At 49.8% G+C, this 230,686-nt stretch carries 202 protein-coding genes, 7 tRNA genes, 3 rRNA genes, 1 other RNA gene and 2 pseudogenes (2 of these 215 cut by a window edge); 26 read left to right on the forward strand and 189 right to left on the reverse strand.

Annotated elements, in window-relative coordinates:
• On the reverse strand, positions 1-93 hold the beginning of the coding sequence (locus FXY30_RS05140) for an arginine deiminase (RefSeq protein ID WP_071705609.1). It extends 1,134 nt beyond the left edge of the window; the window shows 93 of its 1,227 coding nt (coding positions 1-93); it begins with the start codon at positions 91-93; its stop codon lies beyond the left edge, outside the window.
• A 407-nt stretch (positions 94-500) separates the two neighbouring features.
• Here FXY30_RS05140 and FXY30_RS05145 point away from each other — a divergent pair, with 407 nt between their 5' ends.
• The 3 genes from FXY30_RS05145 (at position 501) to FXY30_RS05155 (ending at position 5,393) form a co-directional block, all read left to right on the forward strand.
• A complete protein-coding gene (locus tag FXY30_RS05145) occupies positions 501-2,189 on the forward strand; it encodes a glutamine--tRNA ligase/YqeY domain fusion protein (protein WP_071705610.1) in 1,689 nt (562 codons plus the stop codon).
• Between the two features lie 67 nt (positions 2,190-2,256).
• Entirely contained in the window at positions 2,257-5,010 is a 2,754-nt protein-coding gene (locus FXY30_RS05150; protein WP_071705611.1) for a YfhO family protein, read from the forward strand.
• A 29-nt stretch (positions 5,011-5,039) separates the two neighbouring features.
• Positions 5,040-5,393 (forward strand): hypothetical protein, encoded by a 354-nt coding sequence (locus FXY30_RS05155; RefSeq protein ID WP_147659383.1) that lies wholly within the window; start codon positions 5,040-5,042, stop codon positions 5,391-5,393.
• Here FXY30_RS05155 and FXY30_RS05160 read toward each other — a convergent pair.
• The 15 genes from FXY30_RS05160 to FXY30_RS05230 all read right to left on the reverse strand — a co-directional run bounded on the left by FXY30_RS05160 (position 5,383) and on the right by FXY30_RS05230 (position 22,425).
• Positions 5,383-6,297, reverse strand: a complete 915-nt coding sequence (locus tag FXY30_RS05160; protein ID WP_071705613.1) for an AEC family transporter — start codon at positions 6,295-6,297, stop codon at positions 5,383-5,385. The genes FXY30_RS05155 and FXY30_RS05160 overlap by 11 nt on opposite strands.
• A gap of 221 nt (positions 6,298-6,518) precedes the next feature.
• Complete coding sequence (gene rny, locus FXY30_RS05165; protein ID WP_071705614.1) at positions 6,519-8,063, reverse strand: ribonuclease Y; 1,545 nt, start codon at positions 8,061-8,063, stop codon at positions 6,519-6,521.
• 40 nt (positions 8,064-8,103) lie between these two features.
• Positions 8,104-9,210 carry a recombinase RecA gene (gene recA, locus FXY30_RS05170; protein ID WP_071705615.1) on the reverse strand — a complete coding sequence of 369 codons (1,107 nt, stop codon included), beginning with the start codon at positions 9,208-9,210 and terminating at the stop codon, positions 8,104-8,106.
• 15 nt (positions 9,211-9,225) lie between these two features.
• Positions 9,226-9,771, reverse strand: coding sequence for a CDP-diacylglycerol--glycerol-3-phosphate 3-phosphatidyltransferase (pgsA, locus tag FXY30_RS05175; protein WP_071705616.1), 546 nt, complete (start codon positions 9,769-9,771; stop codon positions 9,226-9,228).
• Positions 9,755-12,124 carry a DNA translocase FtsK gene (locus tag FXY30_RS05180; protein ID WP_232009045.1) on the reverse strand — a complete coding sequence of 790 codons (2,370 nt, stop codon included), beginning with the start codon at positions 12,122-12,124 and terminating at the stop codon, positions 9,755-9,757. The genes pgsA and FXY30_RS05180 overlap by 17 nt, the downstream gene beginning before the upstream one ends.
• A gap of 143 nt (positions 12,125-12,267) precedes the next feature.
• On the reverse strand, positions 12,268-14,367 hold the full coding sequence (locus FXY30_RS05185; protein WP_071705617.1) for a polyribonucleotide nucleotidyltransferase: 2,100 nt from the start codon (positions 14,365-14,367) through the stop codon (positions 12,268-12,270).
• A gap of 237 nt (positions 14,368-14,604) precedes the next feature.
• A complete protein-coding gene (rpsO, locus tag FXY30_RS05190) occupies positions 14,605-14,871 on the reverse strand; it encodes a 30S ribosomal protein S15 (RefSeq protein ID WP_071705618.1) in 267 nt (88 codons plus the stop codon).
• 115 nt (positions 14,872-14,986) lie between these two features.
• On the reverse strand, positions 14,987-15,937 hold the full coding sequence (gene ribF / locus FXY30_RS05195; protein WP_071705619.1) for a riboflavin biosynthesis protein RibF: 951 nt from the start codon (positions 15,935-15,937) through the stop codon (positions 14,987-14,989).
• Positions 15,938-15,959: 22 nt separating this feature from the next.
• Complete coding sequence (gene truB, locus FXY30_RS05200) at positions 15,960-16,871, reverse strand: tRNA pseudouridine(55) synthase TruB (RefSeq protein ID WP_071705620.1); 912 nt, start codon at positions 16,869-16,871, stop codon at positions 15,960-15,962.
• Positions 16,868-17,827 carry a DHH family phosphoesterase gene (locus FXY30_RS05205; RefSeq protein ID WP_071705621.1) on the reverse strand — a complete coding sequence of 320 codons (960 nt, stop codon included), beginning with the start codon at positions 17,825-17,827 and terminating at the stop codon, positions 16,868-16,870. Before FXY30_RS05205 ends, truB begins: the two co-directional genes overlap by 4 nt.
• The gene (gene rbfA, locus FXY30_RS05210) at positions 17,824-18,228 is read right to left on the reverse strand and encodes a 30S ribosome-binding factor RbfA (protein WP_071705622.1); all 405 of its coding nucleotides are present in this window, start codon (positions 18,226-18,228) and stop codon (positions 17,824-17,826) included. Before rbfA ends, FXY30_RS05205 begins: the two co-directional genes overlap by 4 nt.
• A gap of 42 nt (positions 18,229-18,270) precedes the next feature.
• Positions 18,271-20,505, reverse strand: coding sequence for a translation initiation factor IF-2 (infB, locus tag FXY30_RS05215; protein ID WP_071705623.1), 2,235 nt, complete (start codon positions 20,503-20,505; stop codon positions 18,271-18,273).
• Positions 20,506-20,508: 3 nt separating this feature from the next.
• A complete protein-coding gene (gene rnpM / locus FXY30_RS05220) occupies positions 20,509-20,775 on the reverse strand; it encodes an RNase P modulator RnpM (RefSeq protein ID WP_071705624.1) in 267 nt (88 codons plus the stop codon).
• A complete protein-coding gene (gene nusA / locus FXY30_RS05225; protein ID WP_071705625.1) occupies positions 20,768-21,934 on the reverse strand; it encodes a transcription termination factor NusA in 1,167 nt (388 codons plus the stop codon). Before nusA ends, rnpM begins: the two co-directional genes overlap by 8 nt.
• A 29-nt stretch (positions 21,935-21,963) precedes the next feature.
• Positions 21,964-22,425 carry a ribosome maturation factor RimP gene (locus FXY30_RS05230; protein ID WP_071705626.1) on the reverse strand — a complete coding sequence of 154 codons (462 nt, stop codon included), beginning with the start codon at positions 22,423-22,425 and terminating at the stop codon, positions 21,964-21,966.
• 275 nt (positions 22,426-22,700) lie between these two features.
• On the opposite strand from FXY30_RS05230, the gene folE reads away from it, so the two are divergent.
• The 3 genes from folE to folK are packed head-to-tail and all read left to right on the forward strand — an operon-like array spanning position 22,701 to position 24,585.
• Positions 22,701-23,255: a GTP cyclohydrolase I FolE gene (folE, locus tag FXY30_RS05235; RefSeq protein WP_071705627.1), complete on the forward strand. Its 555-nt coding sequence runs from the start codon at positions 22,701-22,703 to the stop codon at positions 23,253-23,255.
• Complete coding sequence (locus tag FXY30_RS05240) at positions 23,255-23,758, forward strand: HD domain-containing protein (protein ID WP_232009046.1); 504 nt, start codon at positions 23,255-23,257, stop codon at positions 23,756-23,758. The genes folE and FXY30_RS05240 overlap by 1 nt, the downstream gene beginning before the upstream one ends.
• 8 nt (positions 23,759-23,766) lie before the next feature.
• Positions 23,767-24,585, forward strand: coding sequence for a 2-amino-4-hydroxy-6-hydroxymethyldihydropteridine diphosphokinase (gene folK / locus FXY30_RS05245; RefSeq protein WP_071705628.1), 819 nt, complete (start codon positions 23,767-23,769; stop codon positions 24,583-24,585).
• 61 nt (positions 24,586-24,646) lie between these two features.
• Here folK and folP read toward each other — a convergent pair whose 3' ends face one another.
• The 28 genes and pseudogenes from folP to rpmF form a co-directional block, all read right to left on the reverse strand.
• The gene (gene folP / locus FXY30_RS05250) at positions 24,647-25,627 is read right to left on the reverse strand and encodes a dihydropteroate synthase (protein ID WP_083428224.1); all 981 of its coding nucleotides are present in this window, start codon (positions 25,625-25,627) and stop codon (positions 24,647-24,649) included.
• Position 25,628: 1 nt separating this feature from the next.
• Entirely contained in the window at positions 25,629-26,933 is a 1,305-nt protein-coding gene (locus FXY30_RS05255) for a bifunctional folylpolyglutamate synthase/dihydrofolate synthase (RefSeq protein WP_071705629.1), read from the reverse strand.
• A gap of 62 nt (positions 26,934-26,995) precedes the next feature.
• Positions 26,996-30,988, reverse strand: coding sequence for a PolC-type DNA polymerase III (locus FXY30_RS05260; protein WP_071705630.1), 3,993 nt, complete (start codon positions 30,986-30,988; stop codon positions 26,996-26,998).
• Between the two features lies 1 nt (position 30,989).
• The gene (ispG, locus tag FXY30_RS05265; protein WP_071705631.1) at positions 30,990-32,042 is read right to left on the reverse strand and encodes a flavodoxin-dependent (E)-4-hydroxy-3-methylbut-2-enyl-diphosphate synthase; all 1,053 of its coding nucleotides are present in this window, start codon (positions 32,040-32,042) and stop codon (positions 30,990-30,992) included.
• A gap of 79 nt (positions 32,043-32,121) precedes the next feature.
• Positions 32,122-33,120 (reverse strand): RIP metalloprotease RseP, encoded by a 999-nt coding sequence (gene rseP / locus FXY30_RS05270; protein ID WP_071705632.1) that lies wholly within the window; start codon positions 33,118-33,120, stop codon positions 32,122-32,124.
• Between the two features lie 12 nt (positions 33,121-33,132).
• Positions 33,133-33,921 (reverse strand): phosphatidate cytidylyltransferase, encoded by a 789-nt coding sequence (locus FXY30_RS05275; protein ID WP_071705633.1) that lies wholly within the window; start codon positions 33,919-33,921, stop codon positions 33,133-33,135.
• Positions 33,921-34,610: a polyprenyl diphosphate synthase gene (gene uppS, locus FXY30_RS05280; RefSeq protein WP_071705634.1), complete on the reverse strand. Its 690-nt coding sequence runs from the start codon at positions 34,608-34,610 to the stop codon at positions 33,921-33,923. The genes FXY30_RS05275 and uppS overlap by 1 nt, the downstream gene beginning before the upstream one ends.
• A gap of 62 nt (positions 34,611-34,672) precedes the next feature.
• A complete protein-coding gene (frr, locus tag FXY30_RS05285) occupies positions 34,673-35,224 on the reverse strand; it encodes a ribosome recycling factor (protein ID WP_071705635.1) in 552 nt (183 codons plus the stop codon).
• Between the two features lie 16 nt (positions 35,225-35,240).
• Complete coding sequence (pyrH, locus tag FXY30_RS05290) at positions 35,241-35,948, reverse strand: UMP kinase (RefSeq protein ID WP_071705636.1); 708 nt, start codon at positions 35,946-35,948, stop codon at positions 35,241-35,243.
• A gap of 110 nt (positions 35,949-36,058) precedes the next feature.
• A complete protein-coding gene (tsf, locus tag FXY30_RS05295; protein ID WP_071705637.1) occupies positions 36,059-36,727 on the reverse strand; it encodes a translation elongation factor Ts in 669 nt (222 codons plus the stop codon).
• Between the two features lie 11 nt (positions 36,728-36,738).
• Complete coding sequence (gene rpsB, locus FXY30_RS05300) at positions 36,739-37,542, reverse strand: 30S ribosomal protein S2 (protein WP_071705638.1); 804 nt, start codon at positions 37,540-37,542, stop codon at positions 36,739-36,741.
• A 163-nt stretch (positions 37,543-37,705) separates the two neighbouring features.
• A complete protein-coding gene (topA, locus tag FXY30_RS05305) occupies positions 37,706-39,763 on the reverse strand; it encodes a type I DNA topoisomerase (RefSeq protein ID WP_071705639.1) in 2,058 nt (685 codons plus the stop codon).
• A gap of 14 nt (positions 39,764-39,777) precedes the next feature.
• Complete coding sequence (dprA, locus tag FXY30_RS05310) at positions 39,778-40,866, reverse strand: DNA-processing protein DprA (RefSeq protein ID WP_071705640.1); 1,089 nt, start codon at positions 40,864-40,866, stop codon at positions 39,778-39,780.
• A complete protein-coding gene (locus FXY30_RS07575; RefSeq protein WP_331710539.1) occupies positions 40,854-41,348 on the reverse strand; it encodes a YraN family protein in 495 nt (164 codons plus the stop codon). The genes dprA and FXY30_RS07575 overlap by 13 nt, the downstream gene beginning before the upstream one ends.
• The gene (locus tag FXY30_RS05320; protein WP_071705642.1) at positions 41,275-41,976 is read right to left on the reverse strand and encodes a ribonuclease HII; all 702 of its coding nucleotides are present in this window, start codon (positions 41,974-41,976) and stop codon (positions 41,275-41,277) included. Before FXY30_RS05320 ends, FXY30_RS07575 begins: the two co-directional genes overlap by 74 nt.
• Before the next feature lie 4 nt (positions 41,977-41,980).
• Positions 41,981-42,850 (reverse strand): ribosome biogenesis GTPase YlqF, encoded by an 870-nt coding sequence (gene ylqF / locus FXY30_RS05325; RefSeq protein ID WP_071705643.1) that lies wholly within the window; start codon positions 42,848-42,850, stop codon positions 41,981-41,983.
• A 54-nt stretch (positions 42,851-42,904) separates the two neighbouring features.
• Complete coding sequence (gene rplS / locus FXY30_RS05330; RefSeq protein WP_071705644.1) at positions 42,905-43,252, reverse strand: 50S ribosomal protein L19; 348 nt, start codon at positions 43,250-43,252, stop codon at positions 42,905-42,907.
• On the reverse strand, positions 43,239-43,955 hold the full coding sequence (gene trmD / locus FXY30_RS05335; RefSeq protein ID WP_071705645.1) for a tRNA (guanosine(37)-N1)-methyltransferase TrmD: 717 nt from the start codon (positions 43,953-43,955) through the stop codon (positions 43,239-43,241). Before trmD ends, rplS begins: the two co-directional genes overlap by 14 nt.
• Positions 43,952-44,452, reverse strand: a complete 501-nt coding sequence (gene rimM, locus FXY30_RS05340; RefSeq protein WP_071705646.1) for a ribosome maturation factor RimM — start codon at positions 44,450-44,452, stop codon at positions 43,952-43,954. Before rimM ends, trmD begins: the two co-directional genes overlap by 4 nt.
• Complete coding sequence (locus FXY30_RS05345) at positions 44,449-44,679, reverse strand: KH domain-containing protein (protein WP_071705647.1); 231 nt, start codon at positions 44,677-44,679, stop codon at positions 44,449-44,451. Before FXY30_RS05345 ends, rimM begins: the two co-directional genes overlap by 4 nt.
• Positions 44,680-44,845: 166 nt before the next feature.
• Positions 44,846-45,094 (reverse strand): annotated as a pseudogene (gene rpsP / locus FXY30_RS07670) (30S ribosomal protein S16); the annotation flags it as partial.
• 36 nt (positions 45,095-45,130) lie between these two features.
• Positions 45,131-46,471, reverse strand: coding sequence for a signal recognition particle protein (gene ffh / locus FXY30_RS05355; RefSeq protein ID WP_071705649.1), 1,341 nt, complete (start codon positions 46,469-46,471; stop codon positions 45,131-45,133).
• A gap of 45 nt (positions 46,472-46,516) precedes the next feature.
• A complete protein-coding gene (locus FXY30_RS05360; protein WP_071705650.1) occupies positions 46,517-46,894 on the reverse strand; it encodes a sigma factor-like helix-turn-helix DNA-binding protein in 378 nt (125 codons plus the stop codon).
• 162 nt (positions 46,895-47,056) lie between these two features.
• On the reverse strand, positions 47,057-47,974 hold the full coding sequence (gene ftsY, locus FXY30_RS05365) for a signal recognition particle-docking protein FtsY (protein ID WP_071705651.1): 918 nt from the start codon (positions 47,972-47,974) through the stop codon (positions 47,057-47,059).
• 32 nt (positions 47,975-48,006) lie between these two features.
• Positions 48,007-51,558 (reverse strand): chromosome segregation protein SMC, encoded by a 3,552-nt coding sequence (smc, locus tag FXY30_RS05370; protein WP_071705652.1) that lies wholly within the window; start codon positions 51,556-51,558, stop codon positions 48,007-48,009.
• A 67-nt stretch (positions 51,559-51,625) separates the two neighbouring features.
• On the reverse strand, positions 51,626-52,327 hold the full coding sequence (gene rnc / locus FXY30_RS05375) for a ribonuclease III (protein WP_071705653.1): 702 nt from the start codon (positions 52,325-52,327) through the stop codon (positions 51,626-51,628).
• A complete protein-coding gene (gene plsX, locus FXY30_RS05380) occupies positions 52,308-53,327 on the reverse strand; it encodes a phosphate acyltransferase PlsX (protein ID WP_071705654.1) in 1,020 nt (339 codons plus the stop codon). The genes rnc and plsX overlap by 20 nt, the downstream gene beginning before the upstream one ends.
• A gap of 108 nt (positions 53,328-53,435) precedes the next feature.
• Positions 53,436-53,618 carry a 50S ribosomal protein L32 gene (gene rpmF, locus FXY30_RS05385; RefSeq protein WP_066923837.1) on the reverse strand — a complete coding sequence of 61 codons (183 nt, stop codon included), beginning with the start codon at positions 53,616-53,618 and terminating at the stop codon, positions 53,436-53,438.
• 276 nt (positions 53,619-53,894) lie between these two features.
• Between rpmF and FXY30_RS05390 the strand changes: the two genes are divergently transcribed.
• Positions 53,895-55,049 carry a nucleotidyltransferase family protein gene (locus FXY30_RS05390; RefSeq protein ID WP_071705655.1) on the forward strand — a complete coding sequence of 385 codons (1,155 nt, stop codon included), beginning with the start codon at positions 53,895-53,897 and terminating at the stop codon, positions 55,047-55,049.
• Here the strand turns inward: FXY30_RS05390 and FXY30_RS05395 are convergent.
• From FXY30_RS05395 to FXY30_RS05425, 7 genes are all read right to left on the reverse strand, one after another.
• Entirely contained in the window at positions 54,997-56,526 is a 1,530-nt protein-coding gene (locus FXY30_RS05395) for a Mur ligase family protein (protein WP_071705656.1), read from the reverse strand. The two genes, FXY30_RS05390 and FXY30_RS05395, sit on opposite strands and share 53 nt — an antisense overlap.
• Before the next feature lie 76 nt (positions 56,527-56,602).
• Positions 56,603-57,073, reverse strand: a complete 471-nt coding sequence (locus FXY30_RS05400) for a hypothetical protein (RefSeq protein WP_071705657.1) — start codon at positions 57,071-57,073, stop codon at positions 56,603-56,605.
• Between the two features lie 23 nt (positions 57,074-57,096).
• Positions 57,097-57,570 (reverse strand): pantetheine-phosphate adenylyltransferase, encoded by a 474-nt coding sequence (coaD, locus tag FXY30_RS05405; protein ID WP_071705658.1) that lies wholly within the window; start codon positions 57,568-57,570, stop codon positions 57,097-57,099.
• The gene (gene rsmD, locus FXY30_RS05410) at positions 57,567-58,127 is read right to left on the reverse strand and encodes a 16S rRNA (guanine(966)-N(2))-methyltransferase RsmD (protein WP_071705659.1); all 561 of its coding nucleotides are present in this window, start codon (positions 58,125-58,127) and stop codon (positions 57,567-57,569) included. Before rsmD ends, coaD begins: the two co-directional genes overlap by 4 nt.
• 43 nt (positions 58,128-58,170) lie before the next feature.
• Positions 58,171-60,225 carry an ATP-dependent DNA helicase RecG gene (locus FXY30_RS05415; RefSeq protein WP_071705660.1) on the reverse strand — a complete coding sequence of 685 codons (2,055 nt, stop codon included), beginning with the start codon at positions 60,223-60,225 and terminating at the stop codon, positions 58,171-58,173.
• Positions 60,222-61,850: a DAK2 domain-containing protein gene (locus FXY30_RS05420; RefSeq protein WP_071706122.1), complete on the reverse strand. Its 1,629-nt coding sequence runs from the start codon at positions 61,848-61,850 to the stop codon at positions 60,222-60,224. The genes FXY30_RS05415 and FXY30_RS05420 overlap by 4 nt, the downstream gene beginning before the upstream one ends.
• Before the next feature lie 19 nt (positions 61,851-61,869).
• The gene (locus FXY30_RS05425; RefSeq protein WP_071705661.1) at positions 61,870-62,223 is read right to left on the reverse strand and encodes an Asp23/Gls24 family envelope stress response protein; all 354 of its coding nucleotides are present in this window, start codon (positions 62,221-62,223) and stop codon (positions 61,870-61,872) included.
• 184 nt (positions 62,224-62,407) lie between these two features.
• On the opposite strand from FXY30_RS05425, the pseudogene rpmB reads away from it, so the two are divergent.
• Positions 62,408-62,593: pseudogene (rpmB, locus tag FXY30_RS05430) on the forward strand (50S ribosomal protein L28); the annotation flags it as partial.
• Between the two features lie 195 nt (positions 62,594-62,788).
• Here rpmB and FXY30_RS05435 read toward each other — a convergent pair.
• The 13 genes from FXY30_RS05435 to gmk form a co-directional block, all read right to left on the reverse strand.
• On the reverse strand, positions 62,789-63,496 hold the full coding sequence (locus FXY30_RS05435; RefSeq protein ID WP_071705663.1) for a thiamine diphosphokinase: 708 nt from the start codon (positions 63,494-63,496) through the stop codon (positions 62,789-62,791).
• Positions 63,493-64,149 (reverse strand): ribulose-phosphate 3-epimerase, encoded by a 657-nt coding sequence (gene rpe, locus FXY30_RS05440; RefSeq protein ID WP_071705664.1) that lies wholly within the window; start codon positions 64,147-64,149, stop codon positions 63,493-63,495. The genes FXY30_RS05435 and rpe overlap by 4 nt, the downstream gene beginning before the upstream one ends.
• Before the next feature lie 80 nt (positions 64,150-64,229).
• Complete coding sequence (gene rsgA / locus FXY30_RS05445; RefSeq protein ID WP_083428231.1) at positions 64,230-65,123, reverse strand: ribosome small subunit-dependent GTPase A; 894 nt, start codon at positions 65,121-65,123, stop codon at positions 64,230-64,232.
• A gap of 26 nt (positions 65,124-65,149) precedes the next feature.
• Positions 65,150-67,096, reverse strand: a complete 1,947-nt coding sequence (gene pknB / locus FXY30_RS05450; RefSeq protein ID WP_071705665.1) for a Stk1 family PASTA domain-containing Ser/Thr kinase — start codon at positions 67,094-67,096, stop codon at positions 65,150-65,152.
• A complete protein-coding gene (locus FXY30_RS05455; RefSeq protein ID WP_071705666.1) occupies positions 67,074-67,820 on the reverse strand; it encodes a Stp1/IreP family PP2C-type Ser/Thr phosphatase in 747 nt (248 codons plus the stop codon). The genes pknB and FXY30_RS05455 overlap by 23 nt, the downstream gene beginning before the upstream one ends.
• The gene (gene rlmN, locus FXY30_RS05460) at positions 67,820-68,854 is read right to left on the reverse strand and encodes a dual-specificity RNA methyltransferase RlmN (RefSeq protein WP_071705667.1); all 1,035 of its coding nucleotides are present in this window, start codon (positions 68,852-68,854) and stop codon (positions 67,820-67,822) included. Before rlmN ends, FXY30_RS05455 begins: the two co-directional genes overlap by 1 nt.
• Positions 68,855-68,875: 21 nt before the next feature.
• The gene (gene rsmB / locus FXY30_RS05465) at positions 68,876-70,192 is read right to left on the reverse strand and encodes a 16S rRNA (cytosine(967)-C(5))-methyltransferase RsmB (protein WP_071705668.1); all 1,317 of its coding nucleotides are present in this window, start codon (positions 70,190-70,192) and stop codon (positions 68,876-68,878) included.
• Positions 70,192-71,133 (reverse strand): methionyl-tRNA formyltransferase, encoded by a 942-nt coding sequence (gene fmt / locus FXY30_RS05470; RefSeq protein WP_071705669.1) that lies wholly within the window; start codon positions 71,131-71,133, stop codon positions 70,192-70,194. Before fmt ends, rsmB begins: the two co-directional genes overlap by 1 nt.
• On the reverse strand, positions 71,133-71,714 hold the full coding sequence (gene def / locus FXY30_RS05475; protein ID WP_071705670.1) for a peptide deformylase: 582 nt from the start codon (positions 71,712-71,714) through the stop codon (positions 71,133-71,135). Before def ends, fmt begins: the two co-directional genes overlap by 1 nt.
• Positions 71,715-71,778: 64 nt before the next feature.
• Entirely contained in the window at positions 71,779-73,965 is a 2,187-nt protein-coding gene (gene priA, locus FXY30_RS05480) for a replication restart helicase PriA (protein ID WP_071705671.1), read from the reverse strand.
• A complete protein-coding gene (gene coaBC / locus FXY30_RS05485) occupies positions 73,962-75,143 on the reverse strand; it encodes a bifunctional phosphopantothenoylcysteine decarboxylase/phosphopantothenate--cysteine ligase CoaBC (RefSeq protein ID WP_071705672.1) in 1,182 nt (393 codons plus the stop codon). The genes priA and coaBC overlap by 4 nt, the downstream gene beginning before the upstream one ends.
• Positions 75,144-75,353, reverse strand: a complete 210-nt coding sequence (gene rpoZ, locus FXY30_RS05490) for a DNA-directed RNA polymerase subunit omega (protein ID WP_071705673.1) — start codon at positions 75,351-75,353, stop codon at positions 75,144-75,146.
• Positions 75,346-75,957 carry a guanylate kinase gene (gene gmk, locus FXY30_RS05495; RefSeq protein WP_071705674.1) on the reverse strand — a complete coding sequence of 204 codons (612 nt, stop codon included), beginning with the start codon at positions 75,955-75,957 and terminating at the stop codon, positions 75,346-75,348. The genes rpoZ and gmk overlap by 8 nt, the downstream gene beginning before the upstream one ends.
• A gap of 203 nt (positions 75,958-76,160) precedes the next feature.
• Here gmk and FXY30_RS05500 point away from each other — a divergent pair, with 203 nt between their 5' ends.
• Positions 76,161-77,942 carry an Rqc2 family fibronectin-binding protein gene (locus FXY30_RS05500; protein ID WP_071705675.1) on the forward strand — a complete coding sequence of 594 codons (1,782 nt, stop codon included), beginning with the start codon at positions 76,161-76,163 and terminating at the stop codon, positions 77,940-77,942.
• Here FXY30_RS05500 and FXY30_RS05505 read toward each other — a convergent pair.
• The 25 genes from FXY30_RS05505 to hflX all read right to left on the reverse strand — a co-directional run bounded on the left by FXY30_RS05505 (position 77,939) and on the right by hflX (position 104,808).
• The gene (locus FXY30_RS05505; protein ID WP_071705676.1) at positions 77,939-79,186 is read right to left on the reverse strand and encodes a peptidase U32 family protein; all 1,248 of its coding nucleotides are present in this window, start codon (positions 79,184-79,186) and stop codon (positions 77,939-77,941) included. The two genes, FXY30_RS05500 and FXY30_RS05505, sit on opposite strands and share 4 nt — an antisense overlap.
• Positions 79,173-80,873: a ribonuclease J gene (locus FXY30_RS05510; protein ID WP_071705677.1), complete on the reverse strand. Its 1,701-nt coding sequence runs from the start codon at positions 80,871-80,873 to the stop codon at positions 79,173-79,175. Before FXY30_RS05510 ends, FXY30_RS05505 begins: the two co-directional genes overlap by 14 nt.
• A complete protein-coding gene (locus FXY30_RS05515) occupies positions 80,870-81,136 on the reverse strand; it encodes a DUF1292 domain-containing protein (RefSeq protein WP_071705678.1) in 267 nt (88 codons plus the stop codon). The genes FXY30_RS05510 and FXY30_RS05515 overlap by 4 nt, the downstream gene beginning before the upstream one ends.
• Entirely contained in the window at positions 81,133-81,549 is a 417-nt protein-coding gene (ruvX, locus tag FXY30_RS05520) for a Holliday junction resolvase RuvX (RefSeq protein WP_071706124.1), read from the reverse strand. The genes FXY30_RS05515 and ruvX overlap by 4 nt, the downstream gene beginning before the upstream one ends.
• A gap of 17 nt (positions 81,550-81,566) precedes the next feature.
• On the reverse strand, positions 81,567-81,833 hold the full coding sequence (locus FXY30_RS05525; RefSeq protein ID WP_071705679.1) for an IreB family regulatory phosphoprotein: 267 nt from the start codon (positions 81,831-81,833) through the stop codon (positions 81,567-81,569).
• A 50-nt stretch (positions 81,834-81,883) separates the two neighbouring features.
• Positions 81,884-84,508: an alanine--tRNA ligase gene (alaS, locus tag FXY30_RS05530; protein ID WP_071706125.1), complete on the reverse strand. Its 2,625-nt coding sequence runs from the start codon at positions 84,506-84,508 to the stop codon at positions 81,884-81,886.
• An 81-nt stretch (positions 84,509-84,589) separates the two neighbouring features.
• Entirely contained in the window at positions 84,590-85,006 is a 417-nt protein-coding gene (locus tag FXY30_RS05535) for an RrF2 family transcriptional regulator (RefSeq protein ID WP_071705680.1), read from the reverse strand.
• Between the two features lie 34 nt (positions 85,007-85,040).
• Positions 85,041-87,473, reverse strand: a complete 2,433-nt coding sequence (leuS, locus tag FXY30_RS05540) for a leucine--tRNA ligase (protein WP_083428235.1) — start codon at positions 87,471-87,473, stop codon at positions 85,041-85,043.
• An 87-nt stretch (positions 87,474-87,560) separates the two neighbouring features.
• Positions 87,561-88,940, reverse strand: coding sequence for an asparagine--tRNA ligase (asnS, locus tag FXY30_RS05545; protein ID WP_071705681.1), 1,380 nt, complete (start codon positions 88,938-88,940; stop codon positions 87,561-87,563).
• 9 nt (positions 88,941-88,949) lie between these two features.
• On the reverse strand, positions 88,950-90,296 hold the full coding sequence (locus FXY30_RS05550) for a replication-associated recombination protein A (protein WP_071705682.1): 1,347 nt from the start codon (positions 90,294-90,296) through the stop codon (positions 88,950-88,952).
• 50 nt (positions 90,297-90,346) lie between these two features.
• Positions 90,347-90,823, reverse strand: a complete 477-nt coding sequence (gene nrdR, locus FXY30_RS05555) for a transcriptional regulator NrdR (RefSeq protein WP_071705683.1) — start codon at positions 90,821-90,823, stop codon at positions 90,347-90,349.
• Between the two features lies 1 nt (position 90,824).
• Positions 90,825-91,910, reverse strand: a complete 1,086-nt coding sequence (gene ftsZ / locus FXY30_RS05560; RefSeq protein ID WP_071705684.1) for a cell division protein FtsZ — start codon at positions 91,908-91,910, stop codon at positions 90,825-90,827.
• Between the two features lie 9 nt (positions 91,911-91,919).
• Entirely contained in the window at positions 91,920-92,852 is a 933-nt protein-coding gene (locus FXY30_RS05565; RefSeq protein ID WP_071705685.1) for a cell division protein FtsQ/DivIB, read from the reverse strand.
• A 9-nt stretch (positions 92,853-92,861) separates the two neighbouring features.
• Complete coding sequence (gene ftsW / locus FXY30_RS05570) at positions 92,862-93,989, reverse strand: putative lipid II flippase FtsW (protein ID WP_083428236.1); 1,128 nt, start codon at positions 93,987-93,989, stop codon at positions 92,862-92,864.
• A 25-nt stretch (positions 93,990-94,014) separates the two neighbouring features.
• Positions 94,015-95,355, reverse strand: a complete 1,341-nt coding sequence (gene murD / locus FXY30_RS05575; RefSeq protein ID WP_071705686.1) for a UDP-N-acetylmuramoyl-L-alanine--D-glutamate ligase — start codon at positions 95,353-95,355, stop codon at positions 94,015-94,017.
• A 27-nt stretch (positions 95,356-95,382) separates the two neighbouring features.
• Entirely contained in the window at positions 95,383-96,351 is a 969-nt protein-coding gene (gene mraY / locus FXY30_RS05580) for a phospho-N-acetylmuramoyl-pentapeptide-transferase (protein ID WP_071705687.1), read from the reverse strand.
• A 69-nt stretch (positions 96,352-96,420) separates the two neighbouring features.
• A complete protein-coding gene (locus tag FXY30_RS05585) occupies positions 96,421-98,637 on the reverse strand; it encodes a peptidoglycan D,D-transpeptidase FtsI family protein (protein ID WP_071705688.1) in 2,217 nt (738 codons plus the stop codon).
• A gap of 21 nt (positions 98,638-98,658) precedes the next feature.
• Positions 98,659-99,240, reverse strand: a complete 582-nt coding sequence (locus FXY30_RS05590; RefSeq protein ID WP_071705689.1) for a cell division protein FtsL — start codon at positions 99,238-99,240, stop codon at positions 98,659-98,661.
• Between the two features lies 1 nt (position 99,241).
• Positions 99,242-100,195, reverse strand: coding sequence for a 16S rRNA (cytosine(1402)-N(4))-methyltransferase RsmH (gene rsmH, locus FXY30_RS05595; protein WP_071705690.1), 954 nt, complete (start codon positions 100,193-100,195; stop codon positions 99,242-99,244).
• A 9-nt stretch (positions 100,196-100,204) separates the two neighbouring features.
• Positions 100,205-100,642, reverse strand: coding sequence for a division/cell wall cluster transcriptional repressor MraZ (gene mraZ / locus FXY30_RS05600; protein WP_071705691.1), 438 nt, complete (start codon positions 100,640-100,642; stop codon positions 100,205-100,207).
• A gap of 229 nt (positions 100,643-100,871) precedes the next feature.
• A complete protein-coding gene (gene lgt / locus FXY30_RS05605) occupies positions 100,872-101,654 on the reverse strand; it encodes a prolipoprotein diacylglyceryl transferase (protein ID WP_071705692.1) in 783 nt (260 codons plus the stop codon).
• Positions 101,647-102,318, reverse strand: coding sequence for a TIGR01906 family membrane protein (locus FXY30_RS05610; protein WP_071705693.1), 672 nt, complete (start codon positions 102,316-102,318; stop codon positions 101,647-101,649). Before FXY30_RS05610 ends, lgt begins: the two co-directional genes overlap by 8 nt.
• On the reverse strand, positions 102,315-103,040 hold the full coding sequence (locus FXY30_RS05615; protein ID WP_071705694.1) for a YebC/PmpR family DNA-binding transcriptional regulator: 726 nt from the start codon (positions 103,038-103,040) through the stop codon (positions 102,315-102,317). The genes FXY30_RS05610 and FXY30_RS05615 overlap by 4 nt, the downstream gene beginning before the upstream one ends.
• A 5-nt stretch (positions 103,041-103,045) precedes the next feature.
• Positions 103,046-103,690, reverse strand: a complete 645-nt coding sequence (locus tag FXY30_RS05620; protein WP_071705695.1) for an IMPACT family protein — start codon at positions 103,688-103,690, stop codon at positions 103,046-103,048.
• The gene (hflX, locus tag FXY30_RS05625) at positions 103,687-104,808 is read right to left on the reverse strand and encodes a GTPase HflX (protein WP_071705696.1); all 1,122 of its coding nucleotides are present in this window, start codon (positions 104,806-104,808) and stop codon (positions 103,687-103,689) included. Before hflX ends, FXY30_RS05620 begins: the two co-directional genes overlap by 4 nt.
• Positions 104,809-105,004: 196 nt before the next feature.
• Between hflX and FXY30_RS05630 the strand changes: the two genes are divergently transcribed.
• The 3 genes from FXY30_RS05630 to FXY30_RS05640 all read left to right on the forward strand — a co-directional run bounded on the left by FXY30_RS05630 (position 105,005) and on the right by FXY30_RS05640 (position 110,114).
• Positions 105,005-107,965 carry a transglycosylase domain-containing protein gene (locus tag FXY30_RS05630; RefSeq protein WP_071705697.1) on the forward strand — a complete coding sequence of 987 codons (2,961 nt, stop codon included), beginning with the start codon at positions 105,005-105,007 and terminating at the stop codon, positions 107,963-107,965.
• A gap of 90 nt (positions 107,966-108,055) precedes the next feature.
• On the forward strand, positions 108,056-108,754 hold the full coding sequence (locus FXY30_RS05635; protein WP_071706128.1) for a response regulator transcription factor: 699 nt from the start codon (positions 108,056-108,058) through the stop codon (positions 108,752-108,754).
• Positions 108,744-110,114, forward strand: coding sequence for a sensor histidine kinase (locus FXY30_RS05640; RefSeq protein ID WP_071705698.1), 1,371 nt, complete (start codon positions 108,744-108,746; stop codon positions 110,112-110,114). The genes FXY30_RS05635 and FXY30_RS05640 overlap by 11 nt, the downstream gene beginning before the upstream one ends.
• Here the strand turns inward: FXY30_RS05640 and dusB are convergent.
• The 12 genes from dusB to FXY30_RS05700 form a co-directional block, all read right to left on the reverse strand.
• On the reverse strand, positions 110,111-111,124 hold the full coding sequence (gene dusB, locus FXY30_RS05645) for a tRNA dihydrouridine synthase DusB (protein ID WP_157885040.1): 1,014 nt from the start codon (positions 111,122-111,124) through the stop codon (positions 110,111-110,113). The two genes, FXY30_RS05640 and dusB, sit on opposite strands and share 4 nt — an antisense overlap.
• 2 nt (positions 111,125-111,126) lie before the next feature.
• On the reverse strand, positions 111,127-111,996 hold the full coding sequence (locus tag FXY30_RS05650; protein WP_083428238.1) for a type III pantothenate kinase: 870 nt from the start codon (positions 111,994-111,996) through the stop codon (positions 111,127-111,129).
• Positions 111,997-112,010: 14 nt separating this feature from the next.
• Positions 112,011-112,634 carry an ECF transporter S component gene (locus tag FXY30_RS05655; protein WP_071705699.1) on the reverse strand — a complete coding sequence of 208 codons (624 nt, stop codon included), beginning with the start codon at positions 112,632-112,634 and terminating at the stop codon, positions 112,011-112,013.
• A gap of 63 nt (positions 112,635-112,697) precedes the next feature.
• A complete protein-coding gene (locus tag FXY30_RS05660; RefSeq protein ID WP_071705700.1) occupies positions 112,698-114,329 on the reverse strand; it encodes a CTP synthase in 1,632 nt (543 codons plus the stop codon).
• Positions 114,330-114,337: 8 nt separating this feature from the next.
• Positions 114,338-114,970 carry a DUF5673 domain-containing protein gene (locus FXY30_RS05665; protein WP_071705701.1) on the reverse strand — a complete coding sequence of 211 codons (633 nt, stop codon included), beginning with the start codon at positions 114,968-114,970 and terminating at the stop codon, positions 114,338-114,340.
• On the reverse strand, positions 114,967-116,835 hold the full coding sequence (gene ftsH / locus FXY30_RS05670) for an ATP-dependent zinc metalloprotease FtsH (protein WP_083428240.1): 1,869 nt from the start codon (positions 116,833-116,835) through the stop codon (positions 114,967-114,969). Before ftsH ends, FXY30_RS05665 begins: the two co-directional genes overlap by 4 nt.
• Positions 116,832-117,413 (reverse strand): hypoxanthine phosphoribosyltransferase, encoded by a 582-nt coding sequence (gene hpt / locus FXY30_RS05675; protein WP_071705702.1) that lies wholly within the window; start codon positions 117,411-117,413, stop codon positions 116,832-116,834. The genes ftsH and hpt overlap by 4 nt, the downstream gene beginning before the upstream one ends.
• On the reverse strand, positions 117,410-118,891 hold the full coding sequence (tilS, locus tag FXY30_RS05680) for a tRNA lysidine(34) synthetase TilS (protein WP_071705703.1): 1,482 nt from the start codon (positions 118,889-118,891) through the stop codon (positions 117,410-117,412). The genes hpt and tilS overlap by 4 nt, the downstream gene beginning before the upstream one ends.
• Before the next feature lie 10 nt (positions 118,892-118,901).
• The gene (locus tag FXY30_RS05685) at positions 118,902-119,585 is read right to left on the reverse strand and encodes an FtsB family cell division protein (RefSeq protein WP_071705704.1); all 684 of its coding nucleotides are present in this window, start codon (positions 119,583-119,585) and stop codon (positions 118,902-118,904) included.
• Positions 119,582-119,833 (reverse strand): RNA-binding S4 domain-containing protein, encoded by a 252-nt coding sequence (locus FXY30_RS05690; protein ID WP_071705705.1) that lies wholly within the window; start codon positions 119,831-119,833, stop codon positions 119,582-119,584. Before FXY30_RS05690 ends, FXY30_RS05685 begins: the two co-directional genes overlap by 4 nt.
• Before the next feature lie 83 nt (positions 119,834-119,916).
• Positions 119,917-120,390: a dUTP diphosphatase gene (dut, locus tag FXY30_RS05695; protein ID WP_083428242.1), complete on the reverse strand. Its 474-nt coding sequence runs from the start codon at positions 120,388-120,390 to the stop codon at positions 119,917-119,919.
• 77 nt (positions 120,391-120,467) lie between these two features.
• Entirely contained in the window at positions 120,468-121,265 is a 798-nt protein-coding gene (locus FXY30_RS05700; protein WP_071705706.1) for an HAD family hydrolase, read from the reverse strand.
• Positions 121,266-121,444: 179 nt separating this feature from the next.
• Here FXY30_RS05700 and ypfJ point away from each other — a divergent pair, with 179 nt between their 5' ends.
• Together ypfJ and FXY30_RS05710 are read left to right on the forward strand one after the other, a co-directional pair.
• Positions 121,445-122,314: a KPN_02809 family neutral zinc metallopeptidase gene (ypfJ, locus tag FXY30_RS05705; protein ID WP_071705707.1), complete on the forward strand. Its 870-nt coding sequence runs from the start codon at positions 121,445-121,447 to the stop codon at positions 122,312-122,314.
• Between the two features lie 83 nt (positions 122,315-122,397).
• Positions 122,398-122,470, forward strand: a tRNA-Thr gene (locus FXY30_RS05710).
• Between the two features lie 140 nt (positions 122,471-122,610).
• Here FXY30_RS05710 and FXY30_RS05715 read toward each other — a convergent pair.
• Together FXY30_RS05715 and FXY30_RS05720 are read right to left on the reverse strand one after the other, a co-directional pair.
• On the reverse strand, positions 122,611-123,126 hold the full coding sequence (locus FXY30_RS05715; RefSeq protein ID WP_071705708.1) for a peptidylprolyl isomerase: 516 nt from the start codon (positions 123,124-123,126) through the stop codon (positions 122,611-122,613).
• Between the two features lie 494 nt (positions 123,127-123,620).
• Complete coding sequence (locus tag FXY30_RS05720) at positions 123,621-125,297, reverse strand: hypothetical protein (protein ID WP_071705710.1); 1,677 nt, start codon at positions 125,295-125,297, stop codon at positions 123,621-123,623.
• Positions 125,298-125,503: 206 nt separating this feature from the next.
• On the opposite strand from FXY30_RS05720, the gene FXY30_RS05725 reads away from it, so the two are divergent.
• Positions 125,504-125,576 (forward strand) — tRNA-Ala (locus FXY30_RS05725).
• 65 nt (positions 125,577-125,641) lie between these two features.
• Here FXY30_RS05725 and FXY30_RS05730 read toward each other — a convergent pair.
• A complete protein-coding gene (locus FXY30_RS05730) occupies positions 125,642-126,895 on the reverse strand; it encodes an L-cysteine desulfidase family protein (protein WP_232009047.1) in 1,254 nt (417 codons plus the stop codon).
• A 181-nt stretch (positions 126,896-127,076) separates the two neighbouring features.
• On the opposite strand from FXY30_RS05730, the gene rbr reads away from it, so the two are divergent.
• A complete protein-coding gene (gene rbr / locus FXY30_RS05735) occupies positions 127,077-127,616 on the forward strand; it encodes a rubrerythrin (RefSeq protein WP_071705712.1) in 540 nt (179 codons plus the stop codon).
• Between the two features lie 679 nt (positions 127,617-128,295).
• On the opposite strand, the gene FXY30_RS05740 is transcribed toward rbr, so the two are convergent.
• The 17 genes from FXY30_RS05740 to FXY30_RS05820 all read right to left on the reverse strand — a co-directional run bounded on the left by FXY30_RS05740 (position 128,296) and on the right by FXY30_RS05820 (position 145,973).
• Positions 128,296-128,367: transfer RNA gene (locus FXY30_RS05740), tRNA-Met, on the reverse strand.
• Positions 128,368-128,403: 36 nt separating this feature from the next.
• Positions 128,404-128,520 (reverse strand): 5S ribosomal RNA (gene rrf / locus FXY30_RS05745).
• Positions 128,521-128,698: 178 nt separating this feature from the next.
• Positions 128,699-131,732 (reverse strand): 23S ribosomal RNA (locus FXY30_RS05750).
• Positions 131,733-131,810: 78 nt separating this feature from the next.
• A tRNA-Ala gene (locus FXY30_RS05755) sits at positions 131,811-131,883 on the reverse strand.
• Positions 131,884-132,082: 199 nt separating this feature from the next.
• Positions 132,083-133,606: ribosomal RNA gene (locus tag FXY30_RS05760) — 16S ribosomal RNA — on the reverse strand.
• The 16S, 23S and 5S rRNA genes sit together here with 2 tRNA genes alongside, the layout of an rRNA operon.
• Before the next feature lie 308 nt (positions 133,607-133,914).
• Complete coding sequence (locus FXY30_RS05765) at positions 133,915-134,919, reverse strand: asparaginase (RefSeq protein WP_071705714.1); 1,005 nt, start codon at positions 134,917-134,919, stop codon at positions 133,915-133,917.
• Positions 134,920-135,013: 94 nt separating this feature from the next.
• Complete coding sequence (locus tag FXY30_RS05770; protein WP_157885041.1) at positions 135,014-136,528, reverse strand: ATP-binding cassette domain-containing protein; 1,515 nt, start codon at positions 136,526-136,528, stop codon at positions 135,014-135,016.
• A gap of 88 nt (positions 136,529-136,616) precedes the next feature.
• Positions 136,617-137,249, reverse strand: a complete 633-nt coding sequence (locus FXY30_RS05775) for a V-type ATP synthase subunit D (protein ID WP_071705716.1) — start codon at positions 137,247-137,249, stop codon at positions 136,617-136,619.
• A gap of 3 nt (positions 137,250-137,252) precedes the next feature.
• On the reverse strand, positions 137,253-138,620 hold the full coding sequence (locus tag FXY30_RS05780) for a V-type ATP synthase subunit B (RefSeq protein ID WP_071705717.1): 1,368 nt from the start codon (positions 138,618-138,620) through the stop codon (positions 137,253-137,255).
• Entirely contained in the window at positions 138,617-140,401 is a 1,785-nt protein-coding gene (locus FXY30_RS05785) for a V-type ATP synthase subunit A (protein WP_071705718.1), read from the reverse strand. Before FXY30_RS05785 ends, FXY30_RS05780 begins: the two co-directional genes overlap by 4 nt.
• The gene (locus FXY30_RS05790; protein ID WP_071705719.1) at positions 140,394-141,014 is read right to left on the reverse strand and encodes a V-type ATP synthase subunit E; all 621 of its coding nucleotides are present in this window, start codon (positions 141,012-141,014) and stop codon (positions 140,394-140,396) included. The genes FXY30_RS05785 and FXY30_RS05790 overlap by 8 nt, the downstream gene beginning before the upstream one ends.
• A 2-nt stretch (positions 141,015-141,016) precedes the next feature.
• A complete protein-coding gene (locus tag FXY30_RS05795; RefSeq protein WP_071705720.1) occupies positions 141,017-141,268 on the reverse strand; it encodes a V-type ATP synthase subunit F in 252 nt (83 codons plus the stop codon).
• Between the two features lie 9 nt (positions 141,269-141,277).
• Positions 141,278-141,706 carry an ATP synthase subunit C gene (locus tag FXY30_RS05800; protein WP_071705721.1) on the reverse strand — a complete coding sequence of 143 codons (429 nt, stop codon included), beginning with the start codon at positions 141,704-141,706 and terminating at the stop codon, positions 141,278-141,280.
• 30 nt (positions 141,707-141,736) lie between these two features.
• On the reverse strand, positions 141,737-143,680 hold the full coding sequence (locus FXY30_RS05805; protein ID WP_147659385.1) for a V-type ATP synthase subunit I: 1,944 nt from the start codon (positions 143,678-143,680) through the stop codon (positions 141,737-141,739).
• A gap of 10 nt (positions 143,681-143,690) precedes the next feature.
• Complete coding sequence (locus tag FXY30_RS05810) at positions 143,691-144,716, reverse strand: V-type ATPase subunit (RefSeq protein ID WP_071705723.1); 1,026 nt, start codon at positions 144,714-144,716, stop codon at positions 143,691-143,693.
• Positions 144,706-145,026 carry a hypothetical protein gene (locus FXY30_RS05815; protein ID WP_071705724.1) on the reverse strand — a complete coding sequence of 107 codons (321 nt, stop codon included), beginning with the start codon at positions 145,024-145,026 and terminating at the stop codon, positions 144,706-144,708. Before FXY30_RS05815 ends, FXY30_RS05810 begins: the two co-directional genes overlap by 11 nt.
• A gap of 101 nt (positions 145,027-145,127) precedes the next feature.
• Positions 145,128-145,973: a DnaJ domain-containing protein gene (locus tag FXY30_RS05820; protein ID WP_071705725.1), complete on the reverse strand. Its 846-nt coding sequence runs from the start codon at positions 145,971-145,973 to the stop codon at positions 145,128-145,130.
• A gap of 137 nt (positions 145,974-146,110) precedes the next feature.
• Here FXY30_RS05820 and ymfI point away from each other — a divergent pair, with 137 nt between their 5' ends.
• The gene (gene ymfI / locus FXY30_RS05825; RefSeq protein ID WP_071705726.1) at positions 146,111-146,851 is read left to right on the forward strand and encodes an elongation factor P 5-aminopentanone reductase; all 741 of its coding nucleotides are present in this window, start codon (positions 146,111-146,113) and stop codon (positions 146,849-146,851) included.
• Between the two features lie 2 nt (positions 146,852-146,853).
• Here the strand turns inward: ymfI and FXY30_RS05830 are convergent, their stop codons facing one another.
• The 3 genes from FXY30_RS05830 to FXY30_RS05840 are packed head-to-tail and all read right to left on the reverse strand — an operon-like array spanning position 146,854 to position 154,891.
• Positions 146,854-150,402, reverse strand: a complete 3,549-nt coding sequence (locus FXY30_RS05830; RefSeq protein WP_071705727.1) for a UvrD-helicase domain-containing protein — start codon at positions 150,400-150,402, stop codon at positions 146,854-146,856.
• Entirely contained in the window at positions 150,399-153,932 is a 3,534-nt protein-coding gene (locus FXY30_RS05835) for a PD-(D/E)XK nuclease family protein (protein WP_071705728.1), read from the reverse strand. Before FXY30_RS05835 ends, FXY30_RS05830 begins: the two co-directional genes overlap by 4 nt.
• Positions 153,929-154,891, reverse strand: coding sequence for an ROK family protein (locus tag FXY30_RS05840; RefSeq protein ID WP_071705729.1), 963 nt, complete (start codon positions 154,889-154,891; stop codon positions 153,929-153,931). The genes FXY30_RS05835 and FXY30_RS05840 overlap by 4 nt, the downstream gene beginning before the upstream one ends.
• A gap of 198 nt (positions 154,892-155,089) precedes the next feature.
• Between FXY30_RS05840 and FXY30_RS05845 the strand changes: the two genes are divergently transcribed.
• On the forward strand, positions 155,090-155,386 hold the full coding sequence (locus tag FXY30_RS05845) for a glutaredoxin family protein (RefSeq protein ID WP_071705730.1): 297 nt from the start codon (positions 155,090-155,092) through the stop codon (positions 155,384-155,386).
• Between the two features lie 128 nt (positions 155,387-155,514).
• Here FXY30_RS05845 and FXY30_RS05850 read toward each other — a convergent pair whose 3' ends face one another.
• Entirely contained in the window at positions 155,515-156,561 is a 1,047-nt protein-coding gene (locus tag FXY30_RS05850; protein ID WP_071705731.1) for a hypothetical protein, read from the reverse strand.
• Positions 156,562-156,676: 115 nt separating this feature from the next.
• On the opposite strand from FXY30_RS05850, the gene FXY30_RS05855 reads away from it, so the two are divergent.
• Complete coding sequence (locus tag FXY30_RS05855; RefSeq protein WP_083428246.1) at positions 156,677-156,844, forward strand: type II toxin-antitoxin system prevent-host-death family antitoxin; 168 nt, start codon at positions 156,677-156,679, stop codon at positions 156,842-156,844.
• 110 nt (positions 156,845-156,954) lie between these two features.
• Here the strand turns inward: FXY30_RS05855 and ssrA are convergent.
• The 3 genes from ssrA to FXY30_RS05870 form a co-directional block, all read right to left on the reverse strand.
• Positions 156,955-157,301: a transfer-messenger RNA gene (ssrA, locus tag FXY30_RS05860) on the reverse strand.
• A 73-nt stretch (positions 157,302-157,374) separates the two neighbouring features.
• Positions 157,375-158,808, reverse strand: coding sequence for an LCP family protein (locus FXY30_RS05865; RefSeq protein ID WP_071705732.1), 1,434 nt, complete (start codon positions 158,806-158,808; stop codon positions 157,375-157,377).
• A gap of 78 nt (positions 158,809-158,886) precedes the next feature.
• A complete protein-coding gene (locus FXY30_RS05870) occupies positions 158,887-159,897 on the reverse strand; it encodes an NAD(P)H-dependent glycerol-3-phosphate dehydrogenase (RefSeq protein ID WP_071705733.1) in 1,011 nt (336 codons plus the stop codon).
• A 175-nt stretch (positions 159,898-160,072) separates the two neighbouring features.
• Here FXY30_RS05870 and FXY30_RS05875 point away from each other — a divergent pair, with 175 nt between their 5' ends.
• A complete protein-coding gene (locus FXY30_RS05875) occupies positions 160,073-161,578 on the forward strand; it encodes an IMP dehydrogenase (protein ID WP_071705734.1) in 1,506 nt (501 codons plus the stop codon).
• A gap of 89 nt (positions 161,579-161,667) precedes the next feature.
• Here the strand turns inward: FXY30_RS05875 and FXY30_RS05880 are convergent, their stop codons facing one another.
• From FXY30_RS05880 to FXY30_RS06000, 25 genes are all read right to left on the reverse strand, one after another.
• On the reverse strand, positions 161,668-162,645 hold the full coding sequence (locus FXY30_RS05880; protein ID WP_071705735.1) for a biotin--[acetyl-CoA-carboxylase] ligase: 978 nt from the start codon (positions 162,643-162,645) through the stop codon (positions 161,668-161,670).
• An 18-nt stretch (positions 162,646-162,663) separates the two neighbouring features.
• A complete protein-coding gene (gene obgE, locus FXY30_RS05885) occupies positions 162,664-164,010 on the reverse strand; it encodes a GTPase ObgE (protein ID WP_071705736.1) in 1,347 nt (448 codons plus the stop codon).
• Positions 164,011-164,093: 83 nt separating this feature from the next.
• Positions 164,094-164,387 carry a 50S ribosomal protein L27 gene (rpmA, locus tag FXY30_RS05890; RefSeq protein ID WP_071705737.1) on the reverse strand — a complete coding sequence of 98 codons (294 nt, stop codon included), beginning with the start codon at positions 164,385-164,387 and terminating at the stop codon, positions 164,094-164,096.
• Entirely contained in the window at positions 164,384-164,728 is a 345-nt protein-coding gene (locus FXY30_RS05895) for a ribosomal-processing cysteine protease Prp (RefSeq protein WP_071705738.1), read from the reverse strand. The genes rpmA and FXY30_RS05895 overlap by 4 nt, the downstream gene beginning before the upstream one ends.
• Entirely contained in the window at positions 164,728-165,036 is a 309-nt protein-coding gene (gene rplU, locus FXY30_RS05900) for a 50S ribosomal protein L21 (RefSeq protein ID WP_071705739.1), read from the reverse strand. The genes FXY30_RS05895 and rplU overlap by 1 nt, the downstream gene beginning before the upstream one ends.
• A gap of 122 nt (positions 165,037-165,158) precedes the next feature.
• A complete protein-coding gene (locus tag FXY30_RS05905) occupies positions 165,159-168,497 on the reverse strand; it encodes a penicillin-binding transpeptidase domain-containing protein (protein ID WP_071705740.1) in 3,339 nt (1,112 codons plus the stop codon).
• 21 nt (positions 168,498-168,518) lie between these two features.
• Positions 168,519-169,019 (reverse strand): rod shape-determining protein MreD, encoded by a 501-nt coding sequence (mreD, locus tag FXY30_RS05910; protein ID WP_071705741.1) that lies wholly within the window; start codon positions 169,017-169,019, stop codon positions 168,519-168,521.
• Complete coding sequence (gene mreC / locus FXY30_RS05915; protein ID WP_071705742.1) at positions 169,012-169,944, reverse strand: rod shape-determining protein MreC; 933 nt, start codon at positions 169,942-169,944, stop codon at positions 169,012-169,014. The genes mreD and mreC overlap by 8 nt, the downstream gene beginning before the upstream one ends.
• Positions 169,922-170,959, reverse strand: a complete 1,038-nt coding sequence (gene mreB, locus FXY30_RS05920) for a rod shape-determining protein (protein ID WP_071705743.1) — start codon at positions 170,957-170,959, stop codon at positions 169,922-169,924. Before mreB ends, mreC begins: the two co-directional genes overlap by 23 nt.
• An 81-nt stretch (positions 170,960-171,040) precedes the next feature.
• The gene (gene radC, locus FXY30_RS05925) at positions 171,041-171,835 is read right to left on the reverse strand and encodes a RadC family protein (RefSeq protein ID WP_083428249.1); all 795 of its coding nucleotides are present in this window, start codon (positions 171,833-171,835) and stop codon (positions 171,041-171,043) included.
• Positions 171,801-172,370, reverse strand: a complete 570-nt coding sequence (locus FXY30_RS05930) for a Gx transporter family protein (protein ID WP_071705744.1) — start codon at positions 172,368-172,370, stop codon at positions 171,801-171,803. Before FXY30_RS05930 ends, radC begins: the two co-directional genes overlap by 35 nt.
• Before the next feature lie 3 nt (positions 172,371-172,373).
• A complete protein-coding gene (locus tag FXY30_RS05935; RefSeq protein WP_071705745.1) occupies positions 172,374-172,772 on the reverse strand; it encodes a NusG domain II-containing protein in 399 nt (132 codons plus the stop codon).
• Between the two features lie 186 nt (positions 172,773-172,958).
• Positions 172,959-174,161, reverse strand: a complete 1,203-nt coding sequence (locus FXY30_RS05940) for a galactokinase (protein WP_071705746.1) — start codon at positions 174,159-174,161, stop codon at positions 172,959-172,961.
• Between the two features lie 124 nt (positions 174,162-174,285).
• Complete coding sequence (locus FXY30_RS05945) at positions 174,286-175,149, reverse strand: RnfABCDGE type electron transport complex subunit B (RefSeq protein ID WP_071705747.1); 864 nt, start codon at positions 175,147-175,149, stop codon at positions 174,286-174,288.
• A gap of 20 nt (positions 175,150-175,169) precedes the next feature.
• Positions 175,170-175,745: an electron transport complex protein RnfA gene (locus FXY30_RS05950; protein WP_066923567.1), complete on the reverse strand. Its 576-nt coding sequence runs from the start codon at positions 175,743-175,745 to the stop codon at positions 175,170-175,172.
• Positions 175,746-175,755: 10 nt separating this feature from the next.
• On the reverse strand, positions 175,756-176,397 hold the full coding sequence (rsxE, locus tag FXY30_RS05955; RefSeq protein WP_232009048.1) for an electron transport complex subunit RsxE: 642 nt from the start codon (positions 176,395-176,397) through the stop codon (positions 175,756-175,758).
• Between the two features lie 10 nt (positions 176,398-176,407).
• Positions 176,408-176,992, reverse strand: coding sequence for an FMN-binding protein (locus FXY30_RS05960; RefSeq protein WP_071705749.1), 585 nt, complete (start codon positions 176,990-176,992; stop codon positions 176,408-176,410).
• Entirely contained in the window at positions 176,989-177,966 is a 978-nt protein-coding gene (locus FXY30_RS05965; protein WP_071705750.1) for an RnfABCDGE type electron transport complex subunit D, read from the reverse strand. The genes FXY30_RS05960 and FXY30_RS05965 overlap by 4 nt, the downstream gene beginning before the upstream one ends.
• Before the next feature lie 8 nt (positions 177,967-177,974).
• Positions 177,975-179,297: an electron transport complex subunit RsxC gene (gene rsxC / locus FXY30_RS05970; protein WP_071705751.1), complete on the reverse strand. Its 1,323-nt coding sequence runs from the start codon at positions 179,295-179,297 to the stop codon at positions 177,975-177,977.
• Positions 179,298-179,505: 208 nt separating this feature from the next.
• Positions 179,506-179,588, reverse strand: a tRNA-Leu gene (locus tag FXY30_RS05975).
• 138 nt (positions 179,589-179,726) lie between these two features.
• A complete protein-coding gene (locus FXY30_RS05980; RefSeq protein ID WP_071705752.1) occupies positions 179,727-180,404 on the reverse strand; it encodes a lytic transglycosylase domain-containing protein in 678 nt (225 codons plus the stop codon).
• Positions 180,397-181,065 carry a dephospho-CoA kinase gene (gene coaE / locus FXY30_RS05985; RefSeq protein WP_071705753.1) on the reverse strand — a complete coding sequence of 223 codons (669 nt, stop codon included), beginning with the start codon at positions 181,063-181,065 and terminating at the stop codon, positions 180,397-180,399. The genes FXY30_RS05980 and coaE overlap by 8 nt, the downstream gene beginning before the upstream one ends.
• Before the next feature lie 134 nt (positions 181,066-181,199).
• Positions 181,200-183,857 (reverse strand): DNA polymerase I, encoded by a 2,658-nt coding sequence (polA, locus tag FXY30_RS05990; RefSeq protein ID WP_071705754.1) that lies wholly within the window; start codon positions 183,855-183,857, stop codon positions 181,200-181,202.
• Positions 183,844-185,076 carry an MFS transporter gene (locus tag FXY30_RS05995; protein WP_071705755.1) on the reverse strand — a complete coding sequence of 411 codons (1,233 nt, stop codon included), beginning with the start codon at positions 185,074-185,076 and terminating at the stop codon, positions 183,844-183,846. The genes polA and FXY30_RS05995 overlap by 14 nt, the downstream gene beginning before the upstream one ends.
• A gap of 60 nt (positions 185,077-185,136) precedes the next feature.
• Positions 185,137-185,219, reverse strand: a tRNA-Leu gene (locus FXY30_RS06000).
• Between the two features lie 222 nt (positions 185,220-185,441).
• On the opposite strand from FXY30_RS06000, the gene FXY30_RS06005 reads away from it, so the two are divergent.
• Entirely contained in the window at positions 185,442-187,358 is a 1,917-nt protein-coding gene (locus FXY30_RS06005) for an ATP-dependent helicase (RefSeq protein WP_071705756.1), read from the forward strand.
• Positions 187,359-187,437: 79 nt separating this feature from the next.
• Here FXY30_RS06005 and FXY30_RS06010 read toward each other — a convergent pair whose 3' ends face one another.
• The 14 genes from FXY30_RS06010 to gltA all read right to left on the reverse strand — a co-directional run bounded on the left by FXY30_RS06010 (position 187,438) and on the right by gltA (position 203,426).
• Positions 187,438-187,998 (reverse strand): metallophosphoesterase, encoded by a 561-nt coding sequence (locus tag FXY30_RS06010; protein WP_071705757.1) that lies wholly within the window; start codon positions 187,996-187,998, stop codon positions 187,438-187,440.
• On the reverse strand, positions 187,995-188,741 hold the full coding sequence (locus FXY30_RS06015; protein WP_197675355.1) for a pseudouridine synthase: 747 nt from the start codon (positions 188,739-188,741) through the stop codon (positions 187,995-187,997). Before FXY30_RS06015 ends, FXY30_RS06010 begins: the two co-directional genes overlap by 4 nt.
• A 9-nt stretch (positions 188,742-188,750) precedes the next feature.
• Entirely contained in the window at positions 188,751-189,503 is a 753-nt protein-coding gene (locus FXY30_RS06020; protein ID WP_071705758.1) for a response regulator transcription factor, read from the reverse strand.
• 68 nt (positions 189,504-189,571) lie between these two features.
• On the reverse strand, positions 189,572-190,084 hold the full coding sequence (locus tag FXY30_RS06025; RefSeq protein ID WP_071705759.1) for a hypothetical protein: 513 nt from the start codon (positions 190,082-190,084) through the stop codon (positions 189,572-189,574).
• Between the two features lie 296 nt (positions 190,085-190,380).
• Positions 190,381-192,006 carry a chaperonin GroEL gene (gene groL / locus FXY30_RS06030; protein ID WP_071705760.1) on the reverse strand — a complete coding sequence of 542 codons (1,626 nt, stop codon included), beginning with the start codon at positions 192,004-192,006 and terminating at the stop codon, positions 190,381-190,383.
• Between the two features lie 37 nt (positions 192,007-192,043).
• Positions 192,044-192,328, reverse strand: a complete 285-nt coding sequence (locus FXY30_RS06035) for a co-chaperone GroES (RefSeq protein ID WP_071705761.1) — start codon at positions 192,326-192,328, stop codon at positions 192,044-192,046.
• Between the two features lie 151 nt (positions 192,329-192,479).
• The gene (gene srtB, locus FXY30_RS06040; RefSeq protein WP_071705762.1) at positions 192,480-193,370 is read right to left on the reverse strand and encodes a class B sortase; all 891 of its coding nucleotides are present in this window, start codon (positions 193,368-193,370) and stop codon (positions 192,480-192,482) included.
• 83 nt (positions 193,371-193,453) lie between these two features.
• Positions 193,454-194,308, reverse strand: coding sequence for a class B sortase (locus FXY30_RS06045; protein ID WP_071705763.1), 855 nt, complete (start codon positions 194,306-194,308; stop codon positions 193,454-193,456).
• Between the two features lie 23 nt (positions 194,309-194,331).
• Positions 194,332-195,498: an NAD(P)/FAD-dependent oxidoreductase gene (locus tag FXY30_RS06050; protein ID WP_071705764.1), complete on the reverse strand. Its 1,167-nt coding sequence runs from the start codon at positions 195,496-195,498 to the stop codon at positions 194,332-194,334.
• An 18-nt stretch (positions 195,499-195,516) separates the two neighbouring features.
• On the reverse strand, positions 195,517-197,283 hold the full coding sequence (gene pepF / locus FXY30_RS06055) for an oligoendopeptidase F (RefSeq protein WP_071705765.1): 1,767 nt from the start codon (positions 197,281-197,283) through the stop codon (positions 195,517-195,519).
• 73 nt (positions 197,284-197,356) lie between these two features.
• A complete protein-coding gene (gene mutY, locus FXY30_RS06060; RefSeq protein WP_157885042.1) occupies positions 197,357-198,502 on the reverse strand; it encodes an A/G-specific adenine glycosylase in 1,146 nt (381 codons plus the stop codon).
• Positions 198,503-198,573: 71 nt separating this feature from the next.
• Positions 198,574-199,935, reverse strand: coding sequence for an FHA domain-containing protein (locus tag FXY30_RS06065; RefSeq protein WP_071705767.1), 1,362 nt, complete (start codon positions 199,933-199,935; stop codon positions 198,574-198,576).
• Positions 199,920-200,960: a P-loop NTPase family protein gene (locus FXY30_RS06070; protein WP_071705768.1), complete on the reverse strand. Its 1,041-nt coding sequence runs from the start codon at positions 200,958-200,960 to the stop codon at positions 199,920-199,922. Before FXY30_RS06070 ends, FXY30_RS06065 begins: the two co-directional genes overlap by 16 nt.
• A 162-nt stretch (positions 200,961-201,122) precedes the next feature.
• Positions 201,123-203,426, reverse strand: a complete 2,304-nt coding sequence (gltA, locus tag FXY30_RS06075; RefSeq protein ID WP_071705769.1) for an NADPH-dependent glutamate synthase — start codon at positions 203,424-203,426, stop codon at positions 201,123-201,125.
• A gap of 148 nt (positions 203,427-203,574) precedes the next feature.
• Here gltA and msrB point away from each other — a divergent pair, with 148 nt between their 5' ends.
• The gene (msrB, locus tag FXY30_RS06080) at positions 203,575-204,567 is read left to right on the forward strand and encodes a peptide-methionine (R)-S-oxide reductase MsrB (RefSeq protein WP_071705770.1); all 993 of its coding nucleotides are present in this window, start codon (positions 203,575-203,577) and stop codon (positions 204,565-204,567) included.
• A gap of 99 nt (positions 204,568-204,666) precedes the next feature.
• On the opposite strand, the gene FXY30_RS06085 is transcribed toward msrB, so the two are convergent.
• The 15 genes from FXY30_RS06085 to FXY30_RS06155 form a co-directional block, all read right to left on the reverse strand.
• Positions 204,667-205,077, reverse strand: coding sequence for a GtrA family protein (locus tag FXY30_RS06085; RefSeq protein WP_083428251.1), 411 nt, complete (start codon positions 205,075-205,077; stop codon positions 204,667-204,669).
• Positions 205,074-205,535 (reverse strand): SsrA-binding protein SmpB, encoded by a 462-nt coding sequence (gene smpB, locus FXY30_RS06090; protein WP_071705771.1) that lies wholly within the window; start codon positions 205,533-205,535, stop codon positions 205,074-205,076. Before smpB ends, FXY30_RS06085 begins: the two co-directional genes overlap by 4 nt.
• Before the next feature lie 22 nt (positions 205,536-205,557).
• The gene (rnr, locus tag FXY30_RS06095) at positions 205,558-208,089 is read right to left on the reverse strand and encodes a ribonuclease R (RefSeq protein WP_071705772.1); all 2,532 of its coding nucleotides are present in this window, start codon (positions 208,087-208,089) and stop codon (positions 205,558-205,560) included.
• A 202-nt stretch (positions 208,090-208,291) separates the two neighbouring features.
• A complete protein-coding gene (gene secG / locus FXY30_RS06100) occupies positions 208,292-208,513 on the reverse strand; it encodes a preprotein translocase subunit SecG (RefSeq protein WP_071705773.1) in 222 nt (73 codons plus the stop codon).
• An 82-nt stretch (positions 208,514-208,595) separates the two neighbouring features.
• Entirely contained in the window at positions 208,596-209,213 is a 618-nt protein-coding gene (locus FXY30_RS06105; RefSeq protein WP_162272157.1) for a helix-hairpin-helix domain-containing protein, read from the reverse strand.
• Between the two features lie 123 nt (positions 209,214-209,336).
• On the reverse strand, positions 209,337-209,666 hold the full coding sequence (rsfS, locus tag FXY30_RS06110) for a ribosome silencing factor (RefSeq protein WP_071705775.1): 330 nt from the start codon (positions 209,664-209,666) through the stop codon (positions 209,337-209,339).
• Between the two features lie 59 nt (positions 209,667-209,725).
• Complete coding sequence (gene nadD / locus FXY30_RS06115; RefSeq protein WP_071705776.1) at positions 209,726-210,991, reverse strand: nicotinate-nucleotide adenylyltransferase; 1,266 nt, start codon at positions 210,989-210,991, stop codon at positions 209,726-209,728.
• 54 nt (positions 210,992-211,045) lie between these two features.
• On the reverse strand, positions 211,046-211,849 hold the full coding sequence (locus FXY30_RS06120; RefSeq protein WP_147659387.1) for a hypothetical protein: 804 nt from the start codon (positions 211,847-211,849) through the stop codon (positions 211,046-211,048).
• Positions 211,850-212,024: 175 nt separating this feature from the next.
• Positions 212,025-213,053: a TadE/TadG family type IV pilus assembly protein gene (locus tag FXY30_RS06125; protein WP_071705778.1), complete on the reverse strand. Its 1,029-nt coding sequence runs from the start codon at positions 213,051-213,053 to the stop codon at positions 212,025-212,027.
• Positions 213,050-216,106 carry a DUF5702 domain-containing protein gene (locus FXY30_RS06130; protein WP_071705779.1) on the reverse strand — a complete coding sequence of 1,019 codons (3,057 nt, stop codon included), beginning with the start codon at positions 216,104-216,106 and terminating at the stop codon, positions 213,050-213,052. The genes FXY30_RS06125 and FXY30_RS06130 overlap by 4 nt, the downstream gene beginning before the upstream one ends.
• A 14-nt stretch (positions 216,107-216,120) precedes the next feature.
• Positions 216,121-216,561, reverse strand: a complete 441-nt coding sequence (locus FXY30_RS06135) for a hypothetical protein (RefSeq protein ID WP_071705780.1) — start codon at positions 216,559-216,561, stop codon at positions 216,121-216,123.
• Positions 216,558-216,752 carry a Flp1 family type IVb pilin gene (locus FXY30_RS07675; RefSeq protein WP_071705781.1) on the reverse strand — a complete coding sequence of 65 codons (195 nt, stop codon included), beginning with the start codon at positions 216,750-216,752 and terminating at the stop codon, positions 216,558-216,560. Before FXY30_RS07675 ends, FXY30_RS06135 begins: the two co-directional genes overlap by 4 nt.
• 11 nt (positions 216,753-216,763) lie before the next feature.
• Positions 216,764-217,615, reverse strand: a complete 852-nt coding sequence (locus tag FXY30_RS06145; RefSeq protein ID WP_157885043.1) for a type II secretion system F family protein — start codon at positions 217,613-217,615, stop codon at positions 216,764-216,766.
• Positions 217,612-218,355 (reverse strand): type II secretion system F family protein, encoded by a 744-nt coding sequence (locus FXY30_RS06150; protein WP_071705783.1) that lies wholly within the window; start codon positions 218,353-218,355, stop codon positions 217,612-217,614. The genes FXY30_RS06145 and FXY30_RS06150 overlap by 4 nt, the downstream gene beginning before the upstream one ends.
• Positions 218,352-219,560 carry a CpaF family protein gene (locus tag FXY30_RS06155; protein ID WP_071705784.1) on the reverse strand — a complete coding sequence of 403 codons (1,209 nt, stop codon included), beginning with the start codon at positions 219,558-219,560 and terminating at the stop codon, positions 218,352-218,354. The genes FXY30_RS06150 and FXY30_RS06155 overlap by 4 nt, the downstream gene beginning before the upstream one ends.
• Positions 219,561-219,972: 412 nt before the next feature.
• Between FXY30_RS06155 and FXY30_RS06160 the strand changes: the two genes are divergently transcribed.
• A complete protein-coding gene (locus FXY30_RS06160; RefSeq protein WP_071705786.1) occupies positions 219,973-220,413 on the forward strand; it encodes a helix-turn-helix transcriptional regulator in 441 nt (146 codons plus the stop codon).
• A gap of 132 nt (positions 220,414-220,545) precedes the next feature.
• Here the strand turns inward: FXY30_RS06160 and FXY30_RS06165 are convergent.
• From FXY30_RS06165 to FXY30_RS06195, 7 genes are all read right to left on the reverse strand, one after another.
• Positions 220,546-220,618 (reverse strand) — tRNA-Ala (locus FXY30_RS06165).
• Positions 220,619-220,712: 94 nt separating this feature from the next.
• On the reverse strand, positions 220,713-221,879 hold the full coding sequence (locus FXY30_RS06170) for an iron-containing alcohol dehydrogenase (RefSeq protein ID WP_071705787.1): 1,167 nt from the start codon (positions 221,877-221,879) through the stop codon (positions 220,713-220,715).
• A gap of 73 nt (positions 221,880-221,952) precedes the next feature.
• Complete coding sequence (locus FXY30_RS06175; RefSeq protein WP_071705788.1) at positions 221,953-223,353, reverse strand: MATE family efflux transporter; 1,401 nt, start codon at positions 223,351-223,353, stop codon at positions 221,953-221,955.
• Positions 223,354-223,362: 9 nt separating this feature from the next.
• On the reverse strand, positions 223,363-224,568 hold the full coding sequence (locus FXY30_RS06180; protein WP_071705789.1) for a carboxylate--amine ligase: 1,206 nt from the start codon (positions 224,566-224,568) through the stop codon (positions 223,363-223,365).
• Entirely contained in the window at positions 224,555-225,235 is a 681-nt protein-coding gene (locus FXY30_RS06185) for an aspartate/glutamate racemase family protein (RefSeq protein ID WP_071705790.1), read from the reverse strand. The genes FXY30_RS06180 and FXY30_RS06185 overlap by 14 nt, the downstream gene beginning before the upstream one ends.
• Before the next feature lie 9 nt (positions 225,236-225,244).
• Positions 225,245-226,573, reverse strand: a complete 1,329-nt coding sequence (gene brnQ / locus FXY30_RS06190) for a branched-chain amino acid transport system II carrier protein (RefSeq protein WP_071705791.1) — start codon at positions 226,571-226,573, stop codon at positions 225,245-225,247.
• A 36-nt stretch (positions 226,574-226,609) separates the two neighbouring features.
• Positions 226,610-226,954 carry a hypothetical protein gene (locus FXY30_RS06195; protein ID WP_071705792.1) on the reverse strand — a complete coding sequence of 115 codons (345 nt, stop codon included), beginning with the start codon at positions 226,952-226,954 and terminating at the stop codon, positions 226,610-226,612.
• A gap of 333 nt (positions 226,955-227,287) precedes the next feature.
• On the opposite strand from FXY30_RS06195, the gene FXY30_RS06200 reads away from it, so the two are divergent.
• The 3 genes from FXY30_RS06200 to FXY30_RS06210 form a co-directional block, all read left to right on the forward strand.
• Positions 227,288-228,589 carry a substrate-binding domain-containing protein gene (locus FXY30_RS06200; protein ID WP_071705793.1) on the forward strand — a complete coding sequence of 434 codons (1,302 nt, stop codon included), beginning with the start codon at positions 227,288-227,290 and terminating at the stop codon, positions 228,587-228,589.
• Between the two features lie 84 nt (positions 228,590-228,673).
• Positions 228,674-230,182 (forward strand): sugar ABC transporter ATP-binding protein, encoded by a 1,509-nt coding sequence (locus tag FXY30_RS06205; protein ID WP_071705794.1) that lies wholly within the window; start codon positions 228,674-228,676, stop codon positions 230,180-230,182.
• 15 nt (positions 230,183-230,197) lie between these two features.
• Positions 230,198-230,686: the start of an ABC transporter permease subunit gene (locus FXY30_RS06210; RefSeq protein WP_071705795.1), read on the forward strand. The gene runs 1,200 nt beyond the window's last position; 489 of the gene's 1,689 nt are visible here — the first part of the coding sequence; the start codon lies at positions 230,198-230,200; its stop codon lies beyond the right edge, outside the window.

The raw sequence follows: 230,686 nt of genomic DNA on the forward strand, positions 1-230,686 counted from the left end.
ATCCGGTGTAAGGTATTTCAGTTCTTCGCCCGGACGATGGACCAGGACCTTCCTAAGGGGCTGAATCTCACTTGTAACTTGAATGGGTTTCATAGCATTCCTTTCTTTTCCTTGTTGATCTCGTAAAAGATCTTCTTCTACGTTGTAAAAAAACGATTTTCTGCTCTACGGGTACACCCGTAAAACCAGATTTAGTATATTGCCCACAAGAAAAAAAGTAAAGACAAGTAGCGTGGGTTTCATTGTAAAAACGTGGAAAAGCATGCCTGTAGAATAAGAATTTGACCGAATTTCGATTTTTCAGAATCGTTTTATATGATACGACATATGGTACCCTTCTTTTTCCTTGTTATTTTTACCTGAAGAGCCTTTAATCGCAGGCAAACCGTTTTCCTTTTGTCCATGGAAAGGAATCAGACACAGAACAAACTGAGACTACGTGCAAGGCCCTTGTCATTTAATGCTATAATAATTGCATCGCAACACGTAAGGAGGGCATCATGAACTGGGAGACTACCAACTTTATACATCAAATTATTGAGGAAGAATCTGCACCCGGCGGACGTGTTTACGGACAACAGATCGTCACCCGCTTTCCACCGGAGCCGAACGGATTTTTACATATCGGTCATGCGAAAGCGATCAATATGGATTTCGGTACTGCATTGAAATACGGCGGCATATGCAATTTGCGTATGGATGATACCAATCCGGTTAAAGAAGATACCGTATTTGTCGAATCCATTCAGGAAGATATTCACTGGCTCGGCTTTGACTGGGGCGATCGCTTCTACTTCGCGTCCGATTACTTTGAACGTATGTTCGAAGCGGCCATTGTCCTCATTAAAAAAGGACTGGCCTATGTGGATGATCTTTCCGCTGAGGAAATGCGCGCCTATCGCGGCACGCTTACCGAACCCGGAAAACCAAGCCCCTGGCGAGATCGTAGCGTGGACGAAAATCTCGATCTTTTCCAACGCATGCGTGATGGGGCGTTTGCAGACGGTGAAAAAACGCTGCGCGCAAAAATTGATCTTGCGTCCGGCAATATCAATATGCGCGATCCCGTTATCTACCGAATTGCGCATCAGCATCACCATCGCCAAGGAGATAAATGGTGCATTTATCCCATGTACGACTTTGCCCACCCCATCGAGGATGCCATCGAAGGCATCACGCATTCCCTCTGTTCCTTGGAGTTTGAGAATCATCGTCCGCTCTATGATTGGGTCGTAGGCAACACGGATATGCCCCATAAACCGCGGCAAATCGAATTTGCGCGTCTCAATCTTACGCATACCGTTATGAGCAAGCGAAAATTACGCACTTTGGTGGAGAAAGGGTTGGTTGACGGATGGGACGATCCGCGTCTACCGACCATTCAGGGCTTGCGTCGGCGCGGCTTTACTCCGCAAAGCATCCGTAATTTCTGTGAGCGCATCGGCATGACGAAGACCGACAGCATGGTGGATGCTCGCTTCCTTGATTATTGTGTACGAGAAGATCTCAATGAACATGCTCCGCGTGCGATGGCGGTATTAGATCCTATTATGCTTGTCATCGATAATTATCCGGAGGATAAGACGGATATCTGCACCATCGCCAATCATCCCAAGGATCCGTCCATGGGAACACACACCATTCCCTTCGGTAAGAAGATCTGGATCGAACGCGAAGATTTTATGATTCAGCCACCGAAGAAGTACTATCGTCTCTTCCCCGGCAATGAAGTGCGCCTCCAAAACGCGTATATCGTCAAGGCAACGGATTATGAGTTGGATGAAAACGGCAATGTGAAAGTGGTCCATGCCACCTATGATCCGGAATCCTTTGGTGGCACGGCACCGGATGGCCGGAAAATTCGCGGTACCATTCACTGGGTGCCGGTGAACGAAGGCGTCACGGCGGAAGTACGTCTTTACGATCGTCTCTTTACGGTGGAGAATCCGGATGGTGAAGATGCGGATTACCAAGAGCTGTTGAATCCGGAATCGCTCACGATCCTTTCGAATGCCGTTGTGGAACCATGGCTTGCCGAAAAGCATGAGGATTCCATTCGCTATCAGTTTATGCGTAAAGGGTATTTCTGCGAGGATCGCCATTATTCGACGCCGGAAAAGCATATTTACAATCGCGTCGTAACGCTTCGTGACAGTTTTAACCCGGAAAGCGAACCGACGCAACACTAAAAATCCGAATGGAGGAATCATGTCATCCTACCGTATGCTGATACACCGCGACAAACGAGGAGTCCTATTGGCGCAAAAAAAGCATGTGCCACGGAAAAAGAATACGATTTTTCTTGTTCTGCTGAGCTTTCTTCTTCCGCTCCTCCTTTTAACGCCGGCCTTTATATACTCCGGCATCTTTCCTTTCGGGGATCACACAACATTGGCGGTCGATCTGCGTAATCAGTATGTTGGATTTTTTGAGGCCTTTCGGCGTTTGACGACCGATCCCGGCGGACTGCTCTTTAACTTTACGAAGGGACCCGGCGGGATCATGAGCGCAACAGATGCGTATTACCTGTGCAGTCCGTTCAATTTCCTTTTTTTGCTTTTTTCCTCCTCACAGCTTCCCTTGGCCGTCGAAGCGATTCAACTGCTCAAGGTCTGTTTTTCGGCGCTCACCTTTTCCCTTCTGTTGATAAAAAGGGAGCATGGCGATGATTGGCGCACACTGCTTTTTTCGAGCTGCTATGCGCTGATGTCTTTTACCATGGCCAATCTTTTGAATGTGATGTGGTTGGATCTACTGTATATGACTCCGCTCGTCATCCTTTTTTTGGAGCGAATGTTGGATGGGAAAAGCCCGGTTCCCTATATTCTGTCACTAGCACTTTCCGTCATTATCAATTTTTACATGGCCTATATGCTATGTATCTTTTTGGTGCTTTATGCCGTTTGGACCATTGTGCGTCGCACGTCTGCCCTGCGCGGCTCGTTCTTTTTCAAAACTAAGCAGTGCATTATCCAGTTCTTGCGCTTCTTGCTGTTCTCCTTTATTGCAGGAACCTTAACGGCGTGGCTTCTTTTTCCGAACTTATACACCCTTTTGCTGAGCAAGGGGCCGTATCAGGAAAATGTCGTTGCGGATCTTTCTTTACGGTATCCCCCGCTCGACCCACTTTCGCGCTTGATCCCTGCTGCCTTTGATTATGATCAGGTATCCAATGGATACGCGAACATTTATGTCGGATTGGTTCCTTCCATATTGACCCTGTTTTATTTTGCCAATCCACGCATCACGAAACGGGAACGCTTCTGTTCTCTTTTGTTGGTGCTTTTCCTGCTGCTTTCGATGAACATGAAGAAGCTGAACATCTTCTGGCATGGCATGCAATATCCCATCTGGTATAACTATCGCTTTTCTTGGGTTTTCAGCTTTTTTACACTGCTGATTGCGTTTCGTGGCTTTCGACGTATGAAACGGGTCTCCATCGTTCAAACGGGACTTGTTTTCGTGTTCTATGCGGTGCTATTGCTCTATCTTGGAATTCAAAAAGTACAGAACCAAGACGCATACTCCTTCCTCACTATTTTTCATCTGATAGCGACCTTTGTTTTGATCGTTTTGCTGCTGATTCTTTTTCAACAATGGAGCAAGGAAAAGCACACCCTGCAGATGGCCTCTTTTCTTTTGTTGCTGTTTACTTTTTTGGATCTAACGATTAATTCTGCGGTCTATACAGCGTGCTTTTCCTATGAAACCTATACCGAATTTGCTTTTTATGATCAACAGATGCAGGAGGCACTCTCCCCGATTCTTCCGCCGGACAATGATTTTTATCGCATCGAGAAAACTTTTATGCACGATAACAATGATGGTATGCGTTTTAATTATAGCGGCTTAACGCATTTTAATTCCACGTATGAATATAACACGATTGAGTTGCTTTCCAGCCTCGGCTTTTCGCGCGGACGCGCCTCTACGGCCGGAGGCAATGCAACGAAGCTCACGGATGCTTTGTTCGGCATTCGTTACTATTTGGACGGAAAGTATCAGGCGGACGTAGAAGGCGTGATGAAGGAGGGCGTCGGTTGTTTTCAATCGAAGTCGCATCGTCCGGATGTCCGGGACATGACTCCTGTTGCGCAGTATCGCTACATTGATGTATATGAAAATCCGTGGTGTATGCCATTTGGTATGCTGGCGGAAAAAGAAGTGGCTTCCCTTGATGCGGGAAGAATGAATCCCATGGATTTTCAGGACCATATCGCCAATATGCTCGACGGACGGGATGGAGAAGAAATCAACTACTTTGAGCATGTAACGCTTCCGGCTCCCACACTGGAGAATCTTCGACAAGAATCGGGCGGCGGAGAGATGAAAACCTATCTTCGCGTTTCATCGGATAAAGAGGAAATCGCTCGGCTGAACTATTCCATTCAAACGCAGGGAAACCGTTCCGCTTACGTCACGATTTCCGAAACACTCAATTCCTCAAATTCCTTTGTGTATTTGGACGACGAACAGATCGGCAATAAACGATCCGGTGAAGTCACCACATCGCAAATCCTTAATATCTCCGGCGCAAAGGATGGAGCTAAAACGCAGAAATTATCCATTCAGATGCATAACAAAAAAGAACGCTTTTCGATCAACCACATGGCACTTTTCACCTTGAACGAGGAAGCGTTACGTCGTGCGGTGGAGTATCAGCGCCAAAACGGTTTAAAGCTGACGCATTTTTCTTCCACGGCTTTCTCCGGTACCTTCCAGGCGGATAAGGATACTTCCTATCTCCTTCTTTCTCTTCCCTATGATGAGGGATGGAAAGCAAAGCTTGATGGAGAAGCTGTGAAAACTGTACGGGTTCTGAATGCACTGACGGCCATCCCCGTTTCCCCCGGAGAACATTCGCTGGAGATGACCTTTCATGTTCCACTTCTTTTGCCCGGGCTTTGTCTCACCGTGGGAGGCGTTGTTTTTCTGTTCGGCATCGTTCGAAGCACGCGAACAAAAAAACGCTCTTCCTACCAGAGCAATACGGAGCAAAGAGCATCATGACCCTTCGCTCTCTTCGTTGGATGAATCTTGTGGCAAGAATCACAGGAGCTATCCTTTTTCTCATTGCCTGCATCCCGCTGCAAGGGATCCATCCTTGGATCCCCCTCTTTTTTTCCATTCTTTTCTTAGCGATGGCCGCCTGTTTAGACTATCGCTATTGGCGTTGTCCGCATTGTCATCATCATTTGGGAAGACGCATGTTTCCCTTCCCTACGTTCTGCGGGCACTGTCAACAAACGGTGCATAAGACCGATCGATCCTGGAGCAAAAAGCAGTATAAAGCCGAGCTACATCAATATATTGCACAAAAAAACGTCTCCACAAAAGAAGAGACGTTGCAAGACGAAGAGACGCAGCACGAATCGGATCCCTTCAGTGGATAACTTGCTCAGCAATCCACATGATGATGGGAATGGTGAATGCGCAACCAATGCTAGTTACGACGATGATCTGTGATGCATAGTAGGTGTCGTAACCATATATTTTTGCCTGTAACGCCAGATTAATAGCGGAAGGGCAGCTCCAAGCCACAATGGTCACCATGCGCAATTCCCACGAACCAAAGGGGAAAAGTACAAACAGTAGAATGGGAACGAGTGGAAAAAGAAGTAATCGCACAGCAGCCACCAACCAGACTCTTTTATTTTTGAATAAACCGGACAATGGCTTCTGTGCAATGAAAGCTCCCAGAATGATCATGGCTAGCGTGGAATTAATGCTTACGAGAGCGGAAATGGGCTTCAAAATAAAAGTAGGAATCGGAATCTGCGATAAATAGACAACCCATCCAAAGAAAAAAGACAAAAACATTGGGTGCTTATATATGGCTTTTATCGCTTCGATGGCCGGTTTTGCATTCTTATCCAACAAGCGGGATCCATAGAGAATAATAAACAAATTGGATATGACAGCGGAGGGAGCAATATAAAAAATGGAGCGCGGTCCGAAGAAGGCGCCGGCAATAGCTACCCCGACAAAGGCTTTATTGTTAAAAATCACCGCAAAGCGATCAAGTGGCTTTTCTACACCAAATAAGAGACGCGACAGAAAAATATAAATCACTTGGACGGAGATAGTAAATATCATAATTTTTACCAGTGCGATCGCTTCTTGCGCATCAAAGGGACGCAAAAAGGAGTGAAACAGCAAAAGTGGAAGAAAATAAAAAATGAGAATATGACTCATCTCGTTTGTTGTTTCGGAGGATAAGGAACCGCGACGCACAAGTAGAAAGCCGAATCCTGCCAAGAAGGCGAATACCAAAAATTGTTGAATAAATTCACCCATTCTTGTTCCTTTCAACACCTGATGCCGATAGAAGATCAGCATCGTACGAAGCGTGTTCTCTTACTCATTCTAACAACTTTTATGCAAAATGCAAAAGGCCGCTATCGGAGATATAGGAAACGCTTGGATATCGGATTCCCCACCTTATGAAAACGCAAGAACTCCTCAGAAACGCATTCGTGCTTCTGAGGAGTTCTCTTACTTTTGCAAATTAAAAGATACTACTTAGCCACATCGCTCGCACGTGTTTCGCGAACGATATTGACCTTGATCTGTCCGGGATACTCGAGCTCGCCTTCAATTTTCTTGGCGACATCGTGTGCCAGAACCACCATCTGATCTTCTGTTACTACTTCAGGCTTAACCGCAATACGAATTTCACGTCCGGCCTGAATCGCATAGGATTGCTCGATGCCCGGGAAGGAATTCGCAATCGCCTCCAGGTCTTCCAAACGCTTAATGTAGTTTTCCGTCGATTCACGGCGTGCACCGGGTCGCGCAGCAGAGAGAGCATCGGATGCCTTGACAATGAAGGCCTCTAATGTTGTCGGCTCCACGTCATTGTGATGCGCTTCGATGCAATGAATGACTTCTTTGCTTTCGTGATATTTTTTCGCTAAACGAACGCCCAGCTCCACGTGTGGCAGCTCAATCTCATGATCAATCGCTTTGCCCACATCGTGCAACAGCGCACCGCGCTTGGCAATTTTAACATTGGCGCCAAGCTCCATCGCCAGCATGCCGGCAAGCTGCGCCACCTCAATTGTGTGTCCGAGTGCATTCTGGCCATAGGACGTGCGATATTTGAGTTTGCCGAGTGTCTTAACAATCTCAGGATGAATATTGCGAATACCCACCTCGTCAACGGCAAGCTCGCCCGCTTCACGAATGGCATGTTCCACTTCCTGCTCCGCCTTCTGATATAACTCTTCAATGCGGGTCGGATGAATTCGGCCGTCAACGATGAGCTTTTCAAGCGCAACACGCGCCTTTTCTCTTCGCACCGGATCAAAACAGGAAAGCACAACCGCCTGCGGGGTATCATCAATAATGAGATCGACACCCGTAAGCTGTTCAAAAGCACGAATGTTGCGTCCCTCACGGCCGATGATGCGTCCTTTCATTTCATCATTCGGCAAAGAGACGACCGTTACAGTGCTTTCTGCAACATAATCAGACGCGTAGCGTTGCACGGTACGCGTAATGATTTCTCGCGCTCGACTTTCCGCTTCATCCTTGGTTTTGGCTTCTTCTTCACGCAAAATTTGTGCGCGCTCATGCACGACATCTTCACGTGTCATTTCCAACACCATTTCGCGTGCTTCTTCCGGTCGAAGATCTGCAATGCGTTCCAGTTCTTTTTGGCGCTGTGCCATGAGCTGGTCAGCACGCTGTTCTTTTCCCTTCAGACGTTCCTGATCCTTCGCTAATTTTTTCTCATCGTTTTCAATCTGCACAGATTTTTCATCCAGCAGATCTTCTCGCTTGTTCAAGCGACGTTCCGTGTCCTTTAATTCATTTTGACGGTGCGCGAATTGATTTTCCTGTTCTTCGCGCCAACGATGAATCTCGTCTTTCGCTTCCAGCAGAGCTTCTTTTTTAGCTGTCTCTGCATCGCGATTGGCATCATCCAGAATTTTTTCGGCTAATGTTTTTGCAGAACCGATTTTTTCTTGATTTTGTTTTGCGCGATACGCATTACCGAGGAAGAAAAAAATCAACGCAGCGGCAAGAAACGCGATAATTGGAATAATAATGTTATCCATGGTACCTCCTTTCCTTTAAATTTTCCTTACCCATTCTCAGTTAGTCCAACGTGAATGTTTCATTTTCTTGAGGAAGAGCGCTATTTGCGGCATTGCTCTGTCTGTCGCTCGCAAGGCCATCGCTTTCCTGTTCCCGTTGAGCCTGTTCATGGAGAGTGTCACGTAACTCTTTCTCCAATTTTTTATGCAGGTCCAGATTTTCCGCAATAAAAGTCTTCGCGTTTTCTCTCCCCTGACCGAGACGTTCGCCGTCGTAGCTATACCATGCGCCGGCGCGTTCCACAATACCAAAATCTAATGCGGTATCGAGAAGCGTTCCAATCTTGGATATGCCCGTCCCATACATAATATCAAACTCCACTCGTTTGAATGGAGGAGCGACCTTATTTTTAACCACTTTTACGCGCGTACGGTTGCCGATGACATTTTCGCCATCTTTAATCTGTTCACCTCGGCGGATGTCCAGGCGAATGGTGGAGTAAAATTTTAATGCTACTCCGCCGGTGGTCACCTCAGGATTTCCATACATCACGCCAATCTTCTGACGAATTTGATTTAGGAAGACAACGGTTGTATTGGATTTGGAAACAACCGGAGTCAGCTTGCGAAGCGCCTGACTCATGAGTCGTGCAAGAAGGCCGACATGGCTGTCCCCCATCTCTCCTTCTATTTCCGCACGCGGAACCAAAGCGGCAACAGAGTCCAGTACCACAATGTCCACAGCATTGGAGCGCACCAAGCTCTCTAAGATTTCCAATGCGGACTCGCCATCATCCGGCTGCGACAGAACCAAATTATCCGTATCCACGCCCAGACGACGGGCATAGCCGACATCCAATGCGTGTTCCGCATCGATAAAGGCAGCAATGCCTCCCAGCTTTTGTGCTTCGGCAATGGTCTCCAACGCAAGAGTTGTTTTTCCGGAGCTTTCAGGGCCGTAAATCTCCACTACACGACCACGCGGCAATCCCCCAACACCCAGCGCCAAATCCAGATTGATGGCTCCCGTCGGAATGGCGTCAATTTCCTGTACCGGTTGTTCGCCTAATTTCATGATGGCGCCTTTACCGAATTGCTTTTCTATCTTGTTGAACGCCATTTTCAGCGCTTTTTCTTTGTCTTCCTGTTTCATATTTGCAATGGCCATAATGCCTCCTCTATGTTAGATGTTGTTCAAATCCAATACTTGGTGATTTTTTAACAGATAGTCCACTCCGGAAATAATGGTAAAAGCCAACGCGAGCCATACGAAAAGATCCGGCAGAAACGTTTGATGAACTATGGAAAGCCAACTGTGTTCCATCAGCAGAACGATGATGGCAATCATCTGAAACGTCGTCTTGTATTTTCCCCATTTGGATGCGGCAATGGTCACGCCGTTGGAGGCCGCCACCGTACGAAATCCGGTAATCATGAGTTCTCGAGCGACGATAACAACCACAATCCAGGACGCAATCCGCCCTTTTCCGACGAGAAGAATAAAGGCGGTAAGGGTCAGCACTTTATCCGCTAAAGGATCCATAAATTTACCGAATGTCGTCACCAGATGATCTCGACGAGCGATATAGCCGTCCCAATAATCGGTTATGGATGCCGCCATGAATATCCAGCCGGGAATGGGACTCGTCGCATCCAACAGCAGATAGGATGCCACAAAAAAGGGAATTAAACCCATTCGAAGCATGGTTAACTTATTGGGCAGATTCATCGTCATCCTCCTCGTCATGAATATAGACTTCACGCGGTTTTGAGCCGTCCTGCGGCGAAATCGCTCCCATTGCCTCCAGATCATCAATGATGCGTCCGGCGCGAGCATATCCTATGCGAAAACGCCTTTGCAAGCCGCTGATGGACGTGGTTTCCTCGTGACTGATAAATTCCAGCACTTCCTCCATTAGCGCATCCTTCGGAGAATCCTCTCCCTCCTGTACCACATCCGCGGACTTTTCGATGGAGGCGATTAACGCTTTATCGTAACAGACGTCATGCTGATCGGTAAGGAAGTGTGTTACTTGCGATACCTCCGCATCGGAAACGAAGGCCCCCTGCACCCGCTTGGGCTTTGGGAAGTGTGCGGGATAGTACAGCATGTCGCCTTTTCCCAGCAACTTCTCGGCACCGCTTTGATCCAATATGGTACGCGAATCCACCGAAGATGAGACAGCGAAGGAAATGCGCGACGGAATATTCGCCTTAATGGTTCCGGTAATGACATCCACAGACGGGCGCTGCGTCGCAATGATCAGGTGAATTCCACAGGCTCGTGCCATCTGGGCTAAGCGCGTAATATGTGCTTCGACATCCTTGGACGCCACCATCATGAGATCGGAAAGCTCGTCAATAATGAGCACAATATAGGGCAGATTTTCCATGGAGTCATCCACCTTCTGCTGCTCACGGTATCCGGCAATATCTCGAACGGAAAACTGTGAGAAAAGCTTAAAGCGTCGTTCCATCTCTTTTACGAGTGTATATAACGCTTTCGCCGCTTTTTTCGGATCCGTAACTACCGGAATCATCAGGTGCGGAATTTCGTTATACACGGAAAGCTCAACCACCTTTGGATCGATGAGGATCAGGCGTACTTCCGAAGGCGAATACTTATACAGGATGCTCATAATGATCGTATTAATGCATACTGATTTTCCGGAGCCCGTGGCACCGGCGATGAGCAAATGAGGCATTTTGGCAATCTTCGCAATCACCGGATCCCCGTCAATGCTTTGCCCGAGCGCAATGGGAATGCCGTCCCTCTCCTGCAAAAACGCACTGCATTGCAGAAGGTCGCGCAGCGAGACGGTATCCGCTACGCGATTCGGCACTTCAATACCGACATAAGGCTTGCCCGGAATAGGCGCCTCGATACGTATGTCCTGCGCTGCCAACGCAAGAGCTAAATCATCTGCCAGGTTGGTGATGCGGCTAACTTTGATTCCCGCCTGCGGTTTCAATTCAAACTGCGTCACCGTCGGGCCGCGCTGAATGGATACCACCTTGGCATCAATACCGAACGAAGCCAATGTGGATTCAATTTTTCTGGCGCGCTGCTCAAGATCCGCTTCCCGTGTGCCACCGCTTTTTTTACCGGATTTCAGCAATTCCATTGGTGGCGTGATATAGGCTTGGTGTCCGTCTTCATCCATGGATAGGCCATAATTTTCCATACTGAACTGCTCCTCCGCAGTTGCCCCAAGCGCAGTTTCTTTCCTCTTTTGTTGTGGCGCTGCATCAGGCGCAGCAGAATCGGTGCTCTCCATTAGCGCGGAACATTCAATCTTTGATTCATCACGAAGAGGCATGTCTTCGTCTGTTTCATCTTGATAGGGCCTTGGAACATACGTCGTCGAAGGCAATTCCTCTTTCTCTGTCTCAAATCGATTTTCCTGTTGCTCGAAAGCGTCATACGAGTCGTGCAATCCTTCTTCCGCTTTTTGTGCGCGTAGCGCATTTTTATGTTGGCGACGCTGATTTGCCGCTTCATGCCAAGAGACGAGTACGGCTTTCGCTTTGTCCCATCCATTTCGCAACCAGGCGCTGAGTATCGTAAAAAACTCAACCATTTTTACGTTAAACAGGTGTAATGCGAAAAAAAACAGTACGAAGACAAAGAGCAGCCAGATTCCAATTTCTCCCATGATGTGTCGAAACAAGAAACTGAACAAGCCGCCGAAAATACCCGCGCCACGAAGAAGGTCTCCCCGTTCTGCGGAAAGCGATACGGTCGTCTCTCCGGTAGCCATAGGAAGATCTCGAACGCTGATAAGCATCGCCACACAAGTAAAAATGGCAACGACAAACAGCAGTGTGCGAAGTAATTTACCGTGCAAATTCCCGGAAACTGCAGAGAGCAGAAACAGAAAAAGAATCGGCGGGACGGCAAACACGGTCACACCGAAGAGCTTGTAGAAGCCTCCTCCGACCACCTTGCCAAACCAACCCGTTTGCTCACGAAAATAAATGGTCGCTGCACAAATAATGAGGGAAATAAAGCAGGCAACCAAAAAGTATTGTGCCTTTTGATCTTTTGTCACCCTGTTTCTGCGTCGATTTGTCTTTGCCATGCCGCCTCCTCGCCAACAAACAGTATACCATATCGTCGGCCGCAAAAAACGGCGCCAACTACAGAAAGTGTACCATCTGTGTCGGCGCCGTCTCTATTTTCGTACGGAATGTCCTTTACGGTTTTATGCTTTCGCGCAGGTTCTCATTGACGAGGAAGAAGGGCTTTGCGAGAAAGATTGATGCGACCCTTATCATCAATTTCAATGACCTTTACTTTCACTTTGTCGCCAACCTCCACAACATCCTCTACCTTCTCCACACGTTCATGCGCAAGCTTGGAAATATGGATCATTCCTTCTTTATTGCCGCCTAAGTCCACAAAGGCGCCAAACTTCATAATGCGTGCGACCGTGCCTTCATACACGTCGCCCACTTCCACGTCACGAATAATATCCAGAATCATCTGTTTTGCTTTCTCCCCGCTTTCCCCGTCGGGCGCGGTAATCGTGATATGGCCGTCATCCTCGGTATCAATTACGGCACCGGTAGCCTCCACAATGCCGTTAATGGTCTTGCCGCCCTTGCCTATGACTTCCCGAATCTTCTCGGGATCAATATCCAAAGCCAAAATGCGCGGCGCATATTTCGACAGTTCCTTGCGCGGCTCGGCAATACAATCGGTAAGAACCGTCAAAATTTCCGCACGTGCTTTCTTTGCCTGCGCCAGCGCGATTTCCATGACTTCCTTATCGATTCCTTCGATTTTGATATCCATCTGTAATGCAGTGATACCGTCTTTTGTACCGGCCACCTTAAAGTCCATATCGCCCAGATGATCCTCGAGACCCTGAATGTCGGTCAGAATGGACATGTTTTCGCCCTCTTTAATCAGGCCCATGGCAATACCCGCTACCGGCTTTTTAATGGGCACACCTGCATCCATCAAGGAAAGCGTGGAGCCGCAGATCGAAGCCTGCGAGCTAGAGCCATTGGAACTGAGAACCTCGGAGACCACGCGAATGGTATACGGGAAGGTCGTGGAATCGGGAAGCACAGGCAGAAGCGCGCGTTCCGCTAAATAGCCATGACCAATCTCACGACGTCCGGGCGAACGCAGCGGCTTGGTGTCCCCCACGCTGAACGGCGGGAAATTGTACTGATGGAAATAACTCTTTACGACTTCCTCTTGATGCAAGCCGTCAATGTATAGCACATCACGCGGGCCGCCTAAGGTGACCACGGAAAGCACCTGCGTCTGGCCGCGCTTGAAGAGACCGGAACCGTGTGCGCGCGGAAGCAGACCACATTCCGCGCTCAACGGACGAATTTCATCCATGGCACGTCCATCGGCGCGCACCTTATCTTCTGTGATGAGACGGCGAACCTCGTTTCGTACCGTTTCTTCCATAATCGCGTCAATGTCATTACGAATGCTCGGGAAAATATCCGCATCGGCGGCTTCAAAAAGCTCAAAGGTTTCTTTTTTGATCTCTGCAATGCCGTCTTCGCGAATGGTCTTGTTGTCGGAACGCAAAGCCTGAATCAGGCGCTCTTTGGAGAACGCTTCAACACGTTCGCGAAGCTGCGCATCCGGTTCATGTTTGACAAACTCAAATTTTGGCTTTCCTTCTTCTGCAGCGATTTTCTTGAAGAAGCGACAAATCGACTGAATTTCTTTATGACCGTAAAGAATGGCGCCGAGCATCTGTTCTTCGGAAAGCTCGTTCGCGCCGGCTTCCACCATCATAATGGCTTCTTCCGTACCCGAAACGGTTAAATTCAGTTCGGAATGTTCCATTTGTTCTTCACTCGGATTGATAATGTATTCGCCATTCACATAACCTACAATCACGGCGCCGGTTGGCCCGTCAAATGGAATATCGGAAAGGGACAAGGCTAAGGAAGAACCGTTCATGGCTAAAATTTCCGGTGGATCATCCGGGGAAACCGACAGAACCGTAGCGATTACTTGCACATCGTTTTTGAAGCCTTCCGGAAACAGCGGACGAATCGGACGATCCATTTGACGAGCATTGAGCGTCGCTTCCATGGATCCGCGCCCTTCGCGCTTAATATAGCCGCCGGGAATGCGACCGACCGCATACAGTTTTTCTTGATATTCACAAGTCAGCGGGAAAAAGTCCTGTCCTTCGCGCACATTGCGGTTCATAACGGCTGTCGTTAATACGATGCTGTCACCGGCACGCAGGATACATTCTCCGTTTGCCTGTTCCGCCACCTTACCAATGGTGACATGAAAGGCGTTGTTCGTTACCTCAGAACGGTAATCGAATTCTCTCATTCTTTCCTCCTCTTAGTTTAGATGAACACTCACCCTTCGTCTGCGACGAGGTCGTTCGGGTTTTTCATAGACTTGTTTAGTATATCAAATTGCGCGAAAGGACGCGAATTTCCGGATGAAAAATTTTTCTGTTTTTCTTGCACGCCTTGCAACTTTGCATCCAAAATACTTCGATACCATAAAAAAGCCTCGCTCACCGAAAGGGTAAGCGAGGATGTTCGCATAAGATCTGACGGATTAGCCACGCAAATTCAGGCGGGCGATCAGATCACGATAGCGTTCGATATCAAGCTTATTGAGATAGTTCAGTAATCCGCGGCGCTGACCGATGAGCATGTAAAGACCGCGACGGGAATGATTGTCATTCGCGTGTGTTTTTAAATGTTCCGTCAGTTCTGCAATGCGGTAGCTCAAAAGCGCAATCTGCACTTCCGGTGAGCCGGTGTCTTGCTCGTTTTTGCCATATTCCTTGATAATTTCGATTTTTTTCTCTTTTGTTAACATCTCCTCTTCCTTTCGTTCGCTACTTTCTAAGAGAGGGCTGGAGTACCGATCTCCGAGAAAGAGTACCTGTTCAATATACTCGTTTTGCATGGAAAATGCAACATTTACTTCGTAGTTAACCTTCGGGATGCGTCCTCTCCCATTCTTTTGCCCAGGCACGCAACAGATCTTCGTCTTTCTGCATCTGCTTTGAAAGCTGCGAAGGATCGTCAAAACGAATATTCTTTCGCTCAAAACGCAGAAACGACAAACGCATGGGCTTTTCATAGATGTCTTCTGAAAAATCAAAAAAATAGGTTTCGATGCGAATCTCCGTCCCCTCTTGAAATGTGGGGTTTGTGCCGACCGACGTCATACCGAAGCATTCGTGCCCGGGAAATACGCCTTTTGTCAGGTAAACCCCTTCATGCGGGATCAAATACGGAAAGGTAATGCCCAAATTTGCGGTTGCAAAGCCAAGGCCATGGCCGCGCTTTTCTCCATGCACCACTTTTCCGGATAACGTGTATGGCGTGCCGAGCATGGCATTCGCTCGCTCGATTTTTCCCTGCACAATCGCATCTCGAATGCGTGTGGAGCTGATGCGCTGTCCTTCGTATTGCACATCCTTTACCACGGTAACGTGAAACAGTCCTTCCTTCTCTGCTGCCAAAAGATCGGCAACGGACCCCGCCGCGTGAGCGCCGAAGCGATAGTCCTCCCCCACAACGACATGACGCACCTGAAAGTCGCGATGCAGGATATCGCGCATAAAAACATCCTTCGTTTGCGCAGCAAACGCTGCATCAAAGGAGCAAAGAATAATCGTCTCGATACCGCATTCGCGCAGACGTTGCTTTTTATCCTCCACACGCATGAGATAGCGCTTAGTATCCTGATCCAAAAAAGATGAGGTATGATTCTTAAAAAGCAAAACCGCCGCGGATAATTCGCTTTGCTCCGCAACAAGCTTCGCTGTAGAGAGTAATTTTTGATGTCCTAAATGGACGCCGTCGAAATTGCCTAGTGCAATCACTGTCGGCTGCTCTTGACGAAATCCACTTTGATCGTAATCCAACTCTTTCATGATATCCTATCCGTTTCGCGCGCTATTCGGCGAGCATCTTCTTCATTTTCAGCCGTTCTTGACAACAGAGTCCGATACCAAGAAACTGAGTCGCTTCATATACACGCACCAGCTTTTTCTCTCCCGGCGGAAGGTGGAATCGTTCCTTCTCTGCAAGATTTTCGCCATTTAGAGAAAGGGCAACCACCTGTCCTTGTGAAGCGCGCTCGGCTTGCTTTGCATCCAGAATGATTTCCGGGATATGCAGGAGAGCGACATCTGCAGGCTCAATATATTTTGCCGCCTCCGCACTCGACAGACCTTTTAGATTAGAGATGGGTACAGCCTTCGCGGCAGTGAATTCCCCGACCATGGTTCTTTCAAGTGCTGTCATGGTGGCATACGTACCGAGCGCCCTCCCCATGTCTGCAATCAGCTGACGGATATAGGTTCCTTTGGAACAGCGGCAACGGAAAACCGCTCCTCGGGCCGCCATTTTTTCCAAGGTTAAGGCGGAGACGGTAATTGTGCGCATGGGACGCTCTACCGATATGCCCTTGCGCGCATATTCATAAAGCTTTCTGCCTTTTACCTTGACGGCGCTATAAAGCGGCGTTTGTTGTTGAAAAGTACCGACAAAGCGTTCCACTTGCAAAAGCAGCTCTTCTTGCGTAACGTTTGTCTTTTCACTTCGAAAAACAACGGATCCCGTAGAATCTAAGGTGTCCGTTTCTTCCCCGAAGCGCATGGTAAAGACATATTCTTTTTCACCTTCGTCAAAATATTCGCTTAGACGCGTCGCTTTTCCGATCAGCACGGGCAAAACGCCTGTTGCCATAGGGTCCAACGTGCCGATGTGTCCCACACGTCGCGTGCCCAGTACACGACGAACGATGGCCACCACGTCAAACGAAGTCATATCGGCTTCTTTGTATACATTGAGAATGCCGATCATGGACGCTCGATTCCTTCCAATAGAGTGCGCAGCATGACGTAAACTTCTTGGTTCGTACCTTCTACGGTGGCGCCTGCGGCTTTTGTGTGTCCGCCTCCGCCAAGGGTTTTTGCAATCTCCGCCACGTTCACATATTCCTTGGATCGAAGACTGACTTTTTGGATGTCATGCGTCTGTTCTTTCAGGATGACAGCCACCTCCACCCCCTGCAGATTACGAAGCGTATCCACGACGCCTTCCGCTTCCGGCATCGTAAGGCCGTAGTGTTGAATCCATTCCTGCGTGATATTTGCAAGCATCACACGACCGCCGTGAAGGCTGAGTGCCTTTTCCACCACAGATCCTTCAAACGCGATGCGATTCCGATTCTCATTCTGATACTCCTGAAGATAGATGGCCTTGGCATCCGCACCGCAGTCAAGCAAATCCGCTGCCAGACGATGCGTGCGTGCACCGGACGTATCATACAAGAAGCGATTGGAATCGGTGATAATCCCTGCATAGAGCGCCGTAGCAGCATCCGACGATACCTTCCAGCCGTTTGTAAGCAGAAAGGACGCAATAATTTCACAGGTGGAAGAGGCGAGCGGATCCAAAACAGCGTAGTCACAGAAACCATCGTTCGATAAATGATGGTCGAAATTAATACTGTGCCGACTATTCTTCATCGCTATTTGCGCACGCCCCATTCGGGCTGTATCGCCGAGATCGACGCGAATGAAAAGATCGTATGTTCGCTCCTCCTCCACCGGACGAAGGCAGGAAAACCCCGGCAAATACGAAAAATGGGCAATTTTTTCCTCTGCCAACATATCCACTTTTTTACCGGCGTCTTTTAAAGCCAGGCCAAGGCCCAGGACGGAGGCATAGCTGTCCCCGTCCGGATTAACATGCCCGGCAATGGCCACCGTTTGTGCTTCTTGTAACAGGCGGTTGACGATGGCGGTATCCATCATACTTCCTCCTCCGTCTGTATGTCCGTTTCACCTCTTGCTGCTCGGCTTTCGTCATCTTGACGTAGGGTATCCGCAATAAGCTTGTCCATATACATACCATGTTCGATGGAGTCGTCCAGGTGAAATCGAAGTTCCGGAATCTGACGAAGCTTGACATGATTCGCCAGATAATTTTTTAAAAAGCCTTCGGCATTGCAAAGGCCTTCCATGGTTTGACGCTTATCCCACTCGGAGCCCATGACGCTGACATAAATATCCGCATAAGAGAGATCATTCGAGACACGCACTTCCGAAAGCGTCAGTACCGAAGCGATTTTCGGATCCTTTAATGTGAAAAAGATCGCTTCTGACAGTGCTTTTTTTACTTCTTGAGAGATACGCCCCAGACGTTTTTCTTTCATGGCGTCCTCACTTTCTGTTTTCTTTCGTAATCCATCTCCACATTATTGCGCGGGAACCTCGACCTCGTGGAAGCATTCCACCATGTCTCCGACCTTGACATCGTTATAGCGATCGATGCCGAGACCGCCCTCGAAACCGGTTGCGATTTCCTTCACGTCATCTTTGAAGCGTCGTAAGGAAGAAATCGTCCCTTCGTGAATCACCACATCATTGCGCAGCAAACGCACGCCGGCGTTGCGAACGATCTTGCCTGAGGTCACATAGATGCCGGCAACCGTACCGATGCTTGGAACCTTAAAGGTTTCACGAATCTCGCAACGTCCGAGCACCTCTTCCTTAATTGTCGGAGACAGCATGCCCTTGATGGCTTGCTCGATGTCCTCAATGGCATCGTAGATGACACGATAGGTTCGAATGTCAATTTCATCGCGTTCGGCCTGTCGAATAGCACCCTGATTCGGTCGAACATTAAAGCCGATGATGATGGCATTGGATGCCGTCGCGAGCATAACGTCGCTTTCGCTAATTCCGCCAACTGCTCCGTGAATAATGTTAACCTTGACTTCCTGATTACCCAGCTTAGCCAGTGAGCCGGCCAGGGCATCAATGGTTCCTTTCACGTCGGTTTTGACGATGAGATTGAGTTCCTTTAAACCTTCTTCGGAAATCTGCATGTGCAGATCATCCAAGGAGATATGGGTCGTTTTGTTCAAACGTTCATCCCGATTGCGCTGTGCAACCTTTTCGGCGAACCCTCTTGCCACCTTTTCGTCAGCCACTGCGTAAATGGCATCGCCCGCTTCCGGCAGATCCGAGAGGCCGGTAATTTTCACCGGCATGGAGGGACCCGCTTTATGGACTTTTTTGCCATGCGAATCAAACATCGAACGAATATGGCCGCTCACCTGACCAGACACAACATAGTCTTTATCGAAAAGCGTGCCGTTTTGCACTAAAACCGATGCGGTCGCTCCTCGTCCGCGCTCAATCTGTGATTCCAGCACGACGCCGACGGCCGCTCGATTCGGATTGGCTTTCAGTTCTTCCATCTCCGCCACCATCACGACCATCTGCAGCAAATCTTCAATCCCATCGCCCGTTTTTGCGGACAGTGGAATCATGATGACATCGCCGCCCCATTCTTCGGCAACGAGACCCTGTTCCGCCAATTCCGTCATCACGCGGTTGGGATCTGCTCCCGGACGATCCATTTTATTGATGGCAACGACGATGGGCACTTTTGCCGCCTTGGAATGGTTGATGGCTTCAATCGTCTGCGGCATGACACCATCATCCGCCGCAACAACCAGAATAACAATATCCGTCGTCTGCGCACCACGGCTACGCATTTGCGTAAACGCTTCATGGCCCGGTGTATCAATAAACGTGATGGGCTTACCGTCCACCATAGCCACGGAAGCACCGATGTGCTGCGTGATGCCGCCCGCTTCCCCGCGCGTAACGGCGGTCTTGCGGATAGCGTCCAGCAAAGAGGTCTTACCGTGGTCAACATGGCCCATGACCGTAACGACCGGCGGACGTGGTTTTAATTCGGAAGGATCATCCTGTACATTAAGAGGTTCGAAAATTTCGTCCACATCCGACGCTTCCGGCTCTGTAATCAATACGTCAAATTTTTCCGCTACCTTGGACGCGGTTTCAAAGGTGATGGATTCATTGAGGCCGGCCATAATGCCCATCTTGATCAGCTCGGTGATAATCTCCATCGAATTTTTTCGAATCGCCTTGGCAAAGTCGCCCACCGTAATTTCGGCTGGAATTTCAATGATACTGTCGATTTCATCGGCTTCCACAGGGGTCTGCACAACATTTTTATCTTTTTTCGGCGCTTTTTTTCTTTTACGCCGAGACGACACCGTTTCCTCTTTGTTTACTTCTGCCTCCATAACACGCGCCGGAACATGCTGTTTTTCCTTTTTCTTTTTATCAACATGCGGTTTGTGAACAGGCGCCTCTTCCTCTTCTTTGGAAGGATGATGTCTATCTTTTTTTGCTTCTTTCTTGCTTTCCTTGGTTCCTTCTTTTGTGCTTTCCTTTTTGTTTTCTTTTTTTGTTTCCGGTTTTGTCCCCTTTGTAGGAGCGGACTTTGGCTTTGCGCTTTTCTTCTTTGCAAAAAACGCGCGGATCAGCTCCACATCATGGTCTTGAACGGCAGACATATGCGAAGGAAACTCCAACGAAAACTCTTTTTTTACCAGCGCTCGGAAGGTACTTGTCGGCTTTCCCACTTCTTTGGCTAACTCATAAACTCTCATCTTTTACCTCGATTCCTCAATCGATCGTTTCAGCTCTTCATAAAAGGCCTCTCCTATTTGCGTCTTTAACGCGGCTTTCAAACGATTCTTCTTTTCCGCTTTTTCAATACATTCTATTGCACAGCAGAGATACGCTCCTCTGCCGTTTTGTTTTCCTGTTTTATCAATAGCGATTTCCCCGGAAGGCAGGCGAACCACGCGGAGAAGATCGGATTTTGGTTTTCGTTCCCCGCAGACAACGCATTTGCGAAGCGGTTCTTTTTTAGGCATCCTCGCCACCTTCCGCTATCGTTTCCTTCGGTTCTTCCTGCTGATCCGACGAATTCTCCTCCGGAAGGGCAAAAAGATCCAATGGCTTCTGTGATACTGTATCCGCATCAAAAGCAGAAGGATCGGCATCATATTGCGATTGCCCCTTGATATCGATCTTCCAGCCGGTCAAACGTGCCGCTAAACGCACATTTTGTCCTTCTTTACCGATGGCAAGTGAAAGCTGATCATCCGGAACGATCACGACCGCGGAATGCTCCTCCTCTTGAAGAATCACCTTGTTCACTGCCGACGGACTCAACGCGTTGGCAATAAACTGTTTCGGATCCTCACTATAGATAATGATGTCCATTTTTTCGCCGATTAACTCATCGACAATCAGATTTACGCGATTACCTTTGTAACCGACGCAAGCACCGATCGGGTCAATGTTCGGATCATGCGACCACACGGCAATTTTGGTACGCGATCCGGCTTCGCGTGACACCGAATAAATTTCAACAACTCCGTCGTTGATTTCCGGCACTTCCTGTTCAAAAAGACGTGCGACTAAATTCGGATGAGCACGAGAAAGAAGAACCTGCGGTCCGCGCGACGAAACACGCACATCGCAAACATAAAGCTTCACACGGTCTCCTACATGCAGATGCTCACGTGGAATCTGCTCTCTTTTCGTAATGACGCCTTCCGTTTTTCCAAGATTAATATAGACATTGTTGTTGTCGATGCGTTGCACGGTGCCGACAATCATTTCTTTCATGCGGTCAATATAGGCATCATAAACGGCTTCGCGCTCCGCATCGCGCAGTTTCTGAATAATGATATTTCGAGCCGTCTGGGCAGCAATGCGGCCGAAGTTATCGGGTTGCACTTCGATGCGTATACTGTCCCCTACCTGTGCCTTGGGGTAGCGCACAACCGCTTCTTCCAGGCGAATCTGTCGAATAGGATCTTCGACCTTGTCCACGACTTCCCGCAACTGATAGACGTGAAAATCGCCGGTCATCTCATCGGCAACAACTTCGACATTGGTTTCGTCCTGAAAATTCTTTTCATAGCTCTTTTCCAGTGCCTTGGCCATTGCTTCTAAAATAACCTTTTTAGAAATGCCCTTTGTATTCTGCAATTCTTCCAGGGCTTGTAATAACTCTTTGTTCATGTATTTTCTCTTTCCTCCTTACCGAATAGTCAATTGAACGCCACATACGGACGAATGGTAGAAATGTCCGCACGCAACAATCGGCGTTCGTTCTCGTTATCATTCACCACAATGGCCTCATCATCAAAGTCAACCAGCGTAGCGACCAATTGTTTGGATCCGTTTTCCTTTTTGTAAAAGCCAATCTCCACTTTCTCGCCGCAATAAATCTCCAATTGGCGATTTGTTTTTAAGGGACGCGAAAGATCTGGCGAACTGACTTCAAGCAGATAATGCTGATCAATAGGATCCCATTCATCCAATTTCGGACTCAGCACATTGCTGACCGCTTCACAGTCATCTATGGTAATACCGTCGGGATGGTAGATGAAAAAACGCAGAATATTGTCTTCCTGTTCATGTACAAACTCAACGTCCAACAACTCATAACCTGCCTCTTTCACCGCTTCGTCAAAACGCGGCCGCCAAGTCTTTATCAAACTCTGCTTCATCGGACCTCCTTCCGGTCTGAAAAAAACAAGAGCGGAGTTCCGCTCTTGTTCCATGCAACATCTATCGTTGTTATCTTACCATATTGTCGCTTGCATGACAAGGAATCTCTACTCCCATGCATCAATGAGTGGATAATGACAGTATCTCCTTTTCTCATAGGATTCCCTTCCTCGCTATTATTCTTTTGCGACAGAATTCGTACAATAGAGTACAATAGAAGCACTTTGCAAGAAGCCGTATTTCCGGCTTCTATCGACAACAGAAAGGATATCCTATGGACACCCAAAAGATTGAACAAGGCGTTCGCCTGCTTTTAGAGGGAATCGGTGAAAATCCTGATCGCGAAGGACTTCTGGAAACACCGGCACGCGTAGCCCGCGCCTGTGAGGAGCTCTTTGGCGGATTGAATTTGACGGCGGAAAACCACCTCTCCAAAACTTTTGAATTTGTAAATGACAATATCGTCATTGAAAAAAATATTCCGTTTTATTCCCTGTGCGAACATCACCTTCTCCCCTTTTATGGAGAAGTACACATTGCGTATATTCCCAATGGGAAAGTCGCCGGTCTGTCGAAGCTCGCCCGCACGGTGGAAGTGTATGCCAAGCGGCCGCAGATTCAGGAGCGCATGACACAGCAGATTGCGGAAGCGATTCGCGACTATTTGGACGCCAAGGGCGTTTTGGTTGTGGCAAAAGCAGAACATCTTTGCATGACGATGCGCGGTATCAAGAAGCCCGGCACAAAAACCGTTACGGCCTGTGCGTTAGGCAGCATCGAAGAGGATGAAACGCTGAAAAATGAAGTCTATCGGTTAATGGATTTTTAATGGATACAGTAAAACGAGCAAAAGAGCCGATGGAAAATACGAATCGGATTTATCAAGATCCGTATTATGCGACGCTTCTATCCCGTCTGGAAGAGCTGGAAAAAGAGCGCGTATTCTGTAGGCATGATCTGAACCACTTTTTAAGCGTGGGACGTATCGCCTACATTCTCTCTTTGGAAGAGGGGCTTTCTGTTTCCAAGGATGTACTCTATACCGCCGCGCTGTTGCATGATATCGGGCGTGTTGAGGAAATGACCTCCGGCCTTGCACACGATGAGGCTTCCGCAAACATTGCCGAGAAGTTTTTAGCAAACTCCACCTTTACGAATGCGGAAAAGGAAACGGTGCTTTCTCTCATTCGCAGCCATCGAAGTCTCGGCGAGAATCCGCTGACGGACCTATTTTATCGCGCCGATAAACTATCACGACCGTGTGCGCATTGTCCGGCCATCGATCTTTGTTATTGGCCGGAGGAACGAAAAAATCGAACGCTACGTTATTAGGAGGCATCATGGATCATTTGCGCATAAAAGATCTGGAAATTATGGCTTATCACGGCCTTTTTCCGGAGGAAAAAAAATTGGGACAGAAATTTCTGGTTTCTGTGGATTGCGCCTATAACATGAAATATGCTGCGGAAGACAAGGATCTGGAGCAATCCATCGATTACGGGCGTCTGTGTAAAGACATTTTCATCGAACTCACGGAAAATACGTATGATCTCATTGAAACCTGCGCCTATCGTATTTTGAAAAATATTTTTAATTTTTTCCCTTTTGTCGAAGAAGCCACCGTTTCGATTAAAAAGCCTTTTGCGCCTATTGGCTATCCTCTGGATTATCCGGAAGTATCAATCACCCGTAAAATGCGCACCTATTGGATTGCGCTCGGTACCAACCTAGGCGATCGAAGAGCGAATCTGGAGCAAGCCCTACAGGCCATGGAAGAAGCCAGCTTGACAGTGACAAAATCTTCATCCGTTTTGGAGACGAAGGCATGGGGTAAAACCGATCAGCCCGATTTTCTGAATCAGGTAGTAGAGGTTCAAAGCTTTGAAGAACCGGAAGATATGCTGACGATTTTGCAGCAGATTGAATCCGATCTGGGACGCGTTCGTCAGGAACATTGGGGCCCGCGCCCCATCGACCTGGACATCCTTTTGGTCGATCGAGAGATCATTCAGTCGGAACGCCTGACCGTTCCGCATCCGTACATGACAGAACGCGCCTTTGTACTGGATCCGTTAAACGAAATTGCCCCCTTCGTTCTTCATCCGGTGCGCCAAAAAGCCATACGAGAGCTCTATCAAGAATTGCATCAACAGGAATAAAAAACAAAAGCAAAAAAGACGGTGAATTGATTCACCGCCTTTTTTATTCTCTATCGTATTTTTATCGGGTATAGCCCCCGAAATTGATGTCTTCCTGTTGATCCGCCAAACGAACCGCATCCGCAACCATCGCCGCCATACGATGCTCGGCCACCGTATGCACACGAACGACCTCTACGCCTTCTCGAGCGGCCAAGGCCGTAAGGATGGCCGAAGCGACGTCGCGATTACGGAATCCTTCCTCCGTATCCGGATCGACACAATAGCCCGCCTCCTGCAACATATTGACAATGAAGCGCTTTCGGGAAACACCAAGGAAAATACCGTAGCCCATGGCATGCAGATCCGCTACATGCTGGATCAGACGCAAATTATCGCGTTTGGAAAGGCCAAAGCCGATGCCCGGATCGAGAAGAATATGTTCCTGCGGAATGCCGGCTTCTTTCGCAATCGCCAGGCTTCGCTCGAGATAACGATGAAGCAAAACAAGAATGTCTTCTTCCGTCGCGGCCTCTCGTTTTTCATCTTCCGTGAAGGCTTTGCCTTCCCCGAAAGTCGGAAACTTTTTGCTGTTGGGATGATCCGGACGGATGACGACCGGATTAAACATCGCGATGAGTCCCGCCTGCTTTTCGGCAATAACCTTTGCCATATCTTCATCGCCGATAAGCCCTGTAATATCGTTGATGATATCGCACCCTGCCTCTAACGCCGCCTTTGCCACCGGCGCCTTCCAGGTATCCACCGAAATCAACGCATCTGTTTTTTTGCGCAGTGCTTGGATCACCGGTACAACACGACCGATTTCTTCCTCGATTGCAATGTAATGCGAGCCCGGGCGAGTGGATTCCCCACCGATATCCAGAATATCCGCACCTTCGTCTAAAAGAGCAAGCGCATGGTTCACCGCTTTTTCCGTCGTGTCCCATTTTCCGCCGTCCGAAAAGGAATCCGGCGTAACATTGACGATGGCACAGATCCGACAAGCATCGCCTGGCTTAAATTGATGATGACCGATCTGAAAAATTGGATTCTGTTGCATGCTATTCTCCTTCGTGTTTGAGATAGGTGCGCACGTGTCCGATCATATAGAGCGACCCTACGAAGACCACGGCGCTATTTTGGGTCGTGCAATAGTTTTTTGCTGCACTCCAGGCTTCTTCCAAGCTCTCGCATGGAGTGGCCTCACGCCCGCGTTGACGAATCTCTTCCGCCAATTCCGATGCCGGCATGGCGCGCGGATTATCCGGTGTAAGCGTGACTACGTGCTTTGCCAACGGCAAAAATAAATCGAGCATTTTGTCAATCTCTTTATCCGCCAAAATTCCCAACACCATAACGAGTTGTCGATCCCCTAAAAAGTCCTTCACGGATTGCGCGAACAGACGTGCCCCGCCGGGATTGTGTGCGCCGTCTAAGATGGTGAGCGGAGAGTCCAGAACCTTTTCAAAGCGCCCCTTCCAGGCGGTTTTCTGTAAGCCGCGCAGAATCACATCATCATCAAGAGCAATTTTACCGTTTTTACGCAATAAGGTTATTGCGCTGAGAGCCATGATGGCGTTGGGCATCTGATAGTCCCCCATCATGGAGAGCGAAATCGGCCAGGTCTTTCCTTCAGCATCCGTCCAAGTGAAGCGCTGTCCGTTAAGCGAGGTGCTTTGAACCCTGATAGAGCTGAAATCCGGCTTACAGATCGGCGCATTGCGGCGTTCTGCAACCGCTTCTACGGTTTCTTCCACTTCCTTTTCCTGCGAATATAACACAACGGGACAGCCGGATTTAATAATGCCTGCTTTCTCGCCGGCAATGGCGGATAAGGTGTTTCCGAGATACTTGGTGTGGTCCAACGAAATGGAACAGATGAGACTCACCCACGGTTTTTCGATAATGTTCGTCGCATCGAGACGCCCTCCCATGCCGACTTCCAGGACAACCATATCCACCTCGGCCTCCTGAAAGCAGAGAAAGGCAAGCGCCGTTTCCAGCTCAAACTGACTGGGCAAGTTCGCTCCGTCCTTTTTCATCTCTTCTACCGCCTGCTGAACGCGTGCAGTATTACGAATAATGGCATCATCCGAAATGGGAACATTATTTATTTGAATGCGCTCATTAAAGCGTTCCAGTGCAGGCGACGTATAAAGCCCCACGTGATAGCCGGCCTCGATCAGAATGGTCGACAGAAAGGCTGCTGTAGACCCCTTTCCATTTGTTCCTGCAATATGAAGATACGGCATATTTTTTTGCGGATCTCCGAGACGGCGCAGGAGATCGCGTACCGTGTCCAGCCCCAGTTTTACGCCGAATTTAGCCTGTTGTTCATAAAACGCAATGCTTTGTTCAATCGTCATATCCAGCTCCTTTCGCTGTCTTCCCTCATTATAAGCACCGCGGAATAAAAGAAAAGCGTTTATTAAAATCCCGGTAGAAAACTCATCTGGTTGCTTTCGGGAAGGTCATTCAAAAGTCCGTGATCCACCAACGATTGAAATGCGCTTCGCGGAATTTTCGTGCGCTGCTTAAAGTCCGAACGGGAAAGAAATTCTCCACCCTGCATTGCCGATTTGATGGATTCCGCGTTGCTTTCGGAGACATCATCCAGCGCGGCCAGAGGCGGAAGAACCGCATTCGACCCTGCCGTACGAAACACGGTTGCATCGGAGGTTTCTCGACTCGGTGCAGCAAAGGACAAGCCGCGTGCGAACATTTCCTCAATAATCTCCCATAAGGCCCATTTTCCGCCGTCAATCGCTTCCCCTGCCTCTTTTGCCGTTTCCAATTCCTTCATGCGCGTCTGCGCTTCCTCCAGCGACGACACGAGAAACGACGAAGAGAAAAGACTCAGATGTTGTGTGAAATAGGTGGCATAGAACGCTGCCGGCTGATGCACCTTAAACCAGGCAATGCGATAGCTCATCATGACGTAGGCGGTGGCATGCGATTTCGGAAACATGTACTTAATGCGCTGACAGGAATCAATGTACCAATCCGGAACATGGTGTTCCTTCATGTGCTCCGTCACACCTTCCGGAATTCCTTTGCCTTTGCGGACCGATTCCATGGTTTTAAAGCTTTCCAACTTATCCATGCCCATGTAAATCAGATAGTTCATGATATCGTCACGAGTACAAATGGCATTGCGCAGTGTCGTTTTACCGTTTCGTATGAGTTCCTCCGCATTGTTGAGCCAAACATCGGTGCCATGTGAAAGGCCGGAGATGCGACAAAGCTCCCCGAAGGTCGTCGGCATGGTATCTTTCAGCATACCGCGCACGAAGTTGGTACCGAATTCCGGAATGCCCAACGTGCCATCCGCGCTGTTGGAATACGGGTGTATCGCTTTCAAAGATTCCGTGGAACGAAAGAGCGACATCGTGTCGGCATCGTCAAAGCAAATGGTCAGCGGATTGATGCCTGTCATCTCCTCCAGCTGACGAATGATCGTGGGACTCGTGTGCCCCAGCTCATCCAACTTCAACAGGCAATGATCCAGGTTGTTATAGCTGAAATGTGTTGTGCGCACATCGCTTTTCACATCATCCGCCGGATACTGAATCGGCGTAACATCGGTAATATCCATTTGTTTCGGCACGATCATCAGTCCGCCGGCATGCTGACCGGTCGTGCGTTTCGTTCCTTCCATCGTATGCTGCAGCGCGCGGATACGCGCCGCCGATAGCTGTTTCTCCTCCTCCGGCACATACGGTTGCTCGACATATTTTCGAATAAAGCCGTAAGCGGTTTTTTCCTGTACACCGGAAATCGTTCCGGCACGAAATACCTTGCCTTCTCCGAAAAGCTCTTCGGTATATTTATGGATGGTGGGCATATAAACGCCGGCAAAATTCAAATCAATATCCGGTTCCTTGTCGCCGTTAAAGCCTAAGAAAACTTCAAAAGGAATGGTATGTCCATCACGCTCCATTGGCGTATTGCACTGGGGGCAATTCTTCGGCGGCAAGTCAAAGCCTGATTCCACCGAGCCGTCCTCGATGAATTCGCTGTGACGACAATGCGGACACACATAGTGCGGAACCAGCGGATTCACCTCGGTGATATCCGCCATGGTGGCGACAAAGGAGCTGCCGACCGATCCACGCGAACCTACCAGATAGCCGTCACGATTGGATTTTTGGACAAGACGTCTGGCAATCACATAAAGCGACGAGTAGCCGTTGGAAATGATGGAATCCAACTCCTTTTCTAATCTGGCGCGAACCAACTCGGGAAGCGGAGAACCATAGCGTTTTTCTGCATTGGCATAAGAAGACGTGCGCAGCTCCTCTGCCGCACCTTCCAATTCCGGCGAATACGTTTCAGAAGGAATCGGTGCTATAGATTCAAACGCATCCGCAAAACGCCTAGGCGCCTTAACGACGATTTCTTCCACCGTTTCCTGTGGAAGAAACGAAAAAGCCTTCTTCATTTCAACAGTATTGAGAAGACGAAAACGCCCATTTTCATCAAAGTCTACATTGCGCTGGTAATTGACCAGAATATTGCGTGCCAGTCGATCGCCCGGATCCAGATAACTTGGTGTTCCGATGGCAATGACCGGTTTCTGTTCCCTCTTTCCTAACTCTACAAGACGACGGATAATGCGCTGCATATGCGCTTCATCTGCCACAAGTTCCTTACGAAGAGCGGTTGGTGTAAACAGCGGAGGCTGCACCACAAACACATCTACATCCTTTGCTACTGCTCGGATATAGTCCTCAGGCATATCTTCCGCAATCGCCTCAAAAAGCTTCGAGCCGATGAATCCGGAAGCGGTAAGAAGCCCTTCTCTCTTTTCCCGCAGGAGTTTTTCGGGAAGGCCGGGACGGCCATAGTCGAAAAAGTCGATATTGGCGGAAGAGATGAGCTCATACATATTTTTCAGTCCGCTGCGCTTCGGACAATACACAAGAAGCTCCGATTCCCGGTGGCGCGAAATCGGAAAGGAAGACGGCGTTCGATTCATATCCGTAAGCGGTATGCCAAGCCCCTGCCATTCCTCCCATAGGCGCAAAAAGGCCGCACCGGTCGCCGTGGCGTCGTCAATCGCGCGATGATGATGGAATTGCGGTACGTGCAGTTCTTTTGTAATCGTATCCAGCTTGTGATTCTTAAATTCCGGATGCAAGCAGCGCGCCAGCCATAACGTATCCATCCAAACGGGCTCTACGGAAAGACCTAATCGTTTGGCATTTTCTCGGATAAAGCCGACATCGAAGCGAGCATTGTGCGCCACCCAGATACTGTTTTTTGCAAATTCCAAAAAGCGTGGAAGGACGTCCTCAATCGGTGGCGCACCGGCGACCATCGCATCGGTAATGGAGGTCAACTCGGTAATGCGCTCCGGAATGGATCGCTTCGGATTCACAAAAGCGGAAAACTCATCGACCTTTTGACCATCCTCATAGCGAACAGCGCCGATTTCAATAATGGCTTCGCTGTAACGAGAAAATCCGGTCGTTTCCAGGTCGAAGACGGTAAAGGCTTTCGGCTCATCTGGAAGCGAAACATGATAGGGATTGGATAAAATGTCCAGTTCATCTTCCAAAAGCTTCGTCTGCACGCCATAAAGAACTTTGATATCTGTCCCTTTAACCGCTTTGGCAATCAAAGGATAGGCTTGTAGGGATCCCACATCCGCAATGCCGACGGCGGTATGCCCCCAGGCCTTCAGTCTCTTCACTAAATTCTCCGCATCGATGGTTCCTTCCATCATGCTCATTTGGGTATGCACCGCCAACTCTACACGCTTCTCCGCCGCCGGATCCGTTATCGGCTCTTCCGTGGCCGGCCGACCGCCATTGGTCATAAACAAAAGCTGATTCGCGTAGCTGTCAAACTGCAATTGTCCGCGAACACAGACAAAATTGCCTTTAACCAGTACGGCGCGCACGCTGTCCGCTTCTTTTTCCTTCGCAAAATATTTTCCGCTGAGCGCCCCCCCATCCCGAGAAAACAGATCATAACGAAAAATGATGCTGCCGGATTTCGTAGAGATTTCTTCCACATTTTGCACCGTTCCCCGCGTCATAATTTTTTTGGCTCCCTGCGTGACCGCTGCCAAGGGAAGTAGCTCTTCCTTCTTGGCAAAACGCCCAAATTGCAATGTGGGGGTGTCATTTTTTTGCTTATGTTCTCCGTTTCCAGACAGACGAATGGGTTCTTCATAGAGGGGTTGAATGGAAGGAGACGGCCCTTCTGCCATTTGCCATGCTACTGCAACCTTCGTTCGATAGCGCTTTGCTAAAGCCTGCGAAATAGCCTCCATCGTATCTGCGGAAGGCGTCTCACCAACAAAAAGAAAGCGCGCCAGAGAGCTTTTGGGATCATAGCGCACTTCATGCAGCGAATAATCCAAAAAAGGCTCCTCCGGCTCGCCCGAGCGATTCAATAAAGCATACAATTGCATGTCAGTTCTCCATCCGTTGTATTTCATCTAATAGAGCTTCTAAGAGCTGCTCTTCCGGCACTTGGCGTATCACTTTTCCTTTTTTAAAAATCACGCCGCTTCCGTTGTTTCCGGCAATACCGATATCCGCTTCTCTTGCTTCTCCGGGGCCGTTTACCGGACACCCCATGATGGCAACGCGTAAATTTTTATGTTGGGCGGCCAACGCTTTTTCCGCCTTAGAAACCAGCGAAAGCAGATCAATCTTTGTTCGCGCGCAGGTCGGACAGGAGATAAGCTCCACGCCTTCCTGCCGCAAGCCTAGAACCTTCAGCATTTCCACGCCAAGACGTACTTCTTCCACGGGATCCCCGGTAAGGGAAACGCGGATGGTGTCGCCGATGCCACGCAGGAGAAGCGCGCCAATTCCCATGGCGGACTTGACCGTCCCGGTATAGAGCGGGCCGGCCTCCGTCACACCAATGTGCAAGGGATAGTCAGAAAGTGTGGAGAACAGGGCATTGGCATCGACCATCGTCCGTACATCGCTCGATTTGATGGAAACTTTCATTTGCTCATAACCAAATTGTTCTACACGGCGTATTTCTTCCAGCGCACTGTAGACGAGCGACTCGACGTTTACCCCGTGATATTTTTCAATCATGCTCTGATGAACGGATCCCGAATTCACACCGATGCGAATCGGAATGCTTTTCGCTTTGCAGGCCTTGACCACTTGCTCGACCTTGTCGTCTTCCCCGATGTTTCCTGGATTGATTCGAAGGCAATCGCAACCGTATTCGACGGCATAGAGTGCTAAGCGATAATCAAATTGAATGTCGGCAACAAAGGGAATATGCGTACGTTCTTTGATCTGTGGAATCGCCTGGGCATCCGCGAGAGAATTCACGGCACTGCGTGAAATGTCGCAACCGGCTTCTTCAAAGGCAAGAATTTGCGCTACTGTCGCATCCACATCCTTTGTATCGGTATTGGTCATAGATTGTACACTAATGGGCGCATCGCCACCGACCGGAACGTCGCCCACGAAGATCTGTTTTGTTTTTACGCGCATGGAGTTTCCCTTCTATTTCCGATTGGCGCATGCCTTTAACGCATTTTTTATGGGGTTTGTAAGAATCGTTGTGCCACGATCATATTAAACGAAGAATATCCTTAAACGAAACAAATAGAATTAAGCCGATCAAAAGTGCAAAGCCGGCCACCTTAATTCCATTTTCCACCTTCATGCTGAGAGGCTTTCCACGCAATTTTTCGAGGGCAATGAGCCAGAGCGTGAAGCCGTCCAAGGCGGGAATCGGCAAAAGATTAAAAAAGGCTAAATTCAACGAAATATAGCCTGTAAAAAATAAAAGCTGCGAAAACCCTTTTTGAGCGGCCTGCCCAATCATGCTGACAACACCGATGGGCCCGGAGAGCGCATTAATCGAAAGTGCTCCTGTAAAGAGACGCTGTAAAATCGTGAACAGGGAGAATAAGGTATCCCACAACATCGACCAAGCCGCGCCGAACGCACCCAGAAAATCGCTCTTACGTTGCATAGTAATGCCCAAAAGCACTTTTCCCTGCTCAATATCCGGCTGTACGGCAATCGTTTTGGAGGTGTTGTCACGCAAAACGGTCACCTGTACGGGTCTGGTAAGATCGGTGTGACGTTGCAAAAGATCCACCAGCTGTTTTCCGGATGTAACATTTTCTCCGTCAATGGCCGTAATGCGATCTCCCCCCTGCATGCCGGCTTCAGCGGCGGGTGAATTCACGGAAAAATCTTGCACGACCGGGACGGCAACTCCCTGCACGCCCAGAAAAAGCACAAAGCAAATATATGCGATGACGAGATTCATCATCGGTCCGGCCAAAATGGTCAAAAACCGTTGACCCGGTTTGGCATTGGTAAAACTCGCCTCGTCATCCGACGCTTCGTCTTCGCCCTCCATAGCGCAGTATCCGCCCAAAGGAAGTGCACGAAGAGAATAGGTCGTCTCTCCTTTTGCTTTTTGCCAGAGCGCAGGGCCCATACCCACGGAGAACTCCAGAACGCGAATGCCTACCCATTTAGCAACGGAAAAATGCCCCAATTCATGAAAGACAATCACGATTAAAAATACCAATAAGGCAAGGATAATCGTCATAGATACTCCTGACTATTTCATCACAAAGCGCATCATCAGCCAAACAGCAGGTAATGCAAACTGAACAGAATCAAAACGATCCATGATGCCGCCATGTGCTTTGAGCAACGTTCCAAAATCTTTGATATTCATTTTACGCTTCAATCTTGAAGCGAATAAGTCGCCCAGTTGCGAACAGACGGATCCGACCGCAGTGATAAAAACCAGCTGCTGCACCGTGAGAGCCGAAAAAAACAAGGGGCGAAACAGCAGCGCCAAGGCTAATGCACCAAGCAGCCCTCCAACGGCCCCTTCTCTTGTTTTTTTGGGACTGATGGCGGTCAATGGCGTTTTACCAAAGAAATAGCCACTCAGATATGCCATCGTATCCGTTCCCCACGAAACGCAAATGACCAAGAGCAGGCTGTTTGGCATTTTCGCAGGAAAGAGCAACGCAAAGGCGCTGAAAAAAGAGATGTAGATGACAACAAACAGCGTCAAAAACAAGTCCTCAAATTCGCGATAAGGATGAACAACGGACAACACAAAAAGGAACATGAAAAAAGCGACCGATCCCGCAACCAATAGCTCCGGGAGACGCAAATATGCGAAAATTTGAAAAAATGCATTGCCAACAAGGGTGATGATGCGATTTCGGCCCTTGTTATCAGGATCTAAACAGGCAAAAAGCTCATAAATTTCCAACGAGCTCAGCAAAAGCATGAAAAAGAGCAGTAAGACCTTCGATCGTGACAGGATGACGCCCAGTGTAATCAACAAAAGCAATGCGCCAACCAAGAATCGTTCTCTAAAGCTTTTCATCAAACACCTCCGAATCGTCGGTTGCGCGTATTAAACCAACGAATCGCCTCCTCCAGATCCGCCGGATGAAAGTCGGGCCAGAGCGTATCCGTAAAGTAAAATTCCGTATAGGCCAACTGCCAAAGCATAAAATTCGACAAGCGTTTCTCTCCCCCTGTACGAATAAGAAGATCGACGGGCGGAAGAGATGCCGTATCCAAATGACTGTTTATGGTTTCTACATCGAACTCTTCCGCAGAAATTCCTTCGTCGAGCGCTCGACGTACAGCGCGCACAATTTCATCACGTCCGCCATAGTTTAGACCAATGTTTACGATGACGCCGTCATTCTTTTCCGTGCGTTTTAAAGCCATTTGTACGCTCTGTCGCGTGGCAAAAGGCAGACGACCGATATCGCCCATAATGCGAAGACGAACGTGACGCTGCATAAACTCGTCAATATACATCTGAAAAAAGCGCACTAAAAGCCGCATGAGGCCGGTAACCTCCTGCTCCGAACGCTTCCAGTTTTCAGTCGAGAAGACATAGAGGCTCAATACCTCTATACCAATCTCCTGTGCATATCGCGCGATCGTTACCATGTTTTGAGCACCCGCCTCGTGTCCCGCATTGCGCTCCAAGCCGCGAGCGGTTGCCCATCGTCCATTGCCGTCCAAAATGATCGCAACATGTTTCGGCGTTTCAGCCATGCCTCTCCCCTTTTCTTTGGCGATTTAGCCGCCATAGAAGAGGCGGTAACCGTCGATGAAAATTAGATTTCCATCAATTCCTTTTCTTTTTCCTTGCCGATGCCATCCAGTTCTTTTATGAACTGATCCGTCAGCTTCTGCAGATCCTGCTCTTCCGTATGGCGTTCATCTTCTGAAAACTCTTTTTCTTTCTCAGCTTTCGCGATGGCCTCCATCCCTTCACGACGAATATTTCGCACCGAAACGCGCGCCAATTCGAGGCGTTTGTTCATGTCTTTGACCAAGTCTTTACGCCGTTCCTCTGTCAGCGGCGGAAATGGAAGGCGAATCAGTTTTCCATCATTACTCGGAGTTATGCCGATATCTGACGCCAGGATGGCCTTTTCGATCAGCGGGATATTTTTTGCATCCCAGGGTTGAATCGTAATCATTCGTGCTTCCGGAACCGTAATCGTCGCTGCATGTGCAATAGGAGTGGGTGTTCCAAAGTATTCAAAGGTAATGTCATCTAAAATTCGTGGATTCGCGCGACCGGCACGAATCTTGGATAAATCCTCGCGAAACGCGAGGACCGCTTTTTCCATATCTTTTTTGTATTCGCTCTGCTGATACATGCTCTTCTCCTTACTCTCACCCGGTAATAATCGTTCCGATCGATTCGCCCTTGGCCACACGCACCATATTTTCCGGCTCGTCGATTCCAAAAACAATAATGGGCATATTATTTTCCATGGCCAAGGAAGTTGCCGTAGAATCCATAACCGCCAGTCGTCGTTGTAGAACCTCATCGTACGTGAGGTGGTCGAATTTTACCGCATCCTGAAAGCGATTGGGATCTTTATCGTAGACACCATCCGTCCCTTTTTTCCCGATCAAAATGCAGTCTGCATCGATTTCACAAGCACGAAGCGCTGCTGTAGTATCGGTGGAAAAGTACGGAAGGCCGGTGCCCGCAGCAAAGATGACGATGCGACCTTTCTCAATATGGCGCATCGCACGTCGACGAATATACGGCTCTGCGACCTCCTGCATCTGAATCGCGGTCTGCACCCGCGTTTCGACGCCGATGGCTTCAAGGGAAGCCTGCACCCGCAATGCGTTGATTACTGTGCCTAGCATGCCCATATGGTCAGACTGTGCACGCTCAATGGATCCGGAACTGCGGCCGCGCCAGAAATTTCCGCCCCCGACAACAATTGCGATTTCAAAGCCCATGTCGTGCACGCCCTTAATGGCGGCGCAGATTCGATCGACTGTGGCATCGTCGAGGCCATTGTGAGCTTCTCCGGCGAGGGCCTCGCCGCTCAGCTTTAATACGATCCTCTTGTAATTCAGCATAGTCACCTCCGTCTGGTATCAATTCTACATGGGATGAGAACGTTTTTCAAATACTCCTGCGCATAAAAAAAGAGCGAAGAGAAAGCTCTCTTCGCTCTTTCCTGTTTTTATTACATACCAGCTTGTTTCGCGACTTCTTCTGCGAAATTATCCTGTCTCTTTTCCAGACCTTCACCGACTTCATAACGAACGAAACGACGTACAACAATATTCTCGCCGATCTTGCTGACCAACTCCTGACGAACCTGTTCCACCGTTTTATCCGTATGAAGAATATGCTTCATATCCATGAGGCAAATCTCTTCAAAGAATTTGTTCATGCGGCCTTCGACTTTTTTCTCAGCTACAAACTTTTTCTTGTCTTCCGGCATATTCGCGGGGCTTTCATTCATCGCCTGCTGTACCAGAATTTCGCGCTCCTGCGCTACTTCTTCCTCAGGCACCTCTTCGCGGCGAACATACTTCGGATTCATAGAAGCCACTTGCATGCAGATGTATTTGACGAATTCCTGGAAATCCGCATTCTTGGCGGCAAAATCTGTTTCCGTGTTGACCTCAGCCAGCACGCCGATGCGGCCCTGATGCACATAGGAGCCGATCGTACCTTCCGCAGCGATGCGATTGCTCTTTTTCAGCGACTTGGCTTCTCCCTTTTCACGAAGGATGGTGATGGCTTTTTCTTTATCGCCCTGCGCTTCTTGCAAAGCCTTCTTGGCTTCCATCATGCCCACGCCGGTTAAGTCGCGCAATTCTTTAACTTGTGCTGCTTTAATTTCCATTGTATCCCCCTTTATTCCTCGTCTGCGGCTTGCTCTTCAACAGCTTCCGGCTCGTTTTTACTGTCTTCGGATTCTTCCGTCGACTCTTCCGGTACCGTTGTCTCGCTCTGTTCGCTGTCGTCTTCCATTTGTTCGCCCTGGCGACCCTCGATAACGGCCTCCGCCATCACAGAGGTGATCAGCTTGACCGAACGAATCGCATCGTCGTTGCCGGGAATGGGATAATCCACTTCATCCGGATCCGCATTGGTATCCAAAATTGCTACGACAGGGATGTGCAGTTTTTTCGCTTCGTTGATGGCGATGGCTTCCTTTTTAGGATCCACAACGTACATCAGATCCGGCAGGCCATTCATATCTTTAATGCCACCGAGGAAGCGATCGAGGCGCTCCGCCTCATGCTGCAGCTCCGCCACTTCCTTTTTCGGTAAAAGATCAAAGGTACCGTCTTCCGCCATAGCATTGAGCTTTTCCAGACGCTCGATGCTCTTTTTAATCGTTTGATAGTTGGTGAGCATGCCGCCCAGCCAGCGCTGGTTTACATAATACATATTGGCACGTTTGGCCTGCTCTTCAATGGTGTCCTGCGCTTGTTTCTTCGTACCGACAAAAAGGATTTTTCCCCCATCGGCAGCGACTTCGCGCACCTTATTGTAGGCATCTTCGATGAGACCCACCGTCTTGGACAAGTCAATAATGTGAATTCCATTGCGCTCCGTAAAAATATACGGCTTCATTTTCGGGTTCCAACGGCGCGTTTGATGGCCGAAATGAACACCCGCTTCCAACAAGCTTTTCATACTTACTACTGACATACTTTCCTCCTGTGTTTTTCCTCCGCCGACCTCAAATCCTGCACGACCAAAAATTGGCACACTGCGCAAGGATATTCAATCTGCGTGTGACATTCCGATCAAGTATACAATACCGGCGCCTTCTTCGCAATGCTAAAGCGCTAAAAAATCACGTTTCTTTGCATTATCCGTGATTGGGGCATTTTTCGTTATGGCAATAAATCCGATCCTCATGGCGATTTTTTCGATGCAGAAGCAGATCGCCACAAAGCGGGCATTTTTCACCTGTTGGCGGATCCCACGTAGCAAAGTCGCAGGCGGGATATTGATTGCAACTATAAAACACTTTTCCACGCTTGGAGATTTTTTCCACCAGCTCCCCTTTCCCGCACTGCGGACATGTGACTCCCGTTGTTTTCACAATACTCTTGGTATAGGTGCAGCGTGGAAAATTTTCGCAGCCGATGAAATCCCCATTACGCCCATGTTTAACGATCAGCTTTCCGCCGCATTGCGGACAGGCCTCCCCGGTTTCTTCCACCGGTAATTTATAACCCGTATCGTCTTCTTTGGCTTTTTGCAAATCCTTGGAAAAAACCGCGTAGAACTCGCTCATCAGCGCACGCCAATCGACGTTGCCACCCGCAATATCATCCAAGCGTTCCTCCATATTCGAGGTAAAGCCTTCGTTGATAATTTCTTTGAAGTTGGCTTCCAAAAATGCATGCACTTTTTCGCCCAACACGGTCGGGACAAACTGCTTTTTTTCGATGGACACATAGCCGCGAGAAAGAATGGATTTAATGATAGCGGAATACGTGCTCGGACGACCGATACCATTCTTTTCCAGCGTCTGCACTAAAGAAGCCTCGGTATAGCGTGCAGGAGGCTGGGTAAAGTGCTGCTGCTTTTCGATACTCTTCGCCTCGACGAATTGCCCTTCTCGCAGCTCCGGTAGCTGCACTTCCTTCGTATTGACCGGCCATACAGCCTGAAACCCATTAAATTGCGGTTCCACCCCATTCACGCGGAAGAGATACTCTCCGGAAGTCAAGTCCACCGTTGTCGAAAGAAACCGCGCGTACGCCATTTGTGAAGCAAGCGCACGACGCCAGATGAGATCATAGAGACGAAACTGATCATTGGAAAGATCATCGCGTATGACCTGCGGAGCAAGGTCGACCGAGGTGGGACGAATGCCTTCATGCGCATCCTGCGCTTTGCGATTTCCTCCATACGCTATGCCCTTCGTGGCATATTTCTCGCCATAGGTCTTGATGATATACGCACATGCCTGCTTCAAAAAGCTATCTGCCAAACGGGTCGAATCGGTACGCATATAGGTGATCAACCCGACCTGTCCCTTCCCATGCAGAGAAATGCCTTCATAGAGTTGCTGCGCGAGCATCATGGTCTTTGACGTCGAAAAACCGAGACGTCGATTCGCCTCCTGCTGCAGTGTCGAGGTGGTAAAAGGTGCATAGGGCTTCTTATTGCGCTTGCGTTTGGCAATCTTGGTTACCGTAAAAGGGGATTCAAGAGACGAAACAAGGGAAAGCGCCGCCGCTTCATCCGGCAAGGAAATTTTGTGTACCTTCCCGGATTGAAGATGCCCCACCAATTCGGAAGAAAAGGAGATTTTCTCTTCATGATGATGCGCATGAATGCTCCAGTATTCCTTCGGCACAAACGACGAAATCTCCCGTTCCCGATCCACGATAAGCTTGAGCGCCACCGATTGAACACGACCGGCAGATAGTCCACCCTGTACTTTCTTCCAGAGAATGGGCGAAATCTGATAACCAACAATGCGGTCCATGATACGGCGCGCCTGCTGTGAATCCACAAGATCCATGTCAATGGTTCGCGGATGCGCCATTCCTTCTTTTACACCCTGGGGCGTGATTTCATGAAAACTCACCCGATTCGCTTTGGCCGGATCTAGCCCCAATAATTGCGCTAAATGCCAGGAAATAGCTTCTCCCTCTCGATCCGGGTCGGTGGCAAGGTAGATGTTTTCCGCCTTTTTGCTTTCCCGTTTTAACTCATTAATCGTAGAAGCCTTGCCGCGTACATTGATATATTTCGGCTCAAATTGATTTTCAATATCGACGCCGAATTGGCTTTTCGGCAGATCGCGAAGATGCCCTTTAGAGGCCAGCACTTTATAATTTTTACCGAGTATTTTAGAAATCGTCTTCGTTTTGGTTGGCGATTCGACGATGATTAAATTCTTAGTCATCTCAACCCTTCCCACTACTGTATTGCAAATTTTCCATCACTGCGGCGCTGAATCTTCCCTTTCATTTCCAACGATGTCAAGCACATCCAAAGATCGGAGATTGTAAGCGGAACGACATGCGAAAGCTCATCCGCTCCGCAAGGCGCCAATCGAAGCATATCATATATAGCCCCTTCCATTGCTGTCAATGCTTCTTTCGCCTTTTTCGCTTCTTTTACCGGAAGCGGTTTCCATTCATACGCATTGAGCACCTCCTCAATATTGGTCACCAGCGTTGCCCCGCGACGAATCTGTTCATTGGTGCCTTCACTAAGCTTCTGTTGAATATTTCCGGGAACACAAAATACATTTTTCCCCTGTTCCGAGGCACAGTTGACGGTGATCATGGTTCCGGAACGGCGATTGGCCTCAATCACTAAAACACCATCCGAGAGTCCGGAAATCAGACGATTGCGTTGAATAAAATGGTGTGGCAATGCTTTTACACCGGGCGGATACTCGGAAAGCAAACACCCTTCTTGAACAATTTTGTCCGCAATTGCACGATGGGAAGCAGGATAAATGTCATTGATGCCGTTTCCGAGAACGGCAATCGTGGGACATGAGGCACGCAATGCTGCTTGATGGGCAAGACTATCGATGCCATATGCCAAACCGGAAATGATGACAGCGCCTGCTCTGGCAAGTCCTTCAGCAAAAAAATTCGTACAGGAGATTCCGTATGCACTGGGCTTTCGGCTTCCGATCACCGCTATGCTAAACCCTGTCAGCACTGAACGTTGCCCACGTCCATAAAGGACATACGGCACCGGTTCGATTTCACGCAGCTTGTCGGGATAGTCATCATCAAATAAGGTAAGCGCCCAATACCCCTTTGCCTCAAATTCCCTCCAACGTTTTATTTGCGGCGTTCCTTCCGGTTGCAGCGAAAAAAATTCCTTTCGATGCACCATTCCGCTCTCGCGACGTAGCGTTTCTTTTCCCGCAAGAAGTGCGCTGATTTGGGAAGAGGAAAAGCCGCATAGACTCATATAGAGCAGTTGCGAGCGATGAATCGGCTTCAACCGATTTTGCAGGGCTTCCATGGCAGCTACTCCGTCCATGATGCAGTCTCCTCCGAAAAGGCATTTTGTAAAAGATGAATTTTTCCTCGACGAAGGTATACTTCGGCAATATCGAATAGAAAATAGTTGTAAGGCAGATGCGGATGACGAAACAGATAATACCAGGCTGTCAGACGAATTCGACGCCTTTTCCAAGCGGACACAGCCTCTTGCGGGGAAACATAACGATCGTCGCTACGCGCTTTCACCTCAATAAAGTGTAGTTTGTTCTTTTTTGCAGCGATCAGGTCAATTTCTCCGTGACGACTGCGGAAATTGCGCTGTAGTATCGTGTATCCCTGTGACGCATATAAACGCGCCACCGCATCTTCTGCCCTTTGGCCACTGCGGTATGCGGATTCTTTCTTTCTGCTCTGCGCAGAAGAAAGAGAATGCGGCGCTTGTGTTTTATCCGTTTTTTTCCGTTCTGTCTGGCTTGTTTGGGGTTGGGGACGACATAGAGGCATCGACGAGTTTTTCATACCGATCCTTTCCGTGTAGAAAACTGCGGCGATGAATGGGCAAAATGCCGTGTTCACGAATGGCGGCATAATGTGCTTTGGTACCGTATCCCTTATGGGCTGCAAAACCGTATTCAGGATAGCGGGCATCATAGGCACGCATCATGCGGTCACGACGCACTTTGGCCACAATAGAAGCACAGCTGATGGCATAAATACGGTCATCTCCGTGCACCACACTGATCTGCTCCAAATCGGTCTCAATATGTTCCGCGTCGACAAGGACCAGATCCGGCACCAGGATTTCTCCTTTTTTCGTTTTAAGCGAAAGAAGCGCCTCACGCATCGCTACAAGGGTTGCTTGACGAATGTTGATGGCATCAATCATTCGTTCATCGCATTGTCCGATTCCCCAAGCGAGGCATTGATCCAAAATCGTGTCATAAAGCTGCTCTCTCTTTTTTTCGGAAAGCTTTTTGGAATCTCGAACGCCCTGAATCTTTTCCCCGTGCGGCATGATTATAGCACAGGCCACCACCGGTCCCGCTAGAGGTCCGCGTCCCACTTCATCGATTCCGCATACCAGTGGTGTTTCATTAATACGCACCTGTAGCGCAGATAGTTGCTCTTCCGTCCAGGTATCTCTCATGGTGTTATTCCTCGTCTTTTTGAGCAATGGGCGCCGATTCCAACGTGATTCTTCCAAAGCGAAGCTTGCGAAAATCATCTAAAAGAATGGCAGCCGTTCGCGTATAGTCGATTTCTCCACCACGCAAAAGCGAGCCGGTATAACGAGCGATCGACTCCATCACGCCAAGCGTTTCCCGCTCTCCTTCGTTTTCCGCTAAGGAGTAGCGATCAGTAACCGCTTTCGGCGCAAGAGTAAGAAGTAGCTCAAGAAGCCAATAACCGATATCTTGCAAGGGAAGAATATCGTCCCGAATGGCGCCGGTACAGGCAAGAAATAAAGATTGCCTCTCCGTCAATTTTTTTGGCAGAATACCGGGGGTATCCAGCAATAACAAATCGGCATCGGTTTTAATCCATTGCTGCTGTTTCGTAAAGCCCGGACGATCCCCCACCGCTGCGGAACGCTTTCCGCTCATCGCGTTAATAAATGTGGATTTCCCGGAATTAGGAATGCCATAGACCAGCAAACGAATTTCCCGATTGATGCGCGATTGTTCTTTTCTTTTGCTCTGTTCTTCCGCAAGCAGAGTCGCCGCCAAATCATATAACGCTTTCGCCGGACGCTCATGCACAGCGTTTATAGCAAGGGCCGTCTGTCCTTTTTGTTGCAGTGCTTGAATCCATTTTTCCGTCTCTTTGGCATCGGCCATATCCTTTTTATTGAGCAGTATGATGTGCTTCTTTTTTGCTGTAAGCAGGCGCAACGCTTCATTCGCACTGGATGACGGAATGCGGGCATCGCGAATCTCACAGCATAAATCCACCAGAGATAGCTTTTGCCGAATTTCATCGGTGGCTTTCTTCATATGCCCGGGATACCAATTGATGCTCATAGTTCCTCCGAAAAAAAGCTCGCTGAACCGAAGCGGTCAGCGAGCCGGTGAAGATTAATAGTTGGTCTTTTCTTTGACCTTAGCCGCCTTACCTACGCGCGCGCGCAGATAATTGAGTTTCGCACGGCGCACCTTACCTTGGCGGGTGACTTCGATTTTTTCCACGCGCGGAGAATGCACCAAGAATACACGCTCTACGCCAACACCATAGCTCAAGCGGCGAACCGTAAAGGTCTCATTGGTGCTTCCGCCTTCACGCTGAATAACCGTTCCTTCGAAGACCTGAATACGCTCGCGGCTGCCTTCTTTGATGCGATAGTGTACGCGTACCGTATCGCCGACGCGAAATGCCGGCAAATCGGTCTTTGCTTGTGCCTGTTCCAGTTGTTTAATGTAATCCATTGATTCCTCCTTCATCCCCGGATTGTCGAAGATAACGTTCATAAAGATCCGGTCGTTTTCGTTTCGTATTTTCCAACGCATTTTGGTCTCGCCAGGCGGCAATTGCCTGATGATTTCCGCTCAAAAGCACGTCGGGTACTTCGTATCCGCGAAAGTTTCGCGGTTTGGTATATTCATCATATTGAAGCAGCAGATTGGCATGGGAGTCGCTTGCGGCGCTCTCAGGATTCCCCAGCACATCATCCACCCAACGCACCACCGTATCCACCAGCACCATTGCCGGAAGCTCTCCTCCGGTTAAGACGTAATCCCCGATGGAAATTTCTTCGTCCACGTAATAGTTCGTAATGCGGGCATCAATGCCTTCATAGTGGCCGCAGAGTAAAACGAGATGATCGTGCTGCGCAAGCTCCCGCGCCTTAGCTTGATTCAGAACGCTTCCCTGCGGACTTAAAAACACCACGTGCGCATTCGGCGTTCGCACTGCCTCCAAAGCATCATAGAGCACATCCGGTTTCATCAGCATGCCTGCGGCTCCGCCAAATACCGTATCATCCACGCTTTTATGCCGATCTTTGGCATAGTCGCGAATTTGATGCGTCTGTAAGGTGAGGATTCCGTTTTCCAAAGCGCGGCCAATGACCCCGTACGCACGAAGAAGGTCGAACAGCTCCGGAAAAAGTGTCAAAATGTCGATCTTCATTCCATTCCCTCAATCAGCGCAACACGCATGTAATGATGCTCCACATCCACCTTACGGATGAACGATTTTACGGCAGGAAGAAGAATGTCCTTGCCTTCCTTCGTTCGAATCCGGTAAAGATCTTGTGCCGGATACTCTATCACTTCCTCCAAAATCCCCAGAAGCGATTCGTCCTCACGAAATACCTGCATACCGAGAAGATCCTTGACGTAATAGTGATCCTTTTTCGGTTTGGGAAGGCTTTCTTCCGAAATGAGAAGAGATTCTCCGACCAGCTTTTGTGCTTCTTCCGGTGAGGAAATTTCCGCAAACTGCAGATAACCGAATTGTCCTTGCGCACGATAGCGCGTAACGGTCAGTGTTCTTCCGGATTCGCTTGTAAGCGTACTTCCCTGCGGAAACCGATCGGCTCGATCATCTGCCATCCGAACCTTGATTTCTCCGGATAAGCCCCGTATGCGTAGTACTTCGGCCACGACGATCAGGCCGCTCTTCATGAATCAATATCCAAATTGACTTTGACGTTTTCTTTAATGGCGCAGGCCTTCAGCACCTGACGCATGGAATTTGCGATGCGTCCTTGCTTACCGATCACCTTGCCCATGTCATCGGGATGGACATGCAACGATAGCGTAACCACGCCGTCATTGGCCTCCTCACGAATCGTAAGCTCTTCCGGATGATCCACCAGCCCTTTTGCCATAGTAAATAGCAATTCTTTCATCTTAGGCCTCGGTAGTTTCGTCTTCGGCCTTCACTTCTTCCTTTTCGGAAGCCGGTTCGCTCACCGCTTCTTGCTTTTCTTCCGCTGTTTCCTTCTTGGTGTCGACAAAATCAACGACTTTTGCCTTGGGCTTGCGCTCCGTAGAAAGTCCCGAAGCGACGACGCCCTCTGCTTCCATGACGCCATATTCGCGGAACAGGCGTTTAATGGTGTCGGAAGGTTGTGCGCCATTCGCGATCCAGTTTTTTACCTTGTCGGCATCCACCCGGAACATGCGCGGTTCGGAAATGGGATTGTAGAAACCAATCTCTTCGATAAAGCGACCATTCCGTGCGCGACGGGAATCCGCCACAACAATGCGGTAAAACGGTGCTTTTTTCGCGCCCAAACGTTTCATTCTGATTTTAACTGCCATTCTTTCCTCCTCAAGTGTTTAATATTCAACTCGCTATTACTGAAACGGATTTTTGAATAGGGAATTGAAGCGTTTTTTACCCTTCTTAAACTGTTCCATTTTCTTCATCAGCTTCTTGGAATCCTTAAATTGTTTAAGAAGGCGGTTCACCATGACCGGGTCATTGCCCGATCCTTTCGCGATGCGAGCACGGCGGGAATTCGAAATGATGTCCGGCTTGCGACGTTCCTCATCGGTCATAGAGGAAAGTATCGCTTCCAGACGTTTGATCTGCTTGTCATCAATGTTCACGCCGGCCATCTGTTTGGCATTCATGCCCGGGATGAGCTTGAGCAGATCCTCAAGCGGCCCCATGTTCTGCATCTGTCGGAGCTGTTCGCGAAAATCGTTCAGGTCGTATTTCTGAGAACGCATTTTCTCTTCCAGCTCTTTGGCTTTTTCCCGGTCCAGCGCCGATTCGGCTTTTTCGATGAGCGTGAGCACATCGCCCATGCCAAGAATACGGCTGACCAGGCGATCGGGATGAAACTCCTCAATCTGGTCAAGTTTTTCTCCCGTGCCGATCAGTTTAATCGGCTTATGGGTTACCGCGCGTACCGAAAGCGCTGCGCCTCCGCGCGCGTCACCGTCCAATTTGGAAAGCACCACACCGGTAATGTCCACGGCTTCGTTGAAAGTCTTGGCGACATTCACGGCCTCCTGACCGGTCATGGCGTCAACGACGAGCAGGGTTTCGGTAACGGGTACCGTCTCTTTGATGCGTTGCAATTCCCGCATGAGCTCATCGTCAATTTGTAAACGTCCGGCGGTATCTATGATCAGTGGATCATGCCCTGTTCGCACCGCTTCGTCATAGGCACGTTTTGCAATGTCCACCGGATCGGCGTCCACTCCTAAGGAAAACACCGGCGTTTTCACCTGTTCTCCCACCACCTGCAGCTGTTTAATAGCTGCAGGACGGTAGACATCGCAAGCGACAAGCATGGGCCTGCGCTGTTTCTTCTGATACCAGTTGGCCAGCTTCGCTGCGTGGGTCGTTTTTCCCGAGCCCTGGAGACCGCACATCATGATGACGGTCGGCGCTTTTGGCGCGCTGCGTAAAGCCATATCGTCATCGGACATCAAGGTGACCAGCTCTTCACGAACAATCTTGATCACCATCTGTCCGGGCGTCAAAGATTTCATTACGTTTTCGCCTACGGCACGCTCTTTAACCTGTGCCACAAACTCTTTCACGACTTTGTAGTTGACATCGGCTTCCAGAAGCGCCAGACGAATTTCGCGCATCGCCTGATCCACGTCTTTTTGACCCAGCTTCCCTTTTCTCGTCAAGCGAGAAAACGTCGCTTGGAGGCGTTCGGCTAAATTGTCAAACATGGTCTCCTCCTCTCTGCGAAAGAATTGTTTTTTTTATCTCTTCCGCTATGAAGTATGCGTTGGGTGGGCGTCCTTTGCATCGCGTGTACGCGAGAGCGAGGCCGACAGGCGCTGGAGCGCCCGACGGGCGGGAAGAGCTTTCTCTTCCGGTAAAGACTCCACGGCGTGTGCTAAAATGGGCAGCGTCTCTTTCGCGCATTGTTCGGTCTCTAAGAGGCCAAGATGCGATTCAAAAAGAGTCATCTTTTCCACCGCCCGTGAAAGCTGTATGGATACTGCCTGTTTTGAAATTTTTCGCCATTCGGCAATTTCCGAAAGGGAAAGATCATCATAATAATAGGCTTCGCACAGCGCACGCTGCGTTTCGGTCAGCATGAAGCCGTAGACTTCATACAGCAGACCAATCTGTACCGTTTCTTCCATGACATCCTCACTAAAATAGCACCGTTCCACCGGAACAGTGCTATTCTACGCATATTCAATGTGCCTGTCAAGCTTTTTTGTTTGACAGAAAAAATTTCCGTTTCTTTTTTCAGCTGATTACTTTGATAGAAAAAAGCGCCGATTGTCCTTTTTGCGTTGGGCTCAGGAAAAAATGGCATCCACAAAGGCTTCTGCATCGAAGGGGCGAAGGTCTTCCATCTGTTCGCCGACGCCGATAAATTTTACCGGCACCTTGACCTCGAGTTGCAAGGGAAAAACGACGCCACCTTTGGCCGTGCCATCCAATTTTGTAAGCACCAAACCGGTAATGTCCGTTACTTCGTTGAAAGCACGCGCCTGCTGAATCGCATTTTGCCCTGTTGTAGCGTCAAGAACGAGCAACGTTTCCAGGGTTGCCTGCTCGTATTCGCGGGAAAGAATACGATAGATTTTTTCCAATTCCTGCATCAGATTCTTCTTATTATGCAAACGTCCTGCTGTATCACAGATGAGCACATCCGTCCCACGCGCCTTCGCCGCATGAATGCCGTCATACACGACGGATGCTGGGTCAGCGCCTTCTTCTCTTCGCACTATGGCTACATCCGCCCGCCGAGACCATTCTTCCAGCTGATCAATGGCCGCCGCGCGAAACGTATCGGCCGCAGCAAGCAACACGGATTTTCCCTGTCCTTTGAGATAGGCAGCCAGCTTACCGATGGTTGTCGTCTTTCCGACGCCATTTACGCCAATGACCAGAATCACCATCGGACGACCAGCTTGTTCCTGCAGAGCCGTATGCAAATTGGAAGCTAACAGCTTTTCCTTCAAAATTTCCACGAGTCGAAGGCGCACTTGTTGCGGCTCGCGGATTCGTTCTTCCGCCACCACCTCGCGAAGCGTATCAATGACATCCATTGCGGTATCAAAGCCCATATCGGCAGAAACCAGTGCTTCTTCTATTTCCTCAAAGAGATCATCATCAATTGTCGCGCGTCCGTTAAACAAATTGTCCAACGCCCCGCCAAGGCTCTCTCTTGTCTTCTGCAGCCCCTGTTTTAAAAAGTCAAAAAGTCCCATGTTTCCTCCTCTTCATCCGTAAGGAGCATCCGCTATTTACCCGCCTTTCGCACCTCGGCTTCATCTTCAAAATCTGTAAAACGCAAGGATACGATTCGGGAAAGTCCATCCTGCATCGTAACCCCATACAGGGTTTGTGCCAGCTGCATCGTCGACTTGCGATGCGTGATCACGATAAACTGCGTATCATGACAAATGCTCTGCAAGTATTCCACATAGCGCCCGATGTTTGCCTCATCCAACGATGCATCGATTTCATCCAGTATGCAAAACGGGGTCGGATGAATGGAGAAAATGGCAAAGAGAAGTGCCAACGCCGTCATGGAACGCTCGCCACCGGAAAGCAAATTTAAGCTTTGCAATTTCTTTCCCGGCGGCTGTGCTTGAATTTCCACTCCGCAGGTAAGCACATCATCGCCCTCTAAACGCAGATGCGCCTGTCCGCCATGAAAGAGCCGCTGAAAAATGCGATTATACTCTTCATTCATGCGACGAAAGCTTTCGGTAAACATGGTCTCCATAGTCTCATCCAATTCCCGAATGAGTTCTCGAATATCTTTTCGTGACGTGGAAAGATCCGCCATCTGCTGTTTGAGAAAATCCAGCTGTTCCTGCATTTCCTGATATTGTTCAATGGTTTCCACATTGAAATATCCAATTTTAGAGAGTTTTTCCCGAATTTCACGAATCTGTTGGCGAGAGGTATCCACGGGCACAAGGTTTTGTAGGCGCTGTGCCACCATTTCTTCACTGATGTCATATTGAACGCGATAGTCTTCAAGCCATTGCTTACGCTGCGTTTCTTTTTGCTCTTTTTCTATTTGTAAACGGAAAAGTTGATTCTTCTCTTCCTGTACTTGTTCGGCCGTCGTCTGGCGCAATTGCATGCGCTTTTCCGCCTGCTCCTGTCTTCTCTTGTATTCCGCTTCCAGCTGGTCCCATTGCTGCTGATCGGAAGCATTCGCTTCCTGATCACGCTTCTTTTGCGCCTCCCCCTCATCGATCAGCTTTTGGCTGCTTTCCAGGATCCGTCGCGCTTCTTTTTTTTGTTCTTCTCGCAAGATATGTTCCTGTGCAAGAGCTTCGGCCTTTTCTCGATTCTCGGTCAACTGCGCCTGCAATGCCGCAAGATCCCGCGTGAAAAAATCACGTTGATTGCCCAGCACCGCCTGCTCTTTCTCTTTACCTTGCATCGCCTTTCGCTGCTCTTCTTCGCGATCCTGCAACGCTTTCCATTGCACGAGAGCTTTTTCATGCTGCTCCTTTAAGGATCTTTCCTCTTCGGCGATTTCTTCCGGTAACGTGGCGAGTGTTTCCGAAAGCAAATGATTCGCTGCCTGTTGCTCGCGTTGTTTGTCGGAAAGCGTCATGCGCAAGGCTTCCAATGCTTCGCGCTGTGTGCGCTCTTCTTCCTGTTGCTGTTGCAAAAAATGAAGAAGCTCTTCGCGCTTTTCCAGTGCCTTTTCCCTCTGCGTCTGTGTCTTTTTCCAGGTGTCCTCCAACTCCTGAAGACGCTTTTCTTTCTCGGCAAGACGCATTTGTAAATCGCTCAGTTCTTTATCGCGGTTAATCAGCGACGCGGCATTGAGATGATGCACAATACCACCGACCATGGACCCCCAGGTGTTCACCACATCCCCCTCGAGGGAAACGACGCGGTTTCGTGCTTTTTCGCGGTGCGAAACACGTATGGCGTCATCAATCGTTTTGACAAAAGTGGTGCGTCCTAAAAAGTGGGAAACAATCCCCTTTAGACGCGCATCATATTGAACCGCCTGTGTTCCATTACATAGCGCTTCTTTGGCGTTGGATATCACCGGATCGAAGCCTTCAATGCGATCCAGCGGAAGAAACGTGACGCGTCCCAGTTTTCGTTCTTTGAGCAGAGAAATGAGTGCTTTGGCATCCTGTTCGCTTTCCACGACCACATTTTGCAAAGCACCGCCCAGAGCCACTTCCACCGCGGTTTCATAGCCTTTTTCCACCTGCACGAGATCTGCCAACGGTCCTATGAGACGTGCCTTCACATTGGATTCCCGATCGGCAAGCTTCAACAAATTCTGCACGGAACGCTGATAACCTTCATACTGCTGCATGAGCGCACGAAGCATTTTTTCCTGGGAGACGAGGCTCGCTCGTTCCGCTTCATCCGTACGTTTCGTTTCGGCCAGCTGATCCGCCTCATCCAACAGACGGCGCACATCTTCTTCACATGCAGCAAGCGCAGTACGTGTCTGGGATTGTACCTGTACATATTTCTCTAAGAGCGCTTCCTGTTGCTTCTTTTCTTCCAGCAAGGAGGCTACTGCTGCATTCAGTTCTTCTGTACGTGCCGCCTGCTCGCTCTGTTTTTTATGCAATTCTTCTCTGGCTTTTTCCGCTTCTTCCCGACGATAACGCAATACCGAAAGCGATTCCTGCAAGCGATGCACTTGCTCTTCGGCATGCATGCGCTGCTTAGCGAGATCCGTATCGACGTTCTCATCGTCTTTTGAGAGGCCGGCAATAGCCTCTTTCACTTGTCGTAAAGCCTCTGTGAGGCGCTTTTCTTCTTTTTCTTCTTCCTGAATTTTTTCTTTTACCGCTTGTGCATGATTCTTTGCCGCCTCTTCCTCGGCTTCCAAGCGCGTTAGATCCTGACGATAAAACTGGATTTTTTCCTGCGCGACACTACGACGGGTTTCTTCCTGCTGCATATCCCGTTCTCGTCTTTGTTTTTGTTCCAGTAACACACTGCGTTTTTCTTCCCATGCCTTTAAAAACGATTCATAAGGCTGCAATTCCTGTTCAAGAGCTTCCTGTTTCTGTTGCAGCCCCTGCAGATTTTCGGAATGCAGCGCGAGATCGGCATCCACCTGAGAAATTCGCTCCTCTGCCGCATCCAGCTGTGTTTTTAATAGAGAAAGCTCATGCTGATCCAATGCCTGCATCAACCGTCTGCCCGTCTTGGCATTCTCCGCTTGACGTTTCATGAGGCGTGCTTCCTGCTCTTTAATATGAATATCCTGCTGCACGGCTTCCAGTTGCCGTTCTGTGCGCTCCAAGCGTTGTTCCGATTCCGTTTTTTTATATTTATAACCGGCAATACCGGCCGCTTCCTCAAAGACACTGCGACGGTCCTCGCTTCGTGTGCTGAGAATTTCGTCGATGCGTCCCTGTCCAATAATGGAATAGCCTTCTTTTCCTACGCCCGTATTTAAAAACAACTCATGAATATCTTTTCGGCGCACCTGTTGGGAGTTAATAAAATATTGTCCCTCCCCATTTCGATACACTTTTCGGGCAATACTGACCTCGTCATACGGCAGAGGAATCTCGCCATCCGTATTCTCGAATACCAGGACAACTTGCGCCAGGTTCATAGGCGCTTTCTTTTCCGTGCCATTGAAAATGACGTCTTCCATTCGACTGCCTCGAAGTGCTTTGGCGGACTGTTCCCCCAACACCCATCGTACCGCATCTGACAAATTGGATTTTCCGGATCCATTTGGGCCGACAACAGCGACGAAATCATCATGAAATTGTAATGTGGTTTTTTCGGCAAAGGATTTAAATCCGTATAGCTCCAAGCTTTTCAGTCGCACTGCGCCAACCTCATTTTCTTTTGCTCTGTCTCTTCCCCATCGTGGGGAACGGAAAATGTCTCTCCGCTTAATGCATATTCTTGTTTAAAAGCATGAGCGCCGCATGAGCCGCTTGCGCCTCAGCACGCTTCTTGCTTTTGCCGGATCCTTCCGCAATGCGCTTCCCGTTGATCTCCACTGCCACACGAAAGGTTCGTTGATGGGATGGACCGCTTTCCTCCAGAACCACATAGTCCTGGGAAAGGCCGTGACGTAATACATAACGATGGAGGGCTGATTTCGCATCGGTATCGATGCTCGATGCTTCCAGCTTTCCGTGCATGTCCTCCAATTTTTGCACAAACCAGGAGGATAAAAAGTTCATGCCCCCGTCTAAATAAATTGCGCCGCAAAGGGCTTCAAATGCATCCGCCAGTAAGGAAGGCTTCTCTCTTCCGCCTTGCATTTCTTCGCCATGTCCTAACTGTAGAAGGGAATCGATTCCTATCTCGCGACCAATCTCGGCAAAAGACGCCTCACAAACCGCTAAAGCACGTTTGCGCGAAAGTTCGCCTTCCGGATCCTTCGGGTAGCGCCGAAAAAAGTGGTCGGTGGTGATCAACTCCAACACCGCATCCCCCAGAAATTCTAAACGCTCATTGCTCTCCGCTGCTTCGTTCGGTCGTTCGTTCAGAACCGAACGATGGATCATCGCCTGCTGCAACAAATCCGGATGTTGAAAGCGATAGCCAAGCCGCTCTTGAAAATGATCAAGATTCGATTTGGACATGACTTTCCTCCTTATCGGCATTGCCGCTTTCGGCAAAGCGATGCGCTATGGTCTCAATTACGCCGCTTTCGGCGAAATCGAGAGCCTCTGCAATGGCCAGGGCAAACGTCTCTGCGGTGGAATTGCCATGAGCCTTATAAATTGCTTTCCGCGCCCCAAGCAGCGGCGCCCCACCATGTGCGCGATAGTCCAAAGCACCGAATGCCTGTTTCAAATTCTTTTTTATCAGAAGCCCGCCAAGCTTGGTTTTGGCATTGGAATAAAGCACATTTTTCAGTGTCTGCAGAGCAAATTTTGCCGTTCCCTCCATCGATTTTAAGGCGATGTTGCCTGCAAAGCCGTCTGCCACCAGCACGTCACAATCCGCAAAAAGAATATCTCGCGCTTCCACATTGCCTACGAACCGCAAATCGCTCTCCTCAAGGAGACGATGCGTTTCGACCGCACGTTTATCACCCTTTTCCGCTTCCTGCCCGACATTAAGCAGTCCGACTTTCACTTGGCTCTTGCCAAGCGCTCTTTCGGCATAGGCAGCGCTGATCTGTGCAAACTGCAAAAGCATCGCAGGCGTCGTATCCATGGTGGCCCCTGCGTCGGCCAGCAAAATGCCGCCGTTCACATGCGGAATGGTCGGCACCAGACACATGCGTTCCATGCCCGTAATCCGTTTCGTCAGAAAATAGCCACCGGCCAAAAGAGCGCCGGTACTGCCGGCCGAAAGTAACACATCCCCATCGGCATTCAGACGGGAAAAAGCAAGTACAAGGCTCGATTGTTTTTTTCGCCGTATCGCAAAAACGGGCGATTCGTCATTGGTAATGGATACATCGGTATCCACAATTTCCACCTGTCGAAGATCCTTTAATGTCGGCGAGAGAACGGAGGAAGGGCCGACAACTACGCAGGAAAAGGCACGATGGCTCAACGCCGATCGAATGGCCGAAGCGACCATTTTGGGGCCGGCATCCGAGCCGAGCGCATCAATAATCAATTTTGTCATCCACACCTCCCTTGCCCTTGTGGTTTCCTCTTGGACAGATTCCGCTATCATATCCTTTGTGAGAAAGAAAAAACAAAAAAAGGTGCGGAATACTTCCCGCACCTTCGGTTATTCACCGATTTGAATGACTTCTTTGCCGTCGTAGTATCCGCAGTGCGGACAAATGTGATGCGGTAATTTTGCTTCGCCGCAATTCGGGCACTTTACCGTCGCATAAGTCGTTAAACGATAGGAAGAAGCTCTTCTTTTGTCTCTTCTTTGCTTTGACGTTTTTCTCTTTGGTACGGCCATAGGAACACCTCCTTCTTCCTAAAATAATTTATGATGAACACATGAATTATAAACGGGCCACAGAGGCTTGTCAACATTTTTCCCGAAGGAGCCGAGCTTGACTGCACATTTTGTGACATCAAGATTTCCAATTCACTCCTTGTTTTTTCTACATGTCAGAAGAAACGCGGAAAAGGGCTGTCTTCGGTATAGCTGTCTTCGGTATAATAGTAGACAAGTTCATCCTAATAAGCATTACCAAGCAGGGAACAAACACCTTTCCAAAAGGAGAAAAGCATGCGCACTTCCCCCTACAACGCCTGTGGCATCATCTGCGAGGCTAATCCGCTTCATGCCGGTCATGTCCGCCTCATTCAACAGGCAAAAAAACAATATAGCACCATTGTCGCTGCAATGTCGGGCGCCTTTATGCAACGAGGGACGCCGGGCTTCGTAGACAAATGGTCTCGTGCGCAATTTCTTCTTCGCCACGGCGTGGACCTCGTGATTGAGATTCCGCAGGCATATGTGCTGCAAAATGCAGATCTATTTGCGCGCGGCGGTGTAGAAGCGCTTTCTGGTATTCCAGCTGTCAGCGCTCTTGCGTTCGGTGTCGAGGAACAAGCGAATGCTTCTATTCGTCCTCTGCAAAGCGATGCGGTGCAACAGGAAATTCGCCGACTTCTACAAAGCGGATCAGCCTATCGTCGTGCGGTGGAGATTGCTTCCGGCGGACTTTCCCTTCCCAATCAGATCTTGGCGGTTCAATATGAAAAAGCCATGCGCGATTTGCATCTTTCCTGGCGGACGCTTCGTCTTTCGCGGCCGGCACTTGATGCCGAAAAATCGCCGTCCGCCACTGCTTTACGCCATGATTTGCAAGAGGCGATGGAGAAAATGAATGGTGACACCTCGCCCGAGCGTCTGCTTTCGATTTTGCAAAACGATAACCGTTTCAGCGGTCTCGAAGAAAAAGAAAACCTCGTTCGTTGTCGTCTCGGCGAATCTCTCGAGCCTCTTCTTCCGCTTTGCCGTGCGCTGCTTCTTCTGGACAAGCTTCCTCTTTCGCGTTCTCCTCAGTATGAGGAAGGCATGGATCGTCGGTTCCTCAAGGCCCTGCAGAATGCCGCAACGATGGAAGAAGCCTTCTCATTCGCTTCCAACAAGAGGCAATCCAAGGCACGCTATCGCCGTCTGGTTTTGACCACTTTATTGGGCATCGAGAAATTCTCACTTGTGCACATCGACTACGTTCGTCCGTTGGCGTTCAATACATCCGGCGCGAAGCTTCTTCGAGAGGTCCGCCTTCCGGTATATCAAAAAACGCCCGCTGCAAAAGAGCGGACGTTTTCTCCCCTGTTTTTGATCGATCAGAAGGCCCAGCGCCTATATGAATGGCTTAAAGGGCTGGAAAATTTGGATCTTTTGCAGACGTTTTATCATACGCATTAAGAAGCGGTCGAACGATCGAAAGATCGCCTTCAAAGGGATATGCCACGCCATCTATGCGCATTTTGGGCTCGTTGCCCTTGCCGAGAAGTAGCAACACACATTTTTTGCCTTTCCGTACCTGTTCGGTAGCATACGTCATCGCTCGTGCAATGGCCTCCCTGCGGTCATCTACCGTCTCCACCGGCGTGTGGACAATCGCCTCCTGAATATCGTGATAAATCGCCGGCAATGGTTCAAAATTCGGATCCTCCATGGTGAGCAGAATTCGATCGGCATAGCGGTCCGCAATTCGTCCCAGGTCTTTACGGCGATTAAGTCCCTTTCCCCCGGCAGACCCGAACACGGCGATCACTTCGTGCTTAGGATATTGCTTTTTCACCGCAGAAAAAATGGCTTCAAAACTGACTCCGTTATGAGCCAGGTCAACAATAACCGTAATGCGCCCGTCCATAGAGCGAAGTACGTCCATTCTTCCCGGCACATGCATTCCATCTAAGGCGGAGGGAACTTCTGAAAGATCTACCCCCACAGTTCCAGCCATAGCTGCCGCCACTAAGGCGTTCTGCATAGCGTATGGTCCGATTTCCGGCAGATGCAACGTGACGGTTTCGTCCTTTGCCTGGAGCGAAAAAGCGATTCCTTCTTCGGAAGGTAAGAGTGTCGCTGTCATATCGGCATTGCTTTGGTCGTGAACGCCCACATGGTAAATTTTTCTACATGAAGACGCCGCGCTTTCGATTTCGGCAAGATGGTCGCTTTCTAGGTTGATCAGAGCCTCGTCCGCCTGTGAAAACAAGGAAAGCTTGGACTGAAAATAATCGGTAAAGCTGGGATGCTCGATGGGCGATACGTGATCCGGTGAAATATTGAGAAACGCAGCAAGCGCAAAATGCAGGCCGGCCGTACGCTCATACTTTAAGGCTTGCGAGGACACCTCCATAACGACGTCATGCAGACCGTTCGCAACGCAGCGTGCCAGAAGCGCATACAATTCAAAGGGCTCCGGTGTGGTCAATACACTTGACTGTTCGTCTGTGCCGTCAAACATGGAAATGGAGGACATAAAGCCGACAGGTGGAAGGTTTCGTTTCACATAGTGCGCATTTAAAATTGTGCGCAAATACCAAGCGGTAGAGGTCTTTCCCTTTGTCCCCGTAATGGCGAAAAGACGGAGGGCATCCTGTGGGTTGCCATAAAAGAGACGCGCACAGGGAGCAAGAACATGACGCATATTATCCACCAGAATGCAGTCGGCGTCCACTTGATACGCTTGCTCGGACACATAGGCGACTGCTCCGCGATGCAGCGCTTCTTCCAAATATGCCTTTTTAAAATTTTTTCCCTTGCAAAAAAAGAGCGTTCCTGCCGTCACCTTCTTGGAATCGTAAGCAATTGCTTGAATCGGTCGATCTTTTTGGGCACCTTCAAGCACATGCTCGCCCATGGCCTGCTGTAATGAAAATAAGGTAACCGTCATAGTTCCTCCTAAAACGAAACGTCAAAACAGAAAAAAGGACGGCACGCGCCGTCCTTTGTCTCTCGGTTTTTCCAGTTTACTTCAATTCGTCGCGATTATGCCCAAGCTCGGTAATGACAGAGTTGAGATTTTCCTGTGTGTTGGCCAGCAACTCATCCACATAAGCAAACACGCTCTGGCGGATTTGCTGCGACTGCACCTTAGCCTGCTCCAGCAAAGCCTCTCCGCGTTTTGTAGCTTCTTGGGTAATACGATGCTCGTTGACCAGCTCATTAAAGCGCTTCTGGGTATCCTGATCCGATTCGGCCGCACGCTGCTTCGCCTGATCAAGAAGCTGTTGCGCCTGATCATTGGCTTCCTGCAAAATGCGATCCCGCTCATCGTTCACCCATTTCGCCTGACGAATCTCTTCCGGCAGACTGGCACGGATTTCTTTAATGATCTCAAAAACCGTATCGGGGTCAATCGCTACTTTCTTAGAAAGAGGGATGCTCGACGCATCATCCATCTCATCTTCGAGCTCTTCAATCAATTGTAAAATATCCATGGCTTCCTCCTGATGAATACGCCTTACCGAAATTTTTCTTGCAGTCTTCTCGCAACATTTTCGGTCACCATGCCCGAAACATCTCCGCCGTAGCTGGCAACCTCTCGCGCAAAACTGGAGCTGACATAAGAGTAATTTTTGTCCGTAAAAAGGAAAATCTCTTCCATTTCCGGATATAACGAGTGATTCAGCAAAGATAATTGCCGCTCGTAAAGAAAATCCTCCTCGTTGCGAATCCCGCGAACAACAGCATCCGCCTTTTCTTCCCGGACAAAATCCACTAAAAGTCCGGAAAATAATTTTACGGTAACATTGCTGTAATCATACATCAGTTCTTCAATCATTTCAATTTTTTCCTGTGTCGTAAACAGCGCCGGTTTCTCCTGATTGATCAGCACGCCTACGACGACCGTATCGAACAGATTGGCTGCGCGATAGATGACATTCAAATGTCCCTTTGTGACCGGGTCAAAACTGCCCGGAAAAATGACTTTCATGATTCCTCCTTGAACACGCGAATACGCTTGCGTCCATACATACGATCGAAAAGCAGCACAAAACCACAATACGTGCTTGATGGCTCTTCCTCTCCTTTCGCGGGAGCAGCCGATTCCAGAATAATCAGTCCGTTCGGTTTCACGCGATGAAGACGACGGAGCATGGCCATCGCCTCTTCCTCCATATGATAACCGAATGGAGGATCAAGATAAACATAATCATAACAACCTGACCAACCGGCAATCACTTCTCGATAATCGCGAACAAAGACGACACTTTGCTCTTCCCAAGCCGCTTTGCGGATGTTTTCCCGTAAAATTTTCGCCATGCTGTGCGATTTTTCGCCGAATACAACATGTCTTGCGCCACGAGAAAGAAATTCAATGCCAATCTGTCCGGTGCCGGCGAAGAGATCCAATACATCCGCATCTGCTTTCAACGGTTGTAGCACGTTAAATACCGCCTCTTTGATTTTATCTTCGGTCGGTCGGGTGCGGTCCTTCTTTCCCGGTGACAATAATTTCATTCCTCTATTTTTTCCCGTGATGACATGCATATCGATTCTCTTTTCTTTTTGTCTTCTATGATTTTTCTCATACTCAATTAAGAGTAACTTGTCGAATACGCTCCATCCGTTCCCTAATTCGCTCTCTCAAAGGCGAAGGCAATGCTTCCAGCCGATCGAGCGGAACCTTCTGTGTCTGAAGCCACCGGGCGCTTTGTGCAAGAGCCTCTTGCCATTTTCGTTGGTCTTCATCAGAAAGGGTCAGGCCGTGCTGGCGTGTGCCTAAGCGATCCCCACTTCCGCGCAAACGCAAATCGGCACGAGCAATCTCCCAGCCATCCAACGTTTGTTCTAAAACGCGCAGGCGCTGCTTATTTTCTATACTGGACGAATGAAGCATTAGAATGCAATAGGCATTTTCCTGCCCCCTGCCCACACGTCCGCGAAGCTGATGAAGCTGTGCCAGACCGAATCGCTCCGCTTCGGCGATCATCATCACGCCGGCATTCGCAACATCAATGCCGACCTCAATAACCGTCGTAGCAATCAAGAGGTCGCTTTTGCCACGATAAAAGCGATCCATCACTTCGCGCTTGCTCTCCGACGACTGCTTTCCCGTGAGAGTATCGATGACAACTTTTCTTCCTACCACGTTTTCTTCTTTTTTCATCACGGCACGAACTCGTTTTTCGGTTTCCGTAACGGACCAATACTGTTCGTTATCCTCGCCGCTTTCAATAACGGGACATACAATATAGACCTGTCTCCCCTTCACAATTTGGCGAGCAATGGCATGATAACACGCTTTCTCCGAGCGACGATCCACGATGCGAGTGGTGATGGTTCCCCTTCCCGGCGGTTTTTCATGAATGCGCACCAGCTCCAGATCTCCCCATTCCACCAAAGCTAATGTGCGCGGAATGGGCGTGGCGCTGAGCACCAACGTATTGAGCTGCTCTGATTTTTCCTGCAGACGAGCACGCTGGCGTACGCCGAAACGATGCTGTTCATCGGTAATCACCAGCCCCAGGCGAGAAAAGCGGACGCGATCCTGAAACAGCGCATGCGTGCCGAAAAAAATGCCCGGCTTCGTTCCTTTCGCCGCCGCATCCATTTTTTTTCGCGCTTCTTCTGTTGTGGATCCCGTCAACAGATAGACGGGCTGTGTAAAAAAGGAACGTGCTTTTTCCGCATGTTGGCGTGCCAACACTTCACTGGGCGCCATAAAGGCCACATGATAGCCGTTTTCTAAGGCACATTCCGCCGCCAGGAACGCAACGACGGTTTTCCCCGAACCGACATCGCCTTGCAACAGCACATTCATGGGCGACGGAGCACAAAGTCGCTCTTGTAAGAGCATGACGGCATTTTTCTGTGCGTTTGTAAGAATAAACGGAAGCCTTGCCATGGCCTTGGTCAGATTGCAAGGGCGCATGGAGACGCTTTGTTTTGTATGTTTGGAACGCTCCCAAAAATGGCGCACAAGGGTTTCTTCCAAAGCCTCCCGATTTTGCCATTCCTCGCGTGCCGCATCCAATTCTTGCATTGATGTTGGAAAATGGAGTGCTTTCAAAAGATCATACAAGGGACGCCAACCGGCTTTTATGCGCCAGCTTGAAGGGTAGGGATCTTCCACCTGCGAAAGAAGGGAGAATGCTTGTTTAACGGCATCTCGACGTGCATTTTGCGACAGACCGTCCGTTAAGGAATACTGTGGAAACAGCCCAAGAAAGTTCTCTTTCCCTTCTTTTTCCGTTTCTGCCTTTGCGAGAAGAGGATCGAAAAGCACATGATTTGCCTCACGATAGGTACCATAAAAATAAAAGGAATCTCCCACCCGAAGATTCCTTGTAATATAGGGCTGATTGTGCCAAACGACCGTAAGGCTTTCCGAATCATCCGCAACGCTCGCACGAACGATGGTACGTCGCCCGCCGAGACGAACCGGACGGTAGATACGCGTAAGGCGCGCAAAAACAACCTGTTTCAAGCCATCCGATAAGGCGGAAATGGCACAGACATGACGACGGTCTTCATAGCGAAAGGGCAAAGCATAAAGCAACTCCTCCACCGTAGTGATGCCCAGTCGGCCAAAGCTTTCCGCTTTCTTCGGTCCCACGCCTTTTACGGCCGTAATCGGTGTGCTCATTCCAGAGAAAAGATATATGTGTACACCGGCTGATCACCATGGAGAAATTCCACTTCACAGTCCGCGAAGCGAGAGGTAAGCACATCATGAAGTTCTTGCGCCTTATTCGGATCCGCATCCTTTCCGACGTAAACGGTGATAAGAGTATGCTCCGGTTTTCGATACGTTTCCACCAGGCGTTCGACCAGCGATTCGTCCTGTGTATCGGTTAAGACAATCTCGCCATTCATCAGGCCGATGCGGTCGCCGGCTTTCATCGTAAGTCCATTCATTTCTGTGTCGCGCACGGCATACGTGACCTGGCCGGTCATGACTTCTCGAAGACTCGCCGTCATCTGCTCTTTATTCACTTCGGCATCCGCAGTGTCATCAAAATGAAATAGTGCCATCACGCCTTCCGGCATGGATCTTGTCGGGATGACCACGACCTTCTTTTCCGTTAACTCATGGACCTGCTCTGCAGCCAAAATAATATTCTTATTGTTTGGCAGAATAAAAACGGTTTCTGCCGGTACCCGTTCCACCGCATCCAGCAAATCCTTTGTTGACGGGTTCATCGTCTGACCACCGGAGACCACTTCGTTAACCATCATATCGCGAAACAGCGAGCGGAAGCCTTCGCCCATGCAGACAGCGACAAAGCCGAAACGAGACAGCGTTTGGGGCTTGGAGATCGGTTCAAACACATTCGCTTGCTTTTCTTCTTTTTCGCTCTGTAATAAGGCATGGCGGCGCGTGGAAATCACATGAATTTCCGTTAAATCCCCGCGTTTGTCTTGACTATTGATAAGTTTAACCGGCACGTCTGAATAGGCCTCGACAAAAAAGCCATCTTCCGTCTCACTAATGCTTTCCAGTACACCGTAATGTTCCAAATGGCGCAAGAGACGTTCCCGTTCAATATTATTGATCCGGAAGGACACAAAATATGCTTTTTCCGATTTTAATGCCTGTTCTCGTCCCCGTGCGGTGGACTCCACCTGTGGAAGTTGCGTTTTTGACTGCTCTAAAAGCGTGTGCAGATCCTCGCCGGAAAGAGCTTGTACAAATCCGCAAAATAAATAGACCAAACCTTGACCGCCGGCATCCACCACGCCTGCCTCTTTCAATTCGGCGAGCATGTCCGGAGTCTGCTGCAGCACATGATTGGCATAACGTAGAATGTCCTTCAAAAAGGCAACAATATCGCTGTATTCGTGTTGATTTTGGATGGCAAACTCACTCATCGCCCGAGCGACAGTAAGGATAGTTCCTTCTGTCGGCTGCATGACCGCTTTATAGGCTTTTGCACGCGCCGATTCCAGAGCATCCGCAATGTCCGACAGGAGAATGACTTCTTTTCCCTTTAATGATTGTGCTAATCCGCGACAAAGCTGAGAAAGAATAACGCCTGAGTTGCCGCGCGCTCCCATGAGGGAACCGTTACCAAGAGCTTTTGCCATGGCCTGGATACTCTCGGGCGCATTACTGACCGCTTCCGCAGCCGATTTCATGGTTAGGCTCATGTTTGTCCCCGTATCGCCATCCGGAACGGGAAAAACATTGAGCGCATTAACTTCTTCTTTATGTTCATCAAGAAGACGACAAGCTTGTAACAGGCCTTCTCGAAAAACGGTTGCTTCCATTCGTTCCACATTGTCCCCCTTATACACGCAATCCCTGTACCAAAACATCGACAGAGCGAACGGTAAGATTGGTTTTGGACTCCACATTGTAGCGCACGGTATCGATGATATTTTCAGCTACCATGGACAAGCGCATGCCTGCCTCTAAGATCACGTGCAATTGAATAATAATTCCTTGCTGCTCATCGGCGAACACGCGTACGCCGCGACTCATATTTTCCAAACGAAGCAAGCGATAGATATCATCTTTCGGACCGCGTGCCGCCAAGCCGACCACTCCATAGCATTCCATGGCAGCCTGTACCGCAATGCGCTCGATGACATCATCTTCTATTGTTACGTTACCAAACTCATTGACAATTGTTAAAGACATGACTCCTCCTTTATCGGCAACGTGTTCTCTCACGTTCCTTGATTATACCATAATCGTACGCTTCCTTCGCACTGCCCCGAGAGGAAAGGCAAAGCAAGAAGGATTTTTCGGAATCATTTGCGACTGTAAACGCATTTTGTTATAATACCCATGTTCATTTACATGGAAGAGCAGGAGGAAAGTCATGTCGAGAGTTTGTGCAATTTGTGGAAAAACCAAAGCAGCCGGTAATAAGGTTACCTTTTCGCATAGAGGTATTCGTCGTACGTGGACGCCGAACTTGCGTCGCGTACGTGTTTACGATGAGAACGGTACGCCGAAGCGAATCTATGCCTGCACGCGTTGCTTGCGTTCCGGCTTAGTAAATCGCAACCGACCGAACGCCGACTATATCGAAGAGTCTCCGGCAGAAGAGACCGTCGTTCAAGAGGAAGTCGTAGAACAAGCGGTCGAAGCGTAACCACCCGATGTAAGCGGCTTCGATCCGGGTTAGCATTGCAATGAAAAGCCCCCTATGCTGTATTGCATAGGGGGCTTTCTTGTATCTTTGACGTCGGAGAAGGCTTCACTTTTTATCTTGCTCCTTCGCTTCGGTAAAGGATGCGCGCGCTACGTCCCGAGATTGAATGCAAAAGACGCCGCAGCCTGTATCACTTTCAATGCGCACTTCATTATTCGATTCCAAAACATGATTGGACACCGCCAGTGAAGATCCTGCACGAAGCGTAGTGTGTGTGATCGAATAGTCGAATCCTTTTAAAGTCAGTACGCTCTCGCCGGAAAAAAGCAGAAACGACGTATACCAGACAGGAGAACGAAGAGGCAAAGAATATACACCGGGCACAAGATAACGAATGACATTGTTTGCTGTGTACTGCACTACAGCCATGCCTTGTTCTTCAAAGCGCTTCATCAGCGCTAAATTCACCATGGTATGATCCATCCTCGAACCGGCGCCACCAAAAAGAAGAACACGCTCTGCTCCCCGTTGGAAGCAATAAGCAAGCGCCAGTTCCGTGTCGGTTTCATCTTTTCGCACCGGATAACGAAGGACTTTTCCCTTTTCTATGTACTCCTGAACAAAAGGATGGGAGTATGCGAAAGAAGAAGAGTCAAAGTCTCCTACAAGAAGGTCTGCTTGTAGACCCAGACGAAGTAGAACATCAAATCCCCCATCTGCAGCAATGATGGTATCTACTTCATCCAATTTCCGACGTATAAAAGAATCCGACGGAAGACTCTCCCCTGCTGCGATCACAGCGGCATAGTTCATCGCTGAATATGCTCCAAAAACATTTTTGCCGACTCTCCAGTATGCGCGCCGAACACTGCAGAGCCGGCCACGATCCAGTCACAGCCCGCTTCTAACACCGCATCGACATTATCCAAATGGATGCCGCCGTCCACTTCCAAGATAATGTCTTTTCCAGATTCATCAATGCATTTTCTTGCTTTACGTATTTTTTCCATCATGGACGGGATGAAAGACTGCCCGCCGAAGCCGGGATTTACGCTCATAATGAGAATGAGATCCGTCTCTGGTAAAACCTCTTCCAACACGGAAACCGGTGTTGCCGGATTCAGTGCGACGCCGGTTTTCATTCCCAGACGATGAATCTCCTGTAGAGCCTGATAACAGTGCGTAACAGCCTCCCAGTGGATGGTTAACAGATCACATCCCGCTTTTTGAAAGGCAGGAAAAAGATGCGAGGGTTCTCTCACCATTAAATGCGTATCAAAAAAAAGAGAGGTGTGCGGGCGCATTTTTGCAAGAAGCGCAGGTCCGAAAGTAATGTTTTCGACAAATTGGCCGTCCATGACATCCAGATGCAAATGCGTTACTCCCGCCTTTTCCAAAACGTCGATTTCGCGATCCAGTTGATAAAAATCCGCTGATAAAAGCGAAGGAGACAATTGACGATCCATTCCCTTTCCTTTCTTGTTACCGATCGCCCTTGACAGGCAATCCACCCTTTTTCAATCCTCCTCGAAGCGGGGAGAATATGTTAACGAGCCAGGCGCTTTTCGATTTCCGCATATAGCGTGAGATAGGATTCATACCGTCCCGCTGCAATCTCGCCCCTCTCCACGGCTTGTTTTATCGCGCATTGCGGTTCTTTGCGGTGGGAGCAATTGCGAAAGCGACAAAGCTCTTTTATTCGTGCCATCTCAGGAAATGCGGCTGCCAATTCGGAGACATCCGTAAAATCCCGCAAATCCAAGGAGGAAAACCCGGGCGTGTCAAAAATGAACGTCTCTTCGCCCAACGAAAAGAGCCGGCTGGTCCGCGTTGTTTGTTTTCCGCGCGCCGTTTTTGCACTGAGTGCACCGACAGAAATCGACTCTTCTCCGCTCAGTCTTCGTATCAGCGTAGATTTTCCCGCTCCGGACGGACCGGCAATTGCCGTCATGCGTCCTTGCAGGGCTTGCTCAAGGGCGTCCATTCCTTCGCCGTGAAGGGCATCGACGAAGAAGATCGGATATTCTGTCGGTCGATACCGGCTTTCCCATGCATCGCGCAAACTAGCAGTCGTTCGATCCAGCTTATTAAAGCAAAGCAATACCGAAAAATGACGTTTTTCCAAAACCGCCAGCAATTTATCCAGCTGCAGAGCGCTCACCATCGGCTCCACCAGCGTCTCCACCACTAAAACCTGATCCACATTCGCAACAGGCGGGCGAAGAAGGCGATTCTTGCGAGGAAGCACTTCAGTAATGATGGCTTCTTCGTCCTGGTCGCTTTTCGTCCAACGAACATAATCTCCAATCATCGGTCGAAGACCATTGTCGCGAAAAACGCCCCTCCCCTTCGCAAAGAGCGTACCTGTCCATGTGACATCATGTCCTGGCGCCAATTCGTATCGATCTTTCTCTGCCGAAATAATATGTCCTTCGGGCACATTTCCTCCTTACCGCACCGTATGCATTATTCTTTGGATGGCTTGTTCACGGTGTTGGCTTCCGCCAAGACACCGTCAATATAGATGGAAAATTGTGCTCCCTCCATCGCTTCCACGGATGCGGAAATATAGCCTTCGCTATTGGCATCAGAGGCACGGAAGGTCTTTTTAAACACCGGCTCCTCGCGCGATTCATTCAGATCAAAAATCGTCACTTCAAAGGTTTCCTTTCCTGCCGGCGGATAAATCCGCGTCTTGTAAATCATCTTTTTCGATGCGTTGTTTTGGGTGGATGTCGCCTCTTCTCCCATGGACACCGTGATGGAGATCGCGCTATTTTTCTCGACCTGTGTGCCGGCAGCAATGGATTGAGAAATGACGGTGCCGGAAGGATAGGTGCTGAAAGAAGTATTGAGCTTTTCGAGCTTCAATCCCGCCTCATTGATGGCGGCCAACGCCTGATTTTGCGTCTTGTTGATCAAGACCGGCACCACCGTCATAACAGCTTCCTTGCCTTTGCTTACAATGAGAACCACGCGGCTTCCGCTCTCCGCCTCCGATCCCACAGAAGGCTCTGTCCCCACCACCTGGTTTTTCGCAAAATTCTCATCAAAGGCCATTTTCGTTTGTCCGAGCCGGAAGCCTGCTTCCTGCAACAGTTTTGTGGCTTCTTCCACGCTTTTTCCACTCACGTCGGGAACCGTTTTTCGTTTCTTTCCGGAACTGACCACGAGATTAACAGTCGTCCCTTTTGGTACGGACGTACCGCTCATGATGCTCTGATCAATAACGATGCCTTCTTCCACCTCTTCATCCGGGCGTCTCTCGGTCACCACGCCTTTGAGATTGCTCATTGCCAGCTGATCTAAAGCATTTTTTTCTTCTAAATTGATCACTGCCGGTACCATAGCAATTTGATTCTGCTCATTTTTCTTCTTCTGATACAGGAAAAATGCCAGAAGAAGCACCAGGGTAATCACGGAAACGGCAATAAGCGAAATGGTGCGCAAACGGAATCGATTGGTTTTCCTCGGCTGCGGGCTCATCGCTCCACGACTTTGATACACCGCTTCCGGCACCGGCTCCACCGGCCTCGGCTTTTCCGCATAACGAACAGCAGCCGTAGGAAGAGACATGGTGTCGTCAAAGTCATTGTAATTATCCAGCGCATCCGCCAGATCCTCGGCAGAACTATACCGATCTTTCGGATTCTTTTCCAAGCAGCGCAAAATAATGCGATTCAGGCCCGGATGCAGGGACGGATTGCGTTCGATGGGAGCAACCGGCTCTTCTTGAATCTGCTTCATGGCGATGCCCACCGAAGTCTCCGCATCAAAAGGCACCTTGCCCGTCGCCATCTCATACATGACAACCCCAAGCGAGTAAATATCGGATTGCGCATCCACGGGCTGGCCCTTTGCCTGCTCCGGCGAAATGTAATGTACGGTCCCCAAAATATTATTCGTAAAGGTTACGGTGGAAGACGAGGTGATGCGCGCAATACCAAAGTCTGCCACTTTAATATCGCCGGTTTTGGTAATGAGAATATTAGCGGGTTTAATGTCCCGATGCACTAAATTGCATTCATGGGCTCGTGCCAAGGCCAGCGCAATCTGCTGTCCGGTTTTCGCAACGACGGCAGAGCTCATGACGCCATGCGTCTGGATTGCTTCCTTGAGAGTCGTGCCTTCAATGAGTTCCATGACGATATAATGCAACACGCGATCATCAATCTGTTCACGTCCGACATCATACACATTAACAATGTTAGGATGATTTAATGAGGCCGCAGCCAGCGCTTCATTTTCAAACTTTTGGACAAATTCTTCATCCTCAATATATTGGTCTTTTAGAATTTTTACGGCCACCTTACGCTTGAGCACAAGATCTTCCGCTTCATAGACATAGGCCATTCCGCCCTGTCCGATACGTTGTTCCAAGCGGTAGCGCTTATTGAGCAGAATCGGCTTCATCATCGCCTCCTATGTCATAGAGGGTCAACGTAATGTTATCCGCTCCCCCGTTATCATTGGCCAGCTTAACAAGACGTTCACACGCCTCACGTGCTCCCGGCTCTTCTTGCAAGACCTCTTCTATACTTGTCGTGTCCATCATCTTTGTCAGACCGTCACTGCACAGCAGCAGACGATCCCCGGAAGAAAGCGGCAGCGTACGGGTATCCACCTCGATGGTTTCATCCGTTCCCACGGCGCGCGTAAGGGTGTTGCGATCCGGATGCACCAGCGCCTCCTCCGGCGTTAGCAAGCCCTGTCGAACCATATCCGCCACCAGCGAATGGTCCTGCGTGAGCTGCAGGAGCTTTCCGTCGCGGAAAAGATAAATGCGGCTGTCCCCGACATGTGCAATGGTCAATTGTCTGTCGGCAATGACCGCTGCACAAATGGTGGTTCCCATTCGACGATATTCCGGAACATGTTCCCCTTTTTCGTAGATCGCCGAATTCGCCGCTTCTATCGCCTCTGTCAAAAACGCTTCATAGTCATTCCGATCCTTATCCTTCATAAAGTAGGATTGGCAGGCGTCAATGGCCATGGATGCTGCAACTTCTCCGGCATTATGTCCGCCCATACCATCCGCCAGCAAAAGCAGCGAAAAGCGAGGATGAAAATAATTGGAATAGCGATCCTGATTCATGGAACGCACGCGTCCCACATCGGTTATGGAATAGGTGTTCATCAATTCCTCTCTTCTTCTTCATACAGGACGCGCAGCTGCCCGCAGGCAGCATCGATATCTGCTCCGCGTTTCTGTCGAATGCTGACATGCACGCCGTTCTTCTCCAACCGTTCGGCAAAACGGGCGATTGCCTTTACGTTTGCGGAATGGCCCTGAAACTCCTCGATCGTATTCAAGGGAATCAGATTCACATGATATTGCGGACCAACAAGATGCGTGCTCATCCACTGCACATCCTCTTCTCGGTCATTTTCACCCTGAATGAGGGCGTACTCCAGGCTGATACGTCTTCCCGTCTTGGCAAAATAGGCATCGCAAGCGTCGAGCACTTGTGCAATGCCATAGCGTCGGGCAATGGGCATGGTTCGCTTTCGCCGTTCATCTGACGTCGCGTGCAGGGAAATGGCCAAGTTGATAGCCAGCTTTTCCTCCATAAGGCGATAAATGCCCGGAACAATGCCGCACGTGGATAGAGTAATGTGCCGCTCACTCAAATTCTTCCCTTCCGGCGCCGTGACGAGGTGAATAAAGCGAAGCACTTCATCAAAGTTATCCAACGGTTCACCGATCCCCATGAGAACAATACGGGTGATGGGAGTATTTTCCCATTCTTCCACTCGATATACCTGTTCCAATATTTCTTCGGCTTGCAGATTTCGCCCGAATGCGGCTTTGGTGGAAGCGCAAAACGTACATCCCATGCGGCAGCCGACCTGCGTCGACACGCAAAGCGTCGTACGATCCGCATAGGGCATGAATACCGTCTCAATGGCTGCACCGTCTTCCAGGGCCAACAAATACTTTGCGCTGCCGTCACAAGAAGCGAGACGATGTATCTTCTGCACTGTGCGTACAGGAAGGCTTGCCGCTCGCTCCCGAAACGCCTTGGGCAGGACATGAGCCTCAAGAATATCCCGTTTACGCTCGACATGGAAATGATGAAAAAGTTGATTTCCGCGAAAAGCGGGAAAGCCTTGCCGAATCGCCCATTCCCTACATTCCGCAAGCGTAAACGCATTGCCTGCACGTTGCATATTTCCTCCTGCTTTCCGTTATTATACCATCCCCGCTCTATTGCCGTCAGCGGTCGGTCGCCGAAAGCGCGCAATGAAGAAGCCATCCGAATGCTCAACCAGAGGGGAATACCGCAGCACCGATTTTCCCTCCATGGGTTCCGGCTTCCAGTTCGTGGGAAGCGTCGAGATAACTTCTTCGTTCTCTTTTCTGCCGTAGGTGCAGGTGCTATACACCAGTCGACCGCCGGGTTTAACGTAACGCAGTGCCGTTTGCAGAATCTCTTTTTGCAAACGGGCCAGTGTCTCGATATCCTCTTCTCGTCGATTCCAACGTATATCGGGTTTGCGCCCCAAAAGTCCAAGACCCGAACAAGGCGCATCCACCAGCACAGCATCAAACCGATTTTCCCATTCCGCTTGAAACACACGCGCATCGCTTATGTGTATTTCCAGCGGTGCATGCATGCGTGCTGCATTCTCTTCCATATAGCGTCGTTTTTCTTCTACTACGTCATTGGCAACAATCCGACACGATGGTGCGAGAAGCTTCATCGCTACGGATTTTCCGCCCGGTGCCGCACAAAGATCGAGGATTTCTCCCTCTTGGATTCCTTCTACGGTCATTTCCGCGGCGCGCACGCCAGCCTGCGACTGAATAGTAATTTTCCCTTCCCGAAATGCTTCAGTATCGGTTACCATACCGCTATTGCATAGAAGACAGTGTGAGGAAATTGTGCCAAAGCGGAGTCCGGAAAGAAAAGGTGCAAGGGATTGATAAAGCGCCTCACGAGATTGATCGGGTGAAACGAAAAGACTGATGGGCGCCGGTTCGTTTTGTTTGGCCAATACCCTCTCCCAATCGCTTTCTGAAAAACAGCATGCCAAGTACTTGGCCATCCAATCCGGAACGGAATAGCGAACGGCAAGACGTTTCTGACGGTCGGCTATGGGAAGCTCTTTGGCTTTATCTCCCCCGCGCAAAAGAGAACGAAGTACAGCATTGACATAGCGTTTCAGAGCCTGCTCCTTTTTTGGTACCAGCGAAACCGCCTGATCGACCGCCGCATGGGGCGGAGTCTCTAAAAAGTACAATTCATAGAGGGCGAGGCGAAGAATATTGCGTACCGTGCCTTTCTGTTTGGCCATGGGGCGCGCCGAAAAGGTGTCCAACACCGCATCTAAATAGCGCCGGTTTTCCAATACGCCATAAACGAGCCGACGCATCGAAGCACGGTCACGAGCATCCGTCATCGCTTGCGCATGACGATTGAGGGCTCTTTCTACCGCTTCCCCTGTACGCTCTCCTTGTACCAGCACAGCAAGTGCACCGGCTCTTGCCTCATCCGCTTTTCCCATCACGCATTCTCCCATGGAGTGATTTTCGTTCCCGGTGCTACCGGATGACCGTTCAGAAACGCACCGACCGACATTGCTTTTTTATTAGCCGGCTGTAGCATATCCACCACAAACAGTCCTTCTCCTGTCTGAATAGCAATGCCGTTCTTATCGGCACGCAGAATCTCCCCTACTTCGCCTTTATCGACATCTTTCTCCGCATGCGCCGCATGGACTTTGTATTCTTCGCCCATCCAACGCAATTTCGCGCCCGGCCACTCTTTCACAGTTAATACCTGGCGGACCAGCATTGGGGCCGATTTTCTCATGTCTAACAAACCGTCTTCGCGCTGAATCTTTTTCGCGTAGGTTGCCTTGTTGTCATCTTGGGGCACACGTACCGCGTAATACGCATCATAATGGCGAAGGGTATCCAACAGCACCTCTGCGCCAAGAACGCTGAGTTTTTTCGATACGGTGCTCAAATCCTCATCTTTTAGTGAGAAAGAAGCCTGTTGAAGCATATCCCCGGCATCGAGTTCCTTTTCCACCAACATTGCTGTTACTCCCACTTCGTTCTCGCCGGCAAGCATGGCCCGCTGAATGGGTGCGGCGCCGCGATAGTGCGGAAGCAGGCTTGCGTGAATATTTAAAATCTTTCCGGCATAGCGGCGAAGCAGTGTATTGCCGAGCAGCTGACCGAAGGCGATTACCACCAACACATCCGCTTGCGCCTCTTCGAGCCGGGAAAGAAATGCGGCATCGTTTACGGAATCCGGCGTTTCCACCGGAAGAGAAAGCGCAAGTGCCGCTTCCTTCACAGGCGTCGGGCTCCATTTTCCGCGGGATCTTCTTCGATCCGGTTGCGAAACGACCAAAACAACGTCCATATCGTTCGCAGCATGAAGGGCCTGAAGCGAAGGAAGTGCAAAATCCGGCGTGCCGAAAAAGGCGATACGCATTACTGCTCTCCTTTCGCTTCGTCAGCGGAATTCGACGCCTCTTCCTGCTCTACTTCTGTTTCCTCGTCTTCCTCATCCAACAGATGATGCGCACGCAAATATGCTTTCTGTTCGTCTGTGGGATGTGCAAGGTCGATTTCTTCTTCCACTAAGTCCCGAAACAGCACGCCGTTCAAGTGATCGATTTCGTGACAGAGACAACGGGCGAAAAGTCCTTCCGCTTTGACCGTTCTCTCCACGCCCTCTTCGTCCTGATACGACACCGTAACGCTTTGCGGGCGATAGACCGTCCCGTTGTAGTGCGGGACGGATAGGCATCCCTCAATATCCAACTGCTGCTCTTCGGAACGTTCGAGGATCTCGGGATTCACCATTTTATACACACCTTCCCCGACATCCACCGTAATGAGACGGCGCAATCTGCCTATCTGTGGCGCCGCGAGACCCACGCCCTGGTTTTCTTTCATGGTTTCCACCATGGCATCCAGAAGCGCGCGGATCTTGTCATTTACAGCATTGACCGGCTTTGCTTTTTTGCGAAGGATAGGATCTCCCTCTACGCGCAAGGTTAATAAAGCCATGATTGTCCTTTCTTTTTCACCGCTTGAAAAGCGGTCCTTCTTGTTTCGTGCGGCACATGCCGCATTAATACATCGTTAACGGATCCAGCGTAACCGTAATCCACAAATCTTCCGCCGTCGGAAACGCATGGATGACGCTTCTGCCCGCCTCTTCCAGCAGTCTCCGATCCGGCGAACGAAGCATGAGGGAAAAGCGATAGCGACGGTTCATACGCTCTATAACGCTCGGACTCGGTCCATCTTGGTGAAGATCACCGTAGCGGCGAGCGAGAAAATCATGTACCTGATGTGCTTTATGCAGCGCTTCATCCCGTCGAAAGCCGCTGAATTGGATGTGCAGCGCATGCCATACGGGCGGATACTGATTTTCCCGACGATAGGCGATTTCCTGACGGTAAAAAGCATCGACGTCATAGGTTGCCGCGGAAAGCAACGCATAGTGGGATGGAACATAAGACTGAATAAACACCTCACCGGGACGATCTGCTCGCCCCGCTCGTCCGGCCACCTGCGTTAATAGCTGAAAGGTTCGCTCCGCCGCGCGTAAATCCGGCAAATTCAGGTTGACATCGGCGGAAAGTATGCCGACGACCGTTACCTTTGGAAAATCAAATCCTTTGGCAATCATCTGGGTTCCAAGGAGAATGTCAATTTTCCCTTCTCGCATTCCATTATAAACGTCATCATAGGCACCCTTTTGCTGCATGGTGTCCGCATCCGCTCGACGTACCCGTGCTTCGGGAAATAGCCGCCTCACCTCTTCTTCCAGCTGTTCCGTTCCGGCGCCGAATTCCCGTATTGCGTGACTTCCACATTGAGGGCACTTCCTACGATAGACCTTCTCTCTTCCACAATAGTGACAGATGAGCTTATCACGGTGTTTGTGATACGTCATAGCCACATCGCACGCATCACACCGGTAAACATAGCCACAGGCGCGGCAAAACACAAACGAGGTATGTCCACGTTTGTTGAGAAACAGAATAACCTGCTCTCCCTTGCTGAGCGCATTCTTCGTCGCATTATAGAGAGAGCGCGAAAACATGGATCGATTGTTGTTTTTCAGTTCTTCTCGCATGTCCACCAAATGTGCCGTCGGCATGGGCTGATTATGCACACGCGTAGGTAAATCCAGGCGGGTCAGCTCCCCTGTTTCCACACGATAAAGCGATTCTATGGACGGCGTTGCCGAGCCCAGAACCAAGGAACAATGATGCCAGTTGGCCCGAAATGCCGCAATATGATCGGTATGATACTTCGGGTTCTGCTCGCTCACATAACTCGTCTCATGTTCCTCGTCAATGATGAGAATGCCGAGATCGGAAAAAGGAGCAAACACGGCGCTTCTTGCACCGATGGCAATGGTGACTTCCCCGCGCTGAATCTTTTCCCATTCTTCATAGCGTTCTGCAGAAGAAAGCCGGGAATGCAATATAGCGACTTGGCGGCCAAAGCGCCCCTCAAAACGTGCGATGGTCTGCGGCGTCAATGCGATTTCAGGCACTAAAATAATGGCTTGCTTACCTTCTTCCAGCGCCTTTTGCACCAATTGCAGATAGATCTCGGTCTTTCCCGAACCGGTTACGCCGCAAAGCAGATATTGACCCGTTTTTTCCGTAATCTGCTCGAATACCTTCTGTTGCTGAGGTGTTAACGGCATGGCCGCATAGGCTTCTGCTTCCGGCTTTTGAAGACGTTTTATACGCTCCTCTTCGCGGACAATCCACCCCCGTTCTTCCAGACGCAAAAGCGTCGCGGAATCGGCTTGGGTTTCGGTAAGCAGCGCTTCACGAGAAAGCGCGCCGTTGGAAAGAGCGGCCAAAACCTTCGCCTGACGATGTGCTCCGGCACGCGGCGTTGCTTCTTTTCCCTCTTTTGTCAATGCATAATGAAAGCGAACCTTCGGACGATATTCTCCCGGTTTCCCCGGGGGGAGAACCGTTTGAATGGCTGCGGCGAAATCAGAAAGATCGTGGTGGACCATGTCCTCGACTAAGGCCAGTGCTTCTTCCGACACCGGAGAAAGCGTGGGAATCCAGGAGAGAATATCCTTTGTAGGAAAATTCGGAGGATCCTTTTCCACGACTTGCCAAACAAGAGCATCACAACGACGATTGCCTCGCCCGAACGGAACGCGGCAAAGAGCACCGCGCACCGCTCCTTCACGAAGGGCGTCGGGAACGGCATACGTAAAAAGGCGCTCCGTCTTTCTCGTATTGGTTAAAAGATAGACGTCAACGAACGTACTCATCGCAAAAGATCCAATAAATGATCCGCCACTTCTTCTTTGGTTAGAAGCGGCAGCGCTTCTTCCTTCTCCTCACCGAGAATCGTCACAATATTCGTATCGTAATCGAATGCGGCGCCTTCCTTCGTGACATCGTTCGCCACGATATAATCCAATTTTTTCTTCTTTAACTTTTCGCGTGCATGGTCCAAGACTTTTTCGGATTCGGTGGCAAACCCGATCACCGTCTGATGCGTCTTCATCGTGGCGAGATGTCGGAGAATATCCGGCGTATCCACCATCTCCAGAATATGGACCTTTCCGTCATCCGCGCCTTTTATTTTCTGCGTTTTTTCTTCCACGGGGCGAAAATCTGCCGGAGCAGCCGCCATCAAAAGCGCATCCGCTTTCGGAAATTCCCTCTCCAGAGCAGCCAGCATATCCTCCGTCGACTCCACGGCAATCGCGCGCACACCCTGCGGCACAGGCACCTTCATCTCTCCATGTACCAGCGTCACATCGGCCCCGCGCATCGCAGCGCGCTTTGCAATGGCCACGCCCTGCTTACCGGAGGAATCATTGGTCAAAAAGCGCACAGGATCCAGTCGCTCCCGGGTCGGACCCGCCGAAACCAGAATGCGCTTGCCCGCTAAATCCTTTTCGGTTAAGGCACTTTCCACAGCCAAAAGGAGCGAAACCGGCTCCGGCATGCGCCCCTCCCCTTCCTCTTGACAGGCCAGCCATCCTGCTTCCGGATCCAAAATCGAAATGCCTCGACTACGAAGCGTCTCTAAGTTTTCCTGTGTGGCGGCGTTATGATACATCACCACATTCATAGCGGGTGCAACAAGGACAGGGCAATGGGCCGCAAGAGCGGTTGCGGAAAGCAAATCATCTGCGATGCCGTTCGCCATTTTCGCAAGAATATTCGCCGTCGCAGGAGCAATCAAAAACAGATCCGCCTCGCGCGTTAAGTCGATATGGGGAATCATCCCCTCCTCTTCGGCAAAGAGATCCGTGTATACCGTATGACCGGACATGGTCTGAAAGGTCAAAGGCGTCACAAAACGAGCGGCACCTTCCGTCATGACCACCCGCGTTTCCGCACCTGCTTTGCGCAAGCGTGACAACAGATCCGGAATTTTATAGATTGCAATCCCTCCCGATACACCAAGGAGGATGCGCTTGCCTGAAAGACTCATTTATTCCTCCACAGGGGCTACTTGATCGACCTTGGTGACTTTACGCTGCATAATTTCATCCAAGGCGATGGTAACCGGTTTTTCTCCTTTGCTGTCCACTAACGGTTGTGACCCGTCGGTTAGCAGGCGCGCACGTTTCATCACCATCACGCACACGTCGTAACGGCTCGGGCTGATTTCGCCCAGTTCTCGAAATGATGGATTAATCATGAAATTCCTCCCAATAGGTTTCAATCAGTTCGGTATCGATGCGTTGATTTTCAGCATCGATAATATGAGACACCATCTCCGCGCAGCGATCCACCTCGTCATTGACAACAGCGAAATCATAATCGTGCAGCATGGAGATCTCTTTGCCGGCATTGGCCAAACGCAGATGAATACTATCCTCGTTTTCACTGCCACGTTTCCGAATGCGGGATTCCAAATCGCCACGATGCGGCGGAAGCAAGAAAATGTACACGCCGCCGGGCATATTTTGTTTCACCTGCATGGCGCCCTGCACGTCAATTTCCAGCAACACGTTTTGACCGGCAGCAAGCTGGTCCAACACGTAGGCTTTCGGCGTGCCATAATAATTGCCGTGCACCTTCGCAAATTCAATCAATTCTCCGCGGTCGATGAGAGCATTAAATTCGGCAGGCGTATAAAAAAAATAATTTTCACCATCTTTTTCCTGCGGCCGCTTGGCGCGTGTGGTGGCGGAAATGCTCACCTTAAGATCGTTACGCATGGCTTTGAGCGCTTCACAGACCGTTCCCTTACCCACTCCGGAAGGGCCGGACAGTATGATCAACTTTCCCTGACGTCGCATGGTTCCTCCTTTTCGTTCCAAGAGCAGTGTAACAGGGTGCAAGGAAAAAAGCGATGGAATAAGACAATATTGTCATAATTTTAGTGAAAATATAGAATCGTGCGGTCAAGTTATGGTCTTCCGTTTCCTTTCCTTCTATTTTTCCGGTTTCGTTTGCATTCGGACGAATGCTATAATAAGCGAAGCACAGAAAGGATTTTCTCATGACATTTGACGGCATTACCATGCATGCAGTGGTGGACGAGCTCCGGAAAAAGCTGCTCGGCGGACACCTGAAAAAAATAAACCAAATTGGTCCGACACAGTTGACCATGTCCTTCTATGCGAACGGCGAAAATCTATTGCTCTATCTTTCCTGTGATTCTGCAAACGGAAGGTTACATCTGACCACAAAAAAATACACCAATCCGACCACGCCGCCCAATTTCGTAATGCTTTTGCGCAAGCATTTAGGGCAAGGCAAATTGGTGGAGCTGGAGCAGGTCGCCATGGATCGTACGGTGCGACTGCGCTTTCAGACCCGCAATGAATTAGGCGATACAGTGGAAAAGCAGGTAATTTTAGAGGTGATGGGCCGCCACTCCAATCTCATTTTATTGGATGAACAGGATCGCGTCATTGAAGCGGTGCGCCGTGTCTCGCATGATATGAGCCGCGTGCGTCAGATTTATCCCGGAAAGACCTACGCCATTTTCCCTGCCAATAAACACGATGTTCTCACGCAAGAAGTGTCTCTTTCTATGCTGATCGAAGAGGCGCAAAAAGAGCAAAGCGGCGGATTAACAACGAAACAGCTTTTTTACGGCCGATTGACGGGCTTTTCCCCTTTAATTTCCGTGGAACTTTGCGTGCGCGCCGATGTGAATCCCGATACACCCATCGGAGCACTTACCGTTGCTCAGCAAAGGATGCTGGATCACCAGCTATCTCTTCTGGTTGCCGCGTTGCGTTCGAACACCTTTCACCCAGCGCTTTACCGCTCTCCCAAAAAGCAGGCCTATCCCTTTGCTCTTACGCATTACGGCAAGCCGGAAGCCGAGGATGCCTCCATCAGTACGCTCATCGACCGACAAACGGCGGAAACGGCACGCGATGATGGATTCGGACAACGCAAAGAGCATCTGCGCCATTCGTTGGCCATCCTGCTAGATAAAAAAATGCGTAAACGCGACCACCTGCGTGAGGATCAGGCACAGACAGAGAATCGGGAGGACTATAAAGAAGAGGCGGATTTGTTGGCCGCCTATGCGCATCAGGTCGTCAAAGGCCGTGAAAGCATTGTAGTGGACGACTTCTTTCACGACAATCGGCCACGAACTATTCCACTGGATCCCAAAAAATCCGGTCATGAAAACATGGAAGCCAAATATCGTCAGTTTTCCAAACTGAATACCGCCCACAAGCTATTGGCCGAAAGTATTCCGCGATTGGGAGAAGAGATACGTTATCTCGAACAATTGGGTGAAATGCTGGAGCAGACACAAGAAATTGAGGAATTGGAAGCCGTGCAACAGGAATTTGAGCGCGAAGGAATCCTACCCAAACGGAAACGAAAGGAAAAGAAAACGCCAGCTTCCGCACTACCGCCCCGCCAATTCCACACCAAAAACGGCATGGCAATTCTTGTAGGACGAAACAATGCGCAAAACGACCACCTCACCTTAAAAGTGGCGGATAAAGAAGACCTGTTTTTTCATTCCAAGACCGTTCCGGGCGCACACGTCATCTTGCGTACCGCAGGACAGATCCCCGATGAAAAAGACAAGCAAGCCGCCGCCTATCTGGCCGCCAAATACTCTTCACATTCCCGCGAAAAGGCTGTGGAGATCGACTATACGCAACGAAAACATGTCTACAAAGCCAAAGGGGCTAAGCCGGGCATGGTCTATTATAAAGAGTTTCATACGCTTGTTATCAATCCTCAGGCGGACGCAGCACATCTTCTCGTAGAGGAAGATGGTGTTTCGGAAAACGAAAAAAATTAAAATTCCGGTTCCCTTTGCTTGGCGCGGCGTACCATATCGCCCGCCGAGCAGTCCCCCGGTTTTGGCAGAATGACGATGGACTTGGGCGTTTTTGCCCGTTCCAAGGCCTCACCGTTTTCTGCAAAAATAGCGGACACATTCCAAAATAAAGTCTTTCCCACTGTCATCATTTCCAGTGCGTCGCCCACCGAAAAGGCGTTGCGTACTTCCACAGAAATGGTGTTTTTTTCTTCGTGTACCGCCGTAACGATGCCAACAAAATCATACTCCTGTATATACGAAGTGGAAGCGTAATTCTGCCCCTCCGCGCCGGGCGTGCCGAATAAAAAGCCCGTAGTTAGCGCACGGTGACTGGTTTTTTGAATTTCCTTGAGGCAATACGCGACCAGGTCTTCGCTCCAGCTTCCGTTTTCAAGAGCATCCAATGCCATACGGTAGGCATGCACCACGGTACCGACATAATAGGCGCTTTTTACGCGCCCTTCAATCTTCAAGCTGCCGATGCCGTTGGCAAGAAGCTCCGGCAAATACGGCAAAAGGCATAAATCCTTCGAATTCATAATGAACGTGCCGCGTTCCTCTTCTTCAATTGGGAAATATTCGCCGGGACGTGTTTCTTCCATCAAGGCGTATTTCCAGCGACACGCCTGTGCGCAATCGCCGCGATTGGCATCCCGCCCGGTCATATAGTTGGAAAGTAAGCACCGGCCGGATACGGAGATGCACATGGCACCATGCACAAAGCATTCCAGTTCCAATTTCGGGTCGATCTGCTTACGAATGGTACCGATTTCGGAAAGGCTCAATTCTCTGGCTAGAACAACCCGATTCGCACCCTGATCGCCCCAAAACTGTACCGATCTCGCATTCATAAGACTTGCCTGCGTAGAGATGTGAATGGGCAATGATGTCTCTTCGCGAACCACCTGAAAGACGCCGGCATCCGATACAATCACGGCATCGACACCCATCTTTTCCAGTGTTTTGGCGGTCTCCGCCAGTCCGTCAAAATCGGTCTCATGAGCAAGGATATTCAATGTAACATATACCTTTGCTTCGCGTTCATGCGCATACTCGAGCGCTTTTGCCAGCGAAACCAGAGAAAAATTACGGGATGCGGTGCGCAGACCGTAGCGCTCCAGAGCAAGATACACGGCATCCGCGCCGAAATGCAATGCGCTGCGCAGTTTTTCTTCGTCTCCGGCCGGCGCCAGCAATTCGATCTTTTGCTTATTGCACGACATGTCCGTCGGTCTCCATGATGATCGTGAGAATCATAGGATTGCGCTGGATTTCTTTGTATACGTATCCCTTTACCTCTTCACGCATGCGCGACTTCAGGAATGCCCAGTCTGTGATCTTACGGCGTTGGGCATCCTCGAAAATCTGCGTCACGATCTTCTTGAGCTCCTCAATAATATCCACGTTGTCTTTCATGTAAATGAAACCGCGCGAAATAATTTCCGGTCCGGCAACCACCTTATGCGTCTTGGGATCCACTGTGACCACCAGCGAAATCATACCATCGTCGGCAAGGCGTTTACGATCATTTAACACCACCGATCCGACATCACCGATGCCCAAGCCGTCAATAAGAATTCGTCCGGCCTGCACTTTTTCATCCATGTTGGCTACAACAGTTTTTCCGACTCGATTGAATTCGATAACACTGCCGTTTTCGGCCATGAGAATATGATCCTCCGGCACACCGAGATCCATCGCCAGCTTCTTGTGCGTGATGAGCATACGGGGCTCACCGTGTGCCGGTATGAAGTATTCTTCGTTTACCAACGAGTGCATGAGTTTAATTTCTTCCTGACAGGCGTGTCCGGAAACGTGTACGTTTTGAAGCGAGGAATAAACCACACGGCAGCCGCGCAACATCAAGGCATTAATCATGTCTCCGATGCTCTTTTCATTACCGGGAATCATGGATGCCGATAGGATGATGGTGTCATTTTCACCAACATTGATCTGCCGATGCGAGCCGTTTGACATACGTGAAAGAGCACTCATCGGTTCCCCTTGTGATCCGGTGATCAATAGGCACACTTCATCCGGTTTGTATTTTTCCACGTCTTTAATATCAATTAACGTCTTACTCTGAACGCGCAGATAGCCTAATTCGCTTGCCACGGCAACATTGTTGAGCATGGAGCGTCCGGAAAGAGCAACCTTGCGGTTATTGGCTTCCGCCGCTTCAATGATTTGCTGTACTCGATGCAGGTTGGACGCAAAGGTGGCAACAATCAAGCGTCCCTTGGTATTACTGAAAATCTGCTTGAAGGTTTCCCCCACACTGCGCTCGCTGAGCGTATAACCCGGACGCTCCACGTTTGTGGAATCGCTATAAAGTGCGAGAACACCTTCCTCTCCGAGTTCCGCCAGGCGGTGAATATCCGTTGGCTCATGATCAATGGGTGTAAAATCGAATTTAAAATCCCCGGTAAAAAGAATGGTCCCTACCGGATTATGCACCGCAATGGCACAGGCATCCGGGATGCTGTGCGCTACGCGAACAAATTCGCAATCCAACTCTCCTAAGCGCAAAACGTCCCCGGCCTTCACGTACTTAATAACCGATGGATTAATACCATGCTCTTTAAATTTGTTTTCCAGCATCCCGCCGGTAAGACGCGTGCAATATACATTGGTCTGCAGCTTTTTCAGGACGTACGGTACTGCACCGTAGTGATCTTCATGCCCGTGCGTCAAGAGAATGCCCCGCAGCTTTTCCTTGTTCTTTTCGAGATAGGAAATATCCGGGATCACTGTGTCCACACCCGGCATATCCTCATCCGGAAACGTCAGGCCGGCGTCAATCACAATCATATCATTGCCGTATTCGACCACCGCCATGTTCTTTCCGATTTCACGCAATCCGCCGAGCGGAATCACCCGTAATCGCTTTATATTCGCTTTTGTTTTCAAACGCTTTCCTCCTTTTGTTCTTTCCCTTTTTCCATTTTATTTAATTCCTCGAAGGCTTCGCTCACCTCATCGAGTTCTCGTTCCGATTCCAATGCCGCAAAGACCATATCGTCTCCGTCGGCAAAATAACGCAAAAAGAAGGAAGAACCATCTTCCTGGTCTTCCACTAAACAATAGTCCTTATCTTGCAAGGAAAAAGACGCAACGAGGGTTAATGCCACATCACGCTCTCCATCCTGTACAATCATCTCTTGTCTGTTCATTGTTTTTCCCGTCTGTCCAGCCATTGCTGGAGAATAAACGTTGCCGCGATCGCGTCAACGACTTGCTTTCGTTTTTCCCGACGAACGCCGGTTTTCATCAGTACAGCGCTCGCCTGCATCGTGCTCAATCTCTCGTCCTGATACTCCACGGCATACCCTTTTTTCAACAATTCGGCGCCGAAGCTCTTCGCGCGGCGAGCCGAATCACTCATCTGATTATTCATATGCTTGGGTAAACCGATTATAATTTCTGCAATCGAATAGGCGCTGATGATCTCTTCTAAGGCGAAAAGATCTGCAGCGAATGTCGAACGTTTAATGGTCGTATGGGCCTGCGCAATGAGATACGTGGGGTCGCTGATTGCCACCCCGATGGTCTTTGTACCCAAGTCCAATCCCATTGCGCGAGTCACCCAAGCCACCTCTCTTCTTATGATGGTATATTGTGCCCTTCCAGATAGTATGACAGCAGCGTCGAGAGCAGCTCATCGCGATCAATCTGTCGGATTAGCTTGCGCGCGTCATTATAGCTCGTAATGTACGTGGGATCGCCGGAAAGAATATAACCGATAATCTGATTCTCCGGTGCATATCCCTTTTCTTCAAGAGAAACATACACGCTGGAAAGGATCTCTTCCATATTGTGCCGTTCTTCAATCGGCGTAAAAAGCATCGTTTCGCTGAAATCTTTCGACATCTTCGCCTCCTAACTGTGTTATACATAACACATCGTGTTCTGCAGCAAGGCTACGCTCGTTTTTCTTCCACCCAGGCGCCCACGCTTTTCAATGCCTCATCAATTTTGGTGGCATCTTTACCGCCTGCCGTCGCAAACTGCGGACGGCCTCCCCCGTTTCCGCCGGTTTTTTGCGCAAGGGCTTTGACCAAATCGCCTGCCTTGATACCTTCTTTTACCCATTTGTCGGCAACCGATACGACCCAATAGACTTTTTTATCGGTAGCCGCTGCCAGAGCGATGACCATGTCCTCGTGATTCGTCTTGAGCGCATCGGCAAGATCCTTTAGTTCTTCCATCGTCTTGCCGTCGACGCGCGATGCCAAGACCGGAACACCGGCCACCGTTATTACGGAAGAATCCAATTGGCGGGAAAGTTCCCCGGCCATCTTTGCTTCATAAGACTCCAGCTCCCGCTTTATATTTCGGTTCTCTTCCAACAAAGCCTCACTTCGCGGAAGAACATGCTCCGGCGTCGTTTTCAGCAGTTCTGCCAAGGCAAGTACCGTCTGCTCTTTTTCTTTCATGCGTTGCAACGCGGCACGTCCGGTTAACGCTTCAATGCGTCGCACACCGGAGGAAACGCCCTGTTCACTGAGCAGTATAAAAGCTTGCAGCTGCGAGGTGTTCTGTACATGCGTTCCGCCGCAAAGCTCTTTGGAAAAGTCCCCCATGGAGACAACCCGCACGGTGTCATGATACTTATCTTCAAACAGGCCCATGGCTCCTTCCGCCATGGCTTCCTGCAAAGGTAAGACCCTGGTTTGGACGGCATAGGAATCGAAAATCGCACGATTGACGATATCTTCCACTTTCTGTTTTTCCTCGTCGGTCATGGCCTGATAGTGCGTAAAATCAAAGCGCAAACGATCCGGTTCCACCAAAGAACCGGCTTGCTGTACATGATCGCCAAGCACCATGCGCAAGGCGCGATGCAACAGATGCGTTGCGGAATGATTGCGACGAATATCCTCGCGGCGATCCTTCGCCACGCAGGCGGTTAGCGTATCCTTCTCGTGCAAGGTACCTTTTTCCACCGTTACCGTATGCAGGAAAATTTCATTTTTATCCTTTTTTACCTTCTGTACACTGGCCAGAAGCGTGCCGGACGTAAAGGCTCCTTCATCGCTCACCTGACCGCCGCTTTCCGCATAGAATGGGGTGCGATCCAGAATCACAATTCCTTGTTTTCCGGTTTCCAGCGTTGGAACACGTTCGCCGTCCTCATAAAGCGCCAATACGGTGGCCTCTCCCTCCAAGGTATCGTAGCCAATAAATTCCGTCTGTGCTACGCCCTCAACGGAAATCGCCGCCTCGGTATCCCAGCCGCTGGTTTCCTTTCGACGAGCACGTGATTGACGACGCTGGGCTTCCATACGTTCCTGAAAGTCTGCTTCATCCACTTGAAGGCCCTGTTCCGCAGCAATTTCGCGCGTTAAATCAATAGGAAAGCCGAATGTATCATAAAGGCGAAACACACGGGCACCGTCAAGGGTGCTCGTTTTCTTTGCTTTTGCTTCCTCCATAAGATCTTCGAGAAGCGCCAGCCCCTGGTCGATGGTCTGCTGGAAATTTTCTTCTTCCCGCTCCACCACAGTAAAAATGCGATCTTTTCCTTGCAGGATCTCTGGATATTCTTCGCCATAGACCTTCATGATTTCCGTAATGGTCTTGGCCAAGAATTTGCCTTTGATTCCCAAGAGCTTTCCATATCGGGCCGCACGGCGCAAAAGGCGTCGTAATACATAACCGCGGCCCTCGTTGGAAGGCACTACGCCGTCCGAAACCAAAAAGGTGATCGCCTTCGAATGATCGATGATCACGCGGAACGATTCATCCGCTTTCGGGTCCGTTCCATATTCTTTTCCCGAGAGCGCTTTAATGGTCTCACGTAGAGGTGCAAACTCATCGAGTTCAAAGATGTTGTCCTTGTTTTCGCAAACCAAAGCGAGTCGTTCGAGACCCATGCCGGTATCAATGTTCGGATGCGCCAATGGAACGTAGCTTCCGTCTTTTTGGCGATCGAATTGGGTAAAAACGAGGTTCCAAATTTCCATAAACCGATCGGAATTGTCTAATGGGCTGTTGCCTTCTCCATATTCCGGGCCACGATCATAATGAATTTCCGAGCACGGCCCGCACGGTCCCTGCTCCAGTTCCCAGAAGTTATCTTCTTTTCCCAGACGTAACACATGATCCGGTGCGACACCAATGACTTTCGTCCAAAGGTCGTAGGCCTGGTCATCGTCTTCGTAAACGGTGATCCAGAGTCGATTCGGATCCATGTCGATCTCCTGCGTGAGGAAGGTCCATGCCCAGCGAATGGCTTCCGGCTTAAAATAATTTCCGAAGGAAAAATTGCCAAGCATTTCAAAAAACGTCGCATGGCGTGCCGTTTTGCCGACATTGTCGATATCAGCGGTGCGCACACAGCGTTGCGAGCTCGTTGCTCGATTATGGGGCATCTTCTTCTCACCCATGAAATACGGCTTTAACGGAGCCATACCCGCGTTGATAAGCAAAAGGCTGTCATCATCCTCGGGAACCAGCGAAAAGCTGATCAGGCGTGTATGATTTTGTGCTTCAAAAAAATCGAGATATTTCGATCGACATTCGTTCATTCCAAGATATTGCATGTTCATCCTCTTTTTTTCTTCCTTACGACTCCATCGTGGTCTACTGCTCCTCGAAGACCGAAACGTCTTCTATAGACCACATCATACCGCCCGGGAAAGCTCCACCATATCCGCTAACGTAAGATGTTCAATAGACTGATAGATGGCATTGTTCATACGGGTAATCAGAATGCGGGTAGGACAATTGGTAAAGCCGCCGGGACAATCGCCCGCAATCGCACAATCCGAGAGCCAAAATTCGCCTTCCAAGACATTCAGCATTTCCAATACTGTGATGTCTTTGGGATCGCGTGCCGGCACATAACCGCCTTTAACACCGCGCACCGTATTGACCAACGGTACTTTCTTGAGCAAGCGCAGCAACTGTTCCAGATACGCTTCGCTGAGAAGCAATGCCTCCGCAATCTCGGAAAGCGGAACCGGTTGTCCCTCCTCTGCATGCGCGGCGATATACGTCATGGCACGCAAGCCGTATCGGCTTCTGGTAGTCAGTTTCATAGACCTGTCCTTACTGTTTGCCCTAGATAGGGGCTCAACGAATCACCAAGTTCAAGATTTTCCCGGGAACAAAAACGACCTTCACGACCGTTTTACCTTCCAAATAGCGCGCAACAGCAGAATCCTTCTTGGCCACCTCCAGCGCTTCGTCTTTCGTCGCCTCCGGAGCAAGCAATACCTTGCCACGCACCTTGCCGTTAATTTGAATCGGCATTTCCAGATAGGCTTCTGTCAACTTATCCTCAGCGTATACCGGCCATTGCCCATCCGTTGCGATATGGCCATCAAATCCCGCTCTCTCCCACAATTCCTCGGTGAGATGCGGCGCAACCGGATTGAGCAGAAGCAGATAGATCTTCCATTCGCCGCGCGTAATATGTTCTTTTGCGCGCAGCGCATTGGAAAGGGTCATCAGTTGTGCGATTGCCGTATTGAATTTCAGCGTTTCAAAATCTTCGCTGACCTTCTTAATGGATTGGTGTAACAGCACTTCGGTTTCGGCATCCACGTTCTCGTCGTCGTTGAGAAGTTCCGCCATCTTCCAAACGCGTTCCAGAAATTTGCGACAACCTTGCACGCCACTTTCCGTCCAGTTGGCACTCTTTTCAAAATCGCCGATAAACATTTCATAGGTGCGCAGCGTGTCGGCGCCGTACTCGGCTACAATTTCATCGGGATTGACAACATTCCCGCGAGACTTGCTCATCTTTTCCCCGTTGTCGCCCATGATCATGCCATGCGAAGTGCGCTTGGTGTAGGGTTCTTTCGTGGACACCACACCGATGTCGTAGAGGAACTTATGCCAGAAACGCGAGTAGAGAAGATGCAGCGTCGTATGCTCCATGCCTCCATTATACCAGTCCACCGGCCCAAAATACGACTCGGCTTCCTGTGAAACAGGAGCCTGCGCATTATGCGGATCCATATAGCGTAAATAGTACCAGGAGGAACCCGCCCACTGCGGCATGGTGTCCGTTTCGCGCCGCGCAGGCTTGCCACAGATCGGGCATGTCGTCTCCACAAAGTCCTGCATTTCGGAAAGCGGTGATTCACCGGTAGCCGTCGGCTGATAGTTTGGCACATCCGGCAAAAGCAGCGGCAGCTCTTCTTCCGGCAGTGGAACCCAACCATGTTCTTCGCAATAGACCATGGGAATGGGTTCTCCCCAGTAGCGCTGACGGCTGAATACCCAGTCGCGCAATTTATAATTCGTTTTGGCCTTGCCCAGCTCATGCTTCTCGAGGTATTCGATCATCGCCTTGATGGCCTCTTGAACCGGTTTTCCGTTCAGGAATCCGGAATTGACCATCGTGCCTTCGGATACATCCGTAAAAGGCTCTTCGTTTACGGATTTCGATGCACCGGAAACGACCTCCACAATGGGAAGGTCAAATTTCTTGGCGAACGCCCAGTCGCGGTCATCGTGTGCCGGCACGGCCATAATGGCGCCGGTGCCATAGCTCATCAGAACATAGTCGGAAACCCAGATAGGAATGGCCTTGCCCGTTGCGGGATTCTTGGCGCAAACGCCTTTCAGGGCTACGCCCGTTTTCTCTTTGGCCAACTCTCCGCGTTCAAAATCCGATTTGAGAAGTGCCTGTTGCTGATACGCTTTCACTTCCTCGTCGTTTTCGATAGAAGCCGCATACTTTGTCAGAAGCGGATGTTCCGGAGCCACAACCATATACGTCGCGCCGAACATGGTATCCGGACGCGTCGTATATACGGTTAAGACATCGTCCGTCTCTTTCCCGTCAACAAGCACCGCAAAGTCGGCTTCCGCACCGTGAGAACGGCCAATCCAGTTGATCTGCTGCTGCTTGATGCGCGGTGAATAATCCACTTCTTCCAAATCGTCAATCAAACGATCCGCGTATTCCGTGATCTTGAGCATCCACTGATTCTTTACGCGATGTTCCACCGGGGTTCCGCAGCGCTCACATTTTCCGTCCACCACTTCCTCGTTGGAAAGCCCCACGAGGTCATGCGGACACCAATTGATGGGCACTTCTTTCTTATACGCCAGACCATGCTTATAAAGCTGAATAAAGATCCATTGTGTCCAGCGATAATATTCCGGATCTGTCGTGTTCACCACGCGATCCCAATCGAAGGAGAAGCCGATCGCATCCAACTGATCCTTAAAATGTTGAATGTTTTTTCGCGTGACTTCCGCCGGATGAATTTTATGTTGAATGGCATAATTCTCTGTCGGCAGCCCGAACGCATCAAAGCCCATCGGATAGAGGACGTTATAGCCCTGCAAACGGCGTTTGCGCGCAACGATATCCAATGCGGTGTAGGGACGCGGATGGCCAACATGAAGCCCCTGTCCGGACGGATAGGGAAATTCAACCAGCGCATAATATTTCTTTTTCGTGGGATCCAACGTGGCATGAAAAACATCGTTCTTCTGCCAGAAGGCTTGCCACTTTTTTTCCAGGACGGCGGGATTATAGGTTTCCATGTACACCCTTCTTCTCTTCTTCACGTATTTCTCGTTCGTTTGGTCAATCGTCTGCTCTGTCACAACCCTTAGAGTCTTTCGGCATCCTTACCGTAATGTGTTGACGGTACGCGGATACGGCAGTACGTCGCGGATATTGGCCATGCCGGTCATGTACATCACGCAGCGTTCAAAGCCAAGACCGTAGCCGCTGTGTACGCATCCGCCAAAACGACGAAGATCCGTATACCACTGATAGTCTTCTTCTTTAATGCCTTTCTCCCTCATTTGCGCAAGAAGCACCTCTTCGCGTTCTTCACGCTGAGAGCCGCCGATGAGCTCGCCGATGCCCGGAACCAACATGTCCGCACAGGCGACGGTCTTGCCGTCATCATTTAATCGCATATAGAAAGACTTGATCTCCTTCGGATAATCCGTCACAAAAAGCGGCCCCTTAACCACTTCTTCTGTCAGGAAACGCTCGTGCTCCGACTGTAGATCACTTCCCCAATGCACAGGGAAGGTAAAGCGCGCGTTTTCTTTTTCTAAAAGCGCAACCGCCTCGGTATAAGTCATGCGGGCAAAATCTGCCTTACGCACCAGATTCAGGCGTTCCAGTAAACCCTTGTCAATCCACCGATTAAAGAAATCCATCTCTTCGGGAAGACGCTCGATCACGCGATTGAGGATATGCTTCATCATCGCTTCGGCTAAGTCCATCATGTCGGTCAGATCACCGAACGCAATCTCCGGCTCGATCATCCAAAATTCCGCCGCATGACGCGTGGTGTTGGAATGCTCTGCGCGGAAGGTCGGCCCGAATGTATAGACATTTCGGTGACTCATGGCAAAAGCTTCCAATTCCAACTGGCCCGAAACAGTAAGATGCGCCGGAACACCGAAGAAATCCTCACGGTAATCCACTTTTCCCTCTTCCGTTTTCGGCACATTGTTCAGATCCAGCGTCGTCACCTGGAACATTTCGCCCGCACCTTCTGCATCCGAAGCGGTAATTAACGGCGTGTGCACATACGTGAAGCCGCGTTCGTGAAAGAATTCATGAATGGCGAAAGCAATCTCGCTGCGCGTGCGAAATACGGCATTAAACGTATTCGTACGCGAACGAAGATAGGGATATTGGCGGAGAAATTCCATGCTCTGACGTTTATTTTGGATGGGATAATCCTCCGCATTAGCACCAAGCAAGGTGACGGTTCTCGCTTCCAACTCAATCGGCTGTGGTGAATCCGGCGTGATCTTGAGTATCCCTTCCACCGCAATGGCGCTTCCCACAGCAAAGTGCGATACATTGCTGTAGTTTTCTAAATCGGGCGTAATCACAACTTGGAGAGGACGGAAAAATGTGCCGTCATTCACCATAAAAAAGCCGACATTTTTGGAAATGCGCGACTGCCGAATCCATCCCTGAATCGTAATCTTTTCGTTTGCGTGCTTTTCCGCATCGCGATAACATACTTTAATTTCCATGTTTTCTCCTTACTGACGGTCCTCCTCAGCGGCAGGTCTTTCTTGTTTGGGCAGGCTCTCAAGGTACTGTTTAAGTCGTGCTTCGCCGCCGCGATCGACCGGATGATAAAAGGTCTTTCCCATTATTTCATCCGGCAGATAATTCTGCAAGACATAGCCGGAAGGATCATTATGTGGATACCGATATGTCAATCCCCTTCCCAATGCTTTGGCACCACTGTAGTGGGCATCTTTCAAATACGGCGGAATATCTGCCGGAGGATTCTCTCGAACCGTGCGCAAGGCTTCGTCAATAGCCAAATAGGAAGCATTGCTTTTCGGCGACGAAGCTAAAAAGGTCGTCGTTTGCGCCAATAAAATGCGCGCCTCGGGCATGCCAATCTGTGAAACACCCTGATAGCAGCTTACCGCCTGCACCAAGCCCAGCGGCTGCGCATTTCCGATATCCTCGCTGGCCAGGATTACCAGACGCCGAGCAATAAAGAGCGGATCTTCTCCCCCTGCCAGCATGCGTGCAAGATAATAGATGGCCGCATCGGGATCGGAACCGCGCACCGATTTGATGAAAGCTGAAATCGTGTTGTAATGCTCTTCCTCGCCTTTATCGTATTGAATGCGTTTCTTTTGCATGCTTTCGGCCATGTCCTCTTTCGTCAACCGGATACGACCGTTGACGGGCGGCGTCGACAGTACTGCGATTTCCAAAGAATTCAGCAACACGCGCGCATCCCCTCCGGAAGAGGCAAGAAGCAAGGCTCGGGCATCCGCATCCAATGTGACCGCATACATGCCGAGCCCCCTCTCCGTATCCGAAAGAGCACGATCAAGTACTTTTTCCAATGCTTCCGTGGAAAGCCACGTCAGCTCCACCACCTGACAACGGGAAAGCAACGCTTTATTTACTTCAAAAAACGGATTTTCCGTCGTTGCCCCGATGAGCGTAAGCGTGCCGTCTTCTACGTGCGGAAGCAGGGCATCCTGCTGACTCTTGTTAAAGCGATGAATCTCGTCAATAAAGAGAATGGTGCGCACCTGGTCATAAAGCAGAGCCTGTTTCGCTTCCTCTACAACCTCCCGCAATTCTTTAACGCCGCTGGTCACGGCGGATAATTTGCGAAAGGCGCGGTTCGTATGTTCGGCAATCACATGCGCAATCGTAGTTTTTCCGGTTCCCGGCGGGCCAAAAAGTATCAGTGATGGCACACGATCCGCTTCGATCAGGCGGCGAAGAGGTTTGCCGGGCGCAAGGACCGCATCCTGCCCCACCACGTCCTCTAAGGATTTAGGGCGCAGACGATCCGCAAGAGGTGCATGTTTTTGTTGTTGTTTTTGCTGCTGTCTCTGCAATAAATCCATGTTTCCTCCGCCGCGAAAAAAAGCAGGCGATCCTATGGATCGCCTTTGCCTTATTCTTCTGTTCTGTCTTCTTCCTGCTCGTCGGTCAGGTTGTTCAATTCCTTGTAAAAACTGTCCACATCCTGAAATTCACGATAAACCGACGCAAAGCGCACATAGGCAACTTTATCGATGGCTTTGAGCTGGTCCATAACCAGTTCTCCGATATAGGCGGTAGTCACCTCGCGCTGGTTAAGATGGTTAAGCTGGGTTTCGATGGCGTCCGCTGCCTTTTCTAAGCGCTCCACCGTCACCGGCCGTTTTTCCGCGGAACGGATCATGCCGTTAAGAATCTTGGAACGAATGAACGGCTCGCGTGTCTCGTCTTTTTTAATCACCACAATCGCCTGATCCTCGTAGCGCTCGTACGTGGTAAAGCGTTTCTTGCATTTCAGACAGGCGCGGCGGCGGCGAACCGCCTCATTGTCTTCGGTTGGACGAGAGTCGATGACCTTCGTATCGGGAAACCCGCAATACGGACATTTCATATTAACGGTACTTTCTGAGGAATTCCGGAATGTCCATATTATCCGCATCCGAAGACGAGGAGGCCGAAGAGGAATCTTCATTCATACGAGCCTCGCGACGATCCAGTCCGTCCTCGTTGGCGGAAACCTTGCGGTTGTCAAAACCGGTGGCAATCACCGTAATCTTAATGTCGTCGCCAAGAGACTCATCCACACCCGCGCCGAAGATGATATTGGCATCCGGATCAACCGCCTCGCGGATCATTTCAATCGCTTCATTGGCTTCGAAAATGCCAAGGTCGGCAGCCGTCACGTTGACCAATACCGCTTTGGCTCCATCAACACTGGTTTCCAGAAGCGGGCTCTTGACCGCCGCCTTCGCCGCGTTGACGGCACGGTTCTCGCCATTGGCAATGCCGATGCCCATGTGCGCAATGCCCTGATCCTTCATGATGGATTCGACATCCGCAAAGTCTAAATTGATGATGTTCGGTACCGCAATCAGATCCGAAATACCCTGAATACCATTCATCAGCACTTGATCGGCCATGCCGAAAGCTTCCACCATGGAGGTGCGACGTTCTGCGACCTGTAACAGGCGATCGTTCGGAATGACAATGAGGGTATCCACTTTATCTTTTAATTTATTGATGCCGCTTTCGGCTTGGCTCTGGCGTTTGCGTCCTTCAAAGCCAAACGGCTTTGTGACTACGCCAACCGTCAGGATGCCCATGGAACGCGCCGCTTCTGCAACAACAGGAGCCGCACCGGTACCCGTTCCACCGCCCATACCGGCGGTAATAAAGACCATGTCGGTGTTTGCAAGCAATTCGGTGATATCGCTTTTGGATTCTTCCGCCGCTTTCTCACCCACATCCGGATTTCCGCCGGACCCGAGACCGCGCGTCAGCTTGACGCCAATTTGCAGCTTTTTGTCGGAATCCACAACCTCAAGAATCTGACGATCGGTATTGACGGCGATAAACTCTACGCCTGCTAAACCGTGTTGTTTCATGCGGTTCAACGCGTTGTTTCCGCCTCCGCCGACGCCAAGTACCTTGATTTTTGCCAGACCGTCGTTGTTTACTTCCATGTCGAATGTGTTCATGACTCCCCCTCAGTTTCCTTCTGTTCCTTTTTTCGGTTCCGTCGCACCGGGCGTCGTTTGTCGCCCGTTACCGGTAACCACGATCGGATTCTGTCCTTCGTTCAAAATGATCTCTTGCGCTTTTACGCCTTTGTTCTCGATTTCGCGGAGCACAGCCGCTAAGTCGGTAAGCTTATGAATGATGTCATTCGGTTCCCCGAAACGTATGACGATATCATTATACATTATAACAATGCCTTGTGACTTTTCAAAACGAACTTTCGTCACGCCTTCCACCAGTTGTGTGCTTTGCAAAGTGGATAAAAAAGCAAGCTGGCGGGCATCCGAAAAATAGTTTTCCCCGATGCCGATTTTTTCCACTTCTTTTTCCAAAGCAATCGGCTTAATTCGGTTCTTTTCCGGTACAAAACGGTCGGTGATTTTTCCTTGCTCGTCCACATAATAAGGGCGGCCGGCCGATTCAAAAACGCCCAGGACGAAGTTTTCTTTAATCCGAACCACTAAGCGATTGGGCAATTCACGAGAGAATTCCACTTCTTCAATTCCTTCCAGTGAATGCAGGCGTTCCTCCCAGCGCTTCGTCGGAAAGGTAAAGATGTTGCTGTCTACATCGCCAAGGGCATTCATCACCTCTCGATCCGTCAGAACCGTATTGCCTTCGACGCGTACCGACTGAATGCGGAAAAAAGGAGCGTGCGTCAGGAACAGAGCAACCAATATTGACAGGATCAGCAAACCGAAAAGAAAAGGTAGCCATTTTTTTCGTCGTTGCAGACGCACGCGGCGTTGCCGACGTTCCACCTGTTTTAGGCTGCTTTGCGGTGAAAGGGCCTTGGTACGGGCGGCAGAATGCCGTTCCTCCCGTTTTTTCGGCTTGGAAGTGCGTAATGCATTCGGCTGCAAAGGGCGTTCGTTTCTTTTTTCATGCTCGTCGCGCTGCATACCCCCTCCTTACTCGTCTCGAGAGATGTTCAGCAGAATACCGATCATCATGCTCATGACCAAGAGTGAGCTTCCGCCATAGCTGATAAACGGTAACGTAATGCCTGTCGTCGGGACAAGACCGATGGATACGCCGATATTCACCATGGCCTGAAAGCAGATTAAAAAGGTGAGGCCAAGCGCCAGCACCTGGCCGAATCGCGTCTTTGCATTGCGAGCAATGCGTATTCCGCGAACGGCCAAAAAGCAAAAGCCCGCAATGACGAGTAATGCCCCGATAAAGCCCAGCTCTTCGGAAATGACTGCAAAGATGAAATCGTTGTGCGGTTCATCCGCAAGATAATCAAATTTCTGAACACTTTTCCCGAAGCCGACGCCAAAAAAGCCTCCGGATGCTACCGCATAAAGGGACTGCAATAGTTGCCATCCGCTTCCGGACGGATCCCGCATCGGATCAAAAACCGTTAAAAGACGTTCCAATCGATAATTGCCCGGTTTCGGCCAAAACGCATAGGCGAGGCCGACAAGGGCAATGCCCGTCATCGGCAAAAAATGCCATAAATTCATACCGTATATGAAATAGACAAAGAGCAGCACAGCGGAAATCACGATAACGGCCGAAAAATTCGGTTGCACATAGATGGGCAAAATGGTGAAGCCGATGAACAGCATGATTGCAAGAAAGGTTGCCGGTGTTCCCCGCTTTTCCGGCGGCTTTCGTGTCAGAAGAGCGCTTAAAAGAAGAAGCGATGCCACTTTTAAGCCATCGGAAGGCATGTATGTCAGGGGGCCCAAATGAATCCAGCGATGGGCGCGATTCACAGGATAGGCAATGCCCGGTACCCAAACCAGGAGGCAGGAAAGGATCGCGAGGATGTAGATTAGCGGAGCAAAGCGACGGTAAATACGGTAGTCTATGTGCGAAACCGCCCACATAATCCCCACTCCCAGAATGGTAAATATGAAATCTCGTTGGAAATAATATTTTGCATCGCCAAATTGCTTCAGCGCATAAGGAGCACTGGCACTGAAAACCATCAATACGCCGAAAAAAGACAACACGAGTACAAGGAGAAACAGAACACGATCCATCGTGCCCTGCCTTCTTCTTGTATCCCGTTTTATGTCCTTTCGCATATCGCCCGTATCTCCTCCGTCTGCTTTATTCGTTCTTTTCTTTCCAAGCCTTCACCAAAGCGCGAAATTCTTCTCCTCGCTCTTCAAAATGTTCGTATTGTCCCCAGCTCGCGCTTGCGGGCGAAAGCAAAACCAAGTCTCCTTTTTCCGCCAGGGATGTCGCAAGCTCCATCGCTTTTTTCAAGGTTTCAGCGATGATCACACGATCTCCGAGCCCCTTTTCCTGGGCTTCCTTCGCAAGCTTTTCTGCAGTTTGGCCGATCAGCAGCAGCTTTTTTCCTTGCGGGCGAAAAGCTTCAAAGAAAGCATCAAAGCAGACATGCTTGTCATAGCCCCCCGCAATTAGCAAAATGGGTTGATGAATGCCGGAAAGTGCCTTGACTGTGGCATCGACATTAGTTCCCTTTGAGTCATTAATATACCGCACGCCCCGCACCGTGCCGACATCTTCCATGCGGTGTTCAATGGGGCGAAAGGAAGAAAGCGCTTGTTTTATCACCTCTTCTGCAACGCCCAAATCTTTGGCTATTTCGACGGCAACAGCCGCGTTTTGTACATTGTGCTCACCCACTAAGTGCCAGCCAATTCCTTGGCGAAGCTCTTCCATCAAAGGAGTGTGAAGGTCTACCAGATGAATAGTAGCATGGGTGCCCACCTGATCGATTGCATCCCGAGCGACCGTATCGCCCGGCAACAGCCACAGGCTGTCCCGTGCGCTCTGGGCATGGGCAATGGCTGCTTTCGCCTTGGCATAGGCTTCAAAGGATCCGTGCCATTCCAGATGATCTTCCGTGATATTCAAAATCGCGGCGCGGTGCGGTGCGAATTGCTCCACCGCTTCCAACTGAAAGCTGGAGCATTCCGTGACAAAAAGCGTACCTTCTTCCGCTTCGAACATCGTTGAGAGAATCGGAAGACCGATATTGCCGCAGGCAATGGCCTTTTTCCCCGCATGGTTCAAAATCCATTCGATAAGCGACGTTGTAGTTGTCTTTCCATTCGAGCCGGTGATGGCGATGAGGTTCTCACCGCCGAAAAGACGATAGGCGATCTCCAAATCGGTATATACCGGTTTCCCCTCACGATGAGCTCGCTCCACCAAAGGTGTCGCGAAGGAGATGCCGGAGCTGCGCAGAACAAAGGCAAAGGGCTCCAAGGGCAAGTTCTCTGCATCCTCGATAATAGTGATGTCCTTCGAGTGGGGCAACGCGGCAATAAAAGCCTTATCCTCATCGCTCAAACCACCGTCCACATAAAGCGAGAGACGACAGCCTGCGGCGGGAAGTGTACGCAGCACCGAGCGTCCCGTGACACCCATGCCATAAACAAGAACGTTTTTTCCATTAAAAGTAGTTTTAAAATTCATTGTTAATCCTTTCCGGCAATTCGCAAGTTACCAGATCCAAACCGTCAGCAGGCACAGTAAAATGCTCACGAGTGAAAATGCCGCAGTGACTTTCTGTTCTGGAAATCCCTTCAATTCAAAATGATGATGAATGGGACTCATGAGAAAAATCCGTTTCCCTCCCGTACGTTTGAAATACGCCACCTGAAGGATCACGGAAAGTGCCTCCATAAGATAGATTCCTCCCAAGACAATTAAAAATGGCAAGCGATTCATTACCATCAATATGGCAGTGAGTGCACCGCCGATCGCCATGGAGCCGGTGTCTCCCATGAAGAGAGAGGCCGGATGGCTGTTAAAAAAGAGAAATCCAACCAGCACGCCGGCGAAGAGAATCGAGGCGAGTCCGGCCCGCTCCTGCCCTAAGACAGTTTGCTGGCTGAGAAAGGCCAGCGTGAGAAATACCGGAAGAGAGACACCGGCGCAAAGGCCATCCAGTCCATCCGTCAAATTCACCGCATTGACCGTACCTACCATGATGAAGGCCAACAAAGGGATGCTCAGCAAGCCGATATGCCATTGCCAGCCGAAAAAAGGAATGCGTTGTATGGCCATCTCCGGTGTGAAAAAGTAATGAATGCTCAGCAAAACGACCGCAAAAGCAAACTGGAGTATCAATTTTTGCCGCGGCGTCAAGCCTTCACTTTCCCGTTTTTTCACCTTCTCAAAATCATCTAAAAAGCCGATCGCTCCGAAGCCCAGCGTGCAGATGGCGATAAGCAAGGTTGCCACATTTCCTTTTCCGCAAAACAACAGTAAAAGGAGAAACACCGCGGTAAATGCGACACCGCCCATCGTGGGAGTCCCTTTTTTCTTATAATGTGCCTTATTCCCTTCCTCGCGAATTTCCTGTCCCAGCGACTCTTTTTTGGAAAAGCGAATCCAACAATAGGTTCCCGCGGCGGATACGAGCGCCGCTAATATCCCCCATGGGAAAACCGCTTGAAAAGTCTCCATGTTTTTTCTCCTTCTCTCCTGTATTGTTTCTCCGAACAAGCGACGAATTCGACACCTGTGCAGTTTTTTCTATTGCCCACGTTCGGAGGTGCTCTCCGATTTTTCCTGTGCAGCAGGCTTTTCTTTCACCGTCGGATCCGCAGTAAGCACAATAGCGGTTCCCTTTTCAACAACCGTTCCCGCCTCGGGATTCTGTGAGATGATGACGCCATGATCCGCTCCGTCCAACGATACGGCGATCGTTGCCTGTTGCAGAATCGGCCTGACCTCTTCCACGGACATACCAACCAATGACGGAACTCGAAAACGTTCTTTCTCATCCGGTCGACATTCTATCACGCTTTGCAATGGGATGAGCGTTCCGGCTTCCGGAGTTTGACGCTCGATCAGCGTAAAATCGTTCATTGCGCCATAAACGCTGAGCTTGAATCCGGCTTTTTGAAGGATTGTTCTCGCCTCGCCCACCGTCTTCTTGCAAACATCCGGCACTGTCTGCCCTTCGTCTTCGTTTTTCCTTATATCCTTTTTAATCGCCAGAAGTCGTTCCAACATTTTGGCGCTGATTTCTCCTGCCACTTCATTGCCCATGCTTTTCGTCTTGGGATTATGGATCACCACAAAGAGTGCCTCTTCCGGTTTTTCTGCCGGATACACACTATAAAGCGAGGCAATGGTCTTATTCGTATATTCTCCATTTTCCATAACCGTCGTCGTACCGCTTTTCGATCCCACTTCCATTTCTTTTATGCGCTCGACCTTCAAATGCGATACATGCGTAGTGCTGATCAAATACCGTCGCATCGTCTCCACTGTTTCCTGCGAAAAAATGGGATCCATGACGCTTTCACGAAATTGGGAAAGCACCTTTCCATCCTGTGCGGAAGAGGTGGCAAACAGATGTGGTGTACGGTAATAACCGCCGTTGATGACCGTGTTGACCGCGGTCATCATCTCCAACGGGGTTAAGGAGATGCCATGGCCATACGACATGGTTTGCATCTGGATGCTTTGCAGCTTCTCTACGTTTTCCGGGAAAAGAGAAGCCTGCTCGCCCGGCAAATCGACCCCTGTTTTGCCCCCCATGTGCAAGGATTGTAAATAGGAAAAAAAGTTATCCGGGCCTATGTCGCGCACCACTTGCACAAACGCCGGATTGCAGGAATGATTAAGAGCCTCTTCCAATGTTTGTGAACCGTGCGGGTGATCGTGACGCCAGCATTGAATCCACACGCCGGGCGCCAACTCTATTTTTCCCTTGCATATATAGCGCGATTCCGGAAGAGAAGATTTGGTCTCCAAAGCAATGGCGGAGGTAAGCGTTTTAAACACCGATCCGGGCTCATAAATCGTAGAGACCGCGGGGTTTTTCCATCGGGAATACAGCAGAGAAAGACGTTCCTCGTCACTCATGGCTTTCCAAGCGGCTTCCTCCACCCCGCTCGCTGTCGCGCGCGGAGTATTCGGATTAAAAGAGGGATAGCTTTCCATGGCCAGAATCTCACCCGTATTGGGATTCATCAAAATCGCCGTACCGGAATCCGCCTGAAAATCATTGATCCCTTTTCGTAATTCTTCCGATAGAACTCGTTGCGCATCCAGATTCACGGTCAGATGCAAATTTTGTCCTTCTTCCGACGCGTAACGTTCCACAGCTTCGGTGGGGATGATGTTGCCGCCTAGGTCACGGGAGAGCCTCATCTGCCCCCCTTTTCCGCGCAAAAGCTCGTCATACTGTGCCTCTAGGCCATAGGCTCCTTTCCCCTCATCATTGACGAAGCCCAATCCCTGCGCCATCAAATCCTGGTTGGGATAATACCGTTCCGCCTCTTGCACCACGCGATAGGCACGAAGCCCGGAGCTCTGAAGCTGCTCCATTTCTTTTGGTGTCAGTTTTGTCTTTAACGCCACATCGTAGCGAGAGGAGGCAAAGGCTTGTGCCACCTTTTCCTTCTCCATATGAAGAATATACGAAAGCAGCTCGATCGTTTCCTTTTTATCCTTCTCTTCCACTTCCCGAGGAAAAACATAGATCGTGTTCACCATGACCGAAACGGCCATCGGCCGATTGGCCGAATCAAAGATGGTACCGCGTTTCGGCTTCACCTCAATAGTTCGACGACGCTGTGCCAATGCCGCTTCTTTGAAAGGTTGCCCTGCCAGCACCTGTAAATAGAAAAGCCGAGCCAGAAATCCAATTGCGATGAGCAATGCGACAATAAAAACGAATCGCACGCGCGCGATCGGATGAACTCGTCTCGGCGTATTGTTCTTTTGTGTTGTCTTCATGCGTTTTTCACCCCGGCGGCACTACTCCTGCATTTGCGGACTGGCCGCGATTGTCCTGTGCTCTACAGAGAGAGAAGCGGCATGATTCTTCATCGCAACGGCAGAATCGCCCTTCGTGGAAAGAATCTGCTCTTTCGAGGGATACTGCATACCTAAACGACGTTTCGCCAGCTCTTCAATGCGCGAAGCTTCCGTATAGGGTGCTAACTGCATCGTCAGCGTATCATATTGTGCACGAAGATTTTCCACCTGTGTTGCCGTTTCTCGAATATTCCGGTTCATTCCGGATAATTCATTATAGCGCAGGAGACTTGTGATGAGCAACAGCAGGGTTGCTGCCGTGCAAAGGACAAGGGCCGTCCAATAAAACACGCGTAGGCGAACATGCGTTTTTACCGCCGCTGATTTTCGGCTCATCGCCAGAGTTCTCTCGGAAGCCACGCTTCTCGCCCGCACATTGGTCTTGGTTCGGGAATGGGAATGAGCAGGCACGCCTTCCTGATGACGAGGTGTAACGACGGTTAAGCGCTTTCGTTTTGCAGGAAGCTTGTATGGTTGTGGGAAAGCGAATGTATCGGATTGACGTACGGTTGCGGTACTCATGTTATTCCTCCTGTTGGTGCGCGATGCGTTCCAAAACTCTCAATTTTGCCGAACGCGCTCGAGGGTTTCGCTCCTGTTCTTCCTTAGAAGCCTCAATCGGCTTTCGCGTGCAGATGCGAAAATCCGAAGCATAATCGCATGCGCGAATCGGAAGGCCTGCCGGAAGTGTCGGCCCTTCCGCCAAACGACGAAATGCGTTTTTCACTATGCGATCTTCGAGCGAATGAAACGTGATAATGCAGAGTCTCCCATGCAATGCAAGGTGTGACGCTGCTTGTTCGAGTCCACTTTCCAATGCATCCAACTCGTGATTTACTTCGATACGAAGTGCTTGAAACACCCTTCTCGCAGGATGCTTATCCTGCATGCGCACTTTTTTAGGGATGGCTTTTTGAATGACCTTGACCAGATCGAAGGATGTTTCAAGTGGCTTCGCACCTCGTTCAACTACGATGAATTGAGCAATCCGCTTCGACCAGCGCTCTTCACCGTACCGATAGAATAGATCCGTTAACTGTTGCTCCGAATAGGTGTTGACAATTTCTTTGGCCGTCGGCACATCCGCCTGTCGATCCATACGCATGTCCAGTGGTGCATCACTGTGATAGGAAAATCCGCGTTCTCCGGTATCCAACTGGTGGGAAGAAACTCCGATATCCATCAAAATGCCGTCCACTTCAGGCATGTTCTGCTCCTCCAGAACGTTGCCCAGATGTCGGAAATTGCTGTGAACAAAAGTAATGTGCTCCGCCCAGGGGGCAAGCTTTGTTCGTGCTTCTGCGAGGGCTTCTTCATCCTGATCCAAGGCCAAAAGCCGTCCGCTTGCGATCTGTTTTACAATTTCTTTCGCATGGCCGCCCCCGCCTACTGTTGCATCCACATAGCAGCCATCCGTACGAATCGCTAATGCAGAAATCGTTTCCTCTAACAGCACCGGAATATGGAAATCGGACATTGCGGCCTCCTATAGATCAAATCCGTCATCGTTCAAGGTTTCTGTTAACGCATCCAAATCCATGGCCTCGGAGGAAGAAAAGCTGTCCCATTTCTCTTTCGACCAGACTTCAATACGATCCGAAACACCGATGATCACCACATCACGTTCAATGGAGGCGAAGGCGCGGAGTTGTGGCGGGATGAGAAATCGCCCTTGTTTGTCACAGGCGACCTCCATTGCCCCGGAATAAAACGCACGCGAAAAATTTCGCGCCGCTTTTGCCGTTAAACGGAGTTGGCTAATTTTTTCATCCATGACCTTCCATTGCTTTTGGTCGTAAATGAAAAGACAGCCCTCCATACCTCTCGTGATGATGAAAGTGTCGGAAAGATCCTCGCGAAAACGAGAAGGAAGGGAAACCCGTCCTTTCGTATCCACACTGTGGTTGTACTCTCCGATAAACATTCCACTTTCCCCCACTTTTTACCACTTTCTGCCTTCTTGATACCATTTTAGACAACTGGACCGCTTTTGGCAAGGCAAGAAACAAAAAAAAGACACAAAATCATCAAAATAATGATGATTTTGTGTCTTTTGTGGATCGCGTGAAAATAGCCGCAAGAAATTGGAGTACTTCTTGTCGGCGAACCGTTATTCTGCACCTGTTGCAAGTCAATGAACCCGCTAATTGCCGTTAGCGCTCCGGATGCTTTCCTTTGTCTGCATTAAGTGATTTTTCTCCCTTTTTGGAAAGCACAACATAGCCGAGCAGACCAAGGAGCATTCCCCCAATCGCTAAAAGCTGTGCGACACGCAGTGCCCCAAAATAGAGGCTGTCTGTACGAAAGCCTTCGACGATAAAACGCAAAATACCGTAAAAAACGAAGTACAGAGAAGTGGTCTGTCCATCCACCTTGGTGCGTTTTCGCAGAAAATACCAGAGAAAAAGAAAAAGCAGAAAATCGCCTGCCGATTCATAAAAGAACGTCGGATGGTGAGGTTTTCCATCGATGAGCACCGCCCACGGAATGTTTGCGGCATACCCGTAAGCTTCATTGTTGAAAAAATTTCCCCATCGTCCGATAGCCTGCGCCAAAGGCAGAAACGGAATAATACAATCCGCTACACGCAAAAACGAAATATTGCGGCGGTGCAGATAGATCCAACTCACCAAAAGGCCGACCATTACGCCACCTTGAATTGCTAGACCCCCGGAACGCAGATTGATCACATCCCACAGGGAGGAAAAGCGCTGCGGTTCAAAAAGTACATACCAAAGACGAGCTCCAATTACCCCCAAAGGAAGCACCCACAGGGAAAGATCGTAGACGATATCTTCAGGCATTCCCTTTCGTTTGACTTCGCGGCTACTGAGCAATACTGCAAGAAGCATCCCCGTAACAATTAAAACGCCGTACCAGCGCACTTCCAAGCCAAAAAGCGTGATAGCCACGCCATTTCCGGTATATTCAAACATCCTTTTCTCCTTTCGGCATGCCCTTCTTTGCCGAGATAAGGTGCCGTCCGGCTAACGTCCACAGTCCTTGTCCCAGAAGCGTCCCCACCACAAAGCGAAGAGCGATCCCCTTTGCCATTGCCATGAAAAAGGGGGCTGGCATCATTTGAATCATCAGGTCTGTGTCCACATTGAGAATCCATAGATCATTGCGAAAAAAGACGTGATGAAAGGTCGTAAAGACCGTTTCCCAAGATTGCGTCGCCAAAAAAGCAACCCCTGCCAGCAAAACGAAGACAGCGCCCTGGGTCAGCCACGCTACATATGCCGCTTGCGGATGTTGATCCCGACAACGCGCCACCAAGAATGCCGAGGCTCCGGCGATGCCGATCAGGCTTACCACACGAGCTAAAGAGAAAAGCCCAAATACATCCTCCATATGAGCGCATTCCCGCTCGCCAAAATGATCACTCATCCTTGAAGGCTCCCCCGTCTGAAGGTAGAGCACGATATCACGATTGACGATATCCAACTCCTGCTGCGTCTTTCCGGTCGCCTCCTCAATATTAAATCGTTGCTGAAACGCATGATAATCCGCCGTATTATACGCAACCGAAAAAATAGAAAAGCCGAGACTGCACAGGGAAAAAAGGAGGGTAAAGAGAACGCCGCTTAGCCGCTTCATTCCTGTTCCCAGTTGGTGTAGACATCCTGCACGTCATCATCGTCTTCCATCACGTCCACCAAGGTCTCCATCAATTTCTGATTTTCTTCATCCTCAATGCGGACCGTGTTTTTCGGCAAATAGCCGGTTTCCGCGACACGGAACACGTAGCCTTTCTCGACCAACGTATCATTAACCGTCGAAAACTGTGCCGGATCCGTCAGCAAAATATAACTGCCCTCTTCATGGCGCACATCCTCCGCACCGGCATCCAGAGCATCCATCATGACGGTATCTTCCTCTTTGCCCTCGTCGTCCGTTACCAGAATGCCTTTATAGTCAAACTGAAACATGACCGATCCGCTTGTGCCGAGATTTCCGCGGTATTTATCAAAATAATGGCGCACGTTCGCTGCGGTGCGGTTCTTGTTGTCCGTCAGACAGGAAACGATCACTGCCACGCCTTCGGGTCCATACCCTTCATAGACGGCATGGCTGTACTCCTGACCGTCCAAGTCGCCTAAGCCTTTTTTGATGGCGCGATTAATGTTGTCGTTAGGCATATTTTCAGCCTTGGCCTTCTCAATCGCCATCTTTAGGGAGGCATTATAGTCCGGATCACCGCCGCCTTCGCGTACTGCCACCATGATCATGCGACTGATCTTCGTAAACGCGCTGGCGCGCTTGGCATCTTCCTTGCCCTTTACGTTTTTTACCTTACTCCACTTATTATGTCCTGACATACTTCCTACTTTCGTTCTACCGGTCGTCCGATTGCATCCGTGGGAAAGGAAAACTTCTCTCCCACCCTCCAGTCTATTTGTCCACTCGTCAAATTTAACAGCGTGGATTGAATCTTGTCAATCTCTTCTTCGGGAAGCCAATAGCACACCGTCACTTTTTCCCCGTATTCACGCGATCGCTCCCGCAAGTTTCGAAGCGCATAGTCACATTTTCCCTGCACGGGATAGGCATAACGAATCGTCACCTCCCGGAAGGGGGAATAAAACACAGGCGATGCGGCCTGCAATGCATCCGTACAGACCTTAGTGTATGCGCGCACCAGCCCCGAAGCGCCCAGCTTCACCCCACCGAAATAGCGAACGGCTACAATCAGTACATCGTCAACATCTTCCCGCTGAAGAACGGCAAGCATGGGAAGGCCGGCAGTACCTTGCGGTTCGCCGTCATCCTCCGCTTTCTGCCGAATGCCGTTTTCTCCCAGAATATAAGCGCTACAATGATGCGTGGCCGTCGGATGTGCCGTTTTGATTTCCTCTAATGCCGTTTCTGCCTCTTCAACCGTTTGCACACGTCTGGCATAGCCGATGAAGACCGATTTCTTGATGGTAAAGCGCACTTCCGCGTCATGCAGCAGGCTGCGATAGCTCATGTGTTCCTCCCCGTTGCCGCCGAAGTGCCGAAGAGCTGCTGCTGAATACGCTGATGCAAACGAAGAATATCCTTGTCACAGGTAGCGCTGATGCGCAGGGTTTCCTCCGGCGGGGTGACTGCACCGTCATCTCCCAAGTCCATCTTGTTAAGCACATATAAGACGGGAATGTCCGCGCGGCATTCCTGAATACATTTTTGTACGGTTTCTATACGCTCGTTCGCTCCTTCTTCCGCAGCATCAATGACATGAACAAGCAAGTCGGCATAGCTAATTTCTTCCATCGTGCTGGCAAAGGGTGTGGATAATTTTTTGGGAAGATCATGGATAAAGCCGATGGTATCCGCTAAAAGGTACGTTCCTTTCCCCGGCTCCTCTATACGACGCATGCTCACTTCCAAAGTCGCAAACAGGCGATCATCAGCATACACTTCTTTTTCTTTTCTTCCGAAGTGGGATAGAAGAGCATTCATAATCGTAGATTTTCCCGCATTTGTATACCCTACAAGGCCAACGATGGGGTAGGTGGATTGACGACGACGCTTGCCGGCTTCACGCTCCTGTGCAGTGATGCGTTCACGTTGTTTACGCAGGCGTTTGATGCGCTGTTCAATGCTTCTTCTGTCCGTTTCCAGCTTCTTTTCACCCGGGCCGCGCGTTCCGATACCCCCTCCGGTTCGGGAAAGAGCTTTACCGTAGCCGCGCAGAGCGGGCAGCCGATAGGCGAGTTGTGCCAGCTCCACATCCACTTTTGCCTTTTTACTTCGGGCGCGAAGGGCGAAAATATCTAAAATTAGATCCACGCGATCCAAAACGCGACAAGGAAGCATTTCGGAAAGATGGAGTCTTTGGGCACCGGAGAGCTCCTGCTCGAAAACGACGAGATCAATCGACTGCTCTTCTACCATCTGCGCCATTTCTTCAATTTTTCCCTTTCCCAGCAATGTTGCCGGATGGTAGCGCAGGACATTTTGCGTGATGCAACCGATCACCTCTCCACCGCAAGAACGTACGATTTCACGCAATTCCCCGATACGACGTTTTTTTTCCTTTTCGCTCACCTGTAAAAACGCAAAGGCCAAAAGCGCGCGTTGCTTTCCTCTTGTGTTCGTCGTCATACACTGTTTCCTTCCTTCGTCTCGACTATTTTATCATACTCCTGTCCGATGCCCTTCTCCAGGCAAGTCCCTTTGTCGACATATGGGCAAAAGGGAGAGCCTATTTCTCCCTCATCAAGGCCTGTATAAAGCTGTACGCTTTATGGTAAAATGGACAAAACATCGATAGATCAGTGTTCTATGCAAGGAGAATAATATGGTTCAACACACCGTTTCAAACATACGCAAAATTGTCGCTATTGTCGTCCTAAGCTTTTTGATTTTTTTAGCGATTCTTGGCGGCTACTTGGTCGGCTCCATGCTGGAAATTGCAAAAGCCGCGCCAAAAATGAATCCGGATCTGTTGCTATCGAATCTGAAAGAAAACTCGCAAATTGTCGATATGAAAGGCAATCTCATTGAGCAAATTGATACGGCAGAATACCGTAAAATCGTGCCCTACGAGCAGATTCCCAAAAATCTGATTAACGCTTTTATCAGCGCAGAAGACAAGCGGTTCAAGTCCCATGATGGTGTGGACCTCTACGGCATCGCTGCCACGATCCGTGATTTTGTGCGTTCCGGCGATATGCGCGGAGCCTCCACCATCACCATGCAATTGGCCCGCAACGCCTTTCTGAGCAGTGACGTCAACTGGAAGCGTAAAATTCAGGAGATCTTTTTAGCGTATCAGATTGATGATCAGCTCGATAAAAAGCAAATCATGGAGTCGTATCTTAATCGAATATTCTTTGGCCAAAATGCCTACGGCGTCGAAGCCGCTTCTCAAATCTACTTCTCCAAACATGTGCAGGACCTGAGTCTGGCACAGTGTGCAACGCTTGCGAGTATCGTGCCCGCTCCTTCCCGCTATGCTCTCTATTCCACGTATCGTCCCTCGGAGGTGACCGATGAACGTGTGTTGGATGAAACAGAAATTAACGGCGAACGATATCTGGCCGTCTACAATCCTCCTGCTTATGAACGAGCGAAATGGGTGCTTTCCGAAATGAAGAAAAATGGCTTTATTACGGAAGCGGAATATAAAGAAGCCGTCAACACGGATGTCGCATCCACGATAAATGCGCCCGAAAAACGTGCCGAAAATCTTTCTACCTACATTACCGACCTGGTAAAAGAACAGGCCGTATGGGCCTTAATGGATTCGCAAAACATTTCCCGTCAGGAGGCAAGGCAACTTCTGATGTATGGCGGCCTGACCATTACCTGTACGGTGGACATGGAGTTGCAGCGTAAATTGCAGGATCTGGTGGCGTCGCTGACAGCTTCTGTTCATTCGCCGACCGGTCAAGTATCTCCCTTAAAATTAAATCTTCGTTATGATGAGTACGACAATATTATCGGGCGCAATGGCTCTTTACTTTACTATCGCAAATCCAACCTGTTGGATGATAACGGCCGTGTAGTGGTACCGCAAAAGCAATTCCGAATCGATGATCAAGGCAATCTGATTGTTCAGCCCGGACGCCTGCGCGGATACAGCGGATATATCGATATCATGGATTTCTACACGTTTGACGAGAACGATGTCCTTCGGGCACACAGAGTCGGCACTATTCCCGTCGACAATAAGTATCTCACTGTCGATTCTGACGGCACCATGCACATCGCCAAGGCATTTTTCGATTCGAATACTACGCCGCTCTACACCATACGAGACGACGGTGCCATGGTGCTCAACCGTGACTATTATGACTACGACGATGTCGGTGTAAAACAGCCTCAGGTTTCTTTTACCGTGCTGGATACGGCAACTGGTGAGGTGCGCGCCATCATTGGCGGTCGCGAACAGGATGATCGTCATTTCCTAAACCGTGCCTCCAGTTATCCCCGTCAGCCGGGCTCGTCCATCAAACCCATTGCCGATTATACGGGCGCCATCGCCACCGGAAACAACCAAGGTGTCGCTATGGATGATGCGCCGGTAGAATTGCTGGAGGATCATCCATGGCCTGTGAACGTCGATGGTCGCTATCGCGGCATGATGTCGATGCGAGAGGCGTTAGTACGTTCGTCCAACCCGGTCGCTATACGTTGGTTAAAGAAAATAGGCATCGATACCTCTAAAGAATATCTGGCACGCTATGGCATCATCAACCGGGAACATCCCGACCGTGACCACTTTGTAGAGGCTGCAGAAGACAGTCAATACAATGACGAAAACTTGGCTCTGGGAATCGGTTCCATGACGCACGGTTTAACATCGCTGGATATGGCCGGTGCCTATCAAGCCATCGGAAATAATGGAACGCGCGTACCTGCGATGAGCATTTCCAAAATTACGGATAATCGTGGAAAAGTCTACTATGAGAATAAGCATGAAGGCGTAGAGGTTCTTTCCCCGCAACTGAATTATCAGCTCGCCGACGCGTTGCGTCACGTGGTGCAAGACGGATTCGCAAACGCAACGGTCCGTGGAGGTGACATGGACTTAATCGGCAAAACAGGAACCACGGATAACAAAATGGACTTTTGGTTTGCCGCCTCCACTCCCTACTACACGACCGCCGTCTGGGTAGGACCCGACAATGCGCTTATTTCCCTAGCCGGTGACTCCCGCACGCCTGCCAACATTTACGCCAATATTCACGCGATTCTGCACGAAGGACGCGAAGCAAAAAAATTCCCCATTCCGGAAGGCGTTTACGAAGCGGAAGTATCCAATATGACAGGGCAGAAACCCACTGCGGCAACCGTTTCGGGCGGTGGCGTCATGCTTGTCCCCGTCAGCAAAGAAACCGAGCCGAAAAGTGAAGACACCGCTTACGTATTTCGAGAACTCGATGCGCGTAATGATTTGCTGGCGAACGACAAAACACCGGCGCGTCTTCGCATACCGAAAGTGTTTATTGTCCGTCCTTCCGATTATGATCCTTCCAAATTCAACGGAGTGGTCCCGGAAGACTGGGGACGCCAAGTTCCTACCAAAGTATCGGAGCTCGGCAGTACCATTCCGCCGGAAACTTTTACAAAAGATGGCTTGACGACGGTGCGCGAATACAATCAAGACGATGGAAGCTACAAGGAAACTACAACACTTCCGGACGGAAGCGCCGTCATCGTTTACTTCGACCGAACCGGCAAAGAGTTAAGTCGAACCGCTGTGCCTCCTAATGGTCATGCGTCTTCCCCGGCCGGTGGACAGTCCTCCCAGTAAACGCAAAAAACAGCAAAGAGGCTTGAGGAAATGGCAGAAACAAGAAAAGAGGTGTTCTGCTTTTCCGATAACGCTATAGAAAGGGACATCATGGAACAACGCAAAATACTGCTTGTCGAGGATGAAGAAGGCATCATTAATATTGAAAAGGCCTATCTGGAAAAAGCGGATTATGTCGTCGAAAAAGCGATGGATGGAAACGAAGCGCTCGAACGTTTTGCCGATTTTCAACCGGATCTGGTGGTGTTAGATCTTATGTTGCCGGGAAAATCCGGAGAAGAGGTGTTAAAGGAAATCAAAGCCCAGAGCGATACCCCCGTCATCATTGTTTCCGCCAAATCCGAAGAAGATGATCGCGTCGAAAACTTGCGCAACGGTGCGGATGATTACATGGTCAAGCCCTTTTCCGCTCGCGAGCTGGTAGAACGTGTGCGTGCCATTCTGCGCCGCCTACCTCTTAATAGTACCGGAAAAATGATACAGACCAAAGACGGACGATTGCGGATGGATACCGAATCCATGCGCACCTTCGTCAATGATCAGGAAGTCCATCTGACAAAAAATGAATTTCTGATTGTGCAAACACTGTTTACGCATCCCAATAAAATCTATACGCGTGATGAAATCATCGAAGTGACCTTTGGAATGGACTACGAAGCATTCGATCGTGCCATTGATACGCACATCAAAAATATTCGCCAAAAAATCGAAGTAGACCCGAAGAATCCGGTCTATATTAAGACGGTGTACGGCGTAGGCTATCGTGCCGGAGGCTTTGATGAAGCTTAGGACGCGACTAAGTCTTTCCATTATCATCCTTGTCTTTGTGACGATGGCGGTCATCGCCTACGGCATGCAACGTGCCTATTCGGATTCATTTTTCAATTATCTCGAAGAGGAGGATGATGCACGTTTAAAACGCATTGTGCGGGATATCGGCACCATTGCCAGCAAGGAATCGCTGGATCTTACAAAAGATGGCATCAACGAGCAGTTGCAGAATTATGCCCGCGATGCCAACATCAATATAACAATTATGGACAACGAGTCGGCCATCTTGGGAAATTATCGTGGTCTCGTGGAAAATGACAATGCGGATATTCAAGTGGATCAATACCAGCTGGTCGACGGACGAGGTGACAAGCGCGGATCCATGCTGCTCACATATGATCGCAGCAATCCGGCACTGACGCATGCGCTGCAAGAATTTCAACGCCGCTCACTGGGCTCCACCATGTTCGGCATTATTGCTTTCGGGCTCGTGGCCAGTATATTCAGTCATTTCTTTTCTAAACAGATTACTAATCCGATCGAAACCCTGCGCATTGCAGCGGAGCGTATTCGGAACAATCAATTTGATATTACGCTGGTGGATTCCAAGTTTGATGAATTGCAAAGTTTGAATGCGAATATGCAGTATCTGGCTTCTTCCCTACGTCAACAGGAAGACGCTCGCCGCAGCTATGCCCAAGACATTTCTCATGAGCTACGCACGCCATTGACAAATATGCAGTTGCATGTCGAGGCCATGAAAGACGGTATTATTCCATCGGATGAAAAAAACTGGGCGCAAATCGAAGCCAATATTGCACAGCTCACGCTTCTGGTTGAGCGCTTGAAAAACACCTTCCGCGAGGCTTCCCTGGTTGCCGCCGAAGACATTCGTTATGTCGACTGCTCGACCCTGACAGCGCGCGTCGTGGACAGCTTTGAGCCGCGCATCGTACAAAAACACGGCATTTTCATTCGCGCCATCGACCCGGCCATCAGTTTACAAACGGATGAACGCCTGTATTCTCAGATTCTCAGCAATCTCCTTTCCAATGCCATTAAGGCCATTGAGGAAGGCGGTCAGATTCGTGTCGCTTTAAATCAGGATCGCAAATTTGTAGTCCTTACCGTTTCGGATAACGGGATCGGCATCGCACCAAAAGATTTGGATCATCTCTTTGATCGCTTTTACCGCGTCGATTCTTCACGCAATCGCACCGTCGGTGGGCAGGGCCTCGGTCTCGCCATTACACGCAACATTGTGCAGCAATTGGGTGGTCACATTGAAGTCACCAGCAAGCTTCGAAAAGGCACCACCTTTCGCGTGCGTCTGCCCGGTGAGTTTTTTAGTTCTTTAGAAACGAACCGAAGAAGCTAACGAGCCGAAGAAGCTAACACGCGAAATTTTTCCAATTCCTGCCGAACGGACTCCATGTTCGTAATCGTCATAATCGCTGCTTTTGTGCGCGCCGATCCGTGAAATCCTGCCAAATAACAGGCCATGAGCTTGCGCATTTCTAAGATGGCACGCTGCTCCCCACGGCAGGCGATTTCACGCTCATAGTGATCCAATAAAACATCGAGTACCTCATCGACAGAAACCGGCGCATAAGAGCCGGTCATACGATATTCATGAATCTGACGAAACAGAAAGGGATTGCCCATCGCACCTCGCCCGATCGCAATGCCGTCGCATCCGGTCCACGTCTCCATTTTTATTGCTTCTTCCGGTGTTGTGACATCTCCATTTCCTACCACTTGCACGTGCAAGGCGTCTTTTAAACGCGCGATGGCCTCCCAATCCGCTTTTCCGGCATACATCTGTTCCCTCGTGCGGGCGTGCAATGTAACGCGTGCAATTCCTTCTTCCTCGGCAATATGCGCAAGCGTAAGATAGTTGATGGATGACGCATCCCACCCAAGACGCATTTTGACATAGACCGGCTTTGTCGATGCCTGCACCATGGCGTGAAAAAGAGTTTGGGCCTGCTTCGGATCACGCATCAGAGCACTGCCTTCCCCATTGCGCACAATTTTCGGAGCCGGGCATCCCATGTTGAGCTCCACCGCTTGAAAGCGGTCATCCGCATTAAAACGCGTACGGATGACTTTCGCTAATACGCAGGGATCTTTTCCGAATAGCTGCACGGTCAGCTTGCCTTCCTCCCCTTTCTCCAGCATATGCTCCGTTCGAGCACTGTCATAAAGAAGCGCCTGCGCACTGATCATCTCCGTCGTCGCTTCCTCACAGCCGTACTGAAAGCAGATTTCTCGAAAGCAACGATCGCTTACCCCTGCCAGCGGCGCCAAAGACACAAAAGCGGAAACCGGCTCCTCTCGGTGGCCGGTTTCCATGGAAAATCCCTTGTTTTGAATCGGTTCCTGCATGGTCATCCTTCTTGCTCGCGGTGTGATTCTTTTTCATCGCGCAACCGTTCATTCTCTCTTGCTCTCATCGTGCGATTGTAAATGAGACGCAAGCCTAAAAGATTGAGATCGCGATTGACACCATCAACATATTTTGAATTCTGGGAAAGAAGCGTTGAAAAGCCGCCCGTAGCAATCACACGTGGCTTTTTATCGGTCTGTTCTTTCAGTTCAGCTAAGATGCCTTCTGTAATGCCGTCAATTAAGCCGATAAAGCCCCGAACCAGTCCGGCCTGCATGGCATTGACAGTATTCGTCGCAATGATTTTTTCAGGCTGCATCAGCTCAACACGAGGCAGTTTGGAAGTGCCGTGCGTTAAAGCAGCAGCTGCAATGCGAATTCCCGGCGCAATCGTGCCGCCGATGTATTCACCGTGCGCATTGACGACTTCATGGGTAATGGCGGTTCCGATATCAATGATGATCAACGGTCCGCCATATAGCGCATATCCGGCGACCGCATCGGCAATGCGATCGGAGCCGACTTCGCGAGGATTATCCACGCGCAACGGCAATCCGGTCTTCGTCCCCTCACCAACAATTATCGGCGTAAGCTTTAAAAAGCGTTCGGACATGGCACTCATCTGGTGCACCAACTCCGGCACAACGCTGGAAAGAATAACGGCGCAAATCATTTCCCGATTGTAATGAAAATGACGCAGAATCTGTTCCAGTTCAATGCCGTATTCATCGGACGTTTTTTCGCTGTCGGATTGGATGCGCCATTGATGAACGAGGTCTTCGCTATGAAACAGACCAAAAGTGATGTTGGTGTTTCCTGCATCAATAGCCAACAGCAGCGAACGACTTTTCGGTTGATCCGCCTTTTCCATGACATTTCCTCCCGTTAGGCTTTGTTCGATGTCTCTTCCTCCTGCGCATCGTTAAGCGGCTTACGGTGTTCTCGCTTTTCTAATATGCGCGCAATGGGCGTCGAAACCACTGCGGCCAAAATCGCTTCCGGAATGCCGTTGGCTACAACGGTTGTGAGCACCATGGCGCCCACCGCTTCGGATGTGATGTTGCGCACTTCGGCAACGCGAGCGGCATACACCAGATAAAGTGTCCCCATCACCATCAACGTATGCATCACCGTGCCGATGATAGCCGGCAACGAATAACGAATGATCACATTCTTATTACGCCAAATCGTAGCAAGGTAGCCCACGATCACGCCAAAAAGCACGCGAGGCAGAACGCTGATTAGCGGATTGGCAAAAGCAAAAGACAACGGACCGGAAAGTCCCTGTAATGCGCGAAGCATGGAATTGAGCCCAAACGCCAATCCTAAAATAAATCCATAGGGAACACCGCCGATAATGGCTCCTAATACGACCGGAATGTGCATGGTCGTTACCTGAATCGGTCCGATGAGGATGTAGCCGATGGGCAAAGCGCTCAATACCAGCATTAGGGCGATCAAAACACCTAAGCGTGCGAGATTCCGTCCGTTAAAAAATTTGTTTTTCATAGTTCCTCCGATCCGGCTCACTGAGGATGCCGGTCCATTCGGGGCCATGCCCCAGCTACTTTTTTACTTCGCGGTCGTTTTCGATGCCGATGCTTTTTCCTTTCGCTCCAAGCTGGCACGCACCAGCCCCGTAAACAACGGATGCGGTGCATTCGGCCGTGATTTGAACTCCGGATGAAACTGTGCGGCAATGAAATACGGATGCGCAGGAATTTCTACAATTTCCATCAGGTTCTTCGCAAGTTGAACCCCGCTGAAGACCACGCCCGCCTTTTGCTCAAACAGCTCCTTGTATTTGTTGTTGAATTCATAGCGATGACGATGCCGCTCAACAATGTTTTTCTGTCCATACAATTGATGTGCCAACGTACCTTCCATTATGGCGCAATCGTTATTGCCGAGACGCAACGTTCCGCCCAGGTCCGTTTCTTCGGATTGTCCATCGAGGAAGGTGATGATGGGATTGGCCGAGTCGGTATGAAACTCTAACGACGAGGCATCCGTGATTCCAAGAACATGGCGCGCAATTTCAATGCACGAAATTTGCATGCCCATGCAAATGCCCAGGAAAGGAATGTTATTTTCACGCACATAGCGCACCGTCTCAATCATGCCCTCTGTCCCCCGTGAGCCGAATGCTCCGGGGATAATGATGCCGTCATACGGAGACAGAATCCGTTTCGCGGTTTTTTCCGTTATTGTTTCGGAATCCACATAGCGCACGTCAACCTTGGCCCCCAGATGATAGCCGGCATCCCGCACTGCCTCGAAAACGGAAAGATACGAATCGCTAAGCGCCGTGTATTTTCCAACCAGCGCCACCGTCAGCTTTTTCTTGGCGGCCTTAAATGTAGCGCACATCTTCGCCCAGTCGCCCGTATGATCCTCACGCGTTTTCAGGTGGAAATGACGAAGAATATACTGATCCAGCCCCTGTGCTTTGAATACCAGCGGTACCTCATAGATGAGATCCACCGTCTTGGATTCTACGACCGCTTCTCGCGGCAAATCGCAGAAAAGACAGATCTTTTCATACACATCTTCCGTAATGGGCTTGTCTGCACGGAGAATGAACACATCCGGTTTAATGCCGTAGCTCATCAATTCCTTGAAGGAATGCTGCGCCGGTTTGGTTTTTAACTCACCCGTTCCCGGAATGGTCGGAATGAGCACCGTATGCAGAAACAGCACGTCATCCGAATTTTCGGAATGGATTTGACGAATGGCTTCAATAAACGGTTGAGACTCAATGTCTCCCACCGTACCACCGATTTCCGTAATGATGAAATCGGCACCGGACTCTTCCGCTACGGAATAGATTTTTTCTTTTATCTCATTGGTGACATGCGGGATCACCTGTACGGTTTTTCCCTCGTAATCACCCGCTCGCTCCTTGCGAATGACATTAGAATAGATGCGGCCGCTGGTAACCGAAGAGTTTTTCGTGAGTTCTTCGTCGATAAAGCGCTCATAATGTCCTAAATCCAGATCGGTTTCGCCCCCATCGCGCGTAACAAACACCTCGCCATGCTGATAGGGGCTCATCGTTCCCGGATCGACATTCAGATAGGGATCAAACTTTTGCATGAATACGGAATAGCCGTTGTCTTTGAGCAATCTTCCTACACTTCCGGCGCTGATGCCCTTGCCGATGCCGGAAACGACACCACCGGTCACGAAAATAAACTTTGCCATGTCTCCCCCTACGACTCCGTCGTTTCGCTCTTTTCTGTCTGTGAAGCCTGTTCTTCTTCGCTCAATGCTTTCTCCTGCGCCTTTTCTTGGAACATCGCGGATTTTTTACCAAGTTTGAATTCGCGAATGCGTGCATTGATTTCGCTCATGTGTGTGCGGCCTATCTGCAACACCTGACGCGTCTCATTCTTGCCGAACTCTTTCGTGATGATGACCAAATTGCCCGTTTTCGTGTCCCAGGCCCATTTGCGAAGTTCCTGCCAGGGGATAAACTTATTGTCGGCAAAGAGTCCTTCCTGCGAAACAATTACCTTGTTCTTGGAAGAAAAATAAAACGTAATGCCCAAGAACATCATCATCACACCACGGGCATATTCTTTCTGGCTCACGATGGTCATCACACCGAAAATGAAAATGATGGACATCAAGACCATGTTGATCGACTTCGGGCGTGTCGAAAACGAGTACTTTGGCTCCTCCAGTTTGCGCTCCATCCGAATGGCTCGAACCACCTGATAGAGCAGAAAGATGAGCATGCCCAGATAGAGCAAGTCAATAATCGTTATCGTCATGCCGGCAATGTGAATGCCCGGCATTGTCGCTTGTGCATTTTGTGCCTTGCTTGCCGCTTCTGAGCTCATGCGTTTGCTCCTCCCTTTTCTTCCGCCATCACTCCATAGGTCTGGAAAAGTGTTTCAAACTCTTCCGCATGCATGGTTTCTTTTTCCAAAAGGACATTGGCCAATTGATCCAGCATCTCCCGATTGCAACGCAAGATGCTCATGGCACGTTCCATCGCGTCACTCATGATGCGACGCACCTCTTCATCAATCGCTTGCGCCGTTTCTTCGGAATAGGAGCGGATCTGACCGAGGTCATTGCCTAAAAACACATTGTCCTTTCCCTCTTCGTACGTTACAGGGCCCAATTTCTCGCTCATACCATATTTAACGACCATATTGCGCGCCATCTTCGTCGCACGCTCAATATCGTTGGAAGCACCCGTAGAGATATCATCCAGCACCAGTGCCTCCGCCGCACGTCCGCCCAAAAAGCTGACGATTTCCGTTAACATCTCATTGCGTGACATGAATTGGCGATCATCTTCCGGTAAAAACGAAGTGAACCCGCCGGCATAGCCGCGCGGCACAATCGTAATCATATTGACTTTATCCGTATCCGGCAGTGCGCGCGTTACGATGGCGTGGCCGCTCTCATGATACGCTGTCAGCACACGCTCTTTTTGAATCACTTCGCGCGATTTTTTCTCGGGGCCGGCTACCACTTTAATCGAGGCCTCGATGAACGTATTCATATCAATCGCGCTCTTGCCCGCGCGAGCCGTAAGAAGTGCCGCTTCGTTGGCCATATTCTCCAAGTCCGCCGGAGTGAATCCCGCCGTTTGACGCGCCAAAGAAGAATAGTCAATATCCTGGGCAACCGGTTTATTGCGCGTATGCACCTTTAAAATCGCCTCACGCGCTTTGGCATCCGGCATACCCACCATAACCTGACGGTCAAAGCGTCCCGGGCGCAGCAACGCCGGATCGAGGATGTCTGGCCGGTTCGTTGCCGCCATAATGATGATGCCTTCGTTCTTATCGAAACCGTCCATCTCGACCAGTAGCTGATTGAGCGTCTGTTCGCGCTCATCGTTGCCGCCGCCCAGACCCGCTCCACGGCGTCGACCCACCGCATCGATTTCATCTACGAAAATGATACACGGTGCATTTTTCTTGCCTTCCGTGAACAAATCGCGTACGCGGGAAGCGCCCACGCCAACGAACATTTCGACAAAATCGGATCCGGAAATGGAAAAAAACGGCACCCCTGCTTCGCCGGCAACGGCTTTGGAAAGATAGGTTTTTCCGGTTCCCGGCGGGCCCACCAACAAGACTCCTTTGGGAATACGCGCACCCAAATCAAGGAACTTGCGTGGATTCTTGAGGAACTCTACGATCTCAGAAAGCTCTTCCTTTTCTTCCTGTAAGCCGGCAACATCCTGAAACGTAACTTTTTCGCCTTTATCCTGATGCATCTGGGCCTTGCTCTTACCGAAGCTGTTCATGCTGCTGTTTTGCATCGCCGTACGCTTGAAGAAGCTATACATCATGAAGCCGAGCAGCCCCAAAAACAGAATATCCGGCAGCATCGCCAAAAAGGGGTTCGGCTCCGGAATCGCCTGAAAGACCATTTCGAGATTCCCCTTCTTTACCTGCGGCGCGACATGCTCTTGGTAGAAGGTTGGAAAATATTGCTGCGGAATAATCACTTCAAAAGGCGTTTTGTCTTTGTCGTTCAACACGCCGCGCAATTTTTCACCCTGATAGACAAGGCTTTTCACATTTCCGTCATCCAATTGGGCAATCAACGCATTGTGCGTCATCGAGCTCTTCTGCGTATTATTCGCATTAAAAAACATGAAGATGAGGGCAATCATCATCAAGGGGAGCAGATAGCTCACCAGCATGCCCAAATTGTTCCGATTGGGGGTCTTTTTGTTCATTCCTTCGTCCTTCCCTGCTCATGACGATAATAAATCGGGTTGAGCGTACCGATAAAAGGCAGATTGCGCAGCTTTTGGTTAAAGTCCATGCCATACCCGATCACGTACTCATCCGGAATGGCAAAGCCGACATAGTCACCCTGAATATCCGTTACACGGCGTTCCGCCTTATCCAACATACAAGCAATCTTAACGCTGTGTGCTCCACGCGCAAGCAGGTTTTCCAACAGATATTTTAGCGTATAGCCGGTATCCACAATGTCTTCGACAATGAGGACATTTTTCCCCATGATCGGCTGTTCTAAATCCTTAATGATTCGAACATCGCCGCTGGAAACCGTTCCTGCTCCGTAGCTGGATACCGACATGAAGTCAATTTCCACATCGAGGTCAATGTGCTTGAGCAAATCTGCCATAAAAACGGAGGCGCCTTTGAGAATGCCGACGACCAATAAATCCGCCTTCTCCTTCGCATAATCCGCCGTGATTTTGGCACCAATTTCGGCAACGCGGCGTTGAATCTCCTCTTCGGTGAATAGAATGCGATCGACGTATTGTTGTAAGTTCTCTCCACTCATATTTTTCTCCAATTGATGATCACCATGTTTCGGCCGGGCTGAACGATCCGCCTTGCACTTCTTCCCAACCCAAGCACCCACAAAATATCTTCTCCATCGGTAAGGATGGGCCAATGATTGCGCAGTACGGCAGGCACATGCCAGGCATTCCACATTTTGCGTAAAGGCTTTGAACCTCCCCCAAAAGAAACAAAGGTGTCACCCGCCCGTGCAAAGTGCCATGTTAACCCGTCCAGTTCTGTTGCATCGATTGCGCAAGAGGCCGCCGGTAAAGACGTCAGAGAGGATACGGTTGCCGAATCAACCTGTGATATACACGAAACCGTGCATCGCCCTGAAAAGATATCCTGTTGTCGTCCGTCCCGATCGGCGGAAAGCGTTAAGCATGCTTCCGATTCTCTTTCCAAAGTCTGAAAGCGCGCAAGCGATAAGACATGCACGCCTTCAAAATCAGTTAAAAACATCATACCATAAAGTGAAAGACATTTACCGCTCGGACGACGGAAATGACGTCGAATCTCTTCTTCTTCCTCGAAAGGAAGCATCGCCGCTTCCTGCTTCTCTCTAAGCCAAAATGCTCGTACCCAGTGTCGAATGATACGCCGTTGAACGGCAAGCGGTTCCGCCAAAAAAGCATCACGTCGCAGAGCGATGCTTTTAAGAAAATAGGCGTTACGAGCAAGAGAAGACGAGGAAAACGGGTCTGCTTGCGCTCCCGTTTCCGACATTCGAGAAAACGATGCCTGCGCAACCGCATCCAGATAGGCATTATCTGCCCGTGCAATTTCCCCTAAGCGTACCAACGACTCGTCCACCGCCGGATTGATGTCGCGACGAAGCGCGGGAAAAAACAGATTTCGAAGGCGATTGCGCGTTGCGTCCATCTCCTGATTGGTATGATCCTCACGCCATGTAAAACAGCGCGCGCGATGAAACTGTTCAATACTTTCTTTTGTAGCAGATAGTAGCGGTCTCACCAAAAAAAACGAGGAACGTTCCTCCAACTCCGCCATGCCGCTCAGCCCATCCGGCCCGCAGCCACGAAGGATATGAAACAAAATGGTTTCTGCCTGATCCTGAAGATGATGTCCAAGAAACAGCAACGGCTTCGGTTCATCCGATGTCCATTCTTCATCTATGACACGCGTAAAAAACGCATAGCGCAACACGCGCGCAGCCGTTTCGATGGACTCTCCGGTTTGCCGCACTCTTTCCGCTACATCCACGTGTGTGGAACAAAAACGCCATCCGTGCGTTTCCGCCCAATCGGCCACAAAGCGCTCATCGGCATCGGCATCCTCTCCGCGCAAGCCATGATGGACGTGCAACACCGTAGGTGTGGAAAGCGAAGGGCGGCCTTGCAAAGCATCCTTCAACAGCCTTGCCACTGCCATCGAATCCGCTCCACCCGACACGGCCACATAAATACGCCGCGGCGTCTCTAAAAGAGATACTACTTCCGACGAAAAGGTCGGCATTTTCTTTGGATTACTGTCCATTATTCGATGCGGAAGATTCCGGGCTCTGCTCTGCAAGAGGCGCCGTCGAAGCGTTCGTATCTCCGGAAGCAGTCGGCTGAGTAGATGCGGATTCCGCAGCCGGTGCGGTCGAAGACGCCTGCGCCGCCTTCTGTTCCTGCTCTGCCTTATACTTTGCCAACGCATCCTGATTGATTTGCATGGTCCCGTCTCCCATATCCACCAAAATTTCATTGGGACGCAGCATGCCTAACTTTTCGTGCGCATATTTTTCGATAAACTGATCGGTATTGACGATGTCCAACTGACTCTTCAGATCGTTCACCGAGGTCTGCAGCTCTTCACGCTGCGCTTCCAGTGAGGACTGCATAGCTTTGGTTTCGGTCAGCTGCTTGGAAGTGCTGTTGAGGGTAAGAGCCGTCGGGATGAGAATTAACAGCAAAATGACGAAAAGCGCAACGACGCCCAAACTGGAGCGATTAAAAGGCGAACGCTTACGATAGGAGCGGCCCTGCTCTGCCGCATTGTTCAAGCGTGACGCTTTTCGCACACTGCGTCCTTCCTTCTTGCGGGATGCGCGACGGGCATCAACGCGCCCACCTCTTTGCAATATTTCCTCTTCATCAGAAGATCGCTTCTGTCTGGGAGCTCCTGACGGATCCGTTTTCGGCAAAATGGATTTAAATTGGCTCATTCCTCTTCTCCTATCACACGATACATTTCCTGTGCCTGTTCCTTTCGCACAGTTTCCGGCACGGCCAGTATTTCAATTTCCAGGGTTTTATTGCCAAATGCGATTTTCATGGTATCCCCCGCAGCAACCTCGGTTCCGGCTTTCGCGGTCCGCCCGTTTACGTCAATGCGTCCGCCGTCCGCCGCTTGTTTGGCTACCGTGCGACGTTTGATCAGGCGTGCGTTTTTCAAAAATTTATCGACTCGCAACGTTATCCTCCTCGTTGAAAAATGAGTATATCTCTATATTTTCCCTGCGATTCGCAACCATAGGCCTATGCGAATCGCCGACGTTAAAAGCGACCGCTTGAACCGAATCCCTCTTCGCCCCGATCGGTTTCGCTGAGCGTTTCCGTTTGCTCTAAAATTGGTTGAAGATACGGGACAACGATCATCTGTGCCACGCGTTCTCCTTGGGCCAGATGCAAGGTATCTTCCCCGTGATAGAACAGAGGAATGCGAATTTCTCCTCGATAATCCTCATCGATCACGCCAATGCCATTGGATAACACCAGCCCTTTCATGCCCAAGCCCGAGCGAATCGCCACCAGTCCGAACGTGCCTTTCGGCAATTCCACGGAAATGCCGGTATGTACCACGCCATGGTCTCCCGGATGAAAGGTCAACCCCTCTTCATTCATAAGCGGCAAATCCAACCCCGCCGCAAACGCGTTTGAGTAACTCGGCTTTTTTCCGGTTGCACAATAGCGCATCACGATCGGTCCATTTTCTCGTGCCGTCGTAGATGCTTTTTTCTCCTCGTTCATGCCTTCTCCTCATTTTTCTCTTTTTTTGCCCAGCAGATCTGGTTCGGAACGATTCCCGGATCGGTGCCTTCGGTTCCTTAATCGGCAAGAACCTGCGAGATCGCTTCAGCAACTCCATTCTCTTTTGCCGAAGAAACCACGTGGTCGGCGATGGCCTTTAGCTCCTCCCGCGCATTGGCAACCGCAAAGCGCAGGGATGCCGCTTTTAGCATATCGCAATCATTTAAATAATCCCCGATCGCGGCAATTTCATCCGAACGAATGCCCAATTCCTTGGCTAAAAGACGAATCGCATTTCCCTTGGATACGCCCGCAGCAGATAGCTCCAATTTATGCCGTGACGAGGTGGTCACATAAACGCGTTCATCTTGCTCCCATCGGTGCCAATCCGCCTCAGTAGGCTTTCCCAGCGGATAGTAATTGAATTTGGTAACCGTCCAGCCGGAGAGATCTTCGCGCTTCACACGCAAGGGCAAAATGCCGGTTTCCCTCTGCACTAAACGGGCCAGGCCTCCCACCCCCAGAAACGGCACCCACGGTGGAAGAAAACAGCGGTCCTTTTCGTAGGCAATATAGAAGCTCTTTCGCTTGTTCGCTACCTCCAGAATGTCCTCTATTGCGTCGGTGGCAATGCCTTTCACCAACAAATCCCGTCCATCTGCGAGCGTCACCACGCTGCCGTTTGATGTAATCATGGGCACCGTAAGTCCCGCACGCGCGAGAAGCATATGCGCATTGGCCTTCGGACGGCCGCTGACCAACGCAAATACGATGCCGGCATCCTGCAAACGTCGAATCGCCCGGATATTCTCCGGTGAAATGGTGGTGTTCGGTGACAATGTCCCGTCAAAATCCGAGCAGAAAAGTCGAATCATGCCCCCTCCTTGTCTTGTTCTATCATACCATAGTAGGGGTTCTGTCGGTTTTCGGAAAGCAGACAAAAGAGATTTGATTTTTCGCGATAACCATGAAAAAAGGGGCATAATAAAGATAATACAATTCATATCGGGGCGTTTTACCATCGCGCCAACCACAGTCAGGAAAGGGGAACAACATGAGGTGGAGAGATCGCCAAGGAAGTAGCAACGTACGAAGCGGCGGAAGGGGCACGGGAAAAATCATTGGCGGCGGTAGCCTGCTTCTGGGGCTTATCGTGTTATTACTGACAGGAAATCCCTTAGCGGCGCTGAATGTCGGTCTCAACAGCGCTCCGATCACCAATGGTTCCGTTCGACAGGAACCTCTCTCGCTTTCCGAAAAGGAAAAAGAACTGTACCATTTTTCATCGGTTGCTTTAAAAGACACCGAAGATACCTGGCACACGCTGTTGAAACAGCAAAAGAAGGACTATCAAGAAGCGGAAATGATCATCTTTCAACAAAAGGTCAAAACCGGTTGCGGCATTGCCGATTCCGGCACCGGCCCGTTCTATTGCGGGCGCGACCGTAGTGTGTACATGGATCTTTCGTTCTATGATATGTTGGTCAATCAGTTCGGAGCCGAAAAAAACGAGTTCATCTTGAGTTATGTCATCTCCCATGAAATCGGACATCATGTACAAAATGAACTCGGTATTCTGGATGAAGTGAATCGTCTACGGCAGCGTGCGGGCGAAGCAGAGCGCAATGCGCTGACGGTCCGCCTCGAGCTGATGGCGGATTATCTGGCCGGGGTCGTTGCGCGCCATCAACAGGAAGAAGGATATCTGGAAAAGGGTGACTTGGATGCCGCCATCCAAAGCGCCTGGTCCATCGGTGATGACGCCATCCAAAAGCGCATCCAGGGCCATGTAACACCGGAATCCTTCACCCACGGCAGCAGCAAACAACGCGCACGCTGGTATAAAAAAGGGTATGAAGCTGGAAATCTCGACGACTTCAACACCTTTGATCTGGACCGCTATCCCACGGTAGATTCCTTGTAAAATGTAAAATCCGCTTAGAAGCAATTTTTGTCGGTACGCTTGCATCTTCTTTCCCGGCTTGCTATAATGGTCGGGTAATTCGCGCCGGCATAGCTCAATTGGTAGAGCATCTGAATCGTAATCAGAGGGTTGAGGGTTCAAGTCCTTTTGCCGGCTTCAAAAAAGCCGCTGGAAATCATGATTTCCAGCGGCTTTTTTTGGTTCTAAGGTTTGTTTTGGTTCTAATATAAACGAAGCGATTCTGGTGCATATGACCAACGATGCACCGCAAAGGCGAACTAAGTACTCGTCTCGCGTTATAACTTGTCCGGCTCCGGATAGCTCTCTCCGAATGTTTCTACGGTCACTTTGGTCATCACGACATCGTCTTTGGGACGATCTCCCCAACCGGTTTTTACGTGCGCAATCGCATCCACCACATCCATGCCTTCGATGACTTTGCCGAAAGCGGCATATTCTCCATCCAGATGCGGTGCGTCTTTATGCATGATAAAAAATTGGCTCCCCGCCGAATCGGGATCCATGCTGCGAGCCATCGAAAGCACGCCCGCCTCATGTTTCAGTGCGTTGGCAAAGCCGTTGTGCGCAAATTCTCCAGCAATAGTATAGCCGGGGCCGCCCATCCCCGTGCCTTCCGGGTCACCGCCTTGAATCATGAATTGCGGAATGACGCGGTGAAAGATCAGTCCGTCATAGAAGCCCTTTTGCACCAGGGAAATAAAATTGTTTACCGTATTGGGTGCAATCTCCGGATACAGCTCTGCTTGAATTTCGCCTTGCGGCAATCTAAAAGTCACAATCGGATTTTTCATTTTTCCTCCTTATAAAAGATAGACGGCTGTTCCTTGTCTATTGAAAACAGTACAAGTCGCAGTTACAAGACAGCGAAACAAAAGACAAAAAACAAGGGCGCCTTCTCCAACGGAAGACGCCCACCGACTATTTGCTTGTCACGATTCTCTCTTGCGAAAAACTCGTACGGGGAGGAACGACCAGTGAAATTCTATCTCAACAGGCCTCTGCCTGAGCTACGCCATACGCAACCAACCCATTCCTTTGCCCAACGTTTTCTTTCGCAAGCACGCATTCCGATAACGGAAAGTCCGTTTACGCTAAACCCGCAGGTTTATTTTTCGTGCAGCGCGTCTGAATCGCTTGTCGTCGTCTTGAGGGAATCCGGTGATTCCCTCAAGAAAGAGTGTTCTGTGCCCAAGGGTCTCACCTCCTTCTTTTCTGGTATTCCTTTAGTACCCGGAAAAAGATGCTCTAAACAGGAAAACGATAATTTTTTTCGTTTTTCTCCTCATTAGCGCATGGATTTCTTTTTCTTGATCGTTGCAAAACCGACGGCGGCAGCGGTAAGGCCCAGCAGGGTGATGCCCCACATGCGATTCTCCAATTCCCCGGTCCTCGGTGCTTTAGCGTTCGGTTTCTTCGGCTTCGGTGTGTTCGGCGTTTCCGGCGGCTGCTCCGGCGTCTGAGGAATGCCCGGAACAGTGCTCATCGAGTCGGAGCTTAGTGGCAGCGAGCTGCTCACGCTGGAGGAGATTGTTGGCGGGGTAGGCTTTTTCTTCCACGCGCCATAGATTATTTCGTCGGCATTGACAGGGTGGGCTTGGATGGGAGTCTTCAGTGTCTGATCTTCAAACCAACCCAAGAATGTCCATCCGGAGATTTTGTCCGGGTCTGCCGCCATGTTAAGCTGTTGCCCAACGGCATATTTCGTTGCGTCGGTCGGAATCTTCGCCTTCTTGGGATAATTGCCCACAAACTGGTAGGAAACCTGGTGATAGATCGGCTGTTTGATAAGGGTCACGTTAGCCGTTTCGCTCTTTGGCTTCGCCGGCGGAGTGTACTTCACGCTGTCGCCGCCGATGCCTTGAATGACGCCTGTAAAATTTTCCCTTTGCGTATAGAACGTATACGTAAAGCCCGTTGTCGCGCCGGTGCTATACATCACCCAATTATCTCGATCATCACCATCAGGGTTGCCATCATCATCCCCTTTCGCATCAAAGAATTTGTCGTTCGTTGCATCGTAGCCCAACTTCTTTCCCTTAAGAGCATTATGTGATGCAGGAGATTCCAACTTAACCGCCTGTGTAACGTCAACATCCACAAAAACAAGAATGGGAATGATGGAAATCGGCTCCTCCGTTCCATGTTTTAAAAAGTCCACTTGAATAGTGAGATCGTCGCAGGAATAGTAAATTAACGGTTTCTTCGGGTCTATATCATATGCAGAATGGTTTTTATTGGGCTTAAGTTCGGTTTTTTTGGCTTCGCCCTTTTTATACGGTGGTGTGTGAACGAGATCAATCCTTTTAATCGTCAGCTTAAAATCAACCCATTCACCTGTAGCGCTATCCTGCAAGACATTTGCATAGCGAAGCGTATCGCCCTCAGTCAGATAGCCAGGATTTTTAAGATTCAGCGGCGTGATTAGCGTCGACTGAGAACTCGGCGTAACCACCGATGCGGCGGACATTCTTTGCACCATTTTGGCCAACTGCATGTCCTCAGTAAGTTTTTGTTCGTCTTTCGTTAAAATAAATTTCTGAATATCCTCAAACGACCACTCTGTCCCCTGAATGTCCTTGAATGACTCTTTCAATTTCGTTTGATACTCGGCATTATTATTCTTCTGCGCGGTGATGGCGCCATCCAGTGCCTCTATGGAGTCCGCATTATTTTTCTCGATCTCCGTCTTAGCGTTTTCTAATGCTTTAGCATCGCGCACGTAAACGGGATCTTTCGCTTGCGGAGTAACGTTTACGGTTACGCCGAGAGCAGTGGCTTCCTTAATCTTATCCTGCAAAGCCTGCTGATTTTTAATGATCAGATTTCCCTCGGCATCATATTGAATACCTGACGGATCGTCTACCGTTTCAGCCACAGCATTACATGGAAGCATCCCTGCCACCATGCTGACGATCAACAGCAGCGATAGTAATACCCTCCCCCATCGATTTTTCTTATTCATTTTAACTCCTTCTCTCACTACAGACCTACCAAATGTTCTCTCCCCGTCCATGGTCATATGACCGTAAACTTCAATTCAAGTATAGCATTATCATCAAAGCTATGCGCAATACAGGTAAGAAAATGCAAAGGAAATGACATGGATGAAAAAATCGGACACCCCCTTGTCGTGCTTACTTTCTTTCGCTATAATAGTCCCATCGCCTCGGGGAATTAGCTCAGCTGGGAGAGCGCTTGAATGGCATTCAAGAGGTCAGGGGTTCGATCCCCCTATTCTCCACTAAACGAAAAACAGGCCGGTTTAGCCGGCCTGTTTTTTTCTTTGTTTGTCCATTCGTTGCAGCTTCAGCCCTTGTTGGTGGTAGCCAACATTTCCTGCAAGATGACACGATCGGTTTCTGCCATGCCTTCGCGTGCAACGCGTCCGATCGAACGAATCGTCGCATCCACATCGACAGCGACCATTCCGTCGCCGGTTTTAAAGGAGCGCCCTTCTTTTGCCTGCTCATAAGCCGTGTAGCTTGCGCGCAAAGCCAAGGCGATCTTGGCGGCACAGGAGGGCTTGGCCCCATCACAGAGCACCCCGGCAGCAGCTGCCAATGCGTTGACCACCGTTTCGGCGATCACCGCAGGAGTAGCACCATCCAGGAACGCCACACCCGCAACAGATGCGGCTGCAGCACTGACGGCTCCGCAATAGGACGAGAGACGTCCAATGTACGATTTCTGATAGGCGGCCAGCAGATTTGCAAAAAGCAACGCGCGATAGCGCCTGTCCTCATCCGCATGAATGTGTTCCGCGTGGCGGATGATGGGAAGGGAAACCGTCATACCCTGATTCCCGCTTCCGGAATTGATTACGACCGGCAATTTGCAGCCGCTCATGCGAGCGTCCGATCCGGCCGCGGCATAGGCAATTTCATCCGCCACTGTCGTTCCTTCGCGCAAAATCGCTTTGCCGATGCTGCTCCCCCACTCATGGGTAAGTCCTTCCGTGCCGATCGCCAAATTATAGCGGATCTCCTGGTCCAAAAGAGGAAGCACCGGCGTATAATCCGCTTCTTTCGCAAAGGTATAAATATCGGCAAAGGAAAACGGAGGGTAGCTCGCGGCATGATCCTGTTCTGCTTTCTCATAAAGCACTGCGCCGTCACGTTCTTTTCGCACAATATTGGTATGTTCGCCGGAAAGAACGACGCGCGCCGAATGCTCTGCAGCATCCCAAAGCGTTAAAGAGAGATATAAGCCTTCTCGTTCCACATCATGTTCCACACGACAGGCCCCTTGATCCACCAAATTCTCGGCACGTTTACGTTGTTCCGGAGTGATGTGCTCCAGTACCTGTAGCTTTCGTTCCGGCTCAAGACACATGGCTCCTAACGCGGCGCTGATGGCGATTCCCCGTCGTCCGTTCGCATTCGGCACCAATACGGATTTGGCATTTTTAATCAGATTGCCGGAACAGCGTACCAGAATACGAGCCGGTTCCGCATCCAATATCGCCCGGGCCTCGCAAGCCGCATATGCCAAGGCAATCGGTTCCGTACAGCCGAACGCGGGAAGCATTTCCCGGGACAAAAACGCAAAATAGGGATGCACTTTGTTCTCCTTCATGATCTTCAACAGTTCCGTCCGTGGTTTCCTCTTTTTCCTTCCTTCAGCATACCATGGATAAAAGTATTTAGCAGGAAATATGACTTTTTTCCAATTAGGGGTATAGTACCAACGTATGGATGGACGGCATTGCCGTTATGAAGGATTGAAAATAAAGGAGTGAAGAATGAAAAATAAGTATGCCGGAACGCAAACGGAAAAGAACCTGCAAACTGCCTTTGCAGGGGAATCGCAGGCAAGAAACAAATATACGTTTTTTGCTTCCAAAGCAAAAAAGCAAGGCTTTGAACAGATTGCTGCGCTGTTTTTGAAAACCGCAGAAAACGAACAGGAGCATGCAAAGCTCTGGTTCAAGGCACTTGGCGGAATCAACGATACTACCGACAATCTGAAGGATGCTGCTGCCGGCGAAAACTACGAGTGGACGGATATGTATGACGGTTTTGCCAAGACAGCCGATGAGGAAGGCTTCCCCGAATTGGCGGAACAATTCCGTGGCGTTGCCGCCATCGAAAAGCATCATGAGGAACGTTATCGCGCTCTTCTCCACAACATCGAAGCACAACAGGTTTTCGCGCGTAGCGAGGTGAAAATTTGGGAATGCCGCAACTGTGGTCACATCGTCGTCGGCGAAAAGGCCCCGGATGTATGCCCGGTATGCCATCATCCGCAAGCATTCTTCGAGATTGCGGCACAGAATTATTAATCTGAATAGAAAAGTAGAAGAGAAGAGCATCCGGCCTTGGCCGGATGCTCTTTTTCTTAATTGGAATGGTAATAAAGATTTCCCCTCTACAGGTTCCAAGTCAGTTGTAGACCGTTTTGCGATTTTTGTCATTTCCACTCTACAGATCCTGAGCCGACAGTAGAGTTGTTTTCCCGTTTTTACTATTTCACTCTACAGATCCCGAGCCAGCGGTAGAGTTGTTTTCCCGTTTTTGTCATTTCCACTCTACACTTTCCGAGTCAACGGTAGAGTTGTTTTCCCGTTTTTGTTATTTCACTCTACACTTTCCGAGTCGGCGGTAGAGGTTTTTTCCGTTTTTCTCATTTACACTCTACAAAAACTGAGCCCACTGTAGAGTGGATTTCCCGTTTTCTCATTTACACTCTACACTTTCCGAATCAGCGGTAGAGTTGTTTTCCCGTTTTTGCCATTATGCCTCGCTCACCGCGCGCCCTGCGCGCTTCGCGCTTGGTCTTGCGGGAGCTCTGGCAATCCCACGGCGCTTTCGCCTCTGGATGCCTCGCTCACCGCTCGCCCTGCGCGCTTCGCGCTTGGTCTTGCGGGAGCTCTGGCAATCTCACCAGGTTCTCATCCTGCCCCCTACCTCTACAAACAAAAGAAAAGAGCGGCCCATCGGGTCACTCTTCCCTTTTCTGTATTGCGGGGGCAGGATTCGAACCTGCGACCTCCGGGTTATGAGCCCGACGAGATGCCACTTCTCTACCCCGCGGTATAAAGAAAGGACACTTCCGTGCCCTTTCCTTTTATTTGGCGACTACCTACTCTCCCAGGCCGTTTCCAACCAAGTACCATCGGCGATGTGAGGCTTAACTTCTGTGTTCGGGATGGGAACAGGTGTATCCCTCACGCTATCGTCACCATATTAAACATTCAATTCTTAACAATTCCGCATCTCCGTCAAAGACGCTTTCGTCTCCGACGCAGTCGATTTCTTCCGCGCGCCTTCGCGCTACGCGCTCGCCTTGCGGGAAACCGTTGCGTATGAAATGGCTACCAACCGCTTCGCTTGTTGGGCCATTTCACAATCTTAATAGGTATTTCTGGTCAAATATTCGAGAGATTAGTATCAGTTAGCTCCACGTATTACTACGCTTCCACCTCTGACCTATCAACCGGGTTTTCTTCCCGGTCTCTACGAAATCTCATCTTGAGGGGGGCTTCGCGCTTAGATGCCTTCAGCGCTTATCCCGTCCGAACGTAGCTACCCGGCTATGCCCTTGGCAGAACAACCGGTACACCATCGGTTCGTCCATCCCGGTCCTCTCGTACTAGGGACAGCTCCTCTCAAATTTCTTACGCCCACGCTGGATAGGGACCGAACTGTCTCACGACGTTCTGAACCCAGCTCGCGTACCTCTTTAATGGGCGAACAGCCCAACCCTTGGAACCTGCTCCAGCTCCAGGATGAGACGAGCCGACATCGAGGTGCCAAACACCCCCGTCGATGTGAACTCTTGGGGGGTATAAGCCTGTTATCCCCAGGGTAGCTTTTATCCGTTAAGCGATGGCCCTTCCACGCGGTACCACCGGATCACTAAGTCCTACTTTCGTATCTGCTCGACTTGTGGGTCTCGCAGTGAAGCTCGCTTTTGCCTTTATACTCGTTGAATGGTTTCTGTCCATCCTGAGCGAACCTTTGAACGCCTCCGTTACTCTTTGGGAGGCGACCGCCCCAGTCAAACTGTCCGACTGACAGTGTCCCCGAACCGGTTCACGGTCCTAGGTTAGAACCCTAGTCTGTAAAGGGTGGTATCCAAAGGGCGACTCCGCATCATCTGGCGACAATGTTTCCTAGTCTCCCACCTATCCTGTACATTACAAACCAAAGTCCAATGTCAACCTGCAGTAAAGCTCCATGGGGTCTTTCCGTCCTAGCGTGGGTAAGTCGCATCTTCACGACTACTACAATTTCACCGGATCCTTTGTTGAGACAGTGCCCAAATCGTTACACCTTTCGTGCGGGTCGGAACTTACCCGACAAGGAATTTCGCTACCTTAGGACCGTTATAGTTACGGCCGCCGTTTACTGGGGCTTAAGTTCACTGCTTCGAATTGCTTCTAACAGCTCCCCTTGACCTTCCAGCACCGGGCAGGTGTCAGCACCTATACTTCGCCTTGCGGCTTCGCAGATACTTGTGTTTTTGGTAAACAGTCGCTTGGGCCGATTCTCTGCGGCCATCCGAAGATGGCACCCCTTCTCCCGAAGTTACGGGGTCATTTTGCCGAGTTCCTTAACAAAGGTTCTTCCGCGCGTCTTAGAATATTCTTCCTGCCTACCTGTGTCGGTTTTGGTACGGGAGCAAAAAATCTCGATAGCGTCTTTTCTTGGCAGTGTAGCATCAGCAACTTCTCTACTCACATTTCGATCCCCATCCGCCCTCAGCACCATCCGACGGATTTGCCTATCGGACTAGCCCACTGCGTTGGACGCGCTTACCTTCTACGCGCTTTGCTTAGCTTCCTGCGTCAACACTTCTCTCAAACGATTCTTTACTGTACCGGAATTTCCACCGGTTATCCATCGCCTACGCCCTTCGGCCTCAGCTTAGGTCCCGACTTACCCTGAGAGGACGAGCCTTGCTCAGGAACCCTTCGGCTTTCGACGGGTGAGATTCTCACTCACCTTCTCGCTACTCATGCCAGCATTCTCTCTCGACTGCGCTCCACATGGGGTTACCCCTGATGCTTCGATGCCCAGTCGATGCTCCTCTACCGATGGTCGAGACAAAAAGTATTCTATGAATACGCCTTCCTTTATTAGCCCAATGAAATTGATGAATGATATCTTGGAATAACCTTATACCATTTGGCTCTTTGTTCTGTCGTATCTCATGTTTGTTGAAATTTGACTCTTTGTGTGCGATATTTCTCATCAATTTTGGAAAGCTTTCATAAAATACTTTTTGTCTCGATCCATCCCATAGCTTCGGTATGACGTTTAGCCCCGTGTATCTTCGGCGCAACTTCACTCGACCAGTGAGCTATTACGCACTCTTTAAATGTATGGCTGCTTCTAAGCCAACATCCTGGTTGTCCAAGTAAAATAACATCCTTTTCCACTGAACGTCATTTGGGGACCTTAGCTGATGATCTGGGCTGTTTCCCTTTTGACGATGAAGCTTATCCCTCACCGTCTCACTCCCATGGCTAATGCACGGAATTCGAAGTTTGATAGGTGTTGGTAACACAAAGTGCCCCGCGACCAGTCAGTGCTCTACCTCCCTGCATCTTCTCATGAGGCTTGCCCTAAAGCAATTTCGAGGAGAACCAGCTATCTCCGAGTTCGATTGGCTTTTCACCCCTAACCACAAGTCATCCGAAGCGTTTTAAACCGCTCCCGGTTCGGTCCTCCATTGAATTTTACTTCAACTTCAACCTGCTCATGGCTAGATCACCCGGTTTCGGGTCTATGTCCACAAACTTTCGCGCTCTTCACACTCGGTTTCCCTCCGGCTCCGCCCCTGAAAGGCTTAACCTCGCTTGTAAACATAACTCGCTGGCCCGTTCTACAAAAAGTACGATATCACCCTGTAAAAGGGCTCTATCTGCTTGTAAGCACAAGGTTTCAGATTCTTTTCACTCCCCTCTCGGGGTTCTTTTCACCTTTCCCTCACGGTACTTGTTCACTATCGGTCACATGATCGTATTTAGGCTTAGGAGGTGGTCCTCCCATATTCCCACCAAATTTCTCGTGTTCGGTGGTACTCGTTCGTGATGATCTCTTCCTCTTTCGTGTACCGGACTGTCACCGTCTTTGGTCATCCTTTCCAGAATGTTCCACTAGATTTCAAGATCGTGATTCACGGTTGGCCTCTTCCCCGTTCGCTCGCCGCTACTGAGGGAATCGCTGTTGCTTTCTTTTCCTCCGGGTACTGAGATGTTTCAGTTCTCCGGGTCTCCCCTCCTAACGTTATGTATTGGCGTTAGGATGACAGGATCTTCTCCTGCCGGATTGCTCCATTCGGAAACCGACGGGTCATAGCTTGGTGCAGCTTACCGTCGTTATCGCCTGCTCGCGTCCTTCTTCGGCGTCATGTGCCAAGGCATCCGCCTCGTGCTCTTCTCTATTTGACCAGAAATATCTATTAAGATTGAATTGTCAAGGAACAGTCTTCCTTTCGGAAATGCCGTACGACGTAGCCGTCTCCGGCATGGAGATAAAGGGAATCGAACCCTTGACCCCCTGCTTGCAAGGCAGGTGCTCTCCCAGCTGAGCTATATCCCCACAAAATCGCCCATAAGGGCGATTGAGTGAACCTACTCAATCAATAAACCTCAAGTTTGGCTCAATGAGCCTTGTTTGCAAAAAGAATTCCGAATGGGTTTCGCGGGTTCGTCCTTCGTACTTCTTCCGTTTGGTAACGGCCTTTTCCGAATTTCTTCCTCCGTGTATCTCCATCCTTCCTCTCTTCTCGCTTCCTTAGAAAGGAGGTGATCCAGCCGCAGGTTCTCCTACGGCTACCTTGTTACGACTTCACCCCAGTCATTGATCCTACCTTCGACGCCTGCGCCAATTGTTCGCTCAGCGGCTTCGGGTATTACCAACTTCCATGGTGTGACGGGCGGTGTGTACAAGACCCGGGAACGCATTCACCGCGACATGCTGATTCGCGATTACTAGTAACTCCGACTTCGTGTAGGCGAGTTGCAGCCTACAGTCCGAACTGAGACCGACTTTTCGTGGTTCGCTTGCTCTCACGAGGTTGCTTCACGCTGTTTTCGGCCATTGTAGCACGTGTGTAGCCCAGGACATAAAGGGCATGATGATTTGACGTCATCCCCACCTTCCTCCGGTTTATCACCGGCAGTCTCGCTAGAGTCCCCAACTTAATGCTGGCAACTAACGACAAGGGTTGCGCTCGTTGCGGGACTTAACCCAACATCTCACGACACGAGCTGACGACAACCATGCACCACCTGTAGCAGTGTCCCCGAAGGGAACGGTTAATCTCTTAACCCGTCACTGTTATGTCAAGCCCTGGTAAGGTTCTTCGCGTTGCTTCGAATTAAACCACATGCTCCGCTACTTGTGCGGGTCCCCGTCAATTCCTTTGAGTTTCACACTTGCGTGCGTACTCCCCAGGCGGAGTGCTTACTGTGTTAACGGCGGCACCGAGATTTGACTCCCGACACCTAGCACTCATCGTTTAGGGCGTGGACTACCAGGGTATCTAATCCTGTTTGCTCCCCACGCTTTCGTACCTCAGCGTCAGTATGTATCCAGACAGTCGCCTTCGCCACCGGTATTCTTCCTAATCTCTACGCATTTCACCGCTACACTAGGAATTCCACTGTCCCCTCTACTACTCAAGCTCGCCAGTTTTCAACGCTTGCTGGGGTTGAGCCCCAGAATTTAACGCCAAACTTAACAAGCCGCCTACGTACCCTTTACGCCCAATAATTCCGAACAACGCTCGCCCCCTACGTATTACCGCGGCTGCTGGCACGTAGTTAGCCGGGGCTTCCTCCTGGATTACCGTCATTATCTTCACCCAGGACAGAACTTTACGATCCGAAAACCTTCTTCGTTCACGCGGCGTCGCTGCATCAGAGTTTCCTCCATTGTGCAAAATTCCCCACTGCTGCCTCCCGTAGGAGTTTGGGCCGTGTCTCAGTCCCAATGTGGCCGTACACCCTCTCAGGCCGGCTACTGATCGTCGCCTTGGTAGGCCGTTACCCCACCAACGAGCTAATCAGACGCAAGACCATCTTTCACCGAAATTCTTTGACCTTCTCACCATGCGATGAAAAAGTATCATCCGGTATTAATAGCCGTTTCCAGCTGCTATCCCGGTGTGAAAGGCAGGTTTCTTACGCGTTACTCACCCATCCGCCACTTTCCTGCGCTATCTTCCCCCGAAGGTTCTGTCAGCACATTCTCGTTCGACTTGCATGTGTTACGCACGCCGCCAGCGTTTATCCTGAGCCAGGATCAAACTCTCAAAAAAAGTTTTGAGAGCCAATATCTTGACTCTAAATTTGTTGTTTGAATTATTTTTAACTCAAAGTTTATTGATTGATTCAGTTGTTTAGGTTCGCGTCACGCGAGGTGACCTATACATACTAGCAACATCGTTTTGGTTTGTCAAGAAAAAAATGAGATTTTTATTTCTTTTTCTTTTCTCGGCTCCCTCACGAGTGAAGCCGTCGATAAGAATACTAAAGGGCGAAAGCCTTGTCAAGCCCTCGCCCCATTTTTTTCTTTGATTGTTTTTCACCTAAAGTTCATGCTTTTAGCCATTTTGGCTCCTTGCACTTAAAACCACAGCGTATCGCGGTTGATAGGAGTTTGAAAGAGCTTTCGCGCTTCCTTTGGATCTGCCGTTTGACCCAATACCCACATGAGTTTCGTCACGACGGAAGGCAGCGACATATCATAGGCCTCCCAAAGATCAAGATCTTCTTTGACGTCACGACCAACTGCATAGACGGACATATCGCTTCCTTCATATGGTACCTGCGTAGTCATCACGATCGTTTTACCTTCCCGTAGCAGGCTCTCCACGGCATCGCGATAATCGCCTGCCCGATACGTTGGCAAACCGCCCACACCGAACGCTTCAATGATCACAGCATGGAACGAACGACCAAAAATAGTGAGCATCTTCGGATCAAGAGAGGGCGTCAACTTAAACAGGCCAACAGCAGGATCGAGCACGGAAGAAAAATGAGCCGGCGCGCTTTGACTCACTTTGTCATCAATATAGAAGGCGATGCGCTTCTCCTGGATCGCTGCCAGCAATGGATAATTCACGCTATCAAAGGCATTGTAGCTTTTCGTGCGCACTTTTTGTACACGCGTTCCGCAGATAACCTTTCCCTCAAAAACGACATTGACATCATGCGCGCGCGAATCGGCCGCAAAGCGCACAGCGTCACGCAAATTGACACGTGCATCGGTATTATCGAGATTAATCGGTTTTTGTGATCCGGTGAGCACGATGGGCTTTGGGGAATGCTGAATCAAATAGGAAAGAGCTGCGGAAGAATAGGCAAGCGTATCGGTGCCATGGCAGAGAACGAAACCGTCATACGCGTCATAATGCTCTTCAATGGCTTTTGCCATGGCCAGCCAATGGCAAACTTCAATGTTGGTTGAGTCGAGGTTGAGCAGCTGTACAGCATCTACTTCAATAGAAGGAGATAGTTCCGGCAAATACGCTAACAGCTCTTCAGCCGTAATCGCCGGCGTAAGTCCATCTTTTGTGGCCACCGATGCAATGGTTCCGCCGGTACCCAAAAGCAAAATCTTTTTGTTCATGCTCTCACCCTCCCAAACGCAATTTTGACGATGGATTATCCATTCGACTACCGTTGTCTTGCCGACGGAAAGCGAACACCGAAATCCGCAGGCATCATAAGGTAATAATACGATCGAAGCGAGGATCTTCTTCTGCGTGTTCGTCATGTTTCACGTAGACGAAGGTAATATCCGGGTCTTGCAAAAGAATCTCCTCGATCTCGCGCGCACTGTCTGTATCCAAGTTGGAAGTTGTTTCATCGACAAGTATAACGTCTTTTTTGCGGATCAGTGCGCGAGCGAGGGCAATACGCTGCCGCTCGCCGCCGGAAATATTCTCGCCATGCTCCAGCAGGTTCATATCCAGGCCATCTTGATTGACGAAGCGGTCGATCCCGACAAGATGGGCAACGCGAGCGATCTCTTCGTTCGAAAAAGTGTCGCCGAGCGTAATATTAAACCGCACCGTATTTTCAAAAATATAATTATTTTGCGTGATATACGCCATGTTCCGCACTCCGTGATAGGGAGAAATCACGGTTCCATCAATTTGAATGGTCCCGTCATCAGGAGAATCAATGCCGAAAAGAATATTCAGTAAAGTGGTCTTACCGCTTCCGCTCGGTCCGGCAATGCGGACATTTTCTCCACGCCGAATGGACACATTCACAGCTTGAAAAAGTGTTTTCTCTCCATACCTTTTTGTCAATCCGGAGGCGGTCAGTTCGTGTTCAAGAATCGGCTTTTCCTTATCATCCTCCGCCTCTCCCTTTGAAAGGCGCGCGTATAAAGGACGAGCGCCTTTGACTTTGCTCAGCAATTCCGGAAAGGAGGCGAGCGAATTATACAACTGACCCGTGAGATTTCCAGCGGTCAGAACCAACGAAATAGGGATGGCTCCAATAAAAATGAGTAGCGCCAAAACAAAGAGATTCACCACTTGGGCAATTACACTGGAAAGAGCGCTAATCTGTTCCAGAACGATAGAACGATGCTTTAACGAGATCCATGCCTCGTTGAACGCACGGAACAGCGGCATATGCGCTTCCTTAAAGCCACGTGAAAAATCAAAAACTGCATACACCTTTCTTCCATTAAAAAGATCCGTAAGGTGATGAAGGAAGGTTTCGTTTGCTGCGGAATACTCTTGCACCATTCGTTCGCTATAAGGCCCCATCTTGCTGTTGGTTATAACAATGACACCGAAAAGAACCAAGCTGACACACGCGAGACGCCAATCAATCCACAATAAGGCCGCCAAAGCCATGGCAATTTGCAGCCCGTTTTCAATACTATTAAAATACGGAGTGAAAAAGTTATTTTCCAGTAAATCCATATCGCTCGTCAGATTGGATATTTCATAGCCGCTCAAGCGAGAAATTTGTATTTTACGCATTTGTAGCTGTTGATCAATGATGTATTGCGCCTGGAAAATTTTCATCGCCGCATCGGTTGCTAAAATAATGAAAACGCCGAAAAAGTTGACGCCAACAGCCCAGATCAACCGATGAAAATCTTGTGCGATGAGCGCCTCTAAAAGCAGTGCCATGGCAAAGTTGTAGAGCACATTGGCGGCAACGTTCAACATCGTAAATAAAAGGGTGAGCCAATATGCCTTATTTTTTCTCATCATTCCTCCCCCCCCTTGTGCATAGATAGGTATCTATGCACAAGCCATTTGATGATGCTCAAACGATGGATGCCTACTTCGGACGATTTTAGGCCTTTTGTTTCTTGCGCATTTTTTTCTTCTTAAGCAGTTTCAGGCGAAAAAACTCCTCGCGCTCTTTTTCTTCGAGCGATTGCGCAATGAAATCACGATATTTTTTATACTTGGGAATCTGCACCTTTTCAAGAGCATTGGCACGCTTCTGTGTTTTCAGCATCTCTCGCTGCAGACGATCCGCCGCATCGGTCACCGAGGCCAGTTCCAACAGAATGCTCTTAAACTCCTGCATGGCACCGGTTGCAAAATCAAGCGTAATGTGTACGGTGTCATAATCCAGTTCGTCCTTCGTGCTTTCCTCATAGTGCAGATGGGGTACTTCCACGCCCATGTAAGAACGACTGCTCAAGGTGATGGATTCGTCAAAGGGCATGCCGGCGGCGATGGATTCCAGGCGATAATGCCCCATGGCAACCGTGGCGTGCTTCAGCTTTTCCTTAAAATCCGCACTCACGGTTTGGAGACGCGCTTCCAGATCCGCTTTTTTCTTCTGCTCGGCATTGGCCGCACGCAAAAGCACCACGCGTTTTTTGTCCAAAAGCGTATAGCTGGACTCCATCAGCGCAAGCATCGCCTTCACTTTCATTAAATTGGCTTTCGTCGGCGTAATCTTAAAAAAGGCCATATCTCACCGCTTCAAATACTTTTCTTTCATTTCCGGACTCACTTGGGAAAGTTCGCCATCCGGTAACAGCGAAAAGAGCTGCCATCCCAAGTCCAGCGTCTCTTCAATCGAACGGTTTTCGGTAAATTCTTGCTGCAGGAATTGCTTTTCAAATGCGTCGCCAAAAGCAAGAACTTTGCGGTCGTCTTCGCTTAAGTCGTCTTCGCCGATAATTTGTGCAAGATTACGCACTTCCTGTGCTTTCGCATAAGAGGCATAAATTTGGCGCATGACGTCGGCATGGTCTTCCCGCGTGAATCCTTCCCCGATGCCATCCTTCATCAAACGAGACAGGCTCGGCAGAATGTCGATGGCCGGATAGATGCCGCGTCGAGAAAGTTCACGCGAAAGCACAATCTGTCCTTCCGTAATATAGCCCGTCAAGTCCGGAATGGGATGGGTGATGTCATCATTGGGCATGGAAAGAATCGGAATCAGCGTGATGGAGCCTTTCCCGGAACGAAGGATGCCGGCACGCTCATACATGGCGGCCAAATCGGAATAGAGATAGCCCGGAAAGCCCTTGCGGCTCGGGACTTCTTCACGAAGGTTCGAAATTTCACGCAGTGCCTCGGCATAGGAAGTAATGTCCGTCAACAGCACCAAAACATGCTTATGTTCTTCAAACGCCAAATACTCCGCCGCCGTGAGCGCACACTTCGGCGTGATCAAGCGCTCCATGACCGGGTCATCTGCCAGATTGATAAAGCTTGCGACCTGATCCTGTACGCCGGCGGCACGGAAGGTTTCTTCAAAGAAATCCGCTTCATCCTTCTGTACGCCAATCGCCCCGAAAACAAAGCAAAAATCGTCGTCCGAATGGCGAATCTGCGATTGCCGGATGATCTGCGCCGCAATGCGGTCATGATCCAGACCGGATCCGGAGAAAATCGGTAACTTCTGTCCGCGGATAATGGTCATCAAGCCGTCAATGGCGGAAATGCCGGTCTGAATAAAATTCTTTGGGTATTCGCGAGCGACCGGATTCATGGCGGAACCGTTGATATTGTAGCGTTTATTGGAAAATACTGCGCCGCCGCCGTCGATGGGATTGCCCAAGCCGTCGAACACACGGCCCAGAATAGAGGCGTTAAGCGGAATAGACAGCGGATGACCTTCAAAGGTGACCACGGCGTTATCGACCCGCATTCCCGTGGTATCGCCAAAGACCTGCACCATGGCTAAATCGTCTTCAATGGCCATGACCTGTCCGGTGTATGTTTTGCCTTCGGAGGTGATGGTCACGATTTCGCCATACCCCACGTCGTTTACTTTATCGACGGTAACAATGGCGCTTTCCAGATGCTTCAGTTTGATGTACTCAATATTCACGACGCATCCTCCCCCTGATATTGCATTTTCAGCGCATCGTAATGCGATACGATGGCTTCTTCCAGATCATCTATGGCAGACAGATTGTCGTTCGCCACATTGTATTTCATCATAGTGACCTTCTGATACAGCGCATCATCGCGCACAATACGAAGCGGCGCATGCAGGCGCAACAGATCTCTGCCGTTTTCATAAAGGGTGTTTATTACCTGCAGCATCCGCACCTGTTTTTTGAGCGGCACATAGGTGTCCTGTGCATGGAAGGAATTCTGCTGCAAATACCCGACACGAATAACACGAGCAATTTCCAGTACCAATCGCTGTTCATCCGGCAATACATCCGCACCGACGAGGGAAACGATATCGTTGAGCTTGCTTTCCTCCAGAAGAATCCCCATCATCTTTTTGCGCAGCGCCATCACATCCACATCCGTACGATCCAGATAATCGTTGGCCAACAGCTCGGTATAACCGGAATAGCTGTTCATCCAGTTAATGGCCGGATAATGGCGTGAATAGGCCAATTCCTTATCCAGGCCAAGGAAGACTTTCACATAACGCTTCGTTGCTTCCGTCACCGGTTCCGAAAAGTCGCCGCCGGCCGGAGAAACCGCACCGATGAGCGTTACCGACCCGGTTGAAGCATTCAGGTTTTCCACGCGGCCCGCCCGTTCATAGAATTGTGCGATACGCGAGGAAAGATAGGCCGGATAGCCTTCTTCCGCCGGCATTTCCTCCAGGCGTCCGGAGATTTCTCGAAGCGCTTCCGCCCAACGCGAGGTGGAGTCGGCCATCAGTGCCACATCATAGCCCATGTCGCGATAGTATTCCGCCATGGTGATGCCGGTATAAATGGACGCTTCTCGTGCCGCCACCGGCATGTTCGACGTGTTGGCAATCAGCACGGTACGGTTCATCAGGTTTTCTCCGGTGTTCGGATCGATCAGCTGCGGGAAAGAATCCAACACATCCGTCATCTCGTTGCCACGTTCCCCGCAGCCGATATAGACGATCACATCCGCATCGCAAAACTTCGCAATCTGATGCTGTAACATGGTTTTTCCGGTTCCAAAGCCTCCCGGAATTGCCACCGTTCCGCCTTTTGCTATGGGGAAAAACACGTCCAATACGCGTTGTCCGGTCACCAATAAATCATTGGTCGAAAGGCGGCGAGAAACCGGACGCGGACGACGCACCGGCCAACGCTGCATCAGCGTAAGCTCGTGGCGAATCCCGTCCTGCTCAATGACCGCCAAAACGTCATGGACGGTATAATCACCGTCCGCCACGCAGGAGACAACCTTACCTGCCATGCCATTGGGAACCATGGCACGATGCTCGATCAGCACGGTCTCTTTGCAAGTAGCAAAGATCTGTCCCGAAGAAAGGGTATCGCCTTCGTGAACCTTCATCGACACCGTCCATTTTTTTGTGTCATCCAGCGCCGGCATCTTGACGCCGGTGGCCATGAAATCGCCATGGGCGTCCTGAATGCGTTCCAACGGACGTTCAATGCCGTCAAACATGTTCATCAGTAGGCCCGGGCCAAGAACGACGGAAAGTGGCTCACCGGTTGCATAAATCGCATCGCCAACCTTGAGTCCTTCCGTCTGCTCATAGACTTGAATGACGGCGCGGTCTTCATCCAACGAAATGATTTCGCCGAGTCGACGATTCTCACCCACCTCGACCATTTCGTGTATGCCGAATCCATTCATGCGCGTTCCGCGAATAACCGGACCGTTGATGGCACGAATGATGCCTTCTGCGGTCTTATTCATGCGCTTCTCCTTCCGCTTCCTGAATTGCGCCGTTCATCAGCCAGTCGTTGAGTGCACGGCCGATTTCATATTCATTGTCCTGAATCAAATACTGAAAGGTATGACGCGTGCGTTTTGCCTGCTGGCGATCCACAAGCACAAAACCGCCGATTTCTTCTTCCGGCATACTTTTGATCGGCAAGTCCTCACCACAGATTTCGTGGGCCAAATCTTGATCGCGATCTAACACGTGTACTTCCGCCACGTCCATTTCTTCCAGCGCTGCGCGAAGATGCTTTTTCATCCATGCCGCATATTCCGGCGTCTGTGCAAAATCTGCAAACTTTTGTCGTATCGAGGCATTCAAGGCATCCAGGCACTTTTTCTGCGTTTCCAAAAAAACGCGTTGGTTCTCCTGCCGATGCACAACCAGTTGCTCACGCGCTTCGCGCTTTGCGCGATCCACATGTTGCTCGATATACTGCTCGCTTTCCCGTTTTAAACGGGCTTTGCGCTCCTCAATCAATTTTGAATTTTGCGTGGTAGAATCGTAAAGCATTTGCTCGGAACGACGCTTTTCCTCCGACCAGATCATGTTGCGAAACAATGCTAATTTACTCTGTAATTCAACCATGATCAATTCTCCTTCTGTTCCGGAAGAACGACGACGATGGGCCGATGATGTTTGGCCCGAAACGTATCAATCTCTTCCTGTAAGGCTTCCGCCACATGTTTCGACAGATAGAGCACGCCCAGGTCTGTGTCCTCCACCGCCATATTCCATTCTTCGGAAAGGTCGGTGTGTTCGTCCACCTCGCGTGTCTGTATGCCGCTTAAGCGTGAGCCCAGCGCCAATTCTCTATTGTCGGTAATGAGCTTCATGTGCATGGTCGCCTCTTAGCCGATCTGGCCAAGAATCATGATCGAGATAATCAAACCGTAAATTGCGATACCTTCCGCAAGGCCCACAAAGATAAGCGTCTTACCGAGGATGGATTGGTCTTCGGAAACGGCACCGAGCGCAGCAGAGCCGCAGGCGCCGACAGCAATACCGGTTCCAATGGTGGCCATGCCGGTGGAAAGTGCCGCGCCGAGATAGGCCAAGCCGCTAGCAGCATTATTTGCATTGCCCTGCGCAAAGGCGGTCGAAGGCATGAACAGGATCAGTGCCATCAGAATGCAAGGAGCAAAGCAAGTCAGATTCAACCGTAGCGCATGTTTTAAGCGTTTTTTGGACGAATCCGTATTCTTATAAAGCAAATAAATTCCCGAAGAGATGGTCAAAACGACGATAATGGTGGATAACGTTAAAATAGGTGCCACAATACTTCTCCTTTTCCGTTTTGTTACGAAACACTACCGATGCAGAAACATTTTTTTTGCGTCAATAAAGGGTTTGCCGTCGCCAACGTAATACTTGCCGAACAGCTCATAATATTCCAAACGAAGGGACTGAATAAACACGATCAGTCCTTCAAGTCCAATGATCACGATGTTGCCAATGATGAGCATCGCCACATTTCCCGCACCGCCTATCATTCTTCCCATGGTCGAAAAGGCCATGAATAACCCAACGTGGTTGATGGCGAAGGCGCCGACACGAATGAAAGAAAGCGCGCCGGAAAAAACGGAAATGAGAGCTTCCAAAAGGGAGAATCCCGTTTCGACGTAATAATCCCCCACGGCTTGTCGATAAAGTGGCCGCTTGCGCAAAAGTACGTTGGTCAGCGGCTGCTGGAATAAGATTCCGGCTAGCGAGGCGGCAATCAGAACGGTCAATAGGCCCGAGGGAAGAACGGGCTGGACGGCAACATTCACCACGGTCAACAAAAGGGAAAGATACAGAAGAAAGCCGCATAATCCTTCTTTACCGAACCAGGCTTCTTGGTACTCCTTCCGACTCCATTTGTTCACAATGCCGAGGATGTAGGCAACGCTCGATAGAATCACGCCGAAAACAATGGCGGCTATGAGCACGGTGTTGATGTTTTCAAAGGGGCGCATGACCAGCGCCGGAATGACGGTTTCCAAGCCGAAGAAGGATCCATAAGCCAAGCCGAATACCATCGAGGCAAGGCCCATACGAAAGACCACGCCGCCCAAATTCGGATGACGCATTTTTTTCAGAAGCAAACCGAGCAGGGCAAATACTGCGCCTTGTCCCAGATCGCCGAACATCGCGCCGAAAAGAATAACATAGGTGATGGCAAAGAAGCCGGTCGGATCCAATTCCTTGTAATTCGGGGTACCGTACATGTTCACCATGGCTTCAAAGGGGCGAACGATGGCCGAATTCTTTAAGCGCGTTGGCGCTTTCTCGGAGACGTGTTCCTCATCCATGAACTGCACAAAAGTATCCTTGAAAGCGGCGATCGTGCGACGAAACGCGTTCTCCTCTTTTTCACTGACCCATCCGGTCACATAAAAGTACGATTTGCCGCGCGCAAAATACTGTTTTGCACTGTTTACCGCATCATTCAAAGACGCCGCATAATACAGGCCTTCCAAGTCTTTTTCATGACGGTCGATACGCGTCTGCTTTTCTTTTTCTAAATCTTGCAGCTGGCGTTCTTCCTTTTGGATCTCCTCTTCCATGAAGCGGATGCATTCTTCATTTGTCTTGCCTTGCGGAAAATCGGGGTGGAGCGGTTTCCAATTGAGACGGTCTTCCAACCGACGAATTTCATTTTGCACCTTGTTGGGATACACCAGAAGATAAAATTCTTCTTTTTCGATGGCGCCGAGATGCAAAATTGCCGCCGGAATTTTTTCATAGCCCGAGCGAATGGCCCGCCGTTCGATCGCCGTAAGCGTTCCAAATTCATACGCAAACTGTTCCAGACTTTGCAGGGCGGAATAAGCGATATCGTTAGCGGACAACAAACGCAGGAGGCTTAAATCCGTTTCCACCTGCTTTTGCTTTTCGCGGATTTCTTCGATATCCGCATCCAATTTCATTAAACCGGCCAGCACCGCTTCCTGTTGCGTAGTCAGCTCTGTCGTGAGATTCGGCTGGGAAAAAATATCGCCCATCTCACGGGGCTTGCGCTGCAAGTAGGTCAATGCCGCCTGCCGACGCTCCCCCGTATCGCTTTCCTTCTCAAACTGACGCACGGTAGAAACGTCCACAGTTTTCGATAAGTTTTCTTCCGTCACCGGAATGGTGAAGGAATAATTTTCAATCCTTTTTTCCGCATCCAATAAATGCAGGCCGCCTGTGCGGAAAAGAGCAAGCACGATCGGCGAAAGTTGGTCAAGAGGCGCAACCAGCTGCATCATTTTCATTCGTTGAATCGCCAAGAGCCACCTCCTATTCCGTCTTCCATTCAATTAAGTACTGTATCATCTGTTCCTCTTTCCATCCCAAATTGATGGCCTCCAATATGCGGCGTATTTCAGCGATTCGGCCGTTTAACATGTGTATAAAACACACCGCAGCAAGTAGACCGTCATCGGTGAGGCGGAAGATTTTTCGGCAACGTCGATAAAGATAGCGTTGCCTTGCAATGGGCAAAAAGGAATAATCCTCTTTGCCTCCTTCCACCAGACCGCGATACGGGCTGTGGCGAAGCCAAACGGTAAAAGCCGGCAAATCCATGCCCACCGCATTGTCCAGCGTTTTGCCATATAAAATCTTTCCGCCAGAAACCATCTGCATCGCTAAATACGGATCTTCCTCGCGCAAAAAGCGCTTGGTATGAACAATCCAGGTAATGTTTCGTAAGTCGATCATGGTGCCGAGAAGATCATTAAGAACCGCTGCAGTCTTGCCACCGATATCTTTTGCTTCCTTTCGCAGTCGATGAAAATACCATCGATTGAAATTTACCATGAGCGAGTCAAAATCAATCGGCCCCGTTGCAGCGTCATTGTGAACAATCGGTTCCAGAAGTCGATAGTACGGTTTCTCTTTGAGAGTCGAGAGATACGTTGGCACGCGAATGGACGTGTCCGCTGTCAGGTGAAGGGTGTCGGCGTAAATGCTGTGCTGAATAAAAAGTAGCTGCTCTTTTCGATTATCTCGCTGTAATACGCGAAGGAATCGTTGCAATTCCAACAGTTCATCTTCGATAAAGAAGCTGTGCAGGAATTGTTTCTGCTTGGCGTCCAAAAACGTCAGCAACTCGTCATTTCTTCGTCTTTTCCACGCTTCGAGACGCTGCTCGCCACCACGTACATCCTGAAAGTCGCCAAGGTCTTCTCCCACAATCTCACGGATCACGCGAAAGGCGCCCTCCAGTGTCGTTTCCTCCAACAGTCGAACGAGCTGTTGCGGGTCAAGATATTTTCCGAAGCGTCCGCGCAATTTGGTGACTAAAGCCGTATCAGATCCCATCGCCGTCTCGCAATCGCTCAAACCATTCGGTAGCCATCTTCTCGCGATGTGCATCAAAAAAGCGCCATATCACCGCGATTTGTTCTTCTGACGTCGATACGAGGGCGCTCTCATCCTCTTTTCGTTTTTGTTCAATAGCGTTCACTTGTTTTTCCGCTTGTTCTCGCATTTGACGGTTCGCTTCCCGTTGAAGCTCGGCCATCACCGCACGCGTGTTGTTCATTTCGGTTTCCAACACACGATCGGTGTTTTCTTTGAGCTCCCGCGTCGAACGGTCTATGTCGAGGATGGCCTGAATCGTTTCATTCATTGCCGCTTCCTCCTTTTCCTTTCTTCGTTCGCCCCTATGGTACCCCTTTTTTAAGATGAAGAAAAGAGACCACAATGAAAATGCGTGGCCTCTTCGTCGATTTACCGATATTTCTTATAGCGTTCAATATTTTCCTTGGAGAGGAATTCATAGGCGGCATTGATTTCCTGAAATTTTGTCGTCGCTGCCGGATCTTTATTGATATCCGGATGATATTTTTTCGCCAACTTACGATATGCCAGCTTCACTTCGTATTCCGTCGTATCGGTTGAAACTCCCAGCACATGGCAGCTCTTTTCGTAGGTAGAACGAAATTGTTCCATCGGATTGGGTCCCGCCCAAGTATCTTGTCCGTAACCATTTTGTCCGCTTCCGTAGCCGTAACCACCATAGCTCTGACCGCCAAAGCCGGAAGAGCCGCCCGTGCGTGAACCGTATTGTCCATCCGAGCGGTAGTAAAAGCCGCCGTTGCGAAAGAATTCGTTAAAGATACGATCCCACTTTTCTTTTTCACGACGTTGCGCCTCCTCGCGCTTTCTCACCTCTTCCTCCCACAGCTTTCGACGATACGCCGCTCCATAGCTCGAAAAATTGCGATTGGAGGATTTTCCCTGTCGCAAATCATCCGAAAGATCATAAAGGTATTCGGTAAATACATATTTTCCGTATTCCAGCATGGAGACAAAACCACGCCCCAACAGCGGGAAAAGCACTAAAATAAGGAAGATGAGCCATACCCAGGCCGGAAGCCGTATGATAGGGATGAAAAAGAAGAAAAACGGCATGGAAAACAGCATCGTTGCTAAGCACCCAACCAAGGGCGCAAAAAAAGCGCGAATCCGTTCCACCAGAGTCACTGCAAATTCCAACAAAAGAATCAGCCCCGAAAACAACAGGTCTACCCCTTTTGCTAACGCGTATAGGATATGTCCCAAGACCACTTTCATGTTTTTCCTCATCTTCCCTACACAGAAACAAAAGCTGTAAGCTTTTGTTCAACATGTGATAAAAAATTCTCACCTTACAATTATTTTTTCCATGGTATCATACCCCTATAATAGAGGAAATAAAAGCGGAGGAAAAAATGACATCGCATACCATTCTCATTACCGGCGCCTCGCGAGGAATTGGCCGCGCCTGTGCACTGGCGCTGGCCCGTCCCGACGTAAAATTGATCATTCATTATCATCTTCGTGCGGCAGCTGCCGAAGAGACGGCCGATCTCTGCCGCAAGAAAGGAGCGGAAGCGTTCGTCTTACAGGCGGACATCGCTTCTTCTTCCGAAGTAAATCGCCTGTTTTTACAAGCGGAACAACATTTTTCGCCTGTGGACATCGTAGTCAATAATGTAGGTGTCGCGGTATACGGTCAATTGCAGGATATTTCGGATGACGAGTGGCAGCGCGTCTTTGCGACCAATGTCAACGGCATGTTTTATTGCACGAGAAGGGCTCTTCCCGGCATGATTTCCCGGAAATGGGGGCGCATCATTAACGTTTCCAGCATGTGGGGCCAGGTCGGTGCATCCTGCGAAGTGCTGTATTCCGCGACCAAAGGAGCAGTGGATGCCTTTACCAAAGCCGCCGCAAAAGAGCTGGTATACTCCGGTATCACGGTGAATGCGGTTTCTCCCGGCGTTGTGGACACCGATATGTTTTCTGCGCTCGGTGAGGATACAGCACAGGATGTCGTGTCGGACATTCCACTGGGACGAACGTTACGTCCGCAGGAAATTGCTCTCTGGGTCCGTCATTTCGCGGCGGAAGAAGCGGAAGCGGTCACCGGGCAAATTCTCGGCATCAACGGCGGAATGGAAATCCACTAATTTTATCTTATGGTCAGTGCATCGGCGCGACCGAAGCGGATCCAATATAAGTACGCGCTTGCGACCGGCTTGTGATACGCCAACGTAAGCGCCTTCGCATACAGCGAAAGCTGCTCGCGATAGCGTTCGGGATCCGGTCTCCGGTCAGACTTAAAGTCGATGAGCAAAAGACGATCCGGTAAAACGACAAAGAGATCAATCTGCCCATCCACTGCAATCTCCCCTTCCCCATACGGCATGCGCATGGTAAAGCTGCGCTCCCGTTGCACCGTGTCGCGGTTGGCGATAACCGCCTTGCCGAGAGAACTGTCAAAGAATTGTCGAAGCAATCCTTCGTCCAACCAAGCGCGCTCCTGTTCGGTAAACAGAGCGCGTTTTTGCATCGCATCCAGTGCCTCGCGCATGGCCTCTTCTGTATAGTGCTGAAGCGGCAGATTCTGTAACGCGCGATGCAATAGGGTACCGACCGTTGCCGCATCGACTCCCTGTTTTTCTGCAAGAAAGGGTGGCAAGGGCGGAAGCGCTTGCTCCTCCTGCTCGACAGCAGGCTTTGCGGAAGGCCACCAGGGCCAGTCCTGAAAATGGCCGTCTAAAATCCGATTCTTTTGGGACAGCTGTGAAACCGTCATTTTAAGCGGATGAGGCGCTGTTTCCGTTTTGGGTGTGAGATCATCCAGTATCTTCAGGGCCTTCGAGACAGAGAATGCCTCTTGCTGTACCGTCTCCGCCGGCAAGGATAAGGGTCCACGATAGTCATCCCCCGGTGCAAGCACAACGTGCAATTTTTGTCGTGCCGGATCCATTGGATCACTTGCAGAAAGCACATCCAAAATCCAGAATAGCAGGGTTTCATCCTGATTCAAAGCATCCTGCAACGCTGTCGCGCTCGTTTTAGGCAACGTCGCCCCTTTCGGCATTTTCCCGACAATAACCAATTTCTCCATCGCCCGAGTCATCGCTACATAGAGGACACGCACTTCCTCCGCACGGTTCCGTTGACGAATCGCCTCCAGAATCAGGCGGTGCATGACCGTTTTTCGCTGAATCAAAACACCCTTTTCGACGTGCGTATCACGTAAACAAAGTGCTATACCAACATCCTCGTCATACACCATCCAAAAGTTCTTCTCTTTTCTACTGAATTTTTTACCAGTGCCCACCAAAAAAACAACAGGAAACTGCAGTCCCTTCGCTTTATGAATGCTCATTAGGCGCACCACATCATCTTCTTCCGATAACGGTTCCGACGGTTGCGTATCTTCCGCGTTTTCCGTCCGTTGATCCATGTACGAAAGAAAACTGGTTAAATCACTACCTTCCTTGCTCTCCCATTCTTCTGCCATTCGTACCAAAGTCATGAGATTTCGCTGCCGTTGCTCGCCATCCGGAAGTGCGGTGATATAGGCCAATAAGCCGCTTTCCTCAAAAAGCATCGTCATCCATTCGGATAACGGCATCTCGGTATAGCGTTCACGCCAAGTCTGACGTTTCGCAAAAAACCGCTCCCGTTTTTTTGCAAGCTCCGAATCGTCATCCTCGGTCAATGTCCGAACCGCCTCGTAAAAAGGTCCCTCCGGGTAGGCAATGCGCAAGCGTGCCATTTCCTCTTCGGTAAATCCCCCGATACAGGAAAGCAGGGTGGAGAGCATGGCGACATCATGTGCGCGATTGTCCAATATACGCAGAAGATTTTTTGCCAGCAGCACCTCAATATCCTTGTTCTCCGTATTCTGCGCCTCCATATAAAATGGTATGCGGTAGTGGTGGAAAACCGTACGATAATTGATCAATGGAGCATTTTGGCGAGAAAGCACAGCACAATCGCGATAATGTCCGCCATTTTGCACATGCTCAGCGATGGCATGCGCCACATAAAACGCCTCCGAAGAAATCGCATCCAAAAAGCCGGGTGCTTCGCCCTCATCCTCTTCTTCCTCTTCCACGCGATCCTGAAGTACACAGATGGTGACCTTTCCTTTGTCGGCATGCGGACGATTCGTGCGTGCTAAATGGCCCGGCGTGGCATAATCCACACCTCCCCGCTCCTTGGTCATCAAGGGTGAAAAAAGAAGGTTCACGAAATCGAGAATCTCCGGTTCGCTGCGAAAGTTCAGTGTAAGGTCAATGGCTTCATCCTGTTCGGACGCCCGATAAGCCTCATAACGTCGCACGAAGTTTTCCGGTAACGCCCGGCGGAAGCCGTAGATGGATTGTTTGGTATCTCCGACAAAAAACAGATTGTCTCCAGAAGAAATTTTTTCTATGATCGCCTCCTGAATGGCGTTGGCATCCTGATATTCATCAAAGAAAATCAGGCGATAACGCGCCTTAAGCTCCTCGACGACCTCCGGCAGACGAAGCAGCTTCAGCAAGTGATGTTCGACATCCGAAAAATCCATGCCGTTTTGTTCCTCTTTGCCTTCACGAAAACGTTCGGCAAAGGTCCAGGCGAGTGCCGCCAGCGGGCGCATCACCGCAAGAAGTTCAACCTGCTCCCTCGTAATGCGTTCCGGGTCATACAAAGCAAGTGAGGCCTCCAATTTCTTCCATTCCTTTTTAATCTGATCGCGCAGGTCCTTTAAGGCATCCTTGCAGGCTACCGCTTCGGCGCCATGTTGCTTTTCGCGCACGGAAGGAAGCCGCTCGAACGAAAAAGCGATGGTATCTCCCCATAGTGCGGCAAGCTGTTCCTCTTCTTCCGCAGAAAGGCGAAGGGGACCCTTGTCTCCTTCGCATGCTCGGAAAAGAGTATATCGAAGCGCAGCGATTTCTTTGGTAAAAAACAAGGAGGCGAATTCCGGAAGAGCCTCCCAAGGGTGCTCTTCCATCTGCCGAAGCAGGCGCTCGATCGCGAAAGCATGCGGAAAAACCAACAGCCTTAGCACGCCTTGGAAAATATGATGTTGCGTCTCTTTCGTAGTCAACGAGCGCAGCGTTTCCCGCATCCAGCCGATGGGATCCGTTTGGCTTTGTGAAAGCGTATACCATTGTAAAATCAGCTTTCGTATCTCTTCATCGCCTTGTCGGTTGCCATCGACGTAATTTTCTAAAAACGCGCTCACGTCTTCCGGCGGTACCGAAAAATCCAACGCGGATGTATCCAAGGCTTGTTCCTGATATGCGGCAGAAAGGGTTTCTTCCATCGCCTCGTCCCGTAAGGCTGCCAATCTTCGTCCGGAAAGGATGTGAACGTTGGGATCCCGATCCAGCCGATCAAAATTGCGTTGCAGCACTTCCAGGCAGAAGGCATGCAGCGTTTGAATGTTGGCAGAGGAGAGACGATTGCGCTGTGCAAACAGCCATGGGCGGTCGGCGCCTTCTTTTTGCACTTCTTCCTGCAAGGCTTGCCGAATACGCGTGCGCATTTCCCCTGCCGCTTTTTTCGTAAATGTGACGATCAACATTTCCTCTATACCGATGTGCTCTTCTACCAACTGACGGCGAATGCGCTCCACCAGAACCCCGGTTTTCCCGGCGCCGGCCTGTGCCGACACGATGCGGTTTTTGCGCTCCGGACGCAAGGCCTGTTCCTGTTCCACAGTAAATTTCATTGCTCCCCTCCTTTCTGTTCATACTCGTTTGCTTCGGTTGCATCCTCTGCGCTTGCGATGAGGCCGTCTTTCCAATCTTTCCAGCCGATTTTTTCGACAAATCGTTGCTGCGTGTAGTGCCTCTGCTTTTCAAAGCGGCAGACCGACTGAAATGGACAATACGCGCAACCGGAAAATACTGTTTTTTGCCCCGATCGAATGACAAGCGGATGAGGAGCTATCATCCCGGACTCACGAGAAGCCGTGAGCGAACGGGCCATGTGCTCGGCGGTATATAATAATTCATCCACTTCCTTTGGGAGAAGTACATTCTCCTGCTCGGTCCAGTTTTTTCTTTGGTCTTTTATCGCATAAACCGACGCGGCAATTTCTTCTTCCAGCCGTGTATCAAATCGCGTCGCGATAGAATCCTGACGCAAGAAGCCGTCCAGACGAAGGTTTTTATCCCAAACACGATTTAATTCCTCGGTTGGTTCCGCTTCTTTTGCCTTTGGTACATGCAAAGGAAAGTAAAAGGCGCCAAACGGTTTGCCAAGTGTCTCGGCAACACGAAGATAAAGCGGTAACTGCAAATGAATGCCGCCCACAATATCAGAAAGAGAAAAGGAGGTTGATCCGGTTTTATAGTCCAATACTTCGACATACGCCCCTTGCGGATCGTTTACGATGTCCAAGCGATCAATGCGACCATGTAGAAAAAGGCGGCGTGGCGCATCAGCCAGTACAAGGCCGGAAAGAGCGCTTTTAGGTCCGAACGCCTGCTCATGCAAAATGGTCTGAATCGCGCTGTTTTCCAGATGATCAAAAATACGGGCATGGCTTTCGTGCAGCGTTTTTTCCGCCATGCGCAACAAGAAAGCATTTTTGGGATCCTCCCGTTTTATGGGATCCATCGCTTCGGATAACACCTTTGCACTCTCCAAGCGCATGATCTCTTCCGATGCCGAAAAAGAAGGCAAGGCATGTTTCGCGAGAAAGGGAGAAACATATGTCGTCCATCGATCCACTGCCGCATGCAGAAAATTTCCAATATCCGGCGCATAGACCGTAAAAGAACGTTCCTCTTCCGCTCTAAGGCCGTAGCGCAAAAAATACTGATACGGACAGCGTGCAAAATTTTCCAATTGAGAGGCGCTCAGTGTATCGGCCGGATAAAGCTCCTGAACCAGTGCTGCCGAAAGAGGCTTTCGCTCACCTTCCGCAATACTGTCCTGTATGGCTTCTGCCATTTTTCGATATGCCGGCAGAGTTCGCATTCCATCCAGCATCTGCTTTGCGATTTTTTTTCGGCTTTCCGATGCTTCGGCATCCTGCAAAATCGCCGGCATTCCCACCAACAAAAGGCCTTTGGAATAGAGCATATCCGAGAGCGAAAAGGTGTCCACGATGGTCATGGATTGTCCGAGCGATGCCTGCATGCGCTGCATCCACGGGCTCGGATTCATGGATTCGTTGGCCTGATTCTGCATAGCGAAGGACAAGGAAAGGTGTAGCGTGGCTTGGTGTAATACGGAATAAAAATTCAGTCGTTCTTCTTCCATGGCAAAGCGATTCGTGGAGGGAAGCGGCGCATCGCTATCCGAAAGCGTGGCTTTTTCCTCCTCGCTGAGTAGCGCGCTTTCCCTGCGCACGCTCGGCAAATACGCATCGCTGACGCCTAAAAGAAATACGTACGGACGCGGGCGAAGGCGGGAGCGTAGAAGATCGCCCACGACAATCTGATCCGCAAACGGCGGAATGACGCCCAACGAAATACCGGAAAAGCCTTCTTCACAGAGCGCGATAAAACCGTGACGATCGATTTCTTGATCGGCAAAAAGTTCCACCATCTCGCTCAATCGCTCCATCACGGCATCCCAAATCCGACGATGCAAAGCCAGGCGTTCCTCCTCACCTTCCTGAAGAAGTGTTTCTTCATAACGAAACAGCGCCTGTGCCGTTTCCGGCGTGCGCAGGGCGACTACCAACGCGCCGGCAAAATCGCGAACCGTTTTTCCATTCTGCATACGGTTGTCAAAGGCATAGTAATAGTCGAGAATCGTCCGGTTGACGCGTCTTGCCGTATCCGCCTGTCGCTTTTGTCGCTCCCGTTCCTCTTCCCCCAGCCGAAGGCCTTCGTCGAGAAACGTAAAATAACGATTGTTCTCCACCATGCGATAGCGAATGTTTCGCCGTTCGAGATAGCGTTGATAGAGCTCGATATCGTCTTCTTCGACGCCTAACAATCCCGCTTTCACCAGAGAAAGCATCGTCTCGGGACGCGGCCCTTTTTCACTTAAGGAAAGCAGTGCACGAATCGTACGAAGCAGCGGATGATAGTTCACTTCTTTGATTTCATCGTAAAAAAAGCGCAATCCTTCCCGTTGAAGACATCGCTTGAGGAGCGGTGCATATTCTTCCGTGTCGCTCAGAAAAATAGCAAAGTCGTTTAGCTTCGCGCCTGCCTCTTGCATCCGCTTTTTAATGGCGACAATAACGCCTTCGACTTCCTGCTCGCTGTTACGATAACTTTTAAATGTTATCGGTACAGATGCCGCGTCTCCTTTCGACGCGCTTTGCGGTGTGCGTAGAGCGAAAACCGCCCGTGCGCCGCGATCCACTGCCTTACGCATAGACATCGCTGCATCCAAGGCATCTGTTTTAGAAAAAGGATCCGTTTTTGCCGGAATTCGACTTCTGGATACGTCATGAACCCGCAGAGTGGAAAGGGTGGAAAGTTGGCGAGCAAAACGCGCGCTCAAAGAAAATGCCGCTGCATCGTCAACCATGTCGGTAAAAAGCATTTCTTGCGCGGCATAAGGCATGTTTTCCGGCGCAGTCGCGATGACGTTCGCCATGCGTGGATCCAAAACAATCGTAAAATGCACAGCATAGCCGCGCACGATCAGTGCTTTCACGGCATCCGCTTCGCGCTTCGAAAGCGAATGAAAACGATCAAAGTAAAAATCTACGCCGTCAAAAACGGCGAGGGAAGAAAGTTGTTGAAAAGCCAGCGTCAGCTCGTCGTCGCTGTCACAGCGCGTATTGCCCAAGATGTCTTCGTACGCGCGATAGATTTGCGCCATTTCCAACAGCTTTTGGCGCGTGCGATCTCCTTCCGGAAAGGTGTTGGCTTTTTCCTCGATCGTGTCGGGAAGAATGCCGTACTCTTTCCATTCGCGTAACTGCTGCACAAAAGCTTGACACAGATCCGTTCCGATGGTTCCGGGCGTAAAGATGCGTCGCTTCTCTTTGTCTTGTTCCAACAGAAGCCGGATCAGCATGCGGCGCCCTTCCTCCGTGACAACCGGCGTGCGCAAGCCGCTTCCTTCCTGCAAAATATCCCGGACCAGTGAATGAAAGCTTTTTACCTGCGCCTGCATGAGCACATTCGTATGCAGCGCTTCAAACAGCGCTTGTTCGGCTTCCACTGTAAATTGGGAGGGCACCACCAGATACGCTCGTCGTCCGCGGGAAAGGCTCTCCTTAATGGCCTCTACCAGCGCTGCCCAGGCATCTTCCGGAAAGCGCGAGGGATAGAGGTCGATCACGCTCCCACCTCCAGCGGAAACACCAAACGTGCTGCGCCGATCATTCCGGCTTTGTTGCCGAGGGTTGCGCGGACAATGGGCGTTTCCCGCGTGGCGAAAAAGGCATAGCGACGATAGGCTTCCCGCAACGGAACCAAAAGCACCTCGCCGGCATTGCTGACACCTCCGCCAATGACAAAACATTCCGGATCAATGGTTGCGCCCAAAACCGCAAGTCCCCGACCTAACACATCGGTAACATGATCGACAACGCGACGACAAATCGGATCGCCGTTTTCCGTGCCTCGGAAAATCGCTCGGGTATCGTAGCCGCCGTTATAAGGACGTAACGACGACGGTTCGTCGGATTGGGCAAGCAATACGCCGGCATAGCGGATGATGTTCGGTGCGGAACACACCTGTTCCAGACAATGATGTCCGCCACAGCCGCAGGCAAAGTCAAAGGGCTCGGTGAGAATGGGCATATGACCGATTTCGCCGCCTGCTCCGTTTGTGCCGGATAGAATCTGGTTGTTAAGAATAACACCGCCGCCGATGCCGGTGCCGATGATCACAAAAACAATGGAACTTTTGTCAGCCGCCGCACCCTGCCAAACTTCGCCCAGCGCTGCAACGTCCGCGTCATTCTCTACAATAATGGGACAAATAAATTCTTCCTTCTCCCGAAGCATTTCCACCAAAGGCACAACACCCCAACTGAGGTTTACGCAGCCGTTGACTATGGCATGACCGACCACCGGTCCGGGCACACCGATGCCGATTCCGCCTAATTCCGATTCCGCAAGATTTTCTTCCGCAAGCAGCGTCCGTAAACGCACCGCCATTTCATGAATGAGAACATTCTGTTCTTTTTCTTTTCCGGTAGGAATGGAAACCGATTTACACAAATTCCCCTTATCATCGAAAAGGCCAAACTTAGCCGTTGTCCCGCCAAGGTCAATGCCGATATATACCGTCATGCGTTCCTCCTTTTACCTGTCCGCTACTGCCTTTTATTTTAGCATGATGCTCTCTTTCCTGCATCGAATGAAGAGCGTTTTCCCTCATAACTGCCGTTTGCGCCATAAAGCGTATTCGTTATCTTTTCGCCGTTGCGGGTACAAAAAGAGCGATTAAAAATTTGCTTCACGAAATAGGTCAAAAAATAGGAGGAAACCATGCCAAAGTATGAACTGTATAAAAAGGATGTCTGTCCCTACTGCCAAAAAGTCATGAAGTTTATGACAGAAAACCACGTCGAAGGCGTGATAATGAAAGACATAATCGAAGATCCCAAGAATCAGGAAAATCTTGTGAAGCGAGGCGGCATGGATCAGGTTCCCTGCCTCTTTATAGACGGAGAAGCGCTCTATGAATCGGATGACATTATCCAATACATGAAGGAACATCTGGTAGCGGATGCTTCCGATGATAAAGGAGACGATGCAACGCCGAGTGTGTGCAACGTGCTATAACGGGGTGCACGAAACCATCCGGTCATTGCTCTGGTCCTAGCAGAGAGAAAGGGCACGAAAACAGCTTATCTGTTTTCGTGCCCTTTCCTTTATTTGAGAGGGAATTCTAAACTCTCTAAGGCTCCTGCTTATTGTACGGGATTCATGTACACAATCGCCTTGCGGAGGATGCGGCCAAGTTGGTCATGAAGAGAAATCGACAGCGGAAAGCCTGGCGTATCGGGGTGTGCTAAGAAGTCCTCCAGGTGCAACCGCTGTTCTTTTGTCAATGCCGTATCGATCGGGAAACGATAATGCTCTTCTTTTTTGATTTCCAGCGTCCCATCCTCCGTGTTTGTCTTGATTAGAGGCACTCTTAGCACATTTTCGCCATCTACAGCGCGATACGGGAAATGATCGAAAGCATTCAATTGGAGATAGTAGCTATCACCGGCATCGGCAGGAATCTGATCATCACAATTGAATTGGACATCGAATGCGCTCTTCCCGTTTTCTTCGATGAGACGCACATGAATAGGCGCATCGCCTACAGGCGCCGCTTTCGCCACGGCTTTTGCGTATATGGTATTCATCCCCGTCAGGATATTCTCCGGAAGAAGAATGCCGGCTAGAACCTCAATGCCATAACCGTCCGGAGCAAACAAATACACACTTGCATTCAGGCGATCCCGTTTGCCATGAATAAATTCCTGGAGTATCGCTTCATTTTCATTGTCAAACGCCTTCGTATCGGATGACAGCGAGAGAGAAATCGTCCCGGGCATACACCCGTTATCCACCGGTATGGTAAAAATCTTATTTTTTGCTTCTTTCATCGTGTAAGGGATGATTCCATCGAAAGAAACCATGGCATAGATTTGCGGGGAATCAAACATGGACATATCTACGCGAAAAAAGGAATCCACTCTTTCCAGGTTCACGTCAAGATGATACTGGTCTCCAGCAACAGATAAGAGAAATACATCCTTTGCTTCATAAAAACGCACCTCCTCCAACTGCCCATCGCCGCGCCCAAGAACGCGGCTTTCCTCTGACGATTCGGAAACCGTCTCCGACTTGGATTCGATCAGCGACGCACTTTCTTCCGGCGGCTTTTGTCCGGTACAGGCAGCCAACAGCAATAGAAAAACAAAAATTATACAGCCGCTTAAGGAACGAAAAAGAATTTTTTTCATCGCACACTCCCTCCTCTCATTAATTTCAATCAACGAGACAACAAGCCATAGATACAAAATCGAGTATTCTCTTTCTATTGCGCATGATACCCGGAAAAGTTGGCAATTATACAGAGTGCTTCATCCGGTTTCAGACCTAAGAAATAAATTTAATGAAATTGAAAAAACGGTTCAGGAGGGCACTCCTATTTATCTCACAAAAAATGGCTACGGAACGATGGTCGTCCTAAGTTTGGAACAATATACTGCGCTCAATGGAGGTTCGTCTTGTTCTCTATGGTAGACGTGATTGGAAAAAACACATCTAACATGCTGGCCTATTGAGTACCATAGCTACTGTAAATAGCAATAAAAAAGCCAATTCCTTGTAATTTCAAGGAACCGGCTTTTTTGCTATGGAGATGGAGGGAATCGAACCCTCGTCCAAGAGAACATCCGAACGAGTTTCTCCGAGCGCAGTTTATTTCCATTGTTTCCCGAATGGCCGGCGAAATAAACAAACGATGGCATTCGGTAGCTTCATGAGTCCAACCTGCGGGCAAAGCTTAGCGCAGGAAGTTTCCCGAGATCGTTGAGGTCAGTCCGTCTGTTACGGGTCCAGTCGGAGGACCGGCAGCCATGGTTAGGCCGCGTAAGCTAATTCGTTGTCGTTAGCAGTTATTGGTTTTGCCTGATTAACGTCATCTGCCTGACGGCTCGCTTCTCCTTTTTCCGTTCCCCTGTCGAAACCGGGCATCCCCGTGTGTCTTATTATAGCATAGAAATTCATTGTATCGAGCTAAGGTATGGTCTGCTGCCGCGACGCAAAAGTCCTTAATAACTTTCTGTTTTTTCAGAATTGTTACCGTTCTGTACTTCCGGATTAGTCGGTTCCCGATCACTCGTAGTAGGAGACGAGGCGGGTTCGTTGTTATTTTCTGATGCCGCACTTTCCACGGAAGGTTGCCTGTTTTCGATCGTACTATTCTCCTCGTTGGGTGTTGTATAAGATGGCTCCTCGGAGGGTGTGTCCATGGGGCCGCCAAAGGACGGGCCTCTGCCATTCAGATAGTCATCGATATCATATATAGGAAGATCCGCATAATCCTCTTCATGAATGGAATAACTCTTGGAGGTCTGGGAAGGCAGCGGCTTACCATCCATGACCAATTGCATGAGCTTTAGAATATCGCGTTTGCTTTCTTGACTGGGCAGGAACATAAACAGTCGCGAACCCGGCATCTGATAGGAAGGAAGGCCCATCGTCCCAAAGCACTGGAGCTGAGAAGAGGAGATCTTCCATTTCTTATTATTGGCAATTTGATAGTTGATGTAGTCCACCATGGTCTGACGAGGCATGTTAGTGGAAACTTCTTTCGCAATAACCTGCAAAATGGCAGGATAATTCATCAGAATGGCCGGGGATGAGGCGCGTTCAATAAGTGCTTTTATGATACGCACATGATTGCGGCCGCGTGCCAATTCTCCATCGCCAAGACCATAGCGCTCGCGTGCAAAAACGAGAGCCTGCTTACCGTCCAAGTGAATTCTTCCGGTTTTGAATCGATATCCCTGGGCTTTAAATTCTTCTGAGTTTTCAACCTCCACGCCGTCAAGCGCATCGACAATACCGACGATGGAATCAAAATTGACCATCATATGATACTTGATTTTGATGCCGAAGAAGTTTTCCAATGTCTCTTCCGAGGTCTGTACGCCGTAATTGCCGGCATGTGTCAGCTTGTCGTATCGATCGTTGCCTTTCCCGGCTATACGCATATAGGAGTCTCGAGGAATCGTCGTAATATGCACCACGTGTGTTCCCGGATTGACCGTAAGGATCATATTGACATCGCTACGAGACGTCTTTTCCAGCGAGCCATTGGTATCTTTACCGCTGAGATAAACATAAAATGGCTTTGCCAATTCTTCCTGTGTTTGCGGCGCATCAGGCTTTTCGCGGCTTTCATCCCCATTCTGAGAGGGTTTGTTGGAAACGGCATCGAGTGCCTGAATAGAAGACCAGACGTAGTAGCCGCTGACTGCCTCTGCCGACATGATCACAAACAGTAACGCACCGGCAGCAGCGGCCGAGCCTTTTTTCCCAAAGACAAAACCGATCATCAGCAATAGATTCAGGATGAAAAAAATGCCGACTAACAGCAGGCGTTCCTTAAGTGGTAAAAAGTGATGTACAAAAAAGATGGCGCCAAAGCACACATAAAGAATCACGCCAAAAAAAATGACTGCTTTTTTGAATTTATTCATGTTTCTGCTCCCGAAACTTCGTGTATTCATTGTATATAACAAATCCTCTTCACAAAAATCATAATAACTGATTATACACTAATTCGGGTGGAATTCTGTTTTTTTATCACGCGTCATGAGTGAAAAAACCGTCGAACGCACATCCGCACCGCAAAGGACATCGTTGAGTGCGTCGGCAAGAGGCATCTGTACCTCGTAACGATCCGCCAGCGCACGGGCAGCCGGCAAAGCATTCATTCCTTCCACCACCTGTCCGACCTCACGCACCGCTTCTTCCGGAGAAAAGCCCCGGCCGATGAGCTCTCCGCACTGATGATTGCGGCTATGAACCGAGGTGGCCGTTACGATTAAATCCCCATATCCGGCAAGTCCCGCGAAGGTTTCCGGCGAACAGCCAAGAGCAAGGCCCAGGCGCGTCATCTCCGCCATCCCACGCGTAATGATTGCAGCTTTCGCATTGTCACCGAAACCGAGGCCATCCGAAATTCCCGCCGCGAGAGCAATAATGTTTTTTAACGCACCGCAAAGTTCCACACCGTGAATGTCCCGATTCGTATACACCCGAAATTGCTCGTTCATGAAAGCGTCTTGCACGCGCTTGGCCGCGCCATCGTCAAGACTGGCGGATACAATTGCCGAAGGCAGATCTTTTGCCACTTCCTCGGCATGCGTCGGTCCGGATAATGCGACAAATGCGAAACGCTCCTTTGGTCTCTTGTGCGTCAACACATCCTCCATTACGCCGGTCAACGTCAAGCCCGTGTCTTTTTCTATTCCTTTGGCCACATCCACCAGAATCTGGTCAGCTGATAGAAATGGGGCCGCCTCTTCGGTGGTTGCACGCACATAGGGTGAGGGCACGGCGAAGACGACCAGCTCTTTTTCACAAACCGCCTTCTCCAAATCCGCAGTGAAGCAAAGCGTTGCCGGCATTTCCGCATCTCCCAAATGCGGATGACGATGCGTTTTTTCCATCCACTTCACTTCCTCGGGAAATTTCGACCACAAGGTTACGGCATGCCCGTTCTTTGCTAAGAGACGTGCAAGCGCACTTCCCCATGTTCCGGCGCCTAAAACAGCAATGTTCATCGCTTTCCTCCTTGCTTATCTGTTCTCTATGATTTATCGTACCACGTCTTGCCGGCGTCCGTAAAATAGCGTAAGACGGAACCCTGTCAGCAGGTCTGGGCAGACAGATGGAAAAAGGATATAATCGAACCAACATTACGTAAAAAGGTTTCAAGGCATCTAAAAAGGAGGAGATATGGCGATCTATCTGAAAGAACCATCTCGTACATTTAGCGAATATCTGTTGATCCCCGGCTATTCATCCAGTGAATGCCGTGTGGAAAATGTCAATCTGGCGACTCCCCTGGTTCGTTTTCGTCGAGGCGAAGAGCCGGAACACACGTTAAACATTCCGATGGTATCCGCCGTCATGCAGTCCGTTTCCAATGATACACTGGCTATCGCATTGGCTCGTGAAGGCGGCCTTTCTTTTATATATGGATCGCAATCCCCCGAGAGTCAGGCGGCCATGGTCGCGAATGTCAAGGGATACAAGGCAGGCTTTGTACCCAGTGATGCCAATATCTCTCCGGAGAAAACGCTGGAAGATGTCCTGCAATTAAAACAGAAAACCGGTCACTCCACGATGGCGGTGACGGAAGACGGAACACAGCATGGAAAACTGGTCGGTATCGTGACCAGCCGCGACTATCGCGTTTCCCGCATGGATCCTGCCACGCCGGTTCGTGAATTCATGACACCGTTTGCGGATCTGATTTTCGGTCAAGAGGGCATGACCCTGAAAGAAGCTAACGACGTCATCTGGGAGAAAAAACTGAATGCTTTGCCCATTATTGACCATCATCAGCGACTGCTCTACTTTGTATTCCGTAAAGACTACGACAGCCATAAAGAGAACCCGCAGGAATTATTGGATGCGAAAAAGCGCTTAAAGGTCGGCGCAGGAATCAACACGCGCGACTATGAGACACGCGTTCCGCTATTAGTAGAAGCGGGAGCCGATGTGCTCTGCATTGACTCCAGCGAAGGCTTCAGTGAATGGCAAAAGAAAACCATTGAGTGGATTCGTGAGCACTATGGCAATACGGTAAAAGTCGGCGCCGGCAATGTAGTAGACGGCGAAGGATTCCGTTTCCTGGCGGATTGCGGAGCGGATTTCATCAAAATCGGCATTGGCGGCGGTTCCATCTGTATTACTCGTGAAACCAAGGGCATTGGCCGCGGACAGGCCACCGCTGTAATGGATGTTGCGCAAGCACGCGACGAATACTACAAAGAAACCGGCATCTATGTTCCCATCTGTTCCGACGGCGGTATCGTCTATGACTATCACATGACACTGGCGCTGGCCATGGGAGCGGACTTCGTCATGCTCGGCCGTTATTTTGCGCGCTTTGATGAGTCCCCGACGGCAAAGGTGAACGTTAACGGCTCCTCCATGAAGGAATACTGGGGAGAAGGCAGTGCACGTGCCCGCAACTGGCAACGCTATGATCTGGGTGGTGCAGCGCATCTCCAATTTGAAGAGGGCGTCGATTCCTATGTTCCCTACGCCGGCGCGCTGAAAGACAATGTGGGTATCTCCCTGCATAAAATAAAAGCAACGATGTGCAATTGCGGAGCCCTTTCCATTGCTGAGCTGCACGAAAAGGCGAAACTGACCCTCGTCTCATCCACCTCCATTGTGGAAGGCGGTGCGCATGACGTGATGCTAAAGTCGAATCGGTCGCAAATGAACTAAGATAATAGAAACGCCAAAAATATACAGAAAGAAAAAAGCCCTTCGTTGCGAGTTGCAACGAAGGGCTTTCCCTTTTCTTACGATCTTTGCTACTCATCCATACGCACGCTCACTTCCCCGGAGGAAAGGGCTTCTTCGCTTCCGTCTGCATAGCGCACTAGAAGATGACACGCTTCATCAATATCGACAGCATAGGCATCGCTCTTTTTATCCCCTCGCCAAATCTGGACGGCTTTACCGAGAACAAAACACCGACGACGATATTCCTCCACATAGCGATGGCTGTCCTCCTGCTCATAGTACGCAAAAAAGCGTTGCAAAAAGGAGGCCGCCAGGCGATTTTTAGCATCCTTTTGCGGAGAAGAGAAAAGTGCCGTCGCCACATTTTTAACCTCTTCGGGAAAGCCGCCTTCGGGAACATAAACGTTCACCCCTGCGCCCAACACCGCATAGGCAACGCGGCCGTTTTCCATGTTCAATGACGCTTCCGTTAAAATTCCGCATACTTTTTTATCTCCCAAAAAGATGTCGTTCACCCATTTTATCGATGCGTTCTGTTCGCTGATACTTTCGATCGCTTCGCACATTGCAACTGCTGCCATGGTCGTAATATGTACGGTTTCCGACAAAAGACGATTCGTAGGACGAAGCAGAAGGCTGAGATACACTCCGGTATTCGCCGGCGAATAAAAGGAACGCTGACGTCGTCCTCTCCCCTTGGTCTGTTGTCCCGCGATGACACAAGTGCCTTGCGGCGCGCCTGCATCCGCCTTTTCTTTCAGCAAGAGATTCGTCGAGGTTACCACCGGGAGCACGGTCAAATCTACCAAAGAAGGGTTCGATAGATATTTACGGATTCCCTGTGCAGAAAGAATGTCCGTGTCTTCGGAAAAGCTATAACCGCGGTTCGTGACAGCGCTAATGGCATAGCCTTCTTCTCGCAGCGATTGCACACCCTTCCAGATCGCCGTGCGAGAGACGCCCAAATTCTCCGCCAACTGCTGTCCCGAATAAAATTTGCCGCGATGCGCTTCAAAATAGGCAAGCAACTTTTCCTTCGTTGTCATTTTTCCCCCTCTTCGGCATTATAACCAGTCAAATTCAAATTCCTCGATGTTGATGACGTCGTCTTCATCCGGATCCAACGCACGAATGCGATCCATCACGCCCATCTGCTCCAGAGAGCGTTCAAAAAACTGAATGGAAGCACCATCGGTGATGATGAGCTTCTTCGCCAAATTGGCAACCGACTCTCCCTGAACAAAAATCGTATGCCCTTCGCGACGAACGGTAATCGCGGTATCTCGTTGAAAAAAGCGCTCCACTGGTACGATTTCTTCTTCACATGTAAGAAGTGTCTTCGGAATCTGGCTTATTTCCTGCCAAAGCACGCGACGAAGCACGTCCATTCCCTTCGTTGTCGCTGCGGAAAGTGGCACCAGAATGATGGGGCTTGGGACTTTTTCCTGCCATGGGTCAGCGGGTTGCTGCGGTTTTTCCTCCGCAACGCGTACCGCTAAGCCACGTTCCGCCATCGCTTGCCGAAAATGCGCCAGGTGCTCCTCGACGCCCGGCAGATCCATCTTGTTTGCCACAATGACGCGCAATTTTTTGGGCAGTGCTTCATGGTATGCGGCAAGCTCCTGCTGAATGAGATCAAAATCATGAACCGGATCACGCCCTTCACTGCCGGACATGTCCAGCACATGAGCGATGACACGAGTCCTTTCAATGTGACGCAAAAAATCATGCCCCAAGCCCGCGCCGGCGTGCGCTCCTTCGATCAGGCCGGGAATATCCGCAATGACAAAAGAACGCCCTTCTCCCATGTCGACGGCGCCAAGGTTTGGTTCAATGGTCGTAAAATGATAATTGGCGATTTTCGGCTTTGCCCGCGTAAGGATCGAAAGAATGGTGCTTTTCCCTACGTTGGGAAGTCCCACCAACCCGACATCTGCAATGAGTTTTACTTCAAGGATGATCTTAAGCTGTTGCCCCATGCCGCCTGGTTTGGCAAAACGTGGAGCTTGTCGAATAGAACTTTTGAAATGTACATTGCCCTTTCCGCCGTATCCGCCTTTCACAACGACAAAGCGCTGTCCGTCTTCCCGCAGATCCGCAATAGGAAGCTTGCTTTCCGCTTCGCGTACTACTGTTCCCACCGGCACTTTCAAGATCAGATCTTCCCCGGATTTTCCGAATTGCTGCTGACCACGCCCCGGCTCACCGGATGATGCCTTATAAATGGGATGGTACTTAAAGTCCAAAAGCGTATTGACGTCCTTGTCGGCTTCCAGAAGGATGGATCCTCCGCGACCGCCATCCCCTCCGTCCGGGCCGCCATTTGGAACATATTTTTCTCTGCGCCAGGAAATAGCTCCATCCCCGCCATGCCCGGCACGCACTTCAATTGTTACCTGATCAATAAACATAGTTCCTCCAAAGAAAAACACCCCGCACGGCCTGCGGCCGAACGGGATGCAGTAGGAATCGTTTCGTTCCGCCTCCGCCAGGCTTACGCCAGAGCTTCTACGGGATAAACGCTCACCTGTTTTTTGTCCTTGCCCTTGCGTTCGAAACGAACCACGCCGTCTGCTACTGCAAAGAGCGTGTCATCGCCGCCACGCATGACGTTCAGGCCGGGATGAAATTTGGTTCCGCGTTGACGAACAATAATATTTCCGGCTTTGACGACCACGCCATCATGACGTTTTACGCCCAAGCGCTGCGCATTGGAGTCGCGTCCGTTTTTAGAGCTGGACACCCCTTTTTTACTCGAGAAAAGTTGTAAATTAAAAGCAATCATCATAACCTCCGATCGTTTACGTTGATATGACCCGGATATTCTTTCTGTAATTCTTGCATGTTGAGACGAAAACCGTTCAACAGGACTTGACAAATTTTTTGTTGTTCTTCGTTGAGTGGCTCCTCGATGGCTACGGAAACATCCCCTTCTGCATACTGCACGTGGACATTTTTCCCAAAATCGGTTGCGTCGGTCAGGGTGTTAATCAGGGCGGTTACAATACCGGAAACATTGGCACATAAAAGGTCCTGTTGTGCTTCACCGTAATCCGCATGACCCTTCATGGAAAAGCCGAGAAGCTTTGACGGATTTTCCTTGCTCGCGTAGCACTCGACGTGAATCATCAGGCGTTGATCGCCTCAATTTTCAACAGTGTATACGGCTGACGATGACCGCGTGTGCGGCGATATCCCGACTTCGGGCGGAATTTCCCGATCACGATCTTCTTATCTTTGCCTTGTGCAACGACGGTGGCTTTTACGCTGGCTCCTTCGATGTAGGGCTTTCCTACTTTAAGAGCGTCGCCCCCCAACATGAGAACCTTGTCGATAGCAATCGACTCGCCCACTTCTCCGGCAAGCTTTTCGACCTTGATCTGATCGCCGACCTGCACCTGGAACTGTTTTCCACCGGTTTCTAAAACTGCGTACATCACTTTCTCCTTACCTTTCGTGTCGCCTTGAAGGCAGTTTCCAAACGAAACATTTACGTTTGCCTCTTTAGAGCGGTATTACCGATCAATTATACAGGAGGTTGAACGTGTTGTCCACCTTTTTATTCATTCGTGGATTGTTCTTGGGACGAGACTTCTTGCTCGGAAGTCTTGGGCTTGGGCGGATCATATGTCGTGCGACCTTCATAAAGCGACGGTGTTTCTTCCTGTGAAGCCGGCGTACCGAGATAGGACGCCAAAATATCACGCGCGATCGGCACGACGTTTAAACTCGTATCGCCATCCGGCATAAAGACCGTCGTTGCGATTTTGGGCTGTTTATAGGGAGCAAAACAGATGTCCCAAGCATACGGCGCATAATTTCCTCCTGTGCGCGGATCCTTCCCTGCGCGCTCCGCTGTTCCTGTTTTGCTGCCCACCTGAAAATTAAGACCGTTGAATTCGCTTTGATTATGCTCCGCGGAACGGCGCATGCCCTCACGCACCTCCTGAAAATAGCTTGCGGGAATGGGCACTTTTTTACCCCGTGGCGTCTGGTTATAGAGCACCGTCTTGTTATCCGGACTGCGGATTTCTTTTACCAGCGTAAAATCGTAATCTGTTCCGCCATTGGCAAAGATGGAGGCTATGGAACACATGGAAATGGGTGTATAAGCATTTTGTCCTTGTCCGATGACCGCATTCATGGTATCCGCCACCGTCCAGTTCGTCTGATTAAAATAGGTGTACTTCAACAGGTCCGCCAGGCCACTGCGCGCCCCGTCCAAAGGACGCTCAGCATAATAGCCGAGCTCTTCGAGATCCGCAATGAGTTTCGCACGGGTATACAGCTCTCCCTGCTCCGACCATTTGAGAATGGTTTGAATATCTTTTGCAATCACCGTATTGCCTTTTTTTGCGTCAGGCTTTTCATAACGCTTGAGATTCTGCTCCAGAAAATGAGAAAGCATGGATTTCGTTAGATTCATCTTTGCAGACCGGCTGGGAATGTGATTGGCCACTTCAGCCGGCTGTTTGATTTCCAAGCCGGACGAATGGTTTAATCCCAAGTTTTCCGCCGTTTTTTCAATGTCATCCACGGTGACCTGCACGCCGATATCCTGCCCCGTAGCGGGAACACGGCCAAGACCGAGAATATAAAAATAATAATTATTGGATTTGCCGATAGCATCATACATGTTGACCATGCCGTCGGACCCGCCGGTACGAGTATAAAGCAAGTTGTTAAACTGGCGATCACCAATTTTCACAAAACCATAATCATAAATCTGCATTTTCGGATTCAGTCCCTTTTGCAATGCTGCCAGAGACACCACGGTCTTAAAGGTGGAGCCTGGTTGAACTGCCGCCTGCGTAGCAAGGTTTAACAGCGGTCTCGGTGCGTTGGTATCCAGGCGCGTTGCTGATTGATACATTTCCCAATCGGAGCCGGAAATGCCGGTAACAAAAAGGTTCGGATCAAACATGGGATACGAAGCCATAGCCAACAGGGCTCCATTGTTTGGATCCACGGATACACTGGCCGCACTGTTGGCCATAGGGGAATAATGTGCCTTATTCCTTCCCCATTTGCTGACATAGGGCAGACTGTGGCGAACGGAAAGAATTCCATTCTTTAGTGATTTCTCCGATTGCTGCTGCAATCGAATATCCACGGTCAGATACACGTTGTTCCCCGCCTTGGGTTCCTGCCGCTCCAAAATTTCCGTTCGATTGCCGAAGGAGTCCACGAGCACGGTTTCTTTGCCGCTCGTACCGTGTAATGTGCTTTCAAAGCTCTGCTCTACACCGACCTTTCCAATGAACTCATTGGGTAGATAATGCTGCTCCTTCACATAGGTCTGCACCTCTTCATTAGTAGCAATTTTGCCGATGTAGCCCAAAATATGGGAAGCCGATTCGCCGAATGGATAATAGCGTATGGCCTGTTGCGACACCATGATGCCCGCGCCGGAAGCGATATTTTCTTCAATCTTGGCCACCGTATCCTCAGAAAGCTCATAACAGATATTAATCGGCCAAAACGCATATGTGCCGGGCTTTCCGACCCGATCGGTAATGAGCATGATGCCCCACTGTAACACCGGATCCATAGTGGGATCAATTTCATAGTTCTCTAATAGTCGACGAAATGCCTCGTCCGCGCTCATCTTGTCCAGGTTGAATTTTTTTACAAAATCCTCCTGATCCGTTTCCAGACCATATGTCCATGTTTTCAGCGCAATGCCCGGATAAAATCCTTCATCGAACATCGCTTGCTCCGCCAAATACTTATAGGCATCATCGGTAATGACTTCATCAAGCAGCTGTTGCTCGAGTCCTAATTTTTTTAATCGATCCAGAGCGGTTCCGTCTTCCCCTTCCGGATGAATAAATTCGACCGACACCGTACGCGCATCCGCCGAAATGACGTATTTGAGATTCGTTTCAATCCCCTTATTTGCCAGTCGATTGAGCAAGCCCTCCGCAGGAATGGTAAAGCGATTGTCCTCCTCGACAGAAATGGAGGTTAAAAAGCGATCCAGCGCGGAATTCTTGACGATGGTGACGAAATCTTCTTTTGCGGTCGAGGTCAACGTAATGGCGGGAAAGGCCTGATGAAATGCTGCTTTTTTACGGCGCGCATTTTCTACATACGTATAGTCGCATTCCCGAAGACGCAAATTCTCGGTGAGCTTTTTCTCATTTAAGAGCTGATAGGCCAATTTACGCGTTGCAGGATGATTGAGCACATGCGATAGCAGGTTTTTATTATCGTTAAGCCGTTTACTCAAGTATTCCAAAGCGGAGGTATTGTCTTTGATCACTTTGGCATTTTTCAAAGTATCGTACTCTTTTCCCGCTTTCCAGGAAAGGCGGAAATTCACGTCGGGATCCGCCTGAATAGGTAGAGCGCTTCCTTTCAAGGAAAGAGCGGTAAGGGCTCGCGCTGCCGGGGAAACACGAAAATCACGATCAAGAGCCGAATGATAAACCATTTGCAACCACTGCTCGACAAGATGATGTTCCACCAATAACCGCTGCGCTTTTTCATCCGGTGTTTCTTTTTCCTGCAAATAATCCGCTTCGGAAGCATACACAATTTGATTGCGTTGAATGGGAAAATCTTCTCCATACTCCGCCCCGTCCCGTTCAATATAGCGCAGAAGACGCGCCAGTACTTGGTTGCGCTCATCGGTTTTAAGATGCATCAGCTCATCTTTGAAACCTTGAACAGCAAAAGAAGATCGACTGCCGGCCAGCAAAACACCATTGCAGTCATAAATATTCCCTCGCGGGGCGGCAATTTGAATCTCTTTGGTGCGGCGCGTCCGTGCAAGCTGGCTGTATTTGTCTCCTTGAACAAGAGTGAGATCATACAGGCGCCATAAAAGGAGGCCCATGAAGGCGAGCATCACGGCCACGATCGTGCCCCAACGAAACAACGATTCCTTTTTCATGATGTTCTCCTGACGGTTCTTCTAAATCCGGCCGAAAAAGCGAATGCTTTCGGGCTTCATCAAACGGCGCATCAACAGCATAACCGGAATGAACAGTGCGGCATTGAACAGGGCATAAAACAACACCGGTTTGCCAATCAGATACAGATACGGCAATGGTTTACGTAAAAGGAACAAGATGCCCCATTGCCCCGCCAGCACAAAAAAGGAAAAAAGCGCAGTAGCAAGCGTTCCTGTAGCTAAATTATGTTCGTTGTGATACAGGGCTTTTCCCACAGCCGTTGCCCCCACAAAAAAGAGCAATGCGCGTATGCCCAACACGCCGGAAAACATCATATCTTCCAGAAGGCCAAGGGCCAGACCGGTATACCCGCCCCACAGAGGGCCATACAGAAAAGAAATCGCAACGAGAAAAACCAAATGTAGCGCCGGGGCAATTCCAGAAAACGTCCAATTGGAAACCACGGCGGTCTGCAAAATCAAAACAGCCAACAAGCTGAGACTATAACGCAGTTTATTCACCGGAGCCTCCTTTATATGCATGATTCCCATTTTTCGCGGTCGAATGGGCGGACGAAGATACACTACCCGCGACATCCTCTTGATCGCGATTTTCCGGGACGACTAAAACGCGATACAGCTTCGAAAAATCAACAGCCGGAGTGATGCTGACGTTTTTCGTCAATCCATCCCCCGCAAGCTTGACTTCGCTGACGACACCGAGATACAAGCCACGTGGATATCGTCCGCCCACACCGCTTGTAACAATTTCTTCGCCCATGGGTACATCCGTTTGCGCATCCAGCAAATAGCCATAAAAGCGTTCCGCGTCGCGGTTGTTGATGACGCCATATTTTTTGCTGGAGGAAAAGAGGATGGAAATATTGTGCGATTGGTCCAAAATCGTCGAAACCTTCGCATAATTCAACCCCGCCTCCGTCACTTGGCCGACCAAGCCGGATACGACGTTTTTGGACGCGTCTTGCACGCCTTGCACAACGATATCCCCTTCATGCACTCCGTCCTTTGTCCCTTTATTGATCGTAAAACGCACAAAAGTCGGCGAAGGATCCGACATGGTAATCTCCGCAGGAATAACGGCATGCTCCGCTACATGTTGAAGAGCATATTCATTTTGTAAATAGGGCGCATCGGCAATCACGTTCCGCATGGTGCGCACTTCATCCTTTAAAGCCTGGTTTTCGAGAGTGAGGCGATCTAATTCAGCCTGTGTTGCTTTTGGACCAAGCAGATGATCGTAGACATCCTGAAGAGAGCTGGAAGCCGAGTAAAAAAGCCGATTTACCGGTGAAAGCACCATGTTGAGCAAATTGGACGGCAGCTTGCTGGTCTCCGGATTGCGATTGGAAAACAGAATCAGCAGGACCAAAATCAAAACGGTGAGCAGAAAAGAGCGACTTCCCTTACCCTTTTTGTAGCGAATCATGACGCGCTCCTTTTCCGGTGATTTCTTCCCTGTTTTCCATCACATAACGGCACCCGAAAAGTACATCTTCTTCGGGATGAGAAGATAGCGAAGTCGGCACGTGTACCTCCTGCACCAGATATTCCGATAAGCCATCCAACTGCGCACCGCCACCGCTAAGCAGCAAGCCACGTTCCATCACGTCCGCAGCCAATTCGGGCGGTGTCTTTTCCAGCGTGATACGCAGTGCGTCCGATACTCTATGAATAAACGGTAGAATGGCTTGCGTCACATCGGAGGCATAAATATCAATATTTTTCGGCATACCCGTTACAAGATCTCTTCCAGAGACTTCCATGGCGTCATTCTGACGATCTTCTCGTAACGTACCGAGCGTTTTTTTTACGTTTTCCGCAGTGGACGAACCGATCATCAAGGAATATTTATCGCGAATGAAATGGATGATATCCTGATCCAGATCTTTTCCACCAATCTTCATGGTCTCCGTCACAATCAAGCCATAGCTGTTGACGATTGCAATCTCTGTAGTTCCCGCACCCAAATTCAACACGAGTGCACCTTTTGTAATCGTATTGATGCGTTTCGTTCCATAGGCGCAAGCTAAGGATTCCTCCACCAAAAATACGCGACGTGCACCGGCCTGTAAGCAGGCATCTTCTAACGCCTGTCTTTCCACGTCGGTAGCGCCGGAAGGATAGGAAACGCCGATGCGCGGTGCAACGAGTGAAACGCCGGGCAAAAGCCGACGCAAATAATGCTCCAGCATAGCGCGCGTTAAATCGTAATCCGCGATCACTCCATGCTGCAGCGGATGAATGGCGATGATGTTTTCTGGGGATTTTCCCAAGAGAGCCTTGGCTTCTTCGCCAAGCGCCACTATTTGCATTTTTTTCACTTCCAGCGCCACCACACTCGGTTCGACCACCATCGTATGATTGTCAAGTCGCATGGCTCTTGTGCAAGCCGTACCGATGTCGATCGCTAAATCCGGCGCAGTAAAACGAAAATAATCCACCCCATACTCCTGTTTTCTTTATCTGTCCTCTTCCTGTTTCGTTATTCTATCACGATAGAGTCCAATTTCTCAACGAAAAGGCTACATCAGATTCCGTTCCCGTAAGCTGACATAATGCGCTTTCCCTACGATCACATGATCGTATACTTCAATGCCAAGCAATTTCCCGCACTCCACCAGGCGTGTGGTAATGGCAATGTCCTGCGGTGACGGCTCGGGATCACCGCTGGGATGATTATGGGAAAGCACAATACCCGCACAGCCGATGCGCACTGCCGGCTGAAATACCTCGCGCGGATGCACGCGCGCTTGCGTTAAAGAGCCGATGGAAATCAGCACCGTGCGAATGGGCTTCAGCTTCGCATTGACTAAAATAGCGCAAAAATGTTCCCGCTGCTCCTCGGCATAATACGTCTGAAAATAATTCGCAATGGACTTCGGATTTGCGAGCGTGATGGAAAAAAACGCCTGCTCTTCGCTCAATCGTCGGCCCAACTGAACGCCGGCAAGAATGCGACACGCCTTCGTTCTTCCGATACCTTCAAAGCGCATCAGTTCCTCCGCCGTTGCCTGCAAAAGGCCCGCTTTTGGCTCATCCCGACGAAGAAGAGTGGATGCAAGCTCCAAGGCGCTTTTTCGCTTTGTGCCTGTACCGATCAAAATTGCCGCCAGTTCTTCATCGGAAAGCGCCTGTACACCGAGACGGATCAGCTTTTCCATGGGACGATCCTCTTCCGGCATATCCTTAATACCGAAAAAGATCTTTTCCTTTTTGTCTCTTTCTTCCTCATTTTCTATGATGACTTTCCCCACGCAAATGGTTGTTTGTGGAGAGCCTTCTCTATTGTTTGCCTTCCGTTGATTCTTGTTTTTCATGGATTCTCCCTTCGCTTTGTCCTTCGACAGCCCTTCGAAGAGAGGGAGCTAACGCATTCGCCGAAAGCCCCACAAAAAACCCCGTAAATAATCCGGCCAGTGTCAGCACGGGCAGATAAACAAAAATAGCACCGTTCTGTAACACGACACATGCAACACACAGTTGTCCGACATTGTGTGCCAAAGCGCCCAGTTCACTTACTCCGACCAAGCTGAATGGAGGAAGTGCAAAGCGTACGGCAATGCTCATCACGGCAGAGGAAAATAGCGCACCCGCAATGGAATACCAAAAACCGGTAACGGAGCCGGTAAGCAGCAAAAGCAAAACGGACTTTAAGAGAGCCACTGCCATTCCCTCTTTTGCGCCGTACACCACAATAGTCGTCAGAATAACCAGATTTGACAAGCCCAATTTTGCGCCGGGTACGCCGATGGGAAGCGGCATCGCCTGTTCCAAAAGCGAGATGACCAACGCCATCGCCGTTAACAGCGACAAAAAAACAATTTTTTTTGTCGAAATGCTTCTCTTGCGCATGACTTATTGGAGATAAGCATCCACGTCGGATGCCTGCTCCGCTCCTCCCATCAGTTCCACCAAAAAACGATTGGGTAAACACACAAGGATCTGACCGGGCCGAGAAATACGGCCTTGGTGCATACAAAGCTTATCGGGGCAATCCGCTTCGAAAACGGAAATACTGCCCTGCTCGATTTTTACCACGTTGCACCCGTAAGCACTTGTGTATCGCTTCGTTTGCCCCTCTGCTTCGGCGAGTGCATAGCGATCGATTTCCTTTCCGTCCACTTGTATGCTGACGTATACGTCCTGTTTCGTTTGTGCGTGGCCGAAAAAAAGAATTCCTAATGCTATAACGCTTGCTAAGGCTAAAAGCAGGATGAGCACACGGTCCGCGCGTGTTGTCCATCGTTTTTTCATACTGCCCCCTTACCGTGCCTTAGTTTACCATATGCCCTAAATACAGAACAGACGAAAATCGTTCCACGATGTTCCAGCTTTTCATAACAAAAGAGAGGCGAAATTGCCTCTCCCTTGAAAAAACTGATCTTGATTTGCCATGCCAATCCTTCGAAGTGGAAGAAAAAGACCGACCTTCGTTCTGTGTTAGTGAAGTTCTCCGGCACCATCACCCGCCGTGGAAAGGATGAGCTCAGGCGAAATCCCCATTTTCTCCTCGTAGGTCTTCTGCACGTAAGCGGAAAATGCATTGACTGCCGATTCCTCTACCAGGGCGATGGCACAACCACCGAAACCGGCACCCGTCATGCGCGCTCCGAAACAGCCTTCGGCGTTATTTGCCGCATCGACAATCGCATCCAAATGCGGACCGCTGGCTTCATAGTCATCGCGCATAGACGCATGGCCGGCTTTCAATAATTCGCCTACCAGGGAGAGATTCCCCTCTTCAAGCGCGGCCACCGTATCTTTTACACGTTGATTTTCGGTAATGACATGGTGCACACGACGTCGCAGTATATCGGAACGCAACCGGGCAAGACGAGGAAGATCGGCAACGGTAAATTCACAGAGATGCGTTTTTTCTTTTTTTCCTTCTGCGACCAATGAGGCATTTAACTGCGCCAACGCCTCTTCGCATTCCGCGCGCCGTTCGTTATACTTAGAATCCTTTAGCTCGCGCCGATGTCTGGTGTTTAAGACCATGAGTACCGCCTTTTTCTCCTTGAGAGAAAGAGGAACGTAGGTATGCGTCTTTGCAGCCGTATCCAGCACCATCGCATAGCCCGCTTTTCCAAAGCCGATGACATACTGATCCATGATGCCAGTATGAAGACCGAAAAATTCATTTTCACACCAAACACCCGCTTCCACTAACGTAAGCGTCGGAATCGGCGCTTTACTCCAAAAAGCGGAATAGAGTACACCGAAAAGCAGTTCAAGACTTGCAGACGAGCTGAGGCCGGATCCATTGGGAATGTTGCCATAGACAACCACGTCCAATCCTTTCGGCAGAATGCCCTCTTTCTCAAGGGCTTTGGCTACACCAATCGGATAATTCGTCCAATCCCTCTTCGGATCATAGTCCGGAAGCGGCAACGAAATATTCTGGCGATTTACCATATTGGCGGAGTACAAACGTAACATGTCAAGGTCATTTGGTCTGGCCAATGCATAGGTGCCAATGGTCAGCGCACAGGGAAAAACCGCTCCCCCGTTATAGTCTATATGCTCCCCAATGATATTGATGCGGCTCGGCGCAAAAAACAGTCGCACGTCGCGCGCGTCACCAAACTGCTTTTCAAAATCCGCCTGCAATCGCGTACGAATAGAGGTCTCGTTTTCTCCCATAGTGTCTCCTTCTCTATCAGCATGCCTTGACCGTTGTTGCCACAAAAGCGGCGACCAACAAAAAGAACGTGCACCCAACGGCGCAAAACTTTCCTGCCTTTGGATGTACGTTCCTGTTACAGCATTATGCGTGCGCAACTTCCTTTTCTTCTTCGACAACCAAAGCTTTTGCATTCACATCGCCGTCAGCATCGATGACGATGCACTTCGCCGGGCATTTCGCAGCCGCCGCCTGTGCCTTTTCCACATCGTAGCCGTCATGATACGTCGCATGCGCCAGTTTTCCCTCCAACGCAAACTCCTCCGGTGCCAATTTTGCGCAGATGCCGCAACCGATGCAGCCGATGGTGCAGGCATTCTTAACGTCTTTACCGAACTCGGGATTGTGGCATTTCACTTGCGCAACGGCATGATACGGAACCAACTCAATGATGTGCTTGGGGCAAACCTTTATGCACTGCATACACTGGGTACACTTTTCCTGGTTGATGACCGCCACACCCTTGATCATCCGAATCGCTCCGAAAGCACAAACCGATTGGCAGGTGCTGCAGCCTAAGCATCCATACAGGCAGGATTTGTTTCCGCCGCGCTGCTTCGCCATCATTCGACAATCCTGAATACCGTGATAGGCAAAGATCTCTTTCGTATGTTCACAATCTCCCTGGCACTTGACGCTGGCCACATAACGTTGACCCGCCTCGACGGCGGAGCCCATAATCGTTGCAATTTTATCTGTTACCTTGGCACCACCGACCACACAAGCGTTCAACGGTGCTTTTCCTTCGGCCATGGCTGCTGCACAGCCATCACAGCCGGGATATCCACAGGCACCGCAGTTTGCTCCGGGAAGAGCCTCTCGAATTTGTGTAATGCGCGGATCGACATCAATATGTGTCAGCTTGCTGACAACGCCGATTAACAAAGCAAACGCGCCGCCCAAAATGGACATAATCGCCACCGGCGGAAAAATTTGAGTAAAATCCATGACTACCTTCTTTCCGTTTCTTACTGGAACATGCCGGCAAACCCGGCAAATGCCATGGACATCAAGCCGAGTGTCGTTAATGCCGCAGGCACGCCCCGGAAGCACTCCGGAACATTTTCCATACGCGTGAACTGCTCACGAATGGCGGCAAGCAAAATGAGTGCCAATGCAAAGCCGATGGAAGCACCGAGCGCACTTGCCACCGTTTGCAGCAATGTATAGCCGGTTTGCACATTCAGAATCGCAACGCCGAGCACCACGCAGTTGGTGGTGATGAGCGGAAGGTAGATACCCAAGGCATTGTAGAGACCCGGTGCTGATTTCTTGAGAAACATTTCCACGATCTGCACCAAAGCTGCAATGACCAAAATGAAGGCAACCGTACGCAAATAGACGAGGTTCGGCTGCAAAATGAAGCGATCCAAAACCCAGGTGATCACGGAAGCCAACGTAATAACGAAGGTAACCGCCGCACTCATTCCCATGGACGTTTCTACTTTACTCGAAACACCGATGCTCGGGCAGATACCGAGGAACTGGGCAAGAACGTAGTTGTTGACGAATATCGTCAAAAAGATGATTTGAAAAAATCCCATGTTCTCCTCCTTATTCCGTTACAGCCGGCGATGATGCCGCTAATGCTTGTTCTTCCTTCGCCTTGGCTTTCCGATCACGTGAGATGTTAATCTGATTCATGATCGCCAAGAAGATGCCCAAGAGCATAAAGGAAGACGCCGGTTGTTGCAAAAACGGAATCGTGGCCGTTTCGGGAAGAATCCGTGCTCCCAGAAGTGTACCGGCACCAAACAGCTCACGCACCACGGCAACCGTGATGATGACAAATGCATAGCCAATACCGTTGACGATGCCGTCAATGGCCGAAGCGAACACGCCGTTCTTCGAGGCGAATGCCTCGGCACGTCCAAGAATAATGCAGTTTACCACGATCAAGGGAAGAAAGATTCCCAACAGATCATAGATTTCTTCAAAATAAGCCTGCAGACACATCTGCAAAATCGTGACGAAACTCGCGATAACGACGATAAACGCCGGAATACGAATTTCGTTTGGAATGAAATTACGCAGAAGCGAAATTACAATATTGGAAAGCACCAAGACGAACATGAACGACAAGGACATGCCGATAGCGCCGAGAACCGTCGAGGAAACGGCCAGAACCGAACAAAATCCAATCAGCTGAATCAGGACCGGATTGTTGGAAAATACCCCTTCTTTTAATTTATCCATCCTATCCCTCCTACTTTTGCGTGGTTTCTGTGGACGAGCCGACAAGTTTTGCATGAGCCTCCACCACCATGTTCATAGCTTTTTCCATGGCCGTTGTCGTGCGCGTTGCACCGCTGATAGCGGGCATAACGTCGGGCTGTCCGCCGTTTCCTTCCGCTTTCAGCGGTTGATTAAGCGTCACGCCGTGCATTCCTTCCGCATATTCCGGCTTAGCCACACTCGCGCCGAAGCCCGTGGTTTCGGTCTGGTTAATGACCTTTAAGCCCGTCACCGTACCATCTGTTTTCGCACCGACCACAAAGGTAATCGGTCCATCATAGCCGACCGGAGAACTCACCGAATACAAATAGCCTTCGGTCTTGCCCCCGACAATCGCCTCGTTGACCGCGACGATATTGTCACTAAGTACAGCAGTGTTTTCAACAGGTTTCGTTTCTTCCAGTCCCGGAAACACTTCCGTAAACGCCTGTAATTCTTTTTGTTTCTGTGCTTCTTCAATAACCGGTGCCGTTGCGGAATTGGTCACCGCGAGCACAAAAGTGGCTACAGCGCAGATCACGAATAATTTCACCGCATACATTATGGATTTATTCATCGAGACACACCTCCAAACGGCTTGTTTTTCACGTATTTATCGATCAGCGGCGTGGCTACGTTCATCAACAGAATCGCATACGAAACGCCTTCCGGAAGAGTGCCGAAATGACGAATCAACGCGGTAAGGAACCCTGCACCAATGGCAAAAATCAGTTGGCCGCGTCCGGTCATCGGGGTGGTAGCATAGTCAGTCGCCATGAAGAAGGCGCCGAGAATCAGTCCTCCACTGAGTACCTCGGTCGGAATGTTAGCCGGTGCAAAGGTTCCGTTTATCATTCCGAAAAGAGACGTGAAGACAATAAACGAACCGATCATGCCGCAAGGAATGTTTAAGCGAATAACCCCTCGCCATAGCAAATAGGCTGCACCGATGAGAATCGCCAAGGCACTCACTTCCCCGAGCATGCCGGGCATGTTTCCTACGAACATATCCCACAAAGCAGGAACCGGCCCACCGGAAAGTGGCGTTGCAGCCGTTACGGAATCCACACCCGCCGGCACCGCGCCAAACGGATATGGCGTCTTAGAAAAATCTTTTGCCCAAGCCGACATCAGAAAGGCACGTCCGGCTAAAGCAGGGTTGACAAAATTGCGTCCCAGGCCACCAAAAAACTGTTTGGCGATCACAATGGCGAAAATGCCGCCGATGGCTGCTTTCCAGAGCGGATACGTCGAGGGCAGGTTAAAAGCTAATAAAACACCGGTAATCATAGCAGAGCCGTCCGAAACGGTAATGGGCTGTTTACGCAGTTTCTGAAACACCGCTTCGGCACCGACCGTTGCAATCACGCAGACAGCAATAAGAAGAATGGCCTGCAGGCCAAAAACCACGCCCGATACGACGATGGACGGAATTAAGGCGATCAGAACATCGAACATCATGCGCTGCATCGTTTCGCCGGTATGTACATGGGGCGAGGCGGCAACATGAAGCAGTTGATCCTTCACCTGAATTTGCGAAGTAGTTTCCATAATTTCCCCTACTTTCTATCCATTTTAGCGATTTCCGCTTTGCCAAAACGAATCCATTGCAACAGCGGACGATTGGACGGACAACTATATACGCATGTTCCGCACTCAATGCACTGTTTGATGTAGTACTCACGTGCCGAATCATAGTTGCCGATGCGCACATCATTGGCGAGCATGAGCGGCTCCAGATGCATCGGGCAGGCTTCGACGCAACGTCCGCAGCGGATACAGGGATCAATCGCTTTAGCCGTGCTCTCCTCGACGGTCATAACCAAAATGCCGTTGTTTCGTTTATCCAGCGGCACTTCGTCCGAAGCCATGGCAACACCCATCATCGGACCGCCACAAATGATTTTTCCGGGCTGCTGGGAATACCCGCCGGCAAATTCCACCGCCTCGCGAATGGAGGTTCCAAAGCGCAAAAGTATATTTTTCGGCGCTTTCACGGCATGTCCTGTAATGGTCACGATGCGCTCATAGAGCGGTTTACCATAGTACACTGCATCCACAACCGCACAGGTGGTTGCCGCGTTGGAGACCACGCAACCCACACTGGCCGGAAGCTGTCCGGCTGGAATGTGCCGCCCCGTAACCGCAGCAATGAGATTCTTTTCATCGCCCTGCGGATATTTAGTCTGCATGGTGGCCACGGCAAGATTTTCTTCTTCGCCCAAAGCAGCCGCTACCGCCTCAATGGCCTTCGGCTTATTTTGTTCGATGGCTATGTAACCTTTTTTAGCACCGGTGGCTTTGATAATTAATTTCAGCCCGGCAACTACCTTCTCCGGATGCGTGCGCATGAGCAGGTCATCGCTGGTCAGATACGGCTCACATTCGGCACCATTGATAATGATCGTGTCGATGGTCATATCCTTCGGCGGAAGATATTTAACGTGCGTCGGAAAACCCGCGCCGCCCATGCCGACAATACCGGCCTCTTTGACGTACTCCACGATCTGTTCCGGGGTGAGGTCATCTTGGCTACGATCCACCGACGTGTAGCCGAGCGTATCTTGATGATCGTTGGCAATGACAATCGCCGGCACTTTGGATCCGTCCGGTTTTACGTAGTCGATAATGCCCTGCACTTCGCCGGAAACGCTGGAATGCACAACCGCAGATACAAAGCCGCCCGCTTCCGCAATTTTCTGTCCCACATCGACATGGTCGCCTTTCTTCACGATGGGCTTTGCCGGTGCACCAATATGCTGGGACATCGGTAAAGTGATCACATCGGGAGCAGGCATGACCTGAAGTTCGGTTCCGTTGGAAAGCGATTTATAATCCTCAAAATGAACGCCTCCCCGGAACGTCAGGTTGTTTAATTGCATAAACTACTCCTCTCAAACCTTCTTAATTGTTATGAGGAATCGTTCTCCCCCTCCATCGCAAGGAAAACGACTAAACCCTAAACATGACTATTCTACCACACCTCCTATTTTTGTTACACCATTCACAAGGAAATGTGTAGGCTTTGTGAAGGAGTACGCTATCCATAAAAGCAAAAAAAGAACGGCCTGAATGCTCAGGCCGTTGTACTGCAGAAGATGGGATTCGAACCCACACAAGCTATGCTCACCACCCCCTCAAGATGGCGTGTCTGCCTATTCCACCACTTCTGCAAACGGGACCCCTATATTATAGGGGCACTTGCTTTTCTTGTCAAACTGCCACTTTCGTTTGTTTCCATTGTCATTGCCCTATGCAACGCCAAGACATTGCGACATTTGAATGGAACCAAAATCTACGCACATGTCCGGTTAATATTGCGCGGCAAAGGAGCGTATGGTTCGCCACACATTTTTTACCGCCAAGAGAATCTGATTTTCGCCCGATGTATCATCCGGCAAACCGTCGCAGTACATTTTGGCATAAATATTTCGCGCCTTGTCTACGCGATGGACATAGCGCCGTGGAACGTTGTAGGGTATGTTTTGCATGGTTTCAAACGACCACGTAATCGTACCGTCTTTTAACCACTTGTCCACATTCGTCATACCGGTATTGTACGCCACAATCGCCAGATGCTCATTTTGGTAACGGCTAATCAAATAGGAAAGATAATGCGTGCCGATCATCAGATTGGTCTTCGGATCTTTTAAATCCATAGTCGTTTTGTCGACGTCCAGACGCTGGCATACCCAGTCCACTGCCTCCGGCATCAATTGCATCAAGCCAACGCCGCCGTCATCCGCTACAATATCGGCTTGAAAATCACTCTCCGACTTGACAACGCCGGCGACAAGATAGGGACTCAGCCCCTCTTTTTCTGCCGCGGCCGTAATTTCGTTCCCATATTTTATCCGGTAGCTCGCGCTCCCGCGATAGAACAGGAACGCCACACTGCATAGTGCCAGCAAAAGTAACACGATCAGCATGATCAACACATTGCGAAAGAAATGTCTTGCCGTTTTTACTCTGGTTTTCGCCCTACGCATATTCTTCTCCTCGAACAGCCTCTTCCACGATCTTCTTCAGCTTCTCCAAATCGGCGTCATTCGTAAGAATCACGTCCGCCTTTTTTTGTTTTTCGTCTTCGCTCATCTGTGCGGCCAAGCGCCTCTTTGCTTCCTCTTCGGAAAGGCCGTCACGTACCATCAGCCGTTGTTTTCGCATTGCTTCAGGTGCCGTTACCAACCAGATTCGATCCAGTGAAAGGCATTGCGAAGCCCCAAAGGATTCCATCAGGAGCGGAATGTCGAAAAAGAGCAATCTGTGTGCAACTTCGTTGTCTTCTGCCGCCTTCCTCGTCCTTTGGATTTTCCACTGCGAAATCGTCTCTTTCGCAAGGCGATCCAGTTCATGATAGACAGCCGAGTGCGTTATAGCATCCAATTTTTCGCGTGCCGCTTTTTCCGCAAAAATGTGCTTGGCAAGCACGCGACGATCAAGAGATCCATCTGCGGCAAGAATGTATTCTCCGAAAGCCTCGACAAGGCGAGGAAGCAGCGCTCCGTTCGCAGCGACCAACTGATGATACATCGCGTCGGCATCCAGAACAGTAAAACCCATTTTCCGCAAGAGCTCGGTAACCGTGGACTTGCCGCTGGCAATGCCGCCGGTCAGTCCAATACGGCGCACACGCAATTTCTCTTCCATCGTTACGCCTTTCTCCTTCTTATTGTAAACGAAATCTGCCGCAAGAAACACTCCTTCTTATGCGCTCGCTGTTGCTTACGGATTCTGTTCGTATCGCTTCTGTCTCGACTGCATCGTTCGGATCCGCTTGAATACTATTTCGCTTCCAACCAGCTTTTTCCGCGATTCATATCGGCCACAATGGGCACCGAAAAATCGCTGATCTCCTGCATCCATTCCACCACGCGTTTGCCAATTTCTTCTGCTTCCTCCTCCGGTGCTTCAATAATGAGCTCATCATGAATCTGCAGAACCAGACGGGAACGATAGTTTCCTTCGCGTAAGCCACGATCGACGCGAATCATGGCCAACTTAATCAGATCCGCCGCCGTCCCTTGAATGGGCGTATTTAAGGCGATGCGCTCACCGAAACCGCGCACATTAAAATTTCGACTCTTCAGTTCCGGAATTTCGCGTCGGCGACCATAATAGGTGTCTACATAGCCGTCTTTCTTGGCCTGTTCCACGATATTTTCCATATACCGACGAATCTGCGGATACGTATCTTTATACGAGGCAATGTATTCCGCCGCTTCTTTGCGCGGAATATCCAAATCGCGGGACAGCCCGTAGTCGCTGATGCCATAGATGATCCCGAAGTTGACCGCTTTTGCGTAGGAACGTTGCAGGGGCGTCACGTCTTCCGGGGAAATATGATTGACTTCGGCAGCGGTTTTTCGATGGATATCCATGCCATGCCGAAACGCCTCTATCATCGTTTCATCTCCGCTCAGCGACGCCAGGATGCGCAGTTCAATCTGCGAATAGTCGGCATCCACCAGTTCACAGCCGTCCGCCGCCACAAAGACGGCGCGCAGTTTGCGGCCTTCCTCGGTGCGAACGGGAATATTCTGCAAATTCGGTTCGGTGGAAGAAATGCGCCCGGTTGCCGCCACGTTTTGGCGGAACGTAGAATGAATACGACCGTCTTCGGCAATGTGCGGGCGCAAACCGTCGATATAGGTGGATTTCAATTTGGATAATTTGCGCACCTCTAAAATTGCAGGAATGACGGGATCCACATCCCGCAATTTTTCCAGCACCTCGGCGCTGGTGGAATACCCCGTTTTGGTCTTTTTCCCATGCGGAAGTCCCATCTTTTCAAACAACACTTCCCCCAACTGCTTAGGAGACTGCAAATTGAACTCTTCTCCAGCCGCGTCGAAAACACGCTTTTCTGCTTGGGAAAGAGCTAAAGAAAATTCTTTGTCCAACGCATCCAGCGTCTGTTCGTCCACCGCAATACCGGCAATCTCCATGCGAGCCAGTACGGCGGCAAGCGGATTTTCAATCTGTTCATAGAGCTTACGCATGGAAAGGCGATCCATTTCCTGCATCAACTTGGATTTGGCTTCCTTTACGGTTTGTAGCGATGCGCTCAAATAGCTCAACACCGCATCGGGATCCGCCGTTGTGATCGTCGTTTTGCTCTTTCCCGAGCCAAAAAACTCTTTCTTTGACGGCAAAGGAGCCATACCGAACCGCGAAGCGAGTTGGTCGACCGTATAGCTTGACCGATTGGGATCCGCAAGATATTCCATCAGCATGACATCCTCGTATGCCGCAGAAAAAGGGATGCCAAGCCTGGACAACAACACGATGCTCTCTTTCACATCGTAAGCGATAAACCGCACCGATGGAGAAGAAAAAAGCGCTTGAAAAGCGATGCGAAACTTTTCTTCCTTGCCGGTTAAGCGCAACAGCTTGCCGGTGCCATCCGCCATGCCAAACGCGGCAATCGCCACCGGATCATGCATATAGCTTTCTCCGTCCGCAAAAAGAGCAAAAGGAACCTCCTCTTGCGCACGAAGCGATTCGGCAAGCTCTTTCCAGGAAGAGGCCTCCACCCATTCTCCCTTCGCGTTGGTCGTCAAATCGGCTGCTTTTTTCGTATTCACGCGCGCAGCAAAGGAATGAAACTCCAGACGCGCGAAACGATCCTTCAATTTCTCGTCATCGACCGATTTCGGAAGAAAGTCATCCAATGCCATCCCCAGCGGCACGTCCCGATAAATCGTCCCCAAGCGACGGCTGAGATAGGCTTGCGTTTCTCCTTCTTCCAGGTTCTGCCGCATTTTGCCTTTCAAGTCCTCTATGTGGGCATAGACGTTTTCGATCGTCCCGTAGGTGCGAATCAATTTAAGCGCGGTTTTTTCTCCAATGCCCGCCACACCGGGAATATTATCCGACGTATCGCCCTGCAGCCCTTTCACTTCGATCAGATCGTGTGGAAGCAAATCATATGTCTTCTGAATCCAAGCGACATCTACCTCTTCCAGCTCCGTAATGCCTTTTTTGGTAAACAGAACCGTCGTGTTTTCATCCACCAGTTGGAAATAGTCGCGATCTCCCGTTAACAGGTAACTTTGCACGCCGTTTTCCGAAGCCAGCTTTGCCACCGTTCCAACAATATCGTCCGCTTCATAGCCCTCGCGATCCAGGTGGCAGATGCCCATCGCATCCAGAACATCTTTAGTCATGCCAAACTGCGCACTGAGTTCCGAAGGCGTTTCCTGTCTGGTTCCTTTATATGCTTCATAATCCTCGGTGCGGAACGTTTTTCCTCCGCGGTCAAAAGCTACCAGGATATAATCCGGCTGTACCATATCACGTGCACGAAAAAACATATTTAAAAAACCGTACACCCCGTTGGTAAAAATACCGTCCCGTGTAGTCAGATGGCGAATGGCGTAAAATGCGCGAAACAACAGGCTCGATCCGTCAATCATGAGAAATGTCTTATTCTTCTGCATGCTTTCCTCCGTTCGTGGATTGTGCCCGTAGGCAAAGTTGATAGAAAAGAATGGCACAAAGCTGGGCGGCCGTGGAGACCAATACCAGCATTCGCAGATCGCGGTCATAGAGAGCGCCCAGAATCCAGCTGCCCAAAAACCACGCGATGCCGAAGCCGGTTTCAAAGATACCAAAGCCGGTACTGCGCATCGATGCGGGTATCATTTCACTCACGGCGGCTTTCATGATGCTTTCCTGCGCTCCCATCCCTATTCCCCATAATACGATACCCAGAAGAATAAAGGGCGCACTTCCCGAAAGAAATACCAGTGCGGAAAAGCCGACGCTCAAAAGGGTTGAAAGCATCAAAGCGCGAACACCGGCGCGATCAAAGAGCCAGCCGAAAAACAAGGCAGCAAATGCATCAACGGCCATGGCCAAGGCATAAAGAAGACTGAAAGATTGCGCCGGAAAGGCTGCCGTTCGGGCAATATGCATCGTGATCAGCGTAAAATCCGCAAAGCCGAAAGCAAAGAAGCAGATCGCCGCCATGTACAATATAAACGAAGGCTTAAATGCAAACCGTTCTGTGCTCTGCGCTTGTCGGGTAAACTCTTCGGGGTGCGGATAACGCATCTTTGAAAAGACCAGCATCGCCAACGTCGCCGCTGCGGGAATGCCTAAAACCGCGAAACAGAGCCGATAGGTGTCCATACGGGAATCCATTCCCTTTACCAAGCTGAGCACAAAAAGAATGACCGGGCCGAGGAAAGCGCCGAGTTGATCCAGAAATTCCTGGTAGGCAAAGCCTCTACCCGTCCCAATTTCCGCGGCTGCAAAGCTGACTAATGTATTTTTTGCCGGTTTTTTCACGGCTTTTCCGATACGCTCCAGGATAATGAGACCACATGCCACCGGCCAGGCCTGATCCGGCACCAACGCCAAGGCGGGAATTGCCAACACCTGCAAGCCATAGCCTACAAAGATCAAGGTCCAATACTTTTTCGTGCGATCGGCGAGATAGCCGGAAGCAAGGCGCAGCGAATAGCCGAGAAGTTCACCCAGACCGGAAATGAAGCCGATGGTTTCGCCTTTTGCCCCCGCAAGCTGTAAGTAATCTCCCAAAATACCGCGTGCGCCTTCATGGGTCATATCGGAAAAAAGGCTGACAATGCCCATCAGTAGGATAAAAGTCATGGCTCCTGAAGCGAACGAATGCCCCAAAGATCGCTTTTTCATGTGCTGCCCCTTTCCTGCCTTCGGACGGAAAAAAAGAGCGACCGAGGCCGCCCTTCGCTATGCTGGTGGTGGGACTTGAACCCACACGCTATTGCTAGCAACAGATTTTGAGTCTGCCTCGTCTGCCATTCCGACACACCAGCGCAAAACTTGACTCGCCCATTGTACCACAGTCTCTTTCGTCCTTGCAAGCGCCGCTTCTTATCAAGAAATAGTGCACCCTCTGGAATGCCATAGAGCCTGCAGCGCCGGTAGGACACATAAGAAGCACGAGACGACTACATGCATAGTAGAAAAATCGGAACACCGTGAAACACAAAATTCGTTACAATGAAAACAGTCGATCGTGAAGAAGCGGAGCAAAGATGATTTTTACACCCACACAACAGCAAGCTATCGCCCATCGAGAGGGCCCCTGTCTGGTTCTGGCCGTTCCGGGCGCAGGAAAAACCACCATACTGCTGGAGCGCCTACGACAGATGGAAGCGGCAGGGATTCCTGTTGAGGCCATTGCGTCCATTACCTTTTCTCGTCAACAGGCGTTGGATATGAAAAGCCGCTTTAAAGCGCAGAACGGCAATGAGGCTGCGGTTTTTTCAACCATCCACGCCTTTTGCTATCGTATTTTGCGGGAGTATGCCGCAGAAAAGCATCAACCCCTGGAGTTGCTGGAAGCATCCCGCTCCTACAATAAGTATCGCATTATAGACGCCCTGTATCGCCAACTTTTTCAACAGCCCATGGGTGAAGACGAGGGAAATGACTTCTTTCGTCTCGACAGTTACATGAAAAACACGTTAACGAGTGCCGAAGAAGCAAAGAAAAAAACAGCAATCCGTTCCTCCCGTTTTGAAATGCTGCAAAAGGCCTATCAACAGTTTAAGGTCCAGCATCACCTCATTGACTTTGATGATATGCTCTGGCGCACCTTGCAAGTATTGGATCAGGACGAAACCGTACGGAGACGTTGGCAACAAAAATATCGTTACTATCAGGTGGACGAGGCACAGGACACTTCCCTTGTCCAATGGCGCATTTTGCATCTGCTGACAGCTCCGGAAAACAATATTTTCATCGTTGCGGACGATGATCAGTCCATTTACAGCTTTCGTGGTGCGGATCCGAAGTATCTGTTAAACGTGAAGACGCTTTTTCCCCATACCAAAGTGCTTTTTATGCAGGAAAATTACCGTTCGACCAAAAACATCGTCAAACTTTCCGCCGGGCTGATCCGTGAAAATTCGGCACGCTACGGAAAAACGGCAAAAAGCGATACCCAAAGCGATGAAAAAACGCGCGTGATTCTCACCCATTCGCTGCGCGCACAGATCGATCGATTGTGCCGGGATCTTCCTGCAGACAGGGCGCAAGGAAATGTGGCAGTGCTCTATCGCAATAACCTCTCCGCACTGGCGCTGATGGATGCGCTGGATCGGCATCATATCGCCTTTCAGTTGCGTTCGGATGTCTCCCGGTATTTTCATCACGCGGTGATACGCGATGTTTTCGACTTCTTCAATCTCTCGACGGATCCTTGTGATGTAGCCAGCTTTTCGCGCATCTACTATAAAATGAACCAATTTTTAAAAAAAAGTTTTCTTTCAGCCTTAGACACCGCGCCGACAGGAGAAACCGTCTGGCGTCAGCTTCTTGCTGCGGAAGAAACGCAAACCTCATTTTATCAAGAGCGACTTATGTTTCTGGAGGACGCTTTTTCGCGTATGCAAACCGCAACACCGAAGCAGGCGCTGCATATTCTCTATCAGGAAATCGGCTACAAAGAATTTCTGAAGGAACGCGCACGCCGCGGTACCAATGCGGTCTCCATTGAGGCACGGCTTATTGAATGGTTGGAGGATTGTGCCTCCTATTGTTCCAGTTTTCCCGCGTTTCGCGAACGTCTGTACGCCTTGGAAAAGCGCAGTCAAAAAGACCGAGAGGAAAGAACTGCAAAAGAACTGAAAAAGGAAGGCTTCGGGATCGACGCCACACACGATCCGCCGGTGGTTCTTTCCACTATTCACAGCGCAAAAGGGTTGGAATACGACACCGTGTGGTTGATTGATCTCATCCAAACGGAATTTCCCTCTTCCTTGGCGCTGGAAGAAAATGCCGCCGGCAATCCCGATTTGCTGGAAGAAGAACGACGCCTGTTCTACGTCGGTATGACCCGTGCAAAACGTCGTTTACGCCTGATGGGACGCGAAGCCGTTTGGGATCGTCCGGTAAAGCATTCCCAATTCATCGACGAGCTGGCGGGAAAGGCACGCAAGGTGCGATAAGCGAAACTATTTCACTCGAGCCCGCACAGGCCCGAGTGAAATTTCGCTGTTAGTGATAAAGCTCATGTTGATAGAGTCGTTATACTGCACCCTGCGGTCGTGCAGAACGATAACAATCCCGTTTATTGATGGCCACCAATTCATCAAAAGTACGGGGACAATACCCAACAACGTCCGCACCGCAATTTAAGGCTTTGGGCAATTCTTTGACGCGCTCCTGCGTGAGGGACGGATGATTGTGAATATGACCGTAAAGATGCCACGTGCCGTAATAATAGCCGTCCCATTCCAGCATCGGATAGTGAAAAAGCACCAGACGATGATGGCCGTCATAAACGACCGCATACGTTGTGATTTCTGAAAAATAACGGTGTAAAGACGGATTTTCTGCGATGCAGCGGTCATGATTTCCTAAAATAAGATGCAGGCGGCCGTTTAATCGCGCAAGATATTTTTCTGGTTCAGAGCAACGATGAATCAGATCTCCAACGATATACACCTCGTCGGAAATCTTAACGGTTCGGTTCCATCGCTCTATCATGGTTTCATCCATTTCCTGCACCGTAGAAAAGGGACGGTGGCTGAAACGAATCACTTCTTCATCGCCAAAATGACAATCGGCGATATAGTACTTCCTCATCTTTCTTCGCTTCCTAAGCCCCCTTCGGGGCGTTGGCCCGCGGCGAGGCGCAACTGTTCAATTTCTTCTTCGCGTAATGGCCGATATTCCCCTTCCGGAAGGTCGGCGTCCAGCACCAACGGTCCCATGCGATGACGGTGCAAAGAAAGCACCTTTCGATTGCCGGCAGCAAACATACGTTTCACCTGATGATATTTGCCTTCGGTGATGGTCACGCTGACGCGCCCGTCCTCGCGCAAAAACAAGTGGGCCGGTCTTGTAAGGATACCCTCCGGTTCTAAAAGAATTCCCTTTGCAAAATCAGCGATGAGTGCCTCATCAATGGGGATATCGAGTTCCGCATAGTATTCTTTTTCTACATGCCGTCGTGGAGACAACAAGGCATGAGCCAATCTGCCGTCATCCGTCAGCAACAACAGCCCCGTCGTGTCCATGTCCAGTCTTCCTACAGGAAACAGCGGCCGAAAACGATCTTCCGTCCGCAGCAGGTCAAGAACCGTTTGCCGTTTATCGCGCGTAGCGGATAATACCCCCTTAGGCTTATGTAAGAGAAAATAGGCATAGCGCGGAAAGGCAACGTCATTTGTATCGTATTGCACGCTATCGCTTTCCTCAACGATATGCTTCGGCACTGTAATCGTCGTTCCGTTTACACGTACCCTTCCGGCGCGGATCAGAGCATTGACCTCTTTGCGTGATCCTAAACCCTGATGCGACAGCCATTTATCGAGACGAATACGCAAGCGAAATCCTCATTTCCGGTCCACTTTTCCTTGCACGCCGTAAGCATGCGTTAGTTCTCTGGCCTTCCATCGCAAGGGATCCGTGGATCGTAAGAGGTAGCCTTCTCCCCATTTTGTCGCGACCAGGTCATCCATGCCCAGCGTGCTGAGTTTTTCGCGCAGGCGGCGCACATAGACATCGATATTGCGCTCATGCACCTCATCCGTTTCCGACCATAAATCGCGCGCTAAATCGGCTCGCGTCAGCACCTCTCCCTTTTCGCGAATCAAAACCAAAAGCACTTCAAATTCCTTGCTTGTCAGCTGTACGCTTTTTCCGTCGCGCGAAAGTATGCGATGAATCAAGTCTATTTGCAGTCCAAAAAGCTCCATCATGAATTGATTCTCGCAAGTGCTTACGGCCATGGGCTTCTGACGAAGCAAGGCACGTACCCTGGCCTTGATTTCCAGCATATCCATGGGATAGCGCACCACTTCCTGATAGCCATATTCCAGTAAAAGAACAATGTGTTTCACCGATGGCGATCGTGTCATGAGCATTGCCGGAAAGGCATGAGAGCTTTCTAAAACCGAATAAAAATCCAAAATGTTTTCTTCTTCGGTTTCGTCGGTCAGAAGGGTTAAATCCACCTCCTGTTGAAGAAGAATTTCCTTGGCACGCTTGAGCGAAGCTGCACGGAACACCTCGTAGCCGTCATAAAGGAAGGCCGCCGAAAGGTCTTCTAATATGGTTTCATCCGGATGAATGATTAAAAGCCGCATAGTGCCTCCTTCAATTCTCCTCTACAGAATAGCAAGAAAATAGAAAAATGAAAAGGGGCTCTCTTTCATCATCCCTCATCAAGGGAAGCATCCGAAGATGACTGTGCCGAATGCGGAAAAATGGAATCATAATACAACACCAGTTGGTTCAAAATTTCCTCGTGACGACGGTAGAATGTGCTGCGCGAAAAAAACATCTCGCTGCATACTCTTGATATGGAGTAGCTTTTATAATAGCGATTTGTCAAAAGCGTCACGTCCTCATCGGAAAGATGAAGCAGCAACAGCTTAACGAGCTGCACTTCAATTTTCAGCCGCTCCAGAGTCGAAAAAAATTGTCGCTTTTCAAGTTCCAATAGAAAAGAGAGCGAAGGCAAATCCAGGCAAGACGACGAGTCGGATGAAACGGATTTTTGCGTCGGGATCATCGCGGCTACATAGTCATTGACGGATTGTGCTTCGCGCACGATTTCCTCTTCACGATAGCGTTCCAATTTTTCCTGATTTGTTTTATAACGGGAAAGTAAATCAATAATATGTGCGCGAATACGTGATTGATGTTCTGTAAAACCGGAATCCATTTTTCTCTCCTTTCCTCTCCTTCCGGAGAAGGTTTCATTTTGTCTCTCGAATAACCCTTTTGCTATCCCTTCCTCCTTCCACTTTCGTGAGGTAAACTTATTGTACCAAAGCTGTTCATCTGTCTATGTTTCCTGACGTTTCAATGTGTCTCAAGAAAAATACGCCGTCGCAACAATTTCATAAAACGGCATTCTTTTTCCCTTTTTTCAATAAAATAAAAACGGCAACAGAACGCACACTTCCGTTCTATTGCCGTTTTTCCAATTTTGTTTCTTTTTAACGCCTGCAGGACAAATTAATAGGCGCCGTACCCTGCCCCCGGGTTCATTCCTGGATCCTTCTTTTCTTCCGGAATGCTCACGACTGCGGCTTCCGTGGTAAGGAACATCGAGGCGATGGACACAGCATTCTGCAGAGCCGACCGGGTCACCTTGGTCGGATCCACAATGCCTGCACGGAACATGTTGACGTATTCTTCGCGCATGGCATCAAAGCCTTCTCCTGCTGCACTCGCCTTCACCTTTTCCACCACGACAGAGGGTTCAAGGCCCGCATTCGCGACAATCTGGCGCAACGGTTCTTCCAGCGCGCGCACAATGATCTGTCCGCCGACTTTTTCATCCCCTTCAAAGTCTGCAATATAGGCATCCACATCGTTGATCGCATCGATCATCGCTGTGCCGCCGCCGGCAACAATTCCTTCCTCGACCGCTGCACGCGTTGCAGAAAGGGCATCCTCGATGCGCAACTTCTTATCCTTCATCTCGGTTTCCGTTGCTGCACCGACACGCAGGACAGCAACGCCGCCGCCCAATTTTGCCAAGCGTTCCTTCAGCTTCTCCTTGTCGTAGTCAGACTCGGTATTTTCAATCTGCTTTTTGATCTGCTCTACACGCTGCGAAATGGCGCTCTTGTCGCCGTGTCCGCTGACGATCACCGTTTTTTCTTTATCAATATTGACCTTGCCGGCTCGGCCAAGCATGTCAATTGTGGCCGTCTTGAGGTCCAGCCCAAGATCTTCCGTAATAACACGGCCGCCCGTCAAAATCGCAATATCTTGCAACATTTCCTTGCGACGATCTCCGTATCCCGGAGCCTTGATTGCGACGGCATTAAACGTTCCACGAATCTTATTGAGCACCAACGTAGCCAGCGCTTCGCCTTCTACGTCCTCTGCAATAATGAGCAGTGTCTTCCCGGACTGTACGATCTGTTCGAGAAGCGGCAGAATATCCTGAATATTTCCAATCTTCTTATCCGTAATAAGAATGTAGGGATCTTCCAATTCCGCGACCATTTTTTCCGTATCGGTCACCATGTACGGCGAGAGGTAGCCGCGATCGAATTGCATTCCTTCAACGACTTCTAGCGTGTTTTCCATCGTCTTGGAATCTTCCACCGTGATCACACCATCTTTACCGACTTTTTCCATCGCTTCGGCAATCATCTGTCCAATTGCCTGTTCTCCGGCGGAGATGGTGCCAACGTTGGCAATGGCATCCATGGTGTCTACTTCCTTGGCCATTTCCTGCAACTTTTTCACGACGAAATCGGATGCTTTTTTCATGCCGCGCTTCACCACCATCGGATTTGCGCCGGCTGCAATATTGCGCAGGCCCTCGCGCACGATGGCTTGTGCCAGCAAAGTAGCTGTCGTGGTGCCGTCACCCGCCACATCATTGGTCTTGGTGGCGACTTCTTTTACCAACTGCGCGCCCAAGTTCTCAAAAGCATCTTCGAGATCAATCTCTTTCGCAATAGTGACGCCGTCGTTTGTGATAAGCGGTGCACCGAAGCTTTTCTCTAAAACCACATTGCGCCCCTTAGGGCCAAGAGTGACCTTAACCGTATCCGCTAATTTGTTCACGCCCTCCTGAATCTTGCTGCGGGCTTCAATGTTATAACTGATGAGTTTTGCCATACGTTCTCTCCTTACTCTTTCCTTTTATCTGCTGCAGTCAGTCACGAACAACAGCCAGCACGTCCTCAATCTTAATGACAATGTATTCTTCGCCATCCAACTTCACGTCGGTTCCGGCATATTTCGAATAAATCACACGATCGCCTATTTTAACCGCATCTTTGTATTCATCCTGGGCGGAAATTTTATCGCTGATAGCAACGACTTCCGCATATTGCGGCTGTTCCTGCGCCGATGACGGTAAGACAATTCCTGATGCCGTTGTCTCTTCTTTTTCTAATTTATGAATGACAATGCGCTCTCCGATTGGATTAAGTTTCATACGATCCTCCTGTCTTTTATTATCACTCTCTTTGTATGAGTGCCAACATGCTTAATATACCGCATGAAGAAACTTTTTTCAAGGCCTTTGTGGAAAATTAAAGGCGAGATCCTGGGATCTCGCCTTGTTTGATTCGATATCGCCTTCCCGTTTACTTGCTTACGGCGGATGCATCTGCCGGAGGCATTGGCGGCTTTTCCGTATTGTCCCACCCCCTGTTTGCGTCGATGCTCATGACCTGCTCGCGCGTAACCGTGCGTTCCTTGTTTTCTATTTTGACCAATACGCCTACAACGGCGATGCGTTTGCTCTCGTCCTGTGTGGTGGTACAGGTTGAAAGCGTCACGACGCGATCTTTTGCACTGAGCTTTTCCTTAAAATGAAAGTTCACTTCGGAGCGGTCCAAATCTTTCTGCAAATTGTTAAGAAATGTTTTCTCCTCCACATTGGGATCGCGATACGAATCCGTCGCATCGCGTTGGCGAATGGAAAAGATACGATACGTATAAATTCCTTTCTCGTTCACGAGAGAAAAAAGGTTATCGCTCTTGTCGACATAGCTCTGGTCCAAAAAGTGTTTGAGAATGCCGAACATCTCATCTCCGTAATACATCATGTGCCCGTAAAGAACCGTATTCTGATCCGTCAGATCGGGCTTGTTTTGATAATCCATAAAAGGAATGCCCTGAATACTGTACTTTTCGTCAATGCCTCTGCGAAGATAGTAGTCATTGTCCTTCGCCTGCAGAACCGGATATTGATTCGGTGCTCCGTAGATCATAATATAAGCAACAATATCCTTATTCATGGTCTTCAGGCGATTCATCAACGCTTCGTAATCCAACATCGGCGCATTCTGCGCCACGGAAGAAGCGGAAGAAGCCTCCTTTGGAATCGACAAATCGGCAAGCTGCTTCTGGACCGCAGCGATTTCCGAATTGGACTTTTGTCTTTCCCAAAGATAGGTGCCAATTTCTACTACACTAAACGCCATGATCATCAGGAAAATGCCCTGTATCAGACGCCGTAACCATTTTTTCATCGTTCTTCTCCTATCCTCGCCTGCATCGAGCTGAGGACCCCTATTTCTTACCTCTGCACCCCCGAATCGGCTGCCTGTTCAAATTATAAGCTTTGCGTCGTACTGCTTTCTTCCGGTGCTTTTTCTTTCTCATTTCCGTAAAAGCGTTTTGCTTCTTCAAACGCTTCCGGCGTCAATTCCGCTTTATCCAGCACGCCAAGAATGGCGAGACGATACGTATGATCGCCATCTCCCGTACAGGTGGATAACGTTAAGACTCGTTCCTTTGTGGTGACTGCTTTATCGTAGTGGAAATTGACCATACTGCCTTCGACAGCCTCTTTAAGTAAGGCCGCATATTCTTTTTCCGGCATGTTGGCACGGCGATACGGTGCTTCTTCCAATACTTTATGGATGGTAAACAGGCGATACGTATAAATGCCGTTGTTGGTGGTAATGGTAACCGTCTTTGGCGATTTGTCGGTAAACTCCTGTTCTTTATAATGACGCAAAACACCAAATTGCTGCAATCCGCCGGCATCCGGCATATGACCGTAAATGACGGTGTTCTGATCGGTCAGCTTCGAGGTGTTCTCCATATCCAGGAAAGGAATTCCATAGAGCTCGTATTCTTTATCGATATTGCGTCGCAAATAGTAATCATTGTCCCCCGAATACAGGAGCGGATAGGCATTCGGTGTGCCATCCAACGAAATCCAGCCTACGACATCGGCATTCCGTTTTTGCAAGTCTTTAATCTTTTTGTCAAAGCCGGGCTTTGCTAACGTGATCGTCCCGTGACGAATGCTCATCACCGTCTCGCTTGTCTCCTGCTCTTTGCTGCTCTCAGAAGCCGGTGCCGCCTCATCGCTTGCCGGGGCCTTTTTCTTTCCGCAAGCCGCGAAAAGAAGCACCAGGGCAAAAGCAACAACCAAAATCCCCCATTGTTTTCTTTTCATAACACACCCCTTTTCCTGCTTCGTTATTCCCCGATTGCGTCCAAGACTTCTTTTTTGGGCGTGCGATTTTTAATCCACGCTTTTGCTTTTCCTGTCAATTTCGTATCCTGATAAAGAATCGCACCGATCATCTTTTCTTCCGCATCAAAGAAGAACTTGCTAAAGGAACCATCTGTGCCTTCTTTATAGAGCATTTCTCCGTCATGCGATCCCGCAGAAAACAGCTTCACTGCACCGATTTGCAAGTTGGTAAAGAGCAACGGCGAATCATAGTGTGCTTCTTTACCGGACATGGTATCGCCCGCAACCTTTCCCATTTCCATCGCTGCGGACCAAAGTCCCATCGTTCGGCCATTCAGCTCTGCAACATCCCCTGCTGCCCAAACATTTGCTTCGCTGGTTTCCATGCGATCATTTACCACGATGCCCTTATCCTTTTGCAGCGTTTCTCCGGCTAAAGCCGTATTGGAGCGTACGCCAACCGAGAATACCACTGCATCGCAATCCAGCTTTTCGCCGTTCGTTAACGTCACACTGGTTACTTTGTTCTCACCGTGGACCGCCTTCAGGGACGCCCCAACATGAATGTGCAGATCTTCCTTGGTTTCAAGGCTCTTGCGAACCAACTCTCCGGTTTCTTTATCCAGCTGACGAATCAACAGATACTCGGCAAACTCACATACATGAACCTCAAAATTCTGTTGGCGAAGTGCATACGCCGCTTCCAATCCCAGCAAGCCGCCGCCGACGACAAGCACCCGACGAATTTGCGGGTAATATGCGCGAAGCGTATCCAAATCTTCCGCGGTACGAATGGAGGTGACTCCTTCCAATTTTCCACCCTCATACGGCGGAATAAAAGGATGGGCTCCCGTGGCAAGCAAAAGCTTGTCATAATGCAGACGATCTCCCTCGGCAAAAACAACCTCCTGTTTTTCATAATCCACCGAAGACACCGTCTTTCCGAGAAGAAGCTTTATGTTCTGCTCGGCATAGAATGCAGGCTTCTGGAGCAACAGATTCTCCGTCTTCTCTCCCGTTCCCATCGCTTCTGTGAGTCGAATTCGAAAATAAGGGGCCATGTTTTCGGCGGAGATTATTGTAATCTCTCCTTCCGCATCATTTTTTCTTATTTGTCTGGCGGCAAAGTACCCCGCAGCGCTGCCACCGATTATTACATAGTTGGTCATTGATTTGCCTCCCTATCATCATAAGCTCGCAATAGCTTCTACCTTTTCCACCAATCCCGCAAAAACGGAAAGCGCACTGTCCACCGTCTTGGGATCGGTCATATCGCATCCTGCCATCTTCAGCTGTTCAATCGGGAAATGGTGCGCGCCATCTTTCAAGAATGCGAAATAGGCATCTACATCTTCCTGACCGCCGTGCAGTACTTTTTGCGAAAGCACCGTAGCCGCGGTAAAGCCGGTGGCATATTTATATACATAAAAGTTGGAGTAAAAATGCGGAATGCGCATCCACTCGTAGGCAATCTCCGGATCCGAGATCATCGCGTCTCCGAAGTACTTTTTGTTTAATTCGAGATACAGGCGATCATAGTCCTCGCCCGCCAAGCTTTCGCCATTTTCAATACGCTCATGAACCGTTTTTTCAAATTCCTCAAACATCGTTTGACGATAGACCGTAGACTTGAAGCTGTCCAGATGGTGATCCAGAAGCTCTCGCTTTTCCTCTTCGGTTTTGGCATGTTTCGTCAGATAATCCAGCAACAGCAGTTCGTTAAAAGTGGAGGCAACCTCCGCCGCAAAAATCGTGTAATTGTAATAGAGAGCTTCATTGCTGTGCTTAGCGAAATAGCTGTGCATGGAATGTCCCATCTCATGGGCCAATGTGAACACGGAATCCAGCGTACCGTTAAAATTCAAAAGAATATAGGGGCGGCTTTCATAGGAACCGGAAGAATACGCCCCTCCCGCCTTTCCTTCACGAGGATAGACGTCCATCCAGCGTTCTTCAAAGGCTTTTCGATAGATTGTCTGATAGTCCTCTCCGAGCGGTGCCACCGATGCGATGCAAAGTTCCTTTGCTTCTTCAAAGGTATAGGTTTTCGCCGTTCCTTTAATGAGCGGAAGATAGACATCATACATATGCTGTTCCGTTAATCCCAGCAGCTCTTTTTTCTTCGCATAGTAACGATGCAGAAGCGGCAGATGCCGATCAACGCTCTCGAGCAACGAATCATATACAGATGGAGGAACATCATCTTCATAAAGCGTCATAGCCAGCGCACTGTCATAGTGGCGCAGCTCAGCTTCTGTCGTAAGAGCCTTGACGTTATTGGTGTATGCCGTCGAGATGGTATTGCCGAGTCCATGAAATGCTGTATACAGTGAAAGAAATGCTTCTTTGCGCACGGCAACATCCGGATTTTTTTCATGCGTTGTAAAATTTTGCTGTGTGAGCTCCTCCCCGTCCAAACTCTTTAACGGTGGAAAGTGCATGTCGGCATTGGTTAAAAAGTAGTAGATTGCATCCGGAGCTTCCGACAGAAAGTGCATTTTCGCCAGAAGATTTTCTTCCGAGGCAGAAAGCGTATGCTTCTTATAGCGGAAGATACGGGCAAACCACTCATGAAAAAAGGCGTACTCTTGATTTTCCATCAACGCCTTCTGCTCCTCTTCCGAAAGAGAGAGTAGATAGGGCTCAAAGAACGAAAAGGCGGCAACATATTCCTGCAGCAGGCGGGAAGCCGTTTGATACTGACGCTGCGCCTCACTGTTGCGGCTGTCCTCATCCTGTTTCATATGTGTATAAACGATCAGGTTTTCCGCAAGGATCTCGCTTTGACGATAGGCCTCCAGGATTTCCGAAAAATGGGCTTTCGGTTCTTTTGACCAACGTTTGAGCGACAATATCGTGTTCTGTAGTGTTGTAATATCCCGTTCCATCGCGGATGCGTCGGGATACATCTCATCAATCGCCCAACGATAGGCGATACTTTGTTTTTCGTCCATAAAATCTCCTTTCGGCAGTCTGTGTACCCTATTCCTTACTGTGTTATTCGAAAGCCGTGTTATCGGCGGCTTCTCATCGTTCGACAAAAAATGGTCTATGCGCGGCGGGGATTGCAAATCGATTGGCAATCTCATCCGGATCGGCCCAAAACGTCTTATTTTCCAGCTGTAGCGTTTCAAAACTTTCTTCGTCCGCCTCGTGCACAGCATCGGCTCGATGCGAAAAATTTTCTTGATCGGAAAAAGCTCGATTTCGATCACATGGTACGTCCGACAAGGGGGAAAGTGTCACGCGATAACCGATCATATGCCACTCCAGGTGTGAGAAAATATGCGTTGCGGGTTCCAAGGTTTCGATTTTTTGAATGTCTTTCCGACAAATCCCCTCTTCAAGTAATTGGAGAAGCACCTCTTTCTGCGTAAGATGACCGTCGAACATAGGAAAGAGCCATAAGCCGGCTAACAATCCTTTGGATGGACGCTGGTGCAGCAAGAGGCGATCGCCCCGTTGCATGACTACCACAGTTTTGTTTTCCATTTGTCTCGGTTTTTTCGGGCGCCGTCTGGGAAATTGCGACGCATCTTCCCTATTTGATACGGCACAAAATGCACGAAGCGGGCACGTCGGACACAGGGGCTGTCCATTCGCAACACAGATCAGAGAGCCCAGGTCCATTAAGGCCTGATTGAATGCTCCCGGACGTCTCGTGTCCATTTCCAGACGCATGCGTTCTTCTAAGCGCTCCTTGGTTTTCCGATCTTCGAGGAAGCCTTGTTCTCTCTCCAATCGCGAAAAAATCCGATACGCATTGCCGTCCGGCGCAATCACCGGCTGACCGAACGCGATGGAAGCGATCGCCCCTGCAGTATAGGCACCAATGCCCGGAAGGCGTTTGAGTTCTTCCAGGGTCGCGGGAATCTTGCCCTTTCGTTCCTGTACGAGCTGCTTCGCCGCTTTCTGTAGATTTCTGGCTCGTGAATAATATCCAAGGCCCTGCCAAAGCTTAAGCAAGCCCCCCTCGCTCGCTTCCGCTAAAGCATGGACATCCGGAAAGGCTTCCAGAAATCGTGTGTAGTAGCCCTTAACCGCTTCCACGCGGGTCTGTTGCAGCATAATTTCCGATACCCAAACATGGTACGGCGTAGGATCCTCCCGCCAGGGAAGCACCCGACGATGGCGATCATACCAGCCGATCAATTTTTCAGATAATTCGCTCACAACAAGCTCCTCCTGTATCCATTATAAAGGAACAGGAGGAGCCAATAATGTACTTTCTGTTGAATTCTATATCAGAGAAGAAAGATCGCTTCCTCGTCTCCGAAGCGCAGGCGATCTCCTTGCGAAATGGTCTGTGGCACATGAGGAACAAGACGGCTGTTGTTCACATAGGTTCCATTGCTCGATTGCCAATCGGTTATAGTGTAACGGCCGTCATCCAAGGAAAAGCGCGCATGTTTTGCGCTCACCTTTCGACTTGTTCGCACGATATCGGCTCCCCTTTCCCGCCCGAACATCATCGGTAACGTCGAGAGTTTCACTTCCTCCTTCTCGGAAAAACGCAGCCGAGGGCAGGCGTTGTCCGGAATATGGATCATGCGAATATGACCGTTCTCTTCCCAGAGAAGAGGCGTCGTCTCCTGCTTTGTTTTTTGAAAAAGTGGCTTCGCCGCCTTCGTTTTTTTCTCCTTTGCGCTACGATAACGCTTCCAATTTTCAACGCTGAAGTGCATAAGAAGTTCCAGCAACGTGGTAGGCACCCTTCCCGAGGGGCTATCCTTTTTCTCGTCTTTCTTCGAAGCTCCCTTCTCGGTCATCTCCCTTGCCGGCAAAACAAGGGGTTCGGTGGTAGAAAAGGGATCTCTTTTCTCCGCATAGCCGGAAAGAGTCTTCCAGTCAGGGTGATTGGAAGGCTGTGCAGCTTCCGCTTTTTGACCGCTCTCTTTTTCGGTATCTTCTGTATCGATCGGAATTTTATTTTGCGGCGGCACGAGAAACGGCGCATGCTCCGGCGATGCATTTTCTTCTTTTATCGGTGCGTTTCTTTTCGACAGATCGCTGGAAACAATCTTTGATGGCACAGAATGGGTGCTTCTGCTGGTCAGGTCGTTTTGGAGACGATCCGACAAGGCCACAAGTTCTTTGCGATCAAAGGCAGGCGAACGCAAGGCATTAAACACCAGTGACAAAGAGCGGCTCTCTTCCTCGGCAAAGGGGCGTGAAAACAGCGCTGTCCTGCAAAAAGAGGAAAGAGCTTCGTTTAGCGAAGCAGAAATGTGTATCGGAAGAACAAGAAAAACCACCTTTTCTTCTGTGACAGCGATCGCTTGCGGATGGAGTACCAACATAGCAGGATCCAACAGATAGTCTTCCGCCTCCTCCAGCGCGGAAGCCAAGTTGCCGAAAAAATTCGCCAAGCGCTTCCGATTCCATGGCTCATCGATCGCATGGAATCTCTTGCCTGGTACGGTATAGCGAAAAACGCCGTTCTGTTCCGTTGTCTCGAGCGGAGCAAAATAGGGGGACGTATTTCGGGCCATCATCGTCAGAGCAAGGCGATCCGGAGTCTCCTCTCCTTCAAGGCAAAGTAAAACATGCTGCTCATCCTCCTCGTTGATCAGGCGCAGTCCTTTACGAATCAGGCATGAATCCATCGGGCAACCTCCTCTACAGGCAAAAAAGTGCTCAGCGTGGCAAATGGATCCTGCTGTTGATAAGACTCGATTTCTTTTTCGGGAAGGCGCGGGATGACAAAGGCCCGTCCGCTCTCTTCGCTGTCACAGCGTTCCAAAAATGCATCGCGGCCTTCTTTCCATGTATAGGGAATGAGATCTAGAAAGGCACGCAGCCGATCTTCTTCTTTTCCATTCGAAAAGAGCAGAAGGCGATCCGTCACCGAAAAAAAAGAGGAAAATTGCCATAGCCAGCCGGGCGGACAATCCAGGAACACACAGGAATGACGTTTTTTCACTGCATGAAAAAGAGCCATCCATTCTTCTTTGGTAATATCGAAAAAATCCGCCGCGTGGTGCGGTGGTAACAGCGTTGCGACCCCATTTTGTTCCACGGTACAAGCTGCCAATCGCAAATCGACATCCGCTGCGGGCATGCGCATGGCTAACACCACGTCCGCAATCGTATAGGACGACGTCGCAATTTGTTTCGTCGACAGAGAAAACTTTTCCGATGTGCTAAACGGCTTCAATTCATAATAAAATACATGCTGATCGGAAAAAAGACGCTGATAGGCCATTGCCAGCGCTCGCGTAACGGTAGTGACCCCTATTCCGCCACATAATGCAGTGCAGAAGATCAGTTGCCCGCCAAGATCTTTCGGGTTTTCGGTGCTCCGTTTGCAGGAAAGAAGGTGAAACAGGTCTCTACGCGTTCGAGATACCGGCTGATATTTAGCCGGGCCATGTTCATCGGATTGGTCGCGCCAATAAAATAGATCGGTCTGTGGTGCAATCCGCTCAATTTGCTTTTTAGCGTTCTTGTCGAGAGCATTTTTATCCGCCAATAGCGCATCGTAGCGTCGATCGCGATGCGCCTCCAAAAAGGATTCCAGACTCGTCATCCATTCGATTTCGACACCTTCTTTTGGGGCGGCATTCCATTGTGCTAAAAAACGATCGCGATACCGGATATCCGGATCGAGTACAGCAATTCTCCATTTCATGACATATCCTCCGTTTCTCCTATCGTACCGGAGAATATGTCCCGCCCGCGTCCCGGAATTAAGGCAATTTTGTCACACGTAAGCGGTTCGTTTGCCCTCATAGACAACGAACGGCACGTGGCGCAAGGGTTGCGCAAAAACCAAAAGAATGAAGCTTTCTTTTTAGCGGTCCTGCTTTTTACGGAGATACGCATCTATGCCACGAGCTGCTTTTCTACCCGCACCCATGGCTAAAATCACCGTTGCCGAGCCGGTCACCGCATCACCGCCGGCAAAAACACCTTCTATCGAGGTTTCACCGGTTTCTTCGTTGATGACTATGCCCTTCTTGGCGTTGAGTGAAAGCTCTTCCAGTCCTTTTGCCGCTCGAGGGTTTGCATTGGTTCCAAGTGCCATGATAACAGCATCACAAGCGACATCAAATTCCGAACCGGGGATTTCCGCCGGACGACGTCGCCCGGAAGCATCCGGTTCGCCCAATTCCATTCGAATACAGCGCACGCCGGAAACCCATCCTTCTTCGTCCCCGAGAATCTCCACCGGATTGCACAGAAAATCGAATTTCACACCTTCCTCGCGTGCATGTTCAATTTCTTCGCGCCGCGCAGGAAGCTCCTTCTCGCTTCGCCGATACACCAACCGGCTTTCCGCGCCCAGACGCAAGGCCGTACGACAAGCGTCCATGGCGACATTTCCCCCGCCTACCGTAACCACGCGAGAGAGAGGCTGCATTTTCGTATCATATCGCGGATCAAAAGCATGCATTAAATTGTTTCGCGTCAGATATTCATTCGCCGACATCACACCATTTAAAGACTCACCCGGTATTCCCATGAAGCGTGGTAGTCCTGCTCCCGTGGCAATAAAGACGGCATCAAAGCCTTCCTCTTCCATGAGATGCGTTATAGTGACGCTCTGCCCGACGAACACATCGGTTTCTATAGTCACACCAAGGCGACGCACATTATCCACCTCATGAGCGACCACTTCCTTTTTCGGTAAACGAAATTCCGGAATCCCGTATTGCAAAACACCGCCCGCTTCATGTAACGATTCAAAAATGGTCACGGTGTAGCTCATTTTAGCCAAATCGCCGGCACAGGCGAGCCCCGCCGGCCCGGAACCGATCACGGCAATGTGCTGCTCCTTCGCTTCGCTTACCGGCTTGGCGGGACGCACGCCGTTTTCCCTTGCCCAGTCCGCGACGTAGCGCTCCAATTTACCGATGGCCACCGGTTCTCCCTTTATGCCCCGAATGCAGGCTCCCTCACATTGTTCTTCCTGCGGACAAACGCGTCCGCAAACGGCAGGAAGCGAGGAAGCCTCACTCAATATAGAAAAGGCCCGTTCAAGCGCATTGGTCTTAATTTCACGAATAAAATCGGGGATCGCAATCGCAACGGGACAGGCTTTTACGCAACGCGGATTGGCACATTCCAAGCAGCGTGAGGCTTCCAGAGCGGCGCCGCGAGCATCATAGCCAAAGCAAACTTCTTGAAAGTTACCAGCGCGTTCTTTGGGATCCTGTTCGGCGACCGGAACGCGCTTAAGGATATCGAAATACGCGGTTTCGCCATTACGAACCGTGGCTGCCGGCATTTTTTTCTGCGGATTTGCTTCCTCCTGCAATAGCGCGCTCCGGCCGGCTTTTGTACGTACCATTTTTTGCCGACGAATCGCTTCCTCAAAGTCGATATCGCGCGCATCAAATTCCGGTCCATCCACACATGCGAAACGCACGTCCTTGCCCACATGAACCCGACAGGCCCCGCACATACCCGTTCCATCCACCATGATGGGATTCATGGAGACGATGGTCGGCAAATTCAGGCGATCCAGTGCCGTAAGCTGTGCAACAAATTTCATCATGATCATGGGACCGATACATACGCATTGATCGTATGTGCGATGCTCCTTTTTGATCAAGTCTTCCAGGCACGTCGTCACGAGCCCGTGACGGCCGTAGGAGCCGTCATCCGTCGTGATAAAAACATGGTCCGCCACAGCCTGCATCCGTTCTTCCCAGAAGATAAGCGATTTTGTACGTGCGCCAATCAGCACGTCCACCGCCACGCCATGCTCATGAAGCCATTTCACCTGCGGATAAACAGGCGCGGTGCCCAAACCGCCGGCAACAAAGATATAGCGACGTTTTTTAACTGATGCAAGCGGCTCCTCGACAAATGCGGAAGGATGACCGAGAGGCCCCAAAATATCCCTGGCTCCGCCGCCCACTTCGAGCGCGGCAATCTTTCTTGTTGAGGTGCCGATCGTCTGCACAGCAACGGTAACCGTTCCCTCCTTGCGATCATAATCCGCAATCGTTAGCGGAATGCGCTCCGCAACTTCATCCGCTTTGAGAATCAGAAACTGACCCGGTGCACACGATTCCGCCACACGCGGTGCACGAAACACCAAAGAAACAATATTTTCCGCCAACCACTGCTTTTCGATCAATTCAAACACGATGTCCTCCTTAGAGAAAGGGGCTTTCTTTCTTGCACTTGTAAATAGTATACCGTAAGCTAAAAAAAAGGGCACGGCCTGATCGTTATAGGATGCAGACGGTAGCCTGTGAAAAAGTAAATTATAAAGTATAGGAGAACACCGCGTTATGACTATTATGAAGGAAAACCTCTCACCTGCTGTACAAATCATTTATTTTGCCGGTGGCTGTTTCTGGGGCATACAAGGTTATTTTCGCCAGCTTGACGGCGTTCTTTCCACCGAAGTAGGATATGCTAACGGAAAAACAGAAAATACAAGCTATTCGCAAATCAAACAAAGCGATCATGCAGAAACGGTCAAAATAGAATACGATCGCAACCGTATTTCACTGGCGGAGCTACTGGATCATTATTTGCGTTTAGTAGATCCCCTGTCGGTGAACCGGCAAGGCAATGACACGGGCCGACAATATCGAACCGGAATTTATATTCCTGCTTCTGCACCGGAGGGAACACAGGAAACGGTGCAAAAACGTCTGGATCGCTTATCCTCGAAGCTCGGTCAAAAAGTCGCCATCGAATGTGCGCCGCTTAGCCATTGGGTCAAAGCGGAAGAAGAACATCAGGACTATCTCCTAAAACATCCTCAAGGTTACTGCCACATCGATCTTTCACTTGCCGAGATTCCCCTTGAGGATGGATTTGAGGCCTTCCAAAAGCCGAAGGATGAAACACTTCGCGCCCAACTGACAGCAATGCAATATCATACAACCCAAGAAAAAGGAACCGATGTTCCTCACGCACATCCCTATGATCAGCTTTTTCGGCCGGGCATTTATGTAGACATTGTTTCCGGTGAACCACTCTTCAGTTCACGCGATAAGTTTGATGCCGGATGCGGATGGCCTTCGTTCAGTAAGCCGATGCGAAACGAGCAACTCACCAAGCATCGCGATCTCTCTATTCCCGGACGCGAACGCGTCGAAGTGCAATCACGTCGTGCGGAAAGCCACCTCGGGCATGTTTTTCCCGACGGTCCGAAAGAACTCGGCGGCCTGCGCTATTGCATTGACGGTTCCGCGCTGCGCTTTATTCCGCGGGAAGAGATGGAAAAAGAAGGGTATGGCGATTGGATTGCCTACGTGGACGAAGAAAAATAAAGGATTGCTGTTTTAAAGAAACAAAAAAATCGCCAGTGGCGATTTTTTTAATTCTTCTCGGTTATGGAACCCTATCCCTCTCAAATCGAAAAGGCCAAGTCAGCGAAAAACGAAAAACTTGCTGAGAAAGTAGTTTGAAACCACAACTCCCACCTGGGCCACCGTTTTAACGATCCAATCGTAGCGCAAGAGCTTGAAACCTTCAATGCCGATGTACATGATTGCCGCTTCCAAAAAAAGCGACAGCACACGACCGCCTACGAAACGCAACAACTCACCGCCCACTTCGCTCGTTCCCTTTGCCGTCGAGTCGAACACAAAACGCCGATTGGTGACAAAGGCAAAAAGCACGGCAACTACCCAAGAGATGCCTGTGGCAACGAGATAGTGCATATGAAGTCCCCGTGTGGTAAGAAAATAGACTACATAGTTCACCAAGGTGGTCAGGACGCCGAAAAACAGATAGCTGATAGGTTCCCGATAGCGCTTCCAAAGCGAATGCATATTCATTTCCAATCCCGTAAAGTACGTTCTATACGCCTTTTATCATCGGCTTCACGAAGGCTTTCTCTCTTATCGTAAAGTTTTTTACCGCGCGCAAGCGCAATGTCTATTTTGATACGACGCCCGCGTAACACCACACAGAGCGGAATAACGGTGTAACCATCCCGTTGCACAGCTTCGGCGAGTTGGCGTATCTCCTTTTTATGCAGCAGCAAACGACGATCGCGAACCGGATCCATATTATAGCGATTCCCCTGCTCATAGGGACTGATATGCAATCCTATAAGCCAAGCCTCGCCGTCATGAATATCCACATAGGATTGTTGGATGGCAACTTTACCCTGTCGCACGCTTTTCACTTCGGTGCCCTTGAGTGCGATGCCGGCTTCCCAAACTTTTTCAATAAAATAGTCGTGTCTGGCGCGCTTATTGTTCGCCAACACCTTGTTGTCTTCCTTGTTCATCTTTCTTCCTATCTATTGCGCATCAGCCCCTTCGTCCGGTTCGACCGGAAAGCGAACGACGACGGCGGCGTAAGCCTTCCTTTCTGGGCCGGTTGGCTCGTGACGTTTTCGCCCCTTTAAAATTTTTGGGGCGTTCATCATTGCGGCGCCGAAAGGAATGGCTGGGACGAGCTCCGCGAAGATTGGTCGTGCATTCACCCGCACTTGGTTTGTTGCGCCGGCCATCTTCCTGTACAAAATCGGGAAGATGAAAATCAATTTCCCTGAGCAACGGATTCGCGGCCGCAACAAGCACCCTCACTTCGTCGCCATAACGTAATTCGCGGTGATTATTCTCCCCGCGTACAACCATGCGCTCTTCATCATAGGAGTAATAATCATCGGTCATATCTCGAAAATGCGCGAGTCCCTCTACGGTATTTGGCAAGCGAACAAACACACCGAAATTGGTTAGGGACGTGATCTGCCCCACAAACTCTTCTCCAATGAAGCGTTGCATGTACTCCGCACACTTCATCTCGACAACATCGCGTTCGGCTTCTTCCGCTTTCTGCTCTGTAAGCGAAATGTGTTCACAGCGCACAAAAAGATCTTTCTTAACCGCCTCATCCGTTTTGGGCGTACCGGCAAGCAAAGCCTTCAGCAGGCGATGTGCCATCAAATCGGAATAACGCCGAATGGGCGATGTGAAATGGGAATAATGCTCCTCAGCAAGGCCATAATGCATGGTCGGCTTCGGGCTATAGACGGCCTTTGACATGCTCTGTAAAACAAGCATGTTCAGAATCCCTTCCTCTTTTTTCCCTTTGGCCTGCTCGAGAATTGCGCGAATGCGTGACGGTTCCGGTTCCGCCTCGATGGGCTCATAATGAAAAGCCATGAGAGCCGTATTCAATCGCTCAATGTCTTCCTCCTTGGGTTCTGCATGAACTCGGTAAATAAACGGCAATTTTTTATGGAAAAATGTCGTACCCACGATGACATTGTTAAGAATCATAAATTCTTCAATGATGCGGTTCGCAATACGGCGATCCGCCAGTCGTACATCAACCGCCAAGCCATCGTCATCTAATATCACATCGGTTTCTGGAAAATCGAAGTCAAGAGTGCCACGCTCAACGCGCTTTTTTGCTAAAAGGGCATAAAGCGTTGCCATGGTATCCAGATGCGTAAACAGAGCTTCCTCTTCCGTAAAGCGCGTGCCTTTTTCCAGATAATCGGAAACATCCTTGTAGATCAGGCGATGATCGGAACAGATCACACTGGGATAAAATTGGTGATCGACGACATTTCCCTCTTCATCTAAGGTCATCTGCGTGGTCATGGCCAAACGTTCCACACCGGGATTGAGCGAGCATAAGCCGTTGGAAAGTTTTTCCGGCAACATGGGGATCACGCGATCCAGCAAATACACGGAATTGCCGCGCTCATATGCATCGCGATCGATGGCGGAGCCCGGTTTAACATAGTGTGAAACATCCGCGATATGTACATAGAGAATATAGTATTTCCCGCGTTTCTCCAGGGAAATCGCATCATCAAAGTCCTTCGCATCCGCCCCATCAATCGTTACGGTAAAAATATTTCGCAAATCCCGACGGCCGCGAAACTCCCGTTTATCCACTTCTTCTGGCAATGCTTCCGCTTCTTCCTTTGTCTCCTGCGAAAACACGTAGGGCAACTCGAATTGGCGGGCTACTGCGGTGATATCCACGCCCTTCGCATCAGCAGGCCCCAGGTTCTCGATGATGCGACCGGCCGGGTTCCCTCCGTTCTTCTCCACGTCAAGCAGACGCAAGATCACCTTGTCGCCATCTTGTGCACCCATCGCGTCCGCATCGGATACCGGAATGTCTGAAAAAAAGTTTTTCTTATCCGGAAGCACATAGCCTAAGCCGCTTCGTTTTTCATACAGGCCGACAATGGGATCCGTATTGCGCGTTAAGATGGAAACGACTCGGCCATTGGAGTTTCGTCCGGTGGCGGGATCCGCTTTTTCAAGAATCTTAATCCGCACGCGGTCACCATGAATGGCCCCATTCAGATCATCCGGAGAAATAAATACATCCGGTTGGCCCTCCACTTGAGAGACGAAAAAGGCAAATCCTTTCGCGTTGCCGGTGAGCTTTCCGATGAGCGGATTTTGTTGTTCGTCAGAAGAAGATTTCGATTTTGCTGCTGCAACCGGTTTTACGTCGTGCTGTTGTTCGGGTTCTGCAATTTTCTGCGCTTCCACATGTTCCGGTGCTGTTTGCACTGGATCCGGCATAAAGGATTCTTTCATCCCTTCCGTCTCTGTTGAAGCAGCGCCTTTTCGTTGCGTTCTTGTTTTTTGACGAGTGGAGTCTGTTTTATCGACGGGGATCGCGTACGCCTTGATTTTACCGCGCTTGCTCATGCGAATGACTTCTTCTTCCAGCATGGCATCAATGGTGTTGTAAAATGCAATGCGTGCCTCGCCTTCCAAACCGAAACGGTCGGCAAGCTCTTTTGTACGCAACGGTTCATATTGCGCACCGGAAAAATACGATAATAAAAATTCTCTTAATTCCATAACGGTTTCTCCTCCGCATCCCTTTTTGTCCCGTTTTCTTTTACTTGTGTACCCACTTTGCAGCTTCCGCCGAGCCAATCGTTAGGCAAGCCAAGGCTTTCTCCATAGATGTAGAAGCATCGGAAAACAAGGCAATATTCGGATTAATTGTGAACAGAACATAAAAAGCCGACGTGAACACGTCGGCTTTCTTTCCTCCCGATTAAAGAGCAAGCAAGGCAATCAGGCTTAGAACAAACACCACACCGGAAAATATGGTCATTTTGTTCAGCAATGCGTCTTTCGGACGATGCACCGAAGTGCCGTAAATGTTCGATTCCTGGCCGAACAGCGAGCCGGCATTGGTTTTCGGTTCCATCATCAGCGTCGCTGCAATAATGACAACGCTGGCAATTACGAGCAGAATAATGATAGCAGTTTTCAATCAAGTCACCCCTTATTTTTCCATAACAATTCGTAGCACCGTCATTCTAACAAATGTCCGGCTCGCTTTCAACGTTGACGCCTCACTTCACGCAAATTTGCTGCTGAATTTGTTCATATACCTTTTTCCCAATGCCGGACACCTTCATAATATCTTCTTCCGTTTGAAAAGGCGTCTTTTCACGGTAGCGAAGGATGTTTTCCGCCTTGGCTTTTCCAATCGAAGGCAGTTGCTGCAATTCTTCCGCTGTAGCGGTATTAATATTGATCTTCCTCGTTGGGCTCGAAGAGGCCGTTGTTGTTCTGCTTTCTTTTTTTGGAACGGTTACGCCAAGCTGTGAAGGCTCCGCGCCTTGTGTTTTTCCCTGTGAAGCCTCTTCCTTCGTTGGAACCACAATATTCATTTCATCCGAGAGACGCTGCGCCGGATTGATGGACCCTAATGCGCCATTTTCTGTTAGATTGCCCGCCGCTTGAAGCGCGTCGGCAACGCGTTTCTGATCGTCAAAAGTATAAAGTCCCGGATTCTTAACCGCGCCTCCGACATAAACCATGACCCTATTCGGCGCGGAAGAGGACGCTTTTTCCTGCTCGTTTTGCCCCGAAACTCCTTCTTCCGAAAAAAGAGAAGCCGAAATGGAGGTGTCACCAGGATGCTCCTGTGGCTGCTCTCCATTTTTTCCCTTTTCCTTTTTTGTCATTTCCTCCGCTTGTTCTGAAGTCGGTACATGCCTCCCGTCCATAAAAAGGCGCACGCCTCCCAGAAGCACGATAACGGAAAAAAGTACGCCAAAAATTATTTTTTCTGTGCGTGAAGACAAATACTACTCACTCCAAAGATCATCCAGATCGTAGAATTCTCTCTCACTTTGCGTAAAGATATGGACGATTGTCTCTGCGCAGTCCAGCAATATCCAACCACCGTCACGCAGCCCTTCGGTTGTGATGGGAGGCATCTCGGCTTGTGCCAATTTTTGCGTAATCGCATCGGCAATCGCCTGCGTATGTATTTTATTTCTTCCTGTCATCACAATAAAATAATCGCAAATACCCGCCTCTTCCCGGATCGGAAGAGTGCGGATGTCCCGTGCCTGTTTGTCTTCCGCTGCCTGAACAATGATGTCGTTTTTCAAATTCTTTTTTGATTCCGTCAAAAGAATCTCCTTTCCTTTTTTGTTCGGTTCATTATCGCTTGTGAAGCATGCTCGCTGTGTTACGCCAAGAAAAATGGAGCTGATTCTCGTTTTTGATTCTCACGCACCAAGGCATTGCGTGCAAAAAGGGATGCGGGATCTATCACCTGCTTTTTTTGCATCAAAAAGCGCAAGGAGGCATCCATGCCGGCAAGGACCGCACGATCCAGATTTTCCATGCTCAGACTGCGCAGATGTACCACAAAAGGATACTCGCGATACGGTTCAATTTCATCTGCAAGAAACACAATTTTATCCATCAAGCTCATAGACGGGCTGCCCGCTGTATGCGATGCGATCGCCTGGAGAATCTCTTCGTCCTCTATACCATACACCTCACGCGCTACAAAGCGTCCGAGGAAGGCATGGAAAAGTGGAGATGGCGTCCAATCCGCCTCTTTCAGAATATGCTTTTCACGTAGAAGCTGAAAATACTCTCGTTCTCTTCCTTTCGCGCAGTCATGTAGCAAAGCAGCAAGGCGAACACGTTTTACATCCGCATCATACCGTTTGGCCAAAAATGCAGCGGTCTTGACCACGCTCAAAACATGACGAAACCGATGCGCCGAAAGAGTCTTTTTCAGGCCATTCACCATCGAAGCAATTCGCGGGTCGACCAGAAATTCCAACGACTCTTTTTCTACTTCTTGCAGGAAATTCTCATCTTCTCCGTGGGTCATGCCATAGAGACGACGCGCTGCAATATAATCGTAAACGGTGCCCGGAAGAAAATAGCGAACATCTTGTCCTTCTGTAAAAGCTTGACGAATATACGTAGAAGATATCCGAACAGAGGGGCCTTTGGCAATGAGCACCCGATATCCTTCGTCGTTTAATGCCCTTGCTTGCAAAAGCAAATCGCCGCTCACACCTTCCCGTGCACAAACGATAAGAGGGATCATTTCCAGCAGCTCTTGCCAACGATGCCAGGTACGAATATCCATCAAGCTGTCTTCGCCGATGATAAAGAACAGCTCGGCCTGTGGAAAATCCTCCCGAAAAGAGCAGACCGTTTCATAAGAATACCGCATTTTTTTCGCTTGCATTTCTCGTAGATCCACTGTAAAATCCGGATTTCCCTCCAAAGCCGCCGTCAACATTGCCAGACGGTCCTTGGCATTGTCCTCCTTGTCTGTCTTATGCGGAGGTGCATAAGCCGGCACAAAGCGCACCTCATCCAAGCTAAACGTCTTCATAGCGTTTACCGCCATCTGTAAATGTCCGATATGCACCGGATCAAAGGTTCCTCCGAGAATGCCAATGCGCCGCTGTTCTTCGCTGGACACGCTAACCTCGCCTTTCCATTCTTTAAAGACGGCTGACCGTCCTTCCGTTTTCGCTTACGATTCTATTCTATTGAAAGCCATACCGTCACGCAATGCGCGAAAGCGGATTTGCCAGCTACGTCCATCCATCTCGGCAAAACCAATTCCCTTCACGCTGATGGGACTTGCGCGATCATATATCGGTGCAATCACCTCCTGTCCCTGATAGGCATAGCCCTGCCGACCTCCGTCTGCTGTCAGCGTTAGAAGAAACGAATCATCGGTTTTAATAACATCCTTCTCCTCCGGGGTACTGGCCGTATGCAAAAAATCACCCTCCGTGCTGAGCATAATCCAAACCCCTTTTCTTTTTGCAGAGAATCCTTTTGCAACAGGTCGCAGCGCTTCATAGCGAGCATCACCGATTTCTTCTCCTTGGACACCAACCAGAAAAAAGCCAGCCTCATCTTTCATAATCGCCGCCTTCTTATGATACCAGCCACCCACAAAAGATGCTTGTATTGGCGTTTCCTGCACATCCTGAAGAAGCGAAACAGCCAAAGCCTGTTGTTGGTCCTGATGGCCGGAAATCGGTTCTTGGCATAGCATGTTCCAGGCAGATGCAGATTTTCCTTGTTTGCGCAATGCATCAATCAAGGTGAAACGGCAAACATCCAAATCTTTTTCAGGCAGCGAAGAAAGCAAATTGGCGGCAAAACGAAAATCTTGTTTTTTTAATGACACCTGAAAAAGCAGTTCGGCGTCTTCTGGCAAGAGTGGCTTCGGCATCCTGTTCAATTCCTTCTGTGCTTCTGCATAAAACCCGGCATCAGCCAGCATTTGAGCCTGTGCACGATAGGATTGCCTTCTCTTAGCCAAATGCTCTTCCTGTATATGGCGAAAAAGAATAGTCGCACACAGCAAGAGCGCAAGCAAAAGTGCATACGTTCGGCATACTGTAACAGGTGTGAAAGAGAAAATTCCTCGCTTTGGCGTATTCTCCGGCTTTCGAATTTTCCATCGCTGCCAAAAATGCAATTTTTTCTCCTTTCCTTTATTTGGGAAAAAGTGCGTTTTCTTCATAGGTATACATTATCGACACGCCTTCTTCCTGTTCAATGCGTTTTGCCAATGACTCTAAAGCGGCAGAAAAATGGCTTGCTTCTTCCGGGACAATGATCTGCAAGCGCATTGCCTTCGGAACCAGCGATAAAGGCGCTCCGTCTTCCTTCACCCAATCGCTTCGCTTTGCTGCCGCCCTTTTGAGGCGTTTTGCCTGCGCGCTGAGAGTGTGTAACATCGCGTCCTTCTGTAAAGTATAAGAGGCCGCCTGCCCTCCGGAACCGGTGCTATAGGTTGAAGAAAATAAATTCAGAGATAGCAGCGCTTCCAACGTCCCGTCGGCATAATACAAATCCGCTATTTGTCCTTTTTGCAATCGGATCGCCCCCGAACGCTGCCGAAAGCGCTCCACCAGAATCCGCCCACGTGTAAACGGCGGCTCCTTCCAAACGCTATTCTTTTCTTCCTTCTTCTGATCCTGCTCCGCGTTACGCCCAAAAACGGGCTCATCCGTCAGTAACCACAGGCCGGCCGTGGCCCCCTGATGAACTGTAAGAGGGCCGAGCGGTTTTAGAATCCCCGGCAGATCCAAGAAATAGGAAAGCTCCGCCTGCAATATATCGCGATCATCATCGACATGAACAGAATACTCCACCTGATGCATGGTTTGCGGCAACGCTTTTCCGCTTCCAAAATAGTGCCGAAATTCCTTTTTTCCTGCAAGCTCCAAAACAAAATTCCCGCCCATTTCCCGCAAAAACTCCGAAACGGGAAGTGTCATTTTCTTTTTATTCAAGGCTTCCGCAAAATGGGAGAGACCTCCCTCCTTTCCGGACAAGGTGTGCGAAAGCGAAATCTTATCCGCCAGTGCCAGGCAGGATTGGTCCAACGCATGCTGCGCCATGGATTGCACCTGGTAGGGAATAAACAGCAGAATCCAAGAGATCATGGCAAGCAGAAAAAAGCTCAGTGTAAAAGCGGCTTCAACCGTCAAGGAGCCCCGTGAAGAGGATTTTTTCATCGTAGCGAATCCTTTTTCAGCCCGTATCCCTCTTGCCAGATTTCGCGAACATCCACCTGTTTTCCCGTCGCATTGACAAGCGTGGAACGGCGAAATTGCGGCAAAAATACCACCTGTAATCGACTTTCTAAAATCCAGTCAAGCGAAGTTGGAGCGGTTGTGAAATCGGATCCCCCGGTTTCCGCCTGAATCAGGCGCGCTGTTTGCGAAAGCATGGCTTCCCTTCCTGTTCTTGTACTGCTGTTTACCGCAAGCAGAAAAAGAACGTAATCTCCATAATTCATGGTCAGAGCAGACCCGGCGGCAATACTGCCTGCCGCATTGTTAACGCCCATTTCCTTTTGAAAGGTCTTATATGCGACAATGGCTTTGTTTTCCGCATCCGGTCCTCCCTCTTCGAGAATTCCTTTGAGTTTCTTTGTCAATTGCTCGATGCATTGATTGGCAAAAGAAGACAATTCCCGGCAGGATTCGTTTACAACGGCTTCCGTTTTTTGACGCATCTCTTGCAACACTTCCTTCGTCGTCTCCCCTGCCTGTTTTTTCTTTTCCTTTGCGCTCTGCAAGATCTCACCAAGCACGCCAGATTGTCTGGAAAGCCGTGAAAAGGCATTGGATACAGCGCTTCCAAATGTTCCTTCTCCGCCACGTGAAGCAAGTTCTTGTAGCGTTTGTGTCATTTCTTCTTGCTGCTTCGTTTCGGAAAAGGAGTTTGCTTCGAGCAGCTGCATTTCCATCATGCGCAAAACCGGCTGATGAACAGCGTCCTGCGCTTTTTGAATGAGGGAATCCTTGAGGCGGCCAACTGTCTCTTGCAGGGTATCTGTTCCTGCTTCTATCGCCGCAACACCTTCATCCGCGAGCGCATCAAAGACATCCCGTGTGGCCTTCTTCGCGAGCTGGGCAACGCCGGATAGCGAAAACTGCCACGTTTCCTGTGTTTTCATAACCGCGACGCGCTCCCCCGCAAGAAGCGCATCCATATCGACAGCGGTTTCTCCCACCGCTAACACCGCCAATAGAGCGGATTGCACCATCGGAACCGCAAAGCCGGTCCATCCCGCGAGTGCCAGCGCCAGTTGTGCGGTTTCGGCGTTCAACTCGCTCGATATGAAGGCATAAAGCATATTGCAAAGCAGCCGTATGGCGATAATGTGGTGTTCGGCCTGTTGAACATTCGACACCCAAGAGGGGCGTCCGTACAAAATGTATTCCAGTTCTCCCCCAAACACCGGCCGTGTGGAAAGAGAAAATCCGTTTAAGGAAAGAAGCGGATGGCCATTTTCTTTTTCCATGAGCGGGCTGATGCGATGACTGAACATATTGCTCCAATAGGCAAGTAAGGAAACGGTATCGCCGGCATTGCTCAAAGACAAGCCAACCAGTTCATCTGCCAGCCGCTTCACATTGGAAAACGCTTCGTTAAGCATATCCACTTCATTTCCCGCGGCAGACGTCCATTCCGTAAAAGCCTTGGAATGGGCATCCGCTTCGTAGCGCTGCAAAACCTCGTTTGTCAAAAAATCGGTGATGCCCCCGGATAAATTAGGCAGTCCCATGCGCTTCGCTCTCCGCGCATTGGCAATGGCTATTCGCTTCGTATTCCAGGCGTTTAAAAATTCAAAAATGCCGGATCGATCCTCATTGCTTTGCCCGGCCATCAGCCCCTGCGTTTTAATACTCTCTTCGCTCAGAGCAATGCCGCTTTCCCATTCGCTAGGATGTTCGGTCGTAAGCGATATCGTCGGCAAAGCAAAAGAGTTTGCCGACAGGCGCTTGATGGAGGCAATGCGAGAGTGAAGCCACGCATCAAAAGAAAGATCTTCCAACGGTTGCTCATCAAGCCGAAGAGCTTTCCATGCCTGTGCGAAGGACTTCGTCTTATCCCCAGCGTTTTGCCACTCCTCCTGTAAATGATTGAGCTTTTCCATATCCAGAGCTTCCGTTGCGCTTAAATAATCGCCCAAAAAACTCTGTGACACGGCGCCGGGAGGAAGACGACGCACTTCTTTTCCCCACGCTTCTTTCGATGCGCTTAATAAGCTCATTCTCTCTGTGGCGGTCTTAATACCCTCCAGCGCTTGTTCCTGCTCTTTCGTAAAGCGTTCAAACCAAGATGAAACACCTTGATACTGATCCTTCCAGGCAAGAAAAGATCTCTGTAAGGCTTGCCTGTCATTTGCGCTGAGAAGTTTTTCCCACGCAAGCGGATCAGTAGGTGTCTTGCCTTGTTCGCCGGCATTACGCTGCAAAAAGTGAAGAAGGTTTTCATCCAATTGCCGAGCACCCTCTGCAAGATTCTGTTGAACAGGCGCAGGAGAGGGAACCCCAGAGAAAATTTTCTTCTTCACCTCTGCAGAGAGGTGGGATACGGAATCGGGCAACGCAAGCGCGTTCATTCCGGCGGGAAGAAGGTTCTTTGCTGATGCGTTTTTTCCGAAACAGGCATTGATTGCCTGCTGCACGCCATGCAATTGCTTTTCATACTGGATTTTCGCCTGCAGCGCCGGAAGGGTATCTGAAATCTTTTTGACCATTTCTATATGTTCCAACGCTTTTCCCAAAGCAATGCTCGGAATTTGCCAGTCCATAAACTGTCGAATCTGCGCTGTCATTACTTCCGGCCGACTGAGCCTGGCATTGTCCGTAGGCGTGACGGTAATCTGCGGCGCGTCGAGCTTTACGCCCAAAGAGGACGTTTCCGACGGAAAGCGCTGCGCAAGAAGCTCTTCTGCCTTTTCCTGCACGCCCTTCTCGTCTCGTAAGACAAAAAGGCCGAATTCCCTGGCAACGGGCTTATCAAAGCCCGATAATGTCGCATGGGAAAGCATTTTTAACGTTGATCGCGATTCGGCTTGTGCAAGACTGACGCGCGCATAATCCATAAAAATGGCGCCGGAAACACTCATGAGCAACACTACGCCACATAGAAAGAGCGAAATAACACCTTGCTCCCTTCGCAACGATGTAAAAAGAGCTTTCTTCACTTCCTGTGCGTAAACAGACCATTTGTCAGAAATCTTTCCTCTGCTCGATCGTTTTTTCCGGTACATGCCTCCCCCCTTCCTTAGCTCCCACCGCTTTTTTGGGTTTGATGCGCACAAAAGCCGTTGACTGCTTCATAGCACCAGAGATTCGTTGCGGAAGAAGTCCACACGGCACTTCGTCCCTGCTCCACTTCCAATGCGGGGACAGAAAAGAAGCGAAATGGCGAATGGTCGGCCTCTTCCTTTTGTTGTATCGTACGCTGTATGAAAAACAGTCCCGTCTTTGACCATCGTGACGAAGAAAGAAGCGCCCTCGTCTGTGGGCTTTCTTCCGGATTTCGAAACGAGATGGTGGTGGTCGATTGCGTCAAAGCGCGACGTATCTTTCCCTCCTGATCGACCTGCAAATACAGAACAACGGTAAAAAACAGCAATAGAAAAAGGGTCATAAAGGTAAGCGGAAACAGGATCGCTCCCTCGACAAGATGAACACTTCCCTTGTCGTCTTTCCAATGCTTCATATTTTCATCGCCTCATTCTCGATTTTTTGAAACAAACTTTCCAACAGCGCGGTGAGATTATCCCGAAAAATCGCAATCAGCGCGATCACGACGAGAATAATCAGAACAATGGCCACCATATTGATTTCTCCGCGTTCCTCTGAAAAACGGGACCAAAATCCGTGCAATCTTTTTGCGATCAGGTAAGACATCACATTCCTTTCTATCTTCGGCTGAGCATGGGGAGTAAAACCAGCAAAAGAATGCCGATAAAAAGCAGGAGGCTGGGAAATAACATTCGTTGAGAACAGCGCTCAGCCTGCAGCGCATATTCCCGTTTTCGTTCCTGATAAAGGGCGGAACGAAGGCGTTCTAAAGACACGGATAGATCTGCTCCCCCTACCTCGATGGACTGCGAAAACAGTTCAGCGCAATCATGCAGTGTCTTAATAGGCATCACTCTGCCGAAGCCCGCCATCGCCCTGCGAAGCCCTTGCCCTGCTTCCACTTCGCGCACGACGCGCTTCATCTCTTGATAAAGTGCTCCTTTCCCTTTTTCTGCAATGGTGCGCCAGGCCGTATAGGGAAGCGTCCCGGATCGCAACGAAAGAATACATTGCGTCAGCATATCCGTAAGCGTATTTTCCATCTCTTCGGTGAGTTCTTCACTTCGCTTGCGTAAATCCCACAAACGGCTGTAGTCATAGACGACACAGGCAAGACACAAAAGAAAGAGGAATATAGGAGACCACAGGAAACACGGGCCGGACAAGCCCAACAAAAGCGCTATTTCACTCATGGTTTCGATTTCCATTTTCCACAATGCCGACGACAGATGATACGAATCCACCATCATGACAAGATAGCGTCTTCGCTTTTTTGCACGCGACGAATGCATCGAACCGCTCAGATTCTGCAGGATGAGCCATCCCATCGGTGCAAAAGCGCGTCGGTGAAGAGGAAGTAACTCCGAAATTTCCTTTATCTGTAACGGTGCGTGGCTCCACTGCCGATTGCTGTAGTAGAGAAGAAAAAGCCAACAGGCATAGAGGGCAAACGAGATAATACATTTCAACACATTTCCCCTTCTTTCCCCTGTAAGCCGCTGTCCCGGAGAATATGCACACTCCATCTCCATGCGACGAAGAAAAGCCCTGTGCAAAACACACGGACTGCATAATCCATGAAGCCATAATCGGTGGAGGCCAAGCCTGTGGTATACATCACAAAAAGCATGACGATCGGCATGGAAAATAACAGCAGCTGTTCCCGCTTCGGCCCTGCCAGTTTGGCTTCCCTGTCCAAACGAAGCTCTTGCTCTTCCATTAACAAGCGCAGGTAGGATCCTGAAAGCATGGCCAAATCCGCGCCCTGTGTCATACCTACCAACAGATTCTCAAAAAAGGATTTTGTCAGTGGATCTTTCTCTTCCCGAACCAAATGCAAAAGCGCTTCCCGTAAACTCATGCCGGAAGATGTTCTGTCCACGGCCTCCTTCAAAGTCGATGAAAAATCATCGGTTTCCTCCTCTATGCAGAATTCGCGGTTCATCTGCAAAAGAGCCTGTCCCAATGCCTGCGCTATATTGCTTCCGGAATCCAGCCGCGCATGAATCGTCTCCAAAAAAGCTTGAAACTGCTGACGATGTTCTACGGCTTTTCGTTCACGGCTTTTCTTTTTCCATTGCAAACGCCCCAATCGCAGACCGAATAAAAAAGCTGCAAGCATAAACCACCATCGAAATAGAAACACAGCACCGCAAACGAGCGCCAGGGCGGCGTATCCGAACATCCATAAACGTTCTTGTCGTTTCATAGTGCCTCCTCTCCCGCTCGATAAAACTTTTCTTTGCACATCATTTCCTCTCCGGTTGGTTCCAACACGCCGATGACATGCGCATCGATGTGACGCGAAAACAACGCGTGATAGCGCAGACTGTTGTCCTTCCAATAGGGTTCTTCAACGCTTACAACGTAGCGACGATGATCGCGCAGACGCGAAACATGCACGAAAAGATCGATCGCTGAAGCAATTTGTTGTCGTATGGCCGGCAATGGCAAGCCGTCATGTCCGCTTAAAATCATGGTCTCTAAACGTAGCTGCATATCGGAGACGGAATTGGCATGTCCTGTACTGAACGAGCCGTCATGGCCGGTATTCATGGCTTGAATAGCATCCAGCGCTTCCGGTCCGCGCACTTCACCGACGATGATACGATCCGGTCGCATCCGTAGGGATGCGCGAATAAGATCGCGAATGGTAATTTCGCCGTCTCCTGCTGCATTCGGCCTTCTCGCCTCTAAGGCAAGCCAATTGTCCATATTTTCAAAATTCAGCTCGCGTGCGTCTTCTATGGTGATGAGGCGTTCACGGCGATCAATTTCATTCGCGAGGGCGTTCAGCAAGGTCGTTTTCCCTGACCCGGTGCCACCGGATATAAAAATATTTAACTTCGCTCGAACACTTTTTCTCAAAAACGCTGCTGCAGATTCGGAAAGTGTTCCATTTGCGATTAAATCGGGAAGCGTGAAAATGTGATTGCGAAAACGTCGTATGGTCAGGGCTGCATCTTTATCGGATATAGGATGCAAAACGACATTCACTCTGGATCCGTCTTTCATCCGGCAATCGACAATCGGCGTTCGCTGATGAACCTCCTTTCCGGCATCGCTGACGATTTTTTGAATGATGTCGTGATATTTTTCTTTCGAGGCAAAACCACTCTTGGTTTTCTGCACGACACCGTCTTTTTCGATATAAATCTCATCAAAGCGATTCACCATGATTTCCGTTACTTTCGGGTCGGAAAAATAAGCATCCAAAATATCGTATCCGCGTATCGCTGAATGCATTCCGTTCATGATGGTTGATCGTTCATTCAAAGAAAAGCGTTCCCATTTTCCATTCCGTCTTACAATGTCTTCAATCGCCTGAACAAGCGAGGAATCATCAAGACGGGTCACATCCGTATTTTGTCGCAACCGGACCAGATTCTCTTTTACCTGCTCGGCGATATCCATAAAACCTCCTTTCAAAGCGGGTGGAACGCGCCCGCTTCGAGTTCAGCCACACTCAGCTCGTCCCGCCGAGTCGTAACGATTACGAATGGATGTGTGCACGGTAATGGCAGGCATGGCTACCGATCGCTTGGGGTTACACATCGAAGGGCTGTTTTAATAGTAACGCGGGTCGATGTGTCTCTGTGTCCCAGAGTGAGGGCCTTTTGTCTCAGGGGCAACAGGCAATGCCGCGCATATATGCGTCGTCTTTTTACTCTTTTTCGTGACATCATTACATTTGTCTCCATTTTTTATGGAAATATACATTTATATACAATATTTTATGGATTTTTCGGCCGTTTTTTGCATCTTGATTCATTTTTTAAGAATGAATATAATTTTGAAAACTGTTTTTATAGAAAAGGAGTCGGTAATGAATGACTTGCTGCGTGCCAACAAAATAATCATTGCGCGAAGCGTCGCGCAACTCCGAAAAGAAAATCACATGACACAGACGCAGTTAGCCGACGAACTTAATGCACGGCTGAACACGAATTACCAAGGAAGTGCCATCTCCGCCTGGGAAAATGCCAATAATTCCATTAATGCGGATTACTTACCTGTTCTGGCGGATATTTTTAATGTTGCCTTGGAAAAGCTGTTTGGCGAAAGTCTACAACAGCGAGAGCTTGTCAAGGACGTCTGTGAAACGATCGAACGCCATTTGACCGATGAGGAAACACAACAAGTTTCTCACTATATTTCTTACCTTTTGTATCGTCGTTATCATAAGATTCTTCCTGTAGAAGAGAGCACGGAGGAATGCGTGGCGGAAACTGCAAAACGCCCGAACAAAGATCCGAACAAAGAATAGAAGTTTTTACGATAAACGTTTTGTAATCCTGTTATGAAGGGATTTACCTATCTTATCGAAGCTGCTAAAAAAGTAGAATCCATTGAAAAATGCCCATTCTGTTGATTTCAACAGAACGGGCATTTTCGATTCTGGATCTGATGGGATTCGAACCCACGACTTCCACGTTGCGAACGTGACACTCTCCCAGCTGAGTTACAGACCCACGCCTCAATGAGCGTATTCTACTCTTTTTTGAGGCAAATTGCAAACCGGTGTGCAAGGAAGTTTCCTACTGCATCGATCACATCCGACCCATCTTATAAAGCAGCGCGATAGATAGCTTCCACATCTTCCGCAGTCATGGGCTGAAAACCGTGAATGACTCCACCGGATCGAGCAACGCTATTTTTCGCCATTTCGGCAAGATGCGTTTCATCTATGTCCACTTCTTTAAGGGTCATCGGAATATCCAGCGATCGGAAGAACTCCGAAAGGGCAGCAATGCCGGCTTCCGCCTGCTCATACTCCGTTTTTTTCTCGATACTGAAAATCACTTTTGCAAAACGGGCGATACGCGAAACCGTTTTGTCGTTTAAGAAGTGACGCAGCCAGTGCGGTGTAAGGATCGCCAGGCCGACGCCATGCGTAATGTCATAATAAGCGGAAAGCTCATGCTCCATAGCATGAACGCTCCAGGCTTGTGCCTTACCGGTTCCGATCAACCCGTTAATCGCCCAGGAATTGGCCCAAAGCAAGTTGGCACGTGCTTCCTCATTCGTGGGATCTTTGAATGCCACAGGGCCATACTTAATGCAGGTGCGCAGGATCGCTTCCGATATGCTGTCCTGCAGATAGGCATCGTCTTCTACCGAAAAATAACTTTCCATGGTATGGCTCATGATGTCCGCCGTGCCGGCCGCCGTGTGCCAAGCGTTGACCGTATAGGTATACGCCGGATTCAGATAGGAAACGCGCGGAAGAGCAAGTGGGCTTGACCATCCCAGTTTCTGCTTCGTTTCCGGGTTAGAAATAACCGAATGGGGATCCATTTCCGAACCGGTGGCCGCCACCGTAATCACGGTCGCAAGCGGCAAAGCATCCTTGATCGGAGCTTTTCCCAGAACAAGATCCCAGGGATCTGCGTCGGTTTTCGCGCCGGCAGCGATGAGCTTTGCACAGTCGAGAACCGAGCCGCCACCGATGGGAACGATGACCTCGATGTTCTCTTTGTGAACGAGCGCAATACCGCGTTTCGCCTCATCAATGCGCGGATTGGGCGAAATGCCGGCACACTCCACCGTATCGACACCATGCGCATGCAAAGCATCAACAATGGCATCGTAAATGCCCAATCGCTTGACACTCCCCCCACCGATCACAATGAGTGCACGTTTTCCCAACGCTGCCACACGGGCGGCGAATGTTTCCTCTAAGTCGTGGCCGAAGAGAACTTCCGTCGGCACATGAAAAATAAAGTTTTCCATATCTCTCCCTTTCTGTACAGGCGTCTGTCAATCCTGTTTCATATAGCGATCTTCGGAGAGTATACCCACCGAATCACGCCTTCTCACGCTTGGTGAGATTTCGTATCCAGGTTTTGCGCCTATAAAAGGGATAAATGAAGAAGAGCTTAATGATTTCTTCCGCACTGACGACAAAAAACGTCAATTCAAATGGCCAATGAAACACCGCGACGCCGAGAAATGCCATAGGAACAGCAAAAAGCCATATCGACATCAGCTCAAAATAAAATGTCCACTTAGTTTCTCCTCCCGCACGCAGAATGCCGATAAAAATCATGCTGTTCCAGAAACGAAATGGTGCCGCTACACCACGAATGAGAAGCAGATTATGAGAACGTGAAGCCACATTCGCTTCGATACCGCTAAAGAGCATCATCAACACATCCGGGAAAAAGAGCAAAATGGCTGCGGAAAGCAGGCTCACCACCGTGACGAATTGCATGAAGTAGTTCGCCATGGTTTCTGCACGCTTCAATTTTCCCGCACCCAAGCGCTGTCCCAACAAAACCGAAGCGGCTGAGCAGAGCGCATCAATGATGATGAAAAAGATATTGTTGATGGAATTGGTCAGTTGTACCGCGGCGATCACTTCCTTGCCTGCCAATGCAAAGGCCACCGCCTGCACCAACTGACCAAAGGACCAGGAGGTTTCCGCCAGCACGATGGGCGTTGCGACCGGTAAACAGCGACGAAATTCTTTCTGATGCCACTGAAGTGCCTCGAGCGGACGAATATCCATCATGCCGGGATGCTGACGCCATACGAGTATGACCAACGCAACCATTTCTACCACTCGCGAGATGAGTGTACCGAGGGCAGCGCCGACCACGCCCAAAGCGGGCATGCCCAATTTACCGAAGATCAAAATGTAATTGAAGAACACGTTCGTCAAAAACGACAAAATGGAAACCGCCAACGGTTCCCGTGCGCGATTAACGCTACGCAAAACCGTGATTAGCGCAAGCGAAAGCGCAAAAAAAGGAAATGAAAAGCTTACCGGGCGAAGGTAGGCTTCCCCCAGCGCCTGCACATTCGGATCCTTGACCATGACGGTGAGAAGCGTATGTGGCAGAAGGAAGGCAACCAGAAAAAAAAACATGCTCAGTAAAAACGCCGCCTGCATCGTAATGCTGGTCGACAAGCGAACCTTGCGTTCATCGCGATTGCCGAAATGTTGTGCAATAAAAACCGCCCCAGCACCGCTGATTCCAAAGCAGATCACCTGAAAGAAAAACACAAATTGATTGACCATCCCCACTGCAGCGATCGCCGCGCTCCCCAGGGAAGAAATCATGACCGTGTCCGTAATATTTATGGAGGTGGTGATGAGCAGTTGAAAGGCAATCGGCAACGCCACGGCGAAGACTTCTTTCAAAAAGTGTTTATCCTGAAAAAACCAGCTCTTCGTCGTGGTGGGGATGGGTTGTGGCGTCATGCAAAACTCCTATTGCTCGGTACGTTGCGGTTGAAATTTGGGATAGTAGCGGCGCGTTGAAAGACGTCTTCGCCAATAAAGCAGAAAACGACCAAGAGAACGATCTTTTTCATACCAACTGGGGAAGAAAAACCCTTTTGCAAGATAGCGTTCCACCAAATCACGGTCTTCCTTCGCACAATACGTGCGAAGCACCTGCGGATCAACGTAAAGCCACAACGCGCTGTCCTGATGATAATGCGCCGGTTTGTCGACATGTAAAAGCAAATCGTCCACAAGGAAGGTCGTAAAATTACACCCGCCGGCCGTCATATAGGAAGAAGAGCGTCCTTGGCGAATATTGATCTCAAAAACCTTGTATTTCCCATCGCGCACATCATATTTGAGATCGAAATTGGCGAAGCCCCGATAGCCAATCTGCTTTAAGAAACGTTCGTATTGTGCATAGATAGCATCGTTGCCAAGGCTTACCAATGCATTGTAATTGCCGATTTCTCCCGGAAGACAGGCATCCAAGAGGCACTTGCCCAAGCACATCATCTTCACTTCTCCCTTCGTATTCACATAGGCGTTGAGTACGAACATACGTGAAAAATCGCCGGGAATAAAGTCCTGCAAAATGAGATCTCCTTTGTAGCTGCTTGAGTAAATCGCCTGCACGACGCTGCGCAGTTCTGCTTCATCCGCAATGCGATACGCTTTTTTCTTTCCCGGAAACTTCGCATGAAGATACGCAATCGAATCGTTCGGCTTTAAAGCCATCGGAAAACCGAAAGGTGCCTTAAAAGAGTCGCGTTTGTCATACGTGAGCACAAAAGTGTCCGGATAATCGAGCCCATATTCTTCACACACGGCATAAAAATCTTTTTTATTCTCCAACTGCTGCTGCATGGCCTGATCAATGTAGTTAAAACGATAACGCACAGAAAGTGCATCCCGATGACGCGTAATGAGCGCAGTATACCCATCTCCGCAGGAAATAAGAAGAAGCGGACACGTATAGCGTCGACCCACTTCCTCAAGAACCGCTAAAAACACCTCATCCTGTTCAAAATCCTCACGTGTTTCCACTTCTAAAATATGCGAATGCTGCGTATACATCAAAGGACGAATGCCGAGACAAAGCGATTTCACGCCATATGCTTCATAAAAGGAGCGTGCTGTCCCATATGCATTAATATCCGTCCCTAAAATAATCGGCTTAAACTGGACCATTTCCCCTACACTTTCTGATTGCTTCGTTTCCCAACACTTTCAAGGCATCTATCACAGGGCGATCCCCCACCGGAATGGCGGAAAGTTCCGTGCACGCTAAAATAACACGTCCCTTATTGCTATATTGGTCGATCATGCGTAAGAGTTCCGGAAAATCACGACGATTCTCCTTCTTTACCGCATAGATAATCTCCATCACGCGTTCGGCATCGGCTTCGTCAATCGCAAGGCACGATAAGCCATGCTTTGCAGCATAGTGCTCGTAAACGCGGCTTTTTCGCGTACCGGACGTTGCAAGAACCACCACCTTCTTATCGCCTCGGCGTACACACTCCTTGATGGATTCCTCCACCATGTTGATGATGGGCGTATCGGTATACGTGCAAAACGTATCATAAAAATAATGAGAAGTGTTGCACGGTATGGCAATGGCCTTCAAGCCAAGTGGACGTAAAAGATCAAAATCCGCTTTCATTTGCCGCAACAAAGGTGCCGTGTCGCCGGAGAGAATGCAGGCGCTTCGATCTGGCATGGTTGCATGGCTTAAAATGATCGTATTGATGTGATCCTGATCTCCGTGGGCCTCTGTATGATCGATAAGATATTGATAAAACACATTCGTAGCAAGCGGTCCCATACCGCCGATTACGCCAAGTTCATACGTCATTCGCTTTTCCTATTCCTGTTTCATTTGCTCGTGAAGGACCGGCTTTTCTTCTTTTTCTTTCGGTAAAACCAAATAGAAGACGAGCGCTAAAATCACACTGGGCAGTATCCAATAATAATTTTGCCACATTTCCGGAATCAAACCGGCTTTCCCACCCAGTATGGGCGTTCCGCGCATCAAACCAATGAGAAAGTCCACCGCTGGAAACGATGCGCCGATAACTGCGCCAATATGAATGGAGCGTCTATTTAGCGGTCCTTGCACAAGATTCAGCACAATGAGGGCAATTGCAATCGGATAAATAGCAACCAGGATCGGTGCAGAGATAGCGACAATTTGATCCACGCCTAATACCGAAAGAACCGCACTCACGCATACACAAAGAATGGACCACACGCGTGCCGATATCTTGCCTTTTGTCATTCGCTCCATAAAGTCAGAAAATGTAGTTGTTAAGCCGATCGCCGTTGTCAAACAAGCCAAGAACATGGCAATGGTCATCAAAAGTTTTCCGGTGAAGCCGGAAAGCTTATCCACGCTAAAAAGCAGGAGAGAAACACGCCCTATGTCCTCGACGCCAAGCCCGGAAGTCGTCGCGCCAATGTACATGAACCCTCCATAAACTGCCACTAATCCAAGAGCGGCAAAGATCGAGGAGATTGCGGTGCAACGCACCACCTGTGAGGGATCCTCCATGCCGCGGCGCTGAAAATCCTTAATAATCACGATGGAAAATGCGAGGGCGGCCAGCGCATCCATCGTCTGATATCCTTCCAAGAAGCTCTTGGAAAAGACCTCGGTTGCACCCGTATCGACCAGCGGTCCGAGAGGAAATACCAGCGATTTCCCGATTAAGAGTACTAAAATCCCCACCAATACCGGCGTTAGAATCAATCCCAGACCGGAGACAACGCGACTGGGCTTAATGACAAAAAAGAGGGTGACGGCAAAAAAGAACAGCGAAGTTATCGTGGGCGAAAGACTCGGAAAAAACGCGCCGGAAAGCATCTCATGACTTGTCGCGGCAGTGCGCGGAATCGCTAGCCCCGGTCCGATACAAATAAGAATCAGACCGCCAAAAGCCATAGATATCGGCCCGCCAAGATGACGTGCAACGGACTCGATCGTTCCGCCGGCACGAATGGTCGCAATGGCACCTAACAGCACCAAGCCAACCGCCGGAATCGAAAACGCCAGAAAGCCAGTCAGATACTGGTTTCCGACATTTCGGCCCAAGCTTGTCGGGAAAATAACATTTCCCGCTCCAAAAAACATAGAAAATAACGCAAAAGAAGCGACCGCGATCCATTTGCGTTTTGAGGTTGAAGATTGATCCATTGCAATCACACTCCTAAGCTTGCCAAAATGCCCAATTTAAAAGAGCAAAGAAAAAAACAGGGCGAAAAGACCGATAACAGCGATCAGAATAACAATACCGATTAAACTGAGACAGATTCCTACAACAGCAGGCCATTGAGGACGTTTCTTTAAACCCCGAATGGAAAAAATCAGGCCCGCAATCCAAAGAAGAAAGCTCAATAATCCTGAGTGCCGAAACAACATGGCTCCCAGTGCGGCACCACAACCGATCAGTCCATCCGAATTATCTGCATAGAGTCTCTGCCAATAGGCAAAAGAAAAAATTCCTGCGTCCTTACCCGCCTGTGCGCTACTGTCGTAACGCCACTGCTCAGTTTGAGAATCCCGTTCGCTGTCCATCCCGTTTCCTTTCCTTTCGACGCCGCTGTTATCGCAAAGGATGTACTTCCTTGCTTTCGTTTCATCACGCCGAACATGTCTTTTTATTTTATGTTGAAAATGCAAATCTGTCCATACATTGCGATGTCTACTATAGTATAACGAGAATTACGCTCTCGTTCGCAGCGAATCGATTGCCCGGAAACGGGAAGAAAATCCGACAACTTTCTTACAAATGTGGTATACTGACACGTGGAAACTGAAGGATGCGTGGAAATCAATCAGTTTTTATTTTTTGCGAAGAGAAATCGTTTCCTTATGATTCTCTTGCAACGACTAAAAAGGAGGATGTTTATGAAATCAATGAAGTTGCTTGGTCTTCTGTTGGCCGGTGCGCTGGCTATGACCGCATGTGGTGGACAAAAGCCCGCTGATTCAAAGGCTCCTGCGGATAGTTCCGCACCGGCAGTAGAATCGAATGCTCCCGCCGGCGAAGTCAAAAACAACGAAAAGCCGTTAGTTTGGTACAACCGTCAACCGTCGAACAGCTCGACCGGTGAACTGGACAAAGAAGCGCTGAACTTCAACGACAAAACCTATTATGTCGGCTTCGACGCCAACCAGGGTGCTGAACTGCAAGGGCAGATGATTGTCGATTACATTCAGAAGAATGCTGACAAATTGGATCGCAACGGCGACGGCACGATCGGATACGTGCTTGCCATCGGTGATGTCGGTCACAACGACTCCATCGCCCGTACGCGCGGCGTCCGCAAAGCTTTGGGAACGGCCGTTGAAAAGGACGGCGCCATCGATTCGACTCCGGCCGGAACGAATGTTGACGGCAAAGCGACCGTTGTAAAAGACGGCGAGATCGATGTAAACGGTAAAAAATATGTCGTTCGCGAATTAGCTTCGCAGGAAATGAAGAACTCCGCTGGTGCAACCTGGGATGCTGCGACCGCCGGTAACGGTATTGCGACTTGGTCGGCTTCCTTTGGCGATCAGATCGATATCGTCGCTTCCAATAACGACGGCATGGGCATGGCCATGTTCAATGGCTGGGCAAAAGAGAACAAGGTCCCGACGTTCGGTTATGATGCCAACAGCGACGCCGTTGCGGCAATTGCCGACGGTTATGCCGGAACCATCAGCCAGCATGCGGACGTTCAGGCGTACCTGACCCTTCGTGTATTGCGCAACCTCTTGGATGGCGTAGATGTCAACACCGGTATCGCAACGCCGGATGAAGCGGGCAACGTCCTCACCGACAAAGACTACAAATATGTCGCAGAAGAGCGTTCCTACTATGCTTTGAACTTGGCCGTTACAGCGGACAACTACAAAGACTTCATGGATGCCACCAAACCGTACGATCCGGTTGCAAAACAGCTTGACGCGGCGAAGAGCCCCGAAAAGAACGTATGGCTGAACATCTACAACTCTGCGGATAACTTCCTGAGCGCCACCTATCAGCCGTTGCTGCAGAAATATGACAAACTGCTGAACCTCAAAGTCGAATACATCGGCGGCGATGGACAGACCGAATCCAACATCACGAACCGTCTGGGCAATCCGAGCCAGTATGATGCGTTTGCGATCAACATGGTGAAGACGGACAACGCTTCTTCTTACACCACGCTTCTGAATCAATAATCGTTTGTGATTCCGATGATAAAGAGGCTATCAGGACCATCCTGATAGCCTCTTTTCGGAATGAAAATTAGAAAGAGAATGCTTATGACAGAAAAGAAAGACGATTTCGTTCTATCGATTCGGGGCATGTCAAAATCTTTCGGACGCAACCGCGTTTTGGATCATATTGATCTTGATGTGAAACGTGGATCGGTCATGGGCCTTATGGGAGAAAACGGCGCCGGAAAATCTACGATGATGAAGTGTCTCTTCGGCACCTACCAAAAGGATGAAGGGGAAATCTTTTTGGATGGGAAGGGAATCGACTTCAGCGGTCCGAAAGAGGCGCTGGAAAACGGCATTGCCATGGTGCATCAAGAGCTCAATCAAGCCCTTGAAAGGAGCGTTGTCGACAATCTCTTCCTGGGACGCTATCCAGTCACTCCCCTCGGCTTCGTAGATGAAGCCCTGATGCGCAAGGAAGCCGCCGATCTTTTCCGCAGCTTAGGCATCTCCGTTCCTCTGGATGTTCCGATGCGCCAGCTCTCGGTTTCCAAGCGCCAAATGTGCGAGATAGCCAAGGCGATCTCCTATCATTCCAAACTGATCGTTCTGGATGAGCCTACCTCTTCCTTGACCGAACCGGAAGTACGCAAGCTTTTTGCCATGATGCGCAAGCTTCGTGATCAAGGCATTTCCCTCATATATATCTCGCATAAGATGGATGAGGTATTCGAAATCTGTGATCAGGTTTCGGTGTTGCGCGACGGCAAACTCATTGCCACCAAAAACACGGCTGAAACGAATATGAATGAGCTGATCTCGGCCATGGTCGGTCGTTCCCTGGATAACCGCTTTCCGCCGGTGGATAATGAGCCGGGAGAACCGATTCTCTCCGTTCAACACCTTTCCACCAAATATCGACCCTACCTGACGGATATCTCCTTTGAAGTAAGAGAAGGTGAGATTTTTGGTCTTTACGGTTTGGTCGGTGCGGGCCGCTCCGAGCTTCTGGAAACGATCTTCGGCGTTCGAACGCGTGCTGCCGGTTCCGTCTATTATCGCGGCAAACGCATGAATTTTGAAAATACAAAAGAAGCGATGGCACACGGTTTTGCAATGATCACTGAGGAACGTAAGCTCAACGGAATTTTTTCTAAGGGTGACTTAATTTTTAACACGACCATCGCCAATATGAACCATTATAAGTCCGGCTTTGCCCTATCCAAGCAAAAAATGCTGAAGGCAACGATGCGCGAGCTGGACATCATGCGAACCAAAGCCATGGGGCCGGAGGATATGATCACCAGCCTTTCCGGCGGAAACCAACAGAAAGTCATCTTTGGCAAATGGCTGGAGCGTCAGCCGCATGTCTTTCTGATGGATGAACCGACGCGCGGTATCGATGTCGGCGCGAAGTATGAAATCTACGAACTCATTATCCGCATGGCAAAACAAGGAAAGACCATCATCGTCGTTTCTTCCGAGATGCCGGAAATTTTAGGCATTACGAACCGAATCGGTGTCATGTCGAATGGACGTCTCTCCGGCATTCTGGAAACTAAGGATGCCAACCAGGAAGAGCTCCTCCGTCTGAGTACGAAATATCTGTAAAGGAAAAGAGGACTTATGAGCCAAAATAATCTCATTTCGCCGAACAACGGCATCCTGACTCCGGAAAAAGAGGAGTTGTTGCTTGCGCCGATTCAGGAACATATCAGTGCAATTCAACAAAAAATTGATGTGCTTCGTCAGGACGGCACGACCAAAATCAATGAAATCAACAACGCCATCAAGTTGATTCGCGGCGACAAGAATTTCTCCAAGCAGGAACAGGGCGAGCAAGTTGCGCGTTTAACGCGTGAGCTGGAAAAAGCGAAAACCGTTGAAGCCGCCAACAAAGCAGAGGTGGATAAGCTTGTGGCGGAAGGGGAAGCATATCTCAACAAGCACTTCGATCCGGATTATTATAATCTCGTGAAGAGCAGTGCCGTATTAGAGCAAAAAGAAGCGAAAGCCCAATATGAACGCCAGCTCGCGGAATACAAAACGAAATATGAAGCGCAGCTTGCCGAGATTAACAAATTAAGCGGACACGAAAAGGCGCAGGAAATCAAG

This window comes from Murdochiella vaginalis, assembly GCF_902381775.1.
In the GTDB taxonomy this organism is placed as follows: Bacteria; Bacillota; Clostridia; order Tissierellales; family Peptoniphilaceae; genus Murdochiella; species Murdochiella vaginalis.

What these genes read in the sequence shown, in the direction of transcription:
- FXY30_RS05145 (WP_071705610.1), top strand. Translation starts at nt 501, where the DNA reads ATGAACTGGGAGACTACCAACTTTATACATCAAATTATTGAGGAAGAA.
- FXY30_RS05160 (WP_071705613.1), bottom strand. Translation starts at nt 6,297, where the DNA reads ATGGGTGAATTTATTCAACAATTTTTGGTATTCGCCTTCTTGGCAGGA.
- rny (WP_071705614.1), bottom strand. Translation starts at nt 8,063, where the DNA reads ATGGATAACATTATTATTCCAATTATCGCGTTTCTTGCCGCTGCGTTG.
- recA (WP_071705615.1), bottom strand. Translation starts at nt 9,210, where the DNA reads ATGGCCATTGCAAATATGAAACAGGAAGACAAAGAAAAAGCGCTGAAA.
- pgsA (WP_071705616.1), bottom strand. Translation starts at nt 9,771, where the DNA reads ATGAATCTGCCCAATAAGTTAACCATGCTTCGAATGGGTTTAATTCCC.
- FXY30_RS05180 (WP_232009045.1), bottom strand. Translation starts at nt 12,124, where the DNA reads ATGGCAAAGACAAATCGACGCAGAAACAGGGTGACAAAAGATCAAAAG.
- FXY30_RS05185 (WP_071705617.1), bottom strand. Translation starts at nt 14,367, where the DNA reads ATGAGAGAATTCGATTACCGTTCTGAGGTAACGAACAACGCCTTTCAT.
- rpsO (WP_071705618.1), bottom strand. Translation starts at nt 14,871, where the DNA reads ATGTTAACAAAAGAGAAAAAAATCGAAATTATCAAGGAATATGGCAAA.
- ribF (WP_071705619.1), bottom strand. Translation starts at nt 15,937, where the DNA reads ATGAAAGAGTTGGATTACGATCAAAGTGGATTTCGTCAAGAGCAGCCG.
- truB (WP_071705620.1), bottom strand. Translation starts at nt 16,871, where the DNA reads ATGATCGGCATTCTCAATGTATACAAAGAAGCCGATATGACTTCGTTT.
- FXY30_RS05205 (WP_071705621.1), bottom strand. Translation starts at nt 17,827, where the DNA reads ATGATGGATACCGCCATCGTCAACCGCCTGTTACAAGAAGCACAAACG.
- rbfA (WP_071705622.1), bottom strand. Translation starts at nt 18,228, where the DNA reads ATGAAAGAAAAACGTCTGGGGCGTATCTCTCAAGAAGTAAAAAAAGCA.
- infB (WP_071705623.1), bottom strand. Translation starts at nt 20,505, where the DNA reads ATGAGAGTTTATGAGTTAGCCAAAGAAGTGGGAAAGCCGACAAGTACC.
- rnpM (WP_071705624.1), bottom strand. Translation starts at nt 20,775, where the DNA reads ATGCCTAAAAAAGAACCGCTTCGCAAATGCGTTGTCTGCGGGGAACGA.
- nusA (WP_071705625.1), bottom strand. Translation starts at nt 21,934, where the DNA reads ATGAACAAAGAGTTATTACAAGCCCTGGAAGAATTGCAGAATACAAAG.
- FXY30_RS05230 (WP_071705626.1), bottom strand. Translation starts at nt 22,425, where the DNA reads ATGAAGCAGAGTTTGATAAAGACTTGGCGGCCGCGTTTTGACGAAGCG.
- folE (WP_071705627.1), top strand. Translation starts at nt 22,701, where the DNA reads ATGGACACCCAAAAGATTGAACAAGGCGTTCGCCTGCTTTTAGAGGGA.
- FXY30_RS05240 (WP_232009046.1), top strand. Translation starts at nt 23,255, where the DNA reads ATGGATACAGTAAAACGAGCAAAAGAGCCGATGGAAAATACGAATCGG.
- folK (WP_071705628.1), top strand. Translation starts at nt 23,767, where the DNA reads ATGGATCATTTGCGCATAAAAGATCTGGAAATTATGGCTTATCACGGC.
- folP (WP_083428224.1), bottom strand. Translation starts at nt 25,627, where the DNA reads ATGCAACAGAATCCAATTTTTCAGATCGGTCATCATCAATTTAAGCCA.
- FXY30_RS05255 (WP_071705629.1), bottom strand. Translation starts at nt 26,933, where the DNA reads ATGACGATTGAACAAAGCATTGCGTTTTATGAACAACAGGCTAAATTC.
- FXY30_RS05260 (WP_071705630.1), bottom strand. Translation starts at nt 30,988, where the DNA reads ATGCAATTGTATGCTTTATTGAATCGCTCGGGCGAGCCGGAGGAGCCT.
- ispG (WP_071705631.1), bottom strand. Translation starts at nt 32,042, where the DNA reads ATGCGCGTAAAAACAAAACAGATCTTCGTGGGCGACGTTCCGGTCGGT.
- rseP (WP_071705632.1), bottom strand. Translation starts at nt 33,120, where the DNA reads ATGACGATTATCCTTGCCTTATTGGTATTTTTAATCGTGATTGTCTTT.
- FXY30_RS05275 (WP_071705633.1), bottom strand. Translation starts at nt 33,921, where the DNA reads ATGAAAAGCTTTAGAGAACGATTCTTGGTTGGCGCATTGCTTTTGTTG.
- uppS (WP_071705634.1), bottom strand. Translation starts at nt 34,610, where the DNA reads ATGGCTGAAACGCCGAAACATGTTGCGATCATTTTGGACGGCAATGGA.
- frr (WP_071705635.1), bottom strand. Translation starts at nt 35,224, where the DNA reads ATGTATCAGCAGAGCGAATACAAAAAAGATATGGAAAAAGCGGTCCTC.
- pyrH (WP_071705636.1), bottom strand. Translation starts at nt 35,948, where the DNA reads ATGCTGAATTACAAGAGGATCGTATTAAAGCTGAGCGGCGAGGCCCTC.
- tsf (WP_071705637.1), bottom strand. Translation starts at nt 36,727, where the DNA reads ATGGAAATTAAAGCAGCACAAGTTAAAGAATTGCGCGACTTAACCGGC.
- rpsB (WP_071705638.1), bottom strand. Translation starts at nt 37,542, where the DNA reads ATGTCAGTAGTAAGTATGAAAAGCTTGTTGGAAGCGGGTGTTCATTTC.
- topA (WP_071705639.1), bottom strand. Translation starts at nt 39,763, where the DNA reads ATGACTAAGAATTTAATCATCGTCGAATCGCCAACCAAAACGAAGACG.
- dprA (WP_071705640.1), bottom strand. Translation starts at nt 40,866, where the DNA reads ATGGACGGAGTAGCTGCCATGGAAGCCCTGCAAAATCGGTTGAAGCCG.
- FXY30_RS07575 (WP_331710539.1), bottom strand. Translation starts at nt 41,348, where the DNA reads ATGAAAAACTCGTCGATGCCTCTATGTCGTCCCCAACCCCAAACAAGC.
- FXY30_RS05320 (WP_071705642.1), bottom strand. Translation starts at nt 41,976, where the DNA reads ATGAGAGATACCTGGACGGAAGAGCAACTATCTGCGCTACAGGTGCGT.
- ylqF (WP_071705643.1), bottom strand. Translation starts at nt 42,850, where the DNA reads ATGAGCATCAATTGGTATCCCGGGCATATGAAGAAAGCCACCGATGAA.
- rplS (WP_071705644.1), bottom strand. Translation starts at nt 43,252, where the DNA reads ATGGATTACATTAAACAACTGGAACAGGCACAAGCAAAGACCGATTTG.
- trmD (WP_071705645.1), bottom strand. Translation starts at nt 43,955, where the DNA reads ATGAAGATCGACATTTTGACACTTTTTCCGGAGCTGTTCGACCTTCTT.
- rimM (WP_071705646.1), bottom strand. Translation starts at nt 44,452, where the DNA reads ATGAAGAGCGGCCTGATCGTCGTGGCCGAAGTACTACGCATACGGGGC.
- FXY30_RS05345 (WP_071705647.1), bottom strand. Translation starts at nt 44,679, where the DNA reads ATGAAAGAATTGCTATTTACTATGGCAAAAGGGCTGGTGGATCATCCG.
- ffh (WP_071705649.1), bottom strand. Translation starts at nt 46,471, where the DNA reads ATGTTTGACAATTTAGCCGAACGCCTCCAAGCGACGTTTTCTCGCTTG.
- FXY30_RS05360 (WP_071705650.1), bottom strand. Translation starts at nt 46,894, where the DNA reads ATGGAAGAAACGGTACAGATTGGTCTGCTGTATGAAGTCTACGGCTTC.
- ftsY (WP_071705651.1), bottom strand. Translation starts at nt 47,974, where the DNA reads ATGGGACTTTTTGACTTTTTAAAACAGGGGCTGCAGAAGACAAGAGAG.
- rnc (WP_071705653.1), bottom strand. Translation starts at nt 52,327, where the DNA reads ATGTCCAAATCGAATCTTGATCATTTTCAAGAGCGGCTTGGCTATCGC.
- plsX (WP_071705654.1), bottom strand. Translation starts at nt 53,327, where the DNA reads ATGACAAAATTGATTATTGATGCGCTCGGCTCGGATGCCGGCCCCAAA.
- rpmF (WP_066923837.1), bottom strand. Translation starts at nt 53,618, where the DNA reads ATGGCCGTACCAAAGAGAAAAACGTCAAAGCAAAGAAGAGACAAAAGA.
- FXY30_RS05390 (WP_071705655.1), top strand. Translation starts at nt 53,895, where the DNA reads ATGCGCACTTCCCCCTACAACGCCTGTGGCATCATCTGCGAGGCTAAT.
- FXY30_RS05395 (WP_071705656.1), bottom strand. Translation starts at nt 56,526, where the DNA reads ATGACGGTTACCTTATTTTCATTACAGCAGGCCATGGGCGAGCATGTG.
- FXY30_RS05400 (WP_071705657.1), bottom strand. Translation starts at nt 57,073, where the DNA reads ATGGATATTTTACAATTGATTGAAGAGCTCGAAGATGAGATGGATGAT.
- coaD (WP_071705658.1), bottom strand. Translation starts at nt 57,570, where the DNA reads ATGAAAGTCATTTTTCCGGGCAGTTTTGACCCGGTCACAAAGGGACAT.
- rsmD (WP_071705659.1), bottom strand. Translation starts at nt 58,127, where the DNA reads ATGCATGTCATCACGGGAAAAAATAGAGGAATGAAATTATTGTCACCG.
- FXY30_RS05415 (WP_071705660.1), bottom strand. Translation starts at nt 60,225, where the DNA reads ATGAGCACACCGATTACGGCCGTAAAAGGCGTGGGACCGAAGAAAGCG.
- FXY30_RS05420 (WP_071706122.1), bottom strand. Translation starts at nt 61,850, where the DNA reads ATGGAAGCAACCGTTTTTCGAGAAGGCCTGTTACAAGCTTGTCGTCTT.
- FXY30_RS05425 (WP_071705661.1), bottom strand. Translation starts at nt 62,223, where the DNA reads ATGTCTTTAACAATTGTCAATGAGTTTGGTAACGTAACAATAGAAGAT.
- FXY30_RS05435 (WP_071705663.1), bottom strand. Translation starts at nt 63,496, where the DNA reads ATGAACTATGCCGCTGTGATCGCAGCAGGGGAGAGTCTTCCGTCGGAT.
- rpe (WP_071705664.1), bottom strand. Translation starts at nt 64,149, where the DNA reads ATGGATCGTCAATTGTCTCCTTCGCTTTTATCAGCGGATTTTTATCAA.
- pknB (WP_071705665.1), bottom strand. Translation starts at nt 67,096, where the DNA reads ATGAAGCCGATTCTGCTCAATAAGCGCTACCGCTTGGAACAACGTATC.
- FXY30_RS05455 (WP_071705666.1), bottom strand. Translation starts at nt 67,820, where the DNA reads ATGAACACCTATTCCATAACCGATGTGGGACGCGTGCGTTCCATGAAT.
- rlmN (WP_071705667.1), bottom strand. Translation starts at nt 68,854, where the DNA reads ATGCAACGTGCAGGCAATGCGTTTACGCTTGCGGAATGTAGGGAATGG.
- rsmB (WP_071705668.1), bottom strand. Translation starts at nt 70,192, where the DNA reads ATGGGAAAAGCGGATGAGGCAAGAGCCGGTGCACTTGCTGTGCTGGTA.
- fmt (WP_071705669.1), bottom strand. Translation starts at nt 71,133, where the DNA reads ATGCGTATCGCCTTTTTCGGCACGCCGGATTTTGCACTTCCTTCGCTT.
- def (WP_071705670.1), bottom strand. Translation starts at nt 71,714, where the DNA reads ATGGCTTTATTAACCTTGCGCGTAGAGGGAGATCCTATCCTTCGCAAA.
- priA (WP_071705671.1), bottom strand. Translation starts at nt 73,965, where the DNA reads ATGAGTACGTTCGTTGACGTCTATCTTTTAACCAATACGAGAAAGACG.
- coaBC (WP_071705672.1), bottom strand. Translation starts at nt 75,143, where the DNA reads ATGAGTCTTTCAGGCAAGCGCATCCTCCTTGGTGTATCGGGAGGGATT.
- rpoZ (WP_071705673.1), bottom strand. Translation starts at nt 75,353, where the DNA reads ATGATTAATCCATCATTTCGAGAACTGGGCGAAATCAGCCCGAGCCGT.
- gmk (WP_071705674.1), bottom strand. Translation starts at nt 75,957, where the DNA reads ATGCGACGTCAGGGAAAGTTGATCATACTGTCCGGCCCTTCCGGAGTG.
- FXY30_RS05500 (WP_071705675.1), top strand. Translation starts at nt 76,161, where the DNA reads ATGACATTTGACGGCATTACCATGCATGCAGTGGTGGACGAGCTCCGG.
- FXY30_RS05505 (WP_071705676.1), bottom strand. Translation starts at nt 79,186, where the DNA reads ATGTCGTGCAATAAGCAAAAGATCGAATTGCTGGCGCCGGCCGGAGAC.
- FXY30_RS05515 (WP_071705678.1), bottom strand. Translation starts at nt 81,136, where the DNA reads ATGAACAGACAAGAGATGATTGTACAGGATGGAGAGCGTGATGTGGCA.
- FXY30_RS05525 (WP_071705679.1), bottom strand. Translation starts at nt 81,833, where the DNA reads ATGTCGAAAGATTTCAGCGAAACGATGCTTTTTACGCCGATTGAAGAA.
- alaS (WP_071706125.1), bottom strand. Translation starts at nt 84,508, where the DNA reads ATGCAATATCTTGGAATGAACGAATGTCGATCGAAATATCTCGATTTT.
- FXY30_RS05535 (WP_071705680.1), bottom strand. Translation starts at nt 85,006, where the DNA reads ATGAAACTGACTACCAGAAGCCGATACGGCTTGCGTGCCATGACGTAT.
- leuS (WP_083428235.1), bottom strand. Translation starts at nt 87,473, where the DNA reads ATGGAAACCTATAATCCCGCCGTCCTGGAAAAAAAGTGGCAAGCCTTC.
- asnS (WP_071705681.1), bottom strand. Translation starts at nt 88,940, where the DNA reads ATGGAAATTAAAGTATGTTATCGCGATGCGGAAAAGCACGCAAACGAA.
- FXY30_RS05550 (WP_071705682.1), bottom strand. Translation starts at nt 90,296, where the DNA reads ATGGATTTATTGCAGAGACAGCAGCAAAAACAACAACAAAAACATGCA.
- nrdR (WP_071705683.1), bottom strand. Translation starts at nt 90,823, where the DNA reads ATGAAATGTCCGTATTGCGGGTTTCCCGATACGAAGGTCATCGACTCT.
- ftsZ (WP_071705684.1), bottom strand. Translation starts at nt 91,910, where the DNA reads ATGAACACATTCGACATGGAAGTAAACAACGACGGTCTGGCAAAAATC.
- FXY30_RS05565 (WP_071705685.1), bottom strand. Translation starts at nt 92,852, where the DNA reads ATGCAGCGCGACGAGCATGAAAAAAGAAACGAACGCCCTTTGCAGCCG.
- ftsW (WP_083428236.1), bottom strand. Translation starts at nt 93,989, where the DNA reads ATGCGAAAGGACATAAAACGGGATACAAGAAGAAGGCAGGGCACGATG.
- murD (WP_071705686.1), bottom strand. Translation starts at nt 95,355, where the DNA reads ATGAATTTTAAAACTACTTTTAATGGAAAAAACGTTCTTGTTTATGGC.
- mraY (WP_071705687.1), bottom strand. Translation starts at nt 96,351, where the DNA reads ATGGAGACTTTTCAAGCGGTTTTCCCATGGGGGATATTAGCGGCGCTC.
- FXY30_RS05585 (WP_071705688.1), bottom strand. Translation starts at nt 98,637, where the DNA reads ATGAAGACAACACAAAAGAACAATACGCCGAGACGAGTTCATCCGATC.
- FXY30_RS05590 (WP_071705689.1), bottom strand. Translation starts at nt 99,240, where the DNA reads ATGAGTACCGCAACCGTACGTCAATCCGATACATTCGCTTTCCCACAA.
- rsmH (WP_071705690.1), bottom strand. Translation starts at nt 100,195, where the DNA reads ATGTCCGATTTCCATATTCCGGTGCTGTTAGAGGAAACGATTTCTGCA.
- mraZ (WP_071705691.1), bottom strand. Translation starts at nt 100,642, where the DNA reads ATGTTTATCGGAGAGTACAACCACAGTGTGGATACGAAAGGACGGGTT.
- lgt (WP_071705692.1), bottom strand. Translation starts at nt 101,654, where the DNA reads ATGTTTGAATATACCGGAAATGGCGTGGCTATCACGCTTTTTGGCTTG.
- FXY30_RS05610 (WP_071705693.1), bottom strand. Translation starts at nt 102,318, where the DNA reads ATGAAGCGGCTAAGCGGCGTTCTCTTTACCCTCCTTTTTTCCCTGTGC.
- FXY30_RS05615 (WP_071705694.1), bottom strand. Translation starts at nt 103,040, where the DNA reads ATGTCAGGACATAATAAGTGGAGTAAGGTAAAAAACGTAAAGGGCAAG.
- FXY30_RS05620 (WP_071705695.1), bottom strand. Translation starts at nt 103,690, where the DNA reads ATGAGCTATCGCAGCCTGCTGCATGACGCGGAAGTGCGCTTTACCATC.
- hflX (WP_071705696.1), bottom strand. Translation starts at nt 104,808, where the DNA reads ATGACGACGAACACAAGAGGAAAGCAACGCGCGCTTTTGGCCTTTGCG.
- FXY30_RS05630 (WP_071705697.1), top strand. Translation starts at nt 105,005, where the DNA reads ATGGTTCAACACACCGTTTCAAACATACGCAAAATTGTCGCTATTGTC.
- FXY30_RS05635 (WP_071706128.1), top strand. Translation starts at nt 108,056, where the DNA reads ATGGAACAACGCAAAATACTGCTTGTCGAGGATGAAGAAGGCATCATT.
- FXY30_RS05640 (WP_071705698.1), top strand. Translation starts at nt 108,744, where the DNA reads ATGAAGCTTAGGACGCGACTAAGTCTTTCCATTATCATCCTTGTCTTT.
- dusB (WP_157885040.1), bottom strand. Translation starts at nt 111,124, where the DNA reads ATGCAGGAACCGATTCAAAACAAGGGATTTTCCATGGAAACCGGCCAC.
- FXY30_RS05650 (WP_083428238.1), bottom strand. Translation starts at nt 111,996, where the DNA reads ATGGAAAAGGCGGATCAACCGAAAAGTCGTTCGCTGCTGTTGGCTATT.
- FXY30_RS05655 (WP_071705699.1), bottom strand. Translation starts at nt 112,634, where the DNA reads ATGAAAAACAAATTTTTTAACGGACGGAATCTCGCACGCTTAGGTGTT.
- FXY30_RS05660 (WP_071705700.1), bottom strand. Translation starts at nt 114,329, where the DNA reads ATGGCAAAGTTTATTTTCGTGACCGGTGGTGTCGTTTCCGGCATCGGC.
- FXY30_RS05665 (WP_071705701.1), bottom strand. Translation starts at nt 114,970, where the DNA reads ATGAGCTCAGAAGCGGCAAGCAAGGCACAAAATGCACAAGCGACAATG.
- ftsH (WP_083428240.1), bottom strand. Translation starts at nt 116,835, where the DNA reads ATGAACAAAAAGACCCCCAATCGGAACAATTTGGGCATGCTGGTGAGC.
- hpt (WP_071705702.1), bottom strand. Translation starts at nt 117,413, where the DNA reads ATGAGTGGAGAGAACTTACAACAATACGTCGATCGCATTCTATTCACC.
- tilS (WP_071705703.1), bottom strand. Translation starts at nt 118,891, where the DNA reads ATGCCGACCTTTTCGTCGGAAGTAGTATCTCTTTTAGAGACGCCGCGG.
- FXY30_RS05685 (WP_071705704.1), bottom strand. Translation starts at nt 119,585, where the DNA reads ATGAGCCAATTTAAATCCATTTTGCCGAAAACGGATCCGTCAGGAGCT.
- dut (WP_083428242.1), bottom strand. Translation starts at nt 120,390, where the DNA reads ATGAACGAGGAGAAAAAAGCATCTACGACGGCACGAGAAAATGGACCG.
- FXY30_RS05700 (WP_071705706.1), bottom strand. Translation starts at nt 121,265, where the DNA reads ATGATTCGACTTTTCTGCTCGGATTTTGACGGGACATTGTCACCGAAC.
- ypfJ (WP_071705707.1), top strand. Translation starts at nt 121,445, where the DNA reads ATGAGGTGGAGAGATCGCCAAGGAAGTAGCAACGTACGAAGCGGCGGA.
- FXY30_RS05715 (WP_071705708.1), bottom strand. Translation starts at nt 123,126, where the DNA reads ATGAAAAATCCGATTGTGACTTTTAGATTGCCGCAAGGCGAAATTCAA.
- FXY30_RS05720 (WP_071705710.1), bottom strand. Translation starts at nt 125,297, where the DNA reads ATGAATAAGAAAAATCGATGGGGGAGGGTATTACTATCGCTGCTGTTG.
- rbr (WP_071705712.1), top strand. Translation starts at nt 127,077, where the DNA reads ATGAAAAATAAGTATGCCGGAACGCAAACGGAAAAGAACCTGCAAACT.
- FXY30_RS05765 (WP_071705714.1), bottom strand. Translation starts at nt 134,919, where the DNA reads ATGAACAAAAAGATTTTGCTTTTGGGTACCGGCGGAACCATTGCATCG.
- FXY30_RS05770 (WP_157885041.1), bottom strand. Translation starts at nt 136,528, where the DNA reads ATGAGAAAAAATAAGGCATATTGGCTCACCCTTTTATTTACGATGTTG.
- FXY30_RS05775 (WP_071705716.1), bottom strand. Translation starts at nt 137,249, where the DNA reads ATGGCCTTTTTTAAGATTACGCCGACGAAAGCCAATTTAATGAAAGTG.
- FXY30_RS05785 (WP_071705718.1), bottom strand. Translation starts at nt 140,401, where the DNA reads ATGAATAAGACCGCAGAAGGCATCATTCGTGCCATCAACGGTCCGGTT.
- FXY30_RS05790 (WP_071705719.1), bottom strand. Translation starts at nt 141,014, where the DNA reads ATGGTTGAATTACAGAGTAAATTAGCATTGTTTCGCAACATGATCTGG.
- FXY30_RS05795 (WP_071705720.1), bottom strand. Translation starts at nt 141,268, where the DNA reads ATGCACATGAAGCTCATTACCGACAATAGAGAATTGGCGCTGGGCTCA.
- FXY30_RS05810 (WP_071705723.1), bottom strand. Translation starts at nt 144,716, where the DNA reads ATGGGATCTGATACGGCTTTAGTCACCAAATTGCGCGGACGCTTCGGA.
- FXY30_RS05815 (WP_071705724.1), bottom strand. Translation starts at nt 145,026, where the DNA reads ATGAATGAAACGATTCAGGCCATCCTCGACATAGACCGTTCGACGCGG.
- FXY30_RS05820 (WP_071705725.1), bottom strand. Translation starts at nt 145,973, where the DNA reads ATGAAAGTGGTCTTGGGACATATCCTATACGCGTTAGCAAAAGGGGTA.
- ymfI (WP_071705726.1), top strand. Translation starts at nt 146,111, where the DNA reads ATGACATCGCATACCATTCTCATTACCGGCGCCTCGCGAGGAATTGGC.
- FXY30_RS05830 (WP_071705727.1), bottom strand. Translation starts at nt 150,402, where the DNA reads ATGAAATTTACTGTGGAACAGGAACAGGCCTTGCGTCCGGAGCGCAAA.
- FXY30_RS05840 (WP_071705729.1), bottom strand. Translation starts at nt 154,891, where the DNA reads ATGACGGTATATATCGGCATTGACCTTGGCGGGACAACGGCTAAGTTT.
- FXY30_RS05845 (WP_071705730.1), top strand. Translation starts at nt 155,090, where the DNA reads ATGCCAAAGTATGAACTGTATAAAAAGGATGTCTGTCCCTACTGCCAA.
- FXY30_RS05850 (WP_071705731.1), bottom strand. Translation starts at nt 156,561, where the DNA reads ATGAAAAAAATTCTTTTTCGTTCCTTAAGCGGCTGTATAATTTTTGTT.
- FXY30_RS05865 (WP_071705732.1), bottom strand. Translation starts at nt 158,808, where the DNA reads ATGAATAAATTCAAAAAAGCAGTCATTTTTTTTGGCGTGATTCTTTAT.
- FXY30_RS05870 (WP_071705733.1), bottom strand. Translation starts at nt 159,897, where the DNA reads ATGAACATTGCTGTTTTAGGCGCCGGAACATGGGGAAGTGCGCTTGCA.
- FXY30_RS05875 (WP_071705734.1), top strand. Translation starts at nt 160,073, where the DNA reads ATGGCGATCTATCTGAAAGAACCATCTCGTACATTTAGCGAATATCTG.
- FXY30_RS05880 (WP_071705735.1), bottom strand. Translation starts at nt 162,645, where the DNA reads ATGACAACGAAGGAAAAGTTGCTTGCCTATTTTGAAGCGCATCGCGGC.
- obgE (WP_071705736.1), bottom strand. Translation starts at nt 164,010, where the DNA reads ATGTTTATTGATCAGGTAACAATTGAAGTGCGTGCCGGGCATGGCGGG.
- rpmA (WP_071705737.1), bottom strand. Translation starts at nt 164,387, where the DNA reads ATGATGATTGCTTTTAATTTACAACTTTTCTCGAGTAAAAAAGGGGTG.
- FXY30_RS05895 (WP_071705738.1), bottom strand. Translation starts at nt 164,728, where the DNA reads ATGATTCACGTCGAGTGCTACGCGAGCAAGGAAAATCCGTCAAAGCTT.
- rplU (WP_071705739.1), bottom strand. Translation starts at nt 165,036, where the DNA reads ATGTACGCAGTTTTAGAAACCGGTGGAAAACAGTTCCAGGTGCAGGTC.
- FXY30_RS05905 (WP_071705740.1), bottom strand. Translation starts at nt 168,497, where the DNA reads ATGAAAAAGGAATCGTTGTTTCGTTGGGGCACGATCGTGGCCGTGATG.
- mreC (WP_071705742.1), bottom strand. Translation starts at nt 169,944, where the DNA reads ATGATTCGCTACAAAAAGGGTAAGGGAAGTCGCTCTTTTCTGCTCACC.
- radC (WP_083428249.1), bottom strand. Translation starts at nt 171,835, where the DNA reads ATGAAAAACAAGAATCAACGGAAGGCAAACAATAGAGAAGGCTCTCCA.
- FXY30_RS05930 (WP_071705744.1), bottom strand. Translation starts at nt 172,370, where the DNA reads ATGCGCAAGAGAAGCATTTCGACAAAAAAAATTGTTTTTTTGTCGCTG.
- FXY30_RS05935 (WP_071705745.1), bottom strand. Translation starts at nt 172,772, where the DNA reads ATGAAAAAACGATGGACAACACGCGCGGACCGTGTGCTCATCCTGCTT.
- FXY30_RS05940 (WP_071705746.1), bottom strand. Translation starts at nt 174,161, where the DNA reads ATGGGAGAAAACGAGACCTCTATTCGTACGCGATTGCAGGCGGATTTT.
- FXY30_RS05945 (WP_071705747.1), bottom strand. Translation starts at nt 175,149, where the DNA reads ATGGATTTTACTCAAATTTTTCCGCCGGTGGCGATTATGTCCATTTTG.
- FXY30_RS05950 (WP_066923567.1), bottom strand. Translation starts at nt 175,745, where the DNA reads ATGGGATTTTTTCAAATCATCTTTTTGACGATATTCGTCAACAACTAC.
- rsxE (WP_232009048.1), bottom strand. Translation starts at nt 176,397, where the DNA reads ATGGATAAATTAAAAGAAGGGGTATTTTCCAACAATCCGGTCCTGATT.
- FXY30_RS05960 (WP_071705749.1), bottom strand. Translation starts at nt 176,992, where the DNA reads ATGAATAAATCCATAATGTATGCGGTGAAATTATTCGTGATCTGCGCT.
- FXY30_RS05965 (WP_071705750.1), bottom strand. Translation starts at nt 177,966, where the DNA reads ATGGAAACTACTTCGCAAATTCAGGTGAAGGATCAACTGCTTCATGTT.
- rsxC (WP_071705751.1), bottom strand. Translation starts at nt 179,297, where the DNA reads ATGCAATTAAACAACCTGACGTTCCGGGGAGGCGTTCATTTTGAGGAT.
- FXY30_RS05980 (WP_071705752.1), bottom strand. Translation starts at nt 180,404, where the DNA reads ATGCGTAGGGCGAAAACCAGAGTAAAAACGGCAAGACATTTCTTTCGC.
- coaE (WP_071705753.1), bottom strand. Translation starts at nt 181,065, where the DNA reads ATGGAAGAGAAATTGCGTGTGCGCCGTATTGGACTGACCGGCGGCATT.
- polA (WP_071705754.1), bottom strand. Translation starts at nt 183,857, where the DNA reads ATGCAGAAGAATAAGACATTTCTCATGATTGACGGATCGAGCCTGTTG.
- FXY30_RS05995 (WP_071705755.1), bottom strand. Translation starts at nt 185,076, where the DNA reads ATGAAAAAGCGATCTTTGGGGCATTCGTTCGCTTCAGGAGCCATGACT.
- FXY30_RS06005 (WP_071705756.1), top strand. Translation starts at nt 185,442, where the DNA reads ATGATTTTTACACCCACACAACAGCAAGCTATCGCCCATCGAGAGGGC.
- FXY30_RS06010 (WP_071705757.1), bottom strand. Translation starts at nt 187,998, where the DNA reads ATGAGGAAGTACTATATCGCCGATTGTCATTTTGGCGATGAAGAAGTG.
- FXY30_RS06020 (WP_071705758.1), bottom strand. Translation starts at nt 189,503, where the DNA reads ATGCGGCTTTTAATCATTCATCCGGATGAAACCATATTAGAAGACCTT.
- FXY30_RS06025 (WP_071705759.1), bottom strand. Translation starts at nt 190,084, where the DNA reads ATGGATTCCGGTTTTACAGAACATCAATCACGTATTCGCGCACATATT.
- groL (WP_071705760.1), bottom strand. Translation starts at nt 192,006, where the DNA reads ATGGCAAAACTCATCAGTTATAACATTGAAGCCCGCAGCAAGATTCAG.
- FXY30_RS06035 (WP_071705761.1), bottom strand. Translation starts at nt 192,328, where the DNA reads ATGAAACTTAATCCAATCGGAGAGCGCATTGTCATTCATAAATTAGAA.
- srtB (WP_071705762.1), bottom strand. Translation starts at nt 193,370, where the DNA reads ATGAAAAAATGGTTACGGCGTCTGATACAGGGCATTTTCCTGATGATC.
- FXY30_RS06045 (WP_071705763.1), bottom strand. Translation starts at nt 194,308, where the DNA reads ATGAAAAGAAAACAATGGGGGATTTTGGTTGTTGCTTTTGCCCTGGTG.
- FXY30_RS06050 (WP_071705764.1), bottom strand. Translation starts at nt 195,498, where the DNA reads ATGACCAACTATGTAATAATCGGTGGCAGCGCTGCGGGGTACTTTGCC.
- pepF (WP_071705765.1), bottom strand. Translation starts at nt 197,283, where the DNA reads ATGGACGAAAAACAAAGTATCGCCTATCGTTGGGCGATTGATGAGATG.
- FXY30_RS06065 (WP_071705767.1), bottom strand. Translation starts at nt 199,935, where the DNA reads ATGGATTCATGCCTGATTCGTAAAGGACTGCGCCTGATCAACGAGGAG.
- FXY30_RS06070 (WP_071705768.1), bottom strand. Translation starts at nt 200,960, where the DNA reads ATGAAATGGAGAATTGCTGTACTCGATCCGGATATCCGGTATCGCGAT.
- msrB (WP_071705770.1), top strand. Translation starts at nt 203,575, where the DNA reads ATGACTATTATGAAGGAAAACCTCTCACCTGCTGTACAAATCATTTAT.
- FXY30_RS06085 (WP_083428251.1), bottom strand. Translation starts at nt 205,077, where the DNA reads ATGAATATGCATTCGCTTTGGAAGCGCTATCGGGAACCTATCAGCTAT.
- smpB (WP_071705771.1), bottom strand. Translation starts at nt 205,535, where the DNA reads ATGAACAAGGAAGACAACAAGGTGTTGGCGAACAATAAGCGCGCCAGA.
- rnr (WP_071705772.1), bottom strand. Translation starts at nt 208,089, where the DNA reads ATGGAATTAAGAGAATTTTTATTATCGTATTTTTCCGGTGCGCAATAT.
- FXY30_RS06105 (WP_162272157.1), bottom strand. Translation starts at nt 209,213, where the DNA reads ATGACAAAAAAGGAAAAGGGAAAAAATGGAGAGCAGCCACAGGAGCAT.
- FXY30_RS06125 (WP_071705778.1), bottom strand. Translation starts at nt 213,053, where the DNA reads ATGAAAAAATCCTCTTCACGGGGCTCCTTGACGGTTGAAGCCGCTTTT.
- FXY30_RS06130 (WP_071705779.1), bottom strand. Translation starts at nt 216,106, where the DNA reads ATGTACCGGAAAAAACGATCGAGCAGAGGAAAGATTTCTGACAAATGG.
- FXY30_RS06135 (WP_071705780.1), bottom strand. Translation starts at nt 216,561, where the DNA reads ATGAAGCATTGGAAAGACGACAAGGGAAGTGTTCATCTTGTCGAGGGA.
- FXY30_RS07675 (WP_071705781.1), bottom strand. Translation starts at nt 216,752, where the DNA reads ATGTCTTACCTGATCGCAAAAAGATTGCACGGATTTTGGTCCCGTTTT.
- FXY30_RS06150 (WP_071705783.1), bottom strand. Translation starts at nt 218,355, where the DNA reads ATGAAACGACAAGAACGTTTATGGATGTTCGGATACGCCGCCCTGGCG.
- FXY30_RS06155 (WP_071705784.1), bottom strand. Translation starts at nt 219,560, where the DNA reads ATGGATATCGCCGAGCAGGTAAAAGAGAATCTGGTCCGGTTGCGACAA.
- FXY30_RS06160 (WP_071705786.1), top strand. Translation starts at nt 219,973, where the DNA reads ATGAATGACTTGCTGCGTGCCAACAAAATAATCATTGCGCGAAGCGTC.
- FXY30_RS06170 (WP_071705787.1), bottom strand. Translation starts at nt 221,879, where the DNA reads ATGGAAAACTTTATTTTTCATGTGCCGACGGAAGTTCTCTTCGGCCAC.
- FXY30_RS06175 (WP_071705788.1), bottom strand. Translation starts at nt 223,353, where the DNA reads ATGACGCCACAACCCATCCCCACCACGACGAAGAGCTGGTTTTTTCAG.
- FXY30_RS06180 (WP_071705789.1), bottom strand. Translation starts at nt 224,568, where the DNA reads ATGGTCCAGTTTAAGCCGATTATTTTAGGGACGGATATTAATGCATAT.
- FXY30_RS06185 (WP_071705790.1), bottom strand. Translation starts at nt 225,235, where the DNA reads ATGACGTATGAACTTGGCGTAATCGGCGGTATGGGACCGCTTGCTACG.
- brnQ (WP_071705791.1), bottom strand. Translation starts at nt 226,573, where the DNA reads ATGGATCAATCTTCAACCTCAAAACGCAAATGGATCGCGGTCGCTTCT.
- FXY30_RS06195 (WP_071705792.1), bottom strand. Translation starts at nt 226,954, where the DNA reads ATGGACAGCGAACGGGATTCTCAAACTGAGCAGTGGCGTTACGACAGT.
- FXY30_RS06200 (WP_071705793.1), top strand. Translation starts at nt 227,288, where the DNA reads ATGAAATCAATGAAGTTGCTTGGTCTTCTGTTGGCCGGTGCGCTGGCT.
- FXY30_RS06205 (WP_071705794.1), top strand. Translation starts at nt 228,674, where the DNA reads ATGACAGAAAAGAAAGACGATTTCGTTCTATCGATTCGGGGCATGTCA.